We start from the raw sequence: 181,803 nt of genomic DNA on the forward strand, positions 1-181,803 counted from the left end.
TCTGCCTCGCCCGCCGCCGAGCCGACGTCCTGTTCGCCATGCTCCGCGACGGCACCTTCTACGACCCCCAACCCGCCCCGACCCCTTGACCAAAGTCATAGGGGCACCCCCCCCGCGGAGCGCTAGTCCGTGCCGAACTCCATCGCCGCACGGTCCAGGAGCTCGTCGTCGCCCGACACCTGGCCGCGCGAGGCGATGACCTCGGCGCCGCCCTCCGGCATCGCGCCGATGAGGCCGGTCGCCGCCGCCTGGGCGGCGCCGATCAGCTCCGGGTGGGCGGTGCCGACGATGCCGAGACCGGCGTACTGCTCAAGGCGGGCACGCGAGTCGGCGATGTCGAGGTTGCGCATCGTGAGCTGGCCGATCCGGTCCACGGGACCGAACGCGGAGTCCTCGGTGCGCTCCATCGAGAGCTTGTCCGGGTGGTAACTGAAGGCGGGGCCCGTGGTGTTGAGGATCGAGTAGTCCTCGCCGCGCCGCAGCCGCAGCGTCACCTCGCCGGTGACGGCCGAGCCGACCCAGCGCTGGAGCGACTCGCGGACCATCAGCGCCTGCGGGTCCAGCCAGCGGCCCTCGTACATGAGCCGGCCGAGACGCCGGCCCTCGTTGTAGTACTGCGCGAGGGTGTCCTCGTTGTGGATCGCGTTCACGAGGCGCTCGTACGCCGCGTGCAGCAGCGCCATGCCGGGGGCCTCGTAGATGCCCCGGCTCTTGGCCTCGATGATCCGGTTCTCGATCTGGTCGGACATGCCCATGCCGTGGCGGCCGCCGATCGCGTTCGCCTCCATCACCAGGTCGACCGGGGAGGCGAACTCCTTGCCGTTGATCGTCACCGGGCGGCCCTGTGCGAAGCCGATCGTCACGTCCTCGGTGAGGATCTCGACCGACGGGTCCCAGAACCGCACGCCCATGATCGGCTCGACGGTCTCGACACCCGTGTCCAGGTGCTCGAGCGTCTTGGCCTCGTGGGTGGCGCCCCAGATGTTGGCGTCGGTGGAGTACGCCTTCTCCGTGCTGTCCCGGTACGGCAGGTCGTGGGCGAGCAGCCACTCCGACATCTCCTTGCGGCCGCCGAGCTCGGTCACGAACTCCGCGTCCAGCCAGGGCTTGTAGATCCGCAGGTGCGGGTTGGCGAGCAGGCCGTACCGGTAGAACCGCTCGATGTCGTTGCCCTTGAAGGTCGAGCCGTCGCCCCAGATCTGGACGTTGTCCTCCAGCATCGCCCGCACCAGGAGCGTGCCGGTGACGGCGCGGCCCAGCGGGGTGGTGTTGAAGTAGGCGCGGCCGCCCGAGCGGATGTGGAACGCGCCGCAGGCGAGCGCGGCCAGGCCCTCCTCGACCAGCGCCGCACGGCAGTCGACCAGGCGCGCGATCTCGGCACCGTAGGCCTTCGCACGGCCGGGCACCGACGCGATGTCGGGCTCGTCGTACTGGCCGATGTCGGCGGTGTAGGTGCACGGGACGGCGCCCTTGTCGCGCATCCACGCGACCGCGACGGAGGTGTCGAGTCCGCCGGAGAAGGCGATGCCGACGCGCTCGCCGGCGGGCAGGGAGGTGAGAACCTTGGACATGGGAAGAGTATGCATCAACGCGAATGTTTATGCAACCCATCCGGAGTGCTCGCGGGAATCCCTGTCACGATCCGGTCTCGCTACCCCCTTCGGGTCTTGCCCGACGGCCGTGTAATCGATTCCAATGCCTGCGTGTAATCGATTCCATGGTCGGCTGCGGTCCCTGGAATCAGGAGTCGAGGTTCCACGAGGAGGTGGTCCGGCGATGGCGGGCATCAAGGATGTCGCGGCCGAGGCGGGGGTGTCCGTCGCCACGGTGTCGCGGGTGCTCAACAGTCATCCGTCGGTCAGCGAGGCGGCCCGCGCCCGGGTGCTCGCGGCCGTCGAGAGGCTCGGCTACCGGCCGAACGCCGTGGCCCGCTCGCTGCGCACCGACCAGACGCGCACGCTCGGCCTGGTCATCAGCGACGTACTGAATCCGTACTTCACCGAGCTCGCCCGCTCCGTCGAGGAGGCGGCCCGGGCGCTCGGCTACAGCGTGATCATCGGCAACGCCGACGAGCGGCCCGAGCTCCAGGACCACCACGTCCGCACCCTCCTGGACCGCCGCATCGACGGGCTGCTCGTCTCGCCCACCGACGGCGGCTCCCCGCTCATGCTGGAAGCCGCGCGCGGCGGCACTCCCATGGTCTTCGTCGACCGCTGGATCCCCGGCATCGACGTGCCCGTGGTGCGCGCCGACGGCCGCGACGCCATCCGCGACCTGGTCGCCCATCTGCACCGCCTCGGCCGCCGCAGGCTCGCCATCATCGCGGGCCCGGCCGCCACCACCACCGGCAGCGAGCGCGTCGAGGCGTTCCGCGCGGCGCTCGGCGAGCACGGCATCTCGCTCCCCGACGACTACGTCGGCCAGGGCGACTTCCAGGCGGCCAGCGGGCGCAGGGCCACCGAACGGTTCCTGGCCCTGCCCGAGCCGCCCGACGCCGTCTTCGCCGCCGACAACCTGATGACGCTCGGCGCGCTCGACGCCCTGCGCGCCCGCGGGCTGCGCATCGGCGACGACATCGCCCTCGCCGCGTTCGACGACATCCCGTGGTTCGTGCACACCGACCCGCCCGTCACCGCGATCGCCCAGCCGACCGGCGAGCTCGGCCGGGCCGCCGTGCGCGCGCTCGCCGACCTCATCGAGGGCCGGACCCCGCGGTCCGTCACCCTCCCGGCCTCGCTCGTCGTACGCCGCTCCTGCGGCGAGAGCGCCCCGAACCCTAGGAGCGGGCAGTGAGTTCAGCAGAGGATCGACCGGCCGTGGACTCAGATGAGTTGCTGCGTCTCGAAGGGGTGCGGAAAGCCTTTCCCGGTGTCGTCGCCCTCGACGGGGTCGACTTCGATCTGCGGCGCGGCGAGGTGCACGTGCTGCTCGGCGAGAACGGCGCCGGCAAGAGCACCCTCATCAAAATGCTCTCCGGCGCCCACCGTCCCGACGGCGGACGCATCCTCGCCGAAGGCCGCGAGGTGCGTATCCACAGTGCGCAGGACGCCGAGCGCCTCGGCATCGCCACCATCTACCAGGAGTTCAACCTGGTGCCCGAGCTGAGCGTCGCCGAGAACATCTTCCTCGGCCGCCAGCCCCGGCGCTTCGGGATGATCGACCGCCGGACGATGGAAGCCGCCGCCGCGAAGCTCCTCGAACGGGTCGGCGTGGACGTCCCGCCCCGTACCAAAGTGCGCGAACTCGGCATCGCCCGGCTCCAGATGGTCGAGATAGCCAAGGCGCTCAGCCTGGACGCCCGCGTACTGATCATGGACGAGCCGACCGCCGTGCTCACCTCCGAAGAGGTGGACAAGCTCTTCCGGATCGTGCGCACCCTGCGCGACGACGGCGTGGGCATCGTCTTCATCACCCACCACCTCGAAGAGATCGCGGCACTCGGCGACCGGGTCACCGTGCTGCGCGACGGCCGCAGCATCGGCCAGGTGCCCGCCGCGACCCCCGAGAGCGAACTCGTACGGCTGATGGTGGGCCGCAGCATCGCGCAGCAGTACCCGCGCGAACGGCCGGACCCGGGGCGGCCGTTGCTCCAGGTGAGCGGCCTGACCCGGCACGGCGCCTTCCACGACGTCAGCTTCGAGGTGCGGGCCGGGGAGGTCGTTGGCCTCGCAGGCCTCGTCGGCGCCGGGCGCACCGAAGTGGTCCGCGCGGTCTTCGGCGCCGACCCGTACGACGCGGGCACCGTCGAGGTACGCGGAGAACGGCTCGCCCGGGGTGATGTGCACGCCGCGATGGGCGCCGGGGTCGGGCTCGTGCCCGAGGACCGCAAGGGGCAGGGCCTGGTGCTCGACGCCTCCGTACAGGAGAACCTCGGCCTGGTCACGCTGCGCTCGGCCAGCCGCGCCGGGCTCGTCGACCTCAAGGGCCAGCGCACGGCCGCCGCCCGCATCGCCGGGCAGCTCGGGGTGCGCATGGCCGGGCTCGACCAGCAGGTGCGCACCCTGTCCGGCGGCAACCAGCAGAAGGTCGTCATCGGCAAGTGGCTCCTCGCGGGCGCCTTGGTGCTGATCCTCGACGAGCCGACCCGGGGCATCGACGTGGGCGCCAAGGTCGAGATCTACCAGCTCATCAACGAACTCACGGCCTCCGGGCACGCGGTCCTGATGATCTCCAGCGATCTGCCCGAGGTGCTCGGCATGAGCGACCGGGTCCTCGTCATGAACCAGGGCCGCATCGCCGGCGAACTCCCCGCACATCGAGCGACCCAGGACGCCGTGATGGCCCTGGCCGTCGCCGCACCGAACGCACAGCAGGACCAGGAAGACATGGAGGGCTCCCGTGGCCACTGACACGCTCGACAACCGCAGCGGCGCGGGCGGGGCCGCGATCGTGCGCCGCCTGCTGCTCGACAACGGCGCGCTGAGCGCCCTGGTGGTCCTGGTCGTGGCGATGGCGCTGCTCTCCGGCGACTTCCTCACCACACAGAACCTTCTGAACGTCGGCGTGCAGGCCGCGGTCACCGCGATCCTCGCGTTCGGCGTCACCTTCGTCATCGTCTCGGCGGGCATCGACCTGTCGGTCGGCTCGGTCGCCGCGCTCTCGGCGACCGTTCTCGCCTGGTCGGCGACGTCCCAGGGCGTGCCCGTGTGGCTCGCCGTCCTGATGGCCGTCGCCACCGGCATCGCCTGCGGTCTGGTCAACGGCGTGCTCGTCTCGTACGGCAAACTTCCGCCGTTCATCGCCACGCTGGCCATGCTGTCGGTCGGCCGGGGCCTCTCCCTGGTGATCTCCCAGGGCAGCCCGATCGCCTTCCCCGACTCGGTCTCGGTCCTCGGCGACACACTCGGCGGCCGGCTGCCGGTCCCGGTCCTGGTGATGATCGCGGCCGGACTGGTCACGGCACTCGTCCTCTCCCGTACGTACATCGGCCGCTCGATGTACGCGATCGGCGGCAACGAGGAGGCCGCGCGGCTCTCCGGGCTGCGCGTGAAGCGGCAGAAGCTCGTCATCTACGCGCTGTCCGGTCTGTTCGCCGCCGTCGCGGGCATCGTCCTCGCCTCCCGGCTCGTCTCCGCGCAGCCGCAGGCGGCCCAGGGCTACGAGCTCGACGCGATCGCCGCGGTCGTCATCGGCGGGGCCAGCCTGTCGGGCGGCGTCGGCAAGGCGTCGGGGACCCTGATCGGCGCGCTGATCCTCGCGGTGCTGCGCAATGGGCTCAACCTCCTTTCCGTGTCGGCGTTCTGGCAGCAGGTCGTCATCGGCGTGGTCATCGCCCTTGCGGTGCTCCTCGACACCCTGCGCCGCAAGGCGGGCGCGACGCCCGGCGCCCCTTCCGGCACGGCCGGGTCCGGCAGGAAGGGGCCCGGCGCGGTGAAACTCGCGGTCGCCGCGGTGTGCCTGGCGGCCGTCGTGGGCGCGGGGTGCCTCCTGAACCCGGGGTCGTCCGGGGGCACCACCACGAAACTGGGGATGTCCCTGTCCACCCTCAACAATCCGTTCTTCGTGCAGATGAAGGCGGGCGCGCAGGCCGAGGCGAAGGCGGAGGGCATCGACCTCACGGTCACCGACGCGCAGAACGACGCATCCCAACAGGCCAACCAGATACAGAACTTCACCGGCTCCGGCATGAAGTCGATCATCGTCAACCCGGTGGACTCGGACGCCGTCGGACCCTCCGTACGCGGCGCCAACCAGGCGGACATCCCGGTGGTCGCCGCCGACCGCGGGGTCAACAAGGCCGAGACCGCGACCCTGGTCGCCTCCGACAACGTGGCGGGCGGCAAACTCGCCGCGCAGACCCTCGCCGAGAAGCTCGGCGGCAAGGGGAAGATCGCGATCCTCCAGGGCACCGCGGGCACCTCCGCGAGCCGGGAGCGCGGCGCGGGCTTCGCCGAAGGCCTCAAGGCGTACCCGGGCATCGAGGTCGCCGCCCGTCAGCCCGCCGACTTCGACCGCACCAAGGGCCTGGACGTCATGACCAACCTCCTTCAGTCCCATCCCGACATCACGGGGGTCTTCGCCGAGAACGACGAGATGGCGCTGGGCGCGGTGAAGGCGCTGGGCAGTAAGGCTGGCAGCTCCGTCGCGGTCGTCGGCTTTGACGGAACCCCCGACGGAATCAAGGCAGTTGAGGCGGGCACGTTGTACGCCTCGGTGGCCCAGCAGCCCGCGGAACTCGGCAGGATGGCCGTGCGGAACGCGGTCGGGGCGGCCCAGGGCAAGAAGCCGGAGAGCGCGGTGAAGGTGCCGGTCAAGGTGGTGACGAAGAAGAACGCGGCGGAATTCGTCTCGTGAACGCAGCATGATGCACGCATTGCTGCCTGACGATCAATCAGCAAGAGGGACGGCGATTTCCATGCACGACTACGGTCTGCTGGTGGTGGGGTCGGCGAACGCCGATCTGGTGATCGGGGTGGAGCGCAGGCCCGCCCCCGGTGAGACGGTGCTCGGATCGGACCTCGCCGTCCACCCCGGCGGCAAGGGCGCGAACCAGGCGGTGGCCGCCGCGCGCCTGGGGGCCCGAACGGCCCTGCTGGCCAAGGTGGGCGACGACGAGCACGGACGGCTGTTGCTGACGTCGCTGCGCACGGCCGGGGTCGACACGGTGGGCGTGCTGGTGGACAAGACGCCCACCGGAGTCGCCGTGATCACCGTTGACCCGTCGGGCGACAACAGCATCGTCGTGTCCCCCGGCGCGAACGCCCGCCTGACCCCGGACGACATCCGCGCGGCCCGGACCCTGTTCGCCCTGGCCCCGGTCGTCTCCGTGCAACTGGAGATCCCCCTGGAGACGGTGACGGAGGTGGCCCGCTCCCTGGCGCCGGGCGCCCGCCTGGTCCTGAACCCGTCACCACCCGCCCCCCTCCCTCCTGAAGTCCTGGCGGCCTGCGACCCGTTGATCGTCAACGAACACGAAGCGCGGTTCATGCTGGGGGAGTCGGCGGGGGAGGACCCGCACGACTGGGCGCAGGCGCTGCTGGCCCTCGGGCCGCGCTCGGTGGTCGTCACCCTGGGCGCGGACGGCGCCCTCGTCGCCTTCTCTCACGGATGCGTTCATGTCCCGAGCCCGAAGGTCGCCCCGGTCGACACGACGGGCGCGGGCGACGCGTTCACGGCGGCGCTGGCCTGGCGGCTGGGAGTGGGCGAGGACCTGACGGCGGCGGCTGCCTTCGCGGCACGGGTGGGGGCGGCGGCGGTGACCCGGCGGGGCGCGCAGGAGTCGTACCCGACGGTGGGGGAGCTGCCGGGTGGGGGCCATTAGGGGCAGGCCGGGCTGTGGGCCGGTGTCCCCGAATGGGTGACCTGGGGAGCGCCACTCGGGGGGTCTGGGTAGCGTCGGAGCAGCTAGAACCCGACATCCTCCACAGAAAGGACATGGTCATGGGAGGTTTGGGAGATCTGCTCGGCGGACTACTCCACGCCGTGCTCGGCCTGCTCGGCCTGTAGAAGCGTCGCCATCGTCCGTGTCGCCCCGGCGACCAGCCGGGGCAACACGCAGAGTCCGATCCCGTCGGCGCGGGCCACCTCGTAACGCCGGCCACCCCCGAGTTCGGACAGCCCCCTCCGCGACTTACCGCAATATGCTTCCGCACCGCCCCGTGCCGCGGGGTGCCCGGACAGGGCCGGAGACATTTGGCGCTGCAACCAGCATTCCCGTCGGTCGAGGGGAGTAGGTGCGGCGGTGGTTCATCTCGCTGGTCAAGTACGGTCCGCGGAGCCCGGGTTCGTCGATGTGCGGGACCGGGCCACCTGGACGGAGCTCTTCTACGATCTGGTGCTCGCCTTCGGGGTGAGTCAGATCGCGCACGTCCTCGCGCAGCGGCCAGACTGGGCCACGCTGGGCAGTTGTCTGCTGGTCCTGGTGCCGCTCTGGTGGGCCTGGGTCGATGTCGTCATGGCGATGAACGCCGTGCACGAGACCACCATGCAGCGGGTGTTCCTGCTGCTCGCCGGGCTCGCCACGTACGGCATGAGCGTCGCCGCCCCGCACGCCCTGGAGACCCGCTACGAGGCGCTGCTCTACGCCGGGTGCTATCTCGCGCTGCGGCTGCTCATCGGGGAGGCCATCCGGCGCGAGTGCGCCGTCTACACCATTCACCCCTATCGGGCCGGGCTCGCCTTCGCTCTTGTTCTGTTCGCGACCGCTGTGCTGCCCTCCGGGCTGCGCACCATCGGGTGGGCCGTCGCCGTGGTCGCGGAGATTCTCGCGCCGCTCATACTCAGCGGGCATTTACGGCAGTTGGCCTTCGGGGTCAACCATCTGCCCGAGCGGTTCGGGCTCTTCATCATCATCGCGCTCGGTGAGAACGTCGTGTCCGTGGGCGCCTGGGTGGCCGGGCGGCGGCTCGGGCTGCTCGAACTGCTCTCCGTCTCCCTCGCCTTTCTCACCGGGTGCGCCCTGTGGTGGCTCTACTTCCACCTCGTCGCCTCCGCCATCGCCCACGCCCTGCGTACTCATCCCACCCCGTCCATCGTCGTACGCGACGTGCTCAGTTATGGCCATCTGGTGCTGGTTCTGGGGTTATTGCTTGTTTCGGTCGGGGCGGATCGCATCGTGGTCGAGCCCACCCATGTGCCCCACCGGTTCGCCGCCGCGCTGCTACCCGTCGGCGCCGCGCTCTTCACCCTCACCTTCTGCTACACCCGGCGGCGCATGTTCGGCGCCGCCTCCCTCACCCGGTTCGCGGGAGGCCTCGCCCTGCTCGCGCTCGGCGGGGTCGCGCCCTGGCTTCCGGGGCTCGCCACGCTCGGCTCCGCGGCCGCTCTGCTTGTCGCCGTGAACGGCATCGAGCACTGGCTGACCAGCGGCGGCCGGTCCGTCCCGCTGATCTTCCAGAAGGCCCAACAGGCCGCGTAGGACGGCCAGTTGACGTAGTACGGCCAAGGACCTCGCAGAGTGCTCCGGGGGGTGCCCGCCGAGCGTGAAACCGAGGGCCCCCGGCCCCTAACGTTCCTGCGTACTCAAGTTTTCCGGCATGGAAAAGGAGGTGGCGTGATGCCGTCCCGCAGTTCGACACCGGCCCTGCTCGCGTTGTCGCTGGGCTATTTCAGTCTGGGGACGATCTCACTTGCAGTGGTCGGTCTCAACGGCCCCATCGGAGACGACCTGCACGTCGCGCCGGCTCGTGTGGGCTTCCTGGTCACCGTCTTCGCGCTCACATTCGCGCTGTTCGCCCCGGCCGCCCCGATTCTGCTGCGCCGCTGGAACCGCAAGCGGGTGCTCCTGCTCGGCATCGGCCTGCTGACCGTGGGCGCGGCCCTCGGCGCGCTCGCCCCCAACTACGGCTTCCTCGCCGTAACCCGGGTCGTCGGCGCGATGGGCGCGGCCGTCTTCGGACCCGGCGCCTCCGCGGCGGGCTCCCTGATCGTCCCGCCCGAGCGCAGGCAGCGCGCGCTTGCCACCGTGTTCGCCGGGATGACGGCGGCCGCGGTGCTCGGTGTGCCGCTCGCCTCGTTCCTCGGCGGCAGCCTCGGCTGGCGCCCGGCGATGCTCGGAGTGGCCGCACTGTCGGCACTCGGGTGTCTGCTCGTCGCGGTGTACGTGCCGGAGATCCCGTCCGGCGAGCCGCCCACGATCAAGGCCTACCGCGATACCCTGCGCACCCCCGCCGCGCTCTCGACCGTCTCGACGACGCTGCTGTTCATGGCGGCCCAGTTCACGGTCTACGGCATCGCGGGCGCCTATCTCAAGGACCGCTTCGACGCCTCGTCCGGGCTGATCTCGGTCACCCTGCTCGCGTTCGGCGTCATCGGAGTCCTCGGCAACGCCTCGTCGCCCAGGATCGCCGAGAAGCTCGGCGGCTCGCGCACCATCACCATCGCGGTCGCCGGCCTCGCCGCCGGATTCGTGCTGCTCCTGGTGGCCCCGCACTCCGAGCCCGGCCTCGTGCTCTTCGCGATCTGGGCCTTCTTCAGCCAGATGTACCAGGCACCCCAGCAGGCCCGCCTCGTGGACCTGCTGCCCACCCAGCCCGGACTCATCCTGGCCATGAACGCCGCCGCCCTCTACCTCGGCATGAGCCTGGGCAGCTTCATCGGCAGCGCCCTGCTGCCCGGCATGGGCGCGGGCCCCATCCCGGCCGTCGCCCTCGTCATCCTCGCCGTCGCCGCCCTCGCGCACGCCTCGTCGGCGCGCAAGGTCACGGTGGCCGAGCAGCCCGCCACCACCCCGGTCCCCAGCTCGTGAGGGCCCACCCGAACCACACCTCGTAACAGGCAGAAACAACAAGGAGACACCGTGTCCAACCACCACGTGCAGCTCGTGCGCGACTACATCGAGAACATCTGGAACGAGGGGCAGACCGACCGGGCCGACGAGTACCTGGCCGAGCGGCTGATCCAGCACAACCCGAACCTGCCCGACGGCCGCAAGCCGCTCGTCGAGTTCATCGAGGGCTTCCGCAAGCAGCTGCCCGAGGCCCGGTTCGAGATCCGCCGGGCCGTCGGTGACAACGGCCTGGTCTTCACGCACTCCCACTTCCGTCCGCAGCCGGGCCACCGCGGCATGGTCGTCGTGGACGTGTTCCGCATCGACGACGGCCGCATCGTGGAGCACTGGGACGTCCGCGAGGACGTGCCGGAGACCACGGTCAGTGGTCACGACGTCTACTGAGCCACACCCGCTCCCCCCGCTGCCGCTCCCCGAGGCCCTCGCTTCGGGGAGCGGCAGCTCCCGTTTCACCCGCCCCACCCGCTTGTTGACACCTGCCCCACCCGACTGTTGAAGGAGACCACCATGGCTGGAGTGACCCGCCGGGGATTCCTCGGCACCGCCTCCGGAGTCGGCGGCGCCGCCGTGCTCGGCATCGGCGCGGCCGGCCCCGCCCGCGCCGATGCCGGCACCGCGGACACGACGAGCACCACCGTCGCCGCCCTGACCGTGACCCCCGACGACCCCCGCTATCTGGACCTCACGGCCCGCGGCTACAACGCCAGATTCGCCGCCAGGCCCGATTCCGTACGCCTCGTGCACTCCACCGACCAAGTGGTGCAGGCCGTGCAGGAGGCGGTGAGCGGCGGCAAGAGAATCGCCGTCCGCGGCGGCGGACACTGCCTCGACGGACTCGTCGACGACCCCGACGTCCGGATACTCGTCGACATGTCCGAGATGAGCGCCATCACCTACGACTCGGCGCGCCGCGCCTTCGCCGTGGAGGCCGGCGCCATGCTCGGCCATGTCTACCGCACCCTCTACCTGGAGTGGGGCGTCACCATACCCGGCGGCACCTGCCCCACCGTCGGCGTCGGCGGCCATGTCAGCGGTGGTGGATACGGGGCCATGTGCCGCCAGTACGGTGCGGTCGTGGACCACCTGTACGCGGTGGAGGTGGTGTACGTCGACGCCCTGGGCATCGCGCGCTGTGTGGTCGCGACCCGGGACACCACCGATCCCAACCGCGAGCTGTGGTGGGCCCACACAGGGGGCGGCGGCGGGAACTTCGGGATCGTGACCCGGTACTGGTTCCGCTCCCCGAACGCCACCGGCTCCGCCCCCGCGAGCCTGCTCCCCAAGCCGCCGGCCACCCTGCTCAAGGCTACCGCGAGCTGGAAGTGGACCGACCTCACCGAGGCCGACTTCGACCGGCTGGTGCGCAACCACAACGACTGGCACCACGCGAACAACACCGTCGGCACCCCGTACGACAGCCTCAACAGCGTGTTCATCCTCAACAACTACGTCCAGGGCGCCCTCGTCCTCAGCGCCCAGATCGACGGCTCGCTCTCCAACTCGGCGGATTTGATGGGCAGTTACATCGCCGCGGTCGCCGAGGGCGTGACCGCGCCGCACACCACGGCCACCTCCAGCTGGCCATGGCTGAAGGCCACCCTCAAGGACCCGTACGACACCGGCGTGTTCAACCGGGGCAAGTTCAAGGGCGCCTATCTGCGCGAGAGCTGGTCGGACGCACAGCTCGCGGTGCTCTGGCGCAACCTCTCCGACAGGACCTACGACGGCCATGCGGGCATCCTGCTCTACACCTACGGCGGCCAGGTCAACTCCGTCGCGCCGAGCGCCACCGCCCTGGCCCAGCGCGACTCGATGCTGAAGGCCAACTTCACCACGTACTGGAGCGACCCCGGCCAGGACGCCCGGCACATCGCCTGGATGCGCAACCTGTACCGCGACATGTACGCCGACACCGGCGGGGTGCCGCTGCCCGACGGGCCCGCCGACGGCAGTTACATCAACTACCCGGACGTCGACCTCGCCGACCCGGCCTGGAACACCTCGGGCGTGCCCTGGCAGACTCTGTACTGGAAGGGCAACTACCCCCGCCTCCAGAAGGTCAAGAAGACCTGGGACCCGAGGAACGTCTTCCACCACGCCTTGTCGATCACGGCCTGACCCGCCCCGTACGACGCGAAGCGCCCCGCCCCGAGACCCGGGGCGGGGCACATTCCTTGGGGAAGGGCAGTCAGGTCAGCGCGGGCAGCGCCACCCCCGTCAGGGACTCGCTCAGTTCGCGCAGGCGGGCCCGGGCGGCCGGGTCGTAGGCCTGGGCGCCGGCCCGGGAGCGGCGGTCGCGGTCGAAGTACTCGCCGGTGACCTCCGCCAGCGCGGGGTCGGTGACCAGGCGTGCCACATTGCGCATGCCCTCCGCGACCGTGCTCTGCGGGGTGAACAGGTGCACCACCATCTTGGTCGGCATGTACGAGGCCGGGTGCAGCGCGTTGACCGTGACACCCGTGCCGGCCAGCTGCTCGGCGAGGTCCACCGTCAGGCTGATCTGGGCCAGCTTCGCCTGGCAGTACGCCTGCACCCCGTCCCAGCGGCGCTCCAGCATGACGTCGCCGAAGTCGATCGGGGCCTGCCCGGCCGAGCTGACGTTGATGATGCGGGCCGGCGCGGAGCGTACGAGCAGCGGGGCGAGGCGGCAGCTGAGCATGTAGGCCGCCAAGTAGTCGACCTGGAAGGTGAGTTCGAGGCCGTCCTGGCTTTCCTGGCGGGCCAGTTCCACGCCGATGCCGGCGTTGTTCACCAGGACGTCGAGCCGGTCGTGCCGGTCGGTGATCCGGTCGGCGAGGGCGCCGATGTCCCCCAGTGAGGAGAAGTCGGCGAGCTCGTACGAGATGTTCGTGTTGCCGGTCTTCTCGCGGAGCTCCGCGAGAAGCTCCTGGCCCTTGCGGGCGCTGCGGCCGTGCAGGATCAACGAGTGGCCCTGGGCGGCCAGTTCATGGGCGAGGGCCCGGCCGAGGCCGTCGGTCGCACCGGTGATGAGGACGGTCTGCTCGGTGACAGCGGTCATGCGGTTTCACTCCGTGGGATGTCGGGTGGTGCCCATGGGGGCACGGCCGGTCGAGTGACCGGCCGTGCCCCGAGCGATCGTGCGGATTCACGCGTACGTCCGCAGTTCCTCGGCGGACTGGTCGGTGTAGCCCTGGCTCACCTCGATGACCAGGCCGTCGGGATCGGATACCCAGACGGTCTTCCAGCCAGGGATGAACTCGTCGAAGGCGAGCGGGCCGAGGGTGACGTTCAGCTCGCCGTCCGCCGCCGCGAGGAACGCGTCGACGTCGTCGACCTGGAAGGCCAGGTGCCGGGCCGCGCCCGGGTTGTCGGGCCCGTCGTTGACGGTGTCGAAGGCGGGCTCCGCCTCGGTGGGGAAGAGCTCCAGATAGACCGGGCCGCTGCGCAGGAACACCACGCGGCTGCCGTCGGCCTCGACGACGCGGGCCCGGCTGAAGCCGAACCAGCGGCTGTAGAACTCCTCCGTGGCCTTCTGGTCACGGCAGTTGAGGCCCACATGGGCCCAGCGGACGTTCACGTCGGCGGGTGCGGACACGGGCGTCACGCTCCCGTGACGGCCGCGAACGGCACGCTGTCGTGGAAGTTGGACATGTAGTGGATCAGGCCGGACGAGATCCGGAAGTAGTTGCAGACCTCGGCCTCGACGGTGTCGCCGCCGGTGGTGACAGCGGAGATGTGCGAGACCACCGCGGCCTGCTCTCCGTCCACCACGATGTGCACCGGGGTGTTGGAGAACGACGCGTACATCTCGGGGAAGCCCTTCATCATCTCCCTGAGCGTCTCGCGTCCCTCGACATGCCCGGCAAGCTGCTCGTCCATCGTCTGGTCGACGGCGAACAGGTCGCACCAGGCGTCCCACTCACCGGAGTTGGCGAGCCGGTAGTACGTGTCGACGATCTCTCGCGTGTTCATGGGTGATCCCTCCTGGGTCGGCGCGTACTTACGGGAGCGGCACGTCGAGCTGGCGCATCAGGCCGGCGGTGTCGGCCTGCACCCAGCGCTCCACCACCTTGAAGTTCTCCAGGCGGTAGACCTCCAGACTGGTCCACGACACCTCCTTGCCGCTGGCCTCCATGCCGAAGAACGGCGCGATGTGCTTGCCGTGGAAGGTGATGTGCATGATCACCTTGTCCGGCGCGGCGGCGTACAGGGCGTCGAGGGTGACCTTGAAGTCGAGGGCGTCGTGGGCGGCTTTGATGATGCCCTTGAGCTCGTCCAGGCTCTGCACGTCCCACGCCGGGTTGTTGTCCTTGAACGTGGGGCCGAACAGCTCGTCGAGGTCGTCGTAGCGGCGCTCGTTGACGGCGTCGCTGACCTTCTGCACGACCGCGACGTTCTCCTCGTCGGGCGACAGCTGGCCGCGCAGGCCGAGCAGATCGTCCTCCGCCCAGCGCTCCACGAGGCGGTCGTCCTGGATCCGCCAGATCTCGGTGGTGGTCCACTCCACCTTGCGGCCGGTCGCGGGGAAGCCGAGCACGGTGTCCTGGTGGGCGCCGGTGAGGCGCACCCGGGTGATCAGCTTGTTGCCCGACTCGATGGTCTCCAGGAGCTCGCCCTTGATGGCGAGCGTGCGGTGGGCGCCGCGCAGGGCGTCGAGGTAGGACTCCAGCCCCGAGATGTCGAACCCGGGGTGGTGGTCCTCGAAGTCGGCGCCGATCACGCGGGCGATCTCGGCGTAGTCCTCGGTGTTGAGCGCGGTGAGGAACCGCTCGTACAGCCGGAGGTGGTCAGACGTGGGCATGGGGATTCCCCTCGGTCCAAAGTGACGGGTGAAGGAAGGACTTCTTGATGAGAGCGGCCGCCTTCTCGCCGATCATCACGCTCGGTGCGTTGGTGTTCCCGGCGACGATCGTCGGCATGACGGACGCGTCGGCGACCCGCAGGCCGTCGATGCCGTGCACCCGCAGCTCGGCGTCGGTGACCGCGTCGGGCCCGGTGCCCATGCGGCAGGTGCCGACCGGGTGCCACAGGGTGGTCGCGTGGGCGGCGACGTAGCCGCGCAGTTCGCGCGGGTCCCTCACATGCTCGCCCGGGCCCAGTTCCGCGCCGCGGAACGGGCCGAACGCGGAGGTGTGCGCGAGCTCCCTGGCCAGCAGGATGCCGTGCACCAGCACATCCGTGTCGGCGGCGGACGCGAGGTAGTTGGCGCGCACGACCGCGTTGGCCGACGGGTCGGCGCTGCGCAGCCGGAGCCGGCCGCGGCTCTGCGGAAGCAGCGAGATCGGGGCGAACGTGAAGCCGGGGCCCTCTTGGTGTGCGGGCGGTGCGTCGGGCGCCAGGAACTTGATGGGCCCGAACGTGAACTGGAGGTCGGGCGGCTCACCGGGACCCGCGTCCTTGGTGTGGGTGAAGAGCCCGGCCTCGGAGAGCAGCGCGCCCTCGGGGTGCTCCTGGAGCGACTGGTAGCAGACCGGCACGAACAGATGGTCCTGGAGGTTGCCGCCGACCCCGGGCAGATTCTGTACGCAGTCGATGCCGTGCGAGCGCAGATGCGCGGCCGGGCCGATTCCCGACAGCATGAGCAGCTTCGGGGACTCGAAGGCGCCCGCCGAGACCACGACCTCCTGCTCGGCGACGGCCCGGTGCAGCTGCCCGTCCTGCTCGTACTCGACGCCCGTGACCCGGGTGCCGTCCAGGATCAGCCGGGTGGCCCGGGCCCGCACCTCGACGGTCAGGTTGGGCCGCTTCAGCGCCGGGCGCAGATAGCCGTCCGCCGTGGAGGAGCGCGCCCCGGCGTCGTCCCGGGTCGTCTGGTACAGGAAGCCGAAACCGTCCTGCCGCTCCGCGTTGTAGTCCAACTCGCTTGACTTGTATCCGAGTTCGGCGGCTCCGGCGACGAACGCCTCGGCGAGCGGGGTCGGGTCGTCGAGGTCGCGCACCCGGACCGGGCCGCCGCTGCCGCGCAGGTCCGAGCCGCCGCCCGAGTAGTCCTCGGAGCGCCGGAAGTACGGCAGGACGTCGTCGTAGGACCAGCCGGGGTTGCCGAGCGCCGCCCAGCGGTCGTAGTCGTAGCGGCTGCCGCGCACCCACATCAGGGCGTTCACCGAGCTGCAGCCGCCGGCCACCTTGCCCCGGGCGACCGGGATCCGGCGGCCGTCCAACGCGGGTTCGGGCTCGGTGGCGTACCCCCAGTCGATCTCGGGGCTCCACTCGGAGGTGAGCAGCGCGAGCACCGCGGCCGCGTCCGAGCGGTGGATCTCGGGGCGCTCGTCCCAGCCGCCCGCCTCCAGGACGAGCACGGCCGTGTTCTCGTCCTCGCTGAGCCGGCTCGCCACGGCGCAGCCGGCCGACCCGGCGCCGACCACGATGTAGTCGAAGGTGCGAGACGCTGAATTGCCCGGGGAACGGGGCGACATGGAACCTCCTGGATCGGGGTGGTCGCGGTCAGGCCGGGTTGAGGTCGCCGACGCGGTAGCCGGAGATGAGCGGCCGGCCGGTGCCGGCCTCGCGGACCAGGCGCCAGGTCTGGCCGATGCGGAACGAGCTGACGGAGCCGTCGGAGGTCTGCTTGGCCGTCCACACGACGGTCAGCGAGATGTCGACGCCCGTGCCGTCCTCGGAGACGTCCAGGCGCTCGACCACGTGGCTCTGGTCGGTGAAGGCCTCGCCGACCACCTCGTACCACTCGCGGAAGTCGGCGTGGCTGCGCAGCGTGCGCTCGGGGAAGGCCATCTCCAGACCGTCGTCGACGATGTGGGCGAGGAGTTCCTCGACGGGCTCGTGGCTGCTGAGAATGTCGAACCAGTGCTGGACGAACGCGGCGATGCCCGTGCCGGGCGCGGTCTTCTCGGCCGTCATGGCTGACTCCCTTCAGTGCGCGGGCCCGGGGCCCGCGGCACGAATCGGCGCGGCACCCGGGGCGCGGTGCCGCCCACCGATTCCGGCACAGCCCGCGACCGCCGCGCACGGCCCGGTTCGCGGCCGGTACGCACTGCGTGAAGTCGTCGTACGGGCTGCGGCAACTCGGCTCACGGCAAGCGGTGTTGAGGCCCGGCACCCCCTGTGGCCTGGGCCTGAGCACGACATGCCGTAGTCCGACCGCCCACTTGTGGATGTCTGTGCGCCGGGGCGTCCAGGGCTGGTCCCGGCCGAGCGGGCGGACCTAGACAGGACCCCGGCACCACGTGGAACCCCCAAGGAGAGGAACTCCCGTGAGCAAGCGCATCCTCGTCGTCCTGTCCGAATACGGTTACTGGGGCGAGGAGTTGATCGGCCCCCTGGAGACGTTCGACAAGGCCGGCTATCACGTCAGCTTCGCGACCCCGACCGGCAAGCGGGCCCCGGCCCTTCCGCCGAGCATGGACCCCGACTACATCGACCCGCCGCTCGGCCGCTCCGTCACCACCCCCGAGATGGCCGCCAAGGTCAAGGCCATCGACACCTCGGACCGGCTCGACGACCCGCTGGACCTCTCGTCCTGGCTGCCCGACCGTCCCTACCGCAGCAAGCCGTACTTCCTGCGCGACTGGGAGGCGTACAACACCCGCCTGGAGCAGGTCCGCGAGCAGATCGCGGGCCGGTACGACGCCCTGCTCATCGTCGGCGGCAGCGGTCCCATCGTCGACCTCGCCAACAACTGGCGGGTGCACGACCTGATCCTCGCCTTCCACGCCCTCGACCTGCCGATCGCGGCCGAGTGCTACGGCGTCGCGGCCCTCGCCTTCGCCCGCGACCAGGAGGACCGCACCAGCATCATCCGTGGCAAGCACGTCACCGGGCACTGCATCGAGTACGACTACAAGGACGGCACCGGCTTCATGGGCACCGACTTCGTGATCGGCCCGCCGCCGTACCCGCTGGAGTACATCCTGCGCGACGCGACCGCCCCCGGCGGCGCCTACCACGGCAACTTCGGCAAGGAGACCTCGGTCATCGTCGACTACCCGTTCATCACCGGGCGGTCCACCCCCGACTCCTACCTCACCGGCCAGAAGGTCGTCGAGGTCCTGGAGCAGGGCCTGCGTCAGTGGGGGTTCCTCGCCAACTGACCTGTTGAGTACGGCAGTTCCCGTTCCGCACGAGAGGTGAGCACACCATGGTCAGCAGGCCCGCGCGGGTCGCGATGCTCGAACAGCTGCAGGCCGACGGGGTCCGGTACATGTTCGGCAACCCCGGCACGGTCGAGCAGGGATTCCTCGACGAACTGCGCCACTTCCCCTCACTCGAGTACGTCCTCGCACTGCAGGAGGCCGTCGCCGTCGGCATGGCGGACGGCTACGCGCGGGCCACCCGCCGCCCCACCGTCGTCCAGCTCCACACCGGAGTGGGCCTCGGCAACGGCATAGGAATGCTCTACCAGGCCAAACGGGGCCACGCCCCGCTCGTGGTGATCGCCGGCGAGGCCGGTCTGCGCTACGACAACATGGAAGCGCAGATGGCCGCCGATCTGGTGGCCATGGCCGAGCCGGTCACCAAGTGGGCCACCCGCGTGGTGGATCCCGAGTCCACCCTGCGCACCCTGCGCCGCGCCTTCAAGGTGGCCGCCACACCTCCGTACGGCCCGGTGCTCGTGGTGCTGCCCGCCGATGTCATGGACCGGCCCACCACCGAGGAGGCCGTGCCGGTCACCTACCTCGACACCGCGAGCAGCCCCGACCCCGAGGTCGTCGGCCGGGCGGCCTCGCTGCTCGCCGGCGCCGAACGCCCGATCGTCATAGCCGGGGACGGGGTGCACTTCTCCGGCGCCCAGCAGGAGCTCGCCCGCCTCGCCCAGACCTGGGGCGCGGAGGTGTGGGGCGCCGACTGGTCGGAGGTCAACCTGTCGGTCGAACACCCGGCGTATGCGGGGCAGTTGGGGCACATGTTCGGCGAGAACAGCCGCCGGGTCACGGCCGCGGCCGACGCCGTCCTCATCGTCGGTACGTACGCGCTGCCCGAGGTCTATCCCGCCCTCGACGGCGTCTTCGCGCCGGGCGCCCCGGTCGTGCACATCGACCTGGACGCCGATGCCATCGCCAAGAACTTCCCCGTGAACCTGGGTCTCGTCGCCGATCCGAAGCGCACCCTGGCCGCGCTCGCCGACGTGCTGGAGACCCGGATGAGCCCGGTGAACCGGCGGCGGGCCGAGGAGTGGCTGGGGCGGCGGGCCGCCGAGCGGTCCTACGAACTCGCCGCGAACCAGCAGAAGAACGAGGCGGCGCTCGACCCACTGGCGCTGCCCACCACGGCCTTCGCGCAGGAGCTGGCCCGCCAGCTCCCCGAGGACGCGATCGTCTTCGACGAGGCGCTGACCGCATCGCCCGACCTCTTCCGCCATCTGCCGCCCACCCGGCCGGGACACTGGTTCCAGACCCGCGGCGGATCCCTCGGTGTCGGCATCCCGGGCGCGATCGGAGCCCAACTAGCCCATCCGGACAAGGTGGTTGTGGGGTTCACCGGCGACGGCGGGTCGATGTACACCGTCCAGGCGCTGTGGACCGCGGCCCGGTACGACATCGGCGCCAAGTTCGTCATCTGCAACAACGGCAGCTACAAGCTCCTTGAGGACAACATCGAGCAGTACTGGCGCTCGGTCGACGTTCCCGCCCACGACCACCCCGAGATCTTCGACCTGAGCCGCCCGGCCATCGACTTCACCGCGCTGGCCAAGTCCCTGGGCGTACCGGCCGTACGCGTCGACAAGCCGGGCCAGGCAGGTGCCGCCGTCGCCGAGGCGCTCGGCACACCGGGGCCGTTTCTCATCGACCTGGTCACCGGCCGGGGGAGGGAGGAGTAGCCGTGCGACTCACCGGCCACAAGATCGCCGTCCTGATGGAGAGCGACTTCTACGAACCGGAGATCCTCTACTACCAGCACCGCTTCCCCGAAGAGGGCGCCGAGGTGCACTTCCTGACCCGGCTGTGGGGCCAGGACAAGATGACCTTCACCGGTCACGAGCACCGGATGCCGTTCGAGGTGTCCCGTTCCTTCGAGGCCATCGACGAGTTCGCGCTCAAGGAGTTCTCCGCCGTGATCGTGCCCTCCGGCATGGTCTCCGACCGGCTGCGCTACACCGAGGACCCCGACCGGCTGCCGCCCGCGTCCACGTTCCTGCGCCGGGCGTTCAACGACCCGGCGATCGTCAAGGGCATCATCTGCCACGGCATGTGGCTCGCGGCCCCCGTCCCCTCGCTGGTGCGCGGACGGCGCGCGGTCGTCCACAACAACCTGCTCGGCGACCTGCGCAACATGGGCGGCGAGTACGTCGACCAGGACGTCGTCGTCCACGACGACCTGGTCACCGCGCGGACCGGCGCCCACTGCCATCTGTTCGCCCGCACCATCATCGACCTGCTCGCGGACCGGGAGCGCCCGGTGCGCAGGGCCGCCGCGAGGAGTGCGCGATGACCTCCATGACCTCCGCACGTGCCACGATGCCCGCAGCTCCCCGGGGCGCCCGCATCCCGGTCCTCGACGTCACGCCCCAGGTGCGCGGCGGCGATGTGCCGGCCAAGGCGGTGACCGGTGAGCGCGTGACCATCGGCGCCACCGTCTTCCGCGAGGGCAGCGGCCTCGTCGGCGCCAACGTGGTGCTCCGCGACCCGGCGGGACGGCCCGGCCCGTGGACGCCCATGGCACTCGTCGACGCCGACGCCGACCGCTGGGAGGCCACCGTCGTCCTGGAGGCCACCGGGCTCTGGACCTACACCGTGGAGGCCTGGGCCGACCCCGTCGGTACCTGGCGCCACGACGCACAGCTGAAGATTCCCGCCGGGGTCGACGTGGAGCTCACGCTCGCCGAGGGGGCCCTGCTGCACGAGCGGGCCGCCCTCGCGATCCCGGACCCGGACCGCCGGGAGGCGGTGACAGCGGCAGCGGGGGCGCTGCGCGACGAAGCGAGCCCCACCCCCCGTCGGCTCGCCGCGACCACCGACCCGAAGGTGATCGCCGCGCTGGACGCCCGTCCGCTGCGTGAACTGGTCACCGCCTCCCGGCCGCTGCACCTCCTCGTCGAGCGCCGGCGCGCACTCGTCGGCTCCTGGTACGAGCTGTTCCCGCGCTCGGAGGGGGCGGTGCTCACCCCGGGGCAGGCGCCGGTCAGCGGCACGTTCAAGACCGCCGCCGAGCGCCTTCCGGCCGTCGCCGCGATGGGCTTCGACGTGGTGTACCTGCCGCCGATCCACCCCGTCGGGCGCAGCCACCGCAAGGGCCCGGACAACGCGCTCACCGCGGGCCCCGACGACGTGGGCTCGCCCTGGGCGATCGGCTCGGCCGACGGCGGCCACGACGCCGTCCACCCGGCACTCGGCACCCTCGCCGATTTCCGTCAATTCGTGGCGGCAGCAGGGGAGTTGGGGATGGAGGTGGCCCTGGACTTCGCGCTCCAGTGCTCGCCGGACCACCCCTGGCTGACCGAGCACCCCGAGTGGTTCACCCACCGAGCGGACGGCACCATCGCCTCCGCCGAGAACCCGCCCAAGAAGTACGAGGACATCCACCCCCTCGACTTCGACACCGACTTCGAGGGCCTGGTCGCCGAGACCGTACGGATCCTGCGGCACTGGATCGCCCAGGGTGTCCGCATCTTCCGCGTCGACAACCCGCACACCAAACCGGTCGCCTTCTGGGAGCGGGTGATCGGCACGGTCGCCACCACCGACCCCGACGTGGTCTTCCTCGCCGAGGCGTTCACCCGCCGGGCCATGGTGCACGCACTCGCCCAGGCCGGCTTCCAGCAGTCGTACACGTACTTCACCTGGAAGAACACCAAGGAGGAACTGACCGAGTACGGCGCCGAACTCGCCGAGGACAGCGCCGACTTCCTGCGCCCCAACCTGTTCGTCAACACCCCCGACATCCTGCACGCCTACCTCCAGAACGGCGGGAGGCCCGCCTTCGAGGCGCGCGCGGTGCTCGCCGCGACCCTCGCGCCGACCTGGGGCATGTACGCGGGCTACGAGCTGTGCGAGGGCGAGGCGCTCGCGGCGGGCACCGAGGACTACGCCCGCTCCGAGAAGTACGAGCTGCGGCCCCGCGACTGGGCCGCAGCCGAGGCCGAGGGCCGCACCATCGCCCCGCTGATCACCCGCCTCAACGAGCTGCGCCGCGCCCACCCCGCCCTCCAGGAACTCAAGAACCTGCGCTTCCACCCCACCGACCACGATCAAGTCCTCGCGTATTCGAAGCAGTCGAGGCACCCGGACGGCACCAGCGACACCGTCCTCGCGGTCGTCAACCTCGACCCGCACCGCGCGAGCGAGGCCACCGTCTCCTTCGACCTCGCAGCCCTCGGCCTGCCCGAGGACGGCTCCCTGAAGGTGCGGGACGAACTCACCGGCGAGCTCCACACCTGGCACCCGCACACCTACGTACGCCTGGAGCCGTCGGGCGCCCCCGCCCACCTGCTCACCCCGCTCGCCGACGGGCCGACGCCATGAGCGTCACCGCCACCGAGCCGGGCATCCTGGCCCCGCTGCTGCCCGCCCTCGAACCGTGGCTGGCCACCCGCCGCTGGTTCGCGGGCGGCGGCGGGCCGCTCGCCGAACTGGCCCCGCTCGCCGTCACCGTCGTACGGGAACAGTCCCCGGCGCTGGTCCACGCCGTGCTGCGGGCCCGCCACGCCGGTGGCCGCGAGCGGCTCTACCAGCTCCTGCTCGGGCTGCGCCCGGATCTCCCCGCGCGCCTCGCCCCGTCCGCCATCGCCGAGGTGCCGGACGGGCCGTGGCGGGGCTGGACCCTGTACGAGGCCGTCGAGGACCCGGCGCTGCTCGGGGTGCTCCTGCGCACCCTGGCCCTGCGCGACGGCACCGGCGGGCCACGCCTGGACCGCACCTCCGCGCTGCCCGTTCCCGTCGGCCTCGTACCCCGGGCGCTGACCGCCGAGCAGAGCAACAGCACAGTGGCGTACGGCGACCGGCTGCTGCTCAAGCTGTACCGGCGGCCGGAGCCGGGTCCGCACGCCGAGATCGACGCCCTGCGCGCCCTCACCGAACAGCGCTGCACCCGCACCCCCCGCCTCCACGGCGCGTTGCACACCGACGCGCCGGGCGGCGAGGGTCTGGTGCTCGGCCTTCTCGAAGACTTCCTGCCGGCCGAGGCCGACGGGTGGGAGAGCGCGGTGCGGCACGCCGCCGACTGCATCGAGGGAAGCTGCCGCACCGTCCCCGCGACCGGCGGTTTCACCGCACACGCCCGCACCCTCGGCCAGGCGGTCGCCGAGGTCCACAGCGCGCTCGCCGAGGCGTTCCCGCGCCATCTGCTCGGGCCGGGCGCGGTGGGCGACGACGCCGCACAGATGAAACGCCGCCTGGCCGAAGCCGTCGACGAGGTGCCCGCGCTCGCCCGCTACCGCACCGCGCTCGGCGCCCTGTACGAGGACTACGCGGCCATGGCCGTACGCGGCTGCCCGATGCTCGCCCAACGCACGCACGGCGACCTGCACCTGGGGCAGGCGCTGCGCACCGCCGACGGCTGGCGGGTCATCGACTTCGAGGGCCAGCCCGCCACCCCCGCCGCCGAACGGACCCGGCCGCAGTCCGCGCTGCGCGACGTCGCCTCCATGCTGCGCTCCTTCGACTACGCCGCCCGCACCGCGCTCGCCGATGTGCAGGAACGGTCCGCCGGGGAGGGCCCCGGCCCCCGGCTGCGACGCACCCGGCGGGCGTACGCCTGGGCCGTCCGCAACCGGCGCGCCTTCTGCGACGGCTACCGCGACGCGGGCGGCGCCGACCCCTACTGCCGGCCCGTGCCGCTGCGCGCCTTCGAGGCCGACAAGGCGGTGTACGAAGCCGTCTACGAGGCGCGGCACCGCCCGGCCCTGCTACCCGTCCCGCTGGCCGCGATCCACCGGCTCGCGGGCTCCCGCTGACCCACCGGACACCCCTGGAAAGGAACCCCAACCCGTGCTCCAGACACGGCACTTGACGACCCGCATGGCCGACGCCGAGCTCGACCGGCTGCTCGCGGGGGCGCACCACGACCCGCACGGCGTGCTCGGCGCGCACCCGGTCGCGGACGGTGTCGCGGTCAGGGCGCTGCGCCCGCTCGCCCGCAGCGTGACGGCGGTCACCGCGGACGGAGTCCGGGTCGAACTCGCCCACCAGCGCGACGGGTTGTTCACCGGGCTCCTTCCGGGCGCCGCGGTGCCCGCCTACCGGCTCCACGTCACCTACGGCGAGGGCGAGGAGAGCCACGAGGACGGCTACCGCTTCCTGCCCACCCTCGGCGACCTCGACCTGCACCTCATCACGGAGGGCCGGCACTGGGAGCTGTGGCGGGCGCTCGGCGCCCGGGTCCGCACCCTCGAAGGCGTCACCGGCACCGCGTTCACGGTGTGGGCCCCCAACGCCCAAGGGGTGCGTGTCATCGGCGACTTCAACGGCTGGAACGGCGTCGCGCACCCCATGCGCTCGCTCGGCTCCAGCGGCGTATGGGAGCTGTTCGTGCCGGACGCCGGGCCCGGCACCCGCTACAAGTACGAGATCCACACGCGCGACGGCCGCATGCTCCAGAAGGCCGACCCGCTGGCCCGCGCCGCCGAATGCCCGCCCGCGACCGCCTCCGTCGTCCACGCGTCCTCGTACGTCTGGGGCGACGCCGAGTGGATGGCCCAGCGGGGCGGCGAGGACTGCCGGCAGCGCCCCATGTCGGTCTACGAGGTCCACATCCCGTCATGGCGGCCGGGCTTGACCTACCGTCAGCTCGCCGAGGAATTGCCGAAATACGTCGCCGGTCTGGGGTTCACGCATGTGGAGCTCATGCCGGTGATGGAACATCCCTTCGGCGGCTCCTGGGGCTACCAGGTGACCGGCTACTTCGCCCCGACCGCGCGCCTGGGCACCCCCGACGACTTCCGCTACCTCGTGGACGCGCTGCACGGCGCCGGGATCGGGGTCATCGCGGACTGGGTGCCGGCCCATTTCCCGAAGGACGAGTTCGCCCTTTCCCGATTCGACGGCGAACCCCTTTACGAGCCCGCCGACACCCGGCGCGCCCATCATCCGGACTGGGGCACCCTGGAATTCGACTACGGCCGCCGGGAGGTACGCAACTTCCTTGTCGCCAACGCCGTCTACTGGTGCACCGAATTCCATATCGACGCGTTACGCGTGGACGCCGTCGCCTCGATGCTCTACCTGGACTATTCCCGGGAGGAGGGCGGCTGGAGCCCCAACGAGCACGGCGGACGGGAAAACCTGGCCGCCGTCGCCTTCCTCCAGGAAATGACCGATACTGTGCGCCGCCGCGCCCCGGGTGCCCTCACCATCGCCGAGGAGTCGACCTCCTGGCCTGGCGTGACCCGGCCCACCTACGAGGTGGGCCAGGACGGATTCGGCGGGCTCGGTTTCGACCTCAAGTGGAACATGGGCTGGATGCACGATTCGCTCGGCTATGTCGCCCGCGACCCGGTCCACCGTTCCTATCACCACGACGAGTTGACCTTCTCGATGGTGTACGCCTACAGCGAGGCGTTTGTGCTGCCCCTCTCGCACGACGAGGTCGTGCACGGCAAGCGCTCACTGGTCGCGAAGATGCCGGGGGACTGGTGGCAGCAACGCGCGAATCTCCGCGCCACCCTGGGTTACATGTGGGCCCATCCGGGCAAGCAACTCCTTTTCATGGGCCAGGAGTTCGCGCAGGGTGAGGAATTCGACCACGATCGCGGGCCCCAGTGGTGGGTCCTCGACGAGGACTGGCCCGGCCATGCCGGTCACCGCGGCATCCGCTCCCTGGTCAGTGATCTGAACCAGGTCTACACCGCGACCCCTGCCCTGTGGGAGCTCGACTGCGACCCGTCGGGCTTCTCCTGGATCGACGGATCCCGGGCCGAGGACAACGTCCTGTCCTTCGTGCGGTACGACGCCGAAGGCCGCCCCCTGGTCGTCGTCTGCAACTTCTCCCCGGTGGTCCGCACGGGCTACCGCATCGGCCTCCCCGACGCCGCCGCGTGGACGGAGGTCCTCAACAGCGACGCCGAACGCTACGGCGGCAGCGGCGTGGTGAACCCCGGCGTCATCGCGCCCGAGCCGGTGCCGTGGCACGGCCGCGCGCAGAGCGCCGCCCTCACCCTGCCCCCGCTGGCCACCTTCTGGCTCCGTCCGACCCTCCAGGAGAGCGACGATGAGTGAAGTGCGCGGCACGGCCGAGCGGATCGTCGGGACGTACGGCATCCGCGGCCGGGTCCCCGACGAACTGGACCTGGGCGGCGCCTACCGGACCGGCGCCGCCTTCGCGCTGTTCACCGGGGCGCCCGTGGTCGCGGTGGCGCACGACCTGCGCGGCTCCTCACCGGCGCTCGCGGACGCCCTTGCCCAAGGGGTGCTCGACCAGGGCGCGGACGTCCTCGACGCCGGCCCCGGACCGGCCGACTGCCTGACCTATCTGTCGGGGCAGCTGGAGGTGCCCAGCGCCCTGGTCACCTCGGGCCACGGCCCCGGCGCACCCCACGGCATCCGGCTGTGCCGGGCCGGCGCGGTGACAGTCGCCGAGGGCACGGGGCTCGAAGCGATCAGGGAGCGGCTCACGGGGCCCCGCCCGCCGATGGCGGACGAGCCCGGCTCCACGGTCGCCGCGCCGGTCCTCGACGACTACGCGCGGCATCTGCGCTCCCTGGTCGACCTCACCGGCATCCGGCCGCTGAAGGTGGTGGTCGACGCGGCCCACGGCATGGCCGCGCTCACCGCGCCCCGGGTGCTGCACCCGGCGGTGGAGCTCGTACCCGTACGTTTCCTGGGCACCAACGAGCGCTCCCGGCAGGGGAGTTGGGACCTGGGGGAGTGGGTGCGGCGTACGGGAGCGGACCTGGGGCTCGCCTTCGACGCGGGGGCGGACCGCTGCCGTGCCGTGGACGAGCGGGGCGCCGCCGTCCCGCCGGCCGCGGTCATCGGCCTCGTCGCGGCGCGCGAACTCGCCCGGCGGCCCGGCGCCGCCGTGGTCCACGACCTCATCACCTCGCGCTCCGCCATCGAGGCGGTCGAAGCGGCCGGCGGCATCCCGCTGCGCTGCCGGGCCGGGCGCGCGGCCATCCGCTCCCTGATGGCCGAACAGGGCGCGGCCTTCGGCGGCTCGCACTCGGGCCGCTCCTACTTCCGCGACTTCTGGTGCGCGGACTCGGCCATGCTCGCGGCCCTGCACCTCGTCGCGGAGCTCGGCCACTCGGGCCGCAGGCTCTCCGAGCTGGCGGCGGGCCACGACCGTTACCCGCGCTCCGGCGAGATCGGCATACGGGTCGAGGATCCCGTGGCGGCCCTGCACCGCGTCACCGCGCACTTCGCGGCCACCGAGGCCGAACTCGACCACCTCGACGGCGTCACCGGGGAGTTCGGCGACGGCTCCTGGTTCAACGTACGGGCCGCGCGCACGGCCCCCCTGGTACGCATCCACGTGGAGGCCGAGACCCCGGCCGCGATGGAGACGCTGCGCGACCGGGTGCTCGGCGTGGTGACGGGGTCGGGGGCTAGCGCGACGCCTGCTCGCTGAGCGCGTCGCGCGGGTTGGGCGTCGGCTGGAGCCCGGTGGCGGACAGCGCGGCGTCGTAGGCGGCGAGGGCCTGCTTGGTGAAGCCCTCGCCCCTCCAGAGGTCGCCGATGCGACGCCAGTACTCCGCGGTCTCGTACGAGGCCGGGAAGTGCCGCAACTGACGGGTGGCGGCATCCAGGACCTGCTTGCCGAGGTCGTTCTGCTGACGCAGGAAGTGCAGTTGGGCGAGGGCGGCACGGGCGGCGACCGCGAGGACACGGGGTTCGCTGCCGAGGAGACCGATCGCGCGTTCCGCGTGTGCGGTCGCCTCCGTCCAGTTGCCCAGCGCGGTGTCGGCCTCGGCCAGATGGAACTCGCAGCGCGCGAGCTCGTCGGCGTTGCCGGTCTCCGCGAGCGACTGCTGCGCCCCTTCCAGGAGTTCCTTGGCGCGACCGAGGTCCCCGGACTCGGTCTGCAGCAGCAGCCACCCGTAGTTCATCTTGAGCATGGCGACATGGCGTACGTTGTCGTCCTCGGCCATCATCGCCAGCGCACGCTCGGTCAGAGCGAGTGCCTCGGCCAGCTGCCCGCGCGACTGGGCGACCAGACCCGCGTTCCAGTACACCGCGCCCCGTGCGGCCCGTGCGCCCTGCTTCTCGGCGAGGGGGATCAGGCGCTGGGCGAGCAGATGCGCCCGGGTGTGGTCTCCGCGCCGGCGGTAGGACCCCATGAGGGTGGATCCGAGCTGAACATGATCCACCGTCACGTCCAGGCCCAGCGAGTCCAGTTTGCTCATGGCGCGCTCGCCGATCTCGATGCTGACCGTGATGTCGCCCATGTTGCGATAGCAGCGGCACAGTGCCACCGCCGTACGGCACCACTCGTCCGACCCTGCTGCGAGTGCGCGGTCGGCGAAGATCTCCTCAAGGAGGGGGATCGCGGCCTCCAGGCGCCCGAGCTTCTCCAGCGCGGACGCCTGGCCCATGCGGGCACGCCGCTTCATCGCGGCATCCAGCGGCAGCGAGCCGCCGAGCAGTTCGCTGAAGGTCTGCAATGCCTCGCCGTCGGCCCCGTTGCGCAGGGCCATGTCGCCGAAGGCCAGCTTGAGCCGGGCCTCTTCCATCTCGTGTTGGTCACGGCCGGTGCGCAGATACTCGGTGGAGCAGCCCAGCTTCACTGCCAGCGTGCCGAGCACGGTGTCGGACGGCGCCCGCTTGCCGGACTCGATCAGCGACACGTAGCTGGTGGAAATCTCCTCGGACGCGAGGTCCTGCTGTTTGAGCCCGCGCCGGACCCGGAGCTCCCGGATGCGCTGCCCGAGGCCGATGGGAGAGGAAGGCTCAGAGTGATCCACGGCGACTCCTAGCGCAACAGCTTGACTCAGATCATTACAAGTGATGCTACCCGCAAGTCAGGCGCCCGCAAGCGTTCGCGCCTCGGTTTTTGGGGCGCGTAGGGCGCAGTTTGGCTGCTTCCGTGCCTCATATTTGGTGTGGATTCGGAATTTCCTCTTCCGTAACGACCATGATCACTCATTACCCAACCTATGCTTGACTCAAAACGTCACTCCTGATTGACTCATCGAGTCAAATTGAGTTGTCCGAGTGGGGGGCTATTTCGAATGGGATCGAAGGGGATATGGCTGATCATCGTCTCGGTGTTCTCGGTAGGGATAATTCTCAGTGGCTACCTGATATTCGCGTCGGGGCCTTCTCGGGAATCGCCCGCCGTCCGTCGCACCGAGATTGCTATGCCCGCGTCATCGGGGGAGTGCTGCTGACCAGTGCTGCGGTCCATCCCGACGGAAGGAGGAAGCATGCGGGTAGACCTGCTCACCCGTGAATATCCGCCCGAGGTCTACGGCGGAGCCGGCGTTCACGTGGCCGAGCTGACGCGGGGGCTGCGCCGGCTCGCCGACGTACGAGTGCGGTGTCTGGGAACGGCCAGAACGGAACCGGGCGTTGACGCATACGAGCCACCGGCCCATCTCGCCGCCGCGGACGCGGCGCTGGGATTTCTCGGGGCGGACGCGGCGATGGCCGCCGACTGCGCCGGAACGGACGTGGTGCACAGCCACACCTGGTACGCGAACATGGCCGGGAACCTCGCACGCCTGCTGCACGGCGTGCCGCACATCATGACGTTGCACAGCCTGGAGCCGCTGCGGCCCTGGAAGGCCGAGCAACTCGGCGGCGGGTACGCCCTGTCCTGCTGGATGGAACGCACGGCCGCACAGTCCGCCTCGGCCCTCATCGCCGTGTCGGCCGCGATGCGCGACGACGTCCTGCGCGTCTACCCCGACGTCGCCCCCGAGCGGGTGCACGTCATCCACAACGGCATCGACCCCGAGGCCTACCGGCCCGACCCGCGCCAGGACGCACTGGAGCGGTACGGCATCGACCCGGACCTGCCCATCGTGCTGTTCGTCGGCCGCGTCACCCGTCAGAAGGGGCTGCCGCACCTGCTGCGGGCCGCGTTCGGCCTGCGCTCGGACGCCCAGCTGGTGCTGTGCTGCGGACAGCCCGACACGCCCGAGATCGCCGCCGAGGTCGCGGAACTCGTCGAGGAACTGCGCGCCGTACGGGGCGGGGTCTTCCGCATCGACGGGATGCTGGACCAGGACTCCGTACGCCAACTCCTCACCCACGCGACGGTGTTCGTGTGCCCGTCGGTGTACGAGCCGATGGGCATCGTGAACCTGGAGGCGATGGCCTGCGGAACCCCGGTCGTGGCTTCCGCGGTCGGCGGGATCCCCGAGGTCGTCGACGACGGGGTGACCGGGCTGCTCGTCGGGTTCGAGGCGCGGGATGACGCCACGGGCGAACCGGTTGATCCCGACAAGTTCGCGGCGGGCCTCGCCGAAGCCGTCAACGACCTGATCGAGGACCGGGGCCGGGCCGCCGCACTCGGTGCCGCGGGCAGGGCGCGGGCGGTGGAGCACTTCTCGTGGGACAAGGTGGCCGAGCGTACCCTTGAGGTCTACCACGACGCGCTCTCGGCCCACCGGGCGTGAACTCCCCGAGCCCGTGTCCGATCCGGACGGGTACGGACGCGGGCTCTCAGCGCACCGGGGGGTGTTCCTCCGGCTCCGGGCGGAGCCGGGCGGGCACCCCCTTCGCGTCGTACGGGAAGTGACAGGCGGAGGTGTGTTCCCCCGGCGGGCCCGCCCCGTTCGTTGCCGGAGTTTCACGTTCGCACCGCCGCCGTTCCTCGCCCAGGGCGGTGTACACCGCGCAGCGGCCACGGAAGCGGCAGCCCGTCGAGCGTTCCCCGGCCCCCGGGGGTTCGCCCGGCAGCACGATCCTGGCGCGGGCCCGCTCGGCGGCCGGGTCGGGCAGCGGCACGGCGGACAGCAGGGCGCGCGTATAGGGGTGGCGGGGACTCCCGAACACGTCGGTGACCGGGCCGCTCTCCACGGTCCGGCCGCCGTACATCACCACCACCCGGTCGGCGATCTGCCGCACCACCGCCAGGTCGTGCGTGACGAACAGGCAGGCCGGGCCCCGCTCGTCGCGCAGCCGTCGCAGCAGATCGAGGATGCCCGCCTGCACGGACACGTCGAGCGCGGAGACCGGCTCGTCCAGGAGCAGCAGTTCGGGGCGTACGGCGAGGGCCCGGGCGAGCGCGATGCGCTGGCGCTGGCCGCCGGAGAACTGGTGTGGGCGGCGCTCCGCGTCCTGGACGTCGAGGCCGACCCGGCGCAGGAGTTCGGGCACCCGCGCCGCGATGGTCTCCTTCGGGACGCGCTGGGCGTGGAGTGGCTCGGCGACGATGTCGGCCACCCGCATCCTCGGGTCCAGGCTGGCCATCGGGTCCTGCACCAGGATCTGCACCGAACCCCGCAGCCGGCGGGCATCGGCGCGGCTCAGCACGGACGTGTCATACCCGGCGATCTCGACGGTCCCGGACTCGGGGGCGCCCAGCGCGATGATCTCCATCAGGGTGCTGGTCTTGCCGGAGCCCGACTCGCCGACCAGCGCCACCGTCTCGCCCCGGCGGACCTCCAGGTCCACCCCTTCCAGCGCGAGCCGGACCTCCGCCGGCTTCCTGCGCAACCGGAAGCCAGAACTCCCCGGCAGCGGAAACGACTTGGTGAGCCCCGCGACGCGCAGCAGGGGCGCGCCGCCCGGGGAAGTGCGGCGCAACGGGGCCGAGGCGGGGAAGAGGTCGGCGGCGGCCCGCCCCGCGAGGGCGTCCTGGCGGACACACGCCGCCAAGTGCCCCTCGGATCCCGCCGGTTCGGGCTCCCCGGCGCGGCAGGCTTCCGTCGCGAGTGGGCAGCGCGGTGCGAACGAACAGCCGGGCCCGGCGCTGCCCGGCGCGGGCGGGCCGCCCGGTATCGGGGTCAGCGCTACGGCGGCGTCCAGGCGCGGCACCGAGCCGAGCAGGCCCAGCGTGTACGGCATGCGGGGCCGCGCGAACAGGGCGTCCACCGGCGCCGTTTCGACGATCCGGCCCGCATACATGACGGCCACCCGGTCCGCCGCGCCCGCGATCACCCCCAGGTCGTGGCTGACCAGGAGCAGCGCCGCGCCGGTCGCCCGGCGGGCGTTCTCCAGGGCGTCCAGGACCTGTGCCTGGACGGTGGCGTCGAGCGCGCTGGTGGGCTCGTCGGCCACGATGACGTCGGGGTCGTTGGCGATCGCCATGGCGATCATGGCGCGCTGGCGCAGTCCGCCGGAGAGCTCATGGGGGTACGAGCGGGCGATACGGGACGGATCCGGGACACCCACGCCCTCCAAGAGCTCCCGAGCACGGCCGCGCGCCAACTCCCTGGCGGACTGTGGCCGTTGATGAATCCGCAAAGCCTCGGCGATCTGGTCGCCGATGTGCTGGGCCGGGTTGAACGCGGCCAGCGGATCCTGGAACACCATCGCGATCCGGCGCCCGCGCAGCCGGGCGAGATCGCGCACCGGCAGGCCGACCAGCTCGGTGCCGAGCAGCCGCACCGAGCCGCTCACCCGCGCGCCCGGCGGAAGCAGCCCGAGCAGGGCGAGCGCGGTCGCGGTCTTGCCGGCCCCGGACTCGCCGACCAGGCCGAGGACTTCGCCGCGCCGCAGCGAGAACCCCACCCCGCGCACGACCGGCAGCGGCGTACGGGACGAGCCCGCGTACGACACGTGCAGGTCTTCGACGTCGAGCACCTTGGCGGCCGTCATCGCAGGCTCCCAGCCCGGTCGGACCCGAGGTCGAGAATGTCCCGCAGCGCATCGCCCGCCAAGTGCACGGCCAGGACGAAGAGCAGCAGCAGGCCGGCCGGGAAGAAGAACATCCACGGGCAGGTCAGTGCCACATCGCTGCCGGACGCTATGAGCGTGCCCAGGGACACGTCCGGTGGCTGCACCCCGAACCCGAAGTAGGACAGACCCGTCTCGCTGATCACGGCGGCGGCGACCGCCACGGTCGCGTCCGTGATCAGGAACGAGGCCAGGTGCGGCAGGACGTGCCGCACGATGATCCGGAACGGCCCGACGCCCATGTGCTGCGCCGCGGCGACGAAGGGCCGCTCCCGCAGCGAGAGCGTCATGATCCGTACCGCCCGTGCCGTGATCATCCAGCCGAGCGCGGCCAGGAGCCCCGCGAACGCCGGCCAGCCAAGTCCGCGCAGCCTCGGCACGAGCAGCACCAGGAGCAGAAAGCCCGGAATCACCAGCATCAGGTCGACCACGAACATGAGCATTCGGTCCACCCAGCCGCCGAAGTACCCCGCGCAGGTCCCGAAGGCCGCGCCGAGGGCCGTACTGGCCAGGGCCACCAGGGCGCCGATGAGCAGCGACTTCTGCAGCCCGCGCACCGTCTGCGCGAACACGTCCTGGCCGATCCGGCTGGTGCCCATCCAGTGCCGGGCGCCCGGGGCGCTGCGCAGGGCCGTGTAGTCGATGTCGGTGTAATTCCAGTTGGTCATGTACGGGCCCGCGTACGCGAGGACGAACAGGCCCGCGATCAGTGCCAGGCCGGTCAGGGCCCCGGGGGAGCGGAGCAGCGCCCGCCCGGCCGTGGCGCCGCGCCCGCGCAGCACGACCGCTTCCGTGTTCACCGCGTCCGTACTCATCGCGTGCGCACCCTCGGGTCGAGCACCGCGTGCAGCACGTCCGCGACGAAGCCGGCGAGCAGCACGGTCACCGCCGCGAACAGATTGACCGCGACCACCGAATTGATGTCGCCCTTCTGCGCCGAGTCCATGAACCAGCTGCCCATGCCGGGCCAGCCGAAGATCTCCTCGGTGAACACGGCCCCCGTGAACAGGGTCAGGAAGCCGAACGAGAAGAACGTGGTCAGCGGGATCAGCGAGGTGCGCAGCCCGTGCCGCAGCAGCGCCCGGCCCGGTGTGAGCCCCTTGGCCTGCGCGGTCCGCAGATGGTCGGAGCCCAGCACGTCGAGCGTGGCGCCGCGCTGATACCGGCTGTACGAGGCGACCGCGCCGAGCGCGACCGTGGCCGCGGGCAGCGCGAGATGGGCGGCCCGGTCCTTGAGATGGGTGGCGAGGGAGCCGGTGAGGCCGGGGGTGCGCTCGCCGGTGTAGCGGATCACCGTGTGGCCCGCGCTCTGGTTGAACCACAGGGCGCCCTCCTTGAAGAGCAGCGCAAGCACGAACGTGGGCACCGACAGGACCAGGAACGAGAACACGGTCAGCGCCCGGTCGGGCAGGCGGTGCCGGCGGACCGCGGCCCAGAGCCCGGCGAGCACGCCAAGACCGGTGCCGACCAGCGTGCCGACGAGCAGCAGCCGGGTGGACACCCCGATGCGGCGGCCGAACTCCGCGTTCACAGAGCCCCCGTCGACCGTGCGCCCCAGATCGCCGTGGACGGCCCGCCACGACCAGTGCCCGAAGCGCTCCAGGACCGGCGTCCGGTCGTCGGTGCCGAGCAGCGCGAGCTCGTGGTCGACCGTGGCGGCCGACGGGCGCGGCTGGCGGTCCTCGAAGTAGGCGCGCGGACTGAGCGCGGCGGAGGAGATGACGTAGGAGAGGAAGACCGCGAACAGAAGCAGGAGCGCGCCGTGGGCGAGGCGCTTGGACAAGCGGCCGACCAAGAGTGTCTCCTCAAAGGGCAAGCTGCGTGGACAGTTCACCGTCCTGACATGCCGCAATGTTAAGGTCCCAGCGGTAAATCGCAGATCAGTTCGGCTAATTGACGCGTCGTCAGGACGGAGGCTGGAGTGGCTCGGTTACGGGGTGCGCGGGCATGGGCGGCACTGGTTGCGGCGGCACTGTCGCTCGCGGGCTGTACGACCTCGGCGGCGCCACAGCACGGCGCGTCCCCCCGCACCATGAAGGCCCCCGCCTACGGAACCGAGGACATCGGCCGCCAGCCTCCGCAGAACCTCCGCCAGGGCGGCACCCTCACCCTCGCCACGTCCCAGTGGATCACGCAGTACAACGTGAACCAGGCCGCCGGGACGATCGGCGAGGCTTCGGAGATCGACAGCCTGGTCGAGCCCAAGCTGTTCCGCCGCGACGCCAAGGGCGTCCCGCACGCCAACCCCGACTACCTGCTCTCCGCGTCCGTCACCGCGACCTCGCCGCAGACGGTCACCTACCGGCTCAACCCGCACGCCCGCTGGTCCGACGGAAAGCCGCTCGGCGTCGCCGACTTCGAGGCCGAGTGGAGGGCCCTCGGCCGGGGCGACGACCGCTATCTGGTGGCCGATCCGTCCGGCTACGACCAGATATCCGAGGTGCGCCGGGGCGGCGACGCGAGCGAGGTGCAGGTCGTCTTCCGCTCCCCGTACGCCGACTGGCAGCGGCTGTTCGACCCGCTCTTCCCGGCGTCCGCCACCAGCACGCCCGAGCAGTTCAACAACGGCTGGACCGGGCGGATCCCGGTCACCGCGGGCCCGTTCAGGATCGCCTCGATGGACCGTACGACCCAGTCCGTCACGGCGGTGCCCGACCCCGCCTGGTGGGGCACCAGACCCCGCCTGGACAAGGTGGTCTTCCGCGCGCTGCTGCCGCCCGCCGCGCTCCAGGCCTACCTCAACGGCGAGATCGACGCGGTGAACGCGGCCACGGCCGAGGCGTACCAGCAGCTCAAGTCGGCCCGCAACAGCACGGTGCGCACGGGTTCGGCCTGGGACGAGGTGCATGTCAGTCTCAACGGCGCGGGCGGCCCGCTGACGGACGTCGACGTACGCCACGCCCTCCAACAGGCCGTGGACCGGCAGGCGTTGGCGAACGTCGCGGCCGAGGGGCTGCCCGTCGGGGTGCCCCTGCTCGGCAACCACATCTTCATGACCAACCAGCCCGGATACGCCGACAACTCGGGCGAGTTGGGCACGTTCGACCCTCAAGCAGCGGCAGCGCTCCTCGACAAGGCGGGGTGGAAGTCGTCCGGCCAGGGCAAGCCGCGCGTGAAGGGCGGGCAGGCCCTCAAGCTGCGGTTCGTGATCGCGGAGTCCACCAACCGGCTCGGCCTGGATCTCGCCCAGCTCCTCCAGCAGATGCTGGCCCAGGTCGGCATCGGGGTGGAGATCCAGAAAGTGCCAGCCGAGGACTACGGGCCGAAATACCTCGACGTGGGCAACTTCGACCTGGCGATCTTCCGCTTCACCGACCTCACCTACCCCAGCCAGTCGCAGGCCGTCTACCGGCTGCCGCGCGGCGCCCAGAGCTTCCAGAACTACGGCCGGATCTCGGACGCCACGCTCGACAACCTCCTCAAGCAGGCCTCCGGCACCCTCGATCCGGTGCGCGCCGCCCAGCTGTACAACCAGGCCGACGCGGAGATCTGGAAGCTCGGCCACGACGTCGAGCTCTACCAGCGCCCCCAGATGATGGCGGTCCGCAAGGGCCTCGCCAACTACGGGATCCCGGGCCTCGGCGACATCGACTTCGCAGCGGTGGGCTGGACGAAATAGCCGATGGCCGTCGGACCGGCCCCAAGTGGGCGCGGCCGACGGCCAGTTGACTCACAGCTCAGAACATCAGGCGCCTTGTCCGCTCAGCCACTCCTCCTCGGTGTGCCTGCTCAGCGCGTCGAAGGCGAGCGCCGCCGACGCGAGCGTGACGTGATGGTGCCAGCCGCGGAACGAGCGGCCCTCGAAGTCACCAAGCCCGAAGTCCTCCTGCAACCGGCGTAACCCGTCCGCGGACAGGCTGCGCAACTGCGCCAGCGGAATCGCCTCGGCGAGCCGGCGGGCCGGCAGGTTGGTCAGCCAGTAGGAGCGCGGCGCGGGCCGGCCGTACGGCCAGTCGGTGACCAGGTGCCGGAGCCGCTGCCGGTGCGCCGCGTGCTGCGGCCCGTCCGAGCAGAGCAGCGCCGGAGCGGACAGGAACTGCGAGCGCCGCATCCGCTCCGTCGTACGGTCGTGCCAGGCGATCGGGGTGCGCTCGTCACGCCGCGCCACGTGCTCGGCGAGCTCGGTCACCGTGCCCCGCGTCGCGGGAGATGCGGCATGCGGGCGCGGCAGGGTCACGCCGGTGCTGGGCGACACCTCGATCAGGTAGCCGTGGCCGCGCGCCTCCAGACCCCGAAGGAGCGGTTCCACATCGCTCTCGGAGCGCCAGTCGGCGAGCACCGGCTGCGGCTCCAGGAACCACTCCTCGGTCATCTCGTCGAGGGCCTCCAGGACGTAGCTCCAGCGCGGCCGGCAGTGCTCCTCGTCCGGCAGATGGGCCTGGCCGCGCAGCCGCTCGTCCTGGTCCCAGCGCTGGGGGAGCAGCAGCCGCCAGTTCACCGGCAGGCCGCCGCCCGTCCCCACCAGCGAAGTGGCGTACGCCAGCTGGCAGTTGACGGTGCGCTGCTGCGACGGCGCGTACTGGCGGGCCACGCCCACCGAGCGGTCGCCGTTCTTCGCGAACACCACCTCGTCGACCGCCCACGCCTCGGTGCGGAACACCTCGCCCGCCCGCTCGGCGATCCGCCGGCGGACCGGCCCCGAGTCCCACGGGCTCTGGTGGACGAACTGCTGGAGCTGCTGCACGGCCCGGTGCCCGAGCACGTGCTCGGAGATCCTGGTGGGCGTCTTGCGGCCCGGCACGTCGAGCAGCCCACGCAGATACACCTCGCCCCAGCGCCGCTGGTCGGAGCGCGTCAGCGCGACGAACAGGTCCTGGCAGTAGCCGGTGAAGTCCGCCGTGGCAGGAGCCCTGCGGGCGTCGGAGAGTTGGAGGATGGAAGACACGGTGCCCCCGGGAGTGTCCGAATCGATCGGTGTGCGCTGGAGCCCAGCGGACGAGAGAGGTCATTCATGGGCGCACTCGTCACCGCCCTCGAGCAGGAAGGCATCGGTGGACAGCAGGGCGTCGGCGACGTCGGGCAGCGTGCACCCCACGATGACGAAGTCCGCGTCGAGACCGGCCTTGGTGCGCTGGAAGAGGAGCTCGTTGATGGCGGGCCGGCACATCTCGGTGACCTGGCACAGGTGGAACTCCACCCGCTGCGGCTCCGCGGCCATGACCTCGCCCAGAATGCGGCGGAACTTCTCTAGCTCGGCCGCGTCGATGACCCCGTCGCAGCGTATGTGCGCGGTGTCGCCGTCGAACTCGGTACGCATCCGCAGCCGCATCTGCGCCGGCTCCAGCTCGACGCGCACCCGCACCGGCACGTCCCCCTCGGGCAGCTTGACGGTGAGCTCCTTGTTGTCGAAGCGGTGGTACGGCTCGCCGTCCACCCACACCCGGGTCAGCTCGACCGAACCCGCCGGCAGCAGATCGGGCGCGACCCGCAGTGTGCGGTCCGGCAGATCCGACGGGCGCGGCCGGAAGTGCAGCGTGAGCGGGTCGTTGCTGATCAGGAGGCCGGTGTAGACGGCCGCGAGATAGCAGAGTTCCAGCGCGTGGTAGCCGGCCATGGCGTGGCTGCCCTTGAGCCGCTCGGTGCCTAGCAGATACGGGATGCCGTTGGCCAGAACGTTGAAGTAGACGCCGCCGTCGTCGTAGTCGAGGAAGAAGGCGTTGTAGAACGAGGCCGCCTCGCGCGCGAGGCGCAGCTGCTCGGGGTCGCCCGAGGTGCCGGCCAGGATCAGATAGGCGAGGATCGCCTGCTCCTGCTGCCACCACGCCTTGCGGTCGTGCCACACCATGCGGTGGATGCCGCTGTCCGGGTCGGGGCGCCGCTCGACCACGTCGTACCAGCCGCCGCGCAGCTGGTCGCTGCCCACCGCCGGCATGATCTCGCCGATCCGGTCGGCGGTGACGCCGTACTCCGCCTTGTCGTGCAGCGCCTTGATCCGGGTCAGGTTCCAGGCGATCTTCAGGTTGTGGCCGACCACAGCCCGGTCCTGCTGCCATCCCCAGGTGCGGTCGGGGCTCCAGTCGGCGTGGAAGCGCTCCTGCACGAACGGGCTGGTCTCCTCGTCGGGGAAGCGCTCGACGATGGTGTCCGCCGTCTCTTCGAGCAGCGCCGCGAAGTCCTCGCGGCCGGTGGCGAGATAGGCGTTGATCAGGTATGCGGGGGCGTGGTCGCCCACCGAGTTCCAGTTCTTGCGGGACCGGTTGCGCCCCAGCGAGTCCGCGTTCGGGTCGAGTGTGATCGGGTCCAGGTGCGAGAAGAACCCGCCGAGGCTCCGGTCCCTGAAGTACCGCTCGAACAGGGCCACCGTGCCGTCGATGTCGTTCAGGATCCGCGGGTCACCGGTGATGCGGTACGTCTGGGTGGGCCCGGCCAGCGCGTAGATCTGCTCGTACATCGGGATGGCGTCGAAGTCGTCGCCGAACTCCGAGGCGAACACCTTGCGCTGGCCCGTCCGGGTCACGTCGATGCCGTGGTACCAGTAGATGATCCCGTCCTGCGCGTCGGTCACCCGCATGTGCTCGCGCAGATACTCGGTGCCGCTCTCGGCGGCCTGCAGGAAGCGGTCCTCGCCGGTCAGCAGATACGCGGTGGACAGGCCGTACACGAGCCGCGAGATGGTGTCCGTCTCCTGGCGCACGTCCGCGCCGTCGAAGTCGGGGAGATGGGTGCCGCTGAGGGTCAGATGGGTGCGGAAGTTGCGCCAGTCGTACGTGCCGTCGGGGAAGTGCCCGCGCAGATAGAAGTCGGCGACGGCGGCGGCCTGCTGGACCCACCATGCCGGGTGCTCGAAGACGTAGGAACCGCGGCTCTCCTCGGGGAAGGTGATCTCCTTCGCCTCGAACCGCTCACCGCCCTCCCACTGGTAGGTGATCCCGTACGCGAACAGGTAACGGCCCTCGGCGAGCATGTCCTGGGTGCTCGCGGTGGTGTCGCGGTAGTCGTCGCCGAGGTTGCGCACGATGCGCGAGGAGACATTGCGGGGCAGATGGACGGTGAATTCCCGGTCGTCGGAGGTGCGCAGACCGAAACGGTGCTGGGTGGGGCTGTAGTACGTGACATAGCCCGCCAGGGTGTCGGAGAACGTACGGCGTTCGGCAGATCCACTCATCGAGAGGTGCCCTTCTCGTCAGGCAGGGCCGCCAGCAGCACGACGCTGCGGCCGTGGGCGTGGAAGGTGTGGTCGTCGATCAGCTCCTCTTGTCCGGCGGGGAGGATGTCGTACGGACCGGGGCGCGCGGTGTCGAGCACGCGGTGCCAGCGGCGGCCGCGGATCCGGGGCAGCTCGAAGTCCAGGCCCAGGTGGTACATGTTGAGGATCAGATGCAGGTCGGGGTCCTGGTTGAAGCCGCCGAGCGTGCAGGCCAGGACCCGGGCGTGGGTGTCCTCCCAGCCGGGCTGCTCCAGTTTGGTGCCGTGCCAGGTGACATCGGACAGCAGACGGGAGTTGAGGTGTCCGTTGTAGAAGCGGGGTTCACGGAACGTGCGGTAGCGCCTGCGCAGTTCGATCAGTCGTCGGGTGAAGTTCCAGGTCTCCTGCTCCTTCTCGGCCTGGTCCCAGTCGAGCCATGACGTCGGGTTGTCCTGGCAGTAGGCGTTGTTGTTGCCCGACTGGCTGTTGCGGAACTCATCTCCTGCGAGCAGCATCGGCACGCCCCGGCTGAGCATCAGGACGGCGAGCAGGTTCTTCATCTGCCGCACCCGCAGCCGCTCGACCTCGGGGTCGTCGGTGGGGCCCTCGACACCGCAGTTCCAGCTGAAGTTCTCGCCGGCGCCGTCGGCCCCGGCCTCGCCGTTGGCGTAGTTGTGCTTCTCGTCGTAGCTCACCAGGTCGTTGAGGGTGAACCCGTCGTGGCAGGTGATGAAGTTGATGCTGTTGGTGGGCAGTTCCTGCTGCGGGCCGAACAGGTCCTCGGAGCCGCCGAGCCGCGCGGCGATGTCCCCCACGAGCCCGGCGTCACCGCGCACGAAGCGGCGTACGTCGTCCCGGAAGGGTCCGTTCCACTGGGCCCAGCGCTTCCCGGGGAACCGGCCGACCTGGTAGAGGCCGCCGCCGTCCCACGGCTCCGCGATGATCTTCGTCTCGGCCAGCACCTGGGACAGCTCGATGGCCCACAGCACCGGCGGCACCGCCATCTCGTACCCGAGCGCGCCACGCGACAGCTCGGAGGCGAGGTCGAAGCGGAACCCGTCCACATGGTGCTCGCGCACCCAGTACTCCAGGGACTCCAGGATGAACTTGGTGACCATCGGGTGGTTGGCGTTGACCGCGTTCCCGCAGCCCGTGAAGTCCATGTAGTGACTGCGGTCCTGCGGCCACAGGTGGTAGTACGCCTCGTTGGCCTGGCCGCGGAAGCTGATCGTCGGGCCGTACTCGTTGCCCTCGCTGGTGTGGTTGAAGACCACATCGAGAATGACCTCGATGCCCGCCTTGTGGAACGCCTTGACCATGTCGCGGAACTCGGCGATGTGGCCCGCGAGATGGGGCTCGGAACAGTAGCCGGTGTGCGGGGCGAAGAAGCCGTACGGGTCGTAGCCCCAGTAATTGCGCAGCTCGCTGCCGTCGGGGCCGGTGCGCAGCACCTGCGTCTCGTCGAAGTCGAAGACGGGAAGCAGCTCCACCGCGGTGATCCCCAGGTCCTTCAGGTGCGGGATCTTCTCCGTCAGGGCGGAGAAGGTGCCGGGGTTCGCGGCATGCGAGGTCGGTGAGGCCGTCGCGCCGCGCACGTGCAGCTCGTAGATGATCGTCTCCGACATGGGGGTGCGCAGCGGCTCGTCGCCCTCCCAGTCGTAGTCGTCGAGGTCGACGACCAGGCTGCGCATGGAGTGCGCGACGTTGTCGTCGAGGCCGATGGCGTGGGTGCGCTTCCAGCGGCTGTTGATGTTGGCGCGGGCATACGGGTCCAGCAGCACCTTGCGGTGGTCGAAGCGGGCGCCCGACCTGCTGGTGTCGTGCGGCCCGTCCATCCGGTACGCGTAGACCTGCCCGGCGCCGAGCCCCCGCACATGGCAGTGCCAGAAGTGGAAGCTGCGGTGGCGGTCGGGGTGGAGCTGGATGGTCCGGGAGGGCTCGGGGTCGTCGCAGCGGTCGAAAAGCAGCAGGTCCACACGCGTGGCGTGCTCGGAGAAGACGGAGAAGTTCACCCCGTCGGCGTCGACAGTGGTCCCCAGCGGCTGCGGCCGTCCTGCGGTGATCTGCGGCGCCTCGGTCACGGGTGCCTCCCTGGTCTGATGAGTCTGATGACTCGACGTCAAGCGGACGGTCAGGCAATGGCCCGGTCGGCGACCGGATCGGATAACTGGCGAACACCGGCCTCGTAGGCCGGCTCGTCGGAGCGGAGCCGGGCGAAGAGCGGCTCCCATGCGGCGGGCGCGCTGCCCGGCTCGCTGCGCATTTCGAAGGTGACGCCGCGCGCCGAGGGGCAGTACAGGGCCTGGACGCAGGCCTCGGCTACGTCCCGGCGCGAGACGTAGCCGTCCCTGCGGTCGCCCTGTTCGAGGGTGATGCGCGAGTCGCCGTCCAGATCGGTCAGCCAGCTCGGCCGCACCACCGTGTAGGGCAGGCCCGACACCCGCACCGCGTCCTCGCCGGCGAGCCGCCAGTCCAGCATCCGGCCGTACGCGTTCATCGGGTGGTCCCTGCGCGTCACATAGCGCTGGCTGACCAGCACGAACTGCGGGAGCACCGCCCCGCCGCGGGCCGCGGCCAGGGCGTTGCGGACCCCGGTGTGCAGGGTCGACTCGGGGCTGTCGGGGCCCGCCGGATCGGTCCCCGGCTCGACGGTGTAGACGATCGCGGAGCAGCCGCGCAGCGGAATGCGCAGCGTCTCCGGTTCGCGTACGTCACCGAGGAAGAACTGGGCCTCCTCGGGCAGTTCCCGGCCGCGCTCGGTGCTGCGGCCGACGACCCGTACCGCCTCGCCGCGGTCCAGGAGCCGTTGCGTTACGAGCCGGCCTACCCGGCCGGTACCGCCTATCACTGCGATCGGACTGTTCACGGAAGTCTCCTGAAAGAGCGTCATATCCGTTGATCGGTCAGGGAGTTGTCAGCCACGCATCGGGTCAGACCCATTGCAGGATGTCGTCCGAGCTGGTGAGCTGCGTTCCCGCGGGCAGTCCCGAGACGGCGGGCACGCGCAGCCTCGGGTAGACGCTGACCCCCGACAGGCGGGTCCCGGGCCACAGATGGGCGCCGTCGCCGAGTGCCGAGTGGTCGTCCAGGCGGACCGGGCTGCGCCGCTCGGAGTGCACATGCGCCATCGGCCCGATGTAGGAGTCGCTGATCTGCGCGTACGCCCCGACCACCGCGGCGTCTCCCAGCGCGGAGCGGCTCAGGTGGACGCCCTCGTGGACATCGACGCCGTCGCCGATGTCGGTGTACTGGAGGTGGACGCCGGCCCCGATCTCGGCGTGGCGGCCGATGCGCACCCCGGGCCCGATGACGACGCTGCCGTCGGCGATCTTCTGGGCGAGGGTGGTTCCGGTGACGTTGTCCTTGGTGCGCAGGCTGGACTCGTGGATCCAGTACCGCGGTTCCGTGCTGAGCGGGCTCTCCATCGCCCGGTTCATCTGCGGGTACTGGCCGGTCAACACCTCGCCGAGGGTGGCGAGATAGTCGCCGATGCTGCCGAGGTCGCCGAGCCGGTCGATGGGCTCGACGGCGACCGGCAGGTCGTGGCCGACCAGCCAGGGCAGCAAGTCGCCGCCCCAGTCCAGGCGTTGCTGGGCCAGCCGGATCAACTCCGGGTTGCGGGCGGCGAGCCGGAGCCTTCCGCAGTCGATGAGATACATGCCCGCGCTGGTGGCGATGGTGCGGGCCTTCGGGGTGGCGAGCGCCTCGGGGAAGAGGTGCTCGATGAGTTCGATCCGGGGCTTCTCGACGAAGCCGGAGATGAGCCCCTGGTCGGTGGTGCGCATGACGCCGTACTTGTTGGCGGTCTCCTGCGGGGTGCGGGTGACGGCCGCGACCGTGACCAGGGCGTCCGTCGCGGTGTGGGTGGCGAGCAGCCGGTCGAGCGAGAAGTCGAACAGCGAGTCGACCGGCATGACGAGCGCGGGCCCGGTGAGGTCCCACTGCTCCAGGTTGTGCAAAGTGGCGGCGCCCGAGCCGACGTTGTACTGGTCGAACCGGGACCGCGAGTAGTTGATCTCGACGCCGTACCGCTCGCCGTGACCGAGTACGAGCTTGATCTGGCTCCGGTTCTCCATGCCCTGGGCCACCACGTAGAAGCGGCGGATGCCCTGTTCGCGGCAGGCCTCGACGATCCACTCGATGAGCGGCCGGCCGGCGAACGGTATGAGCGCCTTGCTGCGGATGTAGTCGGCGGACTGCAGGGTGATGGGCTTCGCCCGTTCCCCCCTGCCGCCCGCCAGGATGATTCCGGCGGTGCTGTCGTCCCCCATAGTGTCCTGCCTCCTCGGCTGACTCTGCGACCCAACAAATTCAACATTGGCAGTCATCTTGAGTCAAGTAACAAGTAAACATGGCTGGTTGGGGTGGGTTCGGCGGCTCCTTACAGCCCTCGGAAGCCGGGGCGGAGGGGACACAAGTGAGGGCTGTGACGGATGGTCACAGCCCTCGATCGGATTCGGCCCCGGTGGCTCAGCCCGGCCGGTTCCCGGCGGTGCTCGTCGCCGCGCCCGCCTTCGCGCCCGTCCCGGCGTCCGCCTCCGCACCGGACGCCGTGCCTGTTTCCGCGCCGGGCAACGCGGCCAGCGCCCGGGTCACGAACTCGGCGAGCAGATCGCGCCCTTCGCCGAGCGGCAGTCCGTCGAGCGCGGCCACGGCCGCCTGCGCGTGTCGGCCGGCCAGCGCGAGCGATCTGTCGATCGCCCCCGACGTCCGAAGGATCATGGTCAGCGCGGCCAGTGCCTCGGCCGGATCCGTACGCCCCGCAAGGCAGTCCTCGATCCGCCGGCGGCTCGACTCGCCGGCGTCGCGATGGGCGAGGATGACCGGCAGTACGGGCCGGCCGTTGCGGACGTCGCTCGTCGGCGCCTTGCCCGCGCTCCGCGCATCGCTGGTGTAGGGCAGCAGATCGTCGTGTACCTGGAAGGCCACGCCCAGATGGTTCGCGTACGAGACCAGCGAGGCGAGCGCGGCCGGACCGCCCCCGCCCAGGATCCCGCCGACCTCGCACGCCGCGCGGAACAGCGCCGCCGTCTTCAGGCGGACCATCTCCAGATACGGACCCACCTCGAACACCCGCCGCCCGGTGAGCCGCGCCTCCAGGCTCTGGCCCCGGCACAGATCCATCCCGGCCCGCGAGATCGCGGTGACCGCGGTCACCACCCGGTCGGCCGGAACACCCCGCTCGCGGCACTCCGCGAGGCACTCGAAGAGCGAGAAGAACAGCAGGTCGCCCGCGACGATGGCCTCGTCGAACCCGTACTTGCGGTGGGCAGCCGGACGGCCGCGGCGCACCGTGTCCGCGTCGATGATGTCGTCGTGGATCAGGCTGCCGACATGGCCGAACTCCGCCGCGGCCGCCGCCGGGAGCACGCTCATCGGGTCGCCGCCGACGGCCTGCGTACTCGCGAGCAGCAGACAGGGCCGGAACAGCTTCCCGGCGGGCAGAAGGGAGTGGCGGCACACCTCGTCGAGGCCGTCCGCCCCGGCCGGCCAGCGCGCGTCGAGCTCACGCACTACCGCATCGCGCAGCCGGAAACCCGCCTCGAACGCTTGCGGTGCCGTGCGAGACGCTTCGATTTCGGTCATGTGCCGAGTCCCGTCTGTCGAGCGAGCCCCTCAAAGACTGCGGTACGGCATTGTCGCGGACGGCCACCGAAATCAGCGGGAATGGCCGCCCGGACACCGTGTGCGGCGGCCGGGGCCGGGCACCGCCGCACGACCCGAACGCACCAGCCACGGTGAACGTGCCGCGCCCCATCCGATTGCGGCCATCCCCCTGACTGTCCATCACACCCCTTTACCACAGGCCCTGTTGGCTGCGGCGGTACGCCGTGTCTACCCTGGTATCCGCCTGGGGGGGGAGACGCATGAGCGGACGCATCGAAGGCACCCGGACCAACGGACGGCCGCCCGAGACCGGCAGGGGCGAGCGGCTCGCGGACTGGGCGGACGGCCGGCTCGGCATCCACACGCTGGCCAGGGCCAACATGCGCAAGATCTTTCCGGACCACTGGTCGTTCATGTTCGGCGAGATCTGCCTCTACAGCTTCATCATCCTCATCCTGACCGGCATCTGGCTGACCCTGTTCTTCGAGCCGAGCGGCGTCGAAGTCGTCTACCACGGCTCGTACGTGCCGCTGAACGGCATCCGTATGACGCGGGCCTACGAATCCGCCGTGAACATCAGCCTCGACGTGCGCGGGGGACTGCTCATCCGGCAGATCCACCACTGGGCGGCGATCGTCTTCGTAGCCGGACTCATGGTGCACATGATGCGGGTGTTCTTCACCGGCGCGTTCCGCAAGCCGCGCGAGGTGAACTGGCTGTTCGGCTGGACGATCCTGATGCTGGCCCTGCTCACCGGGCTCACCGGCTACTCGCTCCCCGACGACATGCTCTCCGGCACCGGCATCCGCTTCGCCCAGGGCGCGATCCTGTCCATCCCCGTGATCGGGACGTACATTTCGTTCTTCCTCTTCGGCGGCGAGTTCCCCGGCCACGACATCATTTCGCGGCTCTATCCGATCCACGTCCTGCTGCTGCCCGGCATCATGCTCGGCCTGGTCGTGGTCCATCTGATCCTGGTCTTCTACCACAAGCACACCCAGTTCGCCGGGCCCGGCAGGACCGAGAAGAACGTCGTGGGAGCGCCCTTCCTGCCCGTATACCTGGCCAAGGCGGGCGGCTTCTTCTTCCTGGTGTTCGGGGTGCTCGCGGTGATGGGCGCGGTCGCCACCATCAACCCGCTGTGGGCGATCGGCCCCTACCGGCCCGACCTCGTGTCCACCGGAGCCCAGCCCGACTTCTACCTCGGCTTCTCCGAAGGGCTGATCCGGGTGATGCCCGGATGGGAGATCAACGCCTGGGGCCACACCCTCCAGCTCGGCGTCTTCATCCCCTTCATGCTCTTCCCGCTGATCATGACGGCGATCGCCGTCTACCCCTTCGTGGAGGCGTGGATCACCGGCGACAGAAGCGAGCACCACATCGCCGACCGGCCCCGGAACGCACCCGTGCGCACCGGCCTCGGCGTCGCCTGGCTGACGCTCTACGGAGTGCTGCTCATCGGCGGCGGCAACGACCTGTGGGCCACCCACTTCCATGTGTCGATCAACGCGATCACCTGGTTCGTACGCATCGGTGTCTTCGTCGGCCCCGCCATCGCCTTCGTCGTCGCCAAGCGGTTCTGCCAGGGGCTCCAGCGCCGCGACCGCGAAAAGGCCCTGCACGGCCGGGAGTCGGGCATCGTCAAGCGCCTGCCGCACGGGGAGTACGTGGAGGTCCACAACCCGCTCACCCAGGCCGAGCTGTACACCCTGACCGCCCACGAACAGCCCCGGCCCTACGAGCTCGGCCCGACGGTCGACGCGAACGGAGTGGTACGCAAACCACGCCGCTCCGACCGCCTGCGCGCCCGCCTGGCCAAGGCGATGTACGGCCCCACCAGCCAGATCCCGAAACCGACGGCGGAGGAGTACCGGGCACTGCACCGCGGGGACGGGCATCACTGAGGCGTTGTCAGGCGCTCCCCCCGCGCGGTCTGCCCGTAGGCCAGCGGGTCCGCGAGGACGCGCCGTGCGACTCGGGCCGCCGCGCCCCGGGCCGCGTCCCCCGCGAGCGACGAGGCGCGCAGGCGGCCGCACTCCGGGGGCCAGAGGCCCGACACGGTTCGGCGGGTCAGCTCACGGTCGGCGGCGGGGGCGAGCCAGGGCATCAGGGTGCGGTAGATGCCACCGAGGACGACCGCGTCCGGGTCGAAGAGGTTGACCGCGCCGGACAGGACGATGCCCAGGGTGCGGCCCGCGTCGGCGAGCGCGCCGAGAGCGCTCTCATCACCGGCCCGGGCCCGGCGTTCGAGCTCGGTGACGCCCGGCATCCCGGCGTTCTCGTCGAGGCCCGCCGACCGCAGCAGCGCCAGCTGGCCCGCGTACTGTTCGAGGCAGCCCCGCGAACCGCAGCGGCATTCCGGCCCGTCCGGGTCCACCACCACATGCCCGATCTCCCCGGCGAAGCCGTGCGCGCCGCGCAGTAGTTCACCGCCGACCACCAGCGCCCCGCCGACCCCGATCTCCCCGGTCAGGTAGAGGAAGTGGTTCACGCGCCCGTCCGGACCGCCGAACCACAGCTCGGCCAGCGCCGCGAGATTGGCCTCGTTGTCCGAACCGACAGGCAGGGCAGGGGAGTTGGGGCGCAGGAGCAGCAGGGCCCTGCTGAACAGCGCCTCGGCCTCGACCTGGTTCCAGCCCAGGTTGGGAGCCTGGCGCACCGCACCCTGGGAGACCAGGCCGGGCAGCGCCAGCTCCACGCCGACCGGGTGGAGCCCCTGCTCGGCCGCCGAGTCCAGCGCGCGGGCGGCGATCCGGGCGGCCCGGGCCAGCACGCCGGCCGCCGGCTCGCCCCGATTGTCGAGGTGCTCGGTCAGGCGCACCCGGTCGGTCCCGGCGAGGTCCACCACGCACACCGATACATAGTCGACGTTGACCTCGACCCCGGCCCCGGCGGCACCGGTGCGGGCCGGGGTCAGCATGGTGCCGGGCCGCCCGGCCTGTCCGCTGAACGACTTGCCCGACTCGGTGAGGAACCCGGCCCGAATCAGCTGATCGGCAAGCGACGACACGGCCGCCCTGGTCAGGCCGGTGCGGGCGGCGGCCCCGGCCCGGCTGAGAGCGCTCTCGTCGTGCACGGCCCGCAGCACCAGGCTGAGGTTGTGCCGGCGCACCGTGTCCTTGTCCGCCTTGGGCGCGAGCGGCGGGGCCGGATGGCTGCGGGGAGTCGTCGAGTGGTCGTCCATATCGTCCATGAGCCTAATCCCAGTGCCGGAGCCCGGGACGTGGCCGTCCGTGCCGGGCGCGGAGACCTGGCCCGGCGCCCGTGTGCCCCCCGGCCGGGGCTCGTCGGTCGAACGGCTGCCGTTCTCATCGGCCGCATGCCGGCCACCTCCCCTCGGCCGGACGGCGCCCGCCTGACGAAATGCGGGGTGATCCGTTACCCGATCATGGCTCTTCCTTGCCCTCCCCTTTCTTCTTCGGCATTCACCCACCGGACAATTGCGAGCCAGTCCCCGATTTCACGGCCCCGTCAATTCCCTTGTATTGGCGAAAGGTTGACCCGTTCGGAGGAGAGTCGCAGGTGACCCGCCAGTATGGTCGGCCGCATGCCCCCCAATCGTCCGGTGCTCCCGGTTCTTCCCTATCGCAAGCCCAAACTCGGTCGGGACTACTGGGTGCTGGACGATGTGCTGCCCAACATCGACGAGGTCAGGGCGCGTTGTGTCGCCAAGGACGACTGGGTCGAGGGATATCCGCACAAGCCCGAGTCCTGGCCCGGACTGCGCACCATGCCCGGCCTCGCGCCCGCCGAGCTCGCCCGGGTGGAGCGCCTGGTCAAGCAGCACACGGGTGCCAAGGAGCTGTGGCAGGCCACCGCCCCCGGGGGTGCCACCCTCAATCACAATTGCATCCAGGTCGTCGGCGCCGGCGAGAGCGAGCCGCGCCCGCACACCGATTCGCGGGCGCTGTGCCGCTATGCCGCGGTGCTCTACCTCAATCCACAGGCGCCCAAGGACTGCGGCACCAGCTTCTTCCGGCAGAGCCTGCCCGGCGGCGTCCTGGGCGGCAACATGGTCACCGCGCCGCACAACAACCTCGTAGAAGCGCTCGGCACGCGCTTCGTGCCGCCGGACTCCTTCACCGAGGACGTGCGGGTCGCGCACCGCTACAACCGGCTGCTGCTCTACACCGCCAACACCATGCACAGCGCGACCGGCTACTGCGGCAGCACCATCGACGACAAGCGGATGACCGCGGTGTTCTTCTGGATGGCATAGGCACGGCATAGGTCGCCGGCACAGGAAAACGACATACATGTGGTGCGGCACGCCAGATGGGGCGCTTGTTCGTTTGCCGTACCGCGGAACGTCACAGTGACGACATGGGGGCTTCCGTAGCCCTGGGTGTTCTTGGTACACCCCTCTCGCCCCCCTGTCCCCTCACGCTTGCAGAGGCCCCCACTCATGGCTGAACTCAACCGGCGCCGGTTCATGCAGCTCGCGGGCGGCACGGCCGCCTTCGCCGCGCTGTCCCAGAGCATCGCGCGGGCCGCGTCCATCCCGGCCGCGGGCAGCACCGGCACCATCCAGGACGTCGAGCACGTCGTCGTCCTGATGCAGGAGAACCGTTCCTTCGACCACTACTTCGGTTCCCTGAAGGGCGTCCGAGGCTTCGGCGACCCGCGGCCCGTCACACTGCCCAGCGGCAAGTCGGTGTTCCACCAGGTCGGCGGCGGCAAGGAGGTACTGCCGTTCCGGCCCAAGGCGGACAAGCTCGGCCTGCAGTTCATCCAGGACCTGAACCACGACTGGACCGGCAGCCACAAGGCGTTCAACAACGGCAAGTACGACCAGTGGGTCCCCGCCAAGACGTCCACGACGATGGCGTACCTCACTCGCGAGGACATCCCGTTCCACTACGCGCTCGCCGACACCTTCACCATCTGCGACGCGTACCACTGCTCGTTCATCGGCTCCACCGACCCGAACCGCTACTACATGTGGACGGGCTACACAGGCAACGACAACACCGGTGGCGGTCCGGTCCTGGGCAACGACGAGAAGGGGTATGGCTGGACCACATATCCCGAGCGCCTCGAGCAGGCGGGCGTCTCCTGGAAGATCTACCAGGACGTCGGCGACGGCCTGGACGCGGCCGGCGGCTGGGGCTGGATCAGCGACGCCTACCGGGGCAACTACGGCGACAACTCGCTGCTGTACTTCAACAACTACCGCAATGCCAAGCCCGGCGACCCCCTGTACGACAAGGCGCGAACCGGCACCAACGCCAAGAACGGCGACGGCTTCTTCGACATCCTGAAGGCCGACGTCAAGGCCGGCACCCTGCCCAAGGTCTCCTGGATCGCCGCCCCCGAAGCCTTCACCGAGCACCCCAACTGGCCCGCGAACTACGGGGCCTGGTACATCTCGCAGGTCCTGGACGCGCTCACCTCGAACCCCGCGGTGTGGGCCAAGACGGCGCTGTTCATCACGTACGACGAGAACGACGGCTTCTTCGACCACGTGATCCCGCCCTTCGTGCCCTCCGGCGCCTCCCAGGGCCTGTCCACGGTCGCGACCGCCCCCGACTACTTCCCGGGCAACATCAGCTACGCGGCCGGTCCGTACGGGCTCGGCCAGCGGGTGCCGATGCTCGTCGTGTCGCCCTGGAGCACCGGCGGCTACACCTGCTCCGAGACGTTCGACCACACCTCGATCATCCGGTTCATGGAGACCCGCTTCGGCGTGCACGAGCCGAACATCTCGCCCTGGCGGCGCGCGATCTGCGGCGACCTGACCTCGGCGTTCGACTTCAGCCGCACCAACTCCTCGGCCCCGTCGCTGCCTTCGACGACCGCGTACATCCCGCCGGACCACAACAGGCACCCCGACTTCGTGCCGGTCCCGCCCGCCACCGGCACGCTCCCCAAGCAGGAGGCCGGGTCCCGGCCCACCCGCCCGCTGCCGTACGCGCCCTTCGTGGACGGGTCGGCGAACGTGAGCACCGGCAAGTACGCGCTCACCTTCGGCGGCGGCGCCTCGGCCGGCGCGCAGTTCCTCGTGACGTCCGCGAACCGTACGGACGGCCCCTGGACCTACACCACCGAGGCGGGCAAGACGATCTCCGACGCCTGGAACACGGCCTACTCCAGCGGGGCCACCAAGCTGAGCGTGTTCGGGCCCAACGGCTTCCTGCGGACGTTCCAGAGCCCCGGCAAGACCGCAGGACCCGAGGTCACCGCCCGCCACAACGCGGGCACCGGCAACCTCGACCTGACCATGACCAACGCGGGCAGTTCCACGGTCCACCTCAAGGTCGCGAACGCGAGCGTCTACGGCGGGGCGACCCAGACCTTCACCGTGGCCACGGGCGCCACCGTCAAGTTCACGGTCGACCTGCGCGGCAGCAAGAGCTGGTACGACGTGTGCGTGACGTCGGACGCCGACGCCACGTTCCTGCGCCGGTTCGCAGGACACGTCGAGACCGGCGCGACGGGCGTGAGCGACCCGGCGCTGCTCACGGTCTGACCGTACAGACGGCCGTGGGGCCCTGTCCCGACCGGACAGGGCCCCACAGCCGTATCGAAGATCAAAGATCGGATCAGACCTCGTCCGCGCCGCCGAAGCGCTCGCGGTAGGACTCCAGGTCCTCCTCCGTGATCTTCGCGAAGAGCACCGGCGGCACCGTGAAGGGCGTACCGGCCGGAACCGTGTCCAGGGCCCTGGCCTGCTCCGGCGTCACCCAGGTGGCGACATCGTCGGTCAGCGCGAACGCGGAACGCATGGCCTTCGCCGAGGACGGGATGAACGGCTCGGACACCACCGAGTACAGGTGGATCAGGTTCATCGCCGTACGCAGCGTGAGCGCGGCCGCCTCCGGGGCGGTCTTGATCTCCAGCCAGGGGGCCTTCTCCTCCAGGTAGGAGTTGCCGGCCGACCACAGGGCGCGCAGCGAAGCGGCCGCCTTGCGGAACTGGAGCGCCTCCATGTGGCCCTCGTACTCGGCGAGCAGCCCGGCGATCTCCTCGCCCAGCTTCGCCTCGGCGGCCCCGGCCTCCGCGCCCGCCGGGACGTCGTCGCCGAAGCGCTTGCGCGAGAAGGACAGGACCCGGTTCACGAAGTTGCCGAGCGTGTCAGCGAGGTCCTTGTTGACCGTCGCCGTGAAGTGCTCCCAGGTGAACGACGTGTCGTCGGACTCCGGGGCGTTCGCCATCATGAAGTAGCGCCAGTAGTCGGCGGGCAGGATCTCCAGGGCGTCGTGCGTGAAGACGCCGCGGCGCTGCGAGGTGGAGAACTTGCCGCCGTAGTAGTTGAGCCAGTTGAAGGCCTTGACGTAGTCGACCTTCTTCCACGGCTCGCGAACCCCCAGCTCGGTCGCCGGGAACATCACCGTGTGGAAGGGGACGTTGTCCTTGCCCATGAACTCGGTGTAGCGGACGTCGGCCGCGCCTTCGGGCTCGTACCACCAGGACTTCCAGTCGCGGTTCGCCGGGTCGAGGTCGGCCCACTCCTTCGTCGCGCCGATGTACTCGATCGGGGCGTCGAACCAGACGTAGAAGACCTTGCCCTCGGCGGCCAGCTCGGGCCACGTGTCGGCCGGGACCGGCACGCCCCACTCCAGGTCACGGGTGATCGAGCGGTCGTGGAGACCTTCGGTCAGCCACTTGCGGGCGATCGACGAGGCGAGCTGCGGCCACTCGCCGCCGACCTGGTCGATCCACTCCTCGACCTCGCCCTGGAGCTTGGACTGGAGCAGGAAGAGGTGCCGGGTCTCGCGGACCTCCAGGTCGCTGCTGCCGCTGATCGCGGAGCGGGCCTCCAGGAGGTCGGTCGGGTCCAGAACGCGGGTGCAGTTCTCGCACTGGTCGCCGCGCGCCTTGTCGTAGCCGCAGTGCGGGCAGGTGCCGACGATGTAGCGGTCCGGCAGGAAGCGGTCGTCGGCGATCGAGAAGACCTGGCGGATCGCCCGCTCCTCGATGAACCCGTTCTCCTTCAGCTTCCGCGCGAAGTGCTGCGTGATCTCCACGTTCTGCTGCGAGGAGCTGCGGCCGAAGTAGTCGAAGGCCAGGTGGAAGCCGTCGTAGATCGACTTCTGGGTGTCGTGCGACTGCGCGCAGAACTCGGCGACCGAGAGCCCGGCCTCCTTGGCGGCCAGCTCGGCCGGGGTGCCGTGCTCGTCGGTGGCGCAGATGTACAGGACGTCGTGGCCGCGCTGGCGCAGATAGCGGGAGTAGACGTCCGCGGGGAGCATCGACCCGACCATGTTGCCCAGGTGCTTGATTCCGTTGATGTACGGCAGCGCGCTGGTGATCAGGTGTCGAGACATCCTCGGATGCTCCTTATGTTCGTGCGTGCGGCACCGCGGCGCAGCCGCGGCGAACCCAGGTAGGGAGGCCCACCCGGAGGATCACACCAGGTGACACCCCCGCCCGATGGGCAGAGCCATGCTATCGAACCGCCCGGACGCTTCTCGCCGGAGTTTCGGGTGCCCGCGCGGGTCTCCCGCCGCACCCTCGGCCCGGCCTCGCCCTCGCCACCCACCCGCTGGACGGCGTACTGGCGCCCCGGGGGTCGCGGAGTACGGCGGTGCCGGGTCCGCCCTGGCGTGAACGTGACAGTTTCTTGGCCCAACTACTGGTGCTGCTGCGGCAGTTGATGAAAACTCTCTCCCCGGTATGCCTGCCGCGTCCCGAAGAGGGCGCGGAAGCCATTCAAAAGCCGACGGAAAGCTCTTCCACTTGACGCGCTCCGGTCCCGCCGGACGCGGAAGGAGCAGGCCATGCGTGCTGGGAGACCGGGCAGGGCGCGGATCACCGCCCTCGCCGTCCTCGCGATTGCCGCACTGCTGGTCCCGGGGGCCCACGCCGCCGGCGCCGGAATCCAGGAGGACGACGAGGACGGCGGGCCCGCGGCGCCCGCCGAGTTCAGCTACGCACAGAAGGCGATCCCCGGGCAGCCGCTGCCCCGGCACGCCTACGACACGGCGGCAGCCCAGGCGGCCGCGCTGCACGCCACGCCCGGCACCTGGCAGCCGGCCGGACCCGCCAACATCGGCGGCCGGGTCGTCTCGCTCGCCCTGGACCCGGCCCGCCCCGACACCGTGTACGCGGCCGCCGCCAGCGGCGGCCTGTGGCGCTCCGCCGATGCCGGAAAGAACTTCGAACCCCTCTGGCCCGCCCAGCAGACCCAGGCCATGGGCGCGATCGCCGCCGCCCCGGACGGCACCCTCTACGCGGGCACCGGCGAACCCAACCCGGGCGGCGGCAGCGTCACCTACGAAGGCACCGGGATCTACCGCTCGACCGACCGCGGCCGCACCTGGCAGCCGGCCGGGCTGCGCGACTCCGGAGCCGTCGGCGCCATCGACGTGGACCCGCGCAGCCCGCGCCGGGTCCTCGTGGCGGCCACCGGCTCGCTCTACAACGCGGGCGGCGACCGGGGCGTGTATTTGTCGGACGACGCCGGCTCCTCCTGGAGGCGGGTGCTCGACGTACCCAACGGCTACACCGGCGCCGTCGACGTACAGCGCGACCCCGCGAACCCGGAGCGCGTGTACGCCGTCCTGTGGGACCACCGGCGCGAACCGGACAAGCGCACGTACGGCGGCACCGGCTCCGGCGTCTACCGCTCCGACGACGGCGGCGCCCACTGGCGGCGGCTCGGCGGCGGCCTGCCCACCGTCGGCTCCGGCCGGATCGGACTCGGCGTCGCCCGCTCCGAACCCGGCCGCCTGTACGCGACGGTCGGCGCCACGGACGGCACCTTCGGCGGCTTCCTCACCTCCGCCGACGGCGGCGACACCTGGTCCCGGCTGCCCGACAACCCCTCCCTCACCGACTCGCAGTCCAGCTACTCGTGGTGGTTCGGAAAGGTCTGGGTCGACCCCGCGGACGCCCGCCACGTACACGTGGCCGGGGTCGCCCTGATGACCACCAAGGACGGCGGCACCACCTGGACGGCCGAGGAGAACGCCGTCCACGCCGACCAGCACGCCATGATCTGGGACCCACGTCACCCGGGGCGCCTCTACCTCGGAAACGACGGCGGCGTCTACCGCTCCGACGCGCGCGGCGACGGGGGCTGGACCAAGGCCGTGTACGAGCCGTGGACCCAGCTCTACACCGTGGCCGCCACCCCGCAGGACACCGGCCGGATCTCCGGCGGAGCCCAGGACAACGGCTCCATCCGCTCCTGGGGCGGCCCCCGGTTCAACGAGTACCTCGGCGGCGACGGCCTGCAGAACCTGATCGACCCGACCGACAAGAACAAGGTGTACGCCTGTTACCAGTACGGCAGCTGCTTCCGCTCGACCGACGGCGGCAACACCCTGACCGAGTACACCGACTCGACCACCGCCGACCGCCGCAACTGGCTGACACCCGTCCAGTTCGACCCGGTCAGCCCCAATGTCCTCTACTACGGCGGAAACCGGCTCAACCGCTCCACCGACGGCGGCGCCACCTGGCAGCCCATCAGCCCCGACCTCACCGGCGGACCGGGGCACGACACGTACCCGTACGGAACCATCACCACGGTGGCCGCCGCCCGCGACGGAAGGACCGTGTGGACGGGCACCGACGACGGCCGGGTGTGGATCACGAGGGACCTCGGCGCGCACTGGACCCAAGTCCTGGCGGGACAGCCCTGGGTGACCCGCATCGCGGTCGACCCGGCCGACCCGACGACGGCGTACGTCTCCCTCTCCGGCTACCGCTCGGGCTCCGCCCAGCCCCATCTGCTGCGCACCCGGAACGCGGGCACGAGCTGGACCGACCTGTCGGGCAACCTGCCGCAGGCGCCGGTGAACGACGTCGTGCTCGGCGCCGGAGGCGTGCTGTACGTCGCCACCGACCAGGGCGTCTTCGTCGGCGCGGCGTACGGGGCCGACGGGCGGGCGCGCTGGCTCCGGCTCGGCGGCGGCCTGCCGCTGGTACCGGTCTCCGACCTCGCCTACGACCCCGCGAACCACCGTCTGGTGGCAGCGACCTTCGGACGCGGCTTCTACACCTTCCGCGCGCCGTGACCCCGTCCGGGGCGGACGGTCACTGCTCGGTGCGGCCCGCGAAGTACGTCGCGACCATGTCCTCGGCGCCGTGCCCGGCCGCCTCGGCCCGGGCGAACCGCTCGGCCGACGCCTCCGTCAAGTCGAGCCGTACGCCCGCCTGTCGGGCCGCTTCCAGGATCAGCCGGGTGTCCTTGAGGGCGGTGGAGACGGCGAAGCTGGGCTTCAGGTCGCCGGTGAGGAGGGCGGCGGACTTGGTGTGCAGATAGGCGGTGTCCAGCGGGCCGCCCGCGATCGCGTCCAGGAAGAGACGGGGGTCCACCTGGAGCCCCTCGGCGAGGCCGAGGCATTCGGCGACGGCGCCGACCAGATTGATCACCCAGGTGTTGGCGACCAGTTTCAGGCGCGAGGCCCCGCCCGGCTCGTGGCTCACCCAGACGGTCCGCTGCCCGATCGCGTCGAGGACGGGCGTGAGGCGCTCGCGGGCCTCGGGCGGCCCGGAGACGAAGACGGTCAGCTTGCCTTCCTCGGCGGGCCCCCGGGTGCCCAGGACGGGGGCGTCGCAGTACAGCACCCCCAACTCCGTTGCCCGGGCGGCCAGTTCGATGGTCGCGTCCGGTCCGACGGTGGAGGTCTGGAGCCACAGCTGGCCGGGGCGCAGGCCCGGGGCCGCGGCGTCGAGGGCGGCGGACACGGAGGGGCCGTCGTTCAGCGCGGTCAGGACGACGTCGGCGCCGCGCACCGCCTCGCCGGCGTCCGCGTGCACGCCGGCCCCGTCGTCGGCCAGTGCCTCGGCCTTGGCCCGGGTCCGGTTCCAGACCCGTACGGACAGTCCGGCGCGCAGCAGGCTGCGGGCCATGCCGGACCCCATGATCCCGGTGCCGAGTACGGCGACGGTGGGCGTGCTCGAAGCTGTGCTCGAAGCTGAGGACACGGTGAACTCCTTCGCGGAGGGTGGCGCTCGGTCGCGTGCCCTCAGAGTCTCGTACGGATGGGACCGCCGACGGGTGTACGGCGCCGCCGGAAATGAGACCGGCCCGCCGGTCCCTGGGGCGGGACGGCGGGCCGGAGCCGGTGCCTCAGCGGGCGCTCACACCCCCCGCGGCACCCGCGAAGGCCGGCCGCGGCCGCGGGTCAGGTTGTAGCCGGCGACGCCCGCGAGCGCGGCGAGCAGGCCGCCCGCGCCGGTCCACAGCCAGCGGTCGGTCCACCAGCCCGACGCCCACCCGCCGTCCGGCTCGACCGCGGACTTCGCGCCGAGCGGGGTGGACAGCCTGCCGTCCACGGCGTGCGCGCCGCCGGTGTCCAGGACGGTCGGCTCGACCTCTGTCGTGAACGGCAGACCCCGGTCGGTCTCGGGCAGCGAGACCGCCGTCAGGCGGACGTAGTAGCTGCCCGGCAGTGGATCGTTCGACCACGTGTCGGCCCGGGCGACCGTCGGCCGCAGGGTGCAGGACAGCTCGACGGTGGCCGCGTCCTGCGCCGCCGAGCGGGACTGCATGCCGTACATGCAGGGCTGGCGGCGGCGCAGCCCGTCGTACACGTCGATGCGCCAGGTGGAGGCGCCGTGCCGGGAGGCCGCCTCCGGCAGCGTGACCTTGGCCGTGACGGTCGGGCGCTGCCCGGCGTCGGCGGGAAACATCCAGTACAGGTAGTCGCCGGTCGACCCGGACGCGGTCGCCTTCTGGCCCTGCTGTACGGCGACCGCGGTACGGAACGCGGTGCCGGCCTCGGTGGGCGCGGCATCGCCCTTCGACGCGGAGGGGCTCGGCGAGGGCGAGTCGGCGAGCGCCGTCCCGGCCCCGCCGAGGAGCGCCGCGCCGGCCAGTGCGGCGATCGCCAACTTCCGTACGGTACGCATCAGGTGACCCCCGGGGTGAGAGATGGTGTCGGGCATCAGTTGGTCCGCCAGACCGCGATGCGCCAGCGCGAGATCCAGCCCCACACCAGACCCGCGACGAGACCGGCCAGCGCGAGCGCGCCGAGCAGCCACCAGCCCCGGCCGAGGCCGAAGGAGGCGACGTCCGAGGCGTGGCCGGGGCCGTCCACCACGTCGATGGCGAGCTCGACCGGCAGACCCGGGTCGGTCTTGACGCCGGGAGGCGCGGAGAAGGAGCTGGAGACCTGGAGGCACACGGTCTCCGGGGTCTTGTCGTCGGAGTCGTCCGCCGGGGCCTTGGGGTAGCGAAGGCCCGTGGAGATCAGGTCCGTACGCCCGTCGCCCGCCTCCGAGCCGCGTACGATCTCGCGGCCGTGCGCGGTCACCGCCCGCAGCAGGACGCCGTAGTCGGGGTTGGTCTGGCGGTCCACGCCGATGCTGGCGGAGGCGCGCAGCTCCTGGCCGGGCTTCACGTCCACCTTGTACGAGCGGTGCTCGGCGAACTTCTCGCGGTCCGTGTACAGGCCGGGCTTCAGCTGAGGGGCGTTCTCGCAGCTCGCGGTGCCGTTGGTGGCGACGGGCACGGCGACCGGGTCGGCCGCCCGGTCCACCAACTGCTTGACCTTGCCCGAGAGTTGATCGGTGTGCTGCACCGAGGTGTAGGTGCCGCCGGTGGCCTCCGCGATGCAGGTGAGCTGCTCGCGGGTCTTGGCGTCCGGGATCAGGCCGAGCGTGTCGATGGTGAGGTGGATGCCCTGGGCGGCGATGTCGCGGGCCACCTCGCACGGGTCGAGCGGCTGGCAGGTGTCCTCGCCGTCGGTGATGAGCACGATCCGGCGGGTGGCGTCACCGCCCTTGAGGTCCTCGGCCGCGCCCTGCAGCGCCGGGCCGATGGGCGTCCAGCCGGTGGGCGCGAGGGTGGCGACGGCGGTCTTGGCCTCGGTGCGGTTCAGCGGGCCGACCGGGTAGAGCGCGCGGGTGTCCTTGCAGCCCACCTTGCGGTCCTCGCCGGGGTAGTTGGCCCCCAGGGTGCGTATCCCGAGCTGAACCTCCTGCGGGACTGCGTCGAGGACCTCGTTGAACGCCTGCTTGGCGGCGGACATCCGCGACTTGCCGTCGATGTCGGCGGTCCGCATGGACCCCGACACGTCGAGGACCAGGTCGACCTTGGGAGCGGCCTGCTCGGACTGCCCGTCGGGCGCTGCGGCCGCGGAGGCCGTGCCCGCGGCCGGGAGGATGCCGGTGGCGAAGGTGGCGACCAGCGCGCACACTCCGGCCGCCAGCCGTTTTCTGGTGATCATCGCCGGATCCTATGGAAGCATCGATACGGGTCCCAAATCGATGCCCTCCGGCGCCCCCGCCGCGGGCTTGGCCTACGGGGTCTTCTGCGGGCTTTGTGCGAGGGCGAGTTCACGCTCCGTCAGCGGAGGCTCCGTCAGCTGCGGTCGGCCGGGCCCGGCCAGCGCGGCCAGCAGCACCCTGGGCCGTACCAGCGCGGTGGCCGGTCCCGACAGGGTCATGACCTCGGTCAGAGCCGTGGCGACCATGTAGTTGCCGGTCGCGGTGCGCATGAGCCGGCCCACGTACCGCGACAGCGCGCGGTCGGCCGGGCCGGGACCGCGGGCGGCGGCGCCGGGGTAGAACGCGTCCTGCCCGGCCGAGAGGATCCACGCCATGCCCACCGGGCGGGCCACCGCCCGCTGAGTCCGGCGCGCGAGGCCGCGGGCCGTGAGACCGCGTGCGGCGACCTGTTCGCGCAGGGCGAGCGCACTCTGCGCGGCCACCGACATGCCGTGCCCGTACACGGGGTTGGAGACGGCGACCGCGTCACCGAGCGCGACGAACCCCTCGGGCCAGCGGCTCACGTTCTCGAAGTACCTGCGCCGGTTGGCGGTGTTGGCGTAGGTGCTCACCTCGCTCAACGGCTCGGCCTCGGCGATGAGTTCGCCCACCACTGGATGCCGGGCGCCCCGCGCGAAGGGTATGAAGGCCTCGTTGTCGCTGGTGGGACGACCGCCCCGGGTGCCGGAGAGCGTGATCAGCCACTGGCCGTCCTCGATGGGCAGCAGCACCGCGGTGCGGCCGGGGACCGGCGCATGGACGTCCGCCTGCAGGCTGACCACCGGGAACGGCTCGTGCCCGGCCGGCGACCGGAACAGCCGGCTCGCGTAGACGGTGCCGGCGTCGACCACTTCCTCCTTCGCGAGGGGGACGCCGAGGTCGGTGAGCCACTGCTGGGCGCGCGAACTGCGGCCGCCCGCGTCGACGACCAGGTCGGCCTCGACGAGCCGCTCGAGCCCGTCCTCGGTGCGCACCCGGACACCGGTGATCCTGTCCGGGCCGCCCGACAGGGAGAGCGCCCTGGTCCGCTGGAGGACGCTCACCGAGGGGCGGGCGGTGACCCGTTCGCGGACCGCCCAGTCCAGGAGGTCGCGGCCGCAGGAGATCAGATAGTGGGAATCACGCCAGCGCCGGTACCAGCCCTGCGGCGACAGGCCGACCATCCCGGACGTCAGGGGGACCCGGTGCGCGCCACGGGCCAGCCAGTCCTCCGTCACGCCCGGCACCAGGCGTTCCATCGCCTCGGCCCCGCCGCACCAGAGCATGTGGCCGTGCCGGGCCTGGGGCAGGCCCTTGCGCGGCCGCGGCCCGGCGGGCAGGGTGTCCTGCTCGATGACGGTGATCTCGTCGCAGTGCTCGCTGAGAGCGGCCGCCGACAGCATGCCCGCGAGGCCCCCTCCGACGACGACCACCCGGCTTCTTCGGGCCGGGGCCGACCCGGTTTCGTCCGACCTGCTCATGACTGCCCGCTCCCCGCCCGTGCCGCGGTGCGGCGGGCTGCTTCAACGATGGGTGAGTTCCGGAACGCCTGGGACACAGGCACCAGATCCCGCGCCCGCTCGATGGACGGAGGAGCGTCCAACTGCTCGGTGCGCAGGGCCGCGCCTTCGGGGTCGCGCGCCCTCGAACCGAGGGCGGCGGCGACCATGGCCGCATCCGCGATCGCTTCGGCCCGCTTCGGCCCGGCACCGGCTGTGAACGCCGCCGCTTTGGCGTCGGCGTGCAGTGCGCGGTCGAAGTAGGGGGCGAGGGAGAGGAACCCGTCGAGGATGCCGGCCTCGCGATACGTCAGCCGGAGTTCCGCCGAGGACCACCAGGCCATCCGCACGGAACCGCTCGCAACCGTCGGCACGGTGTTGAGGGCCCGCCACAGCGGACCCAGCTTCCGGTAGGTGGACCAGGACTGCCAGCTGGTGGAGAGCCGCGGTCCGACCAGCGGGACGATGAAGCCCGCCGCGACGAGCAGCGCGGACACGGATGCCACCGGCGGGGCCACGTTGGTGCTGAGCCGGTCCAGGTCGTCGCCCAGCCATCGCGCTCCGACGGCGGCGTACTTGAGGACGTCGAAGACGAGGTTGAGGAGATATCCCGCCACGATGAGGACCAGCCCCGTGCGTAGCCAGCCGTGCACCTTGACCGACCACTTCCAGCACAGCCACGTGGTGACCAGGCCGGCGACGGAGTGCGCGACCAGGTAGAGGACGATCATCTCGCGGATGAAGGGAGTGTTGGCGTAGTGCGTGTCCAGGTCCCTCAGCCGCTCCTCGGATGCGTCTCCCAGGGCGAACAGGGTGAACAGGGCGACGATCACCAGGGCATAGGCCGTGAGGCACCGCACGCTGGCCCGACGGGCCTGCGCCGGCGGACCGCCGCGCCAGTTGATGATCATCACCAAGCAGGCGGCGTTGTACGCGGTGAGGATCGAGTACACCAGCGGGGCGGAGAAGTTCGGCACCCCGGTGATGCGGTTCACTTCCGCGATCGTCGTCGGAGCGGCGAAGAAGAGCACCGAACTGGCCACGATCAGCAAGGCGTTGACGGTGCGGAGCAGCGGATCGCGCCAGGTGCGCCGCATGCCGGGAACCCGGCACGCGAACCCGATGGCGAGCAGCGCGGCCGGGACGTAGAAGTCAAGATCCTTCACGCGTCAGCCCTGGGGTCTGCGATAGCCCAGGGAGGCTTCGATGCGCCCGGCGATCGCGTCCCGGTACGCGGGCACATAGGCACCCGAACCGGGCAGCCAGGGACGGCACTTGCTGCCGAGCAGGAGTCCGAAGCTCTCGGCGTCGGTCTCCTCCGCCAGATGGGAACGGGTCCGGGCGGCCACGTTGCGCACCGCGGCGCCCAGGTCGCCGTCCTCGGTCAGCAGCCGGGCGGCGACCACTGCCCCCGCCACATGGTGGCTGCTGTGCCCGGCGTTCATGTGCCACAGCTCGTGGCCGAGGATGACCAACTGGTGATCGGGTGTCGTCCGCTCCTCCACCACCACCAGATCCCGGTCCGCCATGTCGAGCCAGAGGCCGCTCGCGGTGCCCGCCGGGAAGGCCGCCATGCGGAACTCGACGGGGCGGCCCCGGCGCTTGCTCATGCCCTCGCACAGGGCGGCGTACAGAGCGGTCGGCTCCGCCGGGGCGGGGATCGTGATTCCCGCGATCAGCTCGCCGCACAGCCGGCGCATCTCCTTGCCTATGCCCACCGTTCTCCCCGCCAGCCGTTCATGGAGCAGCACTTCGTCGAGCAGCCCGTCTCTGTGCAGCCTGCCGAGCCGTACGCGATTGATCCAGTCAACATTGAGCCGGAGTTCGTTGAACTCGGCATCACATGACGGCCTGAAATGAATGGACGGCGGTATGCGGGCAGGCCGCAGGTTACGGCAGGGTGCTGCCGCCGCGTGGTGCGGATCACGTCAGGACTCCGACCGCTTGACGCTCTCCAGGAGCATGTCGAGCCACTCGGTGACCTTGTCGCGATGCTTGTCGGTGGGCAGTTGGGCGGCCCGCCAGGCGATGCCGCGCACGCCGTGGTCCTGGAGCAGGCGCTCCAGCGCGTCCCCGCCCGGCGCCCCGGCGAGCGCGCCCTCGCGTTCGCGGCCCGCGAGTTGCTGGAGCAGCTCCTGCTCGGTGCGCAGCAGCGCGCCGCCGAGCGCGTCGGCGTCGTCGGCGGTCAGGAACCCCGCGTGGACGCCGAAGAAGCGCTGGATCGCGTCACAGTGCTCCATCGTCGGCCGCCGGTCGCCGTTGATCAGCGCGCCCGCCTGCTGGCGCGACATGCCCGCGCCGTCGGCGATCTCCTGCTGGGTGTGCGGGCGGCCGTTGGGTTTGCGCCGGGTGCTGCGCAGCAGGCTGAACCGCTGCAGGAAACGTGCCTGCAGATCGGGTTCGCCGGCCGGCCGCCCTTCGAGCAACGCGCCCACGACGTCGGCCGGAACCCCCGATGCCTCGGAGAGCCGGTGGACGTCAAACACGTCCGCCTGGCTCGTACCGAGTTTTTCGGCGAGCTCGGCCACACGGGCGACGACGGCCGCGAGGGGGCCCGTGGCCGCCGGTCCCGGAACCAAGAAGCCGTCCGTCACCAGTAGTTCTCCTAGATCATGCGAGGTCGGTGGGCACAACAGTGGATGCTCCGGAGGTTAGCGGGTCCCGGCAACAACAACCAGAACTTGCCACAGTTGTGGCGCAATCAATGCTTCGGGGGGCCGGAATGCCACGATGCTTGACATCATTGTGTCGGCGGTATCAGGATCGCCACGCGGTGTGAAGATCGCCCTCCGAGCCCCGGGCGGGCCCGAAGGCCGGCCGCCGCACTCGCGGGCCAGCAAGAGGAGTCGCGTACTCGATGGCGGAAGAATCGGTGGCGAAGGATTCGGTGACCAAGGTTGTGGCAGCGCACGCTCCGGTGGTGGGGCGCCCGTTCGCCCTGGTCCACGAGCGGCCCGGACAGCAGACGGCCGCGGGGGAGCGCGCCGCCGACAACACGACGACCGCAAGAACGGGCGCCCCTGAGGCCAGGCAGCTCCCGGACGACCCCGATTTCAGGGACTATGTCGACGACTACTTCGCGATGACGGACGCCCTGCCCTTCCCGTCCGTGGTCCTCGATCCGGGCTGGGGCGTGGCCCACGCGAACCCCGCGTACGACGCGCTCTTCGGCGGCATCGGGCAGCACCCCACCGCCATGCCCGGCCACAACTTCCTGCGCTTCGTGCTCTTCCATCCGGACGCGGCCAGCGTGCTCGCCGAGCACGAGACGGCCTGGTGCCTGCCGATGCTCGCCCAGTTCGCCGAGGCGTACGCCGATGACGAGAGCGCTCCCGGCCTGCGCGACATCCGCCAGGAGATCGCCGACGACCCGATCATGGACGCCGCCTTCCGGCTCGGCCTGCCGCACTGGGTCCGGGCGGTCGGCGACGCGGCGGTCCACCACGACGGTGCGGTACGCCACGTGCGCCACCCCGATCCGGAGCGCGGCCGCACCAGCTGCCGCCTGGTCAGCGAATCCCCGCGCACACTGCGCGAGTTCGGGTTTCGCCGGCTGACCCTGGTGCTCCGCGAGACCGGGCCCGCCGCCACCCGGCGCGGCCGCGCCCACCTCAGCGTGGTGCCGACCCGCTAGGTTTCGGCCAACCCCGGGCGAACTCGGCCTGCCGCAAAGGATGTTGCTTGCTAGCGTGACCGCGGCAGGTCAAGGCGGCAGGCGCATCGGGGGCGGGACATGCTGGAGCTCACATCGACGGCGGCGATTGCCGCCGTACTCGGCTCGGTCGCCACGGCCGTCGCGAACGAGGCGGGCAAGGCGGCCTGGGAGAGCGCCGGCGGGCTGGTCCGCCGCATCGTCGGCCGCGAGGTCAGGGCCCCGCGCGGACGCGACGAACTGGACAGCGTCGCCCAGCAGGTGCACGACGCCCTGCGTCACAACCCTGCCCTCACCCAGGCCTGGACGGCGTTCGCCCGCAGCGCCCCACGCCCGGGCGGCCCGAACCGGGTGCCCGCTCTGCACGCCTCCACCCGCTTCTTCACCGACCGCGACAGCGAGCGCAAGGCCCTGAGCGCGGAGGCCTTCCGCAAGGCGGACGGCCGGCCCCGGGTCGCCGTACTGCACGGCCCGCAGGGCATCGGCACCAGCGCCCTCGCCATCCACTGGGCCTGCACCCAGCTGGGCCGCTTCCCCGACGGACAGCTGTACGTCGACCTGCGCGGCACCGGCTCCACGCCCGGGGCCGACCCGGCGGCCGTACTGCGCCTGCTGCTCCAGCAGTTCGGCATCCCTGCGGCCGAGATCCCGCCCCGCCCGGACGGCCGCCAGGACCTGCTGCGCGCCTGCACGGCGGGCCGCCGACTGCTGATCATCCTCGACCACGCCCGGTCCGCCGCGCAGATCCTTCCCGTACTCACCTCCGCGCCCGGCGTGTTCGTCGTCGTGGCGGCCCGCCACCCGCTGCCCGGCCTGGACGCGGTGGGTATTCCGGTCGGGCCGCTCGCCGACAAGGACGCGCGGCGGCTGCTCACCCAGGTCGCCAAGGCCGGAAACGTGCCGCTGGACCGGGCCGCCCTGCCCGCCGTCCTCGCCCGCTGCGAGGGCTCGCCCTTCGCGCTGCGCGCCGCCGCGGCCCGCCTTGTCGCGCAGCACTGGCGGCAGGACGCGGCCCCGGGCGGCGACGCGGCCCGCACGGCCGTCGCCGACGGCATCCGCGACCTGGGCCCGGACGCGGCGCGCGCCCTGCGGCTGCTCGCCCAGCGCGACTGGCCCGCCATCGGCGCGCCGATGGCCGCTGCCACGCTGGGCACGGACGAGCCGACCGCCGAGCGCGTCCTGGGCGAACTCGCCGACAGCCACCTCCTCGAGAGCGCGACCGACGGCACGTACGCGGCTCGGGGCACGTACTGGATGCGGCCGCTGATCCGGGAGTACGCCGCGCCGGAGGCGCTGCGCGAGGACGGCATCGAGGCGGCGGAAGAGGCGGTGCGGCGCGCGGTGCGCTGGTGCGTCGCCTTCGCGGAACCGGCGAGCAAAGCAGCCCTGCGCGCGGGCTGGCGCCTCGGCGATCCGGAGCCGCCGGCCCAGGACGGCGTGCGGTACGCGGATGCGGGCGAGGCGCTGGGCGCGCTACGCGACCAGCTCGGAAACCTCCTCCAAGCCGTCGTCACCGCCGAGGAGTTGGGGGATGCCGACGCCGTCTTCCGCCTGAACCAGGCCCTGTGGCCGGTGCAGCTGAAGATGGGCTGCCACGACGAACTGCTCCCCGCCCTGCGCGCCGGCGTCCGGGCCACCGAGGCCCACGACCCGGGCTCCCGCGAGGCCGCCCGCATGCACACCCTGCTCGGCCTGAACCTCACGGAACTCGATCGAGAAGCCGAAGCCGAGAGCGCTTTCACAACGGCCGCCCGCATCGAAGAAGCCGTCGGCCACCCCCGCGGCCACGCCACCGCCGTCGAATCCCTCGGACTGCTGCGGCTGCGCGAATGGCGCTATCCGGAGGCGTACGACTGCTTCGAGGAGGCGGACCGCATCCTCGACGGCGTGACGGCCGACGGCGAGGGAAGCGCGGATCTCCCGCGCGCCCGCGCCCTGTTGGAGCGCCACCGCGGCCGGGCCCTGCGCGGCCTCGGCCAATGGGCGGAGGCGGAGGCCCGCCTCGAAAGCGCTCTCACCTTCTTCCGCGGCACCGACGAGGCGTACAACACGGCCCGCACGCTCACTGACCTCGCCCAGACTTTCGAGGAGAGCGGACGTCCGGCGGACGCGCTGCCCCTGATCGACGAGGCGATCGCGGCGCTGGCGAACGAACAGGCCCACTACCCGCTGGTCCGGCTGCGGGCGGCTCGCGAGCGGTGCGAGGGCCCGGCGGGGGAGTGAAGGGGTGAAGGGGCGGACCCCTAGGGCCGGGACTGCTCAAGCCCCCGAAGGAGCAGTTCGACCAGTCGGCGGGGGTCATAGCGCGGGTCGCTGTCGCGGCCGATGCAGAGGTTGCCGATGCCGCGCATCAGCTCGTACGCATGCGTGCCCGGCCTGATCTCCCCGGAGTCGACCGCCGCGTCGAGCATCTCCGCGCAGACGGGCACCAAGCGGTCGAGGAAATACGCGTGCAAGGCGTCGAAGCCGCTGCTGTCCGACTGCATCGCCTTGGCGAGCCCGTGCTTGGTGACCAGGAAGTCGACGAAGAGGTCGACCCACTGGCGAAGGGCCACGAGCGGGGACTCGCCGTCGGCCAGGAGGCTCGGGCCGGCCTCGGCGCACGCCTCGACCTGATGGCGGTAGACGGCGACGACCAGGTCCGCCCGGGTCGGGAAGTGGCGGTAGATCGTCCCCATCCCGACGCCCGCCCTGGTCGCGATCTCACGGATCGGCGCGTCGACTCCGGAGGTGACGAACACGGCGGCGGCAGCAGTGAGGAGCGTCTGCTGATTGCGCAGCGCGTCGGCCCGTTTGCTCCGGGCCGCACCTTCCCCGGCGGGACTTGTCCTGGGCACCGCGCACTCCTTCCGACGGCCATTGACTAAACGGAACAGTGCTCCGTATATTAAACGGAACAATGTTCCGCTTGCAGCCTAGCTCAAGCCGGACGCGCCCGACTGCTTTCCCCTGCGCCGCGACCACCTATGAAGCGGCCGTCAGGCAGGGGTCGTCGAGGTATGTCGAAGCCACATTGCAGGGCGCATCGCTGGAACATTTCGGGCACATCTCAGGGTCATCTCAGGCACATCGAAGGGGCACGCACACCATGAGTGAACCGACATCGACGTACGCAGCCCACACCTTCACCCCGCCGCCCGCCCCCGTTCTCTCGGTCGCACCGGTGGTACTGCCGGCTCCCGGCCGACCCGTGGACCTGGAGGTACGGGTCTCAGTCCCGGTCACCGGAACCGGCCTGCCCGTCATCCTGTTCTCCCACGGCCAGGGCCACTCGAACCACCTCTCCTCACTGAACGGCTACGCCCCCCTCGTCAACTACTGGGCGGCACACGGCTTCGCGGTCATCCAGCCCACCCATCTGAGTTCGACGACGCTGAGCCTGGACCCCACCACTCCCGGGGCGCCGATGTACTGGCGGTCGCGGGTCGAGGACATGACGCGCATCCTCGACGAACTCGACGCGATCGAGGCCGCCGTCCCCCAGCTCGTCGGACGCCTCGACCGCGGCAGGGTCGCCGTCGCCGGCCACTCGATGGGCGGCCACACCGCCGGCCTGCTCCTCGGCGCGAGGCTCACCGATCCGGACGACGGTACGGAGGTGAGCCTGGCCGAACTCCGGATCAAGGCGGGCGTACTGCTCGCCGCGCCCGGCAGGGGAGGCGACGCCCTCACCGGCTACGTGGCCGAGAACTTCGCCTTCCTGGGGACCCCGGACTTCTCCCGGATGGCGACGCCCACGCTGGTGGTGGCCGGTGACAAGGACGCCTCCGCCCATCTGACGGTGAACGGTCCCGACTGGCACGCCGACCCGTACGCCCTCTCCCCGGCCCCCAAGTCGCTGCTCACCCTGTTCGACGCGGAGCACGGCCTGGGCGGCATCTCCGGCTACGACGTCGCCGAGACCACGGACGAGAACCCCGAGCGGGTCTCCGCGGTCCAGTACCTCACGTGGGCCTACCTCCGCTCCGAGCTCTACCCGGGGGACCCGGCTTGGGAGCTGGCGCAGGACGCGCTGGCGGCGAAGGGTGATCCACTGGGGCGGGTCGAGTCCAAGTAGGGCTCCTCGACCGTCACTTCGTGACTACGACCCGGTGCTCGGTGTGGCCCGTCCGGACGGTCAAGCCCTCCTCGATCGCCTGCTCAAGGGTGCCGCCCGCCGTCAGCCAGGCGTGCAGGGCCGAGGCCGCGGCCGCCGGGTCGAGGCCGGTGGGGGCGCCGGCGAGGCGGACGGGCGGGCCGGAACGCGTACGTACGGTGCATGCGCCCGGGGCTGTGATGTAGGCGGCCAGGGCGCTGTGCGGGTGGCGCGCGAGGATCTCGGCCGTCCACTGCTCCGGTGACCCGAAGCGGAGGTCGTCCGGTGCTCCGTTCCTGAACACCACGTCCGCCAGGGCGAGTTGGTCCGGGTCGCGGGTGTCCTCGTGGACGGCCAGGTGGGCGTGGCCCTCGCCGTCCGGCTCGTACCAGGGGTCGGCATACCTGGACAGGTGGATCTGGGGTGGGTCCGTCGTCACCCGGGTCAGGATGCGCAACGGGACGGTGGGGAACGGGAGTTGGAGCGGGGGAACGCGGAGGCGTTCGAGGAGCGCGGGGCGCGGCGGCTCGGGGATGTTGATCAGGCGGTAGAAGAGGGTGCGCAGCAGGGCCGCCGACTTGCCGGGGGAGGACGTGGTGAGGGTGGCCGGGCCCGGGAGCGGGTGGTGTTCCGCCATCAGGTCGTTCAATTGCGTGGCCAGCGGCAGATGCGGATCCAACTGGGGTGCCTGCCGGACGAATTCGGCCACGGGGGAGTGCGGGTCGAGGCCTTCCGTGGGGGCCGCTCCGAGCAGAACGGGGGTGCCGAGGGCCGCCGCGTAATAGCTCACCGAGCCCTGGTCGCCGATCACCGCATCCGCCGCGAGCAGTGCCTGGCGCCAGTCGTGCAGGGGGTCGACGAGTACGAGGCCGCCGCGCCGGGCCCGGTCGAGCCAGGCCCGGACCTGGCCGGGGCCGTGCCCGTGCCAGATGTTGGGGTGCAGCACGGCGGCGACCCGGTACTCGTCGGCGGGCAGCTCGGCGGTGAGCCGGGGCAGCAGGGAGGGGAGTATGTCGTCCCCGCCTCCGTCGCCGAACAGGGAATCGGGGTTCCATGTCGAGTTCAGCAGAACCAGACGCTGGCCCCGGCGCACCCCGAACGCCTTCTGGAAGCGCTCTCGGTAGGGGCGTTCGGCCAGCATCCGGTCGAAGCAGGGGTCGCCCGCGAGTTCAGCGGTGGGCACGGCCCCGGGACACGCGGCGCGCAGGCGCTCCAGCTGCTCGGGGTGCGAGAGGACCATGGCATCCGCGATGGGTATGCCTTCGTGCAGCAGCCACTCGGGGGAGAGGCCGAAGACGGGAGGGGGCGGGTTCTCGGGCGGCCGCACGTGGTTCGAGGCCGAGGCCGAGGCCGCGGTCGAGGCTGTGGCCTCGGGCGAAGGGTGTCCGGTGTCCGGTGTCCGGTGTCCGGTGTCCGGTGTCGCGAGCGTCTTATTGTAGCCAATGCCGTGCGAGAGGAGGGCCAACTTCCCTGGAACGCAGTGGAGTTGACCGCCCAGGCTGGCCGTGATCGCCAGGTCGACCTTGGTTTCGAGGGCCTGCTCCCACGGCAGCACCGGAAGCCCGGTCTCGGCGAGCAGGGTGGCCACGCCGTCCTCGAACGCCGAGGAACCCGTGCAGGTGGCCAGGAGCTGTATCCGGAGGTCGTCGTGGAACAGCGGCAGCACGTCCAGAAGCCGGGTTGCCGATGTCACGTTGTGCACCACGAACAGCACGCGCCGGCACCGGCCGCGGGTCGCCCAGCGGGCGGCGTCGTCCCCGACCGGCACCCGTATGCGCCGTCCGCCGGACCCGTTCACCGTGCCACCCCCCAGCTCCACGCCTGCCATCCCCTCGTTGTGGTCCGGCCACGATAGCCAAGGGGCCGGCCGCATCCGCGCGGGTAGCGGCCTGTGTGGCGCGAACTGGATGCCGGGTCGATCCGGGCCGGCCGCCGGGGAGAATGGGCGGGTGATGCTCCGCTACCGCGTACTCGGACCGACGCAGGCCCTGCGCCCTGACGGCAGTGAAGCGCGGCTCGGGGGAACCCGCCTGAGAGCGCTCCTCGCCGCCCTCGCCGTGGGCGCCGGGCGTGCGGTGCCCCAGTCCGTGCTGATCGCGCAGGTCTGGGGCGAAGGGGATGCGCCGCCCGCCGACGAGGTCGCGGCGGTGCAGGCCCTGGTGGGACGGTTGCGGCGGCTGCTCGGGCCGGACGCGGTGGAATCCGTGCCGGGCGGCTATCGGCTCGCCGCCCACACCGACGAGATCGACCTCTTTCGCTTCGAACGTCTCGCGGCGGAGGGCGCGACGGCGCTGGCTGCCGGAGACGCGGAGCACGCGGCCGGCCTCCTGGACGACGCGCTCACGCTGTGGCACGGCCCCGCGCTGGCCGACCTTCCGGGGCGGGAGGGCGACCCGCTCGTGGTACGGGTCGAACGGCACCGAGCCGATGCCCGCCGCAACCGGCTGGCGGCGGAGGTGGAGCTGGGCCGGGCCGAGAGCGCTCTCGGCGAACTGACCGCGCTCGCGGCCTCCGCCCCGCTCGACGAACCCCTCCAGGCCCTGCACATCCGCGCGCTGCGGGCTGCCGGCCGCCCGGCCGAGGCTCTGGCCGCCTACGAATCCGTACGGGCAGCGCTCTCGGAACGCCTCGGCACGAACCCGGGGCCGGAGCTGCAGTCCTTGCATGCCGAACTGCTCAACCCTGCGCGCGGTGGGGAGGGCGCTGGTACGGGTGCGCCACACACCTGGTCGTCCCACATGGCCGGGCCCCACACGGGCACGCGCGACACGGCGTCGGACCACATGGGCTCCCACGACATGGTTTCACCGCACATGGGCCCACCCGACATGGCGCCGAACCACCTGGGTTCACCGCACACGGCCTCACCCGACATGGCCCCGCCGCACATGGCTCCGTCCCACACAGGCTCGTCCCCCACGGCCTCGTCCCACATCGCTTCGAACGGCATGGGGTCCTCCCGCACGGGCTCGGCCCACCTGGCTTCACCGCAGGCCGATCCCGAACCCTCGCCACTTCGCCCACCCGGCAACCTCCGTGCCCGCCTCACTTCCTTCGTCGGGCGGGAGTCCGACGTCCGTGTCCTGCACGACGATCTGCGGCAGGCGCGCCTGATCACGCTCACCGGGGCCGGCGGCGCGGGCAAGACGCGCCTCGCGGTGGAGGCGGCCGATGCCGTGGCGGGGGAGTGGGGCGACGGGGTGTGGCTGGTCGAGCTCGCGCCCGTGCGGGACGCGGTGAGCCTGGCCGAGGCCGTGCTCACCGCGCTGGGCGCCCGGGAGACGCGGCTCGTCGGTCCGGCCGAGACGACTCCCAGGGACCCGGTCGCGCAACTGCTGGCCCACTGCGGACGCCTCCGCATGCTCATCGTGCTCGACAACTGCGAGCAAGTCGTAGAAGCGGCAGCCGCTTTGGTGCAGGAGCTGCTCACCGCATGCCCGGACGTCACCGTCCTCGCCACCAGCCGGGAGCCGCTCGGTGTGCCGGGGGAGCGGGTGATGGCCATCGGGCCGCTGCCGCACGAGAGCGCTCTCCGGCTGTTCGGGCAGCGCGGGGCCGCCGCCCGGCCTGGCTTCCGTGCCGACGACGATCCGGACGCGGTCACGGAGATCTGCCGACGCCTGGACGGGCTGCCGCTCGCCCTCGAACTCGCGGCCGCGCGACTGCGGTTGTTCACGCCGCGCCAGATCGCGGACCGGCTCGACGACCGGTTCCGGCTGCTCAATACCGGACCCCGGACCAGCAGGACACTCCAGCCGAGACAGCAGACCCTGCGCGCGGTGGTCGACTGGTCCTGGGACCTGCTCGACGCCCCGGAGCGGGCCGTCCTGCGCCGTCTCGCCGTCTTCGCGGGCGGCTTCGCCCTGCCCGAAGCGGAAGCCGTCTGCGCGGATCCGGAGGAGGCGGGGCCCGAGGCGAGGGGACCCGAGAAGCCAAGCCCGCGCAAGCAGGGCGCCGGGGTGGGCCCCGCCGACGTTCTGGACCTTCTCGGCTCCCTCATCGACAAGTCGCTCGTCACCGCCGCGCCCGGCGGTGAAGGCGCAACGATGCGGTACCGCCTGCTGGAGACCGTCGCCGAGTACGCCGCCCAGCGGCTCGACGAGGCGGGCGAGCGGGCGGAGGTCGAGCTGCGCCATCTCGTCACGTACCGCGAACTCGTCCGCAGGGGCGAGGCGGCGCTGCGCGGCCCGCGCCAGCACGAGGTCATCGAGCGCCTCGAAGCCGAGCACGACAACGTAAGAGCCGCCCTGAGTACGGCAGTTGGGTGCGGACATGAACAGGACGGGCTGTGCCTCGTCCTCGCCATGGCCTGGTTCTGGCAGCTGCGGGGGCATCAGGCGGATGCGCGGAGCTGGTCCGGGGCCGTGGCCGAGCTCGGTCCGGATCCCTTCGCCGAGTCCGTGCGGCCCGCCGTCGCCCTAGCCGATCGCTGCACGGACAGCCCGCCGCCCTGGTCCGAGGAACAGCTGTGGGAGGCGCGGCGCGGGGTGCGCCTGATGATGTTCGCGGCCAGTGGTGGCGGCGACACGGAGCTCAACAGCCCCGAGACCGTGGCATATCTGCGCCGGATCGTCCGGGCGTACGGGCCCGGCCTTCCACAGAACAGCCGTCAGCCCGGCTCGCTCTGGTACTTCGCCCGGCTCCTCACCGGCGAGTTCACCGGATTCGACCGGGTCGTCGACGAGATGGTCGCCGACGCCCGGCAGCACGGCGACCCCTGGGACCTCGCCTTCGCCCTCCTGCTCCGCGCGAAACTGCTCGACGGCAGCGACGCCGAGGACGCCCTCGCTCTCTTCGAGGGCGTCGGTGACCCGTGGGGGATCGCTGAATCCCTCTCCGCGCGCGGCGAGTCCTACGTGCGGGAAGGCCGGTACCAGGAGGCCGCCAAGGACTTCGAGCGGGCCCTGGAGAGCGTCACGCAGATGGGCGCGCATGCCCAAGTGTCCGTGTTCAAGGGCAAGTTGGCGTCGGTCCGGCTCGAGGTGGCTGGTACCCCGGCCGAGCGGGAAGCGGCCGAACGGCTGCTCTCGGAAGCCGCCGAGGAGTCACGGCAGTCCCCGGAGGAGAGCCTCGGAACCGCCCGGACGCTCCTCGCCCAGCACTTCGGCCGCACCGGCCGAACAGGCGCGGCCCGTCGGCAACTCCGGCTGATGGAAGCTGAGTTCACCCCGGTGACACCCGACCTCTTCCGCGGACTCGTCGCCGGGATGCACGGCTGGGTCGACTGTCTGGACGGCAAGTACGTCGACGCCCAGGACCGGATCCAGGAGGCGGTACGCCATCTGGAGAGCCAGGCCTATCTGGTCGCCCCCAATCTGATCCTCAGTCAATTCCTGTCCGCCGCCTGGGCGAAGGCCGGGCTGGGCGCCGCCGCGGACGGGGCCAGGCTGCTCGGTGCGTACGACCGCAACTCGAACGGACGCGACAGCTTCGGGTTCCGTCCGCTGCCCGCCGAGCCCGAGACCCGCCGCCAGGCGGAGGCCGCACTGCGCGCGGCGCTCGCCCCGGCGGCGTACGAACGCGCCTACGCGGAAGGCGCGGACCTGGATGTGCGGCGGGCCGCCGCCCTTGTCTGACCCGCGCCGAGTCGATGCGGCGCGGGTGACCTGGTCCCGCCGCCCCGGCCCCATGCGCTTCCGACCTGGTGCCGACTGCTCCATCCGGCTATTCCTCCGTGTCCCCGGCGCGGGTCTCGCGCCCGGGCCCCGGCCGTCGCGGCGGGCGCCTGCGGAAGGCCGGCATCCGGCTGCGGGACCGGTTCCAAGGTCGGTCCGACAGGGTTCCGGGTGGGGCGCGAGGGGCGCGCGTGAAGCTCGGCTGTTGGCCCGCTTAAGAAATCCTCGATGGACTCGGCGGCCCCGGCTCGGCAGATTGGTGATCAGCAAGAACGGCCGGATCGTCCGCATGTGCAGGATCATCCGGCGGATCCGCCCCTTCCTCAGCCCGTACGTCCGGCCACCGATCCGTGGCCGGCCGCCCCTCTCCGTACGCCGGGAGCTCCGCCCATGAAGGCACTTGTCAAGCAGCACGCCGAACCCGGACTGTGGCTCATGGACGTTCCCGAGCCGGAGACCGGGCCCGGCGATGTGCTGATCAAGGTCCTTCGCACCGGCATCTGCGGCACCGACCTGCACATCCGCTCCTGGGACGGCTGGGCGCAGGGTGCCGTCAAGACCCCGCTGATCCTGGGCCACGAGTTCGTCGGCGAGGTCGCCGCGGTCGGCGCGGACGTCCAGGACATCGCGGTGGGCGACCTGGTCAGCGGTGAGGGCCACCTGGTCTGCGGGAAGTGCCGCAACTGTCTGGCCGGGCGCCGCCACCTGTGCCGCTCCACCATCGGCCTCGGCGTCGGCCGCAACGGCGCGTTCGCCGAGTACGTGGCGCTGCCCGCCTCCAACGTGTGGGTGCACCGCACCCACGTCGACCTCGATGTGGCCGCGATCTTCGACCCGTTCGGCAACGCTGTGCACACCGCGCTGTCGTTCCCGCTGGTCGGCGAGGACGTGCTGATCACCGGCGCGGGCCCGATCGGCATCATGGCCGCCGCCGTCGCCAAGCACGCCGGCGCCCGCAACGTCGTCATCACCGACGTCAGCGAGTCCCGCCTGGAGATCGCCCGCAAGGCCGGTGCCACCCTCGCGCTCAACGTCGCCGAGCACGACATCGCCCACGCCCAGAAGCAGCTCGGCCTCAAGGAGGGCTTCGACATCGGCCTGGAGATGTCGGGCCGTCCCGAGGCGATGCGCGACATGGTCGCCAACATGACGCACGGCGGCCGCATCGCGATGCTCGGCCTGCCCGCGCAGGAGTTCGCCGTGGACTGGGCGAAGATCGTCACCTCGATGATCACCATCAAGGGCATCTACGGCCGCGAGATGTTCGAGACCTGGTACGCCATGACGGTGCTGCTCGAAGGCGGCCTCGACCTCAGCCCCGTGATCACCGGCAAGTACGGCTACCAGGACTTCGACGCGGCCTTCGACGAGGCGGCCACCGCCCGCAGCGGCAAGATCATCCTCGACTGGACCGTCTGAATCCCGGACCGACCGGACACCCCCTAGGAGCCCCGAGCATGTACGGATACGTCCGTGACGACCTCCAGAAGACCCTCGACGAGATCAAGGAAGCCGGTCTCTTCAAGCCCGAGCGCGTGATCTCCACCCCGCAGAGCGCCTCCGTCTCCGTGCCGTCGGGCGACGTACTCAACTTCTGCGCCAACAACTACCTCGGCCTCGCCGACCACCCCGAGGTCATCGCCGCCGCCAAGGACGCCCTGGACCGCTGGGGCTACGGCATGGCCTCGGTCCGCTTCATCTGCGGCACCCAGGACGTCCACAAGGAGCTGGAGGGCCGCCTGTCGGCGTTCCTCGGCCAGGAGGACACGATCCTCTACTCGTCCTGCTTCGACGCCAACGGCGGCGTCTTCGAGACCCTGCTCGACGCCCAGGACGCGGTCATCTCCGACGCCCTCAACCACGCGTCGATCATCGACGGCATCCGCCTGTCCAAGGCGGCCCGCTTCCGCTACGCCAACCGCGACATGGCGGACCTGGAGGCCAAGCTGAAGGAGGCGTCCGGGGCCCGGCGCCGTCTGATCGTCACCGACGGCGTGTTCTCCATGGACGGCTACATCGCCCCCCTCCAGGAGATCTGCGACCTCGCCGACCGCTACGACGCCATGGTCATGGTCGACGACTCGCACGCCGTCGGCTTCACCGGCCCCGGCGGCGCCGGCACCCCCGCTCTGCACGGGGTGAGCGACCGGGTCGACATCGTCACCGGCACCCTCGGCAAGGCGCTCGGCGGCGCCTCCGGCGGCTACGTCGCGGCCCGCGCCGAGATCGTCGCCCTGCTGCGCCAGCGTTCGCGCCCGTACCTGTTCTCGAACTCGCTCGCCCCGGTCATCGCGGCCGCATCCCTCAAGGTCCTCGACCTGCTGGAATCGGCCGGTGACCTGCGCGAGAAGCTCGCCGCCAACACCACGCTCTTCCGTACGAGGATGACCGAGGCGGGCTTCGAGATCCTGCCCGGCGAGCACCCCATCGCGCCCGTCATGATCGGCGACGCCGCCGAGGCGGCCCGCATGGCCGAGCTGCTCCTGGAGCGCGGCGTGTATGTGATCGGCTTCTCCTACCCGGTGGTCCCGATGGGCGCGGCCCGCATCCGCGTCCAGCTCTCGGCGGCGCACTCCACCGAGGACATCGAGAAGGCCGTGGCCGCATTCGTCGACGCGCGCGCGTCGATGCAGGGCTGACGCCCGCGCGACAATGGCTGGGTGATCGACCCCCGCCGGCTCCGCATCCTGCGTGCCGCGGCGGACCACCGTACGGTGACCGCCGCGGCAGCAGCGCTGTATCTGACGCCCTCCGCCGTCTCCCAGCAGCTCGCCGCCCTGGAGCAGGAGACCGGGCACACCCTGCTCACCCGCAGTGGCAAGGGCGTACGGCTCACGGCCGCCGGCGAGATCCTCCTGGAGCACGCCAACGCGGTCCTCGCCCAGCTGGAGCGGGCCGAGGCGGAGCTGGCCGCCTACGCCGGCGGCGCGGCCGGAGAGGTCACCGTGGCGGCCTTCGCGACCGGCATCGCGGAGGTCCTCGCGCCCGCGATCACGCGGCTGCGCGCGAGCCACCCCGCGATCCGGGTCCGGGTCCGGGACGCCGAGGGCGACGAGGCGCTGCCGCTCGTCCTGGACGGCGAGGCCGATCTGGCGCTCGCCGTCGAATACCGGGGCGCGCCCCGCGAGGACGACAGCCGCCTCTCGCGCGTCCCGCTGTACGCCGAGCCCTTCGACGCCGTACTGCACGCGGCGCATCCCCTGGCCCAGTCCCGGCAGGTGCCCCTGTCCGCCCTCGCCGACGACGACTGGATCGGCCCCTACCCGGGCAACCCCTGCCACGACGTGATGCTGCTCGCCTGTGAACTCGCGGGATTCCAGCCCAGGTTGGCGCACTCCTCGGACGACTTCCGGGCGGTGGTGGCGCTGGCGGGTGCGGGCGCCGGGGTGGCCCTGGTGCCGCGTTCCGCGCTGCGCGGCATGGAGCAGAAGGACACGGTGGTGCGCCCCGTGGAGGGCCCGGCGGCGACGCGCAGGGTGTTCGCGGCGGTACGCAGAGGAGCCGAGGGGCACCCGCTGTTCCGCCCGGTCCTGGAGGCACTGGCGCAGGCGGCTCGGGGCCTGCCTACGGAGTAGGGCTAGGCCCAGGCGGGCGCCGTGCCCGTCAGCTGGCAGACCACCAGGTACAGCGGGATCGGCGGGGTGTAGGGCGTCGTGCCCTCGGGGAAGTTGATCAGGCGCGGCCGGTCGGCGTCCGGGACCACGGCCCCGGGGGCGTAGCGCACCGGCCGGGGCCAGGGCAGATCATGGTCGGAGCCGGCCGGCACGATCCACCACCACCAGTCGGCGGAGGCGAAGACGCAGCCGGAGCGGGGCAGCCGGGAGAGCAGCCGGAAACCGTGCACGGCGGGCACCCCCACCGCGTCCCGTCCCAGTGTGGCGGGCCGTACCGCGGGCAGCAGCACCCCGCCGCCCCTTTGAGCGGCGGAGCCGCCGGGCCCGGGCACTCCGTGCGCACCCCCACTGCGCACGGGGCCACGGGGCCCGGCGGTTCCGGACCCATCGGGTCGCGGGCCCTGTCGCCCGGACCGGGGTCCCCAGGGAAGCATTTCTCTCAGCACGGCAGGCCCGGCCCGCCGTGCGCGAGCTCGGCCCAGACGATCCGGCCGGGCCCGTACGGGGCGTCGTGCGCGCCCCACGCGCTGCTCACCGCGTCCACGAGCAGCAGCCCGCGTCCGCGCTCCTCGTCGTCGTCCGAATAGCAGAGCCGCGGACCCGCGGAGCCACAGCCCAGGTCCCTGACCGCTATCCTCAACGCCCGCTGGAGATCGGTGAGTTCGCACAGTATGTGGTCGCCCGCTGTGTGCACGACGGCGTTGGTGACGAGCTCCGAGATCACCAGGGCGGCGGTCTCGTGAAGGTCCTCGTGGTGCCCCCAGCCGGTCAGCATGTCCGTGCTGCGCCGCCGGGCGAGAGACACCGAATCGGTGCGGGCCGGCACGTCGAAGGCGTACCGCCGCACAGCGGTCCCGGAAGGTGCGCCTGTCAGTTGCGGGATGAGCGCGTTACCAGGAGCCACGACCGGAATCCTCACAGTGGGGAAGCGGTACCCGGCACGGCCTCGCTGGAGGCTGCGCACGAACACCGCGTGTGAACTGGTTCACCGACCTACCTTGTACCCGCGGCGGACACTTGGCAAGGGGCACTCTGAAAATTGCAGAGTGCCGTTCTCCTCTCTGCAACGACATGGCACACTGCTCGCAACAGCGCGTGGGGAGGTCTGAAGTGAGTGAACCCCGGTCCGCCCCGACCGTGGGCCAGGTCGTGCTGGGCAGGCGCCTGCAGGACCTGCGCGAGCGGGCCGGCCTCAGGCGCGAGGAGGCGGCCAAGGTGCTGCGGGTGGCCCCGGCCACCGTCCGGCGCATGGAGATGGCCGAGGTTTCCCTCAAAATCCCTTACGTGGTCCTGCTGTTGAAGGCGTATGGGATCGACGACGGTGAGGCGGAAGGTTTCATCGCCCTGGCCGAGGAGGCCAACAAGCCCGGCTGGTGGCAGCGCTTCCACGACATCCTGCCCGACTGGTTCAGCATGTACGTCAGCCTGGAGGGCGCGGCCTCGCTGATCAGATCGTACGAGCCGCACTTCGTGCCCGGGCTGCTGCAGACCGAGGAGTACGCCCGCCACGTCATGCGCAGCGGGGCGCTCGGCGCGACCAGCGAGGCCGATATCGACCGGCACGTGGCGCTGCGCATGGAGCGCCAGTCGCTGCTCACCCGCAAGGACGCCCCGCGGCTGTGGGTCGTCATGGACGAGACGGTGCTGCGCCGCCCGGTCGGCTCGGCGCAGGTGATGCGGGACCAGATCGACCGCCTCCTTCAGGCGTCGACACTGCCCAACGTGACCGTGCAGCTGGCCGAGTTCGCCACCGGGCACCACCCGGGGACGTACGGGCCCTTCGTCCTCTTCCGCTTCGCCGTGCCCGAACTGCCGGACATGGTCTACAGCGAGTACCTGACCGGAGCCGTCTACCTGGACGCGCGCCCCGAGGTGGCCACCCATCTGGAGGTCATGGACCGCATGGCGGCTCAGGCCGCGACTGCACAACGCACGAAGGAGATCCTCAAGGATCTCCGCAAGGAGCTGTGAATGGATCACATATACGACGGCGAGCCGGCGGACGGGCGCATCTACAACGGCATGCCCGCCACCGAACTCGGCGCCGAGGGCTGGCACAAGCCGTGGAGCGGCGGCAACGGCGGCAACTGCTTCGAGGCGATGAAGCTGGCCGACGGCAGGGTCGCGGTGCGCCAGTCCGCCGATCCCGAGGGCCCCGCGCTGATCTACACCCCCGGCGAGATCGCCGCCTTCATCCAGGGCGCGAAGTCGGGCCAGGCCGACTTCCTGCTGACGTGATCCCCTGCTCGACCCCTCAACTGCCTTGATTCCCCCACCTGTTCACTGACCTTCATCCCCGTGGAGCGCACATGACCGGGCAAGACCGCACCGCCGTGACGATCGACACCAGCAAGCCCCATCCGGCCCGGGTGTACGACTGGTTCCTCGGCGGCAAGGACAACTACCCGGTCGACGAGGCGCTCGCCGAGCAGCTGCTCGCCCTCGACTCGCGCGGCCGCGACATCGCACGGGTCAACCGGGCCTTCATGCACCGCGCCACGCGCTGGCTCGCCGATCAGGGCGTACGCCAGTTCCTGGACATCGGCACCGGCATCCCCACCGAGCCCAACCTGCACCAGGTCGCCCAGCGCACCGCGCCGGACGCCCGCATCGTGTACGCGGACAACGACCCGATCGTGCTGCGGCACGCGGAGGCGCTGCTGCGCTCCACCCCCGAAGGCGTCACCGAGTACATCCAGGCCGACGTCCGCGAACCCGAGCGCATCCTCGAACTGGCCCAAGGAACCCTGGACTTCGAGCGTCCGGTCGCCCTCTCGCTGATCGCCCTGACCCACTTCATCGGGGACGACGACGATGTGTACGGCATCGTCGACCGCCTCCTCGGCGTGCTCGCACCGGGCAGCTATCTGGTGCTTTCGCAGATCACCGGCGACTTCGACCCGGAGAGCGCGGCCCGCGCCGTGGAGCTCTACAAGGGCGGCGGCGTCACCCTGCGCCCGCGGACCAAGGACGAGGTCACTCAGTTCTTCGACGGCCGCGAACTGACCGCCCCGGGCGTCGGCCTGGCCGCCGCCTGGCACCCGGAGCTCGGCGAGCCGGCGGCCGAGGGTGACGACACCATTCCGGTGTACTCGGGCGTCGCGCGGAAGGCGTGAGGGCGCGGGACCTGGGCCCCGCGCCCTCCCCGCTCACCCCTTGTCTCTCACCCCACGTCGAAGACGTTCGGCAGGCCGAGCCGGTGGCGCAGCCGGTCGCTGTTCTTCAGGAAGTCGAGTTCCGGCGCGCTGTACAGCGGGGTCACCGTGCAGCGTGGCGCCGACGAACCCACTCTGTCCAGAAGGGCGTTGGCGGCCAGGCGGCCCGAAGTGTTGGCGCCCTCCATCGTGGCCAGGTCGATGGGGACGGCCACGTAGTCGCCCGCGAGATAGAAGTTGGGGATCTTCGTGGCGGCCGACGGGCGGTTGTGGAAGGTGCCTGTGGGGTGGATGAGCAGCTCGTCCTCGTTCTGCGGGTTCGGTGTCCCGATGCCGGAGACGCCCGGATCCAGGAACCAGGAGTGCAGTTTGGAGTCGCTGAGGACCGTCTTGCCGGTGTCGTTGAGCGCGGCCTTCAGCTGCGCCCACACCTCGCGCGCCACCTCCTCACGGGTGCACTGCTTGGCCGTCCTGCCGTACAGGATCCCGGGCTTGTCCCATTCGGAGATGTCGACCGAGAGGCAGTCGACGACCGTCCCGTCGCCATAGTCGGCGGCGAACGCACGCTGCGGCCAGTGCTCGGCCTGCGCTATGGCCGTCAGCGACCACTGCGAGTCGATGCAGTCGACGTGCCCGTGCACGATGTCGGGCCGCTCGGTCAGATAGAACTGAATGCCCGTCATCCAGTCGGTGCGCAGCTGGTCGCAGCGCGCCAGCTGCGGGTCGGCGGCGCGCATCGCCGCACTCCAGGTGGGCCGCGCGTGCTCCACGGGAAGCGCTGAGACGTAGTGATCCGCGGTAACGGTCTGTATGCCTCCGTCGGCGTCCTCCACCTGAACGCCCGTCACCTTGCCGCCGCCGTACGTGACTTCGCGTACGGTCCAGCCCACCTTGAACTCGACACCCAGGGCGCGGAGCCGAGTGACCCACGGGTCGATCCACGCCTCGTTGGTCGGCGCGTTGAGGATGCGGTCGAGGGGGCCGTCCGCGCCCCGGCCGAGGGCGTTGAACAGGAACGCTTCGAGCAGGCTGCCCACCGTGCGGGTGCTCGCCTCCTCCGCCTTGGTCGCCACGATGTTGCGGGTGACACCGACGGCGAGGATGCGCTGGTAGTCGTAACTCATCTGCGCGGCCCGGGTGAACGTCCACCAGGGCGTGGACTCCCACTGGCTGTCGCGGCGCTCCTGGCAACTGGTGAGGAAGACCGCGAGCCGGTCCACGAAGTAGGCGACCTCGCGCGCGGGCAGCCGCTGGAAGGTGCCGAGCACCCCGGTCAGGGCGCGGCGGATGTCGTCGAGGGTGAGTGGCTGGGGCGTGCCGGCCCCCGGCATCGGCAGCCGCAGATCCTCCTGGCCGGTCCGCGCGAACATCATTTCCTTCGGCGCCACCAGGTTGTCCCAGACGCCGTGCCGGTTGCCGGGGAAGGGTATCCGCCGCATCGTGTCCGGCAGGTTGTGATAGATGCCGGGGATGAACCGGAAGCCGTGCTCGGCGGGCAGCGGCTTGCGCCCGCCCTTCGCGCTGTCCGGTACGTCCATGGAGCGGGCCTTCCCGCCGAGCGCCCGGCGCTCGAAGAGCGTCACCCGGAACCCGCGCTCGGCGAGTTCATGGGCGGCCGTGAGCCCGGCGACCCCGCCGCCGAGCACGGCGACGCTCTGGCCGCCCGCCGCCGATGTGACCGGCGCGGCAGAGGCGGCGGGCGCCTCGACCCCGAGGGCGGCCACCGCGCCCGCCGCCGCCGTACCCGCGACAAAAGTCCGTCTCGTACTGCCCGTGCGCGCCACAGTGCTCCCTATTACCGGTGGTAACGGTCACGTCCGGCGCAGGAGCATACGGTCGCCTCGTCGATCTCGGAAGGTGGATGGGGCATCCAGTCGACGGCGATTACGAGACAAACTCCTCGTCCCCGTAACGGACTTGGGCCTTCGCCCAGTCGACGCCCAGTGACGTGGTGAACTTCTGGGCCAGGGGCAGGTCGGCGAGCGGGGCGATGAGGGTGAGCCGGCCGTCGAGGGAGACCGAGCCGCCGCCGAGCTCGTCGCGAGCCTCAGGGTTCGCGACCAGCGCGTCATGGAGCCGGGTCGCGGAGACGCCGGGCGCCTGGATCTCGACCGCGTCGGTCTCCGGCGACGTGCGCGGCAGACAGCGGAAGGTCAGCACCGACTCCTGGTGGTACTGCTTGGCGATGACCCCGGCGATGTGGTGCAGGCCGTCGCGGCCGACCCTGTTGACGTCGAACTCGCGTGAGCGCTCATAGGTGGTCTGCTTCAGGTCGCCGGACCAGAAGACGCCGTCGAGCAGCTTCGAGGCGCCGGGCCGGGCCCCGTTGGAGCGGATGATGCCGCGCACTTCGTGGTCGAAGCGGGTGAGACGGTTCTTGAGCCGTGGGTCGGCCGGATCAGTGATGATCGCGGTGTTGTTCGTGGCGAAGATCTCCGCCGTGGGGCAGTCCTGCCCCGTCGTGGCGGCCTGTGCGGTGCCCGCTCCCGCCGCTCCCAGCATCAGGGCCCCGACCGCGACCAGGACGCGCAACCTCTGCTTCATGCCTCAACTCCCTGCCCCATGACTCATGTTGCTGCGCCGATGGCGCATCTGGATCACCGTAGGGCCCTGGCGCAGGGTTAACCGCGGTAACTCCACGTATGGCTGATATCGAGTGGTGGTACCGGAGGGTGAGGGGGCGGGGCGAGGGGCGATGCCCGCCCGGGGCTGGGTCACCGGCGGGTCACTGGCCTCGCCAGACGTTGTCGAAGGCCGCGTCCTCGATGCTGCGCCGCTGGCGCACCGCCGCCAGTTCCGTCACCGCGTCGTCGACCGCGGCCAGGACGGTCACGACGGCGTCGCCCGTGCGGTCCGTGAACTCCTCGGGCGGCTCGTCGCGGAGCCGGGCGGCGGCCGCGAGACCGGTGAGGACGGGTTCGCCCGAGGCCCAGCGCTCCACCGCGCGACGCCGCTCCGGCGAGTCGGCCACCGTGGTGCGGCCGGTGCTCAGCGGGATCCAGCGCCGGTGCTGCCGGGTGACGCCGCCTTCCGTCTCCAGAGCGCCGAGGTAGCGCGCGTACAGGCCGCGCCCCCGGCGCCACAGCCAGTCCTCGACGGACTCGTACGGTGTCTGCCGGGCGAGGGCCGCCGCCGCTTCCGTCAACTGCCGGTCATCCAGCTCGCGCGGCGGACCGGGGACGATGCGGTCGCCGTCCAGGGTGAGGATCTCGGCTTCGGCGAGATCGAGCAGCTCGGCTCCGGCGAGGGCCAGCGAGAGGTCGCCCTGCTCGACGGTGCGGTGGGCGGCAGTGCCATCCATGCTGACGAGCAGCAGGTCCCGTGCTGTGGTCATGCGCGGATCCTAGTGAGCCCGGGACGGCACCGGGAGCGGGGCTCACCGTCGGCAGCCGCCCCGGTGAGGCGCCCCGGCCGGTCTCCGGGCCGTCAGATGGCGTACTGCCAGCTGGTGAGCATGTACGCGCCGTACCAGGAGCCGAACAGGGAGGCCGCGGTCAGGACGATGACCGTGGTGCGCGGGCGGGCGCGGGCGAGGGCGCGGGCGAGGGGGATGAGGAAGATCAGGGCGGGCACCACCAGGCGGAGTTTGGAGTGGTAGTAGTTGCTCTGTCCGAGGGTGAGGACGAGGATCCCGGTGCCGTAGATCAGGAGCGGCGGCCAGGTGCCGCGCTGCCAGGCGAGGGCGGTGGCGACGATGAGCGCGAGGAGCAGCACGGCGGTGCTGACCGGGACCCAGCCGTCGGCCTCGGTGAACGCGTAGCCGAGGAAGTGCCAGAACGAGCTGCCGTTGTCCCAGCGGGTGTCCCAGCCGGCCCGCTGGATGGTGAACCAGGCGTCGGTCTCGTGCAGACGCCGGCCCACCCACCACAGGTAGGCCGGCGTTCCGGTGCAGGCCAGGGCGATGGCGGCGAGGGGGCGCCACGTCACGCGGCGCTCGCGTATCAGGTGCAGGACGACGGCTGCGACCAGGGCCGCGGCCACGGCTGCGGCAGCGGGCCTGGCCAGTCCCGTGAGGAAGGCGAAGGTTCCGGCGGTGAGCCATGCCTTGCGGTGGGCGGCCACGAGGGTGGCGGCGGCCAGAGCCAGGAACAGCGACTCGCTGTACGCCATGAGGAAGGCCAGTGCCATCGGCTGGGCGCAGGCCAGCAGGATGGTGGCGACGGTGGCGGTGCGGCGGTCGTGGAGCCGGCTCACGAGGAGGTGGACGGCGACGAGCGCGGCGATCATCGCGAGATGCGCGGCGACCAGCGCGGCGGTGCCGTAGCCGAGCCCGGTCAGGGCGTGGACGGTGCGGATCAGCGCCGGGTAGGCGGGGAAGAACGCCAGGTTGTTGCCGACGAGCTTGCCGGAGGCGTCATGGGTGAAGCTGTCGGGATAGCCGTTCTGCGCGATGGACCGGTAGAGGTCGCCGTCCCAGGAGAGCAGCTTGTCGTGGACGCCGGGTGCGCCGGGCGGGCTCATGGCTGCGAGCAGGACGAGGTGGAGGACGGCGGAGGTCGCGTAGATCGCCAGCGCGGGCCATGTCGCGTACCAGGCTCTGTGCGGCCAGGTGTTCTTGGCCGGTGTGCGGGGTGCGCCGTCGGGCGGATGGGTGGCGGGAGCGGAGTGCTGGGCCTGCGCCGGTATTCGGTGGGCGCCGATCGCCGTGGTGGTCGAAGTCTTCATGAGGCTTTCTCGGTAGGCGGTCAGCGTGGTCGGGCGTTCAGGGCTGCGGGCGGGCCGGCCGGCGGGTCGCTCCCGCAGTACGGCGTGGCGCACAGCCGCTGCCGTACGGCCGACGGGCCCAAGGTCTCGATGGCGGTCACGGCGAACCGCCCTCCGGCAGGCCGGGGGACCGGGGCGGTCCAGCGCCCGGTGAACTCCTCCTCGGTCAACAGCAGCCCCACTCCTCGCGTGATCGGTCCTTTGTCATGCGTACGCCTGGGAGGGGAGCTTGGTTGACGTGCGAGACGCACATCACACACCCGGCGGCCGAGCGCCTTCGTCCCGTCGGCGGCTGCGAGGAGCCGGCCCGAGACACTTGTCGCGCCAGGGCGACACCGGGGTGCCGGACCGAACCACCGTGCGGCCCCCCCAGGCGCGCCGGATGCGGCCGGCGAGACACGAGAAGACTCTTGTGCCTCCCCCCACCACGCCTAGATCATCCCATTGCCCCTTTTTGGGACTCACTCCGGCCGGGTCCATGCGGACAGTCGAGGCAGCCTCGGGCGACCCGGCGGGCGATGCCGCGGAGGCGGCCCCTGTGATCAGATAAGGGCATGTCCCGTCGCACCAAGCGCCCCGCACGCCCCGCCGTCCCCACGTCCTGCCCCTGCGGGCTGCCCGCCTCCTATGCCGAGTGCTGCGGCCGCTATCACTCGGGCGCTGCCGCCGCCCCCACCGCCGAGGCCCTGATGCGCTCGCGGTTCAGCGCCTTCGCGGTTCAGGACGAGCCGTACCTGCTGCGCACCTGGCACCCGGACACCCGGCCCGCCGGGATCGACTTCGACCCCGGCATGCACTGGACCCGCCTGGAGATCCTGGCCACCGCCGACGGCAGCGCCTTCCACACCACCGGCACGGTCACCTTCCGGGCGCACTACACCCATGGCGGCGAAGCCGGCTCCCTGCACGAGCAGAGCCGGTTCTCGCGCGTCGACGGCGCCTGGGTCTACCTCGACGCGGTCTTCACCGAGTGACCGCGAGCGGGCCGAAGACGAACCCGAACTCGGCCTTCTCCGCCCGCAGTCGATACTCGGTCAGCACACCGGGACCGCATGAGGCCGAGCCGATTCCGTGCATCCCGTGGTCCAGGTTGAGCCAGACGCGGTCGCCGGGGACGAGGTCGGGTAGATGCCGGGCCGCGGCCAGCTCCTCGCTCGTCCAGCGCCGGGCGGTGAACCAGAACTCCGGGTCTCCCTCGATCCGCAACCCCCGTTGCCCGTCGCGGAGTTCGGCCCACCGGACCTCCGCGCGAGCCCCGTTCTCCTGCGGCCGCACATATGGCGTCCGCATCGCGTCGACGGGCATGTTCCAGCGTCCGAGGCGCGCGGCCCGCCGGGTGTCCGGATAGGCCTCGCCGGGCCCCGCGCCGAACCACTCGGCCTGCCCATACGCGCCCGGGAGCCCCATCCGCACCCCGAGCCGAGGCAGCGGTAGCGTCCAGGGGCCCTCGGGGGTGACCGACATCGTGAGCCGCACCCGCTCCCCGTCGGCGCTCCAGGTGTACGTCACCCGCAGTGCCAGATCCGACGCGGCGGGCGCCACCCGCGAGCGCACCACGAGATGACTATTCGTCAACTCAACTCCGTACCGGCGGTGTTGCATGCGATCGAGGCCGAGCTCGCGCCACCGGCGGGCATACTGCTCCTCGGGCGCCCAGGATGCCCCCGCATCGTTGTCGGTCGGCGCCCGCCACACGTCGAGCCGCGGCCCGTCCACCGGGATGCCGCCGAGCTCGGTGAGCAGACCGGTTCGGCAGTCGAATGCGGCCGGGCCGAGCGTGACCCGGTGGCCCTGGCGGACCGGAACGGTTCCGGTGGCGGGGGTCAGTGCCGGGCGCGGGACCGCCGGAAACTGGCTCCAGGCGACCTCGTGCCCGCGCGGCGCCCAGGGCGTGTCGTGCGCGAGCACCGCCCGCACCGTCCAGTACGCCTCGCGCGAGGCGTCGGCGACCGGTGGCGGGTCCAGTCTCAGCTCCACGCTCCGGCCGGGTGCGAGGTCGGGAACGGCGAGCGGCCCCGAGGCCACCGCCTTGCCCTCCACCTCGTACGACCAGTCGAAGGCCAGATGCGAAAGCCCCCTGAAGTCATGGCAGTTGGTGATGTGCAGTGTGCCGGCCGTGCCGTCCCCGGCGAACCTGACCGGCTCGATCACCTTCTTGTACTCGACGAGCCCGGGGGAGGGGGTGCGGTCGGGGAACAGGAGGCCGTCGCAGACGAAGTTGCCGTCGTGCAGCTCCTCGCCGAAGTCGCCGCCGTAGGCGTGGCCCAGCTCGGGGTGGGCGAGGCCGTGGTCGATCCACTCCCAGACGAACCCGCCCTGGCAGCGCTCGTACGTCTCGAAGAGATCCTGGTACTCGGTGAGACCGCCGGGCCCGTTGCCCATGGCGTGCCCGTACTCGCAGAGAAGGAACGGGAGTCGGGCCCGCTCGCCCGGGCCGTCCGTGTCCTCGTGGCGGCCGATCAGGGCGGTCTCCTCCTGAGAGGCGTACATGCGGGAGTACACGTCGGTGTCCCGGCACGAACGGTCGCCCTCGTAGTGGATCGGGCGGCCCGGGTCGCGGTCGCGTATCCAGTCGGCCATGGCGCTCAGGCCCTGCCCGGTGCCGCACTCGTTGCCGAGTGACCAGAGCACCACCGAGGGATGGTTCTTGTCGCGCTCGACCATGCGGGCCGCGCGGTCCAGGAGGGCGGGCGTCCAGCGCGGGTCGTCGACCGGGTTGCCGCGCCAGCCCACCTCCTCGAAGCCGTGCGTCTCCAGGTCGCACTCGTCGATCACCCAAAGACCCAGCTCGTCGCAGAGCTCCAGGAACGCGGGGTGCGGCGGATAGTGGCTGGTGCGTACCGCGTTGATGTTGTGCCGCTTCATGAGGACCAGGTCCTCGCGCATGGTCGCGAGGTCGAGGGTGCGGCCCGTCTCGGGGTGGAACTCGTGGCGGTTGACCCCGCGGAACAGGATCCGGCGCCCGTTGACCTTGAGGAGCCCGTCCTCGACCACGACCGTACGGAACCCGATCCGCAGCGCAACGCGCTCTCCGGGCGTGACCAGCTCGGCCGCGTACAGCCGGGGCGTCTCGGCCGTCCACGGCTCGACGGGAATGAGAGCGCTCCCACCGGTGGCCAGGTCGAGCCCCAGCTCCGGGACGAGCACCCGCCCCGGAACCGCGCTCTCGACGCGCAATGTGCCCCGGCCCGTGCGGTGGTCGTACGGGGAGTGCACGAAGAAGTCGCCGACCGAGCCCGGGGGCCGGTGCAGCAGGGTCACCTCACGGAAGATGCCCGGCATCCACCACTGGTCCTGGTCCTCCAGGTAGCTTCCGGCCGACCACTGGTGGACCCGCACGGCCAGGACGTTGCCGCGCGGCCGGAGCAGCGCGCCGACCTCGAACTCGTGGGGCAACCGGCTGCCCATGAAGGTGCCGAGCTCGGTGCCGTTCAGCCAGAGACGGGCACAGGACTCGACCCCGTCGAACCGCAGCAGCACCTCGCCGTCGGCGCTCATCGCGTCCGGCACGTCGAAGGTGCGCAGATGATCACCGGTCGGGTTCTCGGTGGGCACGCGCGGGGGATCGACCGGGAAGGGATAGCGGACGTTGGTGTAGGCCGGGCTGCCGTGCCCCTGGAGCACCCAGTGGCCCGGCACGGCGACCTCGGCCCATCCGGAGGCGTCGTACCCGGACGCGGCGAACGAGGTGTCCTCGCTGTCGGCCCTCGGGGACAGCCGGAACCGCCATGTCCCGTCGAGCGAGAGGCGTCTCGCGTCGGAGGCGGCGAACCAGGCGCGGGGCTCCAACGAGCCGGTGCCGGGCGACGGTTCCTCGTACCAGGGTGCAGTGCTCATGAATCTCCTTCATGGGGACTTGGGGAAGATCCTCGGCCGTACCGGCGGGTCGAGGAAGCCCCTGGGGCGGGGGAGTTCCACCGGCGGTCGTGCGCGTGCTCCGGCGCAAGTGCCTACCGATCGGTTAGAGTACTGACCGATCGGTCAGAGTCGAGTCCGATCGCGTCGCGGGAGAGGGAGTGGTGAACGTGGGGGCTGCTGAGTCTGTGCAGCGCACGACCTGTTGCATCGTCGGTGGGGGACCGGCGGGGATGATGCTCGGACTGCTGCTCGCCAGAGCCGGCATCGAGGTGACGGTCCTGGAGAAACACGGGGACTTCCTGCGGGACTTCAGGGGTGACACCGTCCACCCCTCGACGCTGCGGCTCCTGGACGAACTCGGCCTCAAAGAGAGCTTCGCGGCGCTGCCCGCGCGCAGGCTGGAGGAGATGCGGATGGAGATCGGCGGCACGGCCGTCGTCATGGCCGACTTCCGCCGCATCCCCGGCCCGCACAAGTACATCGCGATGGTGCCGCAGTGGGACTTCCTCGGCCTGCTCGCCGAGGCGGCGGCCGAGGAGCCGTCGTTCACGCTGCGCATGCGCACCGCCGTGACCGGGCTGCGCACCGAAGGCGGCCGCATCACCGGAGTGCGGTACGTGGACGAGCTGGGCGGGCCCGGCGAACTGGCCGCCGATCTCACGGTGGCCTGCGACGGACGGGATTCGGTGGTGGCCCGCGAAGCCGGGCTGTTCCAGGACGAGTTCGAGGTGCCGATGGACGTGTGGCAGGCGCGGGTGCCCGCGCCCAGGGGCGGCATCAAGGAAGGCCGGGTCTTCGCGCGCTTCGGCGGCGGCCAGGCGGCCGTCACCATGGACCGCGGCGACTACTACCAGACCGCCTATCTGATCCCGAAGGGCCAGGACGCCGCTCTGCGCGGCCACGACATCCAGTGGCTGCGCGACCGCCTCGGCGAACTCTTCGGCTGGGACGCGGAAGCGACCGCCGCCATCCGGTCCTGGGATGACGTGAAACTGCTCGACGTGACGATGGGGCGGCTGCCCCGCTGGCACCGGGACGGACTGCTGTGCATCGGCGACGCCGCCCACACCATGTCCCCGGTGGGCGGCGTGGGCGTCAACTTGGCTGTCCAGGACGCGGTAGCCGCTGCCCGTATCCTCGCGGGCCCCCTGTGCCAACGGCGCGTCACCGCACGGGAGTTGGGGCGCGTCCAGCGCCGGCGTGGGCTCCCTGTGACCGTCGTGCAGAAGCAGCAGCGCGGCGAGCACGACCTGCTCCTGAAGCCCGCCCTCGACGGGACGTTGCGGAGCGACCGCCTCCCGCTGCCGCTGCGCCTGGTCCGGCGGTTTCCGGTGCTGAGTGGAGTCACCGCGTACCTGGGCGGCATCGGCGTACGGCCCGAGCACGCACCCCGATTCGCCCGCAGGAAAGGCTGATCGGGGAGTCTCAGCGCGCCACGGCGAGGAGCGTGAAGGTCACCAGCTCGGCCGCGGCCGCGTCCAGGTCGAGCTCGGGGTGGACGAGCCAGTGCGCGATCACCCCGTCGATGGCCCCGCCGATGGCCAGCGCCGCCGTACGCGTGTCGAACTCGCGGAAGCAGCCCGCCTCCTGACCCTTCGTCAGCAACTCTGCCAGGCCTTGCCAGCGGCCGGCGGTGTCGTGCGAGCCCGGTGTCTTCAGCTTGGTGCCGCCCTGGTCGTCGAGCAGCATCTCGACGATCACCCGCACATGGCGCCGGTTGGCCTGCTGGTAGCCGATCATCGCCCGCACATAGGCGACGAGGGCCGCTTTCGGGTCGTCCTCGCGCTCGACGCGTTCGGTGACGTACGCCATGAACCGACCCAGCACATGCGCCAGGGTCGCTTCGGTCAGCTTGTCCTTGGAGGCGTAGTGGTAGAGGACGGCCGCCTTGGAGACGCCGGCCTGTTCGGCGATGGCGGCGAGCGAGGTGGCCGGGTAGCCGCGGGTGGCGATCGAGTCGATGGTGGCCTCGATCAGCTGCCGGCGGCGGGCCTGTTCGGTGAAGGTGGGCCTGTCGGGATCGGCACTCCGACGAGCGGACATTCCGCCACCACCCCTTGCTCCGAACTCCCTGACCTGCCGGTTCCCGACCGTATCAGGCGCCGAGGGGGCGCGGCCCGCGAGCTCAGGAGGGGCCGGCCGCGGCCACCTTCTCGCGGACGGAGGGGAGTCCGTTCGCCAGGTCCTCGGCCATCAGGCGCTTGGCGATGGTGTCCGCGGCGGCGCGGAGTTCCGCGCTGCGCGGGCGGCCGCGGTCCTTCTCCAACTGCTCGTTCAGCCACGCCGACCACGAGTCGGTGATGGCGGCGACCTCGCGCTCACCGGCCGGCGTGAGCGAGAAGTAGTTGCCCTCGCGGCTGAGGAATCCCTCGTCGACCATCCGCTGGAACACGGGCACGAGAACCTCGGGAGGCACATGGCGGCGGGACGCGATCAGGCCGAGGCTCGCGTGCCCGACCATGCGCGTGTACTGCTCGACCTGCATGACCGCCCAGGCCCCGGCCACGTCGAGCCGCGTGTCGGAGGCCGCGACGATCCGCCGCGCGGTGTTCATGTCCGCGCCCCGCACGATCTTGCCGACGGCGAGTTCGAGCACCTTCGCGGAGTCGCCCGTCGTCGGCTGTGCGAAGCCCTCGCTCATGTCGGTGGAGGCGGACCGGGCGGTGTCGCGCAGCTCGACCTGCTTGAGGAGGAGCGCCACCAGGAAGCCCACCGCGGCGACCGGCACCGTCCACAGAAACACGGTGTGGAGGCTGTCGGAGTAGGCCTGCACGATGGGGGCGGACGTAGCCGGGGGCAGCCGGTGCAGCCCGGCCGGGGACTGCGCGGTCTGTGCGAGCTGGGCCGGATTCGCGCCGCCGATCTTCGCCGCCGCGGCCACCCCGTCCTGGAGGTTCGGCTTCAGGGTGTTGGCGTAGATGGTGCCGAAGACGGCGGTGCCGAACGAGCTGCCGAGCGTACGGAAGAAGGTGACGCCGGACGTCGCCGTGCCCAGATCCGCGTAGTCGACCGTGTTCTGCACGGCGATGGTGAGCACCTGCATGCACAGCCCGATGCCGAGGCCGAGCACGAACATGTAGAGCGATTCCAGCCACGCGCTGACGCCGGGCCCCATCAGCGAGAGCAGGTAGAGGCCCACCCCCATGACCAGGGCGCCGACGATGGGGAAGAACCGGTACCGGCCCGTCTTGCTCACCACGTTGCCGCTGAAGATCGACGCGATGAGCAGGCCGATGACCATGGGCAGGGTGCGCACGCCGGAGACGGTGGCCGAGTCGCCGTCGACGTACTGGAGATAGGTCGGCAGGAACGTCATCGCGCCGAGCATCGCGAAGCCCACGATGAAGCTGAGCACCGAGCACACCGTGAAGACGGGGTTGCGGAAGAGGCGCATCGGCAGCATCGGCTCGACGGCCCGGGTCTCCACCCGGCAGAACAGCGCCAGCGCGATCAGACCGCCCGCGAACAGGGCGATGATCGTTGGCGAGCCCCAGGCGAACTCGTTGCCGCCCCAGCTCGTTGCCAGGATCAGGGCACTGGCCCCGGCCGCGACCAGACCGATGCCGAGATAGTCGATGACGGGCTTGGCGACCGAGCGGACCGAGGGGATGTTCCGGGCCGCCGCGATCACCACGAGGATGGCGATGGGGACGTTGACGTAGAACGCCCAGCGCCAGCTCAGATGGTCGGTGAAGAGCCCGCCGAGGAGCGGCCCGATGACGGTCGAGACGCCGAACACGGCGCCGATCGCCCCCTGGTACTTGCCGCGTTCGCGCAGCGGGATCACATCGGCGATCAACGCCATCGCGGTCACCATCAGGCCGCCCGCCCCAATGCCCTGGACGGCCCGCCAGGCGATGAGGAGCGGCATGTTCGTCGCGAGGCCGCAGAGGAACGAGCCGGTGATGAAGGTGATCGCCGAGACCTGGAAGACGACCTTGCGGCCGAAGAGGTCGCCGAACTTGCCGACCAGGGCAGTCGCGACGGTCTCCGCCAGGAGGTAGGAGGTGACCACCCACGACATGTGGGCGGCGCCGCCGAGGTCCGAGACGATCGTGGGGAGCGCGGTGCCGACGATGGTCTGGTCGAGTGCGGCAAGCAGCATCCCCAGCATGATCGTCCCGAACACGATGTTCCGCTGCCGGACGTCCAGCACGGGCGGCGCGGACACGGGTGCCGTATCGCTGGCGGTGGTCACACTGGCACCCTCACACCGCCCCAGGTGACATGCATGCGGTGTAGGCCGTGTGAGTGAAGCGCCGGGGTCCCCTTTCAGGCGCCGAGCACCACGTCGGTACCGACCGGCTCGGTGAGCGGAAGGACGGCCGGGGGCCCGGTGCGGCGGAGCCTCGGCAGGGCGGGTACGGAGGCGACGAACACCAGGGTGGTGAGAACGAACGGCCAGGTGAAGGAGTGCCCGCCGGCCGGTGCGAAGAGCGCGTTCAGGGCGGGCCCGAGCACCGTGGCCGCGGCCGCCCCGACCACCGCGAAGCCGAGGCTCCAGCGGTCGGCCGCGAGCAGCACCCCGCACAGCGCCATCGCGACGAGCACGGCGTTGTAACCCATGGTGCCGTCCACGATCCTGGCGGTGGGGGCGCCGAGCGCCCAGGCGGTCACCACGCCGACGGCGCTTCCGACGCAGGCCATCGCCCCCGCCGTCCGGCTGGCCGCGAAGATGCCGACCAGGAGGATCAGGCCGACATACCACTGCGGCATGAGGAAGATCTGCGCGATGTTGGCGAAGAACGCGCGGGCCACGTCGTCGACGGCCAGGGCGACCGTCCCCTCGGCGGCCCGGCTCAGCCCGGCCGGTGCCGGACCGCCGTGCCACACGCGCTCGAAGCTTGGCGCCGCGATCGTCATGGCGCTCGCCATCAGGCAGAACGGCAGCGTCAGGGTGGGCAGCCCCCGGCCGCGCAGCAGGGTCGTGGCGGCCGCGGTCACCACGGTGACCACCGCGCAACCGCCCGCCGCGAGCACCATCGTGGACGGATACCCGGGCCCGAGGAACACCGCGAAGCCGAGCGCGACCAGACAGGCGTTGAACCCTTCGAGCCCGGCGGACACCCTGCTCCGGTCCACCCCGAGCAGCTGGGCGGTGCCGGTGCCGATCGCGGTGCCGATCAGTCCGTAGAGCCCGTACTGCCAGCCGGCGGTGAACAGCGCGACCGTGAAGATCGCCCCGGTCAGCGCGCTCGGCATGAAGTGCACCTGTGCCTGCCCGCGCAGCACGTGCACCGCGAACAGCCCTCCTTGTCGTGCCCGCGGCATCCGCACGTGACCCTCCCCCTGACCACCAGGAAATCGGCCCTTAACAGCCAAGCGCACAGTAAGGGGTGGCATAGGGGACTTAGCAAGGGACATACATCGGCAGAATGTGTCATAGATCCATCCGGAACCCGTGCGGCCGGAAAGGTTTGTATACGACGACAGCGCCGACGAGCCATTTACGGACGATGGAACGAGCGGCCCCCGCCGGACCCCCTCGCTCAAGATCCGACGGCACGCGGTGGCGGACGCGTACGCGCCGGAGACGGAGGGTCCGGAGCAGGAATGACGAACCGTCAACTCGTCATCCGTGTAGGCAGATCCGGGAGCCTCTTGTCGTAGAGCCAGGCCTGGAGCAGCGGGCGCACCGCCTCTCCCGCCGTGGTCTCGGCGTGGGCGATGAACGTGGCGGTGTCGCCGATCCTGCCGCGCCGCGCCGCGTGCCAGCCGCGCAGCACCGCGAAGAACCGCTCGTCGCCCAGCGTCAGGCGCAGCGCGTGCAGGGTGCAGGCGCCCCGGTTGTAGAGGCGGTCGTCGAAGATGCGGCGCGGGCCCGGCTCGGCGAGCCGCAGGTTCTGGGTGCGCTTGGCCAGGCCCCGCCACTCGCGCCGCGCGATCTCGTCGGCGCTGTCCTCGCCGATGTGCTCCGACCACAGCCACTCGGCGTACGTCGCGAAGCCCTCGTTGAGCCAGATGTGCCGCCACTCGCGGATGCCCACGCTGTTGCCGAACCACTGGTGCGCCAGTTCGTGGGCCACCAGCGTCTCCCAGCCCCGCTGCCCGTCGATGTGGTTGCGCCCGAACACCGCGCGGGTCTGGTTCTCGACGGGCGCGCCGAGGTCCGCGTCGACCACCACCGCGCCGTACGCCTCGAAGGGGTAGGGCCCGAACAGCTCCGAGAAGTGCCGCAGCATGTCGGGCTGGCGGCCGAGGTCGTGCCGGGCCGCCTCGGCGATGCGGGACGGATAGGCGTTGTGCACCGGGATCGGCTTGCCGCCCGGCGGCCCCGGCGCGAGCACGCTGTCGTGCTGGAAGCGGCCGGTGTAGAGCGCGGCCAGGTAGGTGGCCATGGGGCCGGGGTGGTGGTAGGTCCACACCTCGGTGGAGCCCTCGCTGCGGCACTCGGTGAGCGTGCCGTTCGCGAGTGCCTGCCGGTCGCGCGGCACCGTGACCCGGAAGGTGTAGGCGGCCTTGTCGTCGGGCCGGTCGTTGCACGGGAACCAGGACGGCGCCCCCAGCGGCTGGGAGGCGACCAGGGTGCCGTCGTGACTGTCGCCGGTACGGTCCCAGCCGATGCTGCCGAACGGCGAACGGATCGGCGCGGGCCGCCCGCCGTACCGCACCTTGGCCGTGAACAGCCCGCCCGCCGCGACAGGTCGACTGGGCGTCACATACAGCTTCCCCTGCCGTTGGCGGATGCGGGCGGCCCTGCCGTCGACGTGTGCCGCGTGCGCGCTGAGCCGGGACAGGTCGAGCTCGATCCGGTCGAGCGGCCGCAGGGCGACGGCCTGGATGAGCGCCGTGCCCGCGAGCCGGCCGCTGACCGAGTCGTACGCGATCCGCAGATCGTAGGCGAGCGTGTCGTGACCGTACGAGCCGTGCTGCGGGAAGTAGCGGTCCCGGCGGCCGGCGGCTTCCTGGTCCGCGACGGCGAGGCCGCCGAGCGCGGACAGGGCAGCGATCCGGACGAGCGACCGCCGCGTGCACCGGGTCATGCGGCGCTCCCTTCCTGCGAAGATCCCTGATGGATCGTCACCAATGGCTGCCTCATGGGCAGTTGTGCCTCGGAAGACTGCTCGCCCGCGATGGGGTTGCCCGCCCAGCGGGTGTCCGGCGGCACGCTCTCGCCGCGCATCACCAGCGAGGCGGCGCCCACCGACGCCCGGGCGCCGACGTCGGTGCCGGGCAGCGCGATGCTGTGCGGGCCGAGCGAGGCGCCCTCGGCGAGCCGTACGGTGTCCAGGCGCATGATCCGGTCGTGGAAGAGATGGGTCTGGAGCACGCACCCGCGGTTCACGCTCGCCCCGTCCCCCAGCGTGATCAGATCGGTCTCCGGCAGCCAGTACGTCTCCAGCCACACCCCGCGCCCGATGTGCGCGCCGAGGCTGCGCAGCCACCAGTTGAGGACCGGCGTGCCGGTGAACGAGCCCGCCATCCACGGCACCGCGAGGGACTCGACGAAGGTGTCGTACAGCTCGTTGCGCCACACGAAGGACGACCACAGCGGATGCTCGCCCGGCTCGAACCGGCCGACCAGGATCCACTTCGCGGCGGTCGCCGTGAGCCCCGCGACCGCGGCCGCGGCCACGAGCAGCACCGTCCCGGCCAGCGCGGCCAGCGGAAGGCCGCCGCGGTTGAGAGCGCTCTGCTCGCCGATCAGCACCGCCTCGGCGAGCAGTACCGAGCACATCAGCGGCAGCACCCGGCACAGCTCGACCGCGCCGCGGGCGAACACGAGCCCCCGCGATGGTGCGAAGGTGCGGCCGGGGTCGGCCGCGGTCGGCACCCTCGGCAGCGGAAGCGCGGGCCGGCCGAGCCACGAACTGCCCGGCTCGCTCTGCGCGGGCGCGTCGCAGAGCACGCCGATCAGGGCCCCGTCGGGCACCCGGCGGTCCGGGCCGACGATGCCCGAGTTGCCGACGAAGGCCCTGCGCCCGACGGTCGCCGTGCCCAACCGCAGCCAGCCGCCCCGGATTTCGTACGGCGCGACCAGGGTGTCGTCGGCGAGGAACGCGCCGTCCTCGACCGTCAGGAGCGAGGGCAGCGGAAGCACCGTCGAGATCTCGGCGCGCCGGCCCACCCTGGCGCCGAGCAGCCGCAGCCACACCGGGGTCGCGAGGCTCGCGTACAGCGGGAAGAAGCTGCCGCGGGCGCCGCTGAGCAGCCGGGTCACCAGCCAGGCGCGCCAGGCGACGCCGCCGGACACCGGATGGAAGCCGGGCTTCAGGCCCCGGCCGAGGATCCGGACCAGGGCGGCGAGGGTCAGCGCCGAGCACAGGGTGGTGACCACCGCGATGGGCGGCGCCGCGAACAGCAGGCGCACCGCGACCGCCGGGAGCGTGTCGCAGGACCGCACCAGGTAGTACACGCCGACCAGCGCGGGCGCCGTGGCCAGCGCCGTAAGCACCGGCAGGCCGATGAGGGAGAGCGCGTACGCGGCGGCCCAGCGGCGCGAGCGCCCGGAGCGCGGCGTGGGCCAGCCGGTGCCGGCGACGCGCTCGTACGATTCGGCCTGCCGCGCCGGTGAGCCGAGCCAGCGCCGGCCGGGCGGAACCTGCCCGTCCAGGCAGGCGCCCGGCTCCAGTTCGGCGTCCGCGCCGAGGACCGCGCCGGGCATCAGGGTGCTGCGGTGGCCGACCCGGGCGCCGTCGCCGATGCGGACCGCGCCGATGTGCAGGGTCGCGCCGTCCAGCCACCAGCCGCTGATGTCGGCCTCCGGCTCCACGCTCGCACCCCGGCCGATCGTGGCGAGACCGGTCACCGGAGGCATGGCGTGCAGGGCGGCGCCGGGCCCGACCCGGCAGCCGAGCGAGCGCGCGTACAGCCGGGCCCAGGGAGTGCCGAGCAGGGAGGAGACGCCGAACGCGGCCACGATGCGCTCGGCCGTCCACAGCCGCAGATGGACGCGGCCGCCCCGCGGATACGCGCCCGGCAGCACACCCCGGGTCAGCAGGCGCGCCGACGCGCCGCCGATCACGAAGCGGGCGGGCGCGCTCAGCAGGACCAGCGCGGCGATGATCACGAGCCACCAGGAGGTGTGCGGCGCCCAGGCCTGCGGGGCGAGCCACCCCAGAATGTTGTCGAGCATCGCCAGACCGACGAGCCCGCGCAGTCCCGCGATCCCGAACAGACCGGCTGTGACGAGGAGTTGGACCACTCCCGCGCCGTACGGCACCGGCTGTACGGGCCGGGCCTCGGCGGCCGGGCCTTCGAGGGATTCGAGGTGCTGGGCCATGTCGCGCAGGACGGGGCGGCGGTAGAGGTCGGCGACGGAAACGCCGGGGTAGTGTTCGCGCAGTTCGGAGGCGAGGCGTGCCGCGCTCAGGCTGGAGCCGCCGAGCGCGAAGAAGTCGCTGTCCGGCTCGGGGCACACGCCCAGCATCCGCTCCCACGCCCCGGCGAGACGGGCCACGGTGGAGTCGTCCTGTGCGGCGTCGACGGCCGGGCCACGCTGGGAGGGCAGCGGCCAGGGCAGGGCGTCCCGGTCGACCTTGCCCGAGGTGCGCGTGGGCAGTTCGGTGACCTCGACGAGCAGCGGCACCAGGGCGGCCGGCAGGCGTTCGGCGAGAAAGCCGCGGGCCTGGTCGGCGCGGAAGCCGGCCTGCTCGGGCACCACGTAGCCGACCAGGATCTGGCCGCCTGCCGGGGTGCCGCGCACCGCGCCGGCCGCCGCGCGCACGCCGGGCAGCGCCCTCAACATGGCGTCGATCTCGCCGAGTTCGATGCGCCGCCCGCCCACCTTGACCTGGTCGTCGGCCCGCCCGAGATGGATGAGCCCGGCCGCCTCCGCCCGTACGAGATCGCCGGTGCGATAGGCGCGCCGGGTGTCGAGGAGGGACAGCGGGGCGAACCGTTCGGCATCCTTGGCGGCGTCGAGGTAGCGCGCCGTGCCCACGCCCGCGATGACCAGCTCGCCCTCGCCGCCGTACGGAACGGGGTCGCCGGCCGCGTCCAGGACCGCCAACTCCCAGCCGGGCAGCGGGAGTCCGATGCGCACCGGCTCGCCAGGCAGCATGCGCGCGGCGGTCGCCACCACCGTCGTCTCGGTGGGTCCGTAGGTGTTCCACATCTCGCGGCCCTTGACCGCGAACCGGTCCGCGAGGGCGCCCGGGCAGGCCTCGCCGCCGACGATCAGGAGCCGGACCTCGTCGAGCGCCTCGTCCGGCCACAGGGCGGCGAGCGTGGGCACCGTGGAGACCACCGTGATGCCGCGTTCGATCAGCCAGGGTCCGAGCTCGTGGCCCGCCCGCACGAGCGAGCGGGGCGCCGGGACCAGACAGCCGCCGTGCCGCCAGGCCAGCCACATCTCCTCGCACGAGGCGTCGAAGGCCACCGAGAGCCCGGCGAGCACCCGGTCGCCCGGGCCCAACGGGCGTTCGCTGAGGAAGAGTTGGGCCTCGGCGTCCACGAACGCGGCCGCCGAACGATGGGTGACCGCCACGCCCTTGGGCAGTCCCGTCGAACCGGACGTGAAGATGATCCAGGCGTCGTCGTCGGGCGACGCGGGACGCCAGCGCTCGGCCAGCGGCGCCACGGGCCCCGGCAGTATGCGCTCCTCGGCCTCGATCACGGCGCACACCCCCGCCTCGCGGAAGACGGTCGCCGCGCGCTCCTCGGGGTCGTCCGCGTCGACCGGCACGTACGCCGCGCCGCACAGCAGGACCGCCAGGATGGCGAGGTACAGGTCGCAGGTGCCGGACGGGATCCGGACGCCGACCCGGTCGCCGGGGCCGATGCCGTGGCGGGTGAGCCGCACGGCGCGTTCGGTGATCCGGTCGCAGAGGTCTTGGTAGGTGAGCCTCTCGCCGCCCGCGTCGAGTGCGGGTGCGCCCGGGTGGGCGGCCGCCGTCGCGTCCAGTACGTCGAGCAGGGTGCGGGGGTGCGGGGCGGCGGCGCCGCGGAAAACGGCAGGCAGATGCGAAGACATACGGTATGCCTCTGGCGTAGTGCGGGTGGTACGGACATCCTTCGGACATCCGCCCACTCAGACGGGCATATCCAGCGGCGGGTTCGCTCCGGCCTTAGGACTTGACGATATTTATCCGTTGTTTTCGAAGTGAATCGGATGATTATGGCGCCGATCGGGGCAAGTTCAGGGCCGATCGCGGTGGCCGAGGTCCCTTGCGCGTAGCACAAGTTCGGTGGCGAACCGGTGTTCGGGATCGGTGAGCCGCTCGCCGAAGATGGACTCCAGGGTGCGCATCCGATAGCGCACGGTTTGCGGGTGCACGTCAAGCAGTTCGCCCATCCGGGCGGCCGTGCCACGCGTTGCGAGCCAGGTCCGCAGGGTTTCGACGAGCCGGTCGCGCCGCCCGGGGGTGAGCGCGTCGAGCGGCGCGAGCTCGCGGCGGCCGAGGTGTTCGAGGAGCGCCGGGTCGGAGCGCAGCCACAGCGTGACGAGGTGGTCCTCGCAATACAGCGTGCCACGGGCGCTGTCGATGACCCCCGATCGGGCGAGTTCGAGGACCTGACGGGCCCAGCGCAGGGAATCGGACGCATCGCCGATGGGGACCTCTAAACCGACCGCGGCCCCGGACCCGTGCAGGGCCGCGTCCAGCATCCGTCTTCGTACGTCGTCGACCGGGCCCGGCACCAGGAGATGGGGCAGCGGCTCGCCCGGATCGAGCAGGACATCGTTGTCCAACGCCGCCCGCGTGAGCCCCGCCCCGGAACGGAGCGCGACCAGCGTGACCCGCTCGGGCAGCGGCCAGTGGGCCCGGTCGGCGAGCTCCGCGATCGCCGCGCGCGGCACCGGGGACCCGGCCAGGATCAGATGCAGCAGCCGTCTTCGCAGCGCGTCCGAGCGCTCCCCGGAGAACGAGGTGACCTCCAGATAGCCCTCCCGTGAGAGCGCTTCCAGCTCTTCGACGTAGGTGAAGAGCGCGTCCGCGAAGCTGAGCATCAGGGCGGGGGAGAGGTTGTAGCGCCGGCCGATCTTCTTCGCCCGGCGCAGCGCCACCCGGGCGCCGAGTCGGTAGGCGCCCTGGAGGGTCTCCAGGCTCCGGCCCTCGTACGCCTCGAACCGGCCGAAGCGGCGGCACATCTCGTCGCGCAGCGTGGAGGGGGCGCTGGGGGAGGCCACCTGGTCGACGAAGACGGCGAGGTTCTGCTCGACGCCGACCCGGATGGCCTCGCCGTAGGGCCCGTCGAGCAGCCGGGCGTACTCGGGGTAGGCGCGGGTGATCTCGGCGCCGATCTCCTTGAGCAGGCCCGGCAGTTCGGGCCGCATGATCGCGGCGAACTCCTGTGGGAGCGGTCCCAACGGCTCCTGGGTGTCCGGTGAATGCGCGGCTGCGGGCATCTCACTCCCCTTGCACTACGGCGCCCGGTGGGGGGAGGGCTGATGGAGAAAGCGCTCCCATCGACCGTCAGGTGCGTACCTTTCGCGGACTGCCGAACCTAGAACAACTCCCTTGAGATGGACAACACTTGGGGCGGTGTTCGATTCATGGGGCATCGGTTGTCGGCCGATTCCGGGGCGGCCCGGCCGGGAGCGTGCACGGGCCGCCGTCGGGTGGGCCGGCGAAGGCTACTGCACCGCTGAATGCCAGTACTGGGAGAGGAGTCTGCCGTTGTTCGGGACGACCGTGCCCGGGGCGTTCAGACCGGCGAGGTAGGTCGAGGCACCGTCCAGCACGACGCTGTTGTTGCCGGCGGCCGAGGGTAGCCCGGTCTTGAGGTTCACCGCCCAGTCGAGCATCCCGGCGAGCCCGCAACCGCTTGCTCCCGGCACCGCGAACGTGGTGTCCGTCTGGCTCGCGCCGGTGAGGCTGAGCCGGTTCATGACGCCCGCGGTATTGGGCGTGCCGTTGCCGTCGAAACGCTTGATGCCGAGGGCCGGTGCGCTGACGTTCTGCGGGCGCAGCACGATCGGGTGGGCGGCGGAGCCGATGTAGCAGGAGCCGCCGAGGAGCGGGTTCTGGAGGTGGATGCGGACCGGGATGGAGAGGATCGGCCTCCCGGAGGTGGCGCCCGCGGTCAGGTCGAAGCCGGTGGGCGTGCCGGCCGATTCGACGGTCGCGGTGATCCGGTTGAGGGTGCCGTTGGTGATCTGCCGGCAGATGTCTGAGATGACGGGGATGTCGCTCGGGCACATCAGGCCGAGCAGGCCGCCCGGGATGTCGGCGGAGTCGGCGATCAGGGCGCCGCCCGCCGGTGCGACCAGGGTGGGCGTGCCGCCGGTGTGCTGCACCACGCCGGCCTGCAGATCGCTGGCGCCGGTGACGACCTCGGTGTTGCCCAGCTTGATGGAGCCGCTCGCCGCGTGCGAGGCGATGCACTGCACGATCTCGGCGCGCCCGTCGGCGGCGAGCATCGCCGGGTCGTCCACCGGGCATCGGGTGAACGGGGCCCAGTTTCCCCCGAGTTGGGTGACGGGGGCGGAATCGGCGGAGGCCGGGCCCGCGGTCACCAGCACGGTCAGGGCCGTGCACGTGGCAAGCAGCCCCGCGCGCAGACGGGTGGATACGGGTCTCATGAGGTCGTCCCCTCTCGACGTCTCGACTCACGACGTCCTGTGCGGATATGGGTGGGTGCGACAACAGCCGTGCCGCGTAAGGGAGTTGGCTTGATTCGCGCGGCGTGCGCTCAACGCAGCGGCAGCGGTACGTTCGTCGGCTGCTTGTCGGGGGTGCAGAGCTTGGCGGGGTCGTCCGGGATGCCGGACGCGCACGGCGCTCCCTGGTTCTGCTTGACCGTGTTGGCGGGCCCGGACACGGATGCGGTGAACAGCGGGCTGAGGTCCTCGCCCACCCCGCAGCCGGTGAAGGGCGGAATGGTCACCGAGCCGTCGAGCGGTCCGCCCCGGGAGAGCGAGTAGCCGCGCCAGACCGTGTCGGTGCCCTTCTTGAGCCTGCCCAGCAGGACCACGTGGTCCTTGGTGTTCTTCGCCGGGACCGGGTCGTCGGAGTAAAGGGAGCCGTTGGTACGGCAGTTGGGGCCGACGTCGAGGGGTGTCCCATTCACCTTGACGTCGGAGATGCGCAGCGTCAGCGGGATCCTGATGTACGTCTCGCCGTGCCCCGCGGTGTTGTTGAGGTCCGAGTCGATGATCATGGGCCCGGTCTCCTCCAGCGTCATCGTGGCGGTGGTGGGCATGAACCCGAAGGTGAGGAGCGTCGCCGGGCCGGGCGGGGTCTGGGCGCGGCCCTGGTGGTCGAGCCGGCCCACCGAGGTCTGGAGCAGATGGAGTTCGAAGACACCCGGCCTGACCTCGATGCGTTTGAGCTGGCTGGGCCCCTGGACGACCTTGGCGCAGAAGACGGGGATCAAGGAGGCCTCGGCCATTTTGGAGACGTTGGAGTACCCGGTGGTGTACGCCGCGAGGGCGAGCGGATTGGTGGTGTCGCCCCGGCACGCGGGCGCGGTGGCGGGCGGGGCGCCCTGGGTTTTCGGGGGGACGACGTTGGGTGCGGAGGGCGAGGGCTGTCGCGGACCGCCGGTCGGGGGGTCCGTCGCCGAGGTGCTTGGGGTCGGGGTGGGGGAGGAACCGGCCGTGGTTACGGGAACTTTGGCGAGCAGAGCCGATTCGCCGGGGGTGAGCGTGCAGGTCACCGAGAGGGTGGCGGGATCGGTCGCGGCGCCCTCGGCGGTGACCGGGCTGAAGTCGAGGGTGAGGGCCGCCGCCGTCATGGTGAGGTCGCCTGGGCTGTTCGCGGTGATGGTCGAGACCTCTCCGGTCGCCTTGAGCGTGGCGCCGCCCGTCGCGGCGAGCGGCACGGAGGGGGCGGCGCCCTGCCAGAGGGCTTGGGCCGTGGCGCCGTTCTGGGCCACCTCGGTCGTGAGGCGGGTGGTGGCGCCGGTCCTGGCCGCACGAAGTTTCGTGAGCTCGGCGACCGCGGCATCGGGCAGGGTCACCGACGTGCTGACCTCGGCGGGCCTGATGGCTGCGCCCGCGGCGGCCCGGTCGGGGAACCTGGCGCCGACCCCGACCTTCACCGTCCGAGCCCCGCCCGGAAAGGCGCAGCTGTAGGCGAGTTCGGTGCTGACCTGCTGGTCGCCAAGGGCCACGTCCGCACCCGGCACGATCCCGGCCAGGACCACGGTGGTCACCGCGACCGCGCCCCGCCCGCGCATGCTCCGCCATCGCCCGGCCGGGCTCGGGGTCCCTGTCACGTCGCGTTCAGCTCCACTCGCTCAGCTCCTCGAATCGGCCTGCGCCGCGGCTGGGGGACCGCCCGGCCATGAGCCCCGGCCGGGCGGTCCCGGGTGTACGCGCCGCGTCATTCGGCGTTACGAGCCGACGATGGTGGGGTGCGTGCCGGTACCGCTGACCACCGCGAAGAAGTCGCCGTTGAACGAGGGGTGGTCACCGGCCGACACCACACCCGAGCAGCCCGCCGTCGGGTCCGAGACCGTCAGTTCGGTGGCGTTGGTCGCGATGGCCAGGTCGCCGGTCGCATTGGTGTAGGTGCCGTGCGCGGTTCCGGTCACGGTGAAGGCACAAGTCGCCACGGAAACACGGGCGTTGATGCCCGAGATGTAGCCCTGCGAGATGCCGCTGCCCGCGTCGTAGTCGGTCACGTTCAGCGTCCAGGGAGTGTTCGCCACCGTGTCGACCGCACCGAGGAAGCTGGTGCACGGCTCACCGGATCTGCCGAAGTGCACCGGGTCGATGCTGCCGACCGCCGCAGGGTTGCCCGTGGCGCTCTGGAGGGAGCCCCCGGCGTCCGAGTAGGTGCAGGTCATGTCGATGCCGTTGACGGAGAGCACGACGTTGCTGGACGTGGCGGTGAAACTCTCGGGCGAGCCCGGGCCGATCACCCAGTTCGTGGGCGACGCGGCCATGGCGGGCGCGGTCGCCAGGGCGAATGCGGCCGTCGCGGCGCCGCATACCAGCGCAAGCTTTCCAAGGGTGCTTCGCACAGTAAATTCCTCCGATTTCACCAGCTACGGGTACGGATTCGGCCACGTACGACCGTGACGAGGCGGACGTTACTTGCGAGAAACATCGGCGCACAATCCTGGCGTTGAAGATTGTGCCGAGCAAGGCCCTTCCTTGTGCCACCGGTGAGCAACCGGCGGCGTTTTCTTGTCGGTTGGTGCGCAATCCAGCCGACGGAGTCAGGTCATTCGTGCCGAAGTTCCCGGTTCTCTCCCCATAAAGATGGGCCGGTCGGCCAGTTGCAGGTGAAACCCCTCACCTTGTGACAAGTTCCGGAGGGAAAGCGCTGCTGTGATGACAAGTTGCCGACGGCCGGGCGCGGGCTCGCGGAAACTTCCGGAACCGGTATTGCAGAGCGAGGTTACCCGGTCGTAGCGTCCGGTGTGCGGTTGGTCCGGTCCGCTCACCCGGTATCCGGTCCACCGGCGTCCACGCTCCCGGCCGCGCCCCCGAAGGCCGGGAGCCGCACGGGCGAAGCCCCAGGCCCGTCCCTGATTCCGGGCCCGGGCTCGCTGCCCGGGGCGGGGGCGCCACGGTCGGGCTCCCCTCGGCCGCGGCGCCCCCGCCCTTTCGCGGCTGCCCACAACTGCTCAATTGCTGCGCAGTCGTCCGCCAGGCCGACTTGGAAACTTGTCAACGAGTGACAAGGAAAAGGGATTTCACCGATGTGGCCGTCCGGGATCTTGTTTCGGCGCAGCCGAGCAACTTACCGTGCGCCCCTCGGTGCCCCCGCGTCACTCGGTATGTGCCTGCTGGAGGTGGTATGGGAATTGAAGTCGTGGTCGAAGGTCTGACGAAGTCCTTCGGCAAGCAGAACATCTGGCAGGACGTCACCCTCACCCTGCCCGCGGGAGAAGTCAGCGTCATGCTCGGGCCATCGGGCACGGGAAAGACGGTCTTCCTCAAGTCACTCATCGGGCTGCTCAAGCCGGAGCGCGGCCGGGTCCTCATCAATGGCGTCGACATGGTGAGCAGCCCCGAGCGGGACATCTACGAGACCCGGAAAGTCTTCGGCCTGATGTTCCAGGACGGTGCCCTGTTCGGCTCGATGTCCCTTTTCGACAACATCGCCTTTCCGCTGCGCGAGCACACCCGCAAGAAGGAGTCCGAGATCCGGCGCATCGTCATGGAGCGCGTGGACATGGTCGGCCTCCTCGGTGCCGAGGAGAAGCTGCCCGGGGAGATCTCCGGCGGGATGCGCAAGCGCGCCGGGCTCGCCCGCGCCCTGGTGCTCGACCCGCAGATCATCCTGTGCGACGAGCCGGACTCGGGGCTCGACCCGGTCCGCACGGCCTTCATCTCGCAGCTCCTGATCGATCTGAACGCGCAGATCGACGCGACGATGCTGATCGTCACCCACAACCTCGACATCGCCTCGACCGTGCCCGACAACATGGGCATGCTCTTCCGCCGGAACCTCGTCACCTTCGGCCCGCGCGAGGTGCTCCTCACCAGCGAGGAACCCGTCGTCGCCCAGTTCCTCAGCGGGCGCCGCGAGGGCCCCATCGGCATGTCCGAGGAGAAGGACGCCGCGACGCTCGCCATGGAACAGCTCAACTCTCCTCAGGAGTACGAGAGTTCACCGCGCCGCATCCCCGCACAACTGGAACCCTCGCCGGGCCTGCCCGCCCGGCAGGCGGTGCTGCGCCGCAAGCTGCGGGTGATGGCCATGCTCGACCAGCTGCCGCCCTCGGCCCGCCGCGCCATCGAGAACGGCATGGCGCCGACCCAGGAGGCGACGCCATGACAACGGAGGCCGAGAGAAACCCGCCGGCCCCGACCCCCACCCCGCCCCGGCCGCCGCGTCGCCCGCTCCCCGGGCTCGGCGCGTTCCGCCAGACCGGGCGGCTCTTCGCGCTCGCCGCCGCCGTCACCCGGGCGGTCTTCAAGCGCCCCTTCCAGCTACGGGAATTCATCGAGCAGTTCTGGTTCATCGCCAGCGTCACCATCCTGCCCGCGGCCCTCGTCTCCATCCCGTTCGGTGCCGTCATCGCGCTCCAGGTCGGCTCACTCACGCAGCAGCTCGGCGCCCAGTCCTTCACCGGCGGCGCCAGCGTCCTCGCCGTCATCCAGCAGGCGAGCCCCCTCATCGTGGCGCTGCTCATCGCGGGCGCCGGCGGCTCCGCAATCTGCGCCGACCTGGGCTCGCGCACCATCCGCGAGGAACTCGACGCCATGGAGGTCATGGGCGTCTCGCCCGTCCAGCGCCTCGTCGTACCCAGGGTGTTGGCGACCATGTTCGTCGCCGTGCTGCTCAACGGGATGGTCTCCGTCGTCGGCACCCTCGGCGGCTACTTCTTCAACGTGATCATGCAGGGCGGCACCCCGGGCGCCTACCTCTCCAGCTTCTCCGCGCTCGCCCAGCTCCCCGATCTGTACGTCAGCGAGATCAAGGCGCTGATCTTCGGGTTCATCGCCGGGATCGTCGCCGCCTACCGCGGGCTCCATCCGCGCGGCGGCCCCAAGGGCGTCGGCGACGCCGTCAACCAGTCCGTCGTCATCACGTTCCTGCTGCTGTTCTTCGTGAACATGGTCCTCACCGGGATCTACCTCCAGATCGTCCCCCCGAAGGGCGGCTGACCCGATGGCCCTCTTCGCTCTCCTCGACCGTTCAGGCGACCAACTCGCCTTCTACGTACGGGCATTGCTCTGGATCCCGCGCACGCTGCGGCGCTACACGAAGGAGGTCCAGCGACTGCTCGCCGAGGTCGCCTTCGGCAGCGGCGGGCTCGGTGTCATCGGCGGCACCATCGGCGTGATGATCGCCATGACCCTGTTCACCGGCACCGTGGTCGGCCTCCAGGGTTACGCCGCGCTGAACCAGATCGGCACCGCCGCCTTCACCGGCTTCGTCTCCGCCTACTTCAACACCCGCGAGATCGCCCCGCTCGTCGCAGGTCTCGCCCTGTCGGCCACCGTGGGCGCCGGCTTCACCGCCCAGCTCGGGGCGATGCGCATCAACGAGGAGGTCGACGCCCTCGAAGGCATGGGCGTACGCAGCCTGCCCTACCTCGTCACCACCCGGATCATCGCCGGAGTCGTCGCGATCATCCCGCTGTACGCGATCGGGCTGCTCAGCTCCTATGTCGCGTCCCGGCTGACCACGGTGGTCTTCAAGGGGCAGTCGCGCGGCACCTTCGACCACTACTTCAACCTCTTCCTCTCGCCGACCGACGTGCTGCTCTCCGTGCTCAAAGTGCTCGTCTTCAGCGTGATGGTGATCCTGGCCCACTGCTACTACGGCTTCCGCGCCACGGGCGGCCCGGCCGGGGTCGGCGTCGCGGTGGGACGATCCGTCCGCAACGCGATCGTGCTCATCGCCGTCACCGACTTCTTCCTCTCGCTGGCCATCTGGGGCGCCACCACGACCGTGAAGGTGGCCGGATGAACACGCCGACCGTCCGCCGCCGCCTCGCCGGAGTCGTCTTCCTCGTGGTCCCGGTGCTCCTCGTGTGGCTCTCGATCGCCGTGTACGACAAGGACTTCACGCGGTCGGACACCATCACCGTCGAGACGAGCAGCGTCGGCAACGAGATGCACCCGGGCGCCGAGGTGAAGCTGCGCGGCGTCGTCGTCGGCGAGGTCCGCACCATCAGCGCCGACGGCGAGGGCGCGAAGCTCACCCTCGCCCTCCAGCCCGGAAAGCGCGGCCACATCCCGTCCGACGTGCGCGCCCAGATGCTGCCGACGACGCTCTTCGGCGAACGGTTCGTCGCACTCGTACCGCCACCGAACCCGTCGACGAGAGCGCTCTCGGCCGACGCGACCATCCCGCAGGACCGGTCCCGCAACGCCATCGAGCTGGAGGAGGTCCTCGACAACGTCCTGCCGATGCTCACCGCGGTCAAGCCGGACAAGCTGTCGGCGACGCTCTCCGCCGTCGCCCAGGCGCTGCGCGGCCGCGGCTCCCAGCTCGGCGACACCTTCGTCACCCTGGACGCGCACCTGAAGAAGTTCAACCCGAACCTGCCCACCCTCAACGCCGACCTGAAGCAGCTCGTCAAGGTGTCCCAGACCTACAGCGACGCCGCCCCCGACATCCTGAAAGCGCTCACGGACGCCACGACCACCACCGGCACCCTCGTCGACCAGCAGACCCAACTCCTCGGCGTCTACGGGCAGACGACGAAGACCGCCCAGGACCTCACGGCCTTCCTCCAGCAGAACAAGGACAACATCATCCGGCTCAGCGAGGTGAGCCGCCCCACCCTGGAACTCCTCGCCACGTACTCCTCGTCCTTCCCCTGCACCCTGCGCACCCTCGCCGGGTTCGTCCCCGCGATGGACAAGGCGCTCGGAAAGGGCACGGACGAGCCCGGCCTCCACGTCACGGTCAAGGCCGTGCCCTCGCTCGGCAAGTACGTCCCCGGCCGCGACGCCCCCGCGTACACGGCGAGCGGCGGCCCGCACTGCTACCCGATGCCGTACCTCGGCGCCCCGCTGCCCGCCGAGAGAGCGCTCACGAACACCGCGGCTGCCTCCGCCGCCGGGCTCGGTCCCGCGAACTCGCCGCAGGAGAACCAGCTGGTGAACGAGCTGCTCGCACCCGGTCTGCACCAGGGCCCGCAGTCCCTGCCGGACTGGAGCAGTCTGCTCGTCGGGCCCGCCCTGAGGGGGACGGAGGTGACCATCAAGTGAAGCGCCGCAGCATCGCGGGCCCGCTCGTGAAGTCGCTCGTCTTCGTCCTGGTGACGGCGCTCGCGACCACGGTCCTCGCCCTCTCCATCGCCAACACCGGGGTCGGCGACACCCGGACGTACAAGGCGCGCTTCACCGACACCACCGGCCTCATCGAGGGCGACAGCGTCCGCATCGCCGGGGTGAAGGTGGGCCAGGTCGACAGCGTGGAGGTCGTCGACCGGCGGCTCGCCCAGGTCACGTTCTCCGTGCAGCGCAGCCGGACGCTGCCGGGCACGGCCACCGCCTCGATCAAGTACCTCAACATGGTCGGCCAGCGCTACATCGAACTCGGCCGTGGCACCGGCGCGGTCGGTGCCACGCTCGCGCCGGGGGCGACCATCCCGGTGGAGCGCACCACTCCCGCCCTCGACCTCACCCAGCTCTTCAACGGGTTCCAGCCCCTCTTCGAAGGGCTCTCGCCCAAGGACGTCAACCAGCTCGCCGGCTCCATCGTGCAGGTACTCCAGGGCGAGGGCGGCACCGTCGACAGCCTGCTGAAACACATCGGCTCGCTGACCACGACCGTCGCCGCCAAGGACAAGGTGATCGGCGAGGTCGTCACCAACCTGAACACCGTCCTGACCACCGTCAACGACCGCGAAGCCGGCGTCAACGACCTGGTGGTCACGCTCCAGAAGCTCGTCTCCGGGTTCGCGGGCGACCGCAAGCCGCTCGGCGAGGCCATCGCCGCGATGGGCGACCTCACCACCGTCACCGCCGGGCTGTTCGAGGACGGCCGGGCCCCGCTCAAGGACGACATCAAACAGCTCGGCCGGCTCTCCTCCAACCTCGCCGAGAGCGCTCCCCGGATCGAAGGCTTCCTGCGCAAGACCCCCGACAAGCTGCGGGCCGTCACGCGGATGGCGTCCTACGGATCCTGGCTCAACCTCTACCTCTGCGAGGCCAAGGTGTCCGGCGTGACCACCGAGGACGGCAGCCCGCCGCCCACCGGAATCCCGGTCAGCGATTCGAGGTGCCGGGGATGAGACTGCCCGTACCGCGCCGGACCCGGTCCCTCCGTCCGCCGCGCCCCGCGTCGAAGCGACCCGCCTCGCGGCGCCCCACCCTGAAGCGCCCCCGCCTCAAGCCCATGAAGGAGCGCAACCCCGTCGCGGTCAGCCTGGTGGGGCTGCTGCTCCTTGCGCTGATCGGCGTCGCCGCATACAACGCGGACTCGCTGCCGCTCATCGGGGGCGGCACCACCTACAGCGCCGACTTCTCCGAGTCCGCCGGTCTGCGCGACGGCGACGAGGTACGGATAGCCGGGGTCAAGGTCGGCGAGGTCAGCGGTGTCTCGCTGGACGGCGCCAAGGTGAAGGTCACCTTCAAGGTGAAGCACGCCTGGATCGGCGACGCCTCGACCGCGGCCATCGCCATCAAGACCCTGCTCGGCGAGAAGTACCTGGCCATCGACCCGCTCGGCACCGCGAAACAGGACCCCGGCAGCCGCATCCCGCTGGCCCGCACGACATCCCCGTACGACGTCACACAGGCCTTCGAGGGGCTCAGCAACACGATCGGCGACATCGACACCGCGCAGCTCGCCAAGAGCTTCGAGACGATCTCCGACACCTTCAAGGACTCGCCCCCCGAGGTGCGTACCGCTGTCACCGGACTCTCGGCCCTGTCCAAGACCGTGTCCCGGCGAGACACGCAACTGGCCCAACTCCTCAAAGGCAGCGAGGAGTTGACGAAGACACTGGCCAACAGGAAGAGCAGCTTCGAGACGCTCATCGACGACGGCGGACTGCTTCTCGGTGAACTCAAGCAGCGCCGCGACGCCATCCAGGCGCTTCTCACCGGAACCCGCGGCCTCGGCACCCAGCTCACCGGGCTCGTCAAGGACAACGCGGCCCAACTGAAGCCCACGCTCACGGCGTTGGGGCGCGTCACCGACGTTCTCATGAAGAACCGGCAGGGCCTCGACCGCACGCTGGCGCTCGCCGGTCCCTACTACCGGCTCGTCGGCAACACCCTCGGAAACGGCCGCTGGTTCGACACCTACATCTGCGGACTCGTGCCCAGGAACTATCTGCCGGCGAAGTCGCTTCCGGACCACGGCTGCATGCCGCCGAAGAACGGAGGCTACCCATGAGCCGGCGACGCGTTCTCACGATCGTCCTGGCCCTCGCCGTGATCGCCGCCACAGTGGCCGGCGGCCTCCGCGTGTTCGCCGGCTCGGACGGTAAGCGGATCACCGCCTACTTCGACCATGCCGTCGGCATCTACCCCGGGTCCGACCTGCGGATCCTCGGCGTCAAGGTCGGCGAGGTCGACTCGGTGACGCCGCAGGGCCAGCAGGTCAAGGTGGTGGTGACGCTCGACCGGGGCGTACGGGTGCCCAAGGACGCGCGGGCCGCCGTCGTCTCGCCCAGCGTCGTGGCCGACCGGTACGTCCAGCTCACCCCGGCCTACACCGGTGGCCCCGAGATCGCCGACCGGGCGGAACTCCCGGCCTCGCGCAACGCCACTCCCGTCGAGGTCGACCAGCTGTACGCCTCCATCACCGAGCTCAGCAAATCGCTCGGCCCCAGCGGGGCGAACGCCTCGGGAGCGCTCTCGGGGCTGCTCGACACCGGGGCAAAGAACCTCGACGGCAACGGCGCCGCTATCGGCGACGTTGTCGAGCAGTTCGGCAAGGCGGCCAAGACCCTGGACGGCAGCAGCGAGCACCTCTTCGCCACGCTGTCCTACCTGCAGACGTTCACCACCATGCTGAAGAACAAGGACGGCGCGGTGCGCGACGCGCAGAACCAGCTCGCCGACGTGACCTCGTTCTTCGCCGACAACAAGGACAACCTGGCAGGCGCGCTCAAGGAACTCGGCACCGCGCTCGGCAACGTCAAGACCTTCATCCAGGACAACCGGGGCGCCCTCAAGACCGAGGTCGACAAGCTCGCCCCGCTCACCCAGATCCTCGTCGACCAGCGGGCCTCGCTCGCGGAGGCCCTGGACACCGCGCCCCTGGCCGCCGGAAACGCGCTCAACGCCTACGACCCGGCGCACCGCACCCTCGACGGCCGGGGCAACATCAACGAGATCAGCATGGGCGGCGCCATCGTCCTCCCGCCCAACCCGGCGGTCGCGGGCGGCGCGGGGCTCGTGCCGGTCCCGGAAGCCCGCCTGAAAGCGCTCCCCGCACTGCCGCTGCCCCCGGTCGGCACCGTGTACGGGACGGCGGCCGACCCCGCCAAAGGCGACCCCGCGGCGAAGAAGGGGGGCCAGGGATGAAGGCCCGCATCACGCGCCGTAGCGGAGCCGCAGTGGGCGCCGGAGTCGCCGTCGTCGTCGCCCTGGCCCTCACCCTCGGCAGCTGCTCGGTGCCCTCGTTCTCCGGGATCGACCAGCTCCCGCTGCCGGGCGGCGCCGACCTGGGCAGTCATCCGTACGACATCACCGCCGACTTCGCCGACGTGCTGAGCCTGGTGCCGCAGGCGGCGGTGAAGGTCAACGACGTGGCCGTCGGCCGGGTCACCAAGGTGTCGCTCGCCCCCGACGGCTGGTCCGCCAAGGTCACCATGCGGATCAGGGGGGACGTGAAGCTGCCCGCCAACGCCTACGCCCGGCTGGAACAGTCCAGCCTCCTCGGCGAGAAGTTCGTCCAGCTCTCCGCGCCGGCGAAGGAGTCCAAGGAGACGGCCCAGGGGCGCCTCGGGCCCGGCGCCGCCATCCCGATCGCGCGGACCAACCGCAACCCCGAGGTCGAGGAGGTCCTGGGAGCGCTCTCCATGCTGCTCAACGGGGGCGGCGTCAACCAGCTCAAGACCATCACGACCGAACTCGACAAGGCGATCGGCGGCCGCGAGCCCGAGGTGCGCTCCATGCTCCAGCGCGTCAACACGTTGGTCACCGACCTCGACGGGCACCGCGGCGACATCACGGACGCGCTCGACGGGGTCAACCGGCTCTCCAGCACTCTCGCCACCCGCAAACAGCAGGTCGGCACGGTACTCACCGGACTGTCCCCGGGACTCGAAGTCCTGGAGAACCAACGGGGTTCACTCCTCACGATGCTCAAGTCGCTCGACACCCTCTCCACCGTCGCCGTGTCGACGATCAACAAGAGCAAGGACGACATGGTGGCCGATCTGTTGGCGCTCGCACCGACGCTGAAGGCGCTCGCGGACTCCGGCAAGGACCTGCCGGACTCGCTCCAGGTCCTTCTCACCTATCCGTTCACGGACGAGGTGCTGCGCGGGGTGAAGGGCGACTACCTCAACGTCTACCTCGACGTGACGGCTACCCCCGGCACCCAGGTCATCCCGCCGCTGACGACGCCGCCGACGGTCGGGAGTGCGCAGAAGGCGCCGCTCGGCCTGCCATCTGTCGGCGGCGCGGGAGGGACGCGCTGATGCTGACCCTCGCGACGAAGCTCAAGAACCTCGCGTTCCTCGTGATCGGGGTGCTGGTCCTCGGCTACACCGGATTGCGGTATGCGGACGTCGGCCACTACGTCGGCATCCGCGACTACTACACGGTGAAGGTCCATCTCGCCGAGACCGGCGGCCTGTTCACCCACTCCAACGTCACCTACCGGGGCGTGTCGGTGGGCCGGGTCGGCCCCATCGGGCTCACCGACGACGGGGTCGTCGCCGAGCTGCACATCGACAACGCGGCCCCGCCCATCCCGACCGCGCTGAAGGCGGTGGTGGCCAACCTGTCCGCCGTCGGCGAGCAGTACATCGACCTGCGGCCCACCTCCGGCGGGGCTCCGTATCTGGGCGACGGGGGCGAGATCGACCAGTACGACACCGCCACCCCGGCGCCCGTCACGACCGTGCTCGGCAGCGTCAACAGCCTTGCCGCATCGGTGCCGTTGGACTCGTTGCGCACCGTTGTCGACGAGTTCGGCAAGGCCTTCGAAGGGCGCGGCGACGACCTCCAGGTGCTCCTCGACAACGGCACCGACTTCGTGAAGGCGGCCGACAATGCCCTGCCCACCACGACGACGTTGCTCGCGGACGGCCAGACCGTACTGAGCACCCAGGCCGAGGAGGGGCAGGCCATCAAGACCTTCGCCTCGGGGGCGCAGCGGCTGGCCGCGACACTCAAGGGCTCGGACACCGATCTGCGCCGCCTCATCGCCGCCGCGCCCGACGCGGCCGGGCAGATCAGCGGTCTGCTCCGGGATCTGAACCCGCAGATCAGCGTGGTGCTCGCCAATCTCCTCACGACCGCCGACGTGGCGGTGACCCGGCAGCGCGGCATCGAGGAACTCCTGGTAAAACTACCGCCGTTGGCCGCTGCGGGAGCCACCGCCATCGACGCCAAGGGCGCCAACCTGGGCATGGCGGTCACCTTCTTCGCGCCGCTTCCCTGCACCGACGGATACGGCGGCACGGTCTACCGCAACGGCCTCGACACCCTCGACACGCCGAACCTCAACACCAGGGCGAGATGCGCCGCGCCCGCGAGCAGCGGCACCGACGTGCGCGGCTCGGCCCACGCCCCGACCGGCGGCCCGGTCCCGACTCCCGCTCAGCCAGGCGCACTTCCTCCGACGCGGCAAGTCGCGCCCGCCGTCCCTCCGTCGGCGCTCCCGGGGGCCCTGGCCCTGCCCGCGCTGCCGAGCGGCGGCCCCTTTGACCTGGCGGGGCTGCTCGGCCTGAACGCCGCCGACGGAAAGGGGGCGCGCCCGTGATCAGGCTCCCCGGCCAACCCCGGCTCCGCCGAGCCCTCGTGGCGGCCGCACTCACCTCCTCGCTCGCCTTCGCGGCCTTCGCCGGGTGGACGTACCTGGAGGCGCCGGACGACTCCACGGTCGCGTACGCCGCCTCACGCGACGCCGTCCTGAAGGCGGGCCGGACGCAGATCGCCGCGCTCTCCACGCTGGACGCGGCTCACCCCGACGCGGACCTGCGCACCTGGCTGGACGCCTCGACGGGCCCGCTGTACGACGCGCTCCGCCGGACGGGGGCAGGGAAGCCGATCACCTCGGCGCGCGGCAGCGTTACCGACGCCGCCGTCACCGAACTCGACGACCGCTCCGGCACGGCGAAGCTCATCGCCACCGTGCAGGTCCAGCTCACCCCGGCGGGCGGCGTGGCAACCACCACCGACCGCAAGCGCTTCGAGGCGGCGCTCGAACGCACCGGATCCGGCTGGAAGTTGAAGGCACTCAACGCGGTCCCGGTCGCCGCCCCCTGACCCCGGACCGATAGGGAGATGCGCGTGAGCACAGCAGAGCTGAAGGCGGCTTCGGAGCCGGACCCGGAGCGGGATGCGGAACCGGATCCCGGGCGCGATGAGGGCGGCGCGGTCGACGTGGCGGGTCCCGACAGTTGCCCCGGCGGCTCCGCCGAAGTGGGTGCGGCGAGCCCTGATCGTTGCCCCGACGGCTCCGCCGAAGCCGAGGCGGCGGCTCCCGACGCCCACCCCGACGGCCCCGTCGAGTCGACACCCCCCACCAGCCGTTTCCGCCGCGCCCTCACCCTCACCTGCGTGTTCGCGCTTCTCCTCGTCGGAGCCGGACTCCTGTTCCAGGCAAGGCAGCTGACCGACACCACCGCCACCAGCAACCACGCACTCACCGACACTTCAGCCACCACCCAGGTCATCGGCGACGTCAGCAACACCCTCGGCAAGGTCTTCTCGTACGTACCCCAGGACACCCGCGCGACCGAGGACGCGGCGAAGGAGCTGCTCGGCGGGCGGGCCGCCGGTCAATACATCGCGCTGTTCGGTGAAGTGAGGCAACGGGTCGCCGATCAGAAGCTCAGCCTCACCACCCATGTCGTGCGGGCCGGTGTCACCCGGCTGACCCACGACACGGCTGAGCTGCTCGTCTTCCTCGATCAGCGGGCCCAGCGCGACGGGAAGCCCGCCACCACCGCTGCCGCCCAGCTGTCCATCACGGCCCAACTCGCCGACGGTCACTGGCAGATCACCGACATCCGAGCCCGTTAGGACGCGCCCGCTGCCGCCGGGCCCCGCGAGAGGGATCACGAAGAACATGGCACGCATGACGATCCAGCCCCTGCTCATCGCCGCGATGGTGCTCACCCTGCTGGCAGGCGGATTCGCGGTGTGGGCGGGCTGGTCCTGGTACGGCGCGGCGCACGACGGCTCCGCCGCCTATGCCGCCTCCCGCGACAAGGTCCTCGCGGCCGGTGAACAGGCCGTGCAGAACCTCTCCACCCTGGACCACAAGGACTTGGCCCACGGCCTCGACATGTGGCAGGACTCCACCACCGGCGACCTCCACCAGCAACTGGCCAACGGGCGGAGCGAGTTCGAGAAGCAGGTACAGCAGGCGCAGACCGTCACCACCGCCAAGGTGCTCGACGGCGCGGTCACCGAGCTCGACGACCGGGCGGGCCGGGCCAGGGTGATGGTGGCGCTGCGCATCACCGTGCAGGCGCCGAAGGAGAAGCCCGCCGCCAAGGACAGCCGGATGCTCGGCGAACTCACCCGTACGCCCGCCGGCTGGAAGCTCAGCGCCCTCGGCCAGGCGCCGGTCGGCAACAGCGCGGCCAACTGACCTCCACTCGCCCCGGACAGGAGCCGCACATGTCGACGACCCGCCATCTGGTCAACCGCCAACGCCGACTCGCGCACGCGGGCGCCGCCCGTGCCGCTGCGACAGAGACACCGCCGGAGCGCGGGAAGCGTTCATCCAATGCGTCCAAGGGCGTCAACTCCCTTAAAAGTAAGGCTGGTTCGGAGGTCAGGGCTCCCTCGCTGTCGGCCGGGACGCGTTCCGCCTCCCTCCGAGCGGCCACCGAGCGGTCCCTCGGCGTCCTTCGCCGCCGGGTTTCCGTCCTGGCCCCCGTCGTCCTGTGCCTACTCGTCGTCCTGCTCGGGGCCTTCGGCGCCCTCGCCGCCACCCGGGCCGATTCGCTGCGCTCCGATCCGGCCGCGCGGAACGCCGCCCTCACCGATCCGGCCCGAACCAGCGAGGTCAAGGGGCAGACGGCCAAGGCCGTCGCCGCGCTGTTCTCGTACAACTATGCCGACACCGCACCCGCCGACAAGGCCGTCTCAACTCTCCTCACCGGCAGGGCGGTTCAGCAGCACCGCGACATGCTGGCCGCCGTGCGGGCCCAGGCCAAGGACCAGAAGCTGGTGCTTACGACCACCGTGACCGAGAGCGGCGTGGAGATGATCGACGGCTCTCGTGCCCGGGTCCTCGTCTACGCCGACCAGAGCAGCACGCGAACGGCGGGCAAGAAGCCCGAAACCACCTACGCGGCCGCCATGTTCACCGTCGACATGGTGCGGGGGAGCGGCGCCACCTGGCAGATCTCCGGCATCGACACCTTCGGGCAGGGATCGTGAAGGCCCCGGAGTTCCACCTCGCCGCGCGGCTGCCGGGCGGGAAGCGGTTACGGCGCGGGCTCGCCGGTACGGCGGTCGCGGCCGTCGCCATGGCCGCCCTCACCGCCTCGCAGGCCCCCGGCCTCCTGCACGCGGCGCCGCCCCGCCCGGACGATCCCGTGTCCGGCTCCTTGGCCGCCCTGCGCGAACAGCCCCCGGCCGACGGCTCGTACCACACCGAGCTCCCGCCGCTGGTCTCGCCACGGCCCCCGAGTGCGCCGCCCGCCGTGGGCGCGATCGACCCGGTGTGGACGCAGGAGAGCATCCCCGCCACCGTCCTCGCCGCGTACCAGCAGGCCCAGGCGCGGCTGCGGAACTCCGAACCCCGCTGTCACCTGCCCTGGCAACTCCTCGCCGCCCTCGGCAAGGTGGAGTCGGGGCACGCGGGCGGTGGCCGGGTCGACGCGCACGGGACGACGCTGACACCCATCCTCGGGCCGGTGCTCAATGGCGCGGGCTTCGCCGACATCGCCGACACCGACCACGGTGCGCTGGACGGTGACACCCGCTACGACCGCGCGGTCGGGCCGATGCAGTTCATCCCGTCCACCTGGTCGACCTGGGGCCAGGACGGCAATGGTGACGGCCAAAAGGATCCCAACAACGTCTTCGACGCGGCGCTCGCCGCCGGGGTGTACCTGTGCGCGGACTCCCGTGACCTCGCGCTCCCGGCCGACCTGGACCAAGCGGTGCTGAGCTACAACCACTCGGCCGACTATCTGCGTACGGTCCTGTCGTGGCTGGAGTTCTACCGCCGGGGCACCCATGCCGTACCGGACGGGAAGGGCGTGCTGCCGACCACGCCCGGCGCGGGCAGCGCCCAGCAGATCGACGCCGATCACGGCAAGAAGCAGGGCGGCGGCATCGTCATCGGGCCCCAGCCGGGCGGCGGGCCCTCCGCCCCGGTCCCCGCGCATCCCGGCGGAAGCCCGTCCGCGTCGCCGCCTCCGCAGTCGCCGTCCCCTTCGTCCTCACCGTCCGCCTCCGCTTCTCCGAGTCCATCGCCCTCGCCGTCAAACAGCACGAGTCCTGGGCCTTCGCCGTCGGACAGCCCCGGCCTGCCGGGTTGCCCCGCCGGATCACCCTCCGCGCCGACGACGCCGGGCTCCACCGGCACCCCCACCGCACCGGCCTGTCCCTCACCCACCCCCTGACGAGAGCACCTCCGCGAGGTCGTACCGGACCGGCTCCTCCAGCTGTGCGTAGGTGCAGCTGTCGGGGGAGCGGTCCGGGCGCCAGCGGCGGAACTGTGCGGTGTGCCGGAACCGGTCGCCCTCCATGTGGTCGTACGCCACCTCCACCACCCGCTCGGGGCGCACCGCCACCCACGACAGGTCCTTCTTGCCGGTCCAGCGGCTGGTCGCCCCAGGAAGCCGGGCGCTTTCGTGTGCGGCCTCCTCGGCCCAGGCCGCCCACGGGTGGCCTTCGGCCGCCGGGTCGGCCATGAGCAGCGGCGCGAGCTCGTCGATCAGTTCCGCGCGGCGTTTCATCGGGAAGGCCGCGCACACGCCGACGTGCTGGAGAGCGCCCTCGGCGTCGTACAGGCCGAGCAGGAGCGAGCCGACCACCGGGCCGCTCTTGTGGTGGCGGTATCCGGCCACCACCACATCCGCCGTGCGCTCGTGCTTGATCTTGTACATGAGGCGGGCGTCGGGCCGGTAGGGAAGGTCGAGCGGCTTGGCGACCACCCCGTCGAGCCCGGCACCCTCGTACTGCTCGAACCACCGCTTGGCCACCTCGATGTCGGTGGTGGCGGGGGCGAGGTGCACGGGCGGTGTCACGCCGTTCAGGGCCTCGGACAGGAGCGAGCGGCGCTCGGCCAGCGGGGTGTCGAGGAGCGAGGTGTCACCGAGGGCGAGCAGGTCGAAGGCGACGAAGCTCGCCGGGGTCTGTTCGGCGAGCAGTTTCACCCGGGACGCGGCGGGGTGGATGCGTTCGGTGAGCCGGTCGAAGTCGAGCCGGCCCTCGTGTGCGATGACGATCTCGCCGTCGACCACGCAGCGCTCGGGCAGACGCTCCGCCAGGGCGGCCGCCAGCTCGGGAAAGTAGCGGGTCAGAGGTTTGCCGTTGCGGCTGCCGATGACGACCTCGGCGCCGTCGCGGTGCACGATCGCCCGGAACCCGTCCCACTTCGCCTCGTACTGCATGCCGGGCGGAATGCTCGCCACGGACTTGGCGAGCATCGGCTTCATGGGCGGCATCACCGGAAGATCCATACAGCCGATTCTCACCGATATGCGGCATTGGTGCCCGCCGCCTACCGTGGCCTGCATGGGCAAGGGCGAGGCGATCGAGCTGGAGGCCGGCGGGCGGACCGTCCGGCTCTCCAATCCGGGCAAGGTCTACTTCCCGGAGTTCGGCTACACCAAGCTGGACGTGGCGAACTACTACCTGGCCGTCGCCGACGGCATCACGCGCGCCCTGCGCGACCGGCCCACCACCCTGGAGCGCTATCCCGACGGCGTCGACGGCGAGTCGTTCTTCCAGAAGCGGGCCCCGAAGAACCTCCCCGACTGGATCCCCACCGCCCGCATCGCCTTCCCCAGCGGGCGGCACGCCGACGAGATCTGCCCCACCGAACCGGCCGCCGTCCTGTGGGCGGCCCAGCTCGGCTGTCTGACCTTCCACCCCTGGCCGGTACGGCGCGAGGCCACCGACCACCCCGACGAACTCCGCATCGACCTCGACCCGCAACCGGGCACCGACTTCGACGACGCGGTGCCGGTGGCCCATGAACTCCGGGCGTTGCTCGGGGAGTTGGGGATCACGGGCTGGCCCAAGACGTCCGGCGGCCGGGGCATTCACGTGTTCGTCCCGATCGAGCCCCGCTGGACGTTCACCGAGGTGCGGCGCTGCGCCATCGCCATCGGCCGTGAGCTGGAGCGCCGTATGGAGGGGAAGGTCACCACCGCCTGGTGGAAGGAGGAGCGCGGCGAGCGGATCTTCGTGGACTACAACCAGACCGCCCGCGACCGCACCATCGCCTCCGCCTACTCGGTACGCCCCAAACCGCACGCCCCGGTCTCGGCGCCGCTGCGCTGGGACGAGCTCGACGACGTACACCCCGAGGACTTCGACCTCAGGACCATGCCCGCGCGCTACGCCGAACTCGGCGATCTGCACGCGGACATGGACACCCACGCCTTCGGCCTGGAGCCGCTCCTCGAACTCGCCGAGCGCGACGAACGCGACCACGAGCTCGGCGACATGCCGTACCCGCCGGACTACCCGAAGATGCCGGGGGAGCCCAAGCGGGTGCAGCCGAGCCGCGCCAAGGACAAGTAGGTCAGGCGACCGCGACCGGCGAGGCCGGCTCGAAGTCCGCCGCGTCGACGCCGCCCTCCTTGGTGTCGTCGTTGGCGAACACGAACGACTCGATGGGCACGTCGCGTTCGTCGCTGAGCGCCGCCACCAGCTCCTGCACCACGACCGTCTCCAGGACGACCCGGGCGCTGGGGGCGCACTGGGGCAGGCGTACTACACCGAGGCTGTCGGCCGCCTCGACGTCCTGGGTGGTGACCAGGAGGGTGAGATGGCCGGCCGCCGACAGGGAGCGGGCCAGTTCGACCTCGCGGCCGTCGCCGAACACGAGGTGCAGGGTGTTGCCCGCCGACTCCATCTCGCCGTGCAGGTAGTTGCGGGTGACCGAGGCCGCGGCCGGCATCCGGGGCACCTCGCGAAGGAGCAGGGCCGCCTCCTCGGCGCTGACCCGGGAGGCACCGGAGGCCACGCAGTCGGCCGCCACGCACCGGGCCGCGCGCGAGCGGAGGGCGTCCACCATCTGGCTCGCGCGGGCGCGGACGCTCTCGGCGTGCGCGGCGATGCCGTCCCACCGGTCGCCCCGGCGGCCCGCGATGGCGCCGGCGATCAGGTCGAGGGCGACGACCGTGGCGGTGAAGCCCACGGTCGAGGCGTACGAGTCGGGCTCGTTGCCCATGTCCACGGTCAGGTCGGCGAGTTCGCCGAGGGGCGAGGGGGTGACATTGAGGACGGCGAGCGTCGGCACGCCCCGTGCCGCCTTGAACGCCGCGATCGTCTCCGAGCTGCGGCCGCCCTGCGAGACCCCGATCAAGAGATCGGTGTCGAAGCCGCGCAGCCCGTCCTCGATCTCGCTGGCGAGCACCCGCTGGGTCGGCACACCGTGACCGCGCAGGACCTCGACCGGGACGGCGAGGGCCGCGTAGGAGGCGCCGATCCCGGCCAGGAGCGGACGCTCGGCCGTGCGCAGCCTGTCGAGCGTCGGGCCGTCCAGTTGCCGCCGCACCTGGGCGATCACGCGCTCAAGCGCCTGCGGCTGACCACTTTGGCCGTCGAGGAAGGTGATACGCGATCCGGACATGAAGGGATCCTTTCGTAGGTCCCGCCGCGTGCGGGCGGCGGGAGCGGACAAATGGGAGGAGCGGGCGGAGCTTCAGGCCTTGGAGGCCGGATCGTCCTCCTGGGCGGCGCCCGGGGGAATGGCGTCAAGGGAGCGCACGGGAGTGTCCGCAGGTGCGTCGGCGGATATGTCGGCGGCACCTCCCTCGCCCGACTCGCCCTCCATGGGTTCGCGGCCGGGCGTCGGCAGGGGCTCTCGGCTCCCGGCCGCGAACCGCCGCAGGGCCAGTGGTATGCAGTGGTACGCTCCGAAGATCCCGCTGGAGGTTTTCGATGAGTGCCCACGCCGCCCCCGCCCGCACCAGCGGACCCGCCCCCCTGTGGGCGCAGACCGCCGAGCTCATCCAGGACGAGATCCAGCGCCGGGGCCTGGCCGCGGGCGCCCGGCTGCCCGCCGAGCGCGAACTCTGCGAACGGCTCGACATCTCCCGCGTGACCCTGCGCAAGGCGCTGGCGCACCTCGCCGACCAGGGTCTGGCGACGGCCTCGCACGGCCGGGGCTGGTTCGTCGCGGCGCCGGTGGCACCCCGCGAGTGGCCCAACGACCTGGAGTCCTTTACGACGACGGCCCGCCGCAAGCACATGCGGCCGAGCTCCCTGGTGCTGCACCAGGAGCTGCGCCCAGCCACCCTCCACGACGGCGACCGCCTCGACGTACCGGCCGGTGCCCCGCTGCTGCGCCTGGAGCGCGTCCGGCTGCTCGACGACGTACGCATCGCCGTGGACCGCACCCTGCTGGTGGCCTCCCTCGCGCCAGGCCTCGACGAGGTGGACTTCACCGCCGCGTCGCTCTTCGAGGAACTGCACGCCCGCGGCGTCGAACTGGACCGCTCCGAGACCACCATCGAGGCGCGCGGCGCGGACGAGGCCCTCGCCCGGCACCTCGGGATCGAGCCGGGTTCGCCCGTGCTCGCCCTGGACCAGACGATCTACGCCCGGGACGAGCGCCCCGTGCTCCTGTCGACGGTCGAGTACAGCGGTGACCGCTACCGCCTGCGCACCACACTCCAGTCACGCTGACAGGCGCGGACGGGCCGGGCCGCCGCCATGGGGCGCGAACACGGGGGCCGTTCGTCACCGGCCGGCCCGAACGGCTCGCGGCTCCCGCACATCCGGCCCGGCCGACGGTCCGCGCCCGCGCGCACTGGGGCTGCTTCAGGGCGCCCCGAACGCCTCCGTCCCGAATTGTCAGTGCCCGGTGCAAGACTCAAGATGGCAGGACAACGGGACACACGAAGGGGCTCACCATGCTCACCACCCGTTACGTCACGGGCTCTCCCAGCTGGTTCGACCTCGCCACCCCCGACCTGGACGCGGCGGTCGCCTTCTACACCGGAGTCTTCGACTGGACCTTCCAGCCGGGCGGCCCGGAAGTCGGCGGGTACGGCACGTTCCAGGCCGACGGCAAGACCATCGCGGGCGGCATGGCCATCACCGCCGAGCAGGGCGATCCCGCCTGGAACGTGTACTTCCGGACGCCGGATGCCGACGAAACGGCCAAGGCCGTCGAGCGGGACGGCGGCATCGTCGTCCTCCAGCCGATGGACGTCATGGAGCTCGGCCGCAGCGCGCACTTCCGGGACCCGGCGGGCGTCGGCTTCGCCGCCTGGCAGCCGAAACAGATGAGCGGCATGGAAGCCGCCAACGAGCCGAACACGCTGTCCTGGGTCGAGCTGGCCACCCCGGACGTCAAGGCGGCCACCGGCTTCTACCACGCGGTGTTCGGCTGGGAGACCTCCGAGGTGCCCTTCCCGGGCGGCACGTACACGACGGTCAACCCCGCGGCGGTCGGCCCCGACTCGATGTTCGGCGGCGTCATCCCGCTCGACGGCGACCCACTGGAGGCCGAAGCGGGGGCGTACTGGATGCCGTACATCGAAGTGGCCGACGTCGACGCGGTCGCCACCAAGGCGCAGGAGCTGGGCGGCACGGTCCGGATGGCGCCCGTGGACATCGAGGGCGTGGGCCGCCTCGCCAAACTCGCCGACCCGCATGGTGCCCGCATCGCGATCATCAAGGGGGCGACGGGGTAGGCGGCTGCCGTGAGCAGCGCCGGGCGCCGATCGACTCCGGGCCCGTGAGGAGGGCCGGGCGCCGATCGACTCCGGCGTTCAACATTCGTTGACCGGACGTTGATCAGTGCCCGGCAGCGTGGGGCGCATGCTGAACGACACCATCACCATCGGCCCGGAACTCACCTGGCAGGAGACCGCGTTGTGCGCCCAGGCGGGGCCCGAGTTCTTCTTCCCCGCCCCGGGCAGCTCCACCCGGGAGGCCAAGCAGCTCTGCGGAGCGTGCGAGCAACGCAAGGCCTGCCTCGAGTACGCCCTGGCCAACGACGAACGATTCGGCGTGTGGGGCGGCCTCTCCGAGAAGGAGCGGCTGAACCTGCAGCGCACCCGGCAGCGCTGACTGCGCGCGGCCGGACCCTCCGGCCCTCCGGACCCTCCGTGCCCTGTCCGGGCCCACCCGTCCCGATCGCGCCGGATCGCCCCACGACCCCTGGCGCCGCGCCGCCCGGGCGGTCCATGCTGGCCCCGCATCGACAACTGCGGGAAAAGGGGGCCGAGTTGAACACTCGGGGAACAACGGGCAGCGGAACGTACGACTACATCGTGGTGGGCGCGGGATCCGCGGGGTGCGTCGTCGCGGCGCGGCTCTCCGAGGACCCGACCGTCCGGGTGGCCCTGGTCGAATCCGGCCCGCGCGACCGCAAGAGCGAGATCCGCATCCCGGCGGCCTTCCCCAAGCTCTTCAAGACCGCCTACGACTGGGACTTCACCACCGCCAAGCAGGAGGCGCTGGGCGGCCGCGAGCTGTACTGGCCGCGCGGCCACACCCTGGGCGGCTCGTCGTCGATGAACGCGATGATGTGGGTGCGGGGCCACCGCGACGACTACGACGCCTGGGGCATCGCGGCCGGGCCCGAGTGGTCCTACGACCGGCTCGTGCGCTACTTCCGGCGCGCCGAGCGCTGGACGGGCCCCACGGCCGACGGCACGGTGTACGGCACCGACGGCCCGCTCTTCATCTCCCCGCAGCGCGACCCGAACCCGACGACCGCCGCCTTCCTCACCGCCTGCAAAGGGACGGGCCTGCCCGAACTGCCCGAGCTGGGCGCCCCGGACCACTCCGGCTGTGCGATCACGCCGGTCAACCAGCGCGACGGCCGCCGCTGGAGTGCCGCCGACGGCTATCTCAAGCCCGCCGCGCGCCGTCGCAACCTGGACGTCCTCACCGACGTCCGGGTGAGCGGGCTGCGGTTCGACGGCTCCCGCGTCACCGGCATCACCGCCGAAGGCCTGCCCGATCCGCTCACCGCCCGCCGCGAGGTGATCCTCAGCGCGGGCGCCATCGGCTCGCCCCACCTGCTCATGCTGTCCGGCATCGGCGACCCCGAGCGGCTGAGCGCCGCGGGCGTCCCGGTGCGGGCCGCGTCCCCGGAGGTCGGCCGCCACCTCCAGGACCATCTGTCGTACGCGGTCACCGTGCGCTGTGCGCAGCCCGTCAGCCTCACCGGCGCCGACTCGCTCGCCAACGTGGCCCGCTTCCTGCTGCGCGGCCGGGGCCCGCTCACCTCCAACGTCGGAGAGGCGGCGGCGTTCATCCGCACCGAGCCCCAACTGCCCGCCCCCGACGTCGAGTTGGTGTACGCGCCGGGTCCGTTCATCAACCACGGCCTGACCCCGGTCACTGAACACGGGCTCACCATCGGGGTGATCCTGCTGCAACCCGCCAGTGAGGGCCGGATCGACCTGGCGGGCACGGACGTGTCCACCGCGCCCCGCATCGACCCCGGCTACCTCACCGCGGACGAGGACCTGCCCCGCCTGATGGCCGGGATCCGCAGGGCGGAGGAACTCTTCGCGCACCCGGCCCTCGCCCCGTACATTGCGGGACCGATGGCGCCCTACCCGGGCACGGTCGACGACGAGCGGCTCGCGCAGGGCGTGCGGGAGGCGGCCGAGACGCTGTACCACCCGGTCGGCACCTGCCGCATGGGCAGCGACGAGGGCTCGGTCACCGATCCGCGGCTGCGGGTCAGGGGAGTGGAGGGCCTGCGCGTCGTGGACGCCTCGGTCATGCCGCGGATCACCCGCGGCCACACCCACGCACCCACGGTCGCGATCGCCGAGCAGGCCGCGGAAATGATCCGGCAGGACGCCCGCTGAGCACGGCGACGCGGGGCGGGCGCCATCCGCGCCCGCCCCGCCGGTCAGCCCCGGGCGGCCATGCGCGCCTTGCGCGCGGCGAGCTTCTCGTCGAACTTGGCCGCCTCGCTGTCGAGCCCGCCCATGTACAGGCCGAGCTCCTCCTGGGCCTTGAGGCCCTCGGGGCCGAGCCCGTCGATCTCCAGGACCTTGAGGTAGCGCAGGACGGGCTGGAGCACGTCGTCGTGGTGGATCCGCATGTTGTAGATCTCGCCGATCGCCATCTGCGCCGCCGCCCGCTCGAAGCCGGGCATGCCGTGTCCGGGCATCCGGAAGTTCACGACGACGTCGCGCACCGACTGCATCGTCAGGTCCGGGGCGATCTCGAAGGCCGCGCCGAGCAGGTTGCGGTAGAAGACCATGTGCAGGTTCTCGTCGGTCGCGATCCGGGCCAGCATCCGGTCGCAGACCGGGTCGCCGGACTGGTGTCCGGTGTTGCGGTGCGAGACCCGGGTCGCCAGCTCCTGGAAGGCGACGTAGGCGACCGAGTGCAGCATCGAGTGCCGGTTGTCCGACTCGAAGCCCTCGCTCATGTGTGCCATCCGGAACTGCTCCAGCTTGTCCGGGTCCACCGCCCGGGAGGCGAGCAGGTAGTCGCGCATCACGATGCCGTGCCGGCCCTCCTCGGCGGTCCAGCGGTGCACCCAGGTGCCCCAGGCGCCGTCGCGGCCGAACAGCGAGGCGATCTCGTGGTGGTAGCTGGGCAGGTTGTCCTCGGTGAGCAGATTGACCACCAGGGCGATCTTCCCGAGGTCGGTGACCTTGGACTGCTGGGGGTCCCAGGCCTCGCCGTCCTCGAAGAAGCCGGGGAAGTTGCGCGCGTCCGACCACGGCACGTAGTCGTGCGGCATCCAGTCCTTGGCGACCTTGAGGTGCCGGTTGAGCTCCTTTTCGACTACCTCTTCCAGCGCGAACAGCAGCCGGGCGTCGGTCCACGCGTCCGAGCTGCCGAGGTGGGGAGAAGTGATCGTCACGGGGGTGCTCCAGGGGGACGGAAAAGGGGGACGGCAGGCGTACCTACGAGACCGTAGGTTACGAGACCGTAGGTTAAGGCGGCTGTAAGCCCAAGCCAAGCCCGCCTTCCTCTTCGTCCGGTTACGTTCTGTTATACGGGCAGGTCGCGGGGGAAGAACGAGAGGCATGTCACCTTGCTGGGGAGCAAAAGACGAGGGTGGGGACGGTCGGATCCGACCGTCCCCACCCCCTCGCGATGCGCCTATCGCGCCAGCAGCCCGCCCCTGACCTCCTCCGCCGAGGTGTCGGCGAGCTCGCCGTCCAGGAGGAGCCAGCGGGTGACCCCGATCGACTCCAGGAACGGCACGTCGTGGCTCGCCACGATCAGCGCGCCCTCGTAGGCGTCGAGCGCGGCCTTCAGGGCGCGCACACTCGCCATGTCCAGATTGTTGGTCGGCTCGTCCAGCATCAGGAGCTGGGGCGCGGGCTCCGCGAGGAGCAGCGCCGCGAGCGCGGCCCGGAACCGTTCGCCGCCCGAGAGGGTCCCGGCCGGCTGAGCGGCCCGGGCCCCCTTGAACAGGAAGCGCGCGAGCCGGGCCCGGATGGCGTTGTCCGTCGCCCCGGGTGCGTAGCGGGCCACGTTCTCCACCACGCTCAGCTCGTCGTCGAGCACGTCCAGACGCTGCGGCAGAAACCGCAGCGGCACATGGACGACCGCCTCGCCCGAGACCGGCTCCAGCTGCCCGGCCAGCGTCCTGAGCAGCGTGGTCTTGCCCGACCCGTTCCGCCCGACGAGCGCGATCCGCTCGGGCCCGCGCACATCGAGCTCGCCCTCCACCCGTGCTCCGTACGGGAGTTGGAGCTCTTGCAGGGTCAGCACCGAGCGGCCCGGATGCACCTTGGTGTACGGCAGCTCGATACGGATCTCCTCGTCGTCGCGCACCAGCTCCACGGCCTGGTCGAGCCGCTCGCGCGCCTGGTCGAGGCGCTCGGTCTGCAGGATGCGGTGCTTGCCCGCCGACACCTGCGCCTCGCGCTTGCGGTTGTTGGCCACGATCCTCGGCACGACCTTGTTGTCGTAGCTCTTCTGCCCGTAGCGCTGCCGCCGCGCCAACTTGACCTGCGCGTCGGACAGTTCGCGCTTCTGGCGCTGTACGTCCGCCTCGGCGACCCGCACCATCCGCTCGGCCGCGTCCTGCTCGGCCCGCAGCGACTCCTCGTACGCCGTGAAGTTGCCGCCGTACCAGGCGAGTTGACCCTCGCGCAGATCGGCGATGCGGTCCACCCGGTCGAGCAGCTCGCGGTCGTGGCTCACCACCAGGAGCACCCCGCTCCAGGCGTCGACCGTGCTGTAGAGGCGCTGCCGCGCGGGCAGGTCCAGGTTGTTGGTCGGCTCGTCGAGCAGCAGGACATCCGGACGCCGCAGGAGCAGCGCGGCCAGCCGGAGCAGCACCGACTCGCCGCCGGAGACCTCGCCGATCGTGCGGTCGAGGCCGATGCGGCCGAGGCCGAGCTGGTCGAGGGTGGCGCGGGCCCGCTCCTCGACGTCCCAGTCGTCGCCCACCGTCTCGAAGTGTTGCTCGTTCGCGTCGCCGCCCTCGATGGCGTGCAGCGCGGCGCGGACTGCGTCGATGCCGAGCGCCTGGTCCACCCGCAGGGCGGTGTCCAGGACCAGGTTCTGCGGCAGGTAGCCGACCTCGCCCGCGATCTTGACGTTGCCGTCGGTCGGGGTGAGTTCACCGGCGATCAGCTTCAACAGGGTTGATTTTCCCGACCCGTTGAGGCCCACGAGGCCGGTGCGGCCGGGGCCGACGGCGAGCTGGAAGTCCTCGAAGACGGAGCTGCCGTCCGGCCACGCGAAGGACAGCGCGGCCGAGCTGATCTGAGGGGGGAAAGATGACATACGGGTCTCCCGGTTGCGGGGAAGGAATGAGGCAACGGGGGTTCTGAGACACCGCTCAGGGCAGGAAAAAGGCCCTGGTCGTGGTGGAGGACATGGCTCGGAGGCAGAGGTCACACCGGCAGCGCGCGACACGGAAGGGAGCGCGCGTAACGGTGTCTCAGGGGCCTCAGACGAGCAACGTCCTACTCCGTTCGACGACAACAGGGCCAGTCACGAACGTACGCCGCTGCCGCGCGGTCCGGCAAACGAATTAAATCCGGGATGCGGGACCGGCGGCGCGCAACGGCGCGGCGCACCGCCGCGACCGGGCAGGAGCGGAGGCGGTGCGGGAGGCGATTGCCCCCTCAAGGCGGGCGGAGTCAGCAGGCGTCGCGCAGCAGCGCGGCGAGGTCCCCGTCCATGTCGAGGTACTGGTGCTCACGGCCCGTCGGCACCAGGAGCTGTGCCTTCTGGAGGAAGCGGCGCACCTCGGAGGTGCGGATGTGGACCATCGCGACGCCCTCGCGGGCGTGGAATTCGAGGACCGTACGGTCGTAACCGTACGGCCGCACCCGGACGTCGCCGACCCCGGCTGGCGCCTCGATGCCCACTTCGAGCAGCTCGCGGGCGAACTCCCAGGAGACCTCGGTGCCTTCGAGGGTGGCCGGCGCGGGGAACGCCATGTGCACGGCGAAGGGGTCCTCGGGGTCGTAGCGCAGCGTCGCGGGCACGGTCTCCATGCGGGGTGCGGACGCGATCAGGCGTACCTGGACGGGCTGCTCGATGACGGTGGACAAAGCCCTGCTCCCTCAGCCTCGGGGGTTCTCTCCTGCCGCCCTGAAGGACGTCGAAATTCAGTGTTCCGTGCACCCGAGGTTCACGTGACCTGCATCACTGCGGCCTGCCCGTGCCTCGGCGCACGACCCGTATTGCTCGCAATAGGACGGATTCCCGCTCTCACCACAGCCACACAACTTCCTGTCCGTCTCACACGGCACATCCTTTTCAGCCTGTTCTACGAGGCTGCCATCCCGCATCGGGCGGTGCCCGGCGTGTCTCGTCGTACGCCTTGGGGCCCGGCTTCTCGGGGCCGGTGACGTAGGCACCCTGGACGGGTGGGGTGGGCTGGGCTAGCTTCCGACGCCATGAGGTCCAAGGGGAAGACGAGACGCATGCTGTCGGTGGGGCTGGGCTGGGTGGCGCTGGCGGCCGCACTGACCGTGCCGGCCCAGGCGCACGGGCACGGAACTCCGGCCTGGCAACTGAAGGACACCAACACCGACGCGCGCTTTCGCGGGCTCGCCGCGGTCAGCCGCTCGACGGCGTGGGTCGCGGGGACGAAGGGCACGGTCCTGCGCACCTCCGACGGCGGCCGCAGCTGGCGGAACGTGTCGCCGGCCGGGGCGGCCGGCCTGGAATTCCGTGATGTGGAGGCCTTCGACGGGCGGCGCGCGGTGGTCCTCGCGATCGGCGAGGGCGAGGCATCCCGGGTCTACCGCACCGAGGACGGCGGAGCGAGTTGGAGCGAGTCGTTCCGCAACACCGACCCGAAGGCGTTCTACGACTGCCTGACCTTCCTGGACCCGCGGCACGGCCTGGCGGTGAGTGACCCCGTCGACGGCAAGTACCGCATCCTGTCCACCGCGGACGGCGGCCGCTCCTGGCACGTCCTGCCGAACACGGGAATGCCGGCCGCCCTGCCCGGCGAGGCAGGGTTCGCCGCGAGCGGCCAGTGCCTGGTGAGCTCCGGGCCGCGCGACGTCTGGCTCGCCACCGGCGGCGGTGCCACCGGCCGTGTGCTGCACTCCTCGGACCGGGGGCTCAGCTGGACGGCCGCCGAGTCGACCATCCCGGCCGGCGATCCGGCCCGCGGTGTCTTCGGCCTGGCCTTCCGCGACCGTACGCACGGGCTCGCGGTCGGCGGCGACTACCGGGCCGGCCAGGCGTCACCGCGGGCGGCGGCCGTCACGGGGAACGGCGGCCGGGCCTGGCGCCAGGCCGCCACCCCGGTCGCCGCCTACCGCTCCGGCGTCGCCTGGCTGCCCCGCACCCGCTCGTCCGCACTCGCCGTCGGCCCGACGGGCACGGACCTGACGCGCGACGGGGGCCGCACCTGGCGAACGGTGGACACGGGCTCGTACGACACCGTCGACTGCACGGCTGACGGTGGGTGCTGGGCGGCGGGGGAGCAGGGCAGAGTGGCCCGGCTGGCCGACTAGCCCGGCAACTTCTGCTGGAACGCGGCCAGTTCGGGAGCCACCTTGGTCGCCAGGAACTCGGTGATCCGGTAGGTGGCGAAGTCATTCACGTGAAAGGGGTCGGTCGCGACGATCTCCTCGATCGCCGCGCGATCGTCCCCGACGGCCAGGATGACGCCGCCGTCGCGCGGCTCCTTGCGTCCGGAGGCGATGAAGACGCCGGCGTCGTACTGCGCGTCGAGCCAGGTGACGTGGTCGGCGAGCAGCTCGTCGACGCGGTCGAGCGGGACGATGTAGGTCAACTCGATCATGAACATGATCGCCAGGTTACTCCCGAGCCGCTTGAGCTCCGCCGGGTCAGAACACGCGGGCCATGCCCACCGACTCGGGAGCGGTCTCGGCGAAGCCGAACTGCCCGTAGAGGCGGCGTGCTTCGCCGTCCGCGATCAGCGAGACGTACGCGGTGGAGGGTGCCCTGCGCTCCAGCTCCGCCGTCAGCGCGGTCATGATCCGCTTGCCCAGGCCGCGGCCCTGGTGGGCGGGGTGGACGCAGATGTCGGTGATCTGGAACGCGGTGCCGCCGTCGCCGATGATCCGGCCCATCCCGATCGGCTCCCCGTGCGCGTAGAGGATCACGCCGTACCAGGTGTTGGGCAGCGCCAGGGCGACCGCCTCGGCCGATCGGTCGGACAGGCCCGCGACAGTACGCAGGTGGCGGAAGGTCTCGGGGGAGGGTACGCCCTCTCGAACTTCGTAATGGTCGCATGCATCATCCATGCCTTACATGCTAAGCGCAGGGAGCCGGGATCCGCCAGCGCTGGGCCAGTTGAGGGGCGCGGCTTAGGGTGGCTCCCATGAAGATCACGGGGATTCCGGCCGCCTGGCCGGACAGCGAGGCGGAAGCCCTCGCCGTGCAGGACGAGCTGCGCGGCAAGGTCGTGCTCGACGAGCCGGGGCCGGCGCCGGGCAGCGGGCTCGTCACGGGGGTCGACGTGGCGTACGACGACGAGCGGGACCTCGTCGTCGCGGCCGCCGTCGTGCTCGACGCGGCGACCCTGGAGGTGGTCGAGGAGGCCACCGCCGTCGGCCGGGTGGCCTTCCCCTACGTTCCCGGGTTGCTCGCCTTCCGCGAGATCCCCACGGTGCTCGCCGCCCTCGAACGCCTCGACTCCGGCCCGGGGATGGTCATTTGTGACGGCTACGGGCTCGCGCACCCGCGCCGTTTCGGCCTCGCGAGCCACCTCGGCGTACTCACCGGGCTCCCCGTCATCGGCGTCGCCAAGAACCCGTTCACGTTCACCTACGAGCAGCCCGGCCCGCGCCGCGGAGACAGCTCGCCGCTGCTCGCCGATGACGGCGCCGAGGTCGGCCGCGCCCTGCGCACCCAGGACGGCACCAAGCCCGTGTTCGTCTCGGTCGGCCACCGGGTGAGCCTCGACGGCGCATGTGCCCACACCCTCGAACTCGCCCGGCGCTACCGCCTACCCGAGTCCACCCGGCACGCCGACTCCTTGTGCCGGCGCGCGCTCAAGGAAGCCCAACAGGCCACTTCCTAGGGCCAGTTGACGGGCTCAGCGCGTGTCCGCCACCCGGAAGCGCATGCCCGCCGCCCGAAGCCGCTCGGTCAGGGCCGGGCCCATCGCGGTCGCGGGCGTCAACTGGCCCGCAATCTCGGGGAGTTTGTCGAAGGCGAGGCTGAGCGCGGCCTCGGCCAGGATCTTCGCCGTCTCGTCGTACCCGGGGTCGCCGCCCGACACCTCGGTGAAGACCCTGCGGCCGCCGCCCTCGCCGACGAAGCGGACCGTGAACCAGCTGCGCCGCCGCCGTGCCTCGTCCGGGCCGTTGCCCGCTTCGTAGCGGCTCATCAACCACTCGCGCGCGGGCGGGAGTTGGGTGACGGCGGCGACGGCGCTCACCGCGGCCACCCCGCCGATCGCGACCGGGAGGTGCTTCACCGCGGCGAAGTGCCGGTAGCGGAAGTCGGGCCCGTAGCGTTCGTCGGCCGCCGCCGAGCGGGCGATGACCTGCGGGTCGATGGTGGGCATGGGCAGCGCCCAGGTGCCGGTCTCCTTGCTGAAGTGCGGGGCCCCGAGCGGGGCACGGGCCCGCCGGCCCACCAGGCGCGGCTCGTGCAGGCGCCGCTCCTTGGCCGCCCGCGCGGTCTGCGCGCCGCGCCCGAGCGCGGTCAGCGCGGAGGCCAGCGTCCCGCCGGAGAACGTCGCGTTGGTCCGGACGAAGCCGTCGATCCGCAGCGGCACCCCGGTCGGGAGCTGCTGCACGGTGAACAGGACGCCCAGGTCGTGCGGCGCCGAGTCGAAGCCGCAGGCGTGCACCAGGCGGGCGCCGCGCTCGCGGGCCCGCGCGTCATGGCGCACGTACATGGTGTCCACGAACTCCGGCTCGCCGGTCAGGTCGAGGTAGTCGGTGCCCGCCTCGGCGCACGCCTCGACCAGGCCTTCGCCGTACCAGACGTAGGGGCCCACCGTGGTGGCCACGACGCGCGCCGACTCGGCAAGGGTGCGCAGCGAGGCCGGGTCGGTGGAGTCGGCGGTGACCAGGGGCAGCGTGGCGCACGACGGGTTGAGTTCCGCGAGCCGCTCGCGCAGGCGCTCCAGCTTGGTGCGGTTGCGGCCTGCGATCGCCCAGCGGCAGTCGTCGGGGGCGTGGGTCGCGAGATATTGGGCGGTCAGTGACCCGACGAAACCCGTCGCGCCGAACAGCACGATGTCGTAATTCCGCTTCGAGGGTTCCACCGTGTGCCTCCGCACTTGAGCTGCCTGGTGACGCCGTCGGCCGATGCCGGGTTGTGAGGCTAGCGTGCGGCCGGCGATCTGGGCAGTCGGCCCCGAGCGTGCGGTGATCGGCGGCGGGAGAGGTTCCGGTCAAGCCCGGCGTATCGGGGCAACCGGCGGCGAGCGGCGGCCGCACATGCTGAGCGGTTGCTCATGGGGGCTTGTGCGGAGTGGAACGTGTTCTTAGCATCATTGATGTTACATCAGTTGTGTCACAGTGCTGGGGGCTTGATGACAGCGACAGGAACCGGCCCGCTCGCCGGGGTGCGCGTGGTCGAGCTGGCGGGCATCGGGCCGGGCCCGTTCGCCGCCATGCTCCTCGCCGACCTCGGTGCCGACGTGGTGCGCGTGGACCGTCCCGGCGGCGCCGGCCTCGGCATCGCCCCGGCGTACGACCTGACCAACCGCAACAAGCGCTCCGTGGTCGTCGACCTCAAGGAGCCCGAAGGGCCCGGCCTGGTCCTCGACCTCGTCGAGCGCGCCGACATCCTCATCGAGGGCTACCGGCCCGGGGTGGCCGAGCGCCTCGGCGTCGGGCCCGAGGACTGCCTGGCCCGCAACCCCGGGCTCGTCTACGGGCGGATGACCGGCTGGGGCCAGGACGGGCCTCTCGCCCAGCGGGCCGGGCACGACATCTCGTACATCGCCATCACCGGCACCCTCGGCATGATCGGCAGCCCGGACGGGGGCCCGACCGTCCCGGCCAACCTCGTCGGCGACTACGCGGGCGGCTCGCTCTACCTCGTCATCGGCGTGCTCGCCGCCCTCCAGCACGCGCGCGGCGGGGGAGCGGGCCAGGTCGTGGACGCGGCGATCGTCGACGGCACCGCCCACCTCGCCACGATGATCCACGGCATGCTGGCGGCCGGCGGGTGGCAGGACAGGCGCGGCGCCAACCTCCTCGACGGCGGCTGCCCCTTCTACGGCACGTACGAGACCTCGGACGGCCAGTACATGGCGGTCGGCGCCCTGGAGCAGCAGTTCTACGACGAGTTCATCCGGCTCCTGGGCATCGAGGACGCGGCACCCGCCCGCAAGGACCTCGCCCGCTGGGCCGAACTGCGCACCACCATCGCCGACCGGTTCCGCACCAGGACCCGCGAGGAGTGGACGGCCCTCTTCGAGGGCTCGGACGCCTGTGTGGCGCCCGTACTGTCCCTGAAGGAAGCGCCGCACCACCCGCACCTCGCGGCCCGCGCCACCTTCGCCGCGCACGGCGGCATCACCCAGCCCGCGCCCGCACCCCGCTTCTCCGCCACCCCCGGGTCCGTCCGGAGGCCCCCCGCGATGCCGGGCGCCGACACGGCGGACGTCGCCCGCGACTGGGACCTGCCGGGGCTCTCGGCGGGTCCGGCGTCAACTCCCGTACAGGAGGCTTGAGTTGAAACGGCAGATCTTCACCGCCGAGCACGAGGCGTTCCGCGAGACCGTCCGCACCTTCCTCGCCAAGGAGGTCCTGCCGCACTACGAGCAGTGGGAGAAGGACGGCATCGTCTCGCGGCAGGCCTGGCTCGCGGCCGGAAGGCAGGGGCTGCTCGGCCTTGCGGTGCCCGAGGAGTACGGGGGCGGCGGCAACGCCGACTTCCGCTACAGCGCGGTCCTCGCCGAGGAGTTCACCCGCGCCGGGGCGGCGGGCCTCGCGCTCGGCCTGCACAACGACATCATCGGGCCCTATCTGACCGGGCTCGCCACCGAGGAGCAGAAGCGGCGCTGGCTGCCCGGCTTCTGCGACGGCTCGCTGATCACCGCCATCGCCATGACGGAACCCGGCGCGGGCTCCGACCTCCAGGGCATCCGCACCACCGCCGAGGACAAGGGCGATCACTGGCTCCTGAACGGCTCCAAGACGTTCATCTCCAACGGCATCCTCGCGGACCTGGTCGTCGTGGTCGCCAAGACCACCCCCGAGGGCGGCGCGAAGGGCCTGTCCCTGATCGTCGTCGAGCGCGGCGCCGAGGGCTTCGAGCGCGGCCGCAACCTCGACAAGATCGGACAGAAGTCGCAGGACACGGCCGAGCTGTTCTTCCACGACGTACGCGTCCCGAAGGAGAACCTCCTCGGTGAGCTGAACGGCGCCTTCATCCATCTGATGACCAATCTCGCTCAGGAGCGGATGGGCATCGCGGTCGCCGGGATCGCCGCGGCCGAGTACCTCCTGGAGATCACCACCAGTTACGTCAAGGAGCGGGAGGCCTTCGGCCGGCCGCTGTCCAAGCTCCAGCACATCCGGTTCGAGATCGCCGAGATGGCCACCGAGTGCGCCGTCACGCGCACCTTCCTCGACCGCTGCATCGTCGACCACGCAGACGGGGAGCTGGACGCCGTGCACGCCTCGATGGCCAAGTGGTGGGCCACCGAACTGCAAAAACGCGTCGCCGACCGCTGTCTCCAACTGCACGGCGGCTACGGCTACATGACCGAGTACCGGGTCGCCAGGGCCTTCACGGACGGCCGTATCCAGACGATCTACGGCGGCACGACCGAGATCATGAAGGAGATCATCGGCCGTTCCCTGCTCGGCTGACCCGCCGAGCCGGCCGCCTGGCTGCCCGGGCCACCGCGGCTCCCCAGAACCACCCTCATCCGAAAGGCTTGACGTTGAGCACCGAAGCGTACGTATACGACGCGATCCGCACCCCGCGCGGCCGCGGCAAGGCCAACGGGGCCCTGCACGGCACCAAGCCGATCGACCTCGTCGTCGGCCTGATCCACGAGATCCAGGCGCGCTTCCCGGGCCTGGACCCCGCCGCCATCGACGACATCGTGCTCGGCGTCGTCGGCCCGGTCGGCGACCAGGGCTCCGACATCGCCCGCATCGCGGCGATCGCCGCCGGACTGCCCGACACGGTCGCCGGCGTCCAGGAGAACCGCTTCTGTGCCTCCGGCCTCGAAGCGGTCAACATGGCCGCCATGAAGGTCCGTTCGGGCTGGGAGGACCTGGTCCTCGCGGGCGGCGTCGAATCCATGTCGCGCGTCCCGATGGCCTCCGACGGCGGTGCCTGGTTCGCCGACCCGATGACCAACTTCGACACCAACTTCGCCCCGCAGGGCATCGGCGCCGACCTCATCGCCACCGTCGAGGGCTACTCGCGCCGCGACGTCGACGAGTACGCGGAGCTGTCCCAGGAGCGTGCCGCCGAGGCGTGGAAGGACGGCCGGTTCGCGCGGTCCGTCGTCCCCGTCAAGGACCGCAACGGCCTCGTCGTGCTCGACCACGACGAGCACATGCGCCCCGGCACCACCGCCGACTCGCTGGCGTCCCTCAAGCCCTCGTTCGCCGGGATCGGCGAGATGGGCGGCTTCGACGCCGTCGCGCTCCAGAAGTACCACTGGGTCGAGGAGATCGACCACGTCCACCACGCGGGCAACTCCTCGGGCATCGTGGACGGTTCGGCCCTCGTCGCCATCGGCTCCAAGGCCGTGGGCGAGCGGTACGGCATGACCCCGCGGGCCCGCATCGTCTCCGCGGCCGTCTCCGGATCCGAGCCCACCATCATGCTGACCGGCCCCGCGCCCGCCAGCCGCAAGGCGCTCGCCAAGGCCGGCCTGACGATCGACGACATCGACCTCGTCGAGATCAACGAGGCCTTCGCCGCGGTCGTGCTCCGCTTCGTCAGGGACATGGGCCTCAGCCTCGACAAGGTCAACGTCAACGGCGGCGCCATCGCCATGGGCCACCCGCTCGGCGCGACCGGCGCGATGATCCTGGGCACCCTCGTCGACGAGCTGGAGCGCCGCGACCTGCGCTACGGGCTCGCCACGCTGTGCGTCGGCGGCGGCATGGGCATCGCCACCGTCGTCGAGCGTCTCTGACCGTCCTGTCCCGGCACCCCCTCATACGGAGATTTCAGCAATGACCGAGAGCACGACCATCCGCTGGGAACAGGACGAGACCGGCGTCGTCACCCTCGTACTCGACGACCCCAACCAGTCCGCCAACACCATGAACCAGGCCTTCAAGGACTCCATCGCGGCCGTCGCGGACCGCGCCGAGGCCGAGAAGGACTCCATCCGGGGCATCATCTACACCTCCGCCAAGAAGACCTTCTTCGCGGGCGGCGACCTCAAGGACATGATCCAGGTCGGTCCCGAACTCGCCCAGCAGGCCTTCGACACCGGCACCGCCATCAAGGCCTCGCTGCGCCGCATCGAGACCCTGGGCAAGCCGGTCGTCGCCGCCATCAACGGCGCGGCCCTGGGCGGCGGTTACGAGATCGCCCTTGCCTCGCACCACCGGGTCGCGCTGGATGCGCCCGGCTCCAAGATCGGCCTGCCCGAGGTCACGCTCGGCCTGCTCCCCGCGGGCGGCGGCGTGACCCGCACCGTACGCCTCATGGGCATCACGGACGCCCTGCTCAAGGTGCTGCTCCAGGGCACCCAGTACTCCCCGCGGCGCGCACTCGAAAACGGCCTCGTGCACGAGGTCGCGGCCACGCCCGAGGAGATGATCGCCAAGGCGCGTGCGTTCATCGACGCGCACCCCGAATCCCAGCAGCCCTGGGACGTCAAGGGCTACAAGATCCCCGGCGGCACCCCGTCCAACCCGCGCTTCGCGGCCAACCTGCCCGCGTTCCCGGCCAACCTGAAGAAGCAGCTCCAGGGCGCCCCCTACCCGGCGCCGCGCAACATCCTCGCGGCCGCCGTAGAGGGCTCCCAGGTCGACTTCGAGACCGCGCTCACCATCGAGGCGCGCTACTTCACCGAGCTGGTCACCGGGCAGACCTCGAAGAACATGATCCAGGCGTTCTTCTTCGACCTCCAGGCCGTCAACTCCGGTGTCAGCCGCCCCCAGGGCATCGAACCGCGCCCGGTCCGCAGGGTCGCGGTCCTCGGCGCCGGAATGATGGGCGCGGGCATCGCGTACTCGTGCGCGCGCGCCGGCATCGAGGTCGTTCTGAAGGACGTGTCGCAGGAGGCCGCCGAGAAGGGCAAGGCGTACTCCGAGAAGCTCCTGGCCAAGGCGCTCTCACGCGGGCGTACGACCGAGGCCGAGCGGGACGCGCTGCTCGCGCTGATCACCCCGACCGCGGACCCGCAGGCCCTCGCGGGCTGCGACGCCGTCATCGAGGCGGTCTTCGAGGACACCGCGCTCAAGCACAAGGTGTTCCAGGAGATCCAGGACATCGTCGAGCCCGACGCGCTCCTGTGCTCCAACACCTCGACGCTGCCGATCACCGGCCTCGCCGAGGGCGTCTCGCGCCAGGCCGACTTCATCGGTCTGCACTTCTTCTCGCCGGTCGACAAGATGCCGCTGGTCGAGATCATCAAGGGCGAGCGCACCGGCGACGAGGCGCTGGCCCGCGCCTTCGACCTGGTACGCCAGATCAAGAAGACGCCGATCGTCGTGAACGACTCGCGCGGCTTCTTCACCTCGCGCGTGATCGGCCACTTCATCAACGAAGGCGTCGCGATGGTCGGCGAGGGCATCGAGCCCGCGTCCATCGAGCAGGCGGCGGGCCAGGCCGGTTACCCGGCCAAGGTCCTCTCCCTGATGGACGAGCTGACGCTGACCCTGCCGCGCAAGATCCGCAACGAGACGAAGCGGGCCGTCGAGGAGGCGGGCGGCGTCTGGCCCGGCCACCCCTCGGACGCGGTCATCGACCGCATGGTCGACGAGTTCGGCCGCACCGGCCGCAGCGGCGGGGCCGGGTTCTACGAGTACGGCGAGGACGGCAAGCGGGGCAAGCTGTGGCCCGGGCTGCGCGAGCACTTCACCCGGCAGGGCGCCGAGATCCCGTTCGAGGACATGAAGGAGCGGATGCTCTTCTCGGAGTCCCTGGACACCGTCCGCCTCTTCGAGGAGGGCGTGCTCACCTCGGTCGCCGACGCCAACATCGGCTCGATCATGGGCATCGGCTTCCCGGCCTGGACGGGCGGCGTCATCCAGTACATCAATGGTTACGAGGGCGGCCTGCCCGGCTTCGTGGCCCGCGCCCGCGAGCTCGCCGAGCGCTACGGAGAGCGCTTCCAGCCGCCGGCCCTGCTCGTGGAGAAGGCGGAGAGGGGCGAGACGTTCAAGGACGCGTAGCCCGTGCGGGGGCGCCCCAAAGACTCACTCCCCGGGGCGCCCCCGCGCCGATCCGAACGCTGCCCTCAGCTCCTCCTTGAGCGACCGCTGGAACGCGGTGACCAGGGCTTGCAGGACCATCGGCTGCATGTGCGCGGAAAGGGACTTCATCGCCTCGACGTGATCGGGGTCCGACTCCCGCTCGCGGTACGGGTTCCAGACCTCGTCGCGGAAGAGCCGGGTCAGCTCGTGCGCGGCCGAGCGGGTGTGCTCCATGAGCACGGTTCGGGCCGCCAGGATCGTCTCGTGCGCGATCGGTACGTCCAGGAGCTGGACGCCCAGGGCGAGGAGACCGGGGTCGACGCGGAAGGTGTCGGGCGACCCCGGGATCCGCTCCAGGACGTTCATCGCGGCGAGCCGGTCGATGTCGTCGCAGGACAGCGACCGCCCGGCCCGCCGCTCCAGTTCGGCAAGGCTCGCGTCGTCCGCCGAGTCGGGTGCCCAGGAGGCGACCACGGCCCGGTGGATGGCCAGGTCATGGGCGCTCAGATCGTCCGGCAGCTGCTGGAGATAGCGCTCGATCGCGGCCAGCGTCATCCCGTGGTGCTGCAACTCCTCGATCAGCGCGAGCCGGGACAGGTGGGCGGGCCCGTAGTGCCCGACCCGGCGCGGTCCGATCACGGGAGGCGGGAGCAGCCCCCGGGTGCTGTAGAACCGGATGGTCCGCACGGTGACACCGGCCCGCGCGGCCAGCTCGTCAACCGTGAGTGTCGGCTCCTCGGTCTCCGTCGCCATGGCAGTGCCTCGCCTCCCCGGTGTCCCCGGCCGCCCCCAGGTGTGCGTCCGATCCGGTGTAACAGTATTGCTGTCTCACCGGGACGTGCATAGGGACCGTGGGGGACACCGGGAGGGTACGGGGAAGACAAGCGCCGGGCCGAGACGGATACGGCGCGCAGCAGGGGCATGCTTGCCGACTCCCGCTCTCCGCCTACGCCTGCTCCAAGTGGGCTGGCAGACTGGCCAGTTATGAGTGATCATGACATTGATCGGTGCGGCGTCGGCGTGACCTTCGGGCTGCTGGCCGCCTGGGCGCTTCACGACGCCGAGGAAGTCGTCACGGTGCCGCGCTGGACGCGTGACGGGGTGCCCGAGCTCCGCGGACGGTTTCCGCGGGTGCCGGATCGGATATGGCGGCGACTGGAGACCATCGACCGGCGCGAGTTCGCGACGGCCGTCGCGGGGATGGCCGTCGTGGTCGCCGCTGCGGCAGCCGACGGATACCGCACCGGCGGCCGGTCCGCCTTCTACCAGGGCACCCTCAACGGATTCGGGCTGCACGGCCTCGTGCACCTGGCGCAGGCCGCGGTGGTCCGCGGATACGCACCCGGCTCGGCCACCTCGCCCTTGCTGGTCATCCCCTTCACGCTCTGGGCCCGCGGCCGGCTGCGCCGGTCCGGAGTGCTGCGCCCCACGCGTCCCCGCGACGCGGTACAGGGCCTCGCGATCGCCGCGGCGGCCACGGTCGGGTCACACCTGATGGCGCGACGCGTTCTCGGCCGGAGCTGAACGCGGGAACACCCCCGGGCGGCCGGCATCCGCCGGTCGGCCGGGGTGCTGAGGGACCCGGTCGGCTACGCCGTGCGGCCGGCCTGGAGGGGGTAGTGGTCGCTCAGGTTGGTGTACGTGTAGTCCGTGCCCCAACTGCTCACCGTCCACGGCGCGGTGGACTCCTGCACCACGGTGTTGTTCCAGCCGGACGGGCGCGCGTGACCCGCGAGGTGCAGGACGTAGTCCAGGTCCTCGCTCGGGTCGGTGGGGTAGCGGTAGTGCGCGATCGAATTCTCGGCGGTGTCGAAGGAGTACGCGTGGCCCGTCCGTGAATCGGCGCCCACCAGACCGCTGTTGGCGAGCATCGAGGCGTACTCGGAGCCGTGCGAGTCCACGTTGAGGTCGCCCGCGACCATCACCTCCTCGCTCGCCGGGATGTTCTTCGCGTCGAGGAAGGACTTGATCGCCTTGAACTGGAGGGCACGGTCCTTGACCGCTTCGCCCGCGCCGCACCCGGAGTCCGTCGACTGGGTGTGGGTGCCGACGACGTGCACCTTGGTGCCGTTCACGTTCAGCACGGCATAGACGAAGCCCTTGTTGGACCACCAGTCCGAGCCGCAGGCGTCCTTGTAGACGTACTGCTCCTTGTGCAGGATCGGCCACTTGCTGAGCAGGGTGACGCCGCCGTCCTCGGGCGTGGTCGAGGAGTACGACCCCCCGGTCGCGTCCCAGCCGTCCTTGCCGCGGCCCACGACGGGCGTCTGGTACGGGTACTGGGCGGAGGCGTTCCGCTTCAGCGCGTCCGAGGCGGAGTTGTCGAACGCCTCCTGGAGTACGACGACGTCGTTGCCCTGGAAGAAGGGGGCGGCGGGTATCGCCTGGGCCCGGTGGTCCTGGCCCCAGTTCGGGTACAGGTTCTGGCTCATCAGGAACGTGTTGTACGTCAGCACCTTCAGCCGGGGCGGCTCGGCAGCGGGAGCGGGGGTGGCCGCCGCCAGCGTGACGGCTGCGAGCGCAGCGGCGAGTACCGCCCCGGGGGCTCGGCGGAGCGAGGAGTGCGGCACGTGAACTCCTGTGTCTGGAGTGGGGATTTGGACCGGCGCGCACATCAAAGCAGCTGCGGTTACCTAGAGGTAACCTCCGTGCGCCCCCTGTCTTACCCCTGCCGTACGATCAGACGTACGAACGCTCGGACAACACCAGCCACGGGCGTGTGCGCGAGAGAAGGTGCCAAGGCGTGAAGCTTCTCCCCATGAATGTGGGCCCCCTCAATCCCACGGTTCCCGATCTCCTGATCGGGTTCGTCCTCTTCCTCCTCTGCTTCTGGATGATGGCCGGCGTGCTGCTGCCCCGCATCAAGCGGACGCTGGAGCAGCGCGAGGCGCTGACGACGGGCCGCTCGCGCGAGGCCGAGGCCACCCTCGCCGAGGCGGCCGAGGTGCGAGCGCGGTACGAGGCCGAGCTCGCCGGGGCGCGGCACGAGGCGGCCCGCATCAGGCAGCAGGCCAAGGAGGAGGGCGCCGCGGCGATAGCCGCAGCCCGCGCCGAGGGCAACCGCGAGCGCGACGAGATCCTCGCCGCCGGCGCCGCGCAGATAGCCGCCGCCCGCGTGGCGGCCGAGGCCGAACTGCGGCCGTACGCGGAGGAGCTGGCCGCCGAACTGGCCGGCCGCATCCTCGGCGAGCCGCTGCCGACCCCGGCCGGCCGCTGAGCCGATCCGCAGACCGCCCCCGGTGAGTGGGCTTCGCCGGGGGTGTGGGCCGGTTGCGCGCCGGAGGCCTGTGGCCTCGGCGGGAGGGTGGTCCGCAGCGCCCCAAGTGCGGGCGTGATTTCGGCAGAGCTGCTGCCCGGAGCGACCGTGTGGGCCGCAAGAACCTCGGCGGAACTGCTCGCCGGGGCGACCCTGCACGCCGCCGCAACCTGGGCAGAGCTGCTGCCCGGAGTGACTCTGCGGGCCGTCGGAACCTCGGCGGAACCGTTCCGTCGACGGACCCTGTGTGCCGCCGTGACCTGCGGGATTGCATACTGGAATCCCTAGAGACACGGCAATGCACCACAGACCCGTCAGCCCCAGGGAGCCCAGAGCCATGAGCCGCCGCGACGCCGCCCCCGCGCCGCCTCCGCCCGGCGGCGTGCTGTGGAGCCTGGCCGGAGACATCAGGATGCTGCTCACCCTGCCCGCGGCGCTCACCATGCAGGTGGCGCACCCCGCGGTCGGGGCGGGCGTGGACGAGCACTCGGTGTTCCGCACCGATCCATGGGGCCGCGGTGAGCGCTCGCTGCGTTCGCTCCAGCTCTGGGTGTACGGAGGCGAGCAGGCGGCCGAGGAGGGGCGTCGGCTCCGGGAACTGCACAAGACCATCCAGGGCACGGACGCCACCGGCCGCCGCTACCACGCGCTCACGCCCGCCTACTACGCGTGGGTGCACGCCACCGGATACCCCGTCTACGCACACGCCCAGCAGTACATCGGCCGCCCCTTCACCGACGCCCAGCACCGCAAGCTCTACGCGGAGTGGCTCCAGGTCGGCCGGATCCTCGGGATCAACGACCGGGACATGCCGGCGACCATAGAGGAGTTCTGGCCCTACTACCGCAAGGTCCTCGCCGACGAGATCCGTACCAACGTCGTGGTCGAGGAACTGGTCGCCACAGACCGCCCGGTGCCGCCCCCCGACCGTGGCCCGCTGCTCCTGAGGCTCCTCCTGAGAGCGCTCTGGCCGGTGCTCCTTCCGCCCTTCGCACGCTTCCGCCGGTTCGTCACCATCGGCTTCATGCCGCCGGACGCACGCGAGGCGATAGGCCTCGACTGGACGGACGAGCAGGAGCGGAAGCTGCGCCGCTTCGGCCGGGTGGTGCGCGCGGTCGTGCCGGTACTGCCCGAGCGACTGCGCTATCTGCCGCTCGCCCGCAGGGCACGGGCGGAGTTCAGGCGCTCGCCGCACTCCTGAACCTGGACCGGCGGGCCCGCGTCAGAGGCCGCTTCCAGGCGGCGCCGAGTGCCGCCGCCCCGGCGGATGATCCGGATCACGCGGATTCCAAGGCGGTGCAGGAGGACCGAACGCCCATCAGGCAGTGGCGCGTCGCACCAGCACCGTCGGGGTGATCACCGAGGCGGGCGGGGGCCCTTCGGCGCCGCCCTGGTCGAGCCCGCGCAGCAGCAGGCGGGCCATCAGCCGGCCCATCTCCTCGACCTCCTGGCGTACGGTCGTCAGGGGCGGGTCGGTGGCCTCCGCGACCGAGGTCATGTCGTCGAAGCCGACCAGCGCGACATCCTCCGGCACGCGTCGCCCGCGCTCACGCAGCACCCGCAGCGCGCCCGAGGCCATCAGGTCGTTCGCGGCGAACACGGCGTCCAAGTCCGGGCGGCGCGCGAGCAGTTCGGCCATCGCGTGGGCCCCGCTCTCCGCGGTGAACGCGCCCTCCACCACCAACGCCGGATCGGCTTCCGGGAGAACGTCGCGGTACCCGCCGAGCCGGTCGGTCGAGGCGGTCTGATCCAGCGGACCCGCGATGTGGGCGATGCGCCCGCGCCCGATGGAGAGCAGATGGCGCACGGCCTCACGCGCGCCACCCCGGTTGTCGGCATCGACGTACGGAACAGCCGTCGGGAAGCCGGGCCGGCCGCCGAAGACCGTCAGCATGCCGGCGTCACGCGTGATCGCGGGCAGCGGGTCCTCGTCGTGCAGTGAGAACGCGAGCGCCCCGTCGACATGACCACCCGTCAGATAGCGGGAGATCCGCCCGTAGTCGTCCGGGCCCTCCACGAGGAGCAGCACCAACTGGGTGTCGTGCGCGGCGAGTTCCTTGCTGATGCCGCGGATCTGCCGGGAGAAGAAGGGGTCGGAGAAGAACCGCGTCTCCGGCTCGGCCACGATCACGGCGACCGCGCCGGTACGCCGGGTCACGAGCGAACGGGCCGCCTGATTGGGGATGTACCCGAGCTCCTCGACGGCCTGCCGCACCTTGTCGACCAGGGGCGGCCGCACCCCCGTGCCGCCATTGACGACGCGGGAAGCCGTCGCCCGGGACACCCCGGCCCGCGCCGCGACGGCCTCGAGCGTGGGCCGCACCCCGAAGTACTGCTCGGTCAAGGCAGGTTCTCCTCATCGGCGGATCGCTCGACGACCCCTCGGCGGAACTGCGTTGCCGGGCAGCGTATCGGGGCGGGGATCGCCGGGCGAGAGCGCTTTCGGATCCGCGGCGGAGGGCTCCCTCCGCCCCGCCCCGCACACATCGCCCGTGGTCGGCAAGTCGCCTCACCCGGGGGAGGGGGCAGGAGGAACCCGTCCCCCTGCCCCTCCCAGTCCGCTCAGTGCGCCGAGTGCGACGCCGAGATCTGCTTCCACGACTTCGGCTCGACCGGCTTCGCCGTCTCGGCCGACGGGGACGACGCGACCCCGGCACGCGGCCCGAACTTGGCCTTCGCCGCAGCCGGGGCGGACGGCTTCGACGGCTGGAAGAGCCAGGTGTCGAAGAGCTCCGCAAGCGGCTTGCCCGAGATCTTCTCGGCATACTTCACGAAGTCGCCGACCGCCGCGTTGCCGTAGGCGTGCTCGGTCGGCCAGCCCTTGAGGATCTTGAAGAAGGACGCGTCGCCGACCGTGTTGCGCAGCGCCTGGATGGCGACGGCGCCACGGTCGTAGACGGCGCCGTCGAACTGGTTGTCCGGGCCCGGGTCGCCCGGCTTCACCTTCCAGAACGGGTCGTCGGCCGGGTGCTGCGAGTACACCCAGTCCGCCAGCTGCTGCGCGGTGCCGTCGCCCTCCTTCTCCGACCAGAGCCACTGGGCGTAGGACGCGAAGCCCTCGTTGTCCCAGATGTCCTTCCAGCCCTTGACCGAGACGTCGTCGCCGTACCACTGGTGCGCCAACTCATGTACGACCACGGACACGTTGGCGCCGTTGGCGAACTGCGCCGGGCTGTAGAACGGCCGCGTCTGCGTTTCGAGGGCGAAGTGGGTCGGCACGTTCGGGACGTATCCGCCGACCGCGTTGAAGGGGTACGTCCCGAAGACGCTTTCCAGCCACTGGGTGACGTCCTTCGAGCGCTCGACGCTGGCGCGCGCGGCGTCGCCGTTGTCGCCGAGGTCCTTGCTGTAGGCGTTCAGGACCGGCAGCCCGCTCGCGGTCTTGTCGGTGGTGATGTCGAACTTGCCCACCGCGAGCGTGGCCAGGTAGGAGGCCTGGGGCTTGTTGGAGCGCCAGTTGTACGTCGTCCAGCCCAGCTTCGAACTCTGGGACTGCAGAACGCCGTTGCTGATCGCCTGGGTGCCGTCGGGAACCTTGACCGAGACGTCGTACGTTGCCTTGTCCAGCGGGTGGTCGTTGGACGGGAACCACCACACGGCCGAGTCCGGTTCCTGGGCCGCCACACCGCCGTCCGGGGTGCGCTGCCAGGCCGTCCAGCCGTCGACCTTCAGCTCGGACGGCTTGCCCGCGTACTTGACGACCACGGTGACGGACTTGCCCTTGGGCAGCGGCGTGGCCGGGGTGATCTCCAGCTCGTGGCTGCCCGACGTGGCGAACGTCGCCTTGGTGCCGTTCACCCGCACCTCGCTGACGGCGAGTCCGAAGTCCAGGTTGAAGCGGGAGAGGTCCTGCTGAGTGGTGGCGAGCAGCGTGGCCGTGCCTTCGAGGAGGTCGGTGGCGGGCTGGTACCTGAGCTTCAGGTCGTAGTGCGAGACGTCGTAGCCGCCGTTGCCGCTGGCCGGGTAGTAGGGGTCGCCGATGCCCGGGGCACCCGGAGTGAAGTCCGCGGCCGATGCCGGGATCACCAGCAGCAGAGAGGCGGCGAGCACGCTCGGGGCGATGATTTTGCGGTGCACAAAAAGCTCCAAGTCGTCATGGTCGTCATGGGGTGAACGATGGTGAACGATCTCTTCGGACCCTATTCAGCCCCTGCCGTCCCGGTCATGTCCATGGCTCCTCCTGTCACACGATCGCCATTCGGCCGACATGTTGACTTGTGCGGCTTCGTTCGCTTAAGTGCCTCGACTGCCCTCTTTTGCGCGGGAGTTGACCGGAGTAGCTTCCGCCCCATGCCGATACGCGCGCGGGGCACCCGCCACAGGTCAAGATTCCTCAGATCGCTCGTCCTCGCGGCCGTGGCCGCCCTGGCGGCGGTGCTCCTCGCCCCGGCGGGTGCCCAGGCGGCCCGCGCCAGGGAGAGCCAACCGGTCTACTCGTACGAGAACGCGATACGCGAGGCCGTCTGGGTGGACACCGGCCTGGACGGCGACGGGGACGGGAAGAGCGACCGCGTCGCGGTCGACATCGTCCGGCCGCGCGAACCCGCGCAGCAGGGCCGCAAGGTGCCCGTCATCATGGACGCCAGCCCCTACTACTCGTGCTGCGGCCGCGGCAACGAGAGCCAGCTCAAGACGTACGACGCCAAGGGCAACGTCGTCCAGATGCCGCTGTACTACGACAACTACTTCGTGCCGCGCGGCTACGCCTTCGTCGGCGTGGACCTGGCCGGAACCAATCGCTCGGACGGCTGCGTCGACGTCGGCGGACCCTCCGACGTCCTGTCCGCGAAGGCGGTCGTCGACTGGCTGAACGGCCGGGCCCGCGCCTACACGACACGTACCGGCGGCCAGCGCGCCACGGCCGGGTGGACCAACGGCCGCACCGGCATGATCGGCAAGAGCTGGGACGGCACCATCGCCAACGGGGTCGCCGCCACCGGCGTCGAGGGCCTCAAGACGATCGTTCCGATCAGCGCGATCTCGTCCTGGTACGACTACTACTTCGCCAAGGGCGCCGCGCTCTACGACGGCGGCCCGGCCGAGCTCGCCGGCTATGTCGACAGCCCGGACGCGCAGGCCCGCTGCGCCGCGGCACAGCAGAAGCTGGTCGACGGGTCTCCCCGCAACGGGGACTGGACGAAGCTCTGGACCGACCGTGACTACGCGAGCCGCGCCGACAACGTGAAGGCCAGCGTCTTCGTCGTGCACGGCATGCAGGACCTCAACGTGCGCACGAAGAACTTCGGCCAGTGGTGGGACGGGCTCGCCAGGAACGGGGTCGAGCGGAAGATCTGGCTGTCGCAGACCGGGCACGTCGACCCGTTCGACTACCGGCGCCCCGAGTGGGTGGGCACCCTCCACCAGTGGTTCGACCACTACCTCCTCGGCTACGACAACGGCATCGAGCGGCAGCCCATGGCCGACATCGAGCGCCACCCCGACCAGTGGAGCACCGACACGTCATGGCCGCCGGCCGGCACCGCAGCGACGACGGTGCACCCGGTGAGCGGCCCGGCTCCGGGCGTCGGCGGGCTCTCGCTGAAGTCCGCCCCGGCCGGAACGACCTCCACGTTCACCGACAACCCGGCCCTGGACGAGACGAGTTGGGCCGCACAGATCGACAGGTCCACACCCGACAAGGCGGGTTTCGTCACCCGGCCACTGGCCAAGGACCTGCGGGTGTCCGGCTCGTCCAAGGTGACCGTCACCGCGACGCCCACCACGAGCAGCGCCCACCTCTCGGCGGTCCTCGTCGACCTCGGGCCCGACACCATCCGCAACTACGCGGGCTCCGGCGAAGGCATCCGCACCGGCACTGACCGCACCTGCTGGGGTGCGAGCACGGCCGGTGACAGCTCCTGCTACCTGACGACCTCGGCCGACAGGACCGATGTCGGATACACCGTCTTCAGCCGCGGCTGGGCCGACCTCGCTCACTACGCCTCCGCCACCAAGGGCGTCCCGCTCACGCCCGGCAAGCCGTACACGATCACGCTCGACCTGGCGGCCGCCGACCACGTCGTACCGGCCGGGCACCGACTCGCGCTGATCGTCGCGGGCACCGACAATGGCCTCATCGAGCCTCCGACGAGCAAGCCGACGCTCACCGTGGACCTCGCGCGAACGGGCGCCACGGTGCCGTTCGTCGGTGGCGCCGGGGCGTTCATACGGGCCACGGTCGGTACGCGTCCGCAGGTCAGCGGCGGGGCGACGGCGACCGAGGGTGTTCCGGTGCCGCGCATGACGCAGCGGCTGCCCGGGGACGTCCCCCGATGAGGGCGCGGCTGCTGGTGCTCGGGGTGGCGGCGGCCGCGCTCGCCGTCCCGCTGGCCACCGCGCCCGCCACGGCCCGTCCCACCGAGCCCCCCGCCACCGAGCCCCGCACCGGCTTCGAGGCCAGTGACGGGGCGCGCTGGACCGGCCAATCGGAGGAGCAGGCCTTCCTCGCCGCCGTCGACCGGCTCAGCGAGCGGACCTCGGTGCGCCGGATCGGCACCACCCGCCAGGGTCGCCCCCTGCAGGAGGTGCGCATCGGCGGCCGGCACACGTCCAGCACCGTACTTCTCGTGTGCACCCAGCACGGTAATGAACCGGCGGGCCGGGAGGCCTGCCTCAGCACCGTCCGCGACCTCGCCCTGACCAAGGACCGGGCCACGCTCCGCTTCCTGGAGCGCACCACCGTCCTGGTCATCCCGACCGCCAACCCGGACGGCCGGGCCGCCGGCACCCGCGAGAACTCCGAAGGCGTCGACATCAACCGCGACCACATCGCGCTGAAGACGGCGGAGGCGCGGGCCACCGCGTCGGTCCTGCGCGACGAACACCCCGATGTCGTCTACGACCTGCACGAGTACGGCGCCACGCCCAAGTACTATGACAAGGACCTCTTCGACCTCTGGCCGCGCAACCTCAACACCGATCCGAAGGTGCACGAGGAGGCTCGGACACTGTCCGGCGACTACGTCCGCGATGCCGCGCGGGACGAGGGCTTCCGCACCGGCACCTACGGCATCTGGACCGACCCGGTCACCGGCGACCCCGTCAAGCAGGTCGCCGGTGACGGCCAGGAACGCATCCTGCGCAACACGGCCGGCCTCAAGCACGCCGTCGCGCTGCTCATCGAGAGCCGTGTCGATCCGATGACGGACGCGGAGAAGGCCGATCCGGCCGTCAACAACCGGCGCCGCGTCGACTCGCAACTGACCGGCCTGAGCGGCCTGTTGGACTTCGTCACGGAACGTCGCACACGCATCGAGGCGGCCACGGGAGCGGCGCGCGCCGCCGGATTCCGCGACCAGGGGCCCGTCTATCTCGGCGGCGCCGACAACACGCCGGCGACCCCGGCGGAGATCCTCCGCGACCCGCCGTGCGGCTACCGCCTGAGCCCCGCTCAGTACGGAGAGGTCAAGGATCAACTCGCCCTGCACGGCGTCCAGTCGAGGCAGCTGCCCGGCGGGGGAGCCTTCGTCCCGCTGCGTCAGTCGCTGCGCAGCCTGGCGCCCCTGCTGCTCGACGGCCGCGCCCAGTACCACCTGGCGGCCGCCGAGCCCGTCGAACGCTGCTGAATCAGCCGGAGGAGGTCGTGGCGAGCGCCGCGGCCTCCTCCGCGCAGCCCCACGCCACGGTCACCCCGGCTCCGCCGTGCCCGTAGTTGTGCACCAACTCGCCAACGTGAGGTCCGAGTTGATGCTCCACCCGTACGCCCGAATCGCGCACCGGGCGCAGTCCCACGCGATGGCCGAGCACGCGCGCGTCCGCTATCTCGGGGTGGATCAGGGCGCAGCGCGCGACGATCCGCTCGGCCGTCGCCGGGTCGGGCGCAAGGTTCCAGTCGTCCTCCTGCGCGGTGCCGCCGAGGAGCAGCCCGTACGGCTGGGGCATGAAGTACGTCGACTCCTCGCCCTCGTCCTCCACCGAGGTGTACCACTCGCGGATCCCGGGATTCTCGACCACCACCAACTGCCCCCGGACGGGCCGCACCTGGGGATCGGGTATCAGGCCGCGCGCCCCCAACCCGGTGCAGTTGACCACGAGCGGCGCGTCCGGAAGGCGCTCGGCATCCCGGACCTCCACGGTTCCGCCCGCTTCCACGAGGCGCCGTTCGAGCCAGCCCAGATGCGTCGGCATGTCGATCAGCGGAAGCCTCGCCCGCAGCCCCTCCGGGTCCTCGCGGAGCCCGGGCACCTCGGCCGCCCACGGCCCGAGGCCGCCGAGCCGGGCTCCGGCGTGCAGCCCGTCGACCAGGCGCACCCCGGTCTCCTCGGGCTTGAGCGCCAGCTCCTCGTACACCCGCAGCGAGGTGAGCGCCCAGTCGCCGACGCGTTCCTCGGGCTCGATGCGGTACGGCCACCACAGTGCGCCCGCCACGGCCGACGTCGACTCCCGCGGCCGCTGCCGGCACCACACCCGGACCCGGCGGCCCGACTCCGCCAGGACGATCGCCGTCGTCAACCCGATGACCCCGCCGCCCACCACGATCACGTCGTTGCTCATGCCCGGACGGTAACCGACCGGTGCGAGCCGCGGGGTCCGGCGTGGGTCAGCGGGCGCCGACGTCCCGCAGCGCCGCCGCCAGTGCGCGCAGCACGGGAGCCGGTTCCTCGCGCAAGTAGAAGTGCCCGCCCGGGAATTGACGTACCGTCAAATCGGCCGTGGTGTGCTGCTGCCAGGCGTCCATCTGATCCCGGGGGTGGTCGGCACTTCCGCCGAACACCGTGATCGGCACGGGCAGCGGCTCGGTCTCCCGCCAGGCGTACGTCTCCAGGACGCGGTAGTCGTCCCGCAGGGCGCCCACGACCAGCTCGCGCAGCTCCGGCGAGTCCAGGACCTCCTGCGGGATCCCGCCGTGGATCTTGGCGACCCGGTCGATGAGCTCGTCGTCGGGCAGGTGGTGCAGCGGATCGTCGACGCGCACGTGGCGCAGGTGCGGCGCAGGGTAGCCGGAGAGCACCAGCCGGGCGGGCAGCGGGCGGCCCGCGTCCCGCAGGGCACGGGTGACCTCGTACGCGATGAGGGAACCCAGGCTGTGCCCGAAGAAGGCGAACGGCGCCGGGCTCAGCGGCACCTCGTCGAGGAACGCGGCCACCAGCGCCTCCATCGAGGCGAACCCCGGCTCGCTGAACCGCGAGCCGCGTCCCGGCAGCTGCACGGCCTGGAACTCGGCGCCCGGCATGTCGCGGCCCCAGCGCAGGTACTCCGTGGCCGAACCGCCCCCGTGCGCGAAGCAGTAGAGCTTGGGGGCGCCGGGGCGCGGCTCCCCGGCGATCAGCCAGCGGGGCGATACGGCGGAGTTCATGGTGCGGAAACCTCCAGAGGGAGCGGGCCGGTGACATGCCGCAGCGCGACGAGTCTCGCATCTTGCACCGTGCCCGGAAACGTGCGCCCGGTTTCGGCCATCGGGCCATGATCCGGAAGGGATCCCGGCGTGCGGGCGCTTCGCCGGAGGCGCGGGGTGGGACCGGGACCGGGGCTGGGCCGGGGGACTGCTCACGACGGGACCGAACGATGGATCGGCACCGGACCGGGGGACGGCTCAAGACCGACCGGGGGACGGCTTAGGATCGGTCACCTCATGACTGCAACTCTCGTCGCCAAGGACCTCGCCGCCGGCCACGGCGACCGCACCCTGTTCGCCGGGCTCGACCTGGTGGTCGCCCCCGGCGACGTCATCGGCCTCGTCGGACCCAACGGCGCGGGCAAGTCCTCCTTGCTCCGTCTGCTCGCCGGGCTCGACACCCCCGAACAGGGCGAGCTGCGCCTCTCCCCGCCGGGCGCGAGCGTCGGCCACCTTCCGCAGGAGCCCGACCGGCGCCCCGGCGAGACGATCCGCGCCTTCCTCGCCCGGCGCACCGGTGTCGCCGCCGCCCAGGAGACGATGGACGCCGCGACCCAGGCCCTGGTCGACGGAGCCCCCGGCGCCGACGACGCGTACGCCGACAGCCTGGAGCGCTGGCTCGCGCTCGGCGGCGCCGACCTCGACGAGCGGGCCGAGGAGGTCGCCGCCTCGCTCGGCCTGACCACCGGTCTCGACCAGCCCATGACCGCGCTCTCCGGCGGCCAGGCCGCCCGCGCCGGACTCGCCTCGCTGCTCCTGTCCCGCTACGACGTCTTCCTGCTCGACGAGCCGACCAACGACCTCGACCTGGACGGCCTGGACCGGCTCGAAGCCTTCGTGAAGGGGCTGCGAGCCGGCACGGTCGTCGTCAGCCACGACCGCGAGTTCCTCGCCCGCACCGCCACCAAGGTGCTCGAACTCGACCTCGCCCAGCAGCAGATCAACCTGTACGGCGGCGGCTACGAGGCCTACCTCGAAGAGCGTGCCACCGCACGCCGGCACGCCCGCGAGGACTACGAGGAGTACGCCGACAAGCGCTCCGCCCTCGAAGGCCGCGCCCAGATGCAGCGCTCCTGGATGGACAAGGGCGTCAAGAACGCCCGCCGCAAGGCCACCGACAGCGACAAGCTGGGAAAGAAGTTCCGCAGCGAGTCCAGCGAGAAGCAGGCTGCCAAGGCGCGCCAGACCCAGCGCATGATCGAACGCCTCGACGTGGTGGACGAGCCCCGCAAGGAGTGGGAGCTGCGCATGGAGATCGCCGCCGCTCCCCGCTCGGGCGCGGTCGTCGCGACCCTGAACGGCGCCGAGGTGCACCGCGAGGGCTTCACCTTCGGTCCCGTCTCGCTCCAGATCGACTGGGCCGACCGCGTCGCGATCACCGGCGCCAACGGCTCCGGCAAGTCGACCCTGCTCGCGGCCCTCCTCGGCCGGCTGCCGCTGGACGCGGGCCAGGCCGCGCTCGGCTCCGGCGTCGTCGTCGGCGAGGTCGACCAGGCGCGCGGCCTGTTCCTGGGCGAGGAGTCGCTGCTCGACGCGTTCTGCGCGGCGGTCCCCGACACGGAACCCGCCGAGGTGCGCACCCTGCTCGCCAAGTTCGGCCTCAAGGCGCACCACGTCCTTCGCCCGGCCGGTTCGCTCTCGCCGGGCGAGCGCACCCGCGCCGCCCTCGCGCTGCTCCAGGGCCGGGGCGTCAACCTGCTCGTCCTCGACGAGCCGACCAACCACCTCGACCTCCCCGCCATCGAGCAGCTGGAGTCCGCACTGGACTCGTACACCGGCACCCTGCTCCTGGTCACCCACGACCGGCGGATGCTCGACGCCGTGCACACGACCCGCCGCCTGGAAGTCGCGGAAGGAAAGGTCACGGAGCACTGACATCCCGGGCCACCCGGCCACGTGGGCGTGCTCCTTCGCGACTGCGGTGCGCGATGCCGAGAACCCGCGCAACGCCGAGCCGGTCACGGCGGGACCGGTCACGGCGGGACCGGTCGCCCCGGAGGGGTGACGCTTCGTCAACCAGGGGCGGGCGTACGGCAGTTGATGCCGTACGCCCGCCCCTCGTCGATCCCTCAGCGTCCGCCGCGGCCCTTCGGGTCAAGCAGGCCCGCCTTGCGCAGGGCGTCCGCCATCGCGCTGTTCGAGGGAGCCGGTGCCGAGCCGCGGCCCTGGCCGGCCCCCTGCCGGTTGCCGCCACGGGCTTCGCCGCCACCACCGTTGCCACGGCGCTGCTGGCCCTGGCGCTGCTGCGGAGGCCGGTTGCCCTGGCCTCGACCCTGGCTCTGGCCGCCCTGCTCGCCGCGCTCCCGCTTCGGCGCGCCGCCCGGCGCGGACGCGTCGTCGTCGAGCCGCAGGGTCAGCGAGATCCGCTTGCGCGGCACATCCACGTCGAGGACCTTCACCCGGACGATGTCGCCCGGCTTCACCACGTCCCGCGGGTCCTTCACGAACGTCCTGGACAGCGCCGAGACATGCGCGAGCCCGTCCTGGTGCACGCCGATGTCGATGAACGCGCCGAACGCCGCCACGTTCGTGACCACGCCCTCCAGGAGCATCCCGGGCTCCAGGTCGCCGATCTTCTCGACGCCCTCCTTGAAGGTGGCCGTCTTGAACGCCGGACGGGGGTCACGGCCCGGCTTCTCCAGCTCGCGCAGGATGTCGGTGACCGTGGGCAGACCGAAGGTCTCGTCCACGAAGTCGTCGGGCCGCAGCGAGCGCAGCACCCCCGTGTTGCCGATGAGGGACGCGACCTCGCTGCCCGTCGTCTTCACCATCCGCCGCACCACCGGGTACGCCTCGGGGTGCACGCTGGATGCGTCCAGCGGGTCCTCGCCGTCGCGGATCCGCAGGAAGCCCGCGCACTGCTCGTACGCCTTCGGGCCGAGCCGCGCCACGTCCTTGAGGGCCCGGCGGGAGCGGAAGGGGCCGTTGCTGTCGCGGTGCGCCACGATGTTCTCGGCGAGGGTCGAGCCGATGCCCGACACCCGGGAAAGCAGCGGCGCGGAGGCGGTGTTGACGTCCACGCCCACGCCGTTCACACAGTCCTCGACGACCGCGTCGAGCGAGCGCGACAGCTTCACCTCGGACAGGTCGTGCTGGTACTGGCCCACGCCGATGGACTTCGGGTCGATCTTCACGAGCTCGGCGAGCGGGTCCTGCAGGCGGCGGGCGATGGAGACCGCGCCGCGCAGCGACACGTCCATGTCCGGGAATTCCTGCGAGGCGAACGCCGAGGCCGAGTACACCGAAGCGCCCGCCTCGGACACCATCACCTTGGCGAGGTTCAACTCCGGGTGTTTGGCGATGAGTTCACCGGCGAGCTTGTCGGTCTCGCGGGATGCCGTGCCGTTGCCGATGGCGATCAGCTCGACCGCATGCTCCTTGCACAGCCCGGCGAGCTTGGCCAGCGCCTGGTCCCACTTGTTCGCGGGGACGTGCGGGTGGATCACGTCCGTCGCCACGACCTTGCCGGTCGCGTCGATGACGGCCACCTTCACGCCCGTACGGAAACCGGGGTCGAGGCCGAGCGTGGCCCGGGTGCCGGCCGGGGCGGCGAGCAGCAGGTCGCGCAGGTTGGAGGCGAAGACGCGGACCGCCTCGTCCTCGGCGGCCGTGCGCAGACGAAGCCGCAGGTCGATGCCGAGGTGGACGAGGATGCGGGTGCGCCAGGCCCAGCGGACCGTGTCACCGAGCCACTTGTCGCCGGGGCGCCCCCGGTCGGCGACGCCGAAGCGGCGCGCCACCATGTTCTCGTACGTCGAGGGGCCCGGCTCCGCCGACGGCTCCTCGGGCTCCAGGACGAGGTCGAGGACGTCCTCCTTCTCGCCGCGCAGCATCGCGAGCACCCGGTGCGAGGGCAGCGCGGTGAACGGCTCGGTGAAGTCGAAGTAGTCGGCGAACTTGGCGCCCTCCTCCTCCTTGCCGTCCCGTACCTTCGCCACGAGGCGGCCCTTGGTCCACATGCGCTCGCGCAGCTCGCCGATCAGGTCGGCGTCCTCGGAGAAGCGCTCGGCGAGAATGGCGCGGGCTCCCTCCAGGGCGGCCGCCGGATCGGCGACGCCCTTGTCCGCGTCGACGAACGCGGCGGCCGCGGCGAGCGGGTCCACCGACGGGTCGCCGAGCAGGCCGTCGGCGAGCGGCTCCAGGCCCGCCTCGCGCGCGATCTGCGCCTTGGTGCGCCGCTTCGGCTTGAAGGGCAGGTAGATGTCCTCCAGGCGGGCCTTGGTGTCGGCGGCCCGGATCTGCGCCTCGAGGGCCTCGGTGAGCTTGCCCTGCTCCCGTACGGACTCCAGCACCGCCGTGCGCCGCTCCTCCAGCTCCCGCAGATAGCGCAGCCGCTCCTCGAGGGTGCGCAGCTGGGCATCGTCCAGCATCTCGGTCGCTTCCTTGCGGTAGCGCGCGATGAACGGGACGGTGGACCCGCCGTCGAGCAGCTCGACGGCGGCCTTCACCTGCCGCTCCCGTACGCCGAGTTCCTCGGCGATCCTGCCTTCGATGGACGTCGTCACGTTGCCGTACCGCCTTCTCGCTGAGCCTGAGGCGCCATTGTGGCAGGCGGCACCGACAACCGACGATCAGCCCTTGCCGACGAGGTCGGCCGGGAAGCCGCCCGCCAGGGCCGCCGCCACCAGGAAGCCCTTGGCGAGTTCGGTGAGCCGGGCCACGCCCTCGGCGCCGAGGAGTTCGTAGGGGGCGAGGTCGAGGCGGTCGGTGCGGTCCTCGAGGTCCGCGCGCAGCGCCACGCCGGCCTCGGTCAACTCGCCCTCGCCGTCGAGCAGTCCGCGCTCGCGAAGGCGCCCGGCGGCCGCGTCCCAGTCCGACTGCTCCCAGCCGCGCGTGGCCATGACCCACTTGCGTGCCATGCCCTTGCCGGTCGCGGTGTGGCTGACCAGCGCCTCCAGCGGGTCGAGCTCCAGGGCGAGCAGCGCGGTGAGGTGGCCGTCGCCGCGGTGCTCGCGCAGCAGCGTCGTGGCGTGCCAGTAAGCCAGGTGCGGCTCCTCGGGCACGGGCAGGTCGGCGTGCGCGGCGTACAGGGGCCGGGCGTGCCGGGTGCAGCCCTCGGCGGCGCGCAGCGCGAGCCGGGCCGCCTCCGCCATCTCGTCGGAGGCAATGGCCTCCTCGCCGAGCAGCCGGCGCAGTGTGCTGTCGACGGCCCGCAGGCGCGCGGCGAGCACGGCCTCGGGGGAGGCGGTGCGCCACACGGCGGGCAGGTGCCGGGCGATCAGGTCGTGCCGGAAGTTGTAGAACGTGGCCGCCACCACTCCGGGACCCACGGCCCCCATCGCGGCCGCCCGCCCCGCGAAGTAGGCGGCGCGGCGGTCCTCGACTCCGAGCCCGGCGAGCTCCTCGGTGAAGTCCGGCGAGAAGTAGACCGTGGCGTGCAGCGAGTTGAGCGGGTTGTGGCAGTGGCGCCCGGCGCGCGGGGGGAGAGAACTCATACCCGGCACGTTACCGACTGGTCGGTACGTCGTGAAGGGGTGGGTCGGGCTCCGTAGCGGATGGCAGGAAAGGTGGGATTCTTGTCATTGCGGCCATCGCCGACGAGCCCAAGGATGGGAACATGACGCAACGCTCCGTCCTGGTCGTCCTCTTCGACGACGTCCAGAGTCTCGATGTGACCGGGCCGGCCGAGGTGTTCGCCGGGGTGGGCCGCGTCGTCGGGGACCCCGCCGCCTACCGGCTGCGCTTCGCCTCGCTCGACGGGGCCCCGGTCACCGCGCACAGCGGTCTTCGCCTCATGGCCGACTCCGCGCTCGCGGATGCCGCACCGGCCGAAATCCTGCTCGTCCCGGGCGGCGACGGAACCCGAAGCGCCGATCCCCGCCTGATCGACTGGCTGCGCGCGCACGGCCCGCGCGCCCCGCGCCTCGTCTCCGTGTGCTCGGGCTCGATGCTGCTCGCCGAGGCCGGGCTGCTCGACGGGCGCCGGGCCACGACGCACTGGGCCTACTGCGCCGAGATGGCCCGCCGCTACCCGGCGGTCCGGGTCGAACCGGATCCGATCTTCGTGCGGGACGGCAACATCGCCACGTCGGCCGGAGTCACCGCGGGCATCGACCTGGCGCTCGCCCTGGTGGAGGAGGACCACGGCAGGGCAGCGGCCCTGCGCCTCGCCCGCAACATGGTGGTGTTCCTGCGCCGGCCGGGCAACCAGGCCCAGTTCAGCGCCCAGCTCGCCGCGCAGACGGCCCGGCGCGAGCCGCTGCGCGAACTTCAGCAGTGGATCACCGAGCACCCGGACGGCGACCTGTCCGTCGAGGCCCTCGCACAGCGCGCCAGCCTCTCGCCGCGCCACTTCGCCCGCGCCTTCCACGCCGAGACCGGCACGACGCCCGGCCGCTATGTCGAGCGCGTCCGCCTGGAACACGCCCGCCGCCTCCTCGAAGAGACTCCGAGCGGCGTCCGGGAGGTCTCCCGCGCGGCTGGGTACGGCACCCCCGAGGCGATGCGGCGCGCCTTCGTCAAAACGCTGGGCACAGCCCCGGCCGAGTACCGCCGCCGCTTCCGCCCCATGCCCGCGTAACCCTCCGTAAGAAGGCAGCCTCATGCAGATCGCGATCCTGCTCTACGACCGCTTCACGGCCCTGGACGCCGTCGGCCCGTACGAGATCCTGGGCCGGACACCCGGCGCCGAGACCGTGTTCGTGGCCGAGCGGGCCGGGCTCGTACGCAACGACAACCAGGGCAGCCTCGGCCTCGCCGCCGACCGCGCGCTCGGCGAGGTGATGCGGCCGGACGTCGTGGTGGTCCCGGGCGGCCCCGGCCAGACCGAGCAGATGGACAACCCGGCGGTCCTCGACTGGCTCCGCGCCGTCGACGCCACGTCCACCTGGACGACCTCGGTGTGCACGGGCTCGCTGCTGCTCGGTGCGGCCGGGCTCCTCGACGGGCGGCGGGCGACCTCGCACTGGCTCGCCCTTGACCACCTCGCGACGTTCGGCGCGCGGCCCACCGGGGAGCGGGTCGTGATCGACGGCAAGTACGTCACGGCCGCCGGCGTCTCCTCCGGCATCGACCTGGGGCTCACCCTGCTCGGCCGGATCGCCGGCGACGAGCGCGCCCAGGCCGTGCAGCTCCTCACTGAGTACGACCCGCAGCCGCCCTACGACGCGGGCTCGCCGGACAAGGCCCCGGCTCATCTCGTCGAGAAGTTCCGCGCCGCGAGCCGCTTCGACTCCGCAGACCGCACATGACCGAACCCGCGATCTCCTCAGAAGGACAGCCCATGCAGATTGCCGTCGCCCTGTACCCCGGCTTCACCGCCCTCGACGCGATCGGCCCGTACGAGACCCTCAGTCCGCTGCCGGGTGCCGAGACGGTGTTCGTCGCCGAGCAGGCCGGGCCGGTACGCAACGACAGGGGGAACCTCGCCCTGGTCGCCGAGAAGTCGTTCGCGGAGGTGCCCCGGCCCGACATCGTGATCGTGCCCGGCGCCCCGCCCGTGGCCGTCGAGCCGCACCTGGGAGGCGGGCCGCTCCTGGACTGGCTGCGCACTGCCGACGTCGCCACGACGTGGACGACCTCGGTGTGCACGGGCTCCCTGCTGCTCGGCGCGGCCGGGCTGCTGAAGGGCCGACGCGCGACCTCGCACTGGCTCTCCCTCGACCACCTGGCGACCTTCGGCGTGACACCGACCGGGGACCGGGTCGTCTTCGACCACAAGTACGTCACCGCGGCCGGGGTCTCCTCCGGTATAGACATGGGCCTGACCCTGGCCGGAATGATCGCCGGAGACCGGCACGCCCAAGCCGTGCAGCTCCTCATCGAGTACGACCCGCAGCCGCCCTACGACGCGGGCTCGCCCGACAAGGCGCCGGCCGACCTGGTGGAGCACTTCAGGACGCAGGGCCTTCCTTCGAGCTCACCCGCCAGGTGAAATGCGGAGCCCGGCGCTCCAGGAAAGCGGCGACGCCCTCCGCGGTGTCGCCGCTGCCGTGCTCCTGCGCCGCCCAGTACGCGTCCCGGCCGGTTCGGCCGTCCGCGAACTCCTTCGCCGCCGCCTGGGTGAGCTGCGAGCGCGACGCCAGGACGCGGGTGAACTCCGCCACCCGCTCGGTCAGTTCGCCCTCCGGCAGCACCTCGTCCACCAGACCGGCCCGCAGCGCCCGCTCGCTGTCGATCAACTCACCCGAGAACAGCAGGTACTTCGCGGTCGACGGCCCCACCAGGGCGGCCAGGCGCCGGGTGGAGGACGCCGGGTAGACGATGCCGAGCTTCGCGGGCGTGACGCCGAAGAGCGCGCCCTCCTCGGCGAACCGCAGATCGCAGGCGGCCGCGAGCTGGCTGCCGCCGCCCACGCAGTGACCGCGCACCGCGGCAAGGGTCGGCTTGGGAAAGGCCGCCAGCGCCTCCTCGGCCCGTACCGCGAGCATCTTGGGATCGTCGCCGGGCTCCCGCAGCGTCGAGATGTCCGCCCCCGCGCAGAACGTGTCCCCGGCCCCCGTCAGCACCAGTGCCCGTACGTCCGGATCGGCGGCCAGGGCATCGAGCAGCGGCGGCAGCGCCCGCCACATCGCGGACGTCATCGCATTGCGCTTGGCGGGGTTGCTGATGACGACGGTGGCGACGCCCTCGGTGAGGCTCTGCTCCAGCTGCGGCTGCATGCGCCGGATGCTATCCGGGCACCCGAAACCTATGATCACAAGGGGGGTCGTCGCACGCGGACCGTGAGGAGACGCTGATGACCAGTCCCGCCAAGGACGTCGGCCGCGAGGGCCGGAAACTGAGCCGGAGCTTCGGTCTGCTCGCCCTGCTCGGGGCGATCCTGGTCGTAGCCGGTCTGGTGGGCCTCGGCTACACCGAGTTCGCCACCCTCACCACCATGCTGCTGTTCGGCTGGCTGCTGCTCGTCGGCGGCGTCGTGGGCCTCGCGCACGCGATCCAGTCGCGCGGCTCCAGCTTCTTCTGGCTCGGCGTCGTGGTCGCCGCGCTGAACCTCGCCGCGGGCGTCGTCATCATTCGCCGCCCCGAGGGCAGCGCCGAGGCGCTCACCATGTTCGCCGCCCTGCTGTTCCTGACCGGCGGGGTCTTCCGCCTGGCAGGCAGCGTGGTCGTGCGCGGGCCGCAGTTCGGCTGGACGCTGGTGCAGGGCGCGTTCGGGGTGCTCCTGGGAGTGCTGGTGCTCGCCAACTGGCCGAGCAACAGCCGGTACGTCATCGGCTGTTTCTTCTCGCTGGCCCTGCTGTTCGACGGCCTCGGCCTGATCGCCATCGGACTCAGCGGACGCAGAATCGTCACTCTTGTGAGTGACGCCGTGACCCCCGTGGAGGCCGGGGAAGGCACACCTCCGATGTCTCCGACATCCCCGCAAGCCATGGCAAAGCCCTCAGAGGAAGATCAGAACCCGACGGAGCGATGACCTTCTCTTGCATCGGGGAGCAAAAAAGCGGCGATAGATGCTGACTTCTGTTCAGTCGGCCGGTCCGGACCAACACACTCCACACACTCGTGAGCAGACGGGTGTGCTGTCGAGCCGCGAGGGTGGGTGCCGGAACATGGAGATCCGCGGGAGCCTTCCGCCCGAACCCGCCGCTTTGGCCAGGCAGCAGTCGTACGAGGGAGTGTGGCGCTTCACCGCGCCCGCCGTCGACGTCTCCGTGCCGCAGGCCCGGCACGCGGTGCGCGACCTGCTGCGGCGCCAGCGCGTACCGGCCCACGAGGACCTCGTACAGGGCCTGCTCCTGATCGTCTCGGAGCTGGTCACCAACGCGGTCAGACACGCGGCCCTGCTCTCGCCGCAGGTCGCCGTCGAGGTGGCGATCGGCGCCGAGTGGATCCGGGTGTCCGTCGAGGACAACCACCCCTACCGGCCCAGGGCCCTGGAGACCGACTGCGGCCGGACCGGCGGCAGGGGGCTGCTCCTGGTGCGCGAGATCACCGAGGAGGCCGGCGGGGTGTGCGACGTCGAGCAGACCGCGAACGGCGGAAAGATCGTCTGGGCCGCACTCCCGCTGGCCCCGCTGCCCGGGATCACCAGCCCGCGCCGGGCCCCGTGAGCTCCTTGACCGCGGGCCTCGCCGCATCCAGCACCGTCATGAACCACGCCGAGAACGGGGCGTGGGCGTGCCGCTCGGTCAGCTCCTCGGGCGTCACGAACGCCGTCTCACCGACCTCCTCCGGGTCCGGCCGCAGCGGCGACTGCACCAGGCCCACGAAGAGGTGGTTGTACTCCTGCTCCACCAGGCCCGAGTCGGGATCCGGGTGGTTGTAGCGCACCGTGCCCGCCTCGGCGAGCAGTGACGGCGAGATCCCCAGCTCCTCGTAGGTGCGCCGGGCGGCCGCCGCGAACGGGGACTCGCCGGGGTAGGGGTGGCCGCAGCAGGTGTTGGACCAGACGCCGGGGGAGTGGTACTTGCCGAGCGCGCGGCGCTGGAGCAGCAGCCGGCCCGCCGGGTCGAAGAGGAAGACGGAGAACGCCCGGTGCAGCTGCCCGGGCGCCTGGTGGGCGGAGAGCTTCTCCGCGGTTCCGATGGTGTTGCCGCTCTCGTCGACGAGTTCGAGCAAGATCTCCGGCGCGGCGCCCGTGGTCCCGTTCGACGAGTTGTTCGCCGTGGTGGCTGGTGTGCTCGGCATAACCATCCTTCGCTTCGGTCCTCGGCTGCCCAGTCTGCCGTACAAAAGCGGCGTGTCCGCCATTGACCGGCATCCGCATGTCCTGCCCCACGCGGCGCCCCGGGAACCGTGCGTGTCAGTGGCAGAGCTTCGCCTCGTGCTCGGCGTGGCCGCCCGGCTCCAGCTGAAAGGTGCAGTGCTCGACATCGAAGTGATCACCCAGGCACCCCTGCAACTCGTGCAGCAGCTTCTCGTGCCCCACCGAGTCGAGCACGCCCTGGCTGACCACCACGTGCGCCGAGAGCACCGGCATCCCCGAGGTGATCGTCCAGGCGTGCAGATCGTGTACGTCCTCGACGCCCGGCAGTTCCACCATGTGCGCCCGCACCTCGGCCATGTCGACGCCCTTGGGTGCCGATTCGAGCAGCACGTCGAGGGTCTCGCGCAGCAGCTTGACGGTCCTGGGCACGATCATCAGGCCGATCACGAGCGAGGCGATCGGGTCGGCCGCCTGCCAGCCGGTGGTCATGATGACCAGACCGGCGATCACCACGGCCGCCGAGCCGAGCGCGTCCGAGAGGACCTCCAGGAACGCGCCGCGCACGTTCAGGCTGTCCTGCTGCCCCTTCATGAGGAGGGACAGCGAGACCGAGTTCGCGACCAGGCCGATCAGGCCGAAGATCACGGCCGTGCCGCCCGCGGTGTCGGCCGGCTCGACGAACCGCGACACCGCCTCGAACAGGACGTAGCCGCCCACCCCGAGCAGCAGCAGACAGTTGGCGAGCGCCGCGAGTATCTCGGCGCGGGCGTACCCGAAGGTGCGGTTGCCCCCGGCCGGGCGGTTGGCGAAGTGGATGGCGAGCAGCGCCATCGCGAGCCCGAGGCCGTCCGTCGCCATGTGCGCCGCGTCCGCGACGAGCGCCAGCGAGTCCGCGAGCAGACCCCCGACGACCTCCACGACCATCACGGTCAGTGTGATGCCGAGTGCGATGCGCAGCCGTCCCCGGTAGGCGGCGGCCGCGGTGCCGGTCGGCGGCGGCCCGCCGTGCGTGTGTCCGTGGTCGTGCCCAGCCCCCATGAAGGCCCTCCCGCATCCGTTCGCGATCAATCCCGACGTCTGTGTACGAGGGGTCAGTGAACTACGGGTAGGGGGTATGTGCAACACGGGACTGAACACCGTTGTCATGTGCTCTGACCTGCGGAAATGCTTGCAGGTCAGAGCGTCGGAGAGATCGCCGGGCCCGCCCGGGGAGGCCGGCGCCGCGATCGCGCGGGCGGCGCTGTTCGAACGCGGTTTGTGGGCTGCGCCCTTGATCGACGATGATGATCGCGGCGTCCTCGCACCGGGCGCCGCCGGGCCCATCGGCGTAAGACCCGGGCTCCGAACGGCCAGTGAATTCCCGGTTCCGTGTATCCGATAGCCTCTGCCGACGTGCCGCCCGCCCCCGTGCCGGGCCGGGTCGTCGCACTTCAGCCATGTCAGTCGCAAGGAGTGAGTTCGTCTGTCGACCGCCATCCTTACCGGTCCGCCGGTGCCCGGCTCGCAGCTCGGACCCGATCTGCGCACGCTGGGTTTCGACGTGCAGCAGGCCTTGCTCCCCGATGATCTGCCCCGCCTCCTCGCCGAGGTGCCGGCCGGCCAACGCGTCGCCCTGGTCGACCCGCGCTTCCTCGGGCACGTCCACGCGCTGCGCCTCGCACTGACCGACCCCCGCTTCCCGGCCGCCTCGGTACCCGGCGCGCTCACCGTCCAGGCCGAGGCCCGCCCGGCGCTCACCCGCGCCCTGGCCGGCGGCACGCACGCGCCCGCGGCCCAGGTCGGTACGGCCTCCGTGCTCGCCGACGACATCGCCGCGGCCATCGAGGCCGACGGCGTCGCGGTGCACCACCCCGAGCTCGGCTCGCTCGTCGCGACCGTCCCCGTGGACGCCGTCGCGGCCGACGCGGCGGCCCGGGCCGTCGCGGCCGTCGACGACGAGGCCGTACGCCTGCGCAACGCCGTGAAGTCCCGCGACGGGTTCTTCACCACCCACTTCATCAGCCCGTACTCCCGCTACATCGCGCGCTGGTGCGCCCGCCGGGGGCTCACCCCCAACCAGGTCACCACCGCCTCGCTGATCACCGCGCTGATCGCGGCCGGCTGCGCGGCGACCGGGACGCGCGGCGGCTATGTCGCGGCCGGAGTGCTGCTGATCCTCTCCTTCGTCCTGGACTGCACCGACGGGCAGCTCGCCCGCTACTCGCTCCAGTACTCGACGATGGGCGCCTGGCTCGACGCCACCTTCGACCGCGCCAAGGAGTACGCCTACTACGCGGGCCTCGCCCTGGGTGCGGCCCGGGGCGGCGACGACGTATGGGCCCTCGCGCTCGGCGCGATGGTGCTCCAGACCTGCCGACACGTCGTGGACTTCTCGTTCAACGAGGCGCACGTCGTAGGCACCGACGCGACCGCCAACACCAGCCCCACCGCCGCCCTCTCCGACAAGCTCGACTCGGTCGGCTGGACGGTGTGGGTGCGGCGCATGATCGTGCTGCCGATCGGCGAGCGCTGGGCCATGATCGCCGTGCTGACCGCCGTCACCACGCCCCGCATCGTCTTCTACGCGCTGCTCATTGGCTGCGCCTTCGCCGCCTGCTACACCACCGCGGGCCGCGTCCTTCGCTCGCTGACCAGCCGCGCCAGCCGCGCCACCCGCACCGATCGCGCGGCCCTCGCGCTCGCCGAGCTCGCGGACAGCGGGCCCGTCGCGCAGCTGGTCGCGGCCAGGGCACCCCGGATCCCGGGCGCCCCCGTGGTCGCTGCCGTCGGCGCGGTCGCGCTGATCGCCGCGGCGCTGACGCAGCCGGTCGGCAGCGGCCAGATGATCGTCGCGGCCGTCTTCTACGCGGTCCTGTCGGGCCTCGCCGTCGCCCGCCCCCTCAAGGGCGCCCTCGACTGGCTCGTGCCGCCACTCTTCCGGGTGGCCGAATACTGCACGGTCCTGATCCTGGCGGCCCGCTCGGACGTGAGCGGGGCCCTTCCCGCGGCCTTCGGGCTGGTTGGCGCGGTCGCCTACCATCACTACGACACGGTCTACCGCATCAAGGGCGGCTCGGGCGCGCCGCCGAAGTGGCTGGTGCGGCTGATCGGCGGCCACGAGGGCCGCACGCTCGTGGTGGCCGTGCTCGCCGCCGTCCTCGCCACGCGAGACACAGACTTCACCCTGGCGCTCACCGCCCTCGCGGCGGCCATCGCGCTCGTGGTGCTCGTGGAGTCCATCCGCTTCTGGGTGTCCTCCGGAGCACCTGCCGTACATGACGAAGGAGAAACAGCATGATTGGCCTCGTACTGGCAGCCGGTGCCGGACGGCGTCTGCGCCCCTACACCGACACGCTCCCGAAGGCCCTCGTGCCTGTCGACGGTGACACCACCGTCCTGGACATCGCGCTGAAGAACTTCGCCGAGGTCGGCCTCACCGAGGTCGCCGTCGTCGTCGGCTACCGCAAGGAAGCCGTGTACGCGCGCAAGGAGGCCCTGGAGGCCAAGTACGGCGTCGCGATCACGCTGATCGACAACGACAAGGCCGAGGAGTGGAACAACGCCTACTCCCTGTGGTGCGCGCGTGAGGTGCTGGGGCGTGGTGTGATCCTCGCCAACGGCGACACGGTCCACCCCGTCTCCGTCGAGAAGACCCTGCTGGCCGCGCGCGGACAGGGCCAGAAGATCATCCTCGCCCTCGACACGGTGAAGAACCTCGCCGACGAGGAGATGAAGGTCATCACCGCCGAGGGCAAGGGCGTCCAGCGCATCACCAAGCTGATGGACCCGGCGACCGCCACCGGCGAGTACATCGGCGTCACGCTGATCGAGGCCGAGGCCGCCGAGGAGCTCGCCGACGCCCTGAAGACCACCTTCGAGCGCGACCCCGACCTCTACTACGAGGACGGCTACCAGGAGCTCGTGAACCGCGGCTTCACCGTCGACGTGGCCCCCATCGGCGAGGTGTCGTGGGTCGAGATCGACAACCACGACGACCTGGCGAAGGGCCGTGAGATCGCGTGCCAGTACTGACGAGGCTCATCCCGTCCCCGGTTGTCGTCGACATCCGGGCCGGGGCGCTGGATGACCTGGCCGGCGTCCTCGCCGACCAGCGCATCTCGGCGTCGGGCAAACTCGCGGTGGCCATCAGCGGCGGCTCCGGGGCGGTGCTGCGCGAGCGGCTCGCCCCGGCGCTGCCCGGCGCCGACTGGTACGAGGTCGGCGGCGGCACGCTCGACAACGCGATCAAGCTCGCCGACGCGATGAAGTCGGGTCACTACGACGCGGTCGTCGGCCTCGGCGGCGGCAAGATCATCGACTGTGCCAAGTACGCCGCGGCGCGCATCGGCCTCCCGCTGGTCGCCGTCCCGACGAACCTGGCGCACGACGGCCTGTGCTCGCCGGTCGCCACCCTCGACAACGACGCGGGCCGCGGCTCCTACGGGGTGCCCACGCCGATCGCCGTCGTCATCGACCTGGACGTCATCCGCGAGGCTCCGGTCCGCTTCGTACGGTCCGGCATCGGCGACGCAGTCTCGAACATCTCCTGCATCGCGGACTGGGAGCTGTCCAACCGCGAGACCGGCGAGTCCATCGACGGCCTCGCCGCCGCCATGGCCCGCCAGGCCGGCGAGGCCGTGCTGCGCCACCCCGGCAGCGTCGAGGACGACGGCTTCCTCCAGGTGCTCGCCGAGGGCCTGGTCCTCACCGGCATCTCCATGTCGATCTCCGGCGACTCGCGCCCCGCGTCGGGCGCCTGCCACGAGATCAACCACGCCTTCGACATCCTCTTCCCGAAGCGGGCCGCGAGCCACGGGGAACAGGTGGCCCTCGGCGCCGCCTTCGCCATGCACCTGCGCGGTGCGGTGGAGGAGTCCGCGCTGATGGCGAGCGTGCTGAGGCGGCACCGGCTGCCGGTCACCCCGGAGGAAATTGGCTTCACCGCCGAGGAGTTCGTCCGCGCCGTCGAGTTCGCGCCGCAGACCCGGCCCGGCCGCTACACCATCCTCGAGCACCTCGACCTGTCCACCGACCAGATCAGGGACGCGTACGCCGACTATGCCAAGACCATCCGTAGCTGAGCTCCGCCCGGTCGTGCACCCCGCGGGTGTCAAGGACCGGGTCAGCGGAGAACACTGGGGCGGCCGCCTGTACATGCGCGAGATCTCCCTGCGCATCACCCGCCTCCTGGTCACCACCAAGGTCACGCCGAACCAGCTGACCTATCTGATGACCCTCAGCGGTGTCCTCGCCGCCCCGGCCCTGCTCATCCCGGGCATCTGGGGCGCGGTCCTCGGCGTCGTGGCCGTCCAGGGCTATCTGCTGCTCGACTGCGTCGACGGCGAAGTCGCCCGCTGGAAGAAGCAGTTCTCGCTGTCCGGGGTGTACCTGGACCGCGTCGGCGCCTACCTGTGCGACGCGGCGGTCCTGGTCGGTTTCGGCCTGCGCGCCGCCGACCTGTGGGGCGGCGGCCGGATCGACTGGCTCTGGGCCTTCCTCGGTACGCTCGCGGCCCTCGGCGCCATCCTGATCAAGGCGGAGACCGACCTCGTCGGCGTCGCCCGGCACCAGGCCGGTCTGCCGCAGGTCAAGGACGCGGCGGCCACGCCGCGCTCCTCCGGCATGGCGCTGGCCCGCCGGGCCGCCGCCGCGCTCAAGTTCCACCGCCTGGTCCTCGGCATCGAGGCGTCCCTGCTGATCCTGGTCCTCGCGATCGTGGACCACGTCCGGGGCGACCTGTACTTCTCGCGCCTGGGCGTCGCGGTCCTTGCCGGCATCGCGCTCCTCCAGACGCTGCTCCACCTCGTGTCGATCCTCGCCTCCAGCAGGCTGAAATGAGCGCCCCCATGAAGGTCGGTGCGGTCGTCATCACGATGGGCAACCGCCCCGCCGAGCTGCGGGCCCTGCTCGACTCGGTCGCCAAGCAGGACGGCAACCCGATCGAGGTGGTCGTCGTCGGCAACGGCGCCCCGGTCCCGGACGTCCCCGAGGGCGTACGCACCGTGGAGCTGCCGGAGAACCTGGGCATCCCGGGCGGCCGCAACGTCGGCATCGAGGCGTTCGGCCCCTCGGGCGCGGAGGTCGACGTGCTGCTCTTCCTCGACGACGACGGGCTGCTCGCCAACCCGGACACCGCAGAGCTGTGCCGCAAGGCCTTCGCCGCCGACCCGGAGCTCGGCATCATCAGCTTCCGGATCGCCGACCCGGAGACCGGCGTCACCCAGCGCCGCCACGTCCCGAGGCTGCGCGCCGCCGACCCGATGCGCTCCTCGCGCGTGACGACCTTCCTCGGCGGCGCGAACGCCGTGCGGACCCGGGTGTTCGCGGAGGTCGGCGGGCTGCCCGACGAGTTCTTCTACGCGCACGAGGAGACCGACCTGGCCTGGCGGGCGCTCGACGCCGGCTGGATGATCGACTACCGCGCGGACATGGTCCTGCACCATCCGACGACCGCCCCCTCCCGGCACGCGGTCTACCACCGGATGGTGGCCCGCAACCGGGTCTGGCTGGCCCGGCGCAATCTGCCCGCCCCGCTCGTCCCGGTCTACCTGGGGGTCTGGCTGCTCCTGACCCTGGCCCGCAAGCCCTCGGGCCCGGCGCTGAAGGCCTGGTTCGGCGGTTTCAAGGAGGGCTGGGCGACGCCCTGCGGACCGCGCCGCCCCATGAAGTGGCGTACGGTCTTCAAGCTCACCCGGCTGGGCCGTCCCCCCGTCATCTGAGAGTCTCGGCTCTGAGACCATCGGGCGTACTTCTTGAACACGAAAGTTTTCACTTGTGAGTGACACAACCCTGTCCCCGGCGGACCTCGCCGCCAAGCACGGGCTGTCGGTGAGCGGAGCCCGGCCCGGGCTCTCCGCTTACATCAAGCAGCTGTGGGGCCGGCGCCACTTCATCCTGTCGTTCTCGTCGGCCAAGCTGACCGCCCAGTACAGCGAGGCGAAGCTCGGCCAGATCTGGCAGGTGGCGACGCCCCTGCTGAACGCGCTGGTCTACTACTTCATCTTCGGCGTCCTGATGAACGCGAAGCGGGGCATCGACTCGGACGCGTACATCCCGTTCCTGGTCACCGGCGTGTTCCTGTTCACCTTCACGCAGAACTCGCTGATGGCGGGCGTGCGGGCGATCTCGGGCAACCTGGGCCTGGTGCGGGCGCTGCACTTCCCGCGTGCCTCGCTGCCCATCTCCTTCGCGCTGCAGCAGCTCCAGCAGCTGCTCTTCTCGATGATCGTCCTGATGATCGTGGTCGTGTCCTCCGGCTTCATGCCGAGCATGACCTGGCCGCTGATCATCCCGGTGCTCGCGCTGCAGTTCGTGTTCAACACCGGCCTGGCGCTGATCTTCGCGCGGCTCGGCTCCAAGACGCCGGACCTCGCGCAGCTGATGCCGTTCATCATGCGTACGTGGATGTACTCGTCCGGCGTGATGTTCAGCCTCAGCACCGTGCTCAAGGGCAAACCTCACTGGCTGAAGGACATCCTTCAGTGCAACCCCGCCGCGGTCTACATGGACCTGGCGCGCTACGCCCTGATGGACGGCTACGGCGGCCACTCGCTGCCCCCGCACGTGTGGGCCCTCGCGGTCGGCTGGGCGGTCGTCGTCGGCGGGCTGGGCTTCGTGTACTTCTGGAAGGCTGAGGAGCGGTATGGCCGTGGCTGAGGACATCAAGGACCGCGTCGCAGTCGAAGACGCGCGCATTCCCACCGTCATCTGCGACGACGTGCACATCGTGTACACCGTCAACGGAGGCGGCGGCGGAAAGGGCAGCGCCACTGCCGCCCTGAGCCGCATCGTCAAAAGGGACAGGACCGGCGGCGCAGGCCGCGGCATGCGCCGGGTGCACGCGGTCAAGGGCGTGTCGTTCACCGCGTACCGCGGCGAGGCGATCGGCCTGATCGGCTCCAACGGCTCCGGCAAGTCGACGCTGCTTCGGGCGATCGCCGGCCTGCTGCCGCCCGAGAGCGGCCGGGTCTACACCGACGGCCAGCCCTCGCTGCTCGGCGTGAACGCGGCGCTCATGAACGACCTGACCGGCGAGCGCAACGTGATCCTGGGCGGTCTCGCCATGGGCATGTCGCGCGAGGAGGTCAAGGAGCGCTACGAGGAGATCGTCGACTTCTCCGGCATCAACGACAAGGGCGACTTCATCTCCCTGCCGATGCGGACGTACTCCTCCGGCATGGCGGCCCGGCTGCGGTTCTCCATCGCCGCGGCCAAGGACCATGACGTCCTCATGATCGACGAGGCGCTCGCCACCGGTGACCGCCAGTTCCAGATCCGCTCCGAGGAGCGCATCCGGGAGCTGCGCAAGCACGCCGGAACCGTCTTCCTGGTGAGCCACAGCATCGGCTCCATCCGGGACACCTGCGACCGCGTGCTCTGGCTGGAGCGCGGTGAGCTGCTCATGGACGGTCCGACGGACGAGGTCGTGAAGGCCTACCAGAAGGAGTCCGGCCGCTGACATTTGGTCATCCGGCGGACAGCGGAAACCGCGGCCCCTGTCGATCAACCCCGGCAGGGGCTTCCGCGTCCTATGGTGTGGTCGGGCAGTCAAGATCCCGTCAAGTTGCCAGTGTGCGGGGAAGGTTGGGCCGGATTGGAGTGTTCTTGTAATGCTCGCAACACCCCGACGTGTTGTCGGCCGTTGTACAACGTAAGCTGTACCGGTGCTGATTCGCGGCAAGTGGGGTAATACGCCCCGGGCTCCTCGCGAGGTGGGTCACCCCGTCCGGGGAGGTCAGGCGGCGTGTCCGAAATAGGATGTTTTGGGTCGGCGGTGTAGAACGGGAGATGTGACGGCCATGGCTACGGAAAATCTCCAGCTCCGAGGGACGGCCGCCGTTCCCGCGCCGGGCGGTACCCGGTGACCCCAGTCCGGGACGTGCGCACCGGATCCTCCTCGCGCACCACGCTCGACAAGGCCACGGAAGAGAACTTCCCGGTGGCCCCGTTCTTCCTGCCGCGCGCCTGGCGCGACGACCTGATGGCCGTCTACGGCTTCGCCCGGCTCGTCGACGACATCGGAGACGGCGACCTCGCCCTCGGCGGCGCCGACGCCCGCCACCTGGGCGTCGCCCCCACCGATGCGGACGACCGGCTGCTCATGCTCGACGCCTTCGAGACGGACCTGCGCCGGGTCTTCGACGGAACGCCGCACCACCCGCTCCTCAAGGCCCTGCAGCCCACCGTGCGGCGCTGCTCGCTGACCCCGGATCCCTTCCTCGGGCTGATCGCGGCCAACCGCCAGGACCAGCGCGTCGCACGCTACGAGACGTACGAGGAACTGCTCGCCTACTGCGAGCTTTCGGCCAACCCCGTGGGGCGGCTCGTCCTCGCCATCACCGGCACCGCGAGCCCGGAGCGCATCCGCCGCTCCGACGCGATCTGCACGGCGCTGCAGATCGTCGAACACCTCCAGGACGTGAAGGAGGACCTCGGGCGGGACCGGATCTATCTGCCTGCCGAGGACATGTCGCGGTTCCACGTCACGCGGGCCGACCTGGCCGCCCCCCGCGGGAGCGCCTCGGTGCGTGCCCTGGTCGCGTTCGAAGCGGAACGCGCCGGGTCGTTGCTGAATGAAGGCACCCCTCTGGTGGGTAGCGTCCACGGCAGACTCAAGCTGCTGCTGGCCGGATTCGTGGCCGGAGGACGCGCCGCGCTCGACGCGGTCGCTGCCGCCGGCCACGACGTACTCCCGGGACCGCCCAAGCCCACCAAGGCAAGGCTGATGCGCGAGGTGGGAGCCGTCTTGCGAAGAGCGCGTAGAGAGGGGTGAGCCGGACAGTGGAGGCACAGGCACCCGTGTCCGCACCGGTACAGGCCGCATACAGCTATTGCGAGGCCGTGACCGGGCAGCAGGCGCGCAATTTCGCGTACGGCATCAGGCTGCTGCCGGCCGACAAGCGGCAGGCGATGTCGGCGCTGTACGCGTTCTCGCGCCGGGTCGACGACATCGGCGACGGCACGCTGGCCGACGACGCCAAGGAAGTGCGCCTGGAGGAGACCCGGGCGCTGCTCGGGCGCATCCGCGACGGCCGCGTGGACGAGGACGACACCGACCCGGTCGCGGTCGCGCTCGCGGACGCGGCGCGCCGGTTCCCGATCCCGCTCGGCGGGCTCGACGAGCTCATCGACGGCGTCCTCATGGACGTGCACGGCGAGAGCTACGAGACCTGGGACGACCTGAAGGTCTACTGCCGGTGTGTCGCGGGCGCCATCGGTCGGCTCTCGTTGGGCGTGTTCGGTACGCAGCCGGGCGCGCCAGGCATCGAACGCGCCGGGGAGTACGCCGACACGCTGGGGCTCGCGCTCCAACTCACCAACATCCTCAGGGACGTTCGCGAGGACGCCGGAAACGGGCGGACCTACCTGCCCTCCGACGACCTCGCCAAGTTCGGCTGCTCGACGGGTTTCAACGGCCCCGTGCCGCCGCCCGGCTCCGACTTCGCCGGGCTCGTCCACTTCGAAGTGCGGCGCGCCCGGGCCCTGTTCGCCGAGGGCTACCGGCTCCTTCCCATGCTGGACCGGCGCAGCGGCGCCTGCGTGGCCGCCATGGCCGGCATCTACCGGCGCCTGCTCGACCGCATCGAGCGCGACCCGGAAGCGGTGCTGCGCGGACGGGTCTCGCTGCCCGGGCGGGAGAAGGCGTACGTCGCGGTACGCGGACTGTCCGGCCTCGACACGCGGCACGTCTCCCGGCAGACCGCCAGGAGGCGCGCCTGATGCACCACGCGCACCCGGACGAAGGGCTGAGGACCATTACGCAGGCCCGACGTGCAACTTCCCGGCTCCTTGAGGCGTCCCTGACTGCATCGGCCTGCCGTGCCCACCACGCCGGCGCGGCCGGAGGGGAGGGCGCATGAACGACGCGCAGCCCAAACGCGCCGTGGTGATCGGCGGCGGACTCGCCGGAATCACCGCGGCGCTCGAACTCGCCGACGCGGGCCTGGCCGTGACCCTCGTCGAGGGCCGCCCGCGGCTCGGCGGTCTCGCGTTCTCCTTCCGGCGCGGCGAGCTCACCGTGGACAACGGCCAGCACGTCTACCTGCGCTGCTGCACCGCCTACCGGTGGTTTCTCGACCGCGTCGGCGGGGCCGAACTCGCCCCGGTGCAAGCCAAGTTGGACGTTCCCGTCCTCGACGTGGCCCACCCCAGGGGCCCCCGGCTCGGGCGGCTGCGACGCGACGCGCTGCCCGTACCGCTGCACCTGGCGCGGAGCCTGGCGACCTACCCGCACCTCTCGCTCGCCGAGCGGGCCTTGGTCGGGCGCGCCGCGCTCGCGCTCAAGAAGCTCGACCCGGCCGACCCGGCCCTGGACGGCGTGGACTTCGCGACGTGGCTGAGCCGGTACGGCCAGTCGGGCCGCACCATCGAGGCCCTGTGGGACCTCGTGGGTGTCGCGACCCTGAACGCCACCGCGCCGCACGCCTCGCTCGGCCTGGCCGCCATGGTCTTCAAGACCGGGCTGCTCTCCGAGCCGGGAGCCGCCGACATCGGCTGGGCCCGCGTGCCGCTCGGTGAACTCCACGACACGCTGGCCCGCAAGGCCCTCGACGCGGCGGGGGTGCGCACCGAGACGCGCACCAAGGCCGAGGCCATCTCCCGTACGGCCAGCGGCAGTTGGCAGGTCGAGGTGGCCGGCGAGACGCTGGACGCCGAGGTCGTCGTGCTCGCCGTACCGCAGAAGGAGACGCACGACCTGCTGCCCGACGGGGCGCTGGAGGAGCCGGGCAGGCTGCTCGGCATCGGCACCGCGCCGATCCTCAACGTCCATGTCGTCTACGACCGCAAGGTGTTGCGGCAGCCCTTCTTCGCGGCGCTCGGCAGCCCGGTGCAGTGGGTCTTCGACCGGACGGACTCCTCGGGGCTGAAGGGCCAGGGGCAGTATCTGGCCATCTCCCAGTCGGCCGCCCAGGACGAGATCGAGCTGCCCGTGGCCGAACTGCGCGCGCGCTATCTCCCCGAGCTGGAAAAGCTGTTGCCCGCGGCGCGCGGCGCGGAGATCCTCGACTTCTTCGTCACCCGGGAGCGGACAGCGACGTTCGCCCCCACCCCCGGCGTCGGACGGCTGCGGCCCTCGGCGCGGACCCGCGCGGACGGCCTGTACCTGGCCGGCGCGTGGACCGCGACCGGCTGGCCCGCGACCATGGAGGGAGCCGTGCGCAGCGGATTCAGCGCCGCCGGCGCCGCTCTCTCCACCCTCGGCCGCCCCCATGTTCATCCGCTTCAGGAGGCGGCATGACTGTTAGCAGTACTGGAACAAGAGGAGAGACTGTGCCGACTGTGCCTTCGGCTTCGGCGAATCCGGCTGTGGACACCGTGGACGTCAACGCCCTGCTGGAGCGGGGGCGCGCGCTGTCGACTCCGGAGCTGCGCGCGGCCGTCGACCGGCTCGCGGCTCCCATGGACACCGTCGCCGCCTACCACTTCGGGTGGATCGACGCCCAGGGCCGCCCGGCGGCCGGCGACGGCGGCAAGGCCATCCGGCCCGCGCTCGCCCTGCTCTCCGCGGAGGCGGCCGGCGCCAGTGCCGAGGTCGGCGTGCCGGGGGCGGTCGCCGTGGAGCTCGTGCACAACTTCTCGCTCCTGCACGACGACCTCATGGACGGCGACGAGCAGCGCCGCCACCGCGACACGGTGTGGAAGGTGCACGGCCCCGCGCAGGCGATCCTCGTCGGCGACGCCCTGTTCGCCCTCGCCAACGAGGTGCTCCTGGAGCTCGGCACGGTCGAAGCGGGCCGCGCCACCCGCCGACTCACCACCGCCACGCGGAAGTTGATCGACGGTCAGGCCCAGGACATCTCCTACGAGCACCGCGAGCGGGTCACCGTCGAGGAGTGCCTGGAGATGGAGGGCAACAAGACGGGCGCGCTGCTCGCCTGCGCCGTCTCCATCGGCGCGGTCCTCGGCGGAGCCGACGACAGGACCGCCGACACCCTGGAGGCGTACGGCTACCACCTCGGGCTCGCCTTCCAGGCCGTCGACGACCTGCTCGGCATCTGGGGCGACCCGGACTCCACCGGCAAGCAGACCTGGAGCGACCTGCGCCAGCGCAAGAAGTCGCTGCCGGTCGTCGCGGCCCTCGCCGCGGGCGGCCCGGCCTCCACACGGCTCGGCGAGCTGCTCGCCGCCGACGCCAAGAGCAATGACTTCGACAGCTTCTCCGAGGCCGAGTTCGCCACTCGGGCGGCCCTGATCGAGGAGGCGGGAGGCCGCGAGTGGACCTCCCAGGAGGCCCGCAGGCAGCACACCATCGCGATCGAGGCGCTTAGCGCGGTCGACATGCCGGAAAAGGTCCGTGCGCAGCTCACCGCCCTCGCGGACTTCGTCGTCGTACGAAAGAGATGATTGCCATTTCCATATGACTCGCAGTCGACGGAAGGGCCGGTTAGCGCGGGCCCCGCCGACGGAGACCCCAGCACAGCAGAAGTAGCAACTGCACTTGCATTAAGGGGAAGCCATGACAGCGACGACCGACGGAAGCACCGGGGCCCCGCGGCCCCGGGCCGCCGCGGCCAGTGCAACAACCGGGGTCGCCCCCGGCGCGGACGCGGTACTCGGCGCCGCCCGGCAGGCCGCCGAGCGCGGCGTCGGGCATCTGCTCGCGAGGCAGGACGCCCAGGGCTGGTGGAAGGGCGACCTGGAGACCAACGTCACCATGGACGCCGAGGATCTGATGCTGCGTCAGTTCCTGGGGATCCAGGACGAGAAGACGCTCCGGGCGGCCGGTCTCTTCATCCGGGGCGAGCAGCGCGACGACGGAACCTGGGCCACCTTCTACGGCGGCCCGGGCGAGCTCTCCACCACCATCGAGGCCTACGTCGCGCTCAGGCTGGCCGGAGACCGGCCCGAGGACGCGCACATGGCCCGCGCCTCCGCCTGGATCAGGGCACAGGGAGGAATCGCCGCCGCCCGGGTCTTCACCCGCATCTGGCTGGCCCTGTTCGGCTGGTGGAAGTGGGACGACCTGCCCGAGCTGCCGCCCGAGCTGATCTTCCTGCCCAAGTGGGTCCCGCTCAACATCTACGACTTCGGCTGCTGGGCCCGGCAGACCATCGTGCCGCTCACGGTGGTCTCGGCCAAGCGGCCGGTACGGCCCGCCCCCTTCGCGCTCGACGAGCTGCACACCGACCCCCGGCGCCCCAATCCGGTCAAACCCCTTGCCCCGGTGGCGAGTTGGGACGGCGTGTTCCAGCGGCTCGACAAGGTGCTGCACGCGTACCACAAGGTGGCCCCCCGCAAACTGCGCCGGACCGCGATGCGCAGCGCCGCCCGCTGGATCGTCGAACGCCAGGAGAACGACGGCTGCTGGGGCGGCATCCAGCCCCCCGCCGTGTACTCGGTGATCGCCCTGCACCTGCTCGGCTACGACCTCCAACACCCTGTCATGCGGGCCGGGTTGGAGTCCTTGGACCGGTTCGCGGTGTGGCGCGAGGACGGTGCCCGGATGATCGAGGCCTGCCAGTCCCCGGTGTGGGACACCTGCCTGGCCGTCATCGCGCTTGCCGACGCGGGCGTACCGGCCGACCACCCCGCCCTCGTCAGGGCCGTCGACTGGATGCTGGACGAGGAGATCACCCGGCCCGGCGACTGGGCGGTGCGCAGACCCGGGCTTCCGCCGGGCGGCTGGGCGTTCGAGTTCCACAACGACAACTACCCGGACATCGACGACACCGCCGAGGTGATCCTGGCGCTGCGCCGCGTCCAGCACCCGCAGCAGGACCGGGTCGACGCCGCCATCGCCCGCGGGGTGCGCTGGAACCTCGGCATGCAGTCGAAGAACGGCGCCTGGGGCGCGTTCGACGCCGACAACACCAGCGCCTTCCCCAACCGGCTGCCCTTCTGCGACTTCGGGGAGGTCATCGACCCGCCGTCGGCCGACGTCACCGCGCACGTCGTGGAGATGCTCGCCTACGAGGGCAAGTCGCACGATCCGCGCACCCGGCGCGGCATCGAGTGGCTGCTTGCCGAACAGGAGGCCAACGGCGCCTGGTTCGGGCGCTGGGGCGTCAACTACGTATACGGCACAGGGTCGGTGGTGCCTGCCCTCACCGCCGCCGGGATCCCCGCCTCGCACCCCGCGATCCGCCGCGCGGTCGGCTGGCTGGAGTCCGTGCAGAACGACGACGGCGGCTGGGGTGAGGACCTGCGCTCCTACGGCGAGACCGAATGGGTGGGCCGCGGCCCCTCCACCGCCTCGCAGACCGCCTGGGCGCTGCTCGCGCTGCTCGCGGCGGGGGAGCGGGACGGCAAGGCCGTCGAGCGCGGCATCGCCTGGCTCGCCGAGACCCAGCGCGAGGACGGCTCCTGGGACGAGCCGTACTTCACCGGCACCGGATTTCCCCGGGACTTCTCGATCAACTACCACCTCTACCGGCAGGTCTTCCCGCTGACCGCGCTCGGCCGCTACGTCCATGGAGAACCGTTCTCTCCCAACAGCACCAAGGGGAGTTGATGGACACACCCCAGGCCCCGGAGCCCGTTCCGCTGGTGATCGCCTGTGCGCTCACCCTCGAGCGGTTCGCGCTGCGGGGCGCCCGTGGCGGCTCGGCCGGGCCCGTCACCGTGCTGCGTAGCGGCATGGGCCCCCGGGCCGCCGAACGCGCCGTCGTCCGGACCCTTTACGGGGATCGGATGCGCGACGCGGCGGTCATCGCCTCAGGCTTCTGCGCCGGCCTCGTCCCCGGGATGCACCCCGGGGACCTGGTCGTCGCCGAGGAAACCCGCGACCCGCGCGGCACCACGCTGTGCAGCGACATCGAGGTGCTCGCCAAGGCGCTCGCCGAGGCGCTGCCGGGCCGCACCGTCCACACCGGCCCCCTCACCGGGTCCGACCACGTCGTACGGGGCCCGGAGCGGGCCGATCTGCGGGCGACCGGGGCGATCGCGGTGGACATGGAGTCCGCCGCCACGCTCTGGGCCGCCCAGCAGGCCGGACCGCGCCCGGTTGCGGCCGTACGGGTGGTCGTGGACGCTCCAGAACATGAACTCGTCCGGATTGGCACGGTGCGCGGTGGAATATCAGCCTTCCGCGTTCTTCGTGCCGTCCTTCCCGCTTTCTTTGAATGGCACCGTTCTTTGCTGCTCCCCAGGAGGTGAGCCAGATGGCCATGCCGCTTCGTCAGTCCATCAGGGTCGGGACCTATCTTTTTGAACAGAAGTTGCGGAGGCGTGAGAAGTTCCCGCTGATCGTCGAGCTGGAACCGCTCTTCGCCTGCAACCTGAAGTGCGAGGGCTGCGGAAAGATCCAGCATCCGGCCGGGATTCTGAAGCAACGGATGCCGGTTGCCCAGGCCGTCGGAGCGGTCCTGGAATCCGGTGCGCCGATGGTCTCCATCGCGGGCGGCGAGCCTCTGATGCACCCTCAGATCGATGAGATCGTGCGGCAGTTGGTGGCCAGGAGGAAGTACGTCTTCCTGTGCACCAACGCGCTTTTGATGCGCAAGAAGCTGGAGAAGTTCAAGCCGTCGCCGTACTTCGCCTTCGCCGTGCACATCGACGGGCTGCGCGAGCGGCACGACGAGTCCGTGGCGAAGGAGGGGGTGTTCGACGAGGCCGTGGAGGCGATCAAGGAGGCAAAGCGGCAGGGCTTCCGGGTCACCACCAACTCGACCTTCTTCAACACCGACACCCCGCAGACCATCATCGAGGTGCTCAACTTCCTCAACGACGACCTCAAGGTCGACGAGATGATGATCTCGCCCGCGTACGCCTACGAGAAGGCCCCCGACCAGGAGCACTTCCTGGGCGTCGAGCAGACCAGGGAGCTCTTCAAGAAGGCCTTCGCCGGTGGCAACCGGGCGCGCTGGCGGCTCAACCACTCGCCGCTCTTCCTGGACTTCCTGGAGGGCAAGGCCGACTTCCCGTGCACGGCGTGGGCGATCCCCAACTACTCGCTCTTCGGCTGGCAGCGGCCCTGCTACCTGATGAGCGACGGATATGTGCCGACGTACCGGCAGCTCGTCGAGGAGACCGACTGGGACAAGTACGGCCGGGGCAAGGACGAGCGGTGCGCGAACTGCATGGCGCACTGCGGCTACGAGCCGACCGCCGTGCTCGCGACCATGGGGTCCCTGAAGGAGTCGCTGCGGGCGGTCCGCGAGACCGTCCAGGGAAACCGCGGGTGATGTCGTGAGCCTCGGAGAGCCGGTCTCCCTGGGGCTCCCCGCGCTGCCGGCCCGGCCGCCGGCGGTGCGCCGCCTCTCGCGGCGCATCCAGGTCGGGTCGGTGGCGGTCGGCGGGGACGCACCCGTCTCGGTGCAGTCCATGACCACGACGAGGACGTCGGACATCGGTGCGACGTTGCAGCAGATCGCCGAGTTGACGGCGTCGGGCTGTCAGATCGTGCGTGTCGCCTGTCCGACGCAGGACGATGCGGATGCGCTGGCGACGATCGCGCGGAAGTCGCAGA

Annotated in this window: 148 protein-coding genes; 84 read left to right on the forward strand and 64 right to left on the reverse strand. The window is 71.3% G+C overall.

What is annotated here, in order from left to right:
* Positions 1 to 122: 122 nt before the first annotated feature.
* Complete coding sequence (argG, locus tag IE206_RS27765; RefSeq protein WP_189966751.1) at positions 123 to 1,571, reverse strand: argininosuccinate synthase; 1,449 nt, start codon at positions 1,569 to 1,571, stop codon at positions 123 to 125.
* 205 nt (positions 1,572 to 1,776) lie between these two features.
* On the opposite strand from argG, the gene IE206_RS27770 reads away from it, so the two are divergent.
* The 8 genes from IE206_RS27770 to IE206_RS27805 all read left to right on the forward strand — a co-directional run bounded on the left by IE206_RS27770 (position 1,777) and on the right by IE206_RS27805 (position 12,346).
* On the forward strand, positions 1,777 to 2,793 hold the full coding sequence (locus tag IE206_RS27770) for a LacI family DNA-binding transcriptional regulator (protein WP_189966754.1): 1,017 nt from the start codon (positions 1,777 to 1,779) through the stop codon (positions 2,791 to 2,793).
* The gene (locus IE206_RS27775) at positions 2,790 to 4,349 is read left to right on the forward strand and encodes a sugar ABC transporter ATP-binding protein (protein ID WP_189966755.1); all 1,560 of its coding nucleotides are present in this window, start codon (positions 2,790 to 2,792) and stop codon (positions 4,347 to 4,349) included. Before IE206_RS27770 ends, IE206_RS27775 begins: the two co-directional genes overlap by 4 nt.
* Positions 4,339 to 6,294: an ABC transporter permease/substrate-binding protein gene (locus IE206_RS27780; protein ID WP_189966757.1), complete on the forward strand. Its 1,956-nt coding sequence runs from the start codon at positions 4,339 to 4,341 to the stop codon at positions 6,292 to 6,294. The genes IE206_RS27775 and IE206_RS27780 overlap by 11 nt, the downstream gene beginning before the upstream one ends.
* 61 nt (positions 6,295 to 6,355) lie before the next feature.
* Positions 6,356 to 7,261 carry a ribokinase gene (locus tag IE206_RS27785; RefSeq protein ID WP_189966759.1) on the forward strand — a complete coding sequence of 302 codons (906 nt, stop codon included), beginning with the start codon at positions 6,356 to 6,358 and terminating at the stop codon, positions 7,259 to 7,261.
* A 420-nt stretch (positions 7,262 to 7,681) separates the two neighbouring features.
* Positions 7,682 to 8,857, forward strand: coding sequence for a low temperature requirement protein A (locus IE206_RS27790; protein WP_189966761.1), 1,176 nt, complete (start codon positions 7,682 to 7,684; stop codon positions 8,855 to 8,857).
* Positions 8,858 to 8,995: 138 nt separating this feature from the next.
* Entirely contained in the window at positions 8,996 to 10,186 is a 1,191-nt protein-coding gene (locus IE206_RS27795) for an MFS transporter (RefSeq protein WP_189966763.1), read from the forward strand.
* 51 nt (positions 10,187 to 10,237) lie between these two features.
* Positions 10,238 to 10,612 carry a nuclear transport factor 2 family protein gene (locus IE206_RS27800; RefSeq protein ID WP_189966765.1) on the forward strand — a complete coding sequence of 125 codons (375 nt, stop codon included), beginning with the start codon at positions 10,238 to 10,240 and terminating at the stop codon, positions 10,610 to 10,612.
* A 123-nt stretch (positions 10,613 to 10,735) separates the two neighbouring features.
* On the forward strand, positions 10,736 to 12,346 hold the full coding sequence (locus tag IE206_RS27805) for an FAD-binding protein (RefSeq protein WP_189966767.1): 1,611 nt from the start codon (positions 10,736 to 10,738) through the stop codon (positions 12,344 to 12,346).
* A 70-nt stretch (positions 12,347 to 12,416) separates the two neighbouring features.
* Here the strand turns inward: IE206_RS27805 and IE206_RS27810 are convergent, their stop codons facing one another.
* The 6 genes from IE206_RS27810 to IE206_RS27835 form a co-directional block, all read right to left on the reverse strand.
* Positions 12,417 to 13,247, reverse strand: a complete 831-nt coding sequence (locus tag IE206_RS27810; protein WP_189966769.1) for an SDR family NAD(P)-dependent oxidoreductase — start codon at positions 13,245 to 13,247, stop codon at positions 12,417 to 12,419.
* Between the two features lie 87 nt (positions 13,248 to 13,334).
* On the reverse strand, positions 13,335 to 13,784 hold the full coding sequence (locus tag IE206_RS27815; protein ID WP_189966771.1) for a VOC family protein: 450 nt from the start codon (positions 13,782 to 13,784) through the stop codon (positions 13,335 to 13,337).
* 5 nt (positions 13,785 to 13,789) lie between these two features.
* A complete protein-coding gene (locus IE206_RS27820; RefSeq protein WP_189966772.1) occupies positions 13,790 to 14,161 on the reverse strand; it encodes a nuclear transport factor 2 family protein in 372 nt (123 codons plus the stop codon).
* Between the two features lie 28 nt (positions 14,162 to 14,189).
* On the reverse strand, positions 14,190 to 14,990 hold the full coding sequence (locus tag IE206_RS27825) for an ester cyclase (protein WP_189966774.1): 801 nt from the start codon (positions 14,988 to 14,990) through the stop codon (positions 14,190 to 14,192).
* A complete protein-coding gene (locus tag IE206_RS27830) occupies positions 14,977 to 16,605 on the reverse strand; it encodes a GMC family oxidoreductase (RefSeq protein ID WP_189966776.1) in 1,629 nt (542 codons plus the stop codon). Before IE206_RS27830 ends, IE206_RS27825 begins: the two co-directional genes overlap by 14 nt.
* Positions 16,606 to 16,633: 28 nt before the next feature.
* Positions 16,634 to 17,047, reverse strand: a complete 414-nt coding sequence (locus IE206_RS27835; protein ID WP_189966778.1) for a nuclear transport factor 2 family protein — start codon at positions 17,045 to 17,047, stop codon at positions 16,634 to 16,636.
* A 353-nt stretch (positions 17,048 to 17,400) separates the two neighbouring features.
* Between IE206_RS27835 and IE206_RS27840 the strand changes: the two genes are divergently transcribed.
* From IE206_RS27840 to IE206_RS27865, 7 genes are read left to right on the forward strand one after another with little or no spacing between them, the layout of a single operon-like run.
* Positions 17,401 to 18,237, forward strand: a complete 837-nt coding sequence (locus IE206_RS27840) for a type 1 glutamine amidotransferase domain-containing protein (RefSeq protein WP_189966780.1) — start codon at positions 17,401 to 17,403, stop codon at positions 18,235 to 18,237.
* 47 nt (positions 18,238 to 18,284) lie between these two features.
* Positions 18,285 to 19,964 carry a thiamine pyrophosphate-binding protein gene (locus IE206_RS27845; protein ID WP_189966782.1) on the forward strand — a complete coding sequence of 560 codons (1,680 nt, stop codon included), beginning with the start codon at positions 18,285 to 18,287 and terminating at the stop codon, positions 19,962 to 19,964.
* Between the two features lie 2 nt (positions 19,965 to 19,966).
* Positions 19,967 to 20,575, forward strand: a complete 609-nt coding sequence (locus tag IE206_RS27850) for a DJ-1/PfpI family protein (protein ID WP_189966784.1) — start codon at positions 19,967 to 19,969, stop codon at positions 20,573 to 20,575.
* A complete protein-coding gene (locus IE206_RS27855; protein WP_189966786.1) occupies positions 20,572 to 22,605 on the forward strand; it encodes an alpha-1,4-glucan--maltose-1-phosphate maltosyltransferase in 2,034 nt (677 codons plus the stop codon). The genes IE206_RS27850 and IE206_RS27855 overlap by 4 nt, the downstream gene beginning before the upstream one ends.
* A complete protein-coding gene (locus IE206_RS43830; protein WP_444545514.1) occupies positions 22,602 to 24,035 on the forward strand; it encodes a maltokinase N-terminal cap-like domain-containing protein in 1,434 nt (477 codons plus the stop codon). Before IE206_RS27855 ends, IE206_RS43830 begins: the two co-directional genes overlap by 4 nt.
* Positions 24,036 to 24,069: 34 nt before the next feature.
* Complete coding sequence (gene glgB, locus IE206_RS27860; protein WP_444545515.1) at positions 24,070 to 26,295, forward strand: 1,4-alpha-glucan branching protein GlgB; 2,226 nt, start codon at positions 24,070 to 24,072, stop codon at positions 26,293 to 26,295.
* Positions 26,288 to 27,646, forward strand: coding sequence for a phosphohexomutase domain-containing protein (locus IE206_RS27865; RefSeq protein WP_189966791.1), 1,359 nt, complete (start codon positions 26,288 to 26,290; stop codon positions 27,644 to 27,646). The genes glgB and IE206_RS27865 overlap by 8 nt, the downstream gene beginning before the upstream one ends.
* Here the strand turns inward: IE206_RS27865 and IE206_RS27870 are convergent.
* Complete coding sequence (locus IE206_RS27870) at positions 27,624 to 28,979, reverse strand: helix-turn-helix domain-containing protein (RefSeq protein WP_189966793.1); 1,356 nt, start codon at positions 28,977 to 28,979, stop codon at positions 27,624 to 27,626. The genes IE206_RS27865 and IE206_RS27870 overlap by 23 nt on opposite strands.
* A 462-nt stretch (positions 28,980 to 29,441) precedes the next feature.
* On the opposite strand from IE206_RS27870, the gene glgA reads away from it, so the two are divergent.
* Complete coding sequence (gene glgA / locus IE206_RS27875; protein ID WP_189966795.1) at positions 29,442 to 30,638, forward strand: glycogen synthase; 1,197 nt, start codon at positions 29,442 to 29,444, stop codon at positions 30,636 to 30,638.
* Positions 30,639 to 30,684: 46 nt separating this feature from the next.
* On the opposite strand, the gene IE206_RS27880 is transcribed toward glgA, so the two are convergent.
* From IE206_RS27880 to IE206_RS27890, 3 genes are read right to left on the reverse strand one after another with little or no spacing between them, the layout of a single operon-like run.
* Positions 30,685 to 32,784 carry an ABC transporter ATP-binding protein gene (locus tag IE206_RS27880; RefSeq protein WP_189966797.1) on the reverse strand — a complete coding sequence of 700 codons (2,100 nt, stop codon included), beginning with the start codon at positions 32,782 to 32,784 and terminating at the stop codon, positions 30,685 to 30,687.
* Positions 32,781 to 33,677 (reverse strand): ABC transporter permease, encoded by an 897-nt coding sequence (locus tag IE206_RS27885; RefSeq protein WP_189966799.1) that lies wholly within the window; start codon positions 33,675 to 33,677, stop codon positions 32,781 to 32,783. The genes IE206_RS27880 and IE206_RS27885 overlap by 4 nt, the downstream gene beginning before the upstream one ends.
* Positions 33,674 to 34,657 carry an ABC transporter permease gene (locus tag IE206_RS27890; protein WP_189966801.1) on the reverse strand — a complete coding sequence of 328 codons (984 nt, stop codon included), beginning with the start codon at positions 34,655 to 34,657 and terminating at the stop codon, positions 33,674 to 33,676. Before IE206_RS27890 ends, IE206_RS27885 begins: the two co-directional genes overlap by 4 nt.
* A 126-nt stretch (positions 34,658 to 34,783) precedes the next feature.
* On the opposite strand from IE206_RS27890, the gene IE206_RS27895 reads away from it, so the two are divergent.
* Positions 34,784 to 36,481, forward strand: coding sequence for an ABC transporter family substrate-binding protein (locus tag IE206_RS27895; RefSeq protein ID WP_226599596.1), 1,698 nt, complete (start codon positions 34,784 to 34,786; stop codon positions 36,479 to 36,481).
* A gap of 66 nt (positions 36,482 to 36,547) precedes the next feature.
* On the opposite strand, the gene IE206_RS27900 is transcribed toward IE206_RS27895, so the two are convergent.
* The 6 genes from IE206_RS27900 to IE206_RS27925 all read right to left on the reverse strand — a co-directional run bounded on the left by IE206_RS27900 (position 36,548) and on the right by IE206_RS27925 (position 45,574).
* Positions 36,548 to 37,747: an IS701 family transposase gene (locus tag IE206_RS27900; RefSeq protein WP_226599595.1), complete on the reverse strand. Its 1,200-nt coding sequence runs from the start codon at positions 37,745 to 37,747 to the stop codon at positions 36,548 to 36,550.
* 60 nt (positions 37,748 to 37,807) lie between these two features.
* Positions 37,808 to 39,967: an AGE family epimerase/isomerase gene (locus tag IE206_RS27905; protein ID WP_189966803.1), complete on the reverse strand. Its 2,160-nt coding sequence runs from the start codon at positions 39,965 to 39,967 to the stop codon at positions 37,808 to 37,810.
* Positions 39,964 to 42,069 carry a glycogen debranching protein GlgX gene (gene glgX / locus IE206_RS27910; RefSeq protein WP_226599594.1) on the reverse strand — a complete coding sequence of 702 codons (2,106 nt, stop codon included), beginning with the start codon at positions 42,067 to 42,069 and terminating at the stop codon, positions 39,964 to 39,966. Before glgX ends, IE206_RS27905 begins: the two co-directional genes overlap by 4 nt.
* A gap of 50 nt (positions 42,070 to 42,119) precedes the next feature.
* Positions 42,120 to 42,854 carry an SDR family oxidoreductase gene (locus IE206_RS27915; RefSeq protein ID WP_189966807.1) on the reverse strand — a complete coding sequence of 245 codons (735 nt, stop codon included), beginning with the start codon at positions 42,852 to 42,854 and terminating at the stop codon, positions 42,120 to 42,122.
* A gap of 64 nt (positions 42,855 to 42,918) precedes the next feature.
* A complete protein-coding gene (locus IE206_RS27920; RefSeq protein ID WP_189966809.1) occupies positions 42,919 to 44,259 on the reverse strand; it encodes a sugar phosphate nucleotidyltransferase in 1,341 nt (446 codons plus the stop codon).
* A gap of 199 nt (positions 44,260 to 44,458) precedes the next feature.
* Positions 44,459 to 45,574, reverse strand: coding sequence for a polyprenyl synthetase family protein (locus IE206_RS27925; protein ID WP_189966811.1), 1,116 nt, complete (start codon positions 45,572 to 45,574; stop codon positions 44,459 to 44,461).
* Between the two features lie 281 nt (positions 45,575 to 45,855).
* On the opposite strand from IE206_RS27925, the gene qcrB reads away from it, so the two are divergent.
* A complete protein-coding gene (gene qcrB / locus IE206_RS27930; RefSeq protein WP_189966813.1) occupies positions 45,856 to 47,499 on the forward strand; it encodes a cytochrome bc1 complex cytochrome b subunit in 1,644 nt (547 codons plus the stop codon).
* Here qcrB and IE206_RS27935 read toward each other — a convergent pair.
* Positions 47,493 to 48,788 carry an ROK family transcriptional regulator gene (locus IE206_RS27935; RefSeq protein ID WP_226599593.1) on the reverse strand — a complete coding sequence of 432 codons (1,296 nt, stop codon included), beginning with the start codon at positions 48,786 to 48,788 and terminating at the stop codon, positions 47,493 to 47,495. The genes qcrB and IE206_RS27935 overlap by 7 nt on opposite strands.
* 354 nt (positions 48,789 to 49,142) lie before the next feature.
* On the opposite strand from IE206_RS27935, the gene IE206_RS27940 reads away from it, so the two are divergent.
* Positions 49,143 to 49,814: a DUF6445 family protein gene (locus IE206_RS27940; RefSeq protein ID WP_226599592.1), complete on the forward strand. Its 672-nt coding sequence runs from the start codon at positions 49,143 to 49,145 to the stop codon at positions 49,812 to 49,814.
* Between the two features lie 186 nt (positions 49,815 to 50,000).
* Positions 50,001 to 52,064: a phosphocholine-specific phospholipase C gene (locus IE206_RS27945; RefSeq protein ID WP_189966817.1), complete on the forward strand. Its 2,064-nt coding sequence runs from the start codon at positions 50,001 to 50,003 to the stop codon at positions 52,062 to 52,064.
* Positions 52,065 to 52,137: 73 nt separating this feature from the next.
* Here IE206_RS27945 and metG read toward each other — a convergent pair whose 3' ends face one another.
* Positions 52,138 to 53,862, reverse strand: a complete 1,725-nt coding sequence (metG, locus tag IE206_RS27950; protein ID WP_189966819.1) for a methionine--tRNA ligase — start codon at positions 53,860 to 53,862, stop codon at positions 52,138 to 52,140.
* Positions 53,863 to 54,315: 453 nt separating this feature from the next.
* On the opposite strand from metG, the gene IE206_RS27955 reads away from it, so the two are divergent.
* Positions 54,316 to 56,559 (forward strand): WD40/YVTN/BNR-like repeat-containing protein, encoded by a 2,244-nt coding sequence (locus IE206_RS27955; protein ID WP_189966821.1) that lies wholly within the window; start codon positions 54,316 to 54,318, stop codon positions 56,557 to 56,559.
* A gap of 19 nt (positions 56,560 to 56,578) precedes the next feature.
* Here the strand turns inward: IE206_RS27955 and IE206_RS27960 are convergent, their stop codons facing one another.
* From IE206_RS27960 to IE206_RS27990, 7 genes are all read right to left on the reverse strand, one after another.
* Entirely contained in the window at positions 56,579 to 57,472 is an 894-nt protein-coding gene (locus IE206_RS27960; protein WP_226599591.1) for an NAD(P)-dependent oxidoreductase, read from the reverse strand.
* Between the two features lie 156 nt (positions 57,473 to 57,628).
* On the reverse strand, positions 57,629 to 58,399 hold the full coding sequence (locus IE206_RS27965; RefSeq protein WP_189966823.1) for a hypothetical protein: 771 nt from the start codon (positions 58,397 to 58,399) through the stop codon (positions 57,629 to 57,631).
* A 35-nt stretch (positions 58,400 to 58,434) separates the two neighbouring features.
* Complete coding sequence (locus tag IE206_RS27970; protein ID WP_189966825.1) at positions 58,435 to 59,718, reverse strand: VWA domain-containing protein; 1,284 nt, start codon at positions 59,716 to 59,718, stop codon at positions 58,435 to 58,437.
* Between the two features lie 72 nt (positions 59,719 to 59,790).
* Entirely contained in the window at positions 59,791 to 61,218 is a 1,428-nt protein-coding gene (locus IE206_RS27975; protein ID WP_189966827.1) for an FAD-dependent oxidoreductase, read from the reverse strand.
* Positions 61,215 to 62,402, reverse strand: a complete 1,188-nt coding sequence (locus tag IE206_RS27980; protein WP_189966829.1) for an MAB_1171c family putative transporter — start codon at positions 62,400 to 62,402, stop codon at positions 61,215 to 61,217. Before IE206_RS27980 ends, IE206_RS27975 begins: the two co-directional genes overlap by 4 nt.
* 3 nt (positions 62,403 to 62,405) lie before the next feature.
* Entirely contained in the window at positions 62,406 to 62,936 is a 531-nt protein-coding gene (locus tag IE206_RS27985) for a toxin-antitoxin system, toxin component (protein ID WP_189967026.1), read from the reverse strand.
* Between the two features lie 228 nt (positions 62,937 to 63,164).
* Complete coding sequence (locus IE206_RS27990; RefSeq protein WP_189966831.1) at positions 63,165 to 63,830, reverse strand: helix-turn-helix domain-containing protein; 666 nt, start codon at positions 63,828 to 63,830, stop codon at positions 63,165 to 63,167.
* 263 nt (positions 63,831 to 64,093) lie between these two features.
* Between IE206_RS27990 and IE206_RS27995 the strand changes: the two genes are divergently transcribed.
* On the forward strand, positions 64,094 to 64,870 hold the full coding sequence (locus tag IE206_RS27995; protein WP_189966833.1) for an MmyB family transcriptional regulator: 777 nt from the start codon (positions 64,094 to 64,096) through the stop codon (positions 64,868 to 64,870).
* A 99-nt stretch (positions 64,871 to 64,969) separates the two neighbouring features.
* A complete protein-coding gene (locus IE206_RS28000) occupies positions 64,970 to 67,111 on the forward strand; it encodes a tetratricopeptide repeat protein (protein ID WP_189966834.1) in 2,142 nt (713 codons plus the stop codon).
* Positions 67,112 to 67,131: 20 nt separating this feature from the next.
* Here IE206_RS28000 and IE206_RS28005 read toward each other — a convergent pair whose 3' ends face one another.
* A complete protein-coding gene (locus IE206_RS28005; RefSeq protein ID WP_189966836.1) occupies positions 67,132 to 67,725 on the reverse strand; it encodes a TetR/AcrR family transcriptional regulator in 594 nt (197 codons plus the stop codon).
* A gap of 251 nt (positions 67,726 to 67,976) precedes the next feature.
* Between IE206_RS28005 and IE206_RS28010 the strand changes: the two genes are divergently transcribed.
* Positions 67,977 to 68,945: an alpha/beta hydrolase family protein gene (locus IE206_RS28010; protein ID WP_189966838.1), complete on the forward strand. Its 969-nt coding sequence runs from the start codon at positions 67,977 to 67,979 to the stop codon at positions 68,943 to 68,945.
* A 13-nt stretch (positions 68,946 to 68,958) separates the two neighbouring features.
* Here IE206_RS28010 and IE206_RS28015 read toward each other — a convergent pair whose 3' ends face one another.
* Entirely contained in the window at positions 68,959 to 70,791 is a 1,833-nt protein-coding gene (locus tag IE206_RS28015) for a hypothetical protein (RefSeq protein WP_189966840.1), read from the reverse strand.
* Between the two features lie 124 nt (positions 70,792 to 70,915).
* Between IE206_RS28015 and IE206_RS28020 the strand changes: the two genes are divergently transcribed.
* From IE206_RS28020 to IE206_RS28035, 4 genes are all read left to right on the forward strand, one after another.
* Positions 70,916 to 74,539, forward strand: coding sequence for an AfsR/SARP family transcriptional regulator (locus IE206_RS28020; protein WP_226599992.1), 3,624 nt, complete (start codon positions 70,916 to 70,918; stop codon positions 74,537 to 74,539).
* A gap of 429 nt (positions 74,540 to 74,968) precedes the next feature.
* Complete coding sequence (gene tdh, locus IE206_RS28025; protein WP_189966844.1) at positions 74,969 to 75,997, forward strand: L-threonine 3-dehydrogenase; 1,029 nt, start codon at positions 74,969 to 74,971, stop codon at positions 75,995 to 75,997.
* A 38-nt stretch (positions 75,998 to 76,035) separates the two neighbouring features.
* A complete protein-coding gene (locus tag IE206_RS28030) occupies positions 76,036 to 77,217 on the forward strand; it encodes a glycine C-acetyltransferase (protein ID WP_189966845.1) in 1,182 nt (393 codons plus the stop codon).
* Between the two features lie 21 nt (positions 77,218 to 77,238).
* Entirely contained in the window at positions 77,239 to 78,153 is a 915-nt protein-coding gene (locus tag IE206_RS28035) for a LysR family transcriptional regulator (RefSeq protein ID WP_189966847.1), read from the forward strand.
* Between the two features lie 2 nt (positions 78,154 to 78,155).
* Here the strand turns inward: IE206_RS28035 and IE206_RS28040 are convergent, their stop codons facing one another.
* Complete coding sequence (locus IE206_RS28040; protein WP_373300992.1) at positions 78,156 to 78,626, reverse strand: hypothetical protein; 471 nt, start codon at positions 78,624 to 78,626, stop codon at positions 78,156 to 78,158.
* A gap of 5 nt (positions 78,627 to 78,631) precedes the next feature.
* Positions 78,632 to 79,096, reverse strand: a complete 465-nt coding sequence (locus IE206_RS28045; RefSeq protein ID WP_189966851.1) for an ATP-binding protein — start codon at positions 79,094 to 79,096, stop codon at positions 78,632 to 78,634.
* 206 nt (positions 79,097 to 79,302) lie between these two features.
* Here IE206_RS28045 and IE206_RS28050 point away from each other — a divergent pair, with 206 nt between their 5' ends.
* The 3 genes from IE206_RS28050 (at position 79,303) to IE206_RS28060 (ending at position 81,308) form a co-directional block, all read left to right on the forward strand.
* On the forward strand, positions 79,303 to 80,163 hold the full coding sequence (locus IE206_RS28050; RefSeq protein WP_189966853.1) for a Sco1979 family transcriptional regulator: 861 nt from the start codon (positions 79,303 to 79,305) through the stop codon (positions 80,161 to 80,163).
* On the forward strand, positions 80,164 to 80,430 hold the full coding sequence (locus IE206_RS28055) for a DUF397 domain-containing protein (protein WP_189966855.1): 267 nt from the start codon (positions 80,164 to 80,166) through the stop codon (positions 80,428 to 80,430). It begins immediately after the preceding gene.
* 71 nt (positions 80,431 to 80,501) lie between these two features.
* Positions 80,502 to 81,308: an SAM-dependent methyltransferase gene (locus tag IE206_RS28060; RefSeq protein ID WP_189966857.1), complete on the forward strand. Its 807-nt coding sequence runs from the start codon at positions 80,502 to 80,504 to the stop codon at positions 81,306 to 81,308.
* Positions 81,309 to 81,355: 47 nt separating this feature from the next.
* Here IE206_RS28060 and IE206_RS28065 read toward each other — a convergent pair whose 3' ends face one another.
* From IE206_RS28065 to IE206_RS28085, 5 genes are all read right to left on the reverse strand, one after another.
* Positions 81,356 to 83,131 carry a hydroxysqualene dehydroxylase gene (locus IE206_RS28065; protein WP_189966859.1) on the reverse strand — a complete coding sequence of 592 codons (1,776 nt, stop codon included), beginning with the start codon at positions 83,129 to 83,131 and terminating at the stop codon, positions 81,356 to 81,358.
* 100 nt (positions 83,132 to 83,231) lie between these two features.
* A complete protein-coding gene (locus IE206_RS28070; protein ID WP_189966861.1) occupies positions 83,232 to 83,891 on the reverse strand; it encodes a hypothetical protein in 660 nt (219 codons plus the stop codon).
* Positions 83,892 to 84,072: 181 nt separating this feature from the next.
* Positions 84,073 to 84,681, reverse strand: a complete 609-nt coding sequence (locus IE206_RS28075; protein ID WP_189966863.1) for a GOLPH3/VPS74 family protein — start codon at positions 84,679 to 84,681, stop codon at positions 84,073 to 84,075.
* 92 nt (positions 84,682 to 84,773) lie between these two features.
* A complete protein-coding gene (locus tag IE206_RS28080; RefSeq protein WP_226599589.1) occupies positions 84,774 to 86,012 on the reverse strand; it encodes a hypothetical protein in 1,239 nt (412 codons plus the stop codon).
* Between the two features lie 20 nt (positions 86,013 to 86,032).
* The gene (locus tag IE206_RS28085) at positions 86,033 to 86,221 is read right to left on the reverse strand and encodes a hypothetical protein (RefSeq protein ID WP_189966865.1); all 189 of its coding nucleotides are present in this window, start codon (positions 86,219 to 86,221) and stop codon (positions 86,033 to 86,035) included.
* A gap of 384 nt (positions 86,222 to 86,605) precedes the next feature.
* On the opposite strand from IE206_RS28085, the gene IE206_RS28090 reads away from it, so the two are divergent.
* Complete coding sequence (locus tag IE206_RS28090) at positions 86,606 to 87,025, forward strand: YchJ family protein (RefSeq protein WP_189966867.1); 420 nt, start codon at positions 86,606 to 86,608, stop codon at positions 87,023 to 87,025.
* On the opposite strand, the gene IE206_RS28095 is transcribed toward IE206_RS28090, so the two are convergent.
* Complete coding sequence (locus tag IE206_RS28095; RefSeq protein WP_189966869.1) at positions 87,015 to 89,888, reverse strand: glycoside hydrolase family 2 TIM barrel-domain containing protein; 2,874 nt, start codon at positions 89,886 to 89,888, stop codon at positions 87,015 to 87,017. The two genes, IE206_RS28090 and IE206_RS28095, sit on opposite strands and share 11 nt — an antisense overlap.
* Before the next feature lie 206 nt (positions 89,889 to 90,094).
* Between IE206_RS28095 and IE206_RS28100 the strand changes: the two genes are divergently transcribed.
* Entirely contained in the window at positions 90,095 to 91,324 is a 1,230-nt protein-coding gene (locus tag IE206_RS28100) for an FAD-dependent oxidoreductase (protein ID WP_189967030.1), read from the forward strand.
* Between the two features lie 10 nt (positions 91,325 to 91,334).
* On the opposite strand, the gene IE206_RS28105 is transcribed toward IE206_RS28100, so the two are convergent.
* The 9 genes from IE206_RS28105 to IE206_RS28145 form a co-directional block, all read right to left on the reverse strand.
* On the reverse strand, positions 91,335 to 91,952 hold the full coding sequence (locus IE206_RS28105; RefSeq protein WP_189966871.1) for a TetR/AcrR family transcriptional regulator: 618 nt from the start codon (positions 91,950 to 91,952) through the stop codon (positions 91,335 to 91,337).
* Between the two features lie 82 nt (positions 91,953 to 92,034).
* On the reverse strand, positions 92,035 to 94,107 hold the full coding sequence (locus tag IE206_RS28110; RefSeq protein ID WP_189966873.1) for an MDR family MFS transporter: 2,073 nt from the start codon (positions 94,105 to 94,107) through the stop codon (positions 92,035 to 92,037).
* Between the two features lie 74 nt (positions 94,108 to 94,181).
* On the reverse strand, positions 94,182 to 95,147 hold the full coding sequence (locus tag IE206_RS28115) for an urea transporter (RefSeq protein WP_226599588.1): 966 nt from the start codon (positions 95,145 to 95,147) through the stop codon (positions 94,182 to 94,184).
* 326 nt (positions 95,148 to 95,473) lie between these two features.
* Entirely contained in the window at positions 95,474 to 96,892 is a 1,419-nt protein-coding gene (locus tag IE206_RS28120; protein ID WP_189966875.1) for a M1 family metallopeptidase, read from the reverse strand.
* Positions 96,889 to 100,824, reverse strand: a complete 3,936-nt coding sequence (locus tag IE206_RS28125) for a Pls/PosA family non-ribosomal peptide synthetase (RefSeq protein ID WP_189966877.1) — start codon at positions 100,822 to 100,824, stop codon at positions 96,889 to 96,891. The genes IE206_RS28120 and IE206_RS28125 overlap by 4 nt, the downstream gene beginning before the upstream one ends.
* 165 nt (positions 100,825 to 100,989) lie before the next feature.
* Entirely contained in the window at positions 100,990 to 102,198 is a 1,209-nt protein-coding gene (locus IE206_RS28130; protein ID WP_189966879.1) for a PucR family transcriptional regulator, read from the reverse strand.
* A 228-nt stretch (positions 102,199 to 102,426) separates the two neighbouring features.
* Complete coding sequence (locus tag IE206_RS28135; protein ID WP_189966881.1) at positions 102,427 to 103,374, reverse strand: hypothetical protein; 948 nt, start codon at positions 103,372 to 103,374, stop codon at positions 102,427 to 102,429.
* Between the two features lie 110 nt (positions 103,375 to 103,484).
* Complete coding sequence (locus IE206_RS28140) at positions 103,485 to 105,011, reverse strand: DUF6801 domain-containing protein (protein ID WP_189966883.1); 1,527 nt, start codon at positions 105,009 to 105,011, stop codon at positions 103,485 to 103,487.
* A 117-nt stretch (positions 105,012 to 105,128) separates the two neighbouring features.
* Positions 105,129 to 105,761 (reverse strand): hypothetical protein, encoded by a 633-nt coding sequence (locus tag IE206_RS28145; protein WP_189966885.1) that lies wholly within the window; start codon positions 105,759 to 105,761, stop codon positions 105,129 to 105,131.
* Positions 105,762 to 106,543: 782 nt separating this feature from the next.
* Between IE206_RS28145 and IE206_RS28150 the strand changes: the two genes are divergently transcribed.
* The 14 genes from IE206_RS28150 to IE206_RS28215 all read left to right on the forward strand — a co-directional run bounded on the left by IE206_RS28150 (position 106,544) and on the right by IE206_RS28215 (position 119,930).
* Complete coding sequence (locus tag IE206_RS28150; RefSeq protein WP_189966887.1) at positions 106,544 to 107,527, forward strand: ABC transporter ATP-binding protein; 984 nt, start codon at positions 106,544 to 106,546, stop codon at positions 107,525 to 107,527.
* Positions 107,524 to 108,360: an MlaE family ABC transporter permease gene (locus IE206_RS28155; RefSeq protein WP_226599587.1), complete on the forward strand. Its 837-nt coding sequence runs from the start codon at positions 107,524 to 107,526 to the stop codon at positions 108,358 to 108,360. Before IE206_RS28150 ends, IE206_RS28155 begins: the two co-directional genes overlap by 4 nt.
* Before the next feature lie 4 nt (positions 108,361 to 108,364).
* The gene (locus IE206_RS28160) at positions 108,365 to 109,168 is read left to right on the forward strand and encodes an MlaE family ABC transporter permease (protein WP_189966889.1); all 804 of its coding nucleotides are present in this window, start codon (positions 108,365 to 108,367) and stop codon (positions 109,166 to 109,168) included.
* On the forward strand, positions 109,165 to 110,418 hold the full coding sequence (locus IE206_RS28165) for an MCE family protein (RefSeq protein ID WP_189966891.1): 1,254 nt from the start codon (positions 109,165 to 109,167) through the stop codon (positions 110,416 to 110,418). The genes IE206_RS28160 and IE206_RS28165 overlap by 4 nt, the downstream gene beginning before the upstream one ends.
* Positions 110,415 to 111,446, forward strand: coding sequence for an MCE family protein (locus tag IE206_RS28170; protein ID WP_189966893.1), 1,032 nt, complete (start codon positions 110,415 to 110,417; stop codon positions 111,444 to 111,446). The genes IE206_RS28165 and IE206_RS28170 overlap by 4 nt, the downstream gene beginning before the upstream one ends.
* A gap of 104 nt (positions 111,447 to 111,550) precedes the next feature.
* On the forward strand, positions 111,551 to 112,555 hold the full coding sequence (locus IE206_RS28175; RefSeq protein WP_226599990.1) for an MCE family protein: 1,005 nt from the start codon (positions 111,551 to 111,553) through the stop codon (positions 112,553 to 112,555).
* Positions 112,552 to 113,691, forward strand: coding sequence for an MCE family protein (locus IE206_RS28180; protein ID WP_189966897.1), 1,140 nt, complete (start codon positions 112,552 to 112,554; stop codon positions 113,689 to 113,691). The genes IE206_RS28175 and IE206_RS28180 overlap by 4 nt, the downstream gene beginning before the upstream one ends.
* Positions 113,688 to 114,812 (forward strand): MCE family protein, encoded by a 1,125-nt coding sequence (locus IE206_RS28185; protein ID WP_189966899.1) that lies wholly within the window; start codon positions 113,688 to 113,690, stop codon positions 114,810 to 114,812. The genes IE206_RS28180 and IE206_RS28185 overlap by 4 nt, the downstream gene beginning before the upstream one ends.
* Entirely contained in the window at positions 114,812 to 116,101 is a 1,290-nt protein-coding gene (locus IE206_RS28190) for an MCE family protein (RefSeq protein ID WP_189966901.1), read from the forward strand. The genes IE206_RS28185 and IE206_RS28190 overlap by 1 nt, the downstream gene beginning before the upstream one ends.
* Positions 116,098 to 116,607: a hypothetical protein gene (locus tag IE206_RS28195; RefSeq protein WP_226599586.1), complete on the forward strand. Its 510-nt coding sequence runs from the start codon at positions 116,098 to 116,100 to the stop codon at positions 116,605 to 116,607. Before IE206_RS28190 ends, IE206_RS28195 begins: the two co-directional genes overlap by 4 nt.
* A 24-nt stretch (positions 116,608 to 116,631) precedes the next feature.
* The gene (locus IE206_RS28200; RefSeq protein WP_226599585.1) at positions 116,632 to 117,366 is read left to right on the forward strand and encodes a hypothetical protein; all 735 of its coding nucleotides are present in this window, start codon (positions 116,632 to 116,634) and stop codon (positions 117,364 to 117,366) included.
* Positions 117,367 to 117,412: 46 nt separating this feature from the next.
* Complete coding sequence (locus IE206_RS28205; protein ID WP_189966905.1) at positions 117,413 to 117,940, forward strand: Rv1363c family protein; 528 nt, start codon at positions 117,413 to 117,415, stop codon at positions 117,938 to 117,940.
* A gap of 29 nt (positions 117,941 to 117,969) precedes the next feature.
* Entirely contained in the window at positions 117,970 to 118,737 is a 768-nt protein-coding gene (locus tag IE206_RS28210) for a hypothetical protein (RefSeq protein ID WP_189966907.1), read from the forward strand.
* Between the two features lie 89 nt (positions 118,738 to 118,826).
* Positions 118,827 to 119,930, forward strand: coding sequence for a lytic transglycosylase domain-containing protein (locus IE206_RS28215; protein ID WP_189967036.1), 1,104 nt, complete (start codon positions 118,827 to 118,829; stop codon positions 119,928 to 119,930).
* Here IE206_RS28215 and IE206_RS28220 read toward each other — a convergent pair.
* Positions 119,916 to 120,992: an ATP-dependent DNA ligase gene (locus tag IE206_RS28220; protein WP_189966909.1), complete on the reverse strand. Its 1,077-nt coding sequence runs from the start codon at positions 120,990 to 120,992 to the stop codon at positions 119,916 to 119,918. The genes IE206_RS28215 and IE206_RS28220 overlap by 15 nt on opposite strands.
* Positions 120,993 to 121,047: 55 nt before the next feature.
* Between IE206_RS28220 and ligD the strand changes: the two genes are divergently transcribed.
* Positions 121,048 to 122,061 carry a non-homologous end-joining DNA ligase gene (gene ligD, locus IE206_RS28225; RefSeq protein ID WP_189966911.1) on the forward strand — a complete coding sequence of 338 codons (1,014 nt, stop codon included), beginning with the start codon at positions 121,048 to 121,050 and terminating at the stop codon, positions 122,059 to 122,061.
* Position 122,062: 1 nt separating this feature from the next.
* Here the strand turns inward: ligD and IE206_RS28230 are convergent, their stop codons facing one another.
* Positions 122,063 to 123,115, reverse strand: a complete 1,053-nt coding sequence (locus IE206_RS28230; protein WP_189966913.1) for an SIS domain-containing protein — start codon at positions 123,113 to 123,115, stop codon at positions 122,063 to 122,065.
* 311 nt (positions 123,116 to 123,426) lie between these two features.
* Between IE206_RS28230 and IE206_RS28235 the strand changes: the two genes are divergently transcribed.
* The 4 genes from IE206_RS28235 to IE206_RS28250 all read left to right on the forward strand — a co-directional run bounded on the left by IE206_RS28235 (position 123,427) and on the right by IE206_RS28250 (position 127,325).
* Positions 123,427 to 124,173, forward strand: coding sequence for a GntR family transcriptional regulator (locus IE206_RS28235; RefSeq protein WP_189966915.1), 747 nt, complete (start codon positions 123,427 to 123,429; stop codon positions 124,171 to 124,173).
* Between the two features lie 227 nt (positions 124,174 to 124,400).
* Positions 124,401 to 125,186, forward strand: a complete 786-nt coding sequence (locus IE206_RS28240) for a VOC family protein (RefSeq protein WP_189966917.1) — start codon at positions 124,401 to 124,403, stop codon at positions 125,184 to 125,186.
* Positions 125,187 to 125,313: 127 nt separating this feature from the next.
* On the forward strand, positions 125,314 to 125,565 hold the full coding sequence (locus IE206_RS28245) for a WhiB family transcriptional regulator (protein WP_189966919.1): 252 nt from the start codon (positions 125,314 to 125,316) through the stop codon (positions 125,563 to 125,565).
* Positions 125,566 to 125,723: 158 nt separating this feature from the next.
* Positions 125,724 to 127,325, forward strand: coding sequence for a GMC family oxidoreductase (locus IE206_RS28250; protein ID WP_226599584.1), 1,602 nt, complete (start codon positions 125,724 to 125,726; stop codon positions 127,323 to 127,325).
* Positions 127,326 to 127,369: 44 nt separating this feature from the next.
* On the opposite strand, the gene IE206_RS28255 is transcribed toward IE206_RS28250, so the two are convergent.
* The 3 genes from IE206_RS28255 to ssgD form a co-directional block, all read right to left on the reverse strand.
* Entirely contained in the window at positions 127,370 to 128,338 is a 969-nt protein-coding gene (locus IE206_RS28255; RefSeq protein WP_189966923.1) for an acyl-ACP desaturase, read from the reverse strand.
* A 242-nt stretch (positions 128,339 to 128,580) separates the two neighbouring features.
* Positions 128,581 to 130,221 (reverse strand): ABC-F family ATP-binding cassette domain-containing protein, encoded by a 1,641-nt coding sequence (locus IE206_RS28260; protein ID WP_189966926.1) that lies wholly within the window; start codon positions 130,219 to 130,221, stop codon positions 128,581 to 128,583.
* A gap of 359 nt (positions 130,222 to 130,580) precedes the next feature.
* Complete coding sequence (gene ssgD / locus IE206_RS28265) at positions 130,581 to 130,997, reverse strand: spore wall synthesis regulator SsgD (RefSeq protein ID WP_189966928.1); 417 nt, start codon at positions 130,995 to 130,997, stop codon at positions 130,581 to 130,583.
* A gap of 348 nt (positions 130,998 to 131,345) precedes the next feature.
* Here ssgD and IE206_RS28270 point away from each other — a divergent pair, with 348 nt between their 5' ends.
* A complete protein-coding gene (locus tag IE206_RS28270; RefSeq protein WP_189966930.1) occupies positions 131,346 to 132,419 on the forward strand; it encodes a WD40/YVTN/BNR-like repeat-containing protein in 1,074 nt (357 codons plus the stop codon).
* Here IE206_RS28270 and IE206_RS28275 read toward each other — a convergent pair.
* A complete protein-coding gene (locus IE206_RS28275) occupies positions 132,416 to 132,715 on the reverse strand; it encodes a YciI family protein (RefSeq protein ID WP_189966933.1) in 300 nt (99 codons plus the stop codon). The genes IE206_RS28270 and IE206_RS28275 overlap by 4 nt on opposite strands.
* Before the next feature lie 40 nt (positions 132,716 to 132,755).
* Positions 132,756 to 133,175: a GNAT family N-acetyltransferase gene (locus IE206_RS28280; RefSeq protein ID WP_189966935.1), complete on the reverse strand. Its 420-nt coding sequence runs from the start codon at positions 133,173 to 133,175 to the stop codon at positions 132,756 to 132,758.
* 77 nt (positions 133,176 to 133,252) lie between these two features.
* Here IE206_RS28280 and IE206_RS28285 point away from each other — a divergent pair, with 77 nt between their 5' ends.
* Positions 133,253 to 133,954, forward strand: coding sequence for an endonuclease V (locus IE206_RS28285; RefSeq protein ID WP_189966937.1), 702 nt, complete (start codon positions 133,253 to 133,255; stop codon positions 133,952 to 133,954).
* Positions 133,955 to 133,969: 15 nt separating this feature from the next.
* On the opposite strand, the gene IE206_RS28290 is transcribed toward IE206_RS28285, so the two are convergent.
* Positions 133,970 to 135,151, reverse strand: coding sequence for a saccharopine dehydrogenase family protein (locus IE206_RS28290; protein WP_189966939.1), 1,182 nt, complete (start codon positions 135,149 to 135,151; stop codon positions 133,970 to 133,972).
* 234 nt (positions 135,152 to 135,385) lie between these two features.
* Between IE206_RS28290 and IE206_RS28295 the strand changes: the two genes are divergently transcribed.
* From IE206_RS28295 to IE206_RS28310, 4 genes are all read left to right on the forward strand, one after another.
* A complete protein-coding gene (locus tag IE206_RS28295; RefSeq protein ID WP_189966941.1) occupies positions 135,386 to 136,570 on the forward strand; it encodes a CaiB/BaiF CoA transferase family protein in 1,185 nt (394 codons plus the stop codon).
* A 1-nt stretch (position 136,571) separates the two neighbouring features.
* Entirely contained in the window at positions 136,572 to 137,714 is a 1,143-nt protein-coding gene (locus IE206_RS28300; protein ID WP_189966943.1) for an acyl-CoA dehydrogenase family protein, read from the forward strand.
* Positions 137,715 to 137,788: 74 nt separating this feature from the next.
* Positions 137,789 to 139,003, forward strand: coding sequence for an acetyl-CoA C-acetyltransferase (locus tag IE206_RS28305; protein WP_189966945.1), 1,215 nt, complete (start codon positions 137,789 to 137,791; stop codon positions 139,001 to 139,003).
* Between the two features lie 40 nt (positions 139,004 to 139,043).
* Positions 139,044 to 141,218, forward strand: coding sequence for a 3-hydroxyacyl-CoA dehydrogenase NAD-binding domain-containing protein (locus IE206_RS28310; protein WP_189966947.1), 2,175 nt, complete (start codon positions 139,044 to 139,046; stop codon positions 141,216 to 141,218).
* A gap of 24 nt (positions 141,219 to 141,242) precedes the next feature.
* Here IE206_RS28310 and IE206_RS28315 read toward each other — a convergent pair whose 3' ends face one another.
* Complete coding sequence (locus tag IE206_RS28315) at positions 141,243 to 141,992, reverse strand: MerR family transcriptional regulator (RefSeq protein ID WP_189966949.1); 750 nt, start codon at positions 141,990 to 141,992, stop codon at positions 141,243 to 141,245.
* Between the two features lie 231 nt (positions 141,993 to 142,223).
* Here IE206_RS28315 and IE206_RS28320 point away from each other — a divergent pair, with 231 nt between their 5' ends.
* Positions 142,224 to 142,763, forward strand: coding sequence for an HXXEE domain-containing protein (locus IE206_RS28320; RefSeq protein WP_189966952.1), 540 nt, complete (start codon positions 142,224 to 142,226; stop codon positions 142,761 to 142,763).
* 65 nt (positions 142,764 to 142,828) lie between these two features.
* Here IE206_RS28320 and sph read toward each other — a convergent pair whose 3' ends face one another.
* Complete coding sequence (gene sph, locus IE206_RS28325; RefSeq protein WP_189966954.1) at positions 142,829 to 143,809, reverse strand: sphingomyelin phosphodiesterase; 981 nt, start codon at positions 143,807 to 143,809, stop codon at positions 142,829 to 142,831.
* 173 nt (positions 143,810 to 143,982) lie between these two features.
* Here sph and IE206_RS28330 point away from each other — a divergent pair, with 173 nt between their 5' ends.
* Complete coding sequence (locus tag IE206_RS28330) at positions 143,983 to 144,456, forward strand: F0F1 ATP synthase subunit B family protein (RefSeq protein WP_226599582.1); 474 nt, start codon at positions 143,983 to 143,985, stop codon at positions 144,454 to 144,456.
* Between the two features lie 376 nt (positions 144,457 to 144,832).
* A complete protein-coding gene (locus IE206_RS28335; RefSeq protein ID WP_189966956.1) occupies positions 144,833 to 145,696 on the forward strand; it encodes an oxygenase MpaB family protein in 864 nt (287 codons plus the stop codon).
* Positions 145,697 to 145,813: 117 nt separating this feature from the next.
* On the opposite strand, the gene IE206_RS28340 is transcribed toward IE206_RS28335, so the two are convergent.
* Both IE206_RS28340 and IE206_RS28345 read right to left on the reverse strand, forming a co-directional pair.
* Positions 145,814 to 146,839, reverse strand: a complete 1,026-nt coding sequence (locus IE206_RS28340) for a LacI family DNA-binding transcriptional regulator (protein ID WP_189966958.1) — start codon at positions 146,837 to 146,839, stop codon at positions 145,814 to 145,816.
* Positions 146,840 to 147,057: 218 nt separating this feature from the next.
* Positions 147,058 to 148,572 carry a M1 family metallopeptidase gene (locus tag IE206_RS28345; protein ID WP_189967040.1) on the reverse strand — a complete coding sequence of 505 codons (1,515 nt, stop codon included), beginning with the start codon at positions 148,570 to 148,572 and terminating at the stop codon, positions 147,058 to 147,060.
* 213 nt (positions 148,573 to 148,785) lie between these two features.
* Here IE206_RS28345 and IE206_RS28350 point away from each other — a divergent pair, with 213 nt between their 5' ends.
* A complete protein-coding gene (locus IE206_RS28350; RefSeq protein ID WP_189966960.1) occupies positions 148,786 to 150,771 on the forward strand; it encodes a Xaa-Pro dipeptidyl-peptidase in 1,986 nt (661 codons plus the stop codon).
* The gene (locus IE206_RS28355) at positions 150,768 to 152,060 is read left to right on the forward strand and encodes a M14 family metallopeptidase (RefSeq protein ID WP_189966962.1); all 1,293 of its coding nucleotides are present in this window, start codon (positions 150,768 to 150,770) and stop codon (positions 152,058 to 152,060) included. Before IE206_RS28350 ends, IE206_RS28355 begins: the two co-directional genes overlap by 4 nt.
* Before the next feature lies 1 nt (position 152,061).
* On the opposite strand, the gene IE206_RS28360 is transcribed toward IE206_RS28355, so the two are convergent.
* Together IE206_RS28360 and IE206_RS28365 are read right to left on the reverse strand one after the other, a co-directional pair.
* Complete coding sequence (locus tag IE206_RS28360; protein WP_189966965.1) at positions 152,062 to 152,988, reverse strand: NAD(P)/FAD-dependent oxidoreductase; 927 nt, start codon at positions 152,986 to 152,988, stop codon at positions 152,062 to 152,064.
* A 46-nt stretch (positions 152,989 to 153,034) separates the two neighbouring features.
* Positions 153,035 to 153,790, reverse strand: coding sequence for a thioesterase II family protein (locus tag IE206_RS28365; RefSeq protein WP_189966967.1), 756 nt, complete (start codon positions 153,788 to 153,790; stop codon positions 153,035 to 153,037).
* A 276-nt stretch (positions 153,791 to 154,066) separates the two neighbouring features.
* On the opposite strand from IE206_RS28365, the gene IE206_RS28370 reads away from it, so the two are divergent.
* A complete protein-coding gene (locus IE206_RS28370) occupies positions 154,067 to 155,704 on the forward strand; it encodes an ABC-F family ATP-binding cassette domain-containing protein (protein WP_189966969.1) in 1,638 nt (545 codons plus the stop codon).
* Between the two features lie 194 nt (positions 155,705 to 155,898).
* Here the strand turns inward: IE206_RS28370 and IE206_RS28375 are convergent, their stop codons facing one another.
* The gene (locus IE206_RS28375; protein WP_189966971.1) at positions 155,899 to 158,334 is read right to left on the reverse strand and encodes a Tex family protein; all 2,436 of its coding nucleotides are present in this window, start codon (positions 158,332 to 158,334) and stop codon (positions 155,899 to 155,901) included.
* 66 nt (positions 158,335 to 158,400) lie between these two features.
* Positions 158,401 to 159,264 carry an SCO6745 family protein gene (locus IE206_RS28380; protein WP_189966972.1) on the reverse strand — a complete coding sequence of 288 codons (864 nt, stop codon included), beginning with the start codon at positions 159,262 to 159,264 and terminating at the stop codon, positions 158,401 to 158,403.
* 122 nt (positions 159,265 to 159,386) lie between these two features.
* On the opposite strand from IE206_RS28380, the gene IE206_RS28385 reads away from it, so the two are divergent.
* The 3 genes from IE206_RS28385 to IE206_RS28395 are packed head-to-tail and all read left to right on the forward strand — an operon-like array spanning position 159,387 to position 161,702.
* On the forward strand, positions 159,387 to 160,349 hold the full coding sequence (locus IE206_RS28385; RefSeq protein ID WP_189966974.1) for a GlxA family transcriptional regulator: 963 nt from the start codon (positions 159,387 to 159,389) through the stop codon (positions 160,347 to 160,349).
* A 22-nt stretch (positions 160,350 to 160,371) separates the two neighbouring features.
* Entirely contained in the window at positions 160,372 to 161,019 is a 648-nt protein-coding gene (locus tag IE206_RS28390; RefSeq protein WP_189966976.1) for a DJ-1/PfpI family protein, read from the forward strand.
* A 32-nt stretch (positions 161,020 to 161,051) separates the two neighbouring features.
* Positions 161,052 to 161,702 carry a DJ-1/PfpI family protein gene (locus IE206_RS28395; RefSeq protein ID WP_189966978.1) on the forward strand — a complete coding sequence of 217 codons (651 nt, stop codon included), beginning with the start codon at positions 161,052 to 161,054 and terminating at the stop codon, positions 161,700 to 161,702.
* Here the strand turns inward: IE206_RS28395 and IE206_RS28400 are convergent.
* Positions 161,662 to 162,429, reverse strand: a complete 768-nt coding sequence (locus tag IE206_RS28400) for an enoyl-CoA hydratase/isomerase family protein (RefSeq protein WP_189966980.1) — start codon at positions 162,427 to 162,429, stop codon at positions 161,662 to 161,664. The two genes, IE206_RS28395 and IE206_RS28400, sit on opposite strands and share 41 nt — an antisense overlap.
* Positions 162,430 to 162,506: 77 nt before the next feature.
* Between IE206_RS28400 and IE206_RS28405 the strand changes: the two genes are divergently transcribed.
* Positions 162,507 to 163,184: an HdeD family acid-resistance protein gene (locus IE206_RS28405; RefSeq protein ID WP_189966982.1), complete on the forward strand. Its 678-nt coding sequence runs from the start codon at positions 162,507 to 162,509 to the stop codon at positions 163,182 to 163,184.
* A 136-nt stretch (positions 163,185 to 163,320) separates the two neighbouring features.
* Positions 163,321 to 163,821, forward strand: coding sequence for an ATP-binding protein (locus IE206_RS28410; protein ID WP_189966984.1), 501 nt, complete (start codon positions 163,321 to 163,323; stop codon positions 163,819 to 163,821).
* Here the strand turns inward: IE206_RS28410 and idi are convergent.
* Together idi and IE206_RS28420 are read right to left on the reverse strand one after the other, a co-directional pair.
* Complete coding sequence (idi, locus tag IE206_RS28415) at positions 163,796 to 164,398, reverse strand: isopentenyl-diphosphate Delta-isomerase (protein ID WP_189966986.1); 603 nt, start codon at positions 164,396 to 164,398, stop codon at positions 163,796 to 163,798. The genes IE206_RS28410 and idi overlap by 26 nt on opposite strands.
* 115 nt (positions 164,399 to 164,513) lie before the next feature.
* Positions 164,514 to 165,455: a cation diffusion facilitator family transporter gene (locus IE206_RS28420; protein WP_189966988.1), complete on the reverse strand. Its 942-nt coding sequence runs from the start codon at positions 165,453 to 165,455 to the stop codon at positions 164,514 to 164,516.
* Between the two features lie 424 nt (positions 165,456 to 165,879).
* Here IE206_RS28420 and IE206_RS28425 point away from each other — a divergent pair, with 424 nt between their 5' ends.
* The 15 genes from IE206_RS28425 to IE206_RS28495 all read left to right on the forward strand — a co-directional run.
* Positions 165,880 to 167,694: a DUF5941 domain-containing protein gene (locus IE206_RS28425; protein WP_189967042.1), complete on the forward strand. Its 1,815-nt coding sequence runs from the start codon at positions 165,880 to 165,882 to the stop codon at positions 167,692 to 167,694.
* Positions 167,691 to 168,428, forward strand: a complete 738-nt coding sequence (locus IE206_RS28430) for a phosphocholine cytidylyltransferase family protein (RefSeq protein WP_189966991.1) — start codon at positions 167,691 to 167,693, stop codon at positions 168,426 to 168,428. The genes IE206_RS28425 and IE206_RS28430 overlap by 4 nt, the downstream gene beginning before the upstream one ends.
* Positions 168,416 to 169,477 carry an iron-containing alcohol dehydrogenase family protein gene (locus IE206_RS28435; protein ID WP_189966993.1) on the forward strand — a complete coding sequence of 354 codons (1,062 nt, stop codon included), beginning with the start codon at positions 168,416 to 168,418 and terminating at the stop codon, positions 169,475 to 169,477. The genes IE206_RS28430 and IE206_RS28435 overlap by 13 nt, the downstream gene beginning before the upstream one ends.
* Positions 169,455 to 170,234, forward strand: coding sequence for a CDP-alcohol phosphatidyltransferase family protein (locus tag IE206_RS28440; protein WP_189966994.1), 780 nt, complete (start codon positions 169,455 to 169,457; stop codon positions 170,232 to 170,234). The genes IE206_RS28435 and IE206_RS28440 overlap by 23 nt, the downstream gene beginning before the upstream one ends.
* Positions 170,231 to 171,115: a glycosyltransferase family 2 protein gene (locus tag IE206_RS28445; RefSeq protein ID WP_189966996.1), complete on the forward strand. Its 885-nt coding sequence runs from the start codon at positions 170,231 to 170,233 to the stop codon at positions 171,113 to 171,115. Before IE206_RS28440 ends, IE206_RS28445 begins: the two co-directional genes overlap by 4 nt.
* Positions 171,116 to 171,170: 55 nt before the next feature.
* On the forward strand, positions 171,171 to 172,052 hold the full coding sequence (locus tag IE206_RS28450; RefSeq protein ID WP_189966998.1) for an ABC transporter permease: 882 nt from the start codon (positions 171,171 to 171,173) through the stop codon (positions 172,050 to 172,052).
* Entirely contained in the window at positions 172,039 to 172,854 is an 816-nt protein-coding gene (locus tag IE206_RS28455; RefSeq protein ID WP_189967000.1) for an ABC transporter ATP-binding protein, read from the forward strand. Before IE206_RS28450 ends, IE206_RS28455 begins: the two co-directional genes overlap by 14 nt.
* A 420-nt stretch (positions 172,855 to 173,274) precedes the next feature.
* A complete protein-coding gene (hpnC, locus tag IE206_RS28460; protein WP_189967003.1) occupies positions 173,275 to 174,168 on the forward strand; it encodes a squalene synthase HpnC in 894 nt (297 codons plus the stop codon).
* Positions 174,165 to 175,115, forward strand: coding sequence for a presqualene diphosphate synthase HpnD (hpnD, locus tag IE206_RS28465; RefSeq protein WP_189967005.1), 951 nt, complete (start codon positions 174,165 to 174,167; stop codon positions 175,113 to 175,115). Before hpnC ends, hpnD begins: the two co-directional genes overlap by 4 nt.
* A gap of 136 nt (positions 175,116 to 175,251) precedes the next feature.
* Positions 175,252 to 176,634, forward strand: a complete 1,383-nt coding sequence (gene hpnE / locus IE206_RS28470; protein WP_189967007.1) for a hydroxysqualene dehydroxylase HpnE — start codon at positions 175,252 to 175,254, stop codon at positions 176,632 to 176,634.
* The gene (locus IE206_RS28475; protein ID WP_189967009.1) at positions 176,631 to 177,740 is read left to right on the forward strand and encodes a polyprenyl synthetase family protein; all 1,110 of its coding nucleotides are present in this window, start codon (positions 176,631 to 176,633) and stop codon (positions 177,738 to 177,740) included. The genes hpnE and IE206_RS28475 overlap by 4 nt, the downstream gene beginning before the upstream one ends.
* 112 nt (positions 177,741 to 177,852) lie before the next feature.
* Complete coding sequence (gene shc / locus IE206_RS28480) at positions 177,853 to 179,847, forward strand: squalene--hopene cyclase (RefSeq protein WP_189967011.1); 1,995 nt, start codon at positions 177,853 to 177,855, stop codon at positions 179,845 to 179,847.
* Complete coding sequence (locus tag IE206_RS28485) at positions 179,847 to 180,491, forward strand: phosphorylase family protein (RefSeq protein WP_189967013.1); 645 nt, start codon at positions 179,847 to 179,849, stop codon at positions 180,489 to 180,491. Before shc ends, IE206_RS28485 begins: the two co-directional genes overlap by 1 nt.
* Before the next feature lie 5 nt (positions 180,492 to 180,496).
* Positions 180,497 to 181,519: an adenosyl-hopene transferase HpnH gene (gene hpnH, locus IE206_RS28490; protein ID WP_189967015.1), complete on the forward strand. Its 1,023-nt coding sequence runs from the start codon at positions 180,497 to 180,499 to the stop codon at positions 181,517 to 181,519.
* Between the two features lie 4 nt (positions 181,520 to 181,523).
* Positions 181,524 to 181,803: flavodoxin-dependent (E)-4-hydroxy-3-methylbut-2-enyl-diphosphate synthase (locus tag IE206_RS28495; protein WP_189967018.1), on the forward strand; the 280-nt coding region annotated here is incomplete at its 3' end.

It is taken from the genome of Streptomyces violascens, assembly GCF_014649955.1.
GTDB classification, from domain to species: domain Bacteria; phylum Actinomycetota; class Actinomycetes; order Streptomycetales; family Streptomycetaceae; genus Streptomyces; species Streptomyces violascens.

Excerpts from the sequence above, each read along its gene's own strand:
- argG (WP_189966751.1), bottom strand. The coding sequence starts at position 1,571 with ATGTCCAAGGTTCTCACCTCCCTGCCCGCCGGCGAGCGCGTCGGCATC.
- IE206_RS27770 (WP_189966754.1), top strand. The coding sequence starts at position 1,777 with ATGGCGGGCATCAAGGATGTCGCGGCCGAGGCGGGGGTGTCCGTCGCC.
- IE206_RS27785 (WP_189966759.1), top strand. The coding sequence starts at position 6,356 with ATGCACGACTACGGTCTGCTGGTGGTGGGGTCGGCGAACGCCGATCTG.
- IE206_RS27795 (WP_189966763.1), top strand. The coding sequence starts at position 8,996 with ATGCCGTCCCGCAGTTCGACACCGGCCCTGCTCGCGTTGTCGCTGGGC.
- IE206_RS27805 (WP_189966767.1), top strand. The coding sequence starts at position 10,736 with ATGGCTGGAGTGACCCGCCGGGGATTCCTCGGCACCGCCTCCGGAGTC.
- IE206_RS27810 (WP_189966769.1), bottom strand. The coding sequence starts at position 13,247 with ATGACCGCTGTCACCGAGCAGACCGTCCTCATCACCGGTGCGACCGAC.
- IE206_RS27820 (WP_189966772.1), bottom strand. The coding sequence starts at position 14,161 with ATGAACACGCGAGAGATCGTCGACACGTACTACCGGCTCGCCAACTCC.
- IE206_RS27825 (WP_189966774.1), bottom strand. The coding sequence starts at position 14,990 with ATGCCCACGTCTGACCACCTCCGGCTGTACGAGCGGTTCCTCACCGCG.
- IE206_RS27830 (WP_189966776.1), bottom strand. The coding sequence starts at position 16,605 with ATGTCGCCCCGTTCCCCGGGCAATTCAGCGTCTCGCACCTTCGACTAC.
- IE206_RS27835 (WP_189966778.1), bottom strand. The coding sequence starts at position 17,047 with ATGACGGCCGAGAAGACCGCGCCCGGCACGGGCATCGCCGCGTTCGTC.
- IE206_RS27845 (WP_189966782.1), top strand. The coding sequence starts at position 18,285 with ATGGTCAGCAGGCCCGCGCGGGTCGCGATGCTCGAACAGCTGCAGGCC.
- IE206_RS27855 (WP_189966786.1), top strand. The coding sequence starts at position 20,572 with ATGACCTCCATGACCTCCGCACGTGCCACGATGCCCGCAGCTCCCCGG.
- IE206_RS43830 (WP_444545514.1), top strand. The coding sequence starts at position 22,602 with ATGAGCGTCACCGCCACCGAGCCGGGCATCCTGGCCCCGCTGCTGCCC.
- IE206_RS27865 (WP_189966791.1), top strand. The coding sequence starts at position 26,288 with ATGAGTGAAGTGCGCGGCACGGCCGAGCGGATCGTCGGGACGTACGGC.
- glgA (WP_189966795.1), top strand. The coding sequence starts at position 29,442 with ATGCGGGTAGACCTGCTCACCCGTGAATATCCGCCCGAGGTCTACGGC.
- IE206_RS27880 (WP_189966797.1), bottom strand. The coding sequence starts at position 32,784 with ATGACGGCCGCCAAGGTGCTCGACGTCGAAGACCTGCACGTGTCGTAC.
- IE206_RS27885 (WP_189966799.1), bottom strand. The coding sequence starts at position 33,677 with ATGAGTACGGACGCGGTGAACACGGAAGCGGTCGTGCTGCGCGGGCGC.
- IE206_RS27905 (WP_189966803.1), bottom strand. The coding sequence starts at position 39,967 with ATGAGTGGATCTGCCGAACGCCGTACGTTCTCCGACACCCTGGCGGGC.
- IE206_RS27920 (WP_189966809.1), bottom strand. The coding sequence starts at position 44,259 with ATGGGGGACGACAGCACCGCCGGAATCATCCTGGCGGGCGGCAGGGGG.
- IE206_RS27925 (WP_189966811.1), bottom strand. The coding sequence starts at position 45,574 with ATGACCGAAATCGAAGCGTCTCGCACGGCACCGCAAGCGTTCGAGGCG.
- qcrB (WP_189966813.1), top strand. The coding sequence starts at position 45,856 with ATGAGCGGACGCATCGAAGGCACCCGGACCAACGGACGGCCGCCCGAG.
- IE206_RS27935 (WP_226599593.1), bottom strand. The coding sequence starts at position 48,788 with ATGGACGATATGGACGACCACTCGACGACTCCCCGCAGCCATCCGGCC.
- IE206_RS27940 (WP_226599592.1), top strand. The coding sequence starts at position 49,143 with ATGCCCCCCAATCGTCCGGTGCTCCCGGTTCTTCCCTATCGCAAGCCC.
- IE206_RS27945 (WP_189966817.1), top strand. The coding sequence starts at position 50,001 with ATGGCTGAACTCAACCGGCGCCGGTTCATGCAGCTCGCGGGCGGCACG.
- metG (WP_189966819.1), bottom strand. The coding sequence starts at position 53,862 with ATGTCTCGACACCTGATCACCAGCGCGCTGCCGTACATCAACGGAATC.
- IE206_RS27955 (WP_189966821.1), top strand. The coding sequence starts at position 54,316 with ATGCGTGCTGGGAGACCGGGCAGGGCGCGGATCACCGCCCTCGCCGTC.
- IE206_RS27965 (WP_189966823.1), bottom strand. The coding sequence starts at position 58,399 with ATGCGTACCGTACGGAAGTTGGCGATCGCCGCACTGGCCGGCGCGGCG.
- IE206_RS27970 (WP_189966825.1), bottom strand. The coding sequence starts at position 59,718 with ATGATCACCAGAAAACGGCTGGCGGCCGGAGTGTGCGCGCTGGTCGCC.
- IE206_RS27975 (WP_189966827.1), bottom strand. The coding sequence starts at position 61,218 with ATGAGCAGGTCGGACGAAACCGGGTCGGCCCCGGCCCGAAGAAGCCGG.
- IE206_RS27985 (WP_189967026.1), bottom strand. The coding sequence starts at position 62,936 with ATGCGCCGGCTGTGCGGCGAGCTGATCGCGGGAATCACGATCCCCGCC.
- IE206_RS27995 (WP_189966833.1), top strand. The coding sequence starts at position 64,094 with ATGGCGGAAGAATCGGTGGCGAAGGATTCGGTGACCAAGGTTGTGGCA.
- IE206_RS28000 (WP_189966834.1), top strand. The coding sequence starts at position 64,970 with ATGCTGGAGCTCACATCGACGGCGGCGATTGCCGCCGTACTCGGCTCG.
- IE206_RS28010 (WP_189966838.1), top strand. The coding sequence starts at position 67,977 with ATGAGTGAACCGACATCGACGTACGCAGCCCACACCTTCACCCCGCCG.
- IE206_RS28015 (WP_189966840.1), bottom strand. The coding sequence starts at position 70,791 with ATGGCAGGCGTGGAGCTGGGGGGTGGCACGGTGAACGGGTCCGGCGGA.
- IE206_RS28020 (WP_226599992.1), top strand. The coding sequence starts at position 70,916 with ATGCTCCGCTACCGCGTACTCGGACCGACGCAGGCCCTGCGCCCTGAC.
- tdh (WP_189966844.1), top strand. The coding sequence starts at position 74,969 with ATGAAGGCACTTGTCAAGCAGCACGCCGAACCCGGACTGTGGCTCATG.
- IE206_RS28030 (WP_189966845.1), top strand. The coding sequence starts at position 76,036 with ATGTACGGATACGTCCGTGACGACCTCCAGAAGACCCTCGACGAGATC.
- IE206_RS28040 (WP_373300992.1), bottom strand. The coding sequence starts at position 78,626 with ATGCTTCCCTGGGGACCCCGGTCCGGGCGACAGGGCCCGCGACCCGAT.
- IE206_RS28055 (WP_189966855.1), top strand. The coding sequence starts at position 80,164 with ATGGATCACATATACGACGGCGAGCCGGCGGACGGGCGCATCTACAAC.
- IE206_RS28060 (WP_189966857.1), top strand. The coding sequence starts at position 80,502 with ATGACCGGGCAAGACCGCACCGCCGTGACGATCGACACCAGCAAGCCC.
- IE206_RS28070 (WP_189966861.1), bottom strand. The coding sequence starts at position 83,891 with ATGAAGCAGAGGTTGCGCGTCCTGGTCGCGGTCGGGGCCCTGATGCTG.
- IE206_RS28075 (WP_189966863.1), bottom strand. The coding sequence starts at position 84,681 with ATGACCACAGCACGGGACCTGCTGCTCGTCAGCATGGATGGCACTGCC.
- IE206_RS28080 (WP_226599589.1), bottom strand. The coding sequence starts at position 86,012 with ATGAAGACTTCGACCACCACGGCGATCGGCGCCCACCGAATACCGGCG.
- IE206_RS28090 (WP_189966867.1), top strand. The coding sequence starts at position 86,606 with ATGTCCCGTCGCACCAAGCGCCCCGCACGCCCCGCCGTCCCCACGTCC.
- IE206_RS28095 (WP_189966869.1), bottom strand. The coding sequence starts at position 89,888 with ATGAGCACTGCACCCTGGTACGAGGAACCGTCGCCCGGCACCGGCTCG.
- IE206_RS28105 (WP_189966871.1), bottom strand. The coding sequence starts at position 91,952 with ATGTCCGCTCGTCGGAGTGCCGATCCCGACAGGCCCACCTTCACCGAA.
- IE206_RS28120 (WP_189966875.1), bottom strand. The coding sequence starts at position 96,892 with ATGACCCGGTGCACGCGGCGGTCGCTCGTCCGGATCGCTGCCCTGTCC.
- IE206_RS28125 (WP_189966877.1), bottom strand. The coding sequence starts at position 100,824 with ATGTCTTCGCATCTGCCTGCCGTTTTCCGCGGCGCCGCCGCCCCGCAC.
- IE206_RS28130 (WP_189966879.1), bottom strand. The coding sequence starts at position 102,198 with ATGCCCGCAGCCGCGCATTCACCGGACACCCAGGAGCCGTTGGGACCG.
- IE206_RS28135 (WP_189966881.1), bottom strand. The coding sequence starts at position 103,374 with ATGAGACCCGTATCCACCCGTCTGCGCGCGGGGCTGCTTGCCACGTGC.
- IE206_RS28150 (WP_189966887.1), top strand. The coding sequence starts at position 106,544 with ATGGGAATTGAAGTCGTGGTCGAAGGTCTGACGAAGTCCTTCGGCAAG.
- IE206_RS28155 (WP_226599587.1), top strand. The coding sequence starts at position 107,524 with ATGACAACGGAGGCCGAGAGAAACCCGCCGGCCCCGACCCCCACCCCG.
- IE206_RS28160 (WP_189966889.1), top strand. The coding sequence starts at position 108,365 with ATGGCCCTCTTCGCTCTCCTCGACCGTTCAGGCGACCAACTCGCCTTC.
- IE206_RS28165 (WP_189966891.1), top strand. The coding sequence starts at position 109,165 with ATGAACACGCCGACCGTCCGCCGCCGCCTCGCCGGAGTCGTCTTCCTC.
- IE206_RS28175 (WP_226599990.1), top strand. The coding sequence starts at position 111,551 with ATGAAGGAGCGCAACCCCGTCGCGGTCAGCCTGGTGGGGCTGCTGCTC.
- IE206_RS28180 (WP_189966897.1), top strand. The coding sequence starts at position 112,552 with ATGAGCCGGCGACGCGTTCTCACGATCGTCCTGGCCCTCGCCGTGATC.
- IE206_RS28185 (WP_189966899.1), top strand. The coding sequence starts at position 113,688 with ATGAAGGCCCGCATCACGCGCCGTAGCGGAGCCGCAGTGGGCGCCGGA.
- IE206_RS28190 (WP_189966901.1), top strand. The coding sequence starts at position 114,812 with ATGCTGACCCTCGCGACGAAGCTCAAGAACCTCGCGTTCCTCGTGATC.
- IE206_RS28205 (WP_189966905.1), top strand. The coding sequence starts at position 117,413 with ATGGCACGCATGACGATCCAGCCCCTGCTCATCGCCGCGATGGTGCTC.
- IE206_RS28210 (WP_189966907.1), top strand. The coding sequence starts at position 117,970 with ATGTCGACGACCCGCCATCTGGTCAACCGCCAACGCCGACTCGCGCAC.
- IE206_RS28215 (WP_189967036.1), top strand. The coding sequence starts at position 118,827 with ATGGCCGCCCTCACCGCCTCGCAGGCCCCCGGCCTCCTGCACGCGGCG.
- IE206_RS28220 (WP_189966909.1), bottom strand. The coding sequence starts at position 120,992 with ATGGATCTTCCGGTGATGCCGCCCATGAAGCCGATGCTCGCCAAGTCC.
- ligD (WP_189966911.1), top strand. The coding sequence starts at position 121,048 with ATGGGCAAGGGCGAGGCGATCGAGCTGGAGGCCGGCGGGCGGACCGTC.
- IE206_RS28230 (WP_189966913.1), bottom strand. The coding sequence starts at position 123,115 with ATGTCCGGATCGCGTATCACCTTCCTCGACGGCCAAAGTGGTCAGCCG.
- IE206_RS28235 (WP_189966915.1), top strand. The coding sequence starts at position 123,427 with ATGAGTGCCCACGCCGCCCCCGCCCGCACCAGCGGACCCGCCCCCCTG.
- IE206_RS28240 (WP_189966917.1), top strand. The coding sequence starts at position 124,401 with ATGCTCACCACCCGTTACGTCACGGGCTCTCCCAGCTGGTTCGACCTC.
- IE206_RS28245 (WP_189966919.1), top strand. The coding sequence starts at position 125,314 with ATGCTGAACGACACCATCACCATCGGCCCGGAACTCACCTGGCAGGAG.
- IE206_RS28260 (WP_189966926.1), bottom strand. The coding sequence starts at position 130,221 with ATGTCATCTTTCCCCCCTCAGATCAGCTCGGCCGCGCTGTCCTTCGCG.
- IE206_RS28270 (WP_189966930.1), top strand. The coding sequence starts at position 131,346 with ATGAGGTCCAAGGGGAAGACGAGACGCATGCTGTCGGTGGGGCTGGGC.
- IE206_RS28275 (WP_189966933.1), bottom strand. The coding sequence starts at position 132,715 with ATGTTCATGATCGAGTTGACCTACATCGTCCCGCTCGACCGCGTCGAC.
- IE206_RS28280 (WP_189966935.1), bottom strand. The coding sequence starts at position 133,175 with ATGGATGATGCATGCGACCATTACGAAGTTCGAGAGGGCGTACCCTCC.
- IE206_RS28285 (WP_189966937.1), top strand. The coding sequence starts at position 133,253 with ATGAAGATCACGGGGATTCCGGCCGCCTGGCCGGACAGCGAGGCGGAA.
- IE206_RS28295 (WP_189966941.1), top strand. The coding sequence starts at position 135,386 with ATGTTACATCAGTTGTGTCACAGTGCTGGGGGCTTGATGACAGCGACA.
- IE206_RS28310 (WP_189966947.1), top strand. The coding sequence starts at position 139,044 with ATGACCGAGAGCACGACCATCCGCTGGGAACAGGACGAGACCGGCGTC.
- IE206_RS28315 (WP_189966949.1), bottom strand. The coding sequence starts at position 141,992 with ATGGCGACGGAGACCGAGGAGCCGACACTCACGGTTGACGAGCTGGCC.
- IE206_RS28320 (WP_189966952.1), top strand. The coding sequence starts at position 142,224 with ATGAGTGATCATGACATTGATCGGTGCGGCGTCGGCGTGACCTTCGGG.
- IE206_RS28335 (WP_189966956.1), top strand. The coding sequence starts at position 144,833 with ATGAGCCGCCGCGACGCCGCCCCCGCGCCGCCTCCGCCCGGCGGCGTG.
- IE206_RS28350 (WP_189966960.1), top strand. The coding sequence starts at position 148,786 with ATGCCGATACGCGCGCGGGGCACCCGCCACAGGTCAAGATTCCTCAGA.
- IE206_RS28355 (WP_189966962.1), top strand. The coding sequence starts at position 150,768 with ATGAGGGCGCGGCTGCTGGTGCTCGGGGTGGCGGCGGCCGCGCTCGCC.
- IE206_RS28360 (WP_189966965.1), bottom strand. The coding sequence starts at position 152,988 with ATGAGCAACGACGTGATCGTGGTGGGCGGCGGGGTCATCGGGTTGACG.
- IE206_RS28365 (WP_189966967.1), bottom strand. The coding sequence starts at position 153,790 with ATGAACTCCGCCGTATCGCCCCGCTGGCTGATCGCCGGGGAGCCGCGC.
- IE206_RS28370 (WP_189966969.1), top strand. The coding sequence starts at position 154,067 with ATGACTGCAACTCTCGTCGCCAAGGACCTCGCCGCCGGCCACGGCGAC.
- IE206_RS28380 (WP_189966972.1), bottom strand. The coding sequence starts at position 159,264 with ATGAGTTCTCTCCCCCCGCGCGCCGGGCGCCACTGCCACAACCCGCTC.
- IE206_RS28385 (WP_189966974.1), top strand. The coding sequence starts at position 159,387 with ATGACGCAACGCTCCGTCCTGGTCGTCCTCTTCGACGACGTCCAGAGT.
- IE206_RS28390 (WP_189966976.1), top strand. The coding sequence starts at position 160,372 with ATGCAGATCGCGATCCTGCTCTACGACCGCTTCACGGCCCTGGACGCC.
- IE206_RS28395 (WP_189966978.1), top strand. The coding sequence starts at position 161,052 with ATGCAGATTGCCGTCGCCCTGTACCCCGGCTTCACCGCCCTCGACGCG.
- IE206_RS28400 (WP_189966980.1), bottom strand. The coding sequence starts at position 162,429 with ATGCAGCCGCAGCTGGAGCAGAGCCTCACCGAGGGCGTCGCCACCGTC.
- IE206_RS28405 (WP_189966982.1), top strand. The coding sequence starts at position 162,507 with ATGACCAGTCCCGCCAAGGACGTCGGCCGCGAGGGCCGGAAACTGAGC.
- IE206_RS28410 (WP_189966984.1), top strand. The coding sequence starts at position 163,321 with ATGGAGATCCGCGGGAGCCTTCCGCCCGAACCCGCCGCTTTGGCCAGG.
- idi (WP_189966986.1), bottom strand. The coding sequence starts at position 164,398 with ATGCCGAGCACACCAGCCACCACGGCGAACAACTCGTCGAACGGGACC.
- IE206_RS28420 (WP_189966988.1), bottom strand. The coding sequence starts at position 165,455 with ATGGGGGCTGGGCACGACCACGGACACACGCACGGCGGGCCGCCGCCG.
- IE206_RS28430 (WP_189966991.1), top strand. The coding sequence starts at position 167,691 with ATGATTGGCCTCGTACTGGCAGCCGGTGCCGGACGGCGTCTGCGCCCC.
- IE206_RS28440 (WP_189966994.1), top strand. The coding sequence starts at position 169,455 with ATGCCAAGACCATCCGTAGCTGAGCTCCGCCCGGTCGTGCACCCCGCG.
- IE206_RS28445 (WP_189966996.1), top strand. The coding sequence starts at position 170,231 with ATGAGCGCCCCCATGAAGGTCGGTGCGGTCGTCATCACGATGGGCAAC.
- IE206_RS28455 (WP_189967000.1), top strand. The coding sequence starts at position 172,039 with ATGGCCGTGGCTGAGGACATCAAGGACCGCGTCGCAGTCGAAGACGCG.
- hpnE (WP_189967007.1), top strand. The coding sequence starts at position 175,252 with ATGAACGACGCGCAGCCCAAACGCGCCGTGGTGATCGGCGGCGGACTC.
- IE206_RS28475 (WP_189967009.1), top strand. The coding sequence starts at position 176,631 with ATGACTGTTAGCAGTACTGGAACAAGAGGAGAGACTGTGCCGACTGTG.
- shc (WP_189967011.1), top strand. The coding sequence starts at position 177,853 with ATGACAGCGACGACCGACGGAAGCACCGGGGCCCCGCGGCCCCGGGCC.
- IE206_RS28485 (WP_189967013.1), top strand. The coding sequence starts at position 179,847 with ATGGACACACCCCAGGCCCCGGAGCCCGTTCCGCTGGTGATCGCCTGT.
- hpnH (WP_189967015.1), top strand. The coding sequence starts at position 180,497 with ATGGCCATGCCGCTTCGTCAGTCCATCAGGGTCGGGACCTATCTTTTT.